The following is a 230,686-nucleotide window of genomic DNA, read 5'->3' as shown; positions in this document are numbered from 1 at the left end:
GCCGCCGGTGCGCCGCCGAGATGGCCAAGGCCCAGCGCACGATGGCCCGCCGCCGTCGTCCCAAGGGACACGCCCCGTCGAAGGGCTACCAGACCGCGAAGCGGCAGGCCGCCCGGGTCGCGACAAAGGCCGCCCGACAGAACACCCACGACGCCCGCGTCTGGGCCAAGAACGTCACTGACCACCACGCGCTGATCGCGGTCGAGGACTTCAAGCCGACATTCCTCGCCCGCACCACGATGGCCCGCAAAGCGGCCGACGCGGCGATCGGCGCATGTAAGAGGTCGCGCGGAATGGTTGTTGATCATCGGCGGCGGGCGGGTCGGTTGTTCCACCGGTAGAGGGTCCATGCACGCCGGATGAGGCTGCGGACGGTGATGATCGCGTCGGCGAGGTCGAAGAAGGCGTCGATGACCTTCTCTGTTCGTTCGTAGCAGCGTTGCAGCCGGTTGAACGCGTTGTGCCAGCTGTTCGTCCGTTCGACGTGCCACCGTTGGCTCGCCTGGATGGGCGCCTTGTCGCCCTTGTGGGCGATCTCACCGGTCAGGCCGCGCTCGGCCAGCAGGGCGCGGGTGACCTGGGAGTCGTATCCGGCGTCGAGGTGCACCGTGATGGCCTGGGGTAGTGGGCCGAGGTCGTCGAGGTGGTCGAGGGTGGGGCCGAGCAGGGGTGAGTCGTGTCGGTTCGCGCCGGCCAGGACCCGGCCGAGGGGGATGCCGTAGCCGTCGACCATCAACGAGCGTTTCATGCCCTGCTTGCCCCGGTCGACCGGTGAGCGTCCGGCGGCCTCGCCGCCGCCGGGAGCCTTGGTGATGCAGCCGTCCACGGCGATGTCGTCGAGGACCAGGCCGACGAGCCGGTCGTAGGCGTCCAGGGCGATCTGTTTGAGCTGGGCGAACACCCCAAGCTCTATCCACTCGTCACGGCGGCCGCGGATCGTGGTGGCCGAACAGGTGGCATCGGCGATCGCCTCGTAGGCGCAGCCGAACCGCAACACCTGGACCAGCTTGTCGAACACGATGCGGTCATCGATCCGCTTGCGGTGACAGCCCAGCGGATGTGTCGGTTGGTAGGTCGGCCGATCGGGGAGCAGCGCGGCGAACTGGACCCACAACGGCTCGATCAGCCATGCTGGAATGGCAGGCACAGAACCTCCCGTGATCACGGAGCGTCAGCAACTTCATGATCACCAGTTCTGTGCCTGCATCCGTTCAGGCGCGCCGATCAACCCACCATTCCGCGCGACCTCTAAGAAAGAACTGATCGAGCGTGGTACGCGGGCGGGCCGCAAGGTGGTGCTGGTACCGCCCGCCTACACCACGATGACCTGCTCCGAGTGCGGCGAGAGAGCCAATCTTCGCCTCGGACTGGGTATCCGTACCTTCGAGTGCGCGGCATGCGGCTATACCGCATGCCGCGACCGAAACGCCGCGAGGACGATCCTCGCCACGGCCGAACGCGACCGTGCCAGTGCCGACGACGTAAGACATCTGATCGCCTCCTTCCGGGACGGTGGATCAGGTGCGGTCCGAGCTGGGAATCCAGGGCCTGGCCCCGGAGGAAAATCCCCCGGATTTATTCGTGGGGATCGTTAACGGCACCGTCAGCTTCTTCCGCGCGTCGAACGGCTCTCCGCCCTCGACGGGCCAGATCCGCAGGACGGTCTCCAGCACCGGGCCGTGGTACTGGTAGGTCGTCGTGCCCCGCAGCTCAAGGAACCGGGCGCGGGTGAGCTGGCCGCCGTGGCGCGCCCACCGGCGGTCGGTGTCGCCGAACGTCCCCGCCTCGCCGGGGAGGCCGTCGACCACCCACCGGGCCCGCCCGTCCGACGTCGGTGCGGACGCAGGCCACCCGGCGAGTTCACCGGCCCGCTCCACCAGGCGTCGGAGTTGTGCCGCCACCGGGGGAGTGAGGTGGCGGAGGTCGATCGTGTCGGCGTCCATCCGGATCCCGCCGACCGTGCCGGCGATGCGCATCTGCTCCAGCAGGAGGTCGGGGCGTCCGGTCAGATCGACGCGTCGGCCGTCGAGACCGACCAGCCGGCAGGGCCGGGTGCCGGACAGCAGGGCGCTGCGCGGCCAGTCGATGCTGACCTCGGCCGGAGCGGTGGGGTGGACGACGGCGACGAGATGACCGGCGGTGACGGCGGAGAGACAGAGCGACGGCACGCGCCGTTCGCCGGTCCACTCGAACGGCTCGCTGCCGTCGGGGTGGATCCGCAGCCGTAACCGGACGAGGGGCTTGACCTCGTCGGGGTCCAGGTCGCCGCCGTAGCTCTGGTAGGTCGCCTCCCAGCCGCCGCCGTACCGGACGAACGTCGCCTCCAGAACGTCGGCCGCGGCGAACCGGCCCTGCTGCGGGACGGGGACGTCGGCGCGCGGCATCCACAGGGCGAAAGCTGTCGTCCGGCCGGACCGGGCCGTCCTCCAGCCGGTCGCGGCGGGTCACGACCCGGTAGTCGGCCCGTGCGCCGGAGAACGCGAGGACGGGTATCGCCAGCGTGCCGACCAACCCGACGAGGAGGAAGACCAGTGGGACCCGGCGGTCGGCCTCCCCGGGATCGGCGACACCGAGCGCGCCCAGGACGAGCAGGATCGGCCCGGCCACGGTGCAGACCGCGGCGATGACGAGGTTGCGGGCGAACGTACCGGCGAAGCTCTGCACTGCGCCTCCTCCGCTGGCGTCGGTTCTTGATACCACCGCGACGGCCTCGGTGTCCCGCCCGACACCCGGGCGGCGACTACCGGGGCCGGCGGCGGGTAACGGTGGCCGGTGAGCCCGGAGGAGATCCTGCGCCTGGGTGACCAGGTCCTGGTCGCCTGCTCGGCGGACTGTGGGGGAGTTGGTCACCGACCACCTTTGCCACCTATGACGACCTCATCGGCTGCCCACGGCGCTCTGAGGATGCTGCCGCCCTCGTTGTCCCACATCGTGTACGCCGCGGATCCGATCGCCGGTGTCCCGCCCGGCGGGGGCGGTCCGGCGACGAGGAGGTCCGGTGCGTGCGTGAGGTTGGCCGGGTCAGCGGCGGCGGCCAAGGCCCGCTCGGCTGTCGCAGGTGCCGTGGTGGGTGGCACGACGAGCAGGTCGACCTGGTCGTCGCTGGCGGTGGTGGCGACCAACAGGGCGGGGTCGAGGGTATCGAACCAGCCGATCCGGACGACGTCCGGCCCGATGGCCAACCGATGGATCCGGCTGTCCCAGGTGTGGATGTTCAGCATGAGGTGCCGGATCCGGCCGTACCGTTCGGAGAGGGCGCGGACGAAGCTGGGGAGTTCGGCGGCCGGGTCCCAGGAACGCGGCCACCACCCGCCGTCCAGGACCGTCCGGTCCCTGGTGGGAGCGAGGACCAGTCGGGTGGGCAACGGCGATGACGGAGCGAGCGCGGTGCCGGGCATGGCTCACCTCTTCTGGTGTGGGGTGCGGGGTGTGCCGCGGGTGGCGGCGTTCGCCATCGGGAAAACGGAGTTGGGGCCGGACCGGGCGACGGAACGGCGGTTCAGTATCCGGAGTTGGACGATGCGAGCGGTGCCGGGAAGGGCGACGAGCAGGATGCCGAAGACCGCAGCCAGCAGCAGGGCGACTCCGAGGGGCAGGTGCCCGTGCGCGCCCAGGAACGACACGCTGGCGCGTTGCCCGTTCTGCAGTACGAAGACCAGGAGCAGCAGGAGCACGAGCGCGAACAGCACGGCGGCCACCCACAGGCCGCCCAGCCGGGAACGCTTCATCTCCGGTCGACCCGACAGGTGCCGGGAGACGGTGTCGGGGCCGCCGTGGCCGTTGACCACGGGAGAAGGGCGACGATGGTCCTGTGGTGCGGTCATCACGAACCGCCACCTTCCACGGTGCAGTTGACATGCCTGAGTACCGGGGGAGCCAGCGCAGGCATGGGTCGCTGACGGGCGGGTGTCGTGGCGCCGTGGTCCGGAAGCGTCGCTACGAGGGGCCGGTGGTCCCGGAGGAACCGGTGACGTGACCGGTTGGCATGGTGCGCGGACTCGGCCGGCAGGGGGACCCCGACTGGTGGGTCGCGCCCGCCAGTGGCGGACTGTCAGCCACCGGGGTCCCGAGCGACAACTGCTTCCATCGTACGCTCCCGGTCGCCGGCCGGCGATTCGACGGCGGCCGGCCCCGAGCCGCGCACGAAGCGTGATCCGAGAGTACGGTGATTTCGACGGTGGAGTCCGTCCGTCGGCACCGTATTCCGCGCGCCCGGCGCCCGGTCGTACCGGACCCGGCGGAGCTGACCCCCAACCCTCGCGGTGCGAGGGCCACGCGCCGCTCGCGCCGCCGCTCCAGGACGGCGGGATCGGTCGCGGCGTGCTGGACCGCCAGACGAGGATGACTGACATGATCGAGATCGAGATGTCCGACGTGTTCGTGGAGACGGCCGACACGCTCGTCGACGACTTCGACGTACTCGAGTTCCTGCACGTGCTGACCGACCGGTGCGTCCAGCTGCTGGGCGTCTCGGCGGCCGGGCTGCTGCTGACCGATCAGCAGGACACGCTGCGAGTGGTGGCCGCCTCCTCGGGTCGGACCAGATTGCTGGAGCTCTTCGAGCTCCAGACCGACCAGGGCCCCTGTCTGGACTGCTTCCGTACCGGTCGACCCGTGTCGGTGGCCGACCTGCCCGCCGCCGGTCGGTGGCCCCGGTTCACGGCGGCCGCCGCCGAGGTCGGCTTCGCCGCGGTCCACGCCCTGCCCATGCGCCTGCGCTCCGAGGTGATCGGCGCGCTGAGCCTCTTCGACGTCCAGCCCGGCGCGCTCGACGAAGGGAGGCTCCGCGTCGGTCAGGCCTTGGCCGACGTGGCCACCATCGGGTTGCTCCAGCAACGCGCCATCCACCAGCGTGACATCCTCACCGAACAGCTGCAGACCGCGCTCACCAGCCGGGTCCTGATCGAACAGGCGAAGGGGGTGCTCGCCGAGCGTCTCCAGGTGGACGTGGGTGCGGCGTTCACCCTGTTGCGCGCCGAGGCGCGCAGTCGTAACCGGCGACTGTCCGACCTGGCTCGCGCCATCGTCGACGGCTCGGAGCAGTTCGTGACCGGCGAGGCGGACGTGGGGATCGGCTGACCGCCGGTTCAGGGCGGTGCCGTCGGAAAGGTTCTCCGGTCGAGTTGCCGTGGGAGAGCCTCGTCGCGCCGCAGGGCGTACGGTGGTGCTGTCGCCCAGGCCCCCGGTGGCTGTCAGTCCCGCCGCCAACCCGTAAGGGCGTTCAACGATGGCCATCCCTCTCCCGGCCGCTCCCGGCCTTGCGCTGCTGCCTGACGCATCGGCCCCCCGCGAACAGTTGTTGCACCAGCTTGCCGCGCTGCACGGCGACGATCCCCGCCGCGCGAGGCTCCGGGATCGGATCATCGAAGACCGTCTACCGCTGGCCAGCCGCCTCGCCCGCCGGTACACCGGACGCGGCGAGCCCTACGACGACTTGGCGCAGGTCGCGGCTCTCGCCCTGGTCAGAGCAGTCGACGGGTTCGACGCCAGTCGGGGTTCGCCGTTCTCCAGCTATGCGGTCCCGACCATCCTCGGCGCCCTCCGCAGACACTTCCGCGATTCCACCTGGGCGATCCGGGCACCACGCAAGGTCCAGGAGTTGAACAGCAGCGTTCGCGCCGCGACGGGAGAGTTGACGCAACGGCACGGCCACCATCCGAGTGCCGTGGAACTCGCTGACCACTTGGAGGTGGGCGTCAACGACATCCTGGCGGCCGTCACGGCCGCGCAGGCCTACCGTCTGGTGTCTCTGGACGCGCCGCGCCCTGGTGCCGACGACCTCGCGGCATTGGACCGCATCGGGGCGGTAGACCCCGAATTCGCCCGGGTCGACGACCGCCTCGCGCTTTCACTGCTCGTCGCTCCCCTGCCGCCGCGCGAACGTCGGATCCTCGCCATGCGGTTCCACGGCCACATGACCCAGGAACAAATAGCCAACGAGGTCGGATTGTCGCAGATGCACGTCTCGCGGCTGCTGACGCGATCCCTGGCCCGGCTCCGGGCCAGAATGCCGAGCTGACCGCTGGTCTGGCGCGACTACCGGGGCCGGCGGCGGGTAACGGTGGCCGGTGAGCCCGGAGGAGATCCTGCGCCTGGGTGACCAAGTCCTGGTCGCCCTGGTGGAGGTCGCCGGAGCGGTCGTGATCTTCGTCGGCGCGTGCTGGGCGGCGGCGCGGTTCCTGGTGGAGGGGCTGCGGCACCGCAGCGCCGCCGTGTTCACGCCGATCCGGCTCTCCCTGGGGCGTTTCCTCACCCTGGGACTGGAGTTCCAGCTCGCGGCCGACATCCTGCGTACGGCGGTCTCCCCGACGTTCCCCCAGATCGGTCAGCTCGCCGCGATCGCCGCCATCCGGACCGCGCTGAACTACTTCCTGCGGCGGGAGATCGCCCAGGAACAGCAGCAGGTCGGCGCCGCCGGCCGGATCGACCGGTGATCCGCGTCGCGGTCACCGCGCTCGGCGCGGCTGCGTCGGTCTGTGCCGTGGTGGTGCTGCTGACGTCCGGATCGTGGCGTGCCGCCCTGCGGATCCTGCTGGACCTGTTGACCGCTGCCGGGCTGCTGCGGCTGGGCGGGGCACAAGGGTGGGGCGCCCTCGCCGCGGTGGCGGCGATCGTGGCGCTGCGCCACCTGCTCTGGGCCGCCCTGGCCGCCGCCGAGCCGACCGTCGGCGGGGCACCGGAGGACCGGCGTGCCCCGACCCCGGCCCACCGGTGCTGACGGGGCCGGGCCCCCACGAGCCGGCGCGGACGCCGACGACGGCCGGTCAGTTCGAGGAGGCCGGCCGCTGCTGGTAGACGTCCGGGACGCCGTCGCGGTCGGCGTCGCGCCGGTCCCGCTCGTCGATGCGCCGGTGGACCTTGTTGCGGCGGATCAGCAGGACCGAGGCGACCACGGCGGCGACCAGGGAGCCGGCCAGCACCCCGGTCTTGACCTTGTCCTCGGCGTCGGTGCCCGCGCCGAAGGCCAGCTCGCCGATGAGCAGCGACACGGTGAAGCCGATCCCGGCCAGGCACGCGACGCCGAGCAGGTCGGACCAGCTCAGCTCGCGGTCCAGTTCGGCGCGGGTGAACCGGGCGACCAGCCAGGTCGAGCCGAACACCCCGATCGCCTTGCCGAACACCAGCCCGACCACGATGCCGAGCACGATCGGGTCGGTGAGAAGGCCACCCAGGTCGGTGCCGCGTAACGAGACCCCGGCGGCGAAGAACGCGAACACCGGCACCGCGAAGCCGGCCGACACCGGCCGCCACCGGTGTTCCAGGTGCTCGGCCAGGCCGGGGCCGGTGCCTCCGCCGAGCACCGGGACGGTGAAGCCGAGCAGCACCCCGGCGATCGTGGCGTGCACCCCGGAGGCGTGCACCAGCGCCCAGGTGGTCACCGCGAGCGGGATCAGCGCCCACCACCAGGTTCTGCGTCGCTGGACCAGCAGGGCGAAGGCGGCGATCGGCAGCAGCGCCGCGAGCAGCGGCAGAGGGCTGAAGCCGGAGGTGTAGAAGATCGCGATGATGATGATCGCGAGGAGGTCGTCGACCACGGCCAGGGTCAGGAGGAACGCCCGCAGCCCCTGCGGCAGGTGGGAGCCGATGACCGCCAGGACGGCCAGGGCGAAGGCGATGTCGGTGGCCACCGGGATGGCCCAGCCGCGTAGCCCGTCGGTGCCGGTGACCAGCATGACCCCGACGTAGAACAGCGCCGGCACCAGCATGCCGCCCATGGCGGCCACCACCGGCAGCGCGGCCCGCCGGGGGTCGCGCAGCTCACCGGCGACGAACTCCCGCTTGAGTTCCAGGCCGACCACGAAGAAGAAGACGGCCAGCAGGCCGTCGGCCGCCCAGGTGGCCAGGCTCAGGTCGAGGTGCAGCGCCTTCCCGCCGGACCAGGGCACCCATGCGCCGAGCGAGGTGTAGGCGTCCGACCAGGGGGAGTTCGCCCAGATGAGGGCGAGCACCGCACCGAGCAGCAGCAGCCCGCCACCGACCGTCTCGGTGCGCAGGACGTCACCGAGGAACCGGGCCTCCGGCCAGGAGGAACTACGGGTGAAGAGGCGGCGCTCGTCGTCCGGGCGTGGGGGGTTGCGGTGGCTCATCGGCGTGACTCGTCTCGGGGTCTGGGGTCGGCAGGGCCCATCGCCGACCAGACTTCCCGGCACACCGGCTCCGACTTTACCGACCAGGGCCGGAACCGGCGAGCGCTGGCGCTGGGACGCTGCTCACCGGGCCGGGTGGGCAGCGCCCGGAAGCTCACCCGGCCCGGGACACGGAGGTGCCGACCCCGGGAGGCCGACTCACCCGCGCAGCGGGAGCGCCGCGTCCGTACCGGTCCGGGCGCAGAGCGCGTCGAGGCGCTTCACCAGTTCCTCCGGATCCGCGTACGGGTCGAGGGCGTGCAGCTCCTCCGGGGCCAGCGCCGGCACCGGTACGTGCGAGACGAGCGGGTGCAGCGGACGGCTGTCGGCCTCCCCGGGGCCGAAGAGGTCCTCGTGCAACTTCTCGCCGGGCCGCAGCCCGGTGAAGACGATCTCGGTCGGGTGCGGGGCCTCGGCGGCGAGCCGGCGCGCCACGTCGGCGATCCGGACCGGTTCCCCCATGTCCAGCACGAGCGCCTCGCCGCCCCCGCCGATGCTCGCGGCCTGCAGGACCAGGTGCACCGCCTCCTGCACGGTCATGAAGTACCGGGTCACGTCCGGGTGGGTCACGGTGATCGGCCGGCCCGCCTCGATCTGGGCCCGGAAGGCGTTGAGCACGGAGCCCCGGCTGCTGAGCACGTTGCCGAATCGGACGCTCAGGAACGCGGCCCCCAGCTGTTGGGCGTGGTGTGCGGTGAGCCGTTCGGTCACCCGCTTGGAGTAGCCGAGCACGCTGACCGGGCGGGCCGCCTTGTCGGTGGAGATGTTGACGAACCGCGCCACGTCCCGGCACGCCTCCAGCACGTTCAGGGTGCCGAGGACGTTGGTCTTGACCGCCTCGCCGGGGTGCCGTTGCAGCAGGGTCAGGTGTTTCAGGGCGGCGGCGTGGAACACCACGTCCGGCCGGCGGTCGGCCATGATCCGGGCGATGCCCTCGGCGTCGCGGATGTCGGCCAGGATCAGCTCCGGCCCGTCCAGCAGGGCCCGCCCGTGCAGGGACATCTGGAGCGCGTGCAGCGCGGACTCGTCCCGGTCGAGCATCATCAGCTCACCCGGCTCGTAGCGGGCGATCTGCCGGCAGAGTTCGGAGCCGATCGAGCCGCCGGCCCCGGTCACCAGCACCCGCCGTCCGGCGAGCCCGCTGGCCTCGACGGTCAGTTCCGCGGCCCGGTGTGCCCGGCCGAGCAGGTCGGTCAGTTGCAGGTCCCGGACGTCGGTGACCGCCACCGGCCGTTCCAGCAGTTCGCGGACCGGGGGCAGCACCTTGAACGCGGCCCCGGTCTCCAGCGTCCGGCCGCGCACGTCCCGCAGCAGGTCGGCGTCGGTGCCGGCCATCGAGAAGATCACGGTGGTGGCACGGGTGCGGCGGATGACCTGTTGGATGTCGGCCCGACCGCCGAGCACCCGGAGACCGTGCAGGCGCAACGGCCGGCGGTCGGGGTCGTCGTCGAGCAGGCCGACCGGCAGGTACCGGCTGCGTGGGTCGCTGAGCAGGGCGCGTACCAGTCGTTCGCTCGCCGCGTCGACGCCGTAGACGAGGGTCCGGCTGGCCGACCGGACCGGGCGGTCGCGGCGGTCGCGGTGGTGCCGGTAGCCGGCCCGGGCCGCGACCATGAGCAGCAGGGCGACCGCGCCGCCGAGCAACGGGGTGGTCGCCGGTACGGGACGGACCGCCATCGGCAGCAGGCAGGCCAGCATCGCGGCGGTGGCCAGGGTGACCGTCGCCGCCAGGCAGCGCGCCTCGTCGGCGCTGCCGACCGGGTGCCGCCCGCCGACGGTGAGCCAGAGCTGACTGATCCCGGTGTGGACCACGGCGCAGACCAGCGCGCTGGCCAGCACCAGACCGGTGTACGGGGCGGTGAGGTCGAACTCGAACCGGGTCCACGCGGCGGCCATGAAGCCGGCCACCCACGCCAGGACGTCGAACGTGATCAGGGCGAGGGTCGCGGTGCGTCGGGTCACCCAGTCCCGGTGCGGCACGGGACGTTCCGGTCCAGCGGGAGAAGCATGGTCCATCTTATGCCCTCAAAGATCGGTGAGTAGTGGTCAGTGCCCCATTGAGGGGAATACGACTTATTGCGGCGATTCATCAACTACATTCGGCGAGATGACTCCTACGGCCGGTGAGCGGTCTTCATCCTGTCACGGCTTATATCCAGTTTGGGGGCTTTTCGTGCAGTTCATCCATGTGCTGGTCGGGCAGCGGGGGCGCGCCTGATGGACCTCCGTACCTACCTCCAGCTCGTCCGCCGTCAGTGGTGGATCGTGCTGGTCACGGTCCTGGTCGCCCTCGGCGCGGCCGGGTGGCTCACCGTCCGGGCCGAGCCGCGTTACGTGGCGTCGGTGACCTTCTTCGTCACCACGCCGACCCAGGGCGTCACCGACGCCTACCAGGGCAGTCTCTGGCTCCAGCAGCGCGTGAAGTCCTACGCCGACCTGCTGCGCAGCGACCGGCTGGCGCGTACCGTCGCCGCCGACTCCGCCCTGGGGCTGACCCCCGACGGGGTGCAGAACCGGCTGGACGCCTCTCTCCAGAACGGCACGGTGTTGATCGAGGCGACCGTCACCGACACCGACCGGACCCGGGCGCTGCGGCTCGCCGAGGCGGTGTCGGTGAAGTTCGCCGACCTGGTGAGGACGGTCGAGACCCCGCCGGAGGGGCGCTCCTCGGTCAAGATGGAGGTGGTCAGCGGTCCCGGCGTCGGCACCGAGCCCGTCTCCCCGCGCATGGACCGCAACCTGCTGCTCGGCGGGCTGCTCGGACTGCTCGCCGGAATCGGGTTGGCAGTGCTGCGGGGCCTGGTCGACACGCGGCTGCGCGACGGGGACACCCTCCAGCGCGCCACCGGCAGCCCACTGCTCGGCGAGATCCCCTTCGATCCGGATGCCCGGACCGAGCCACTGGTCGTCGGCGACGCGGCGACCTCGGCGCGCGCCGAGGCGGTCCGTAAGCTCCGTACCAACCTGCGCTTCGTCGACGTACACGAACCGGCCCGGATCATCGCCGTCACCAGCGCGTTGCAGGGAGAGGGCAAGACCACGCTCTCCTGCAACCTGGCCATCACGCTGGCCGAGGCAGGGTGGCGGGTGCTGCTCGTGGACGCCGACCTGCGCCGCCCCCGGGTGGCCGACTACCTGGGCCTGGAGCGGGGTGTCGGCCTGACCGACGTGCTGCTCGGCGACGTCGAGGTCGGCGACGTGGTGCAGCGGTGGGGGGACCGCTCGCTGCTGGTGCTGCCCAGTGGCTCGAACCCGCCGAACCCCAGCGAACTGCTCGGCTCCAAGGCGATGGCCGATCTGCTGCTGGCGCTGCGCGAGTCGGCGGACATCGTCATCATCGACACCGCGCCGCTGCTCGCGGTGACCGACGGAGTCGTGGTGGCCGTGCAGGCCGACGGGGCGCTGATGGTCAGCCAGCAGGGCCGTACGTCCCGTAACCAGGTGGCGCGGGCGGCCAAGGCGCTGCACTCGGTCTCGGTGCGCACGCTCGGCTGTGTGCTCAACATGGCCCGCGTGGCCAAGGCCGACGCGTACCAGTACGAGGCGTACCGGGTGGCCGCGGACCGCCGGAACGTGCCGACCGACCGGGCCACCGCCAGGCACGGTGCGGGCAACCGGTCCGGCGCCGGCCAGGCCGCGCAGGAACTCACCCGGCTGCCGCGATGAGTACGCCGATCGGCGCGATCGCCCGCTCGATCTCCTCGGCGCACCGCTGGAAGTCGGCTGCGGTACCGCCGATCGGGTCCACCAGGTCGTCGGTGTCCGGCACCGGTTGCAGCCGGCTCCGCGCCCGGACGGCCGCCTCCACCGCCGCCCGCACCGGCCGGCCCGCTGCTCGCCGCGGTGGGTCGGCCGCCGCGGCGAGCCGGGCGAACTGCCGCAGCGTGAACGTCCGGTGCACCGCCGCCGGAGCGAGTCCGACGCAGACCGCGCGTTGCCGCCGGGTGGCGGTCAGCACCAGCGCGGCCTCGGTGAGATGGTCGGTCCGCAACGGTCGGCTACGGAACCCGCTCGCGTCGATCCCCCGGGCGGCGGTGATGACCGCCGCGTACGGGTGGATCGGCCGGCCCTCGACGGCGTTGGTGCCGGCGCTGGTCACCGCCACCGGCCACCGCTCCAACGCCCGCCGGGCGATGTACTCGGCCATCGGCGACCGGCACAGGTTGGCATGGCAGACGAACAGCACCTGTTCGGTCATGGGAACCCCTCGTGTAGGGCACGTCCTGGAGCCGGCCGCGCCAGGCGGCGGCCGGCGGTCGGGTGAGGGGATGACGGCATCGTATGCGGTACGCCGCCCGGCGTGCCCGGGTGCCGCGCCGACGGGCCGGGCGGAGGTGCTCCGGTGCGGATCGGCCTCCTGACGTACCACTTCCCGCCCGAGCCGGCGTTACTGCCCGGCACCCTGGCCGAGGAGTTGGCCGCCCGGGGGCACGAGGTGCGGGTGCTGACGGGTTTCCCGCACCATCCGGGCGGCCGGGTCCACGCTGGGTGGCGGCAGCGCTGGTGGTACGAGACCCACAGCGAGCGGCTGACCGTGCGGCGGGTGCCCCGGTACGCCCCGGACACCTCGCCCCGGGCCCGGCTGGCCGGCCAGCTCACCTTCGCCACCGCCGCGGCGGTGGCCGGACGCCGGTTCCTGGCCGGGATCGACGTCCTGCACGTCTGCCAACAGCCGGCGGTGACGCTCGCCGCCGCGGCCCTGCGGCGGGCGTTGCCCGGCGTGCCGGTACTGCTGCACGTGCAAGACGTCCGGCCGCGCGGGGAACTGCCCGGCGAACCGGGCGGCGAGGGAACCGCCGCTGTCCTGCGCCGGCTCCTGCGCGGTGCCGACGCGGTCGCGGTGAGCGCCCCGTCCATGCGGGACATCGTGGCCGTCGCCGGTGCCGATCCGGCCCGTATGCGGCTGGTGCTGCCCTGGGCCGACGAGCGGATCTTCCGGCCGGTGCGGCCGAGTCCCGCCGCCCGCCGCCTGGTCGGCGGCACCGGGCGTTGCGTGGTGATGCACGCGGACGCCATCGGCGAACGGCAACGGCTGGAGACCGCCGTCCGGGCGGCCGCCGCGGTGCCGGACCGGATGGACCTGGTCCTCGTCGGCTCCGGCGCGGACGAGCCGCGCATCCGGGGGCTGGTGGCCGACTGGGGCGTGCGGAACGTCCGCTTCGTCGACGGGGCGTCAACCGTGACGATGGCCGACCTCTACGCCGCCGCCGACTACCAGCTGGTGGCGCTGCGGGACCTGCCCGAACTGCGCGGTGTGGTGCCCGCGACGCTGCCCGCCGCGTTCTCCTGCGCCGTGCCGGTCATCGCCGCCGCGGCCGGCGACACGGCGACGATGGTGGAGCGGGCCCGGGCGGGACTGTCCTGCCCGCCGGAGGACCCGACGGCGCTGGCGGACCGGTTCTGGCTGGCCGCCGCCATCGGCGTCGAGGCGCGCACCGGGATGGGGCAGCGGGGCCGGGAGGCGTACCAGCGGCACATGTCGCTACGGGCTGGTGTGGACCGGATCGAACAGCTGCTCTACGACGTCGCCGCCGGCCGGGCACGGCGGCACTGACTCCGAACCCGTCTCACCAAACTCCCGGACGGCAATTGGCCGCAACAACAGGCGCAGGACGCATAAACAGGGTAGAAAGCTGACAAGGAAGCCCTTTTCGCCCGTTCTCTCCCTGGGGGTCGAGTGACCACACGCGAAACGCCGTGGTGGCGGCGGCGCGCCCGGTCGCGGCTGCGCCGGGCGGCGGTGGCCGGATTGCTGGCCCTCTCGCTGACGCTGGCCGCCGTCGGATGGGTCGCCTTTCGGGGCTGGCAGGCCCGGGACCACCTGCTCGGCGCCGCCGAGTTGGCACGCGAGTTGAGCACCCAGGTCGCCGGTGGGGACGTCGACCGCGCCCGGGGCACCCTGACGGCCCTCCAGGAACGGGCCGCCGCCGCCCGACGGGCCACCGCCGATCCCGGCTGGGCGCTCGGCCGGCGGGCGCCCGTCGCCGGTGACGACCTGAGCGCGGTCCGGCAGGTGGCGGTCGCGGTGGACGACCTGGCCCGGCGGGCCTTCCCCCGGCTGCTCGACGTCGACCTCGACACGCTCCTGCCCCGGCAGGGCCGGCTCGACCTGGATGGCCTGCGGGCGGCGGAGCGGGAGCTGGCTGCCGCCGACGAGGTCGTCCGGCAGACCCAGACCCGGCTGGGCGCGGTGCCCACCGGCGGCCTGACCAGGCAGGTCGGCGCGGCCGTGGTCGAACTGCGCGGTGAGGTCGACCGGCTGGCCGGGCTCACCGGCGCGGTGAGTCGGGGGGCCGCGCTGCTGCCCCCGTTACTGGGCGTCGCCGACGGGCGGGAGTACCTGCTGGTCTCCCAGAACCTCGCCGAACTGCGCGCCACCGGCGGCATGTTCGGCGCGTACGCGGTCGTCCGCGCCGAGCAGGGGAAGGTCCGGCTCGTCCGGCAGGGCACCGCGGGTCAGCTGGGCCACTTCCTGCCCCCGCTGCCGGGGGTCAGCCGCGAGATGCGCGGCCTCTACACCGACCTGCCCGGCATCTGGCCGGCGGACGTGAACCTGACTCCGCACTTCCCGACCGCCGCTGCGCTCTACCACGAGATGTACCGCCGCCGCACCGGCGAGACCGTCGACGGCGTACTGGCCACCGACCCGGTCGCGCTGTCGTACCTGCTGGCGGTCACCGGACCGGTCGAGGTGCCCGGCTTCGGGCTCCTGAGCAGCGGAAACGCCGTCCGCTCGCTGTTGTCGGAGAGCTACCTGACACTCGACCTACGCCGCCAGGACGAGTTCTTCGCCCGGTCGGCGGCGACGGTGTTCGAGACGCTCCTCGCCAGGCCCGTCCCACCCAAGGAGCTTTTGTCGGCATTCGACCGATCTGTTGATGAAAGCCGGATATTGTTCTGGAGTGCCCACCCGGAGGAACAGCGGACTCTCGGCGAGAGCCGACTGGCCGGGGTGCTCCCGGAGCGGGAGACGGAGCCGACGGTCGGCGTGTTCCTCAACGACGGCAGCGGCGCGAAGCTCGGCTACTACCTGAAACCGGGCGCGGAGCTGACGGTCGGCACGTGCCGACCGGACGGTCGCCGCGAACTCCGGCTGAGGATGTCGCTGCACTCCTCGGCACCGAGGTCGGGGCTCACGCCCTCGGTGCTGGGGATCGGCCGGACGGGCGACCCGTACGTCGTCCGGACCCTGGTCTACGTCTTCAGCCCGGCGGGCGGTGCGGTGCTGCGGGCCCGGCTGGACGGCGTCGAGGTGGCGCTGGGCAGCGGGACCGAACGCCGCCGCCAGGTCGCCGTCGCCCCCGTCGAGGCAGGCCCCGGGAAGACCCGGAACCTCGAGGTCGACCTGTTGACCGACCGGAGCGGCACCGGTGGGGCCGAGCTGCGGCTCACCCCCACCGCCACTCCGTGGACCACCCACATCCAAACCGCGTCACGCTGTAACCAGTAGGAAGGACCCATCATGCGGCTATCCCGCATCATCACGACCATCGCGGTCGGTCTGGCCGTGGCGGCCACCCCGAGCGCGGCGGGGGCGGCGCTGTCCCAGCCGCAGCCGCCGCCGTACCAACCGCCGGCACCGACCCTGACCGTCTCGCCGAGCACCGTGGACGTCGGGGAGATCGCCACGGTGACCGGCCGGGGCTTCGGCTCCCGGGAGTTGGTGGAGATCACCATCACCACCGGTCCGCTGGCCGCCGGGGTGCCCGGACAGAGCGCCCGGCGCAGCGACGGCAGCACCGTGGCGCTGGCCCCGGTGGCGTTCCGCGCCGACGAGCAGCCGCAGCCCGGTGGGGGGAACCCGCCCGAGCACGTGCCCAGCAAGGGCCCGTGGGACGGCTCCCACGACGGGGCACGGCAGGTGTTCTGGATCCGCGCCGACGTGGACGGCTTCTTCGAGTTCGCCTTCCGTGCGCGCCACCCGGGGAAGATCACCATCACGGCCCGGGGCCTGACCTCCGGTCGCACCGCCAGTGCGGTCCTGACCGTGCTCAAGCCGTACGACCACGGCAAGGGTCCGCTGCCGGTGACCGGCAGCAGCATGGAGACCCCGCTCAAGGTCGGTGGCGGTCTGGTCGGTGTGGGTGCGGTACTGCTGCTGACGACGTTCGCGCTGCGGCGGCGCAACCGCGTCGGTACGGGTGCCACGAGCTGAGCCACCCGGACGGCCTCGCCCCGCCGGACCGCACGGTCCGGTGGGGCGAGGCCGCTCCGGCGAGGCGGTCAGCGGGCGAGGTACGCTCGCAGGTGCCGGGCGGTCAACGTGTCGCCCCGGCTGACCAGGTCGGTTGGAGTGCCGGTGAACACCACCCGGCCCCCGTCGTGTCCGGCTCCCGGCCCGACGTCGATCAGCCAGTCGGCGTGCGCCATCACCGCCTGGTGGTGCTCGATGACGATCACCGTGTTGCCGGCGTCGACCAGCCGGTCCAGCAGGGCCAGCAGTTGGTCGACGTCGGCCAGGTGCAGGCCGGTGGTGGGCTCGTCGAGCACGTAGACACTCGACCGCTCGGCCATGTGGATGGCCAGCTTGAGTCGCTGCCGCTCGCCCCCGGAGAGGGTGGTCAACGGCTGGCCGAGACCGAGGTAGCCGAGACCGACGTCGGCGAGCCGGTCGAGGACGACCCGGGCGGGCCCGGAGGGGAAGAAGTCCCGGGCCTCGCTGACCGACATCGCGAGGACCTCGCTGATGTTCCTGCCGCGTAACCGGTAGGTCAGCACCTCCCGCGTGAACCGCCGGCCCTCGCACTGCTCGCAGACCGACGCCACCCCGGCCATCATCGCCAGGTCCGTCCAGATCAGGCCGATGCCCTTGCAGGCCGGGCAGGCGCCCTCGGAGTTGGCGCTGAACAGCGCGGCGCGTACCCCGTTGGCCTTGGCGAACGCGGTCCGGACCGGGTCGAGCAGGCCGGTGTACGTCGCCGGGTTGCTGCGCCGGGAGCCCCGGATCGGCGACTGGTCGACCACCACCACCCCGTCGCGGCCGGACAGGGAGCCGTGGATCAGGGAACTCTTGCCCGACCCGGCGACCCCGGTGACCACCGTCAGCACGCCGAGGGGGACGTCGACGTCGACGTCGCGCAGGTTGTGCAGGTCGGCGCCGCGGATCTCCAGCCGACCCCGGTGCGGGCGGGCCCGCTCGCGCAGGGTGACCCGGTGGTCGAGGTGTCGCCCGGTGAGCGTGTCCGAGCGGCGCAGCCCGGCGACGTCGCCGGCATAGCAGACCCGCCCACCGCCCGGTCCCGCGCCCGGCCCGAGGTCGACCACGTGGTCGGCGATGGCGATGGTCTCGGGCTTGTGCTCGACCACCAGCACGGTGTTGCCCTTGTCGCGGAGCCGCAGCAGCAGGTCGTTCATCCGGTCGATGTCGTGCGGGTGCAACCCGACGGTCGGCTCGTCGAAGACGTACGTGACGTCGCTGAGGCTGGAGCCGAGGTGGCGCACCATCTTGACCCGCTGCGCCTCGCCGCCGGAGAGCGTGGCCGACTCCCGGTCCAGGCTGAGGTAGCCCAGCCCGATCTCCACCAGCGAGTCGAGGGTCTCCCGCAGGGTGGCCACCAGCGGCGCGACGGACGGCTCGTCGAGCGCCCGGACGAACGCCGCCAGGTCGTTGATCTGCATCGACGAGCAGTCGGCGATGGTGCGTCCGGCCACCCGCGCCGAACGGGCGGCGGCGTTCAACCGGCTGCCCGCGCAGTCCGGGCAGGTGGTGAACGTGACCGCCCGGTCCACGAACGACCGGATGTGCGGTTGCATCGACTCCCGGTCCTTGGTCAGGTAGAGCCGGCGCACCTTGACCACGAGCCCCTCGTAGCTCAGCGTGCTGCCGCCCACCTTGACCTTGGTGGGTTCCCGGTAGAGGAAGTCCTGCCACATCTGCGGCGGGTAGTCCTGCACCTTGAGATCCGGGTCGACCAGACCGGACTGCGCGAAGACCCGCCAGTACCACGAGTCGACGCCGAAGTTCGGCACGGTGATCGCCCCGTCGTTGAGCGAGCGCTCCACGTCGACGAGCTGGTGCACGTCCACGTCGGTCACCCGGCCCAGCCCCTCGCAGGCCGGGCACATCCCGTCCGGCGTGTTGAAGCTGAACGCGCTCGCCGTGCCCACGTACGGGGTGCCGAGTCGGCTGAACAGGATCCGCAGCATCGCGTACGCGTCGGTGGCGGTGCCCACGGTGGAGCGGGAGTTGACCCCCATCCGCTCCTGGTCGATGACGATCGCGGCGCTGAGGTTGCGCAGCGCGTCCACGTCCGGCCGGCCGATGCTCGGCATGAAGGACTGGAGGAAGGCGGTGTACGTCTCGTTGATCAGCCGCTGTGACTCGGCGGCGATGGTCCCGAAGACCAGCGAACTCTTGCCGGACCCGGAGACCCCGGTGAAGACGGTGAGCCGGCGTTTGGGGATGTCGACCGAGACCGAGGCGAGGTTGTTCTCCCGGGCGCCGCGTGCCTCGATCATGTCGTGGCTGTCGGCGGCGTGGGTCGGCTGCTGCATGGTCACCCTTTCCGGGCAGGGTGCGTCCCGCCCGAGCTACGCGATGAGCTGGCGGGATTACATTCTCCCATTGACCAGCCCGTAGAGGGTTTCGCGGGCGAACCCCGGTGATCGCCGACAGAAAGTCCGGAAAAGTCTCAACCGAGGGGGAGACGGTAAGGTGATCCGGTGGTGGAACCGCGTCGGCTGCGTGCCGTCGACCTCGCGGCGAGCGTCGGGATCTCGGTGCAGCAGGTCCGCAACTACGTCGACCTCGGGGTGCTCCCATCGGTGACCCGCACCCCCGCCGGCTACCGGGTCTTCACCGCCGCGCACGCCGAGGCGCTGGTGGTCGTCCGGCGGATGGCCGAGGGACACGGGTGGGCCCGCACCCGGGAGGTCATGGCCGCGGTGCATTTCGGCGACCTGGGCGCGGCCCTGGCGGCGCTCGACCGGGGACACGCCGAACTGGACCGGGAGCGGGCCGAGATCCGGCGGGTGCTCGGGGCGTTCGACACGGTGCTGACCGGCCCGACGGTGGCCGTGCCGGCCCGCCGCCGGGGCGTACGGATCGGCGAGGTCGCCGACCTGGTCGGGGTCCGGACGTCCCTGCTGCGGCTCTGGGAGCGGCGCGGACTGCTGCGGCCGGTCCGGGAAGGGGGCACGAAGTACCGGCTCTACGACGAGGCCGAACTGCGGGCGGCCCAGGTCGTGGCGCTGCTGCGCCGGGGTGGCTACCCGTTCGACATCGTCGCGTCGGTGCTCGACGAACTGCGGACGACCGGGAGCCCGCAGCGGGTGCGGGCCGAACTGGCCCGGCGGGAGCAGGAGCTGCACCGGCGCAGCCTGGCGCGACTGGGCGCCTCGGCGGCCCTGTACGACTACCTCCGGTCCCGGGGACTGACCGGGGCGACGGTCCCGGCACCCCGGTCGCCGTGACGGGCTGCGACCGGGGTCGCCCGTCGACGAGCACGACCCCAAGCCCGCAGTGGGGGTCAGATCACCAGATGCCACATCAGCAGCAGGCCAGGGACGAGCCCGGACAGCGACAGTGCGAGCACGGCGAGCACGAGGCAACCGGAGTTCTTCGGGTGGTAGGTCTGCCCGGTCTGCAGGTCATGCCTCGAATCGGAGTTGGGAAGCCGGAAAGCCGTCCCTGCGTTGATGTCGTCGCCCGCCTCCCGGCCCTGGATCGCTGGAGCCGAGCCCAGCCCAAGCCGGCCGGTCCGGCGCGGCGATCACCGGCCCTCGGCGGCCCGCTGGTCGGCGGCTCGTCCGGCGGCCCCGTACGACCAGTCGCTCCCGGTGCCCCGGTACACCGACACCGGGATCACCTCGACCCCCGGCGGCATCCGCTCCCGGTACAGACGCCCCTCGAGGTGGTCGATCTCGTGTGCCACCAGCCGGGCCAGTCCGTCCCGGAACGCGGCGACCACCGACCGGCCGTCGACGTCCTGGTGGGCCACCTCGATCCGGGTCGGCCGCCGGACCAGCCCCCGGACGTCGAAGAAGCTCAGGCACCCCTCGAACTGCTCGTCGGACTCCGGGGACTGGTCGACCACCCGGGGGTTGACCAGCACCAGCTCCGTGCCGTCCGGTGCCCGGACGACCGCCACGGCGCGGCCGACGCCGATCTGCGGCGCGGCCAGCCCCATCCCCTTGGCGAACGGGTGCACCGAGGCGACCCGCGACATCGTGGCGCGCAGGCGGGCGACGACCTGCCGCGCCTCCGGCGTCTCGGCGGGCAGTGTGAAGGTCGTCGCCGGCCGGGCCAGGACCGCCGCGCCCTCCTGGGCGATGCCCAGCTCGATCATGCGTTGGCTCGGTGTCGGCATCCGCTGGTCGCTCCCGTCCGTCCCCGTCCGGCGGGCTGATTCTGCGTCGCCGGGCGTGCCGGCCACCACGCCCGCCGGGTGTCGGTTATCCGTCACCGGACGCGCCGGGGTGGGCACCCCGGCGCGGTGGTCGGCCGCATCGACAAGCCCGAACCGAGTCCATCGACTGCGATCTTCGCCCATCGTCGTGCAGGAGGACCCGTGTCGCGCACACCCCGACCACCATCCGCCGCCCCCGTCCTGGCCCGGCTCCTCGGCGGCGTCCTGGTCGCCGGGGCGCTGCTCGGCGCCACCGACACCACCGTGCCGGCCGCTGCGGCCGAGCCGGCCCGGACCACGCCCGGCCCGTGCGGGTACACCGCCACCCCCGACGACCCGGCCGCCCGGAAGGTGCCGCTGCCCCCGGATCCGCGACGCACCCCCGACGAGGGGACGGTCCGGGTCACGCTGGACACCAACCAGGGCCCGATCCCGCTGGTCCTCGACCGGGAGCAGGCGCCCTGCACCGTGCAGAGCTTCCTGCACCTCGTCCGGCACCGCTTCTACGACGACACCTCCTGCCACCGGCTCACCGCGTACCCCACCCTGAAGGTGTTGCAGTGCGGCGACCCGTCCGGCACCGGCTCGGGCGGCCCCGGCTACCGGTATGCCGACGAACTCCCCACCGACCTGCCGCCGGCCCCCACCGATCCGACCGGCGTGCGCCGGCCTACGCCCGGGGCACCCTGGCCATGGCCAACGCCGGCCCGGACACCAACGGCAGCCAGTTCTTCCTGGTCCAGTCCGACTCGGCGCTGCGGCCGAACTACACCGTCTTCGGCGCGATCGAGCCGGCCGGACTGGCCACCCTGGACCGGATCGCCGCCGCCGGGATCGCGCCGACGGTCGAGGATCCCGCCCCGGTCGACATCGACCGGGCGGTCCGCCGGCACTGAGTCCCGCCGGGGCGGGACCGGACCGGTCCCGCCCCGGCGATATGTGTTGCGGGCGCGCCGGGTGCGCCCCTCCCGTGAACGACACCGTCCACCGACGACCTCCGAGGAGTCACCGTGACCCGCCTGCCCCGTACCGGCAATCCACGCCCCTGCCGGCGTGGACCGGTCGTGGTGCCCGCGCGGGTCCGTCGTGTCCGCGTCGCGTGGTATCCGCGACGTTCCCGGGGTGGCGGCGCGTGACAGCGCCCGTGTGACGGCATGTCCGCCGCCCACCCCAGCCGGGTCCGGCGGCTTTTTCGTGCCCGGCCGATCCTGGTGGTTAATTCGCGACGCGCCGGTCGGGGTGACGGCCCCGGGCCGTAGTGTGGGTGATGGTGTCGGTTCGCTGCCGGTGTTTCTCCCTTCGTCCCGGCTGCGGGATGGGGATTGTGGTGTCTGTGCAGCCCGCGCCGTGGCCGGAGCCGGACCGGCGGATCGCGGCGGCGATCGCGGCGAAGTATCGGGGTCGGCGTGCCCGGCCGTTGGCGGTGCAGATCCGTGACCGGCTGGGTGAATGGCTGCATGATGCGGACTTCGTCGCGGCGTTCGGGGTTCGTGGCCGGCCGGGTTGGTCGCCGTCGCGGTTGGCGCTGGTGACGGTGTTGCAGCGGGTGGAGAATCTCACTGACCGGCAAGCGGCCGAGGCGGCGCGTAACCGGCTGGACTGGCAGTATCTGCTCGGTCTGCCGTTGGACGATCCAGGGTTCGACCACACGGTGCTGGCCGAGTTCCGCACCAGGGTGGCCGACGCCGGTCTGGAACACCTCGTGCTGGACGCGTTGCTGACCCGGCTGGCCGAGGCTGGTCTGCTCTCCGCTGGCGGCAAGCAGCGCACCGATTCCACACATGTCGCCGCGGCGGTGGCCGCGCTCAACCGTCTGGAACTGGTCGGGGAAAGCATCCGGGCGGCTTTGGAGGCCCTGGCCGCGGCGCATCCACAGTGGCTGGCCGGGCGGATCTGCGTGCCGGATTTCGCCGATCGTTATGGCAGCCCGATGACCGGTTGGCGGCCGCCGGTCTCGCAGGCCAAACGCGACGCACTGGCGATCGTCTACGCCCGCGACGGCTACCGGCTGCTGGAGGCGGTCCACGACCAGCACGCACCGGCCTGGCTGGCCCAGATACCGGCGGTGGACGTGCTGCGCCAGGTACTGGTGCAGCACTACACCCGCACGGTCACCAGTCGCGGGCGGGAGGTGATTACCCGGCGGGAGAAAGCGCCTGAGGGCGACGGTCTCCCGCCCGGCCATATCCGCATCGCTTCCCCGTACGACACCGATGCCCGGTGGGGTGTCAAACGAGAAGAGTTCTGGCTGGGCTACAAACTGCACGTCACCGAGACCTGCGACGACGCTGCGCCGTGCGGCTGCCGACAGCCCGGCGGGCACACCCCGGCAGGGCGACCGGGGCGCACCGGCGACAGGCACGAGGCCGCCTGCCCACAGCTACGGCCGAACCTGATCACGCATGTAGCCACCACCGACGCGACCGTGACCGACAACCGGATGACCGAACCCATCCACGACGCCCTCGCCGATATGAGCCTCACCCCCGGCCGGCACTACCTCGACTCCGGCTACCTGTCCGCCGCGCTCGTGGTCTCCGAACTCGCCCGGCACGGCATCACGCTGATCGCCCGTTGCTGGCCGACTGTTCCGCCCAGGCCCGCGCCGGCAAGGGCTACGCCCGCGCCGACTTCACCATCGACTACGACACGCGCACCGTGACCTGCCCACAAGGCAGAAAGGCCACCTCCTGGACACCGTGCACCCAGTACGGCAAGCCCGCCATCGTGGCCACCTTCGCTACCAGCGACTGCGGCCCCTGCCCCGCCCGGACCCTATGCACCACCGGAAGACGACGACAACTGTCCCTACTACCCCGGGAACTGGCCGAGGCCCAGACCACCATCCGGGCCGCCGAACACACCCTCGGCTTCCAAGCCGACTACGCCCGCCGTGCCGGAGTGGAAGGCACCATCCACCAAGCCATCTCCCACGGCGCCCGCCGCGCCCGCTACCGCGGACTACCCAAGACCCGCCTCGACCACATCTTCATGGCCTGCGCCCTCAACCTGCTCCGCCTCGAAGCCTTCTGGAACGGAACACCACTGGACCGACGAAGAACCAGCCACCTCTCACGCCTCGAACTCGGCCTCGCTGCATGACCCGTAATTAACCACCAGGATCGAAACTACCGGCGGGCCCGCCGGGCTTGATCAGCTCGCGGCGGCGTTGGACGCCACGTTCGTCCAACTCGTCAGCGCTGCCGCCGCGCCCGCCGACACCATCAATGCGGTGGCCTGGCGGGGCTCGGCGGCCGAGAGCCGGGCCACCCTGCTGGGCAGCGCACCGGCCAGCCGTGAGGCGCAGCTGTGGTTATGGGCGCTGGGGCCGGGGGAACGCTACGACGCCCGACTCGACCCGGCCGGCTGGCACGAGATGATCGTGGTCACCACCGAAACGCTGCGCATCGATCGGGACGAGGGCCGTGTCACGCTGCGCCCCGGCAAGCACGCCATCTATTCGAGCGCCCAGAACTACGCCTACGTCAACCCGTACGACGGCGTCACCCGCTTCATCCGCAACGTGCTGTCCTGAGCTGCGACCCACGAAAGTCCTCCAAGCGACTCCGGCGATTCGTGACCCCGGGCCGCGGCGGGGGATGACGGGCCGGATTCCGCGGATCGGTCAATTTTGGAACCAGCCGATCATGGCGATCCCGGCAGCGGTGTGGAACGACAGGAACACGGCGATCGCACCGGCGCCGAGTATCAGCAGCGCAACTCGGGTCCGGTGTGTGAGGTTGCTGGTGGTGGCGCCTAGCACGGCGGCGGCGATGCCGAGCACGCCGGCGATGTAACCGTCGTCGTGGGTGCTCAGACCTTGCATGACAGCGGTCCACGCGACGGTCACCAGGACCACGGTCAGCGCTGCGACGGCGACGGTCAGCCGATGCACTCGCCGGCGACGATGCCGTAGCAGTGCCGCGACAGTGCCGATCACACCTACCGCCGCCAGCAGGAACGGCCCGCCAATGACGACGGCCCACGCGCCGAAGTGCGGCACGATCCACAGGGGTAGCAGCCAGTCCGGCGTGCCCTCGAACGGCCATACCGTCTGCGGGTCGATGGAGATGCTGTACCCGCTGCGCTCACGACGGCCAGGGATGTCGAAGGCGAAATAGCGGGCAGGGACCCACAGCAGCCACGACAGGATCGGCCAGGTCATGCCGAGCAGGAGGATGCGGGCCACCGTTTGCCGCACGCCGGCCGGCACCTCGATCGGCGTGGCGTCGCGGCGACCGATCGACCGACGAAGGCTCGGAAGCGTGCGCGCCGCACCGATCAGATAGCGCCACCGGGCGGCGGGATTGCCCTGGGCCAGCACCATGAGATCGCCGGTCCATTCGCCGCGCTGCCGCGCGCGGAACCCGACCGGAAGCAACAGGCCGAGCAGCGAGACGACACCGTCGTCGACGCGGCGCAAGCGGGCAGCCGACGTGGGCGGTGTCGAGTTCACGGCGCTCACCACGCGAGCTTCCCGGAGGCAGCCCGGGCCGCCCGCCGCTGCGTCGCTCTGCTCAGCGCTTCGCGAGCCGCAGTGACGCCGGTCGCAGTGAGCTGGTAGTAGCGGCGACGAGGGCGCCCTTCGGTGTGCACGTCGATGTCTTCCTCCCGGCTGCTGAGCCACCCGACCGTCTCGAAGGCGACCAGGATCGGATATATCGTGCCCGGCTCGAGCCCAGCCTGGTGGGCGAGGTCGAGGCCGTACCGTTCGCGGTGGTCGTCGTCCAACAGAGCCTGAAGGACGAGGACCCGCGGCGTCGTCATGCGGAGAGCTGCCATGTCTCTACTCTATATAGCTATATCCAGTTCTGCATAGGGGTTGTCCTGCACGAGCCCATGATCATTTGACTTCGGGCACGTCGCGCCCGACCAGGGTGCTCCGCAGGGTGGGGTGATCAGCCCGTTGCTCATGAACGTTGCTCTGCATGGCATGGAGGCCGCCGCCGGGGTCCGCTACCACGTCACCGGCACCCGTGCCGGACAGACGGTGGATGGCTGCCCGGTGGTGGTCCGCTACGCCGACGATCTTCTCGCGCTGTGCCACTCCCGTGAGCAGGCCGAGCAGGTCAAGGCGCGGCTGGGGGCGTGGTTGACGCCCAGGGGTCTGGTCTTCAACGAGGACAAGACCCGCATCCTGCACCTGAGTGAAGGTGTGGATTTCCTGAGCTTCAATATTCGCCGCTACTCCAACGGCAAGCTGCTGACCAAGCCGAGCAACGATGCGTCGCGGCGGATCCAGAAACGGCTGTCCACCGAGGTGAGGGCCCTTCGAGGGCCGAACGCCGACGCGGTGATCGGAAGGCTCAACCCGATCATCAACGGGTGGGCCGCCTACTACCGGATCGGGGTGTCCAAACGCGCCTTCGGCGCGCTGGACGCCCACCTGTGGAAACCGACCTACAAGTGGGCCAGGTCCACACACCCGAACAAGGCGAAGCGCTGGGTGACCACCCGGTACTTCGGCGAGTTCAACCCGGCCAGGCGTGACAAGTGGGTGTTCGGAAGCCGGGACACTGGCTTCTACCTGCGTAAGTTCGCCTGGACACCGATCGTCCGGCACCGGATGGTCGCAGGAACGGCGTCTCCGGACGATCCACGCCTGACTGACTACTGGCACCAGCGGCGACGCCGCAACCCTCCCCCGATCGGCACGATCACGCTGCGGCTCCTACGAGCCCAGCAAGGCCGATGCCCGATCTGTCGAGGGCTGCTGCTCCACGCCGAGCACGAACCACAGTCCCCCCACGAATGGGAACAGTGGCTCACCGCCACCCGCACGGCGATCCGCAAACACGCGGTCACCGCCCGGGGTGCCGGCACACCGGACGAACGCGCCGCAACCCGACTCATACACACCTCCTGCCACCGCCGGATCACCAACGGCGGCAACAGGACAGCGCAGCCACCTGCCCGCAAGCCTTCAGGGTTCGCTTGAGCCAGCTGCCTGGAAATCGGGCACGGCCGGTTCTGAGGGGCCCCGGCGCAGCAATGCGCCGGGGCTACCCGACGAGCGGGGTGTCCGGTCGCTGGACAAGGTGTCGACGCTTCAGGAGATCGCGGCCGTCCTGCGGATCGACACGGCGGTGCTGCTTGGTTGGGAAGCCCAGCCGGCCGGGGTGGCCGAGCGCGTCGAGGGTGTGGAGCGGATCCGGGTGGCTCTGTCGGCGTACGAGATCGCCTTGGAGCGCCCGGCGGTACGCCGTCCCGTCCTGCCGGCGGACGGGCTGGCTCGGGAGGTCGCGCACGTGTGGACCGCCTTTCAGCACGCCCGCTACGCGCAGGTCGTCGACCTGGTGCCGGGGTTGTTGGCCGACGCGCAGCGCACTCACGCCCGCGAGACCGGGGCGGGTCGGGTGTCGTTGGTGGAGGCGTACCGGGTGACGGCGTCGCTGCTGGTGAAGCTGGGTTCCCCCGACGCGGCGTGGCTGGCGGTCGACCGGGCGATGCTTGCCGCTACCGGTGACCGGGTGTTGGTGGCTGCCGCTGCGGTGCAGCTCGGTCAGGTGTTGCGCGCCTCGGGGCGGGCGCGGGTGGCTAAGTCGGTGATGCTGGCCGCTGCCTACCGGATCGCCCCGCCGGTGATCGAGTTCGGCACTCCGTCCGAGCTGTCTCTGTGCGGCACGCTGCTGGTGCAGGCTGCCCTGGCCGTTGCCCGCGAAGGGGATGATCGTACCGCCGTCGAGCTGATCGACGAGGCCGCTGACATGGCCGTGCGGGTGGGGGATGGTCACGACCACCACCGGACCGGGTTCGGGCCGACGGCGGTGGAGCTTGCCCGGGTCGCCGCAGCAGTGGAGCTGGGCGATGCCCGCGAGGCCGTGGCCTGGCACGAGAAGGCGATCACGCGAGACGGCTGGCGATGGCTGCCCGCCGAACACCGAGCGGCCCACCTGATCGACGCCGCCCGCGCTTACCTCCACGCCGACGACCCGATCAACGCCGGCCGGGTCCTGTTGGAGGCCGACCGGATCGCACCCGCCGAGATCCGCCACCGACCAGCCGGCCGGGACATCCTCGCCGAAGTCGCCCGTGACCCTGCCGCCCCGGCGACGCTCATCCACCTCGCCGCGACCCTCGGGGTGGGCTGAGGATGACCGCGCCGTTCCTGTCCCTGGCACAGATCCGCAACCGGCTGGTCCTCACCGCCCGAGCGATCCTCCGAGACCACCGGCTCGGACCCGAGGGACGCTGCCCGATCTGCCGGACCGCAGACTGCTCGGTGGCGACCGCCGCCAGGGAGGTTCTCCGCACCGCCTAGGAGGTACAGCAGCGGAGTACCGCAACCGAACCGGCCACACCTGACGGGGACGATCCGCAGCAGGCAGGGTGACCTCGGACCACACCCGGTCCGACCGGCTCGCCGCCAGTTCTCGGCCGGGGGGCAACCGCGTCGCCCCCCGGGCCGGCGGCGGCCCGGATGGCGACGGCGGAAAAGCCGTGGCCGGCACCCGCACCCCGTTGCTAGTGCAGCAGATCGCAAGTCCTGTTCCGGTTGCTGGTGACGCTGTGTGACGGTCATGCGGCCTTGGCTAGGTCGTCCCGGGTGGGCTTTTGGTGCTGGGGGTGGCGTGCGAGGTAGCGGGCGTGCTCGGCGTCGGCGTCGTAGCGCCAACGGTAGGGGCGGGCGGTGCGGTTGTAGCGGATGGTGAACGCGGTGATCTTGGCTTCGAGGTCGTCGCGGGATGTGAAGTCGCCGCCGCGCAGGACGCGGCGGGTCAGGGCGGAGAACCACTGCTCGATCATGTTCAGCCAGCTGGCGTGCTTGGGAGTGTGGGTCACGCTGAAACGGGGGTGGGCGGCGAGCCAGGCGCGGGTGGCCTTGGACGTGTGGGAGGAGCCGTTGTCCATGACCAGGTGGATGCGCAGGGCGGGGTCGGTGTTGCGGTCGAGCATGGCCAGGAAGCGGATGAAATGCGCGGAGTCGTTGCGCTCGATGCGCTCGGCGACCACCTGGCCGGTGGCCACGTCCATGGCGGCGACGATGGAGACGGTCCCGTGGCGCTTGTACTCGAACTCCACGCGCCGGTCACGGCCGGGCAGCGGGCTCTGGGTGGGGCGGATGCGAGAGCGGGCCTGGATGCCGGTCTTCTCGTCAACGCTGACGAGGAGAGTGTCAGCGGGGATGTCGAGGTAGAGGCGGCACACAGCGCCGGCCTTGGCCCAGAACGCGTCATCGTCGGCACGGTTGAGCCAGCCGCGGACCTTGTGTGGGCCCACCCTGGCCTCGGTCAGGGTGCGGCGCACGGTCGCGCGCGAAAGCGCCATGCCTCGTTCGGCCAGATGCTCGGCGATCAGCGTCTGAGTCCAGCGGGCGGCCCCCTCGGGAGGCAGGGAGGTGGCCACGGCGATGACGGCCAAGCGCTCGCTGGGCCCGTACCGTTCGGGCCGCCCGCTGCGCGGGCGGTCGAACAGGCCCGGCACGCCGCGGCGTACGAAGCGCAGCCGCCACCGGCGCACGGCCGGCTCGCTGCAGCCCACTTCGACGGCAATCGCGCTGTTGGCCAGACCGTCGGCGGCCAGCAGCACGATCCTTGCGCGCAGCGCGACTGCCTGCGGGCAACTCGCGGCGCCGACCATGGCCAGCAGCTTGCGCCGCCGACGGGCGCTCAGATGCAGCGCGGCGGCGGGCGGATGGGCCATCGGGGACACTCCGGGACGAGAGAGGACAGGGGTAGCAGCCATCATGCCGCGCGCGTCCCCGGACCCGGCCGGACCGGCAGTGCGCGACACTCTCCCCGTGCCCGTTCCGCCACGCCCGCTCAAGGAAGAGGTCGACGACCACGTCGACCACCGCGCCATCACCAGCGGCCGCTGGCCCGCCCTCACCGAAGTCGACACCCGCTGGCGCGGCTCCTTCGGCTACTTCGCGGCCCTGATCGGCCCAGAGGAAAAGCAGGAGCGCATCCCGCTGTGCCGCATCGAGTACCTCGGCGGCAACCGGTGGGCCTTCGCCCTCTACGACCCCGCCTCCAACTCCTACACCCCCCAACACCTGCACACCGGCCAGTGGGAGGGCAGCCCCGACGACGCCTTCGACACGGCCGCCCTCGTCCACCTCGCCGACTACGAAGCGTAAGCAAACACAGGACACTCATCCCGAACAGGACTTGCGACCTGCTGCACTAGCGTCCCGCGGTGACGCACGGGGCGGGGGAACGACTCGACGGACGGTTCGGTCGACTGTGGGCGGCGGCGACCACCTCGGCCCTCGGCAGTGGACTGAGCACGGTCGCCGCACCGCTGCTGGTCGCCTCGCTCACCGACGACCCGGTGGTGGTTTCCGGGGCGTTCGCGGTCGCGTGGCTGCCCTGGCTGCTGTTCGCCCTCCCCGGTGGGGTCCTCGTCGACCGGGTCGACCGGCGTCGGTTGATGATCGTCGTCGACTGGCTGCGGGTGGTCGCGCTGCTGGTGCTCGGCGGGCTCGTCATCACCGGCCTGGTTGCGGTCGCCCTGCTCTACACCGTGCTGTTCCTGCTGAACACCGGCGAGATCGTCGTCCGGTCGGCGAGTCAGGCGATGGTCCCGGCGGTGGTGCCCCGGGACCGCCTTGAACGGGCGAACGGCTGGCTCTCCGGCGGCACGACGGTGGCCCAGGGAATGGTCGCCAGTCCCCTCGGCGGGTTGCTGTTCGTGCTGGCGGCAAGCGTGCCGTTCCTGGTCAACGCCGCCGCGTACGCGGTGAGCGCGGTGCTCCTGGCCGGGATCCGGGACGTACCGTCCGCAGCCCGCCACCGCCGGCACCCGGTCGGTCAGGGCGGACCTTGTCGAGGGTCTCCGCTGGCTGGCCGGGCACCGGCTGCTGCGCACCATGGCGGTGCTGATCGGGCTGCTCAACGTTACGCTCACCGCCGCGTTCGCGCTGCTGGTCCTGCTCGCGCGGGATCGGCTCGGCCTCGGGTCGGTCGGCTACGGCGTCCTGCTCACCTGCATGGCCGTCGGCAGCCTGGCCGGCGCGCTGGTCGGTGACCGGCTCATCGCGGCGGTCAGCGCGACCTGGACCATCCGGATCGGGCTGCTCACCGAGGTCGCGCTGCACCTGGCGCTCGCCGTCTCGTCCGACGCGTACGTCGTCGGCGGGGCGCTGGCATTGTTCGGGGTGCACGGGGCGCTGTGGGGGATCGTCGCCAGTTCGCTGCGCCAGCGGCTGACCCCGCCGGAGCTGCTGGGGCGGGTCGGCAGCGCGAACCTGTTCGTCGCGGCCGGCGGGAACTGCGTCGGCGCGCTGCTCGGCGGGGTGCTCGCCGCGCGGTTCGGGCTGACGCCCCGTACTGGGCGGGGTCGTGGTGGCGGTGCTGGTGACGGCGTCGACGTGGCGGGTGTTCGACCGGGCCACGGTCGCCCGGGCGTACGCCGGGCCGCCGGGGGACGGGGAGTCGGGGGACGGGGCCGGTCCGGCGGCCACCGTGCCGGAGGCGGTCGGCCGACCGACCGACCCGAGCGGCCCGAACGAGCGTTAAGCTGACGGCGTGGGCACGCGCGAGGGACATCCGCCGAAGCGGCGGTCCACCGCGCGCCGCGTTCCGGCTCCGCACGGGTCGGGCGTGCTCACGCTGGTCCGCGGCCCGCGCGCCCGCCGCACGGCGGTTGGCGTGTCCGGCTCACCCCCACCCCCACGGAGCGCACCGCACGATGACTGTCGACCGGATCCTCCCCACCGACGAGGCCCACGACCTGTTGGAGCTCGCCACCGACCTCGCCGACCGGGAACTCGCGCCCCGGGCCGCCGACTTCGAGGCACGCGCCGAGTTCCCCCGGGAGGTGCTGCGCACCCTCGGCCGGGCCGGCCTGCTCGGCCTGCCCTACCCCGAGGAGTACGGCGGGGCCGCCCAGCCGTACGAGGTCTACCTCCAGGTGCTGGAGATCCTGGCCAGCCGCTGGCTCGCGGTGGCCGAGGCGGTCAGCGTGCACACCCTGGCCTGTTTCCCGGTCGCCCAGTACGGCAGCGACGAGCTGCGTAAGCGGCTGCCCGACATGCTCGGCGGGGAACTGCTCGGCGCGTACTGCCTCTCCGAGCCGCAGGGCGGGTCGGACGCGGCGTCGCTGACCACCCGGGCGGTCCGCGACGGCGACGAGTACGTCGTCTCCGGGACCAAGGCGTGGATCACCCACGCGCACAGTGCCGACTTCTACAACGTCTTCTGCCGCACCGGCGGGCCGGGCGCGAAGGGTATCTCCTGCCTGCTGGCCGACGCGGGCACCGCGGGGATCACGCCGCAGGCCACCGAGAAGACCATGGGGCTGCGGTCCTCGCCGGTGGCGCAGATCGCCTTCGACGACGCCCGGGTGCCGGCGGAGCGCCTGGTCGGTGGGGAGGGCACCGGCTTCACCATCGCGATGTCCGCGCTGGACTCCGGCCGGCTGGGCATCGCCGCCTGCGCGGTGGGGCTGGCCCAGGGGGCGCTGGACTACGCGGTCGGCTACGCCCGCGAGCGGCAGCAGTTCGGCCGGGCGATCGTCGACTTCCAGGGGTTGGGGTTCATGCTGGCGGAACTGGCCACCCAGATCTCGGCGGCCCGGGCGTTGACCCTGGCGGCGGCCCGGCTGCGCGACACCGGCCGGGCGTACTCGATCGAGGCGGCCAAGGCGAAATTGTTCGCCACGGACGTGGCGATGCGGGTGACCACCGACGCGGTCCAGGTGCTCGGCGGTGCCGGCTACGTCGCCGACCACCCGGTGGAGCGGTACCTGCGGGAGGCCAAGGTGCTCCAGATCGTGGAGGGCACCAACCAGATCCAGCGACTGGTGATCTCCCGCGCCCTGGCCAAGGGCTGACCCGGCCGTCCACTCTGGCGTCCCGCGGTCGGAATGTGACGCGCGGGACGCCGTGGTGGGACGTCGTCGCCCGGAGAGGGTTTTCCCGGTAGGTTGCCCAGCGTGGAGGAGACCGATCGCGCCATCGTCGCCGCCCTGACCGTCGACGGCCGGCTGTCGTACACCGACCTCGCCGAACGGGTGGGGCTGTCGGTGTCCGCCGTGCACCAGCGGGTGCGGCGGCTGGAACAACGCGGCGTGATCAAGGGGTACGCCGCGCAGGTCTCGTTCGAGGCGCTGGACCTGCCGTTGACCGCGTTCGTGGCGATCCGCCCGTTCGACCCGTCCCAGCCGGACGACGCCCCGGAGCGGCTGGCTCACCTGCCGGAGATCGACTCCTGCTACTCGGTGGCGGGGGAGGACTTCTACCTGCTCCTGGTGCGGGTGGCCGGGCCGGTCGACCTGGAGCGCCTGTTGCAGGAGATCCGGACGGCGGCGAACGTCACCACCCGGACGACGGTGGTGCTTTCCACCCCGTACGAGAAGCGGTCGCCGCGCATCTAGGGCCCCGGCGGCCCTGGGCCCGGCGGGCCGAGCCGGGCTCAGCGCCCGTTCCAGGTCAGGATGACCGGTCGTCCGTGCTCGTGGCCGAGGGTGCTGACACTGGCGGTGTCCAGGCGCAGCCGACCGCCGACGGCGGGTGGCTGCCCGATCCACCGGGCGCCGAGCACCCGCAGGGCGTGCGCGTGGGCGACCAGGGCGACGTCGCCGGAGTCGAGCAGGGGAGTGACCCGGGCGAGCACCCGGTCGACGCGTGCGCCGACCTGTTCGGGCGACTCGCCGTCCGGGCAGCCGTCCTGCCAGATGACCCAGTCCGGGCGCTCGGCGCGGATCTCGGCGGTGGTGCGGCCCTCGTAGGCGCCGTAGTGCCACTCGGTCAGGTCGTCGTCGATGTCGTTGACGGTGAGACCGGCGAGTTCGGCGGTGCGCAGCGCCCGTCGCCGGGGGCTGGCCAGCACGGTGACGACGGGGCGGCCGGCGAGCCGGTCGCGCAGCGCGGTGGCCTGTCGCTCGCCGTCCGGGGTCAGCTCCAGGTCGGTGTACGAGGTGTGCCGGCGGCTGGCGCTCCAGGCGGTCTCGCCGTGCCGGATCAGCAGGATCTCTCCCATCCGGCCAGTCAACCACCCGGGCTTGTTCTCCGCCCTCAACCTATCTTCCTAGGATGGCTTACAGGTTGTGCAGCCCACCGCAGATCACGTTTCCCACGACGACCACGGGGCAAGTCCATGGACAGGCCCGACGAGCGGGCCGGGAGCAGCCGGAGGGAGTGGTGGACGTGAGCTTCACCGACAAGGCGAAGAACAAGGCCGACGAGCTGACCGGTGCCGCGAAGGAACGCATCGGCGACGCCACGAACAACGAGCGCCTACGGGCCGAGGGGACCGCGCAGCAGACCGACGCGCGGACCCGTCAGGCCGGTGAGCACGTCAAGGACGCGGGTCGGGACGTGCGGGACGCGTTCACGAAGTGACCACGCCGCACGTCGAAGGGCCCCGGCGGTTGCCGGGGCCCTTCGACGTGGTGGGGGTTCAGTCGTCGACGCGGTGGGTGGTCCACCAGTGCTGCCCGGACTCGGGCAGGGTGTCGATCGGGTCGTAGTAGGCGTAGCGCTTGTCCAGGGCCTCCAGATCGGCCTGCTCGATGGACGTGCGGTAGTTCTTCGTCCAGTACGAGATGCCGCGTTCGCGGTCGTACTCGGTGAGCATGTGCACCCAGCGCTTGCCGACGAAGGGGACGTCGCAGACGATCCGCGGGGTGGCGTAGCCGGGCAGGTAGCCCATGATGTCGTGCTGGAGCTGCTGGGCGTGCCAGACCGGGACCCGCCAGTGCTCGGCGTTGGGGATCATGTCGCACATGTAGAAGTAGTACGGCAGGATTCCGGCCTCGCCCTGGAGGGCGAAGCAGAGGTCGAGCAGGTCGGGTGCGGTGGAGTTGACGCCGCGCATGAGGACGCCCTGGTTGCGGACGTCGCGGACGCCGACGTCGAGGGCGGTCTGGGCGGCCTTGGCGACCAGCGGGGTGAGCGACTGGGCGTGGTTGACGTGGGTGTGGATGGCGAGGTTGACGCCGCGGCGGGCGGCGGTGCGGGCGACCCGTTCGAGTCCTTCGACGACGTCGGGCTGGAGCCAGTGCTGGGGTAGGCCCATGAGGGCCTTGGTGGCGAGCCGGATGTCGCGGATGGTCTCGATCTCCAGCAGGCGCATGAGGTAGGACTCGAGGTTGCGCCAGGGGACGTTGGCGACGTCGCCGCCGGAGACGACGACGTCGCGGACGCCGGGGTGGACCTTGAGGTAGCTGATGTGGGCGTCGTAGCGGTCGACCGGCTTGAGGGTGAGCTTGAGTTTGTCGACGGCGGGGGTGGAGTTGCCGACGAGGTCCATGCGGGTGCAGTGGCCGCAGTACTGCGGGCAGGTGGAGAGCAGTTCGGCGAGGACCTTGGTGGGGTAGCGGTGGGTGAGGCCCTCGGCGACCCACATGTCGTGTTCGTGGAGTGAGTCGCGGCTGGCGTAGGGGTGGGAGGGCCAGTCGGTGCGCCGGTCGGAGGCGACGGGGATCATGTAGCGCCGGATGGGGTCGGCGAGGAACGCCTCGGTGGTCATCGGGGCGAACGGGACCATGGTGTTGAGCATCTGGGGTGGCACCAGCATGGACATGGTGGCCAGGGCGTGCTGGTCGGCGGTGAGGTCGGCGTAGAAGCTTTCGTCGACGGTGTCGCCGAGGACGGTGCGGAGCTGCTTGATGTTCTTGACGCAGTTGACGCGTTGCCACTGGGCGGATTCCCACTGGTCGCGGGTGACGTGGCGCCAGCCGGGGAAGCGGGTCCAGTCGGGTTCGACGAGTGGTGCGCGGCGGTATTCGTAGGGCTGGCCGGCGGAAGGTGGCGCGACCGGGTTGGGACGGGTGGCCGTCGCCAGCGGTTGTGTGGGTGTCACGACCCCTCCTCGGTGCGGTCGGTGCTGCCAGCGACCTCGAAGGCTACTGGAAAATCTGCGGTGGAGAAATTAGTCTGCCGTAAGTTTTCCCGCGACGCGAGTCCCTGACCGGGGGTTCGGGCGGCTGGACAGGGGGAGGGTTGCCGTGACGTCACCGGTGGGTCTGCATCGCGTCGTGGAGCCGGTGGGGGTGCTGCCGCAGGCGGCGTGGCGGTTGGACGCCGCGCGGGAGATCGCGCCGAACGAGGTGCGGATCCGGGTGGAGCGGCTGAACCTGGACGCGGCGAGTTTCCGACAGTTGTCGGAGAAGCACGGTGGGGACGGCGAGAAGGTGCGCGCCGAGGTGCTGGAGATCATTTCCCAGCGCGGGAAGATGCAGAATCCGGTGACCGGGTCGGGTGGGATGTTGATCGGCACGGTCGAGGAGTCGGGGCGGCGGTCGCCGTTGGGGTTGCGGTCGGGGGACCGGGTGGCGACGTTGGTGTCGTTGACGTTGACGCCGCTGGTGGTGACCGACGGTCTGGCCCGGTGGGACGGGCGGAGTGAGCAGGTGCCGTGTGACGGGTGGGCGATCCTGTTCGCGCGGTCGATCGCGGCGGTGTTGCCGGCGGACCTGGATCCGGGGTTGTCGCTTGCCGTGCTGGACGTGTGTGGCGCGCCGGCGTTGACGGCGCGGGTGGTGGCCGAGCAGGTGGCGCGGCGGGAGCGGGACGGTGATCCGCGGGCGGTGACGGTGGCGGTGGTCGGGGGTGCGGGGAAGAGCGGTTCGTTGTCGCTGGCGGCGGCGCGGCGGGCGGGTGCCGGTCGTACGGTCGGGGTGGTGCCGGTGGCGGCGGAGCGGGACGCGTTGGTGGCGGCGGGCCTGGCCACGGAGGTGGTGTTGGCGGACGCGCGGGATCCGGTGGCGTTGTCGTCGGCGGTGACCACGGCGCTGGGGGTGCCGGCGGACGTGACGGTGGTGTGCGTGGACGTGCCGGGGTGTGAGCACGGGGCGGTCCTGGCGACGGCGGACGGCGGGACGGTGGTGTTCTTCTCGATGGCGACGAGTTTCGCGGCGGCGGCGTTGGGGGCGGAGGGTCTGGCGGCGGACGTGACGATGCTGGTGGGGAACGGGTACGTGCCGGGTCACGCGGAGTTGGCGTTGGATCTGGTGCGGTCGGAGCCGGGGGTGCGGGGGCTGTTCGCGGCGCGGTTGGCGGCAGGATAGGGCCATGACGAACCCCTCGACGTTGTACCGCGGTGGTGTCTTGCACTGTCCGGCGGATCCGGGCGCGTCCGCGCTGCTGGTGCGGGATGGTCGGATCGCCTGGTTGGGGTCGGCGGCGGATGCGCCGTCGGCGGACCGGGTGGTGGATCTGGACGGGGCGTTGGTGACGCCGGCGTTCGTGGACGCGCACGTGCACGCGACGGATACGGGTCTGGTGTTGTCCGGGTTGGATCTGTCGGGGGCGCGGTCGGCGGGTGCGGTGTTGGACGCGGTGGCGTCGTTCGCCGCGGGGTTGCCGGGTGACGCGGTGGTGTTGGGGCACGGCTGGGACGAGTCGGGCTGGGTGGACGCGGCGCTGCCGGACGCGGTGGCGTTGGATCGGGCGGCCGGTGGTCGTCGGGTGTATCTGTCGCAGGCGTCGATCCATTCGGCGTTGGTGTCCCAGGCGATGCTGGCGGCGTGTCCGGAGGTGGTGTCGGCGGCGGGGTTCGACGCGTCGGGTTGGGTGCGTCGGGACGCGCATCATGTGGTGCGGGCGGGGGCGTTCGCGTCGGTGTCGCGGGCGCAGCGGGTGGCGGCGCAGCGGGTGGCGTTGGGGCGTGCGGCGTCGTTGGGGATCGCGGCGGTGCACGAGTGCGGTGGTCCGGAGATCTCCGACGAGGAGGATTTCACGGGTCTGCTGGCGCTGTCGGGTGTCGGGGTGCCGGAGGTGTACGGGTACTGGGGTGAGTTGCTGGGTGCGGCGCGGGCCCGGGAGTTGGGGGCGGTGGGTGCCGGGGGTGACCTGTTCGCGGATGGGGCGTTGGGGTCGCGGACGGCGTACGTGTCGGAGCCGTACCGGGATTCGCGGTCGGGGTCGTGTGGGCACGGGTATCTGACGGCGGAGCAGGTGCGTGACCATTTGTTGGACTGTGCGGCGCACGGGGTGCAGGGCGGGTTCCACGCGATCGGTGACGCGGCGATCGGCACGGTGGTGGCGGGGTTCGCGGGGGCGGCGGAGCGGCTGGGTGTGGATCGGTTGCGGGCGGCCCGGCATCGGGTGGAGCACGCGGAGATCATGAGTCGGCGGTTGATCGCCGGGTTCGTGGAGTTCGGGATCGTGGCGTCGATGCAGCCGGCGTTCGACCGGTTGTGGGGTGGCGTGGGGCGGATGTACGAGTCGCGGTTGGGTGTGGACCGGTCGTTGGCGTCGAATCCGATGGGTGCGATGCATTCGGTGGGGGTGGCGTTGGCGTTCGGGTCGGATTCGCCGGTGACGCCGTTGGATCCGTGGGGGTCGGTGCGGGCGGCGGCGGCGCATCACAATCCGGCGCAGCGGATGAGTGTGCGGGCGGCGTTCGCGGCGCACACGCGGGGTGGTTGGCGGGCGGTGGGCCTGGACAGCGAGGGTGTGTTGGCGTTGGGTGCGCCGGCGACGTTCGCGGTGTGGTCGACGCCGGCGGGTGTGGAGCGTGGGTTGCCGGTGGTGCAGGCGGAGGATCCGGAGTTGCGGGGGCCGGGGGATCAGACGCCGTTGCCGGTGTGTCGGCGCACGGTGCTGCGCGGCGAGGTGATCTATGAGGAAGGGTCGTCGTGACGGGAAAGCTTGACCTCGATCCGCAGTTGGTGGCGCGGGCGCGGGAGTTGGCGCGTCGTGCCGGGCAGCCGGTGGTGGAGTTGGCGCGCAGCCACACGACGGTGTCGGTGGAGCGGGCGGTGTTGCGGCTGGCGGGGGTGTCCGGTGCGGATCCGGACGGTATTCCGTGGGTGAACCGTCTGGTGGACGCGGTGGTGGCGGATGTGGGGTTGGGGCGCGGGGTGGCGGTGCCGGTGTTCGACGCCCTGGTGCGGGAGCAGATCGCTGATGTGACGTTGCTGGCGCAGAAAGCGGCGGCGGGTTCGGTGCGGTTCGTGGTGCCGTCGGGGCGGGCGGCGACGGTGGCGCGGCGGGCGGCGCGGCGGGCGGTGGGGGCGGGGATCCGGCGGATCGACCGGCGGCGCGTGGAGCGGGAGCGGCTGGTCGGGCGGTACGGGGATCCGGCGCGTCGGCCGTGGATCTATCTGATCGTGGCGACGGGGGACATCTACGAGGACATTCCGCAGGCGCAGGCGGCGGCGCGGGCGGGTGCGGACGTGATCGCGGTGATCCGGTCGACGGGGCAGTCGTTGTTGGACTACGTGCCGGAGGGTGCGACGCGGGAGGGGTTCGCGGGGACGTACGCGACGCAGGAGAACTTCCGGTTGATGCGGGCGGCGTTGGATGAGTCGTCGCGGGAGTTGGGCCGGTACATCCGGTTGACGAATTACGCGTCGGGGTTGTGTATGCCGGAGATGGCGACCCTGGCGGGTCTGGAGCGTCTGGACATGATGCTCAACGATTCGATGTACGGGATTCTGTTCCGCGACATCAATCCGGTGCGGACGTTCGTCGATCAGCGGTTCTCCCGGCAGGTGCACGCACGGGCGGGGATCATCATCAACACCGGTGAGGACAACTATCTGACCACGGCGGACGCGGTGGACGAGGCGCACACGGTGACGGTGTCGCAGTTGTTGAACGAGTTCTTCGCGCACGAGGCGGGTCTGGCGGACTGGCAGTTGGGTCTGGGGCACGCGTTCGAGATCAATCCGGATGTGCCGGAGTCGTTGCGGTTGGAGTTGGCGCACGCGTTGTTGGCGCGGGAGTTGTTCCCGGACGCGCCGTTGAAGTGGATGCCGCCGACGAAGCACATGACGGGGGACGTGTTCCGGGGGAACCTGTTGGACGGGTTCTTCAATCTGGTGGGGACGCTGACGGGGCAGGGGATCCTGCTGGTGGGGATGATGACCGAGGCGGTGGTGACGCCGTGGTTGTCGGATCGGGACATCGCGTTGCAGAACGTGCGGTACGTGTTGGGTGCGGCGGGCGGTTTGCGCGAGGATTTCGTGCCGGCGTCGGGTGGGTTCATCCAGCAGCGGGCGCACCGGGTGCTCGGTGAGGCGGTGGAGTTGTTGGAGCGGATCGGTGAGCAGTCGTTGTTGACGGCGATCGCCGAGGGCACGTTCGGCATCATGAAGCGTCCCGCGGATCGGGGTAAGGGTCTCGATGGGGTGGCCGCGCACGAGGCGGACTACTACAACCCGGCGACGGACATCCTGGAGCAGCCGGCATGAGCGGGAAGACGGTCGTGCGGCCGTACGGGGACACCACCGGTGACGGGATGGTGCAGGTGTCGTTCACGTTGCCGGTGCCGCACGACAAGCGGGCCGAGGGCGCGGCGATCCAGTTGGCGAACAAGATGGGCATCGATCCGGCGATGCTGGTGCACGCGAAGCAGATGGGTGACGGGTTCACGTTCTTCGTGGTGTACGGGCGGGTGAACCATCTGGTGGACGTCTCGGCGGTGCAGGTGGTGGAGCGGGATTTCCCGCTGCTGAGCGCCAAGGAGGTCAACGCGGTGGTGAAGCGGCGGTTGCGGCGGAAGCTGTCGGTGGTGGGGGCGTGTATCGGCACGGACGCGCACACGGTGGGCATCGACGCGATCCTGAACGTGAAGGGCATCGCGGGGGAGAAGGGCCTGGAGTACTACCGGGAGTTGAAGGTCACGAATCTGGGTGCGCAGGTGAGTGTGCCGGAGCTGGTGGAGGCGGCCCGGGTGGAGCGGGCGGACGCGGTGCTGGTGTCGCAGGTGGTGACGCAGCGGGACGCGCATCTGCACAACACGCGGGAGATGTCGGCGGCGTTCCGGGAGGCGATGCCGGCGGGTCGGCGTCCGCTGCTGGTGGTGGGTGGGCCGCGGTTCGACGAGTCGATGGCCGCCGAGTTGGGGGTGGACCGGATCTTCGGTCGGGGCACCACGCCGGGTGAGGTGGCGAGTTTTCTGGTGCACGCCTTGGTGCCGGAGAAGAGGGCGGGAGCATGAGTGATTCGCGGGTCGGGTTGACGGTGACGCACCGCCGGTATGTGCCGTACTCGCATGCCCACTATGCGGGGAACCTGGTGGACGGGGCGTACGCGTTGGGGTTGTTCGGGGATGTGGCGACGGAGGTGTGTATCCGCACGGACGGCGACGAGGGGTTGTTCGCCTCGTACTCGGACGTGCAGTTCCGGGCTCCGATGCGGGCGGGGGACGTGTTGGAGGTGTCGGCGACGGTGACCCGGGTGGGGACGCGTAGCCGGACGATCGACTTCGAGGCGCGGGTGGTGTGTCGGGGTCGGCCGGATCGGGGTGGGTCGGCGGCGGAGGTGCTCGCGGAGCCGGTGGTGGCGGTGACGGCGACGGGCACGGTGGTCGTGCCGGCGGCGGCGTGAGTCTGGCCGTCTGCGCCGACGTGGGGTCCACGTGGACGAAGGTCGCGGTGGTGGATCTCGATGGTGGGCTGGTGGTGGGGTCGGCGGCGGCGCCGACGACGGCGGGCACGGATGTGCTGCACGGTCTGGACGCGGCGGTGGCGGCGGCCACCGCCGGGCTGGATGGTGCGGGGCGTGCGCCGTGGTATGTGTGTTCGTCGGCCGGTGGTGGGTTGCGGCTGGCGGTGGTGGGTTACGAGCCGCTCGTGACGGCGCAGGCGGGCCGGCGGGTGGGGTTGTCGGCTGGGGCGCACGTGGTGCATGTGGCGGCGGGGCGGCTCGGTGGGGCGGGCGTGGCGGCGTTGCGGGCGGCCCGCCCGGATGTGGTGCTGCTGGTCGGGGGCACCGACGGTGGGGACGCGGAGACGGTGACCCGCAACGCGACGCGGTTGGCGCGGGCGCGGTGGCGGGTGCCGGTGGTGGTGGCCGGGAACGCCGACGTGCGCGGTGAGGTGTGCGCGCTGCTGGCCGGGGCGGGGGTGCCGGTGACGGCGGCGGAGAACGTGCTGCCGCGCATCGGGGTGTTGGCGCCGGTGTCGGCGCGGGCGGCGATCCGGGAGGTGTTCCTGCGGCACGTGATCGGCGGGAAGCGCCTGTCGCGGGGGCCGCGGTTCGCGCGGCTGGTGCGGGCGGCGACGCCGGACGCGGTGTTGACGGGGGTGGAGGTGCTCGCCGACACGGTCGGCGGTGACCTGGTGGTGGTGGACGTCGGTGGGGCCACCACGGACGTGTACTCGGTGTTGACGCCGGACGAGCGGGCCGACGGGCCGGGCCGGGAGGTGGCGGGGTCGTTGTGGCGGGCGCGGACGGTGGAGGGGGACCTGGGGATGCGGTGGAGCGCCCCGGGGGTGGTGCGGGCGGCCGTGGAGGAACGGCTGCTCGACGCGGCCGGTGAGGAGGAGCTGTCGGCGGCCGCGGCGGCGCGGGCCGCCGATCCGGGGTTCCTGCCGTCCACGGGGGCCCAGCGGGCGGCCGACGGGCGGATCGCGGCCCTGGCGGCGACGGTGGCGGTGCGGCGGCACGCGCGGGGCGCGGCGACCGGGGAGCGGGCGGGGCGGGATCTGCGGGACGTGCGGCTGCTGGTCGGTTCGGGTGGGGTGTTGCGGCATGCGCCGGCGGGGGAGGCGGCCGGGGTGTTGGCGGCGGTGCTGGCCGACCACGCGGGCGGGTGGGCGGTGCCGAGGGCGGCGCGGGCGGTGGTGGACGGGGCGTACGTGCTGGCCGCTGCCGGGTTGCTGGCCGGTGAGCATCCGCAGGTGGCGCGGGCGGTGCTGGGTCGGCATCTGGTCGTGGGCTGACCGTTCGGGTGGCCGGTGAACGTCGCGGAAACGGCGACTCGCCGGGGCGACACGCCGGGCGACTGGCCGGGGCGGGTTGACAGTCCCCGGGGGGTGGCACGTACCGTCTTTGAGTCCTACTACGGGGAAGCGGCTGTTGTTCGCTTCGTCCCTTCGTCCGCTGGCCGAGTGACCAGGATGGGTTGCGGCGGCCAGGTCCAGCGGGCGGGGGTCGGCGGGGCGGCGCGAACCGGCCGCGGTTACCGGTGTACGGGCAGGGTGAGGTGCACGGCCAGTAGACAACGGCCCGACGGGGGCAGCCAGTCCACCGTCCGGTCGGTCCGAAGGTCGGCGTGCCTGATCTTCGCCCCACCGGCCGGGGAGGGCCTGGGAGCATCGGGGCGCGGCGGTTGCCGCGCCCCGATTTTCGTGCCCGGGGTCAGCGGGACGTGGTGGGGTGGGCGCGCACGTGCAGCCGTTCGCCCTGCGGCCCGAACAGGTTGAGGATCTCCGCCGGCTGCGGGTCGGGGTTGGCGACGGCGTGCGGCACCCGGGTGTCGAACTCGGCGACCTCTCCGGGGGTGAGGATCAGGTCGTGGTCGCCGAGGATCAGCCGGACGCGGCCGGAGAGCACGTACAGCCATTCGTAGCCTTCGTGGGTCTTCGGCTGCGGGTCGGCGGGGGTGTGCGGTGGGATGATCTGTTTGAACGCCTGGGGGCCGCCGGGGCGGCGGGTCAGCGGCAGGAACGTCATGCCGTGGCGCACGATCGGGCGGGGGTGTACGCGCGGGTCGGTGGTGGGGGGTGCGCCGACGAGGTCGTCGAGGGGCACCTGGTGGGCGCGGGCGAGGGGGAGCAGCAGTTCCAGGGTGGGGCGGCGCTGCCCGGACTCCAGCCGGGACAGGGTGCTGACGGAGATGCCGGTGGTCTGTGCCAGTTGGGTCAGGGTGGTGCCGCGTCGGGTGCGTAGGGCCCGGAGCCGGGGGCCGACGCCGGCTAGGACCGCCGCCTCGTCATCGTTTGCCATACCGGCAAAGATAGTTGCCGTCGGGGGGTGGGTGGGCGCACCGTTGCGGTCGACGACGACAGACAGGGGCGCGGGATGGACGACAGGTACGACGTGGTGGTCATCGGTGGCGGTGCGGCCGGGCTCGCCGGGGCGGTGGCCCTGGCCCGGGCCCGCCGGTCGGTGCTGGTGGTCGACGCGGGCCGGCCGCGCAACGCCCCGGCCGGTGGGGTGCACAACCACCTCGGCCGGGAGGGCGTCGCCCCGGCGGAGCTGCTCGCGTCGGCCCGCGCCGACGTCACCGGCTACGGCGGGCACGTCGTCGACGCGACGGTCACCGCCGTCGACCGGGACGACGACGGGTTCGCGGTCGCTCTCGCCGACGGGGGGCGGACGCGGGCACGGCGGCTGCTGGTGGCCACCGGTGGCGTCGACGCGCTGGCGGACGTGCCCGGCCTGGCCGACCGGTGGGGGCGCGACGTGCTGCACTGCCCGTACTGCCACGGGTGGGAGGTCCGCGACCGGCGCATCGGGGTCATCGCCGACGGACCGCTGGGGGTGCGGCAGGCGCTGCTGTGGCGGCAGTGGACCCCGCACGTGCTGCTGCTGCGTCACCATGGCGACGCGCCCGACCCGGCGCAGGCCGAGCAGTTGGCCGCCCGGGGTGTCACCGTCGTCGACGGGCCGGTCACCGGAGTGGTCGTCGACGACGACCTGCTCACCGGGGTCCGCCTCGCCGATGGTGGGCTGGTGCGCGTCGACGCGCTGGTGGTGGCGACCCGGGTGGCCGCCCGGGTCGACGCGCTGGCCCCGCTCGGGCTGACCCCGGTCGACGTCGACCACGAGGGGCAGCTCGTCGGCACCCGGATCCCCGCCGACGCGGTCGGGGCCACCGACGTGCCCGGGGTGTGGGTGGCCGGGAACGCCACCGCCGTGGCCGCGACGGTCGTCGTGTCCGCCGCGCAGGGCGTGACCGCCGCCGGGGCGATCAACGCCGACCTGGTCGCCGAGGACACCGCCCACGCCGTCGAGGCGTACCGGCACGACCTGGCGACCATGTTCGAGCAGGACGCCTGGGAGGAGCGGTACCGGTCCCGGCCGGCGGTGTGGAGCGGCAACCCGAACCCGCAGTTGGTCGCCGAGGCCGCCGACCTGCCACCGGGGCGGGCCCTGGACGTCGGCTGCGGGGAGGGCGCCGACGCGGTGTGGCTGGCCCGCCGGGGTTGGCAGGTCACCGCCGTGGACATCGCCCCCACCGCGGTGGACCGCACCGCCGCGCACTCCGCTGACGCGGGCGTCGCCGACCGGGTCACCGCCCGCCACGCGGACCTGCGCGTCGAGGCGCCCGAGGCGGGCGCCTACCAGCTGGTGTCGGCGCAGTTCATGCATCTGCCGGCCGGGCAGTGGCGGGACCTGGTGGCCCGGCTGGCCGACGCGGTGGCCCCCGGCGGCACCCTGCTCGTCGTCGGTCACCACCCCTTGGACCTGCGCACCACGGCCCGGCGGATGCACTTCCCCGAGTTGATGTTCACCGCCGAACAGGCTGCCGAACTGCTCGACGCGGCCCGCTGGCGGGTCCGCGTCGCGCAGGCCCGGCCGCGTGCCGCCGTGGACCCCGACGGTCGGGACGTCACCGTCCACGACGCCGTCCTCGTCGCCCACCGGCTGCCCTGAGGCGTCGCGGTGGCCGGCGGGTAACCTTCGGCGGTGTGATCGAGGGTGAGGTGCCGGTGACGACGCTCAACGAGGTACGCCCCGCCGCCGCCGGCACGCCGCCGTCGCCGCGTCCGCTGCCCCTGGCGGCGGCCGTGGCGCTGGCGGTGGTGGCCGGGTTGGCGCTGCTGGCGGCGTTCCCCCCGTACGGGTGGTGGCCCCTCGCCGCGGTCGGGGTGGCGGCCCTCGCCGCGGCGGCGCACCGGCGGCGGGCCCGCGCCGGCGCGGCCCTGGGTTTCCTCACCGGGGTGACCCTGTTCGCGCCGCTGCTGGCCTGGACGAACCTGCACACCGGCTACCTGCCGTGGGTGCTGCTGAGCCTTTCCCAGGCCGCCTACATGGCGTTGCTCGGCGCGGCCACCGCCTACGTGTCCCCGCTGGTGGACCGGCGGCGGGCGCTGTGGCCGGTGGCCACGGCGCTGCTGTGGGTGGGGCAGGAGGCGCTGCGCGACCGTACCCCGTTCGGTGGGTTCCCGTGGGGGCGGCTGGCGTTCAGCCAGGGCGACTCGCCGCTGCTGCGGCTGGCCGGGCTCGGCGGTGCCCCGCTGGTCACCGTCGCCGTCGCGCTCGCCGGTGGGCTGCTGGCGACCCTGTCGTGGCGGTCGTGGCGGCGGCCCCGCCCGCACACCGTCGCGCCGGCCGTGGGCCTGGCCGCCGTCGTCGCCGCCGCCCTGGCCGTCCCGGTGGGGGTGCGGGGCGGCGGCGAGCAGGTCACCGTGGCGATCGTGCAGGGCAACGTGCCCCGCCTCGGGTTGGACTTCAACGCCCAACGGCAGGCGGTGCTCGACAACCACGTCGAGGCCACCCTCGGTTTGGCCCGGCAGGTCACCGCCGGGCAGGCCCGCCGCCCCGACCTGGTGGTGTGGCCGGAGAACTCCAGCGACATCGACCCGCTGCGCGACACCACGGCGGGGGCGCGGATCTCCCGGGCCGCCGACACGATCGGCGCGCCCATCCTCGTCGGGGCGGTGCTGCGTGGCCCCGGCGAGGGGCAGGTGCGCAACGCGGGGCTGCTGTGGCGGCCAGGCAGCGGTCCCGACACCGGGCAGTTGTACACCAAACGGCACCCGGTGCCGTTCGCCGAGTACGTGCCCATGCGGAACCTGGCGCGGATGGTCAGCAAGCAGGTCGACCGGATCCGGGCGGACTTCGTGCCCGGTGACACGCCGGGTGTGCTGCGCACCGGTGACGCGGTCCTCGGTGACGTGATCTGCTTCGAGGTCGCCTACGACGGGCTGGTCCGTGACACGGTCACCGGCGGCGCGGAGCTGCTGGTGGTGCAGACCAACAACGCGACGTTCGACGAATCCGAGGCGTTGCAGCAGATGGCGATGGTCCGGTTGCGGGCCGTCGAGCACGGCCGGGGCGCGTTGATGGCCTCCACGGTCGGGGTGTCCGGGTTCGTGTCCCCCGACGGGCGGGTAGACGGGGCCACCGGGTTCAACACCGGCGCGGTGGTGGTCCGGCAGATACGGCTCGGTACCGGGTCGACCCCGGCCACCCGGATGGGCGTGTGGCCGGAGGTGGCGCTGCTGGTGGCCGCCGGTCTCGTCCTGGCCGGCGCGGCCGTGCGGCGACGCCGGCCGGTGCCGCCCGGGTAGAACCGCACGACGACCGGTCCGGACGGGCCGGCGCGACCGGGGGAGGTCCAGGTGGGCGAGCAGACCGGCCGGACGGTCGGACGTCCGGACGTGGGGCGGGTACTGGTGGTGGTGCCCACCTACAACGAAGCCGACAACCTCGCCGGGATCGTCGACCGGGTCCACCGGCACGCGCCCGGAGTGGACGTGCTGGTCGCCGACGACAACAGCCCCGACGGCACGGGGGCGCTCGCCGACGGGCTGGCCCGCGTCGACCCCCGGGTGCACGTGCTGCACCGCGAGGGCAAGGCGGGACTCGGCGCGGCGTACCTGGCGGGATTCGCGTGGGCGCGGCGGCGCGGCTACGACGCGGTCGTGGAGATGGACGCCGACGGGTCGCACGCCCCGGAGGACCTGCCGACGCTGCTGGACGCCGCCCGCGACGCCGACGTGGTCATCGGGTCCCGGTGGCAACGCGGCGCGCGGGTCCTGAACTGGCCGTGGCGGCGGCTGCTGCTGTCGCGCGGCGGGAACTGGTACGCCCGGTGGGCCCTCGGGGTGCCCGTCTCCGACGCGACCGGCGGCTACCGGGTGTACCGGCTGCGCGCCCTCGACGCCGTCGACCTGGACCGGGTGTGTTCGCGGGGCTACTCGTTCCAGGTGGAGTTGTCGCGGCTGCTGCATCGGGCCGGAGCGCGGATGGTGGAGGTGCCGATCACGTTCGCCGAGCGGGAACGCGGATCGAGCAAGATGAGCCCGTGGATCGTGCTGGAGGCGTTGTGGCGGATCACCCTGTGGGGGTTGCAGGACCGGCGGCGCGGACGGCGGCGGCCGGTCGCGGGCCGGTGGCCGTGACCGGTGCCCGTGGCATCCTTGACCGGGGAAGCGTCGCCGACGTCGGATGAGGTGTGATGCGCCGGACGTGGAGGTTCGTACCGCTGGGGTTGCTGGCCGGGCTGGCCGCCGAGGTCGCGGTGTTCGTGCTGGTCGGCGAGGCGATCGGGTTCGCCTCGGCGGTGCTGGTGGTGTTCGCCGTGTCGCTGGTGGGTCTGCTGCTGCTGCGCCGGGAGGGCATGCGCGCCTGGCGGGGCTTCCGGGCCAGCGTCGAGTCGCACCAGCCACCCGGCCGGCAGTTGACCGACGGGCTCGTCGGCCTGGCCGGTGCGCTGCTGCTGGCCGTGCCGGGCCTGGTCAGCGGTGTGGTGGGGGTGGCGTTGCTGGTGCCGCCGCTGCGCCGGCTCGCCGGCGCGGGCGTGCAGCGGGCCACGGAACGGCGGGTGTCGTCGATGGTCGCCGGTGACCTGTTCGGTCCCCGCCGGGTGCGGGTGTACCGGGGTGCGACGCCGCCGACCGAACCGGGCCCGCCCCGGCCGGGCGTCGACCCGGCCGCCGCGATCGAGGGAGAGATCGTCGAACCGGGCCGGTGAAGCCCCCTGACTCCACGACGGGCCCCCGGGACGGAGATCCGTCCCGGGGGCCCGTCGTGGATGGTCAGGCGCGACCGCGGCGGGTGCGGACCTCCTGAAGCCGCTCGGCGAGGATGTCCTCCAGCTCGGCGATCGACCGGCGCTCCAGCAGCATGTCCCAGTGGGTGCGCGGCGGCTTGGCCTTCTTCTGCTCGGGCTCGCTGCCGTCGACCAGCCGGGCGACGCTGCCGTCGAACTTGCACTCCCAGGTGGTCGGCACCTCGGCGTCGACGGCGAACGGCACCTCGAACTGGTGGCCCTTGGCGCAGAGGTACTCGCGGGTCTGACGCGGCGCGAGCTCCGTGTTGCGGTCGGACTCGTAGCTGACCGCGCCCAGACGGCTACCACGCAGCATACGCTCGCCCATGTTCGACTTCCCCTCGTTGGTGGTGCTGGTCTTCTCGGTGTAACGGCCCGCCGTCGCCGGGGCATTCCCCGGTGACGCGGCCACGCCCGGCGGGCGAGCCACGCCGGTCCCCCGGCGGGCACCGCCGGCCGGGTGGGAAACGGTGGAGTGTGCTGGCTGTCACCTGTATGGTACCCGGCCCGTTCCGGTGGCCCTCGACGGTGACCGATACGCGGGCCGGCCGGGGCTGGTCAGCGCGGTGTCGCCGACCCCAGCCGGGCCAGTGCCGTGGCCAGGTCGCTGACCTGGTCGGCCAGCTGGGCGGCGCGGGTCACCGCCGCGTCCCGGTCGGTTTCGGCCGCACGCAACCGTACGGTCAGCTCCGCCAGGCGGGCCTCGGCGGTGGCTGCCGCCTGGCGGGCGTCGGCCACGTCGGTGGTGAGCCGGTCCCGGTGGGCGGCGAGGGCGGCGATCTCCTCCCGGGCCCGTCGCGCCGTGGCGGCGCTCTCGGCGCGGGCGGCGTCGGCGTCGACGCGGGCCGCTTCCGCCGACCGGGTCGCCTCGGCGGCCTCCCGGCGGGCGGCCTGCGCCTCGGCGCGGGCCCGTTCGGCGGCGGCACGGTGCGCGTCGGCGTCCCGACCGGCGGCGTCGGCGGTGGCCTGCGCCCGGTCGGCGCGGGCGACCGCGTCGGCGGCGGCCGAGGCGGCCCGGTCGGCGTCGGTGCGGGCGGTGTCCCGCTCGGCGGTCACCTCGGCGACGCGACGGCGTTCGGTGTCCCGTTCCGCGCGGACGGTCCGCAGGTCGTGGCGGGCCGCGTCCCGGTCCCGTTCGGCCTGCACCCGCAGCGCCTCGGCGGCGCTGGCCGTCCGGTGCGCGGCGTCGCGGGCCGTCTCGGCGTCCGCGGCCCGGTCGGCGGACCGCGCGGCGTCCTCGGCGTGCCGGGTCGCGTCCGCGCGCGCGGCGTCCCGCTGGGCGACGGCGTCCTCGGCGGCCCGGCGGGCGGCCACCTCGGCGGCCCGCGCGTCCTCGGCGGCGCGGCGTGCCTCATCGCGCTCGGTGTGGGCCTGCGCCACCTGCCCGGCCGCCTCCGCGCGGACCTGGGCGAGCTGCCGTTCCACCCCCACCGGGGACAGCTCGGCGTGCAGCGTCTCGGTCAGGGAGTCCACGAGCTGGTCGAGGCGGTCCACCGCCTCCCAGGTCCGGGCCACCTGGCCGGCGAGGCCGGGGGCGTTGCGGTGGCGCATCCGGCTGTTGCGCGACGCGCGTTGGCAGGCGCCGTCGTTGTCACGGCAGTACCGGAACGGACGGCCCGCGCCGGCGCGTTGCGGCACGTCCCGGCCGCAGTGCGCGCAGGGGCGGGTGTCGACGGGGGTGGCCTGGTCGTCCATCGAGGGCGAAGTCTAGGGCACGCGCGGCGGCCCCCGGCCGGTGTGCGGCCCGCCGGGGTGGGAACGTCCCCGCCCGGTGGGGCATCCTGGTGGCGGGTGTCGACGACACGGGGAGGTTCCGGCATGACCTACGCCTGGGAGGCGGCGGCCGAGGCGCAGATCCGCGCCGCCGTGGAACGCGGCGAGTTCGACAACCTGCCCGGCGCGGGCCGGCCCATTCCCGGCCGGGACCTGCCGTACGACGAACAGTGGTGGATCAAGGGACTGCTGGAGCGGGAGAAGATCCCCACCGAGGCGCTCCTGCCCACCCCCCTGCTGCTGCGCAGGCGCGTCGAGCGGCTGCCCGACGAGGTCCGGGACGTGCCCACCGAGGCGGCGGTGCGGGCGTACGCGCAGGAGCTGAACACGCAGATCGTGGCGTGGCTGCGGACGCCGACCGGGCCTCGGGTGGTGGTCCGGCCGGTCGACGTCGACGCGGTGGTGCGGCAGTGGCGGGCGGCCCGCTCCCGGCTGGTGCCGGCCGGCGACCCCCCTGCCGCCGCAGCGGTGTCCGACCGGCCCACGCGGCGACGCCGCTGGTGGCGCCGCACGCCCCGGCCCTAGACGAGTAGTTCCGAAACCCGGTCAGCGGTCGTAAGCGATCAGTGACCGGGTGACGGGGGCGCCGGTCTTGTTGTTGTGCCAGATCGCGGCGGCCATGGCGAGCAGGCGTTGGGCGACACGGACAGCAACACCGGCGAAGGTCCGTCCGCCGTGTTGTTCCAGGTCAAGCTGACCCTTGAGGGTGTCGTTGACCGACTCGATCAGTTGTCGGACCTTCTTGAGCATCGGCTCGCCGTAGCGGGCCTTCTCCCGCTTGCGCGACGGGCGCAGCAGTTCGATGCCCTGCTCGGCCAACTGCCGCTCGAACGGCTTGGAGGCGAAGCCCTTGTCGCTGATCAGCAGGATCCCGTCGTGCTCGGCGACCACGCCGGCCTCGACGTCCAGCATCGCGGCGAGGACCTCGCGTTCGCCGATCTTCGGGTTGGCCAGGGCCCACAGGATCGGCATGCCGGTCGGGGTGCACACCAGGTAGAGCCGCAGGCCCCAGAAGAAGCGGGAGTGTGAGGCGCAGTAGCCGTATCCGGCCCAGCCGGCCAGGTCGGAGCGTTGCACGGTGGGGCGGGACATACCGCAGGGTATCGGCGTGGAGTCGACGATCCAGTGGTTGTCGAACCAGAAGTCACTGTCGCGGGCCAGGTCCCGGATCGCCTTCTTGATCAGTGGGAGGGCGGCGCGGAGCCGTTTGTTGTAGCCCGATCGCTGCGGCAGGTAGGGGAACATGCCGGCCAGGTGGATACGGGCGTAGCGGATCCAGTGGGCCTCCGAACGGGCACCGAGCAGGACCTGCGCCACGGCCAGGCAGACCAGCTCGGAGTCGGTGAGCAGCGGTGGCCGGCCTCGCCACCGGGGCGTCCGGATGGTGTCGTCGATCTTCACGTAGAGTGCGGTCAAGAGGGTGTCCAAATCTTGCGTCACAACACGATCTTGGACGCCCTCTCTTCATGCCCAGACATCGACCTCCGACTTCGGAACTACTCGTCTAGTGTGCTGAGTCGTTAATTCGTTGGCAATATGCGGCGATCGTTTCGAGGATGTTGTCTGCCGTCTTGGTCCACACGAACGGTTTCGGGTCGGCGTTCCACGCCTCGATCCAGGCGGTGACGTCGGCTTCCAGTGCGGCGATACTGCGGTGGGTCGATCGGCGGAGTTTGCGGTTGGTTAGCTCGGCGAACCAGCGCTCGACGAGGTTGAGCCAGGACGAGTAGGTCGGGGTGAAGTGCAGGTGGAACCGGGGGTGCTTGAGTAGCCACTGCCCGATGGCGGGCGTCTTGTGGGTGGCGTAGTTGTCCAGCACGAGATGCAGCTCCAGGTCGGGCGGGGTTGCCCGGTCGATGGTGCGCAGGAAGCGCAGGAACTCCTGGTGGCGGTGTTTGCGTTGGGTTTGGCCGATGACCTTGCCGGTGGCCACGTCGAGGGCGGCGAACAGGCTGGTGGTGCCGTGGCGGACGTAGTCGTGGGTCACCCGGCCGGGGACACCGGGCATCATCGGCAGCATCGGCGCGGTCCGATCCAGGGCCTGGATCTGCGATTTCTCGTCCACGGCGAGGACCATGGCGGCCTCCGGCGGGTCCAGGTACAGCCCGACGATGTCGCGGACCTTGTCGATGAACAGCGGGTCGGTCGACAGCTTCCAACTCTGGACCTGGTGCGGTTTGAGGCCGAACGCCCGCCAGATCCGCGAGACCGCGGTCTGGTTCAGCCCCACCGCCGTGGCCATCGACCGCGTCGACCAATGACTGTCCTGATCGGGCGGCAGCTCTTCGAGCGTCTTCGTGATCACGGCCTCGACCTGGGCGTCGCCGATCTTCCGTGGCGCGCCCGGTCGCGGCTCGTCGCGCAGCCCGTCCACCCGATCGGCCACGAACCGCTTACGCCACTTGCCGACCGTCGGCAGCGACACCCCAAGCCGGCGAGACACCTCGCTGTTGGACAGGCCTTCCGCGCAGGCGAGGACGATCCGCCCCGCACCGCCAACGCCTGCGCCGTCTTCGGCCGCCGAGCCAGCCCTCGTAGCGCCTCCCGCTCCTCGGCGGTCAACTCCAGCGGCGCCAGCTTCGGACCACGGACATCACCCATACCCGCAATCTACCAACGAATTAACGACTCAGCACACTAGCTTGATCTTTAACCTGGGGTCGGTTGCATCGCCCCCCGGGCGATCATGGCCGCAGCCCTTGATCGATCAATCCTCTTGTCTAGGGAAGAAGATCAGGACCAAGGGCTGCGGGATGATCAGTGTGCATGACGCCGCGCGTGGAAGCGCGGTTGGGGACCTCGCGACGTTCCGTACGGAACTGCATCGCTGTCTGAGCGCCAGAGCTGATGCGCTGTTCGAGTTGGCCGACGCGGTGTTGTGCGCGGACGGGCCGGTACGGTCGCTGCCGGCCTTGTCCCTGGTGGCGGAGCACCGTCGAGGTCACGGCGCGTTGTACGACGCGCTTGGCGCCGGTCGGATCGATGTGGAACGGTTGCGGACCGTGGTGGCCTCGATGCCGATGCCACGGGCCGCCGACGATTGCGGGTATGGGTGATGGCCGTGGTCCGAAGCTGGCGCCGCTGGAGTTGACCGCCGAGGAGCGGGAGGCGCTACGAGGGCTGGCTCGGCGGCCGAAGACGGCGCAGGCGTTGGCGGTGCGGGGCGGATCGTCCTCGCCTGCGCGGAAGGCCTGTCCAACAGCGAGGTGTCTCGCCGGCTTGGGGTGTCGCTGCCGACGGTCGGCAAGTGGCGTAAGCGGTTCGTGGCCGATCGGGTGGACGGGCTGCGCGACGAGCCGCGACCGGGCGCGCCACGGAAGATCGGCGACGCCCAGGTCGAGGCCGTGATCACGAAGACGCTCGAAGAGCTGCCGCCCGATCAGGACAGTCATTGGTCGACGCGGTCGATGGCCACGGCGGTGGGGCTGAACCAGACCGCGGTCTCGCGGATCTGGCGGGCGTTCGGCCTCAAACCGCACCAGGTCCAGAGTTGGAAGCTGTCGACCGACCCGCTGTTCATCGACAAGGTCCGCGACATCGTCGGGCTGTACCTGGACCCGCCGGAGGCCGCCATGGTCCTCGCCGTGGACGAGAAATCGCAGATCCAGGCCCTGGATCGGACCGCGCCGATGCTGCCGATGATGCCCGGTGTCCCCGGCCGGGTGACCCACGACTACGTCCGCCACGGCACCACCAGCCTGTTCGCCGCCCTCGACGTGGCCACCGGCAAGGTCATCGGCCAAACCCAACGCAAACACCGCCACCAGGAGTTCCTGCGCTTCCTGCGCACCATCGACCGGGCAACCCCGCCCGACCTGGAGCTGCATCTCGTGCTGGACAACTACGCCACCCACAAGACGCCCGCCATCGGGCAGTGGCTACTCAAGCACCCCCGGTTCCACCTGCACTTCACCCCGACCTACTCGTCCTGGCTCAACCTCGTCGAGCGCTGGTTCGCCGAGCTAACCAACCGCAAACTCCGCCGATCGACCCACCGCAGTATCGCCGCACTGGAAGCCGACGTCACCGCCTGGATCGAGGCGTGGAACGCCGACCCGAAACCGTTCGTGTGGACCAAGACGGCAGACAACATCCTCGAAACGATCGCCGCATATTGCCAACGAATTAACGACTCAGCACACTAGCTGGCGGGCGACGGCGAGGGGCGGCCGCCGGGCCCCCACCACGCCCGTCACGTCCGGGGACCGGGCGTGGTGGTGTGCCGGCGGGGCAGGATGGGGTCATGGTGTGGGAGTTCGGGCGCCCGGTCGTGGTGGCGCCGATGGCCGGCGGACCATCGACGCCGGGCCTGGTGACGGCGGCCGCGGCCGCCGGTGCGCTGGGCTTTCTGGCGGCCGGGTACAAGTCGGCCGACCTGGTGGCCCGGGAGGTCGCCGAGGTGCGGGCCAGCCGGTTGCCGTACGGGTTGAACATCTTCCTGCCGTCACCGCCACCGGTCGACGTGGGACCACTGCGGGAGTACCGGCAGGCTCTCCGACCAGAGGCGGAGCGGTACGAGGTCGAGCTGCCTCGGCTTCGGCTGGCCGACGACGACGGTTTCGCCGCCAAGGTGCGGATCGCGGTCGGCGCGGCGGTGCCCTGGGTGAGTTTCACCTTCGGGGTGCCGGAGGCGTCGGTCGTCACGGAGCTGCGGCGCGCCGGCTGCACGGTGCTGGTGACGGTGACCGACGCCGAGGAGGCCCGACGCGCGGCGGCTGTGGGGCCGGACGCGCTGATCGCGCAGGCAGGGTCTGCCGGTGGTCATTCGGCCACGACGTCACCTGCTGACCACGACGGCTCGTCCACGGCGCCGCAGGTGGTCCGCGACGTCCGCGCCGCCGTGGGTCTGCCCGTCATCGGCGCGGGCGGTACCGGAACCGCCCGGGACGTGCGGCGCCTGCTGGCAGCCGGCGCGGTGGCGGTCCAGGCGGGCACCGTGTTCCTGCTCGCCGACGAGGCCGGAACCCGGGCGGTGCAGCGCGACGCGATGCTGTCGGGGCGGTTCACCGAGACGGTGGTGACCCGGGCGTTCACCGGCCAACCGGCGCGGGCGCTGCGCAACCGGTTCACCGACACGTACTCGTCGACCGCACCGCTCGGGTATCCCGCCGTCCATCACCTGACCGCACCGGTCCGGGCAGCGGCGGCCCGCCGTGAGGACCCCGAGGCGATCAACCTGTGGGCGGGCACGGCGCACGCCGAGGCCCGGCCGGGCCCGACCGCCGGGATCGTGCGCAGGCTGACCGGAGCCGGTTAGGGACCGGTTCCGGCGAAGCCGTCCCGACCCAGGTCAGGGTCGGCGTTCGGGCGACAGGACGATCGCTGCGGCCGGGCACAGGTCGACGGCCTCGCGAACCGCGTCCCACGTTCCCGCCGGCGGCTCGACCAGCAGGACGACCGCCCTGCCGTCGTCCTGCTGGTCGAACACCTCGCCGACGGTCAACACGCACATCCCGGAGCCGACGCACCGCTGCGCGTCCACGGTGATCCGCACCGGTCACGCGTCCCAGGTGACCGGGAGGCTCTTCACCCCGTAGATGTCGGCGGTCTCCGGGCGCAGGGCAACCCCGTCGGGCGGTACGGCCAGACGCAGCGTGGGGAAGCGGGTGACCAGCGCGGGGAACGCGATCCGCATCTCGACGCGGGCCAGTTGCTGACCCAGGCACTGGTGGATGCCGTGACCGAAGGCCAGGTGCCCGCCGTCGCGCCGGCGGAGGTCGAGCGTGTGGGGATCGGTGAAGCGCTCGGGGTCGCGGTTGGCGGTGTGGTACGACAGGATCACCGGCGAGCCGGCCCTGATGGTCTGGCCGCCCACCTCGACATCCTCCAGCGCCGTCCGCATGAACGTCTTGGCGACACTGAGGTACCGCAGCAGCTCCTCCACAGCCCGGTCGGCGAGCGTGGGATCGGCGCGCAGCGCGGCCAACTGCTCCGGGTTGCGCAGCAGCGCGAAGGTGCCCAGCGCCAGCATGTTCGCGGTGGTGTCGAGCCCGGCCGCCAGCAGGATCAGGGCGATCCCCTTCAGCTCCTCGTCGGTGAGGTCGGTGTCGGTGAGGTCGCTGAGCACGTCGTCGGTGGGGTTCGCGCGTTTGGTAGCCACCAGCTCCGTCAGGTAGTCCTGGGTCGCGGTGTAGGCCGCGAACAGGTCCTCGTCGCTGGTCTCCCCGTTCATGAACGAGTCGACCTGCTCCTGGAAGGAACCCCGGTCCTGGTAGGGCACCCCCAGCAGCTCGCAGATCACGATGGCGGGGATGGGCTTGGCGAACGCGGTCACCAGGTCCGTCGGTGGGCCGGTCTTCTCCATGGCGTCCAGGTGTTCGGCGGTGATCTGCTCGACGCGTTCGGTGAGCAGCCGCATCCGTCGTACGGTGAACCTGCCCATCAGCGGTTTTCGGTAGCGGCTGTGCTGAGGTTCGTCCATGAGGAGGAACTCGCCGGGCGGCGCCGGGGGGATCGTGATGTCTCCGTAGTCGATGGTCGGGTGGAGCATGAGTTCCTTGCGTGAGCTGAACCGGGAGTCGGCCAGGACCGACCTGACCAGGTCGTATCCGGTGATCAGCCAGCCGGGTCTGCCGCCGGGGAAGGTGTAGCGGCTGATGGGGCCGTGCCGGCGTGCGTCGATCAGTTCTGCCGGCGGGTCGAACGGGCAGCCGGGCTGACGTGCCGTCGGCATCGCCCGGACGGTGTGCAGGGATTCACCCATGACCATTCCTCATCTCGCGATGGTGACTGTTCAGCGATGGTCGAAAGCTACGTTTTGCTCGGAATGAATGTCAATCAGCAGAAGAGCGTTCCCGCAGGTCAACGGCGGAAAACTGATGCAATGACGCTGTCCTCTAACGCAATACCGCGTTGCAATGGATGACGGCGAAGGCAATACTCGCGGGATGCCAGGAGGACGGTTGACCCAGCAGGACCGCCAGCGCATCGCGGCCGGACTCGCCGCCAGGATCTCCTACGCCGAGATCGCGCGGCGGCTCGACCGTCCGACCTCGACGATCAGCCGGGAGGTCGGACGCAACGGCGGCCCCGGCGGCTACCACCCCCAGCAGGCGCACCGGGTGACGGCCCAGCGCGCGCGGCGCGGCACACCGGCGCCCCCGCGCGCGGCCGGACCGACGGGCGGCACGGCGGGAGACGAGATCGTCGAGCTGGCGGTCCGGACGGGACTACCGAGGATGACCGCGCGCGTGCACGTCGACCTGTTGCTGTCCGAAGACGGCAGGCGTACCGCCGCCGAGCTGACCCGCAGGCTCCGGGCCAGCCCGGCCTCCGTCTCCGTGGCGGTGAACTACCTGGTCCGCAGCGGGTACGTCCGGCGCGAGCGTGATCCGCAGCGGCGTCGCGACGTCTACGTGGTCGACGACGAGGCCTGGTACCAGTCCGTCGTGATCGGCGCGCGGCAGACGCTCGAGGCGGCGCAGGCCGCGCTGGCCGCGGCGGAGACGTCCGGGCCCGACAGCCCCGTGGGGCAGCGGCTGGCCAGGGCAGGGGCATTCCTGGAACGGGTCAGCCTGGACGGCATCGAGTCGGCCGACCGCTGGCGCGTCCTTCTGGCGTGACAGGTCCACCCGTGCCTACCGCTACGGATCGGGACAAGGGTGCGATCGCCGACGCGGACGCCGTGGCCACCGTCGACGTTCCCCCACGCCGTTGTCGGCGGTAACCGGCGCTTGAGGACTATCGTTCGGGAAGACCACGCAAACCCGGCCCGTGTCATTCGCACCCGCGACCGCGACGAGGGGGTCGGATTGGGTCCGTCATCCCTTCGACCCTATCGTTGAACTGCCGGTGTAAACCTTTGTGACGCTTCCAGCGGTGGACGAGGACGTACTGTCAAAATGCGGTTGCGGCCCATCGATCTGGCACGCGAACACGGCCTGTCCACGCAGGCGGTGCGCAACTACGAGGAGGCGGGGATCCTGCCGCCCGCCGAGCGCTCGCCGCACGGCTACCGCATCTACGCTGCGCATCACGCGGCCGCCCTGCGGACGTTCCTGACCCTGATCCCCGCGTACGGCCACGCGACCGCCGGGGCGATCATGCGCGCCGTGAACGGCGGCACCGTCGAGGAGGCGCTACGGCTGATCGACGACGGTCACGCGCAGTTGGCCGACGACCGGCGCACCCTGGAGGCCGTGGAACGGGCACTGCGTGACCTGGAGCCACCCCGTGCCGGGGAACCGGGTGTGACGTTCATCGGGCCGCTGGCGCGCCGGCTCGGCATCCGGCCGGCGACCTTGCGCACGTGGCAGCGGGCCGGTGTGGTCGTGCCCCGGCGCGATCCGCGCACCGGGTATCGCGTCTACACCGCCGCCGACGTACGCGACACGCTGTTGGCCCACCAGCTGCGGCGTGGGGGGCACGGGCTCGAGCAGATCGCGCGGGTGCTGGAGCAGGTGCGGGCGGCGGGCGGACCGGAGCCGCTGCGGGCGACCCTGCGCCAGTGGCGCGACCGGCTGACCGCCCGGGGTCGGGCCATGCTGACCGGCGCGGCCGCGCTCGACACCTATCTGCGACACCGCAGCGACTGACGCAGCGCTGATCCTGGATGCGCGTGAGGATCTGCCGCGGGATGGCGTCGGCCCTCATGACATCATCCTGGCATTGGTTGGGCGGAGGCTCCGCCGATGGTCGGCTCGGGAGGGCCCGAAGGCATGGAGCCCGCTCCAGGGGGATCGTTGCACATCTTCTACTACTCCTTGGCGCTCTTCGGCACCGTGTGGGCGCTGTTCGCGGTGCCCTTCGTCTACCACGTGGTCCGGGCCGTGCGTGCACGCAACGCGTGGCTTCCCTTCGAGCGCAAGCCGAACGGCCGCTACACGTTCATGGCGCAGCACCGTTGGTACTCCGCCTTCCGCGCACCTGGACCCGGGGGGCGGACCGCGACCGGTCTCATCGTCCGCTACGGGACCTGGCTGGCGGTCGTCGCGATGCTGTCGTACCTCCCGCTGAAGGACATCACCTACATCCTGACCCACTGAGCCGAGCAGGCGTCCACCGCGCGGGACCGTTGCCATCGGCGTCGGTGGTGGGTCCGTTCGGTCCAGGTCACGAGGGCGATCCGTAACTGGTTCCGATCGGGCTCGTGCCGACGAAGTGGGCCGGCTACCTGGTCGCCGCCGAGCAGGCCGGCACCGCCCCCGCACGCGCGGACCGGGTTCACCTGTCTCGTCTCGTTCGAGTTGGCGGGGTTGAGTTGGGCTGACCTGCGGTTCGCCATTCGTGCTCGGTGTGGTCACTGGTCGTCGTCTCTCACTTGAAGTGGCGGATTTCGGGGAACGGGGGTCGGGCGAACCCCGCGTGACGTTCGTAGAACTCGGTGCGGATCTTCGAGTGCTTGTGGCGGATCTCCGAGACCCACCGCTGGAGCGGGTTGGGAACCGACTCGTAGTTGCGGCGTAGGAGGCGGACCCAAGGGCGTTCCAGCCAGCGAGCGAAGTCGGGGGGCTGGTTGAGACGTTTCGCGACGTACAGATAGAAGTCAATCACCTGCAACTCGCGAACCATCGCGACGTGGCGGCGCCATTCGAGGTCGCAGAAGACCTCAGTCAGGGCGACTGCTTCGGGATAGACAAGCAGGTAGGTCGGCTTATAGGCGCTGTGAAAGCCGGGAAGCGCCTTGCCCCGGGCTTCCCAACGTTCATGCAGACGGGGGGCGAAGCGATAGCTGCGGGGTGCCCAGTCCATCAAGATTCGGGTGGCGCGGTGCAACTGTCCGTCAGTCCACTGACGGTCGCCGGTCGCGGCGAGGAGCCGGCCGTATCGGCGGTGGGCGGTAACAATCTCCGGGGTGTTGGTGAGACTGGTCTTGCTGGCGAGCCAGACTCGATGCTTGCGGCAGAGCGTGGGGAAATTAGGCTTCCTGGCCGGTGCCGGTGCAGCCGTAGTGCGTGTTCCATTGCGGCGACGAGCTTGGCCCAGTCCTGCTTATCCTGCGTGGTGCGGTGGGTAAACGGACTGGTGTTGACCGGGATGAACCCAATGCCACGTAGCCTAATTTGATCATGGGGTTGGACTGGGTCTTTGTGGATGGTCGGCGTGGTGGCGTGACCGGCAGGTCGGGTGCTGGTGTGCTTGCCGGTCATGTCCGAGACGGTGGCGGTGACGGCGGATCAGGTGTCGTTGGGGGTGCTGGTGTCCGCGGTGCCGCGGGATGCGGTGGACGCGGCGGTGGCCCGGTTTGGGGTTGGGGCCAAGCGGTCGGATGGGAAGCTTCCGCCGCATGTGGTGGCCTATCTGACGATGGCGTTGTGCCTGTTCGGTGAGGATGACTACGAAGAGGTCGCCACGAAGGTCACCGGGGCGTTGACCCGGTTCGGCTGCTGGGACGCCGCTTGGTCGGTGCCGACCGCGTCGGGGATCAGCCAGGCGCGGCAGCGGCTGGGCGCGCCGGTCATGGAGGAGATCTTCGAGTCGGTGGTGCAGCCGGTGGGCACGACTGATACGCGGGGGGTGTGGCTGCGGCGGTGGCGAGTCCTTGCTATTGACGGCTTCGATGTGGACCTGCCGGACACGCCGGGTAACGCCGCCGAGTTTGGCTACGCCGGCTCGGGGGGCAACCGGTCGGCGTATCCGAAGGCTCGGGTGGTGGCGTTGGCCGAGTGCGGCACGCACGCGTTCCTGGCCGGGGAGGTGTCCGGCTATGGCACCGGGGAGCGGACATTGGCGATGCGGCTGTACCCGCGGCTGCGCCGCGATGAGCTGCTGACCGCCGACCGGGGGTTCTACTCCTTCGACGCCTGGTCTGCTGCGGCGGGCACCGGGGCGGCGTTGCTGTGGCGGGCGCCGACCGGGCTGCGGCTGCCGGTCGTGCGGGTGCTGGCCGACGGCACGTATGTGTCCGTGGTGATCAACCCGAAGATCCGCGGTGCCCGCCGGGACCGCATCGTCGCCGCTGCCCGCGCTGGGCAGGATCTGGCCCCTGAGCTGGCGTATCTGGTACGAGTGGTCGAGTACGACGTGCCCGACCGCGACGGCGACGGCACCGGCGAGCTGATCGTGCTGCTGACCACCGTCCTCGACCCGGCCGAGGCCCACGCGGACGAGCTGGCCGAGGCCTACCACCTGCGCTGGGAAGAAGAGACCAGCAACGACCAGCTCAAGACGCACCTACGCGGCCCGGGCCGTCTGCTGCGCTCAAGGCTGCCGGAGCTGGCCTACCAGGAAATCTGGGCCTGGCTGATCGTCCACCACGCCCTCGCCGCGTTGATCACCCGCGCGGCCGAAGCCGCCGACCTCGACCCCGACCGGATCAGCTTCACCCGCGCGCTGCGAATCGCCCGCCGTACCGCCACCGGGACGGCGGGCATTCCCCCCTGGAGACTGGACTGACCACCTGCCCCACGCACTCGCCGAGCTGGGCCGCAAGCCGCTACCGCCCCGCCGGCACCGCAGCTGCCCCCGGGCGGTCAAACGAGCCCGCCACAACAGCTACCGCGTCAAGAAACACCACGAACCGGCCAGCATCCGCCACGACGGCCCAGCGACCATCCGGTTCTGGGGCCTCAAACCCCCACCACCGGCGGACCCGCCCGCCGCCACCAGCCAGAAAGGACTACCAGAAACACCCGGCCAGACCCGCCCAGCCAGCCGGCGTCAACACCACAGCCCGGACACGCTGACCCGCCCGCCGCACCACACCCGCCGGAAGCCCGTCCGGGCACAAACGACCAGCACAACAACATGATCAAATTAGGCTACGTGGCATTGGGGATGAACCGGCCGGCGATCTGCCGGCCGCGGACGCCGGAGAACATGCCGTTCTCGTCGAGGTCCAGGCCGGCATAGACGAAGGTGGCGCTGATCGTGTCGAAGAAGTATTTGAGCTGGTCGGAGGCGTTCTTGCCCTGGCGGGTGCTGAGGTCGAGGCGGTGAATCTCGTCGACCAGGACGATGCCGGTGCCGACCCTGCGCATCACCGAGGCGACGGTGTGCGCGATCGACTGTGGACTGTCGCGGGGTGAGACGGGCAGTCCGAGGAAGATGGCCATCTCGGTGGCCAGCATCTTCGGGGTGGCATCGGGTGGGACGACGACTTAGACGACCGGGATGCGGTCCGAAACGCCGGGGTTGCGGCGTTCCAGCTCGATCTGGAACTTCTTGCCGAGCTGGGTGATGGAGGTTGACTTGCCGGTGCCGCTGGCGCCGGACACGATCAGGCCGCGGCGGCCCAGCTGCTTGCCGCGGTTGTTGATGACCAGCTTCGTGCCGGTGTGGATGACCTTCTTGATGTCCGGGGTGGCAACCAGCAGCAGTGCAGAGTGGTAGTCCTGACGGGCCTCGTTGTAGAGATCTCGCTCGAACGGCGTGAGCCGCTTCCAGTCCTCGGTCGGCATCAGGCGGGGCGGCTCCGGGTTGATCTGCGCGACGAACGAGGCCCAGCCCTGCTTGGTGGCCAGCGGATGCCGGACGTCGGTGGAGAGCCTGCTCATCGGCCCGCCTCCAGATCGTCGGCGAACGGATCGAACAGCGCGAACGGCACGACCTCGCCGACCAGCACCGGCGGCTCGTCCTGTTCGGGTTCTGTGTCGGCCAGCACCGGCTGCGGATTGGCCGGCGGCTCCGGTTCCGCGGACGCGACGAGCGCGGCGGTGTTCAGCTCCAGCGGCAGATGGTTGCCCATCGCTTGGGCGGTGCGGGTGCGGGCCAGGACCCTGCCGCTGCCGGGGCCCTCGTCGGCCCGTCGTAGCAGCGCGGCCAAGATCACCGCAACGGCCATCTCGTTGGTGTCGTCCAGGCCTCGCTGTGCGGCGATTTTGCGGGAGGCGCGCCAGGTGAAGTCGGCGAACGGCTGCCCGACCACGTTGTGGTGCGTCCAGGGGACGGTGATCCAGCCGCCTTGGTGGTGGTTGCGAACCCAGATCCGCGAGACGTCGTAGGGGTCGTAATGGACTTCCCACCGTCCGGCGCGGCTGCTGACGCCGGAGTTCTTGCGGACGAAAGGACGCAGCTCAGCACAGTTGTAGGTGCGGTAGTCGATCTGGATTCCGCTGTCGCCGATCGCCCGCCAGTCTGCCGGTAGCAGCTCGATGTAGTCTGCGCCGGTCAGCGCGACCGGGACGTAGCCGGCTGCGGCGACCAGTGCCGCGTAGGCGTCGTTCGGAGACGCCGCCTGGTCCGGGGTGAACGGGTGCCGTAGTCCGTCATGGGGCCGGGATTGCCACCCGGCGATCACCCACTCGTCGAATAGCTCTTGCAGGTCAGGAAGAGACCAGACGGCTCTTTCGGCGACGTCGCTGCCGCGGCGGGTGACGTCGCGGCCGGTGTAACCGGCGACGTGCTGGCAGAACAGCGTGTTGATCGACTCGAAGGTCCGCTCGACGATCGCCTTATCCGTGGGCGTCTGCTGGTGCGCCGGCTGCACCGAGATGCCCAGTGTGGTCGCGGCGCGCAGGAACACCTCGGACAGGAAGACCTTGCCGTGGTCGATCACGACGGTGTCCGGGACGATAACCGGCTTCGCCGCGGCCAGAGCCATCCGCGTGTCCATGGAGACCAAGCGCTGGTGCGGGATCCGTGACGCCGACATCGCCAGCGCGGCGTCCCAGCCGGGCCGCATCGGCTCGGGGACCGTGACCCGGGCCAGCAGTAGCGCCGCGTCGACCGCCTTCGCCCCGAATGGCCGCAGCACCCCGGCGCAGATCGTGCGGGTCGCGATGTCGATCGCCAGGACGAGTTCGGCGCGGCCGATGACGCCATCGTCCATGACCGCCATGATGTCCAGCGGGGTGCTGTCCATCTGGACCTGCTCACCCGGACGGCTCGCCGTGGTCGGGGCGTAGGGGCGGGGCGGCTTGTTCGCCGTCTGCCGACGCGTCGTCGCCGCCCCGAACGTGTACTTCCCGGCCGACAACGCCTCCAGCAACCGGTAACAGGTCGCCCGCGACGGCATCTCCACCGCACCCGGGCCGTGCTCGTCATCCAGCACTTGGCGGAGTTGCCGGATCGCCCGCGACTTCGTGCCCGTCGACGTCGCCGTCTGGGCCTCGACCACCGCGGCCGCCGCCGCGACCACCCGGGCATCGACGTTGCCGGCCGGTTTCACCGTGCGCGCGTACCGCGTATCGACCAGACCCCAAAGCCCCTGCTCCCGGTAACGCTGCCGCATCCGCTCGACCGTGCGCACGCTCGTCTTGGTCCCGGCCGCCGTCAGTTCGGCGGCCTTGGCCCGCTGTCGGGCAGCCAGCGACTGCGTCGCCGGGTCATATTCACGGCGAGGCAGCGCCCCCTCCGGGGCGTCCGGCGCCACCCCGGTAACGACCTCGATCAGGTGCCGTTCCCACGTCCGCGCCGCCTTCACCACCTTCTCCGGCAGCGTTTCCAGCAACCCCAGCGGGTCCACCTTCGGTGCCGGTGCTGCGCCCACCAGCTCGAAATCCTCGGCGGCCAGCAGGTAACCCAACGCGACCACCGTGGTCTGCCCCGCAGTGGACAGCAGCCGGATCACCGTGCCCGTAATCGCCACCACTGTATGCGCGCCGCCGGCGAAAATGACCCGATCGCCGACGCGCAGCACGCCCGGCCGCTGCATTACCGCGCTCACCGGGCCGGCACCACGTTTACGGGCATGTCCGCATCGACCGCTGCCTGCACCACCGTGCGATCCGACAGCGCCAGCGTCAGGTCCGCCAGCAGATGTCGCTTCCAGAGCAGGTGAAACAGCACCGGCAGCGTCCTCAACGGATCACCGGCTAGCTCAGCGCCGTCCATCAGCCGCCGGGGCCGCTGGAACGTCCGCACCAACCGGCCGGTGACCTCGGCGTCGAAACAGCGCGGATGCCGGTAGCCGGCCAGCCAACGCTGATTGGCCACCAACACACCGTCGAGACGGTCCCAGACCGCGTACCGCCAACCGAGCAACGCGCAGGCCCGGTCACTAATGTCGAACACCAGCCGGTCGTCCTGCTCGATCAACTCCAGCGGCCGGGAGTCCAACACCAGCACGCCGCCGTCGGCCGTACGCACCAGGAAGTCCGGCGCATGCCGCCGCTGTTTGCCTTTGTCACCAGCCCACAGCAGCCAAAATGGCTGCGACACCATCGCGACCACCGACGGGTCGAAGTCCAACGCGACCAGATGATCCCGCTCGACCCACGACTCGTACCCCACCAGTCGGCCCACCGTGGCCGACCAATACCAGCCCGGGAAGTTGCGCTGACCTCTGTACGACGGAAACGACCGCACCGGCCGATCCAGCTCGCTGACGACTTCCGGCATCCAAGCCCACGGCATCTGCCGCTCCACCCCGTCGACATCGACGTACACGGCCTCGAAATCGGCGAGCACCGCCCGCCCTTGGCTGATCATCGGGATATCATCCGCCACATCAATTGTCGGATCGCGGCAGCACAGGCAGCGATAGACGGGACGCCGAGGGCCTGCATCGGTGTCGACAGGGTGCTGGGCTGCAGCGGCTCGCCGGCGCGGCGTCCGGGAGGCAGCCCAGCGTGATTCGCGGTTGGTGGCGGTGCGCTTGTTGGTGAGATGGCTAGGTACCCAAGCAACAGCTCGGCGACCGGTTCGGGCATCCGGATGGCCTACGCCCAGCCCGTCAGCCGGATCACCCGGCTCATCATCGACGACATCATCCGCAACGGCGACCAGGTCCTACAGTGACCAAACAGCAGGATCACCACAGCGGCCCGGTGCGGTCGATCGAGCGGTCTTGGCCGCGATCGCCGCCGCCCAACAGGCCGCCGGTGCCGGCGCATTGAGGACCGGCAGGCCGCGACAGGTCTTGAGGCGCGACGAAAGCAGGATCCGCTATGGGTTTCGGTCTAGACACGGCGTGTGTCGATCGGGTTGGCTAATGACATGGCCGAGTTCCCGGTACGACGAGCCACCTTGTGGCAGGACGCGGTCCGCCTTCTGTTGCTGCTTGACGCGGCTGCGAAACCAGTCGACGCCGATGCTCCTGAGGTACCCGTTGGCGCCGTTGGCGTTGTGTACACGCAGGTGCGGTTGCAGAAGCTGGACTTCTGGGTCCGCAACCCTGATTACCTGGCCAACGAGCTGCTCAACGATTACGAAGCCGACCCCGAATCGCCTGGGCTGGTCGATGAGGCGGCGCGCATCCTGGCTGGACAGGAGCCGGATCTCCGCCGTTTCCCGATGCTGAGGCATCGCTTCGGCGCCTTCGAGGAGTTGGACAATGCACTGGCGGTCCTGGTCGAGAAGGGGCTAGCTCGTAAGCGTCATCGTTTGGGTGGTGAACGGATCATTCAGCACAACTACTACTTACTCGAGCAGGGGCGGACGACAGCAGCTGGCCTGGTCAGTGAAGCGCCGGCGCTGCAGTGGTACCTGGAACGAACCCGTATGGTGGTGAACCTCGTCGACGGCGTGGGCGGAACCCAGATCAAGGACCGCCAGTATCTGCAACGCGACTATGCCGGCACTCCCATCGGGTCTTACATCCCCGCGATCACCGAACAGGTCCGCGCACGGTTGGAGGCACTACGTCCGTCCGATGCGCCCGGGCAGGCGCGGTTCGCGGCGGTGCCGCAATGAACGTCGCCGAGGGCGAGAGCCAGAAATGGACACCGCCGAGCCCGGGTGAAGTGCTGGAACGCGTGGCGGCCAAGTGCGCGTTGCCGGTCGAGACAGTACAGACCGCACTGAGCGAAGTCGGGATCACGCTGCCGAGCCCGGTGCCTCCCCCGCGCCAGATCGAGGTGCAGCGGCTGCGGGTCGAGGGCACCAAGAGCGACGGCACCGATTTCTCGATCGATCAGCGGCTGACCGCCGGTGTCTGGGCGATCATGTATCCCGACAACTTCGTCGGCAAGACGAGCATCCTGGAATTCATCGTCTGGGCGCTGCGCGGTTCCCCTCGCCAGCTGGCACCGAACATCAAGAAATGGGTACGCCGGATCACCGTCGACGCCGTCGTGACGGGCCAGGCAGTGCGGCTGGTTCTCGATCACGATGCCTCACAGAATCCAAGCGCGCTGCGCTGTCGTATCTTGTCAGCCCGATCCGCCGCCGAGCTAGCCGACGCCCAGGATGCTGATCTACGTCCGCTCGCCGAGGCCGGTGAGGCGGCGCAGGTGGAGGGCCTCATCAGCACCTTCATGATGGAGGCTCTTGGTCTCACCTACACCAGGATCTGGAATCCGGCTGGCGGGCTCGACGGTCACGGCGCCGCGCAGCTGCATGGCTGGCCTGTCTACTTCGGTGCGTGCTACCTGAATCCCGGCGGAAGCAAGATGCTTCTCGGCGACTATCCGTCACTCTCGTGGCTGCCCGGAAAGCTGCTGGAACTTTTCATCGGCCTGCCGTATGCCTCAGTCCTGGCACAGCTATCTACAGTGTCCAGGCGATTCGTGAAGCAGACCAGCCAAGCAGCACACCGTGCTGAGCAGGATCGCGCGGCACGCCGAACTGACCATGAGCGGTGGCAGCGAGAACTCGCGGACGTCCGCGAGGAACTGCAGAAGGCACGCCAGAGCACCGGCCCGCTGGCAGCAGAGGCCATAGCGATGGTCGATGCCACCTTGGACGCGCTGCGGACAGCACGGCAGGCGTACGCCGACGCCGCAGACGCCGACCAGCGTGCCGAGCGCGCGGGCCTGCTGGCACAGCAGCAGGTGATTGACGCCCGCGAGACTTGGCAGGCGCGACGGGTGCTGGGGTTGCTTTCTCCGAACTGCTGTCCTCGCTGTGAAGAACCGATCGACGGCGACCGTCACGTCATCGAGCGGCAGGAAGCATCCTGCGCCGTGTGCACCCGCCCGCTGCCGGAGGTGAATGCCGAACTCGCGCAGGCACGCATCGCGGAGCTGGAGCGTGAGCTCGCCGCGCAACAAGACCTGCATCGGCAGATCAGTGATCGCCTGCGCATGCTGAAGAAGGAACTGGATCAGGCGCAGACGGATCATGATGTTGCCCGTGCTCGGCTCGATGGCATTCGGGCCGCGTCGGCCTATCAAGCACTGCGAGAGCTGGAACTGCGCGCGGCGCGGCTGGAGGGACAACTGCAAGTCAGCGAGACCACGGCTGGCGCTTCCGAGCCCGAGTCCGACAGAACCGCCACGATCCTCTCCGTAACGCACAAGGTGCTCACCAAGGTGGTGACAGACGCAGGAAGTCATCTGTTTCCGAACCTCAACCAGCAGATCGTCGCGCTCGCGCGTGACTTCGGCGTACGGGACCTGGAGTCGGTCGACTTCAAACGCAACGGCAATCTCAACGCAACGAAGGACGGGGCCAAGACGCCTTTCGACGACGAGGGTTTCCCACCGGGGGAACGCCTGCGAGTACGCATCGCCGTCGTCATCGCGATGCTGCGAGTCAGCATGCAACGAGGCGTCCCCGCGCATCCTGGTCTACTGCTGATCGACGCGGTGGGCAGCGAGGAGGTCGTCACACCGGACGCCACGCGGTTGGTGGCTGAGTTGGAGAAGCTCACCCAGCAGGTACCCGGGCTCCAAGTCATCCTAACGACCGCCAAGCCCGAGTACGTCGAGGGGGTCCTGCCACCCGAAAGGATCATCACCAGCAGCGGGCCGTTCATGTTCTAACCACAGGACATGTTTAGGTGACAGGAGCGGGCGACCCGCCGCTGACGAGATGGACCGGGGAGGGCGTGATGGGAGCCGTCGAAGACGCGTTGACGTCCTGGGCTGCCAGCGCGACCTACCAACAACTCGACGTCGGGCCCTCCCTCGCTGACTTGGGCGGCAGTGAAGTCGTAATCGCTGAAGCGCCGGTACTGGCTACCGGCCCCCACCTACCCATGCTGCTCCAGGTACTGGTCCATCCTGAAGTCCCGGCAACACAGGACACCCTCGCCGCACTGTCACCCGCCATTGACCAAGGGTTCCGGCAGCCGTACCGAGCCTGGGTGCTTCTCGAAGCAAGCGAGATCCTGAACAACGAGCCGGTTCTGTTGAACGCCTACGGCCGCAAGGCGGCTGCGGCGCTACTGCGGCACGCTGAGGCAGCACTTGACGGTGGAGAAGACCCCGCTTATGCCCATCCGGCCATTGCCGCCTTGCTGCCGCTCTGCCTCGGCGGGTACCTCAACCACCGCCGGCTCACCGGATTGCTAACCGATATCCGGGGCGACGAACCACCAGACGCACTGCATCGTCTGCCCCTTCTCCTCGGCATCGCCTACGACCACTACCGCGATGACGGCCTCCTCGGCGTGCTGCACATCCTGGAGCAAACGCAGGCACTGCCGCCGGCAACCCGCAACGACGCTCGATACGAACTGGCACTGGCAACGCTGAACGCAGCACTGCACGCCGACAAAGCAGGCGAGGTCATGCGGCTTTTGAAGGTTGCGGCGCTGCGCCTGGCAAACGCTGAAGACGCCGAAGAAGCACGCCTGGACGCTCGTGCCTACCGCTTGGCCGTCAACGCTGCGCTCGCCTTCGCTGATCTCGGCGAACAGCGGACCAGCACTGTCCGTGACCGCCTCGTCAGCACAGCACACGACCTCGATGAGACAGTCGCGCAGCGTTTCGCCTGGGCCGCCCGAAGGCACCAGCCACCCTGGCTAGAAGCCCGCGGACACACCGAAGCAGCGTGGCATCAACTTGTTGCCACCCTGCGTCACGTCAGCACGCGACTGTTGGAACCAAGCTGGCTCGACGCCACGAAAGTGCTCGCCGAGGTCCTGCAGGTTTATCAGGCCAGCCGCGCCGTTTACACCACCTCCGCCGCTAACGGGCTCGAACAGATCCTCTCTCCTGCGGTAGAAGCGGCATTCATCCAGGAGATGGCGCTGCTGTACCACCTCGAACAAGCCCTCCAACACGACGCAGAGCTGGCCCGGCACCCCGATGCACAGCAACTAGTGGAAAGAGTGCAGGCCCGACGATGTGCCCTTCAGTCAGGAGCCCCAGCGGAGCCGCCGGGAAAATCCACAGCCGGACAGCCGTTGTCGACATGGCTGCCCGATAGCCTCGACCCTGCCGTCCAGCACCGGATTCTTGGGATTCTTACCGACCACGCTCGCGGCTTCGCGCTCACCGGAAACGTCCTTCTCGACGGCCAACTTGAGGCATTGCACGCCGCGCTGGCACAAAGCCCCGCGTGGAGAGAACCGGCGCGCAGCTACTTCACCAGCCTACAAACGCACTTCCTGAGATTTCTCCACGACCGCTTCGACGCCCAGGCCGACAAACTGGGTGCCATGACCGCCTACCTCGGCCCCCCGAAACCGGGCCAGAAGCTGTGGCTGGAGGAGGACGTACAGAACGACTGCCTCCAGTACCTGACCGGCATGCTCGAGCCGGGCAGCGTCCAGCGGGAAGTCATCGACATCGCCTCTGGACGCACCGATGTAACCTACACTCCCCAGCCCGGCATGCGTTTCGTCATCGAAGTCAAACGGCATGAAAGCAAATGGACCCGGGACGGGCTGGAAGCCAAGTACAGCGCTCAGGCCGCCAACTACACCGCTACCACCCCGCCGTTCTGCATCCTGCTTGTCGGCGATCACAGCGACCACAGCAAGGGATACACCAGCCTTCAGGACAGCGTCTGGCACACCTGGCTCGCCCGAAGCCCTACTGAGACGCCCCGTTTCATCCTCATCGGAGTCCTCCCCATCGGAGGCTTCACCCCTTCTGAACTCACCAGGCGAGCTCGCCTTTCTCGCGCACAACGCACCGTGTAGCTAAAAGGCTAGGAGAGCTGCAGACCGGTGAGAAACAGCAGCAGCTCACCGACGGAGCTGACCCGCCGCAGCGATCCGACGGTCAACTCGGTCGTATCCCCGGGCAGCAGGAACGGTGTGAACGGCAGCACGACGACACCGGCGATGGTGACGTCGGCCGGCACGGGCACCGCCAGCTTGGTGCGGTTGCCATCGATGATTGCCATCTTGCCTGCCCAGGAGGCCCACGCCCTCTCGGCCTTCTCTCGCAGCGTCTTGATGGCTGAGTACTCGCCTGCGGCGAGCCGGGCGTTGCTCTTGTAGGCCTTGCAGTCGATGAGCAGCAGCACCCCGTCGTAGTAGGCGACCGCATCGATGTCGGTGATCAACGTGCCGTCGATCTTCACGTTGCGGCGAATCAGCGACCGGTAATGCTCCGGTGGCCGCCACACCGTCAGGTCGATGAGCTGTTGCACCTCGTCCTCGAAAGCACCAGCCCACACGTTCGCTGCGTTGTCGTCGGCGGGCCGATCGAAGACCTCCGTCAGCGCCGCCGTCGCCATGGCGCCGTTGAGGACCACGTGCCGGCGACCGACTTCGTGGATCAGCCCGATGCTGGTGAGGTACACAATCGCGTCCTCCGGGCCTGCGTTGAGCCAGCCGCCGGTCAGAACGGGATGCCCGGCCGCCGCCTTCGTAAATGCCCGGAGGAACTCGCGGCGGGTCCGCACTACGTAGCCGAACCTCGACCACGCCCGCCGGGAGAGCCGGCGGGCTGCGCTGCGGGCCACCACCAGGTCGCTGTATGCCTTGAGGAACACCGCGACTGCCTGAGCCTCGCCGGTGATCCTGGTGGTTAATTACGGGTCATGCAGCGAGGCCGAGTTCGAGGCGTGAGAGGTGGCTGGTTCTTCGTCGGTCCAGTGGTGTTCCGTTCCAGAAGGCTTCGAGGCGGAGCAGGTTGAGGGCGCAGGCCATGAAGATGTGGTCGAGGCGGGTCTTGGGTAGTCCGCGGTAGCGGGCGCGGCGGGCGCCGTGGGAGATGGCTTGGTGGATGGTGCCTTCCACTCCGGCACGGCGGGCGTAGTCGGCTTGGAAGCCGAGGGTGTGTTCGGCGGCCCGGATGGTGGTCTGGGCCTCGGCCAGTTCCCGGGGTAGTAGGGACAGTTGTCGTCGTCTTCCGGTGGTGCATAGGGTCCGGGCGGGGCAGGGGCCGCAGTCGCTGGTAGCGAAGGTGGCCACGATGGCGGGCTTGCCGTACTGGGTGCACGGTGTCCAGGAGGTGGCCTTTCTGCCTTGTGGGCAGGTCACGGTGCGCGTGTCGTAGTCGATGGTGAAGTCGGCGCGGGCGTAGCCCTTGCCGGCGCGGGCCTGGGCGGAACAGTCGGCCAGCAACGGGCGATCAGCGTGATGCCGTGCCGGGCGAGTTCGGAGACCACGAGCGCGGCGGACAGGTAGCCGGAGTCGAGGTAGTGCCGGCCGGGGGTGAGGCTCATATCGGCGAGGGCGTCGTGGATGGGTTCGGTCATCCGGTTGTCGGTCACGGTCGCGTCGGTGGTGGCTACATGCGTGATCAGGTTCGGCCGTAGCTGTGGGCAGGCGGCCTCGTGCCTGTCGCCGGTGCGCCCCGGTCGCCCTGCCGGGGTGTGCCCGCCGGGCTGTCGGCAGCCGCACGGCGCAGCGTCGTCGCAGGTCTCGGTGACGTGCAGTTTGTAGCCCAGCCAGAACTCTTCTCGTTTGACACCCCACCGGGCATCGGTGTCGTACGGGGAAGCGATGCGGATATGGCCGGGCGGGAGACCGTCGCCCTCAGGCGCTTTCTCCCGCCGGGTAATCACCTCCCGCCCGCGACTGGTGACCGTGCGGGTGTAGTGCTGCACCAGTACCTGGCGCAGCACGTCCACCGCCGGTATCTGGGCCAGCCAGGCCGGTGCGTGCTGGTCGTGGACCGCCTCCAGCAGCCGGTAGCCGTCGCGGGCGTAGACGATCGCCAGTGCGTCGCGTTTGGCCTGCGAGACCGGCGGCCGCCAACCGGTCATCGGGCTGCCATAACGATCGGCGAAATCCGGCACGCAGATCCGCCCGGCCAGCCACTGTGGATGCGCCGCGGCCAGGGCCTCCAAAGCCGCCCGGATGCTTTCCCCGACCAGTTCCAGACGGTTGAGCGCGGCCACCGCCGCGGCGACATGTGTGGAATCGGTGCGCTGCTTGCCGCCAGCGGAGAGCAGACCAGCCTCGGCCAGCCGGGTCAGCAACGCGTCCAGCACGAGGTGTTCCAGACCGGCGTCGGCCACCCTGGTGCGGAACTCGGCCAGCACCGTGTGGTCGAACCCTGGATCGTCCAACGGCAGACCGAGCAGATACTGCCAGTCCAGCCGGTTACGCGCCGCCTCGGCCGCTTGCCGGTCAGTGAGATTCTCCACCCGCTGCAACACCGTCACCAGCGCCAACCGCGACGGCGACCAACCCGGCCGGCCACGAACCCCGAACGCCGCGACGAAGTCCGCATCATGCAGCCATTCACCCAGCCGGTCACGGATCTGCACCGCCAACGGCCGGGCACGCCGACCCCGATACTTCGCCGCGATCGCCGCCGCGATCCGCCGGTCCGGCTCCGGCCACGGCGCGGGCTGCACAGACACCACAATCCCCATCCCGCAGCCGGGACGAAGGGAGAAACACCGGCAGCGAACCGACACCATCACCCACACTACGGCCCGGGGCCGTCACCCCGACCGGCGCGTCGCGAATTAACCACCAGGATCGCCGGTGAGCCCAAAACTGCCGGGCAGGAACGCTGCGGGGACCGTCTGCTTGAGGTCGGTGAGCATTGGGAACACCGGGTCCCAGTCGCGTAGTGCCTGCCGCAGCAGCGGACCGTGCAGCGCCGGCTGATTGATCAGCGAGCCCCAGACGATCATCGGCCACTGCGCGGTCAGCGGCGCCAGCGCCGTGCCGTACGCGCCGAGCGCGGCGGCGGGCCCGTGGTGGGCGGCCGCGACCCGCTCGTCGAATAGATCGATCGCTGCGGCGACCTCGGTACCAGGGTCGAACAAGGCGTGGAACAGCCCTACGTGGGCCAGGGCGACTTCTTGGCCTTTGCCGACGCGGCGTTTGGCGATCTCGATGTTCGACAGGACCAGTCCCAGATAGATCAGCTGGTCGAGCTCGGTCATCACGCTCGGCGGAACCCGCCACGGCGCGGTTAGAAAGCCGGCCAGGGTGGACTTCCGCGGGGACGAAAACACGGCCGAGCCGATCGCTGGTAGAGCGAGCATTGCCACGTTGCCCAGCCAGGCGATCATGAGCGGCTGTGCCCTTACAAGCAGCGCATACCAGAAGCCTGGGTCGTGCCGTACGGCGATCGTGCGCATCATATGCCGAACCTCGTCGGCGATCTCTGACAGCGCCCGCCAACCGGCCAGCTCGGTCAGCGGTTGCCGGTGCCCGGCACCGAGGCGGGTGGCGGTAGCGCTGATCTGCGGTCCGAGCACCCACCCGGCGCGCAACCGGAACCCTTGGCCGTGATCGCCGAAGAACCCTTCGATCAGGGTGGTGGCTAGGTCACCGCGCGATCGGGGCTTGAGTGCCTGGGTGAATCCGTCCAGTAGGTGCGGGCCGATCCGCTCACCGGGCTGAGGCTCCCCGGCCCCCGGCCCGGGCACGCCTGGCACCGGGCTCGGCTCCCAGCAGAGGATGAGATGGGGCCGGCTGCGCCGTACCCGCCGTCTGCGCATACATCGGACTCTATCGTCGGGCCCAGACGCCCTTAGATGGGTCTTCCTGCTTGTCCGTTGAGTCCTAGTTTCCAGCTCAATCGAAGACACCGCTGGTCAACCGGCTGACGCCATGAGTGGGACCCTTCGCCGTCCTTTGGTTGGAACTCACGACAGTCGAATAGACGCTCTCCCCAGTCGGACGGGCCTACCGCGCGACCGCATCTCGCATCAACTGCGTCCGTCAGATCGACTGAGACTCCGCCACCTCTACCGACAGGTCGCCTGAGACCCTGCCAGGTCCGCTGAGAACTGACATCACCGATCACCGATGGCCGACGCCGTCGCGTCCAACGTCGGCGGATTATCGTATTACCGGTAAAGGAATTCCGATAATAGAGCCTGGCGAATGGGGCATATCGGGTGCACATCATAATGTCAGTTAAGGTGCATAAGGCTTTGCTCTGTTGTATCCGGGTCGCATCGGTGCCCGGGAAGGCCGCTGCAGCACACAGGCCACTACCCGTGTCCGTGTGCGACGCGGGCCTGGGTGACCTCGTCGGCCTGCCGTTGCCGCCAGCGGCGCTGGGCTTCCCGGTTGCACGCGCGACACACCTGGCGGTACGTGCCGGTGACGGGGTCGAGCTCTCGCTCGTGCCCGTTGCGGCAGCGCGGCGGGCGGATCCGGTCCCGGCAGTTCTCCGCGCGCGTGACCTGCCGCAGGTGGGCCGGCTCGATACAGTCCGCGACACCGCAGGTGTGGTCGACCTCGAGGTCCGGGTCGTAGTCGCCGACGAACACGGCGTACGCGGCGATGTGTGCCCAGGCCCGGCCGGCGACCTTCTGGTGGACCCCGCGCCGGCTGCCGTAGCCGCGGACGATGAGGCAGCCGGTGTCGACGCGGGTGGCGCGGGCGAGGAGGTACTCGCGCAGACTGTCCGGGGTGAAGTGCCGGGACAGACCGTTGACGCAGGAGAGGGAGAGCATGTGCCCCACGCTACGGGCGGCCCCAGGTCACAGGCTCTGCCACAGGCGTCCTGACCGGCGACCAGTCCGCCGTTCGTGGCGGCGCACGGTCAGAGACCGAGCGACTCGGCGACCTGGGCTGCGAGGTCGTCCTCGGTTGTCTGCGGGTCGACGCGGATGACCGGCAGGCGCAGGCTGGTCACTGTGGCGTCGAGGCGCTCGGTGAACAACCGGTCTCGTTCCAACAGGTTGCGCCGAGCGGCGTTCGGGGTCGCTGGTCCGGCCGGCGATCTGCCACAGGCCACCGCGGCTGTCGAACGCCGCTCGGCGGAAATCCGGTGTCGGGAGCAGCCAGACGGCGCGTCGGGGCTCGGCCAGCAGGGGTGCGACAAGTTCCGGCAGAAGTCGGAAGCCCTCCGCGATGACGCCGCGCTCGGCCGGGAACGCCAGCAGGTCCTCGACGACGAGGTCGAACGCCTCGCCGCGGTACCAGTGGAACGTGTCCAGCATGGTGTCCGGAGACCGGTTCACCCACCGGTCGGAGCTTGACCCCTGATCCTGGACATGGGTTTATGCGGCCGGGGCCAGCGTATCTGGTGCTGGCCGGGGGTTCTTCTTCTCGTAGGTGATCGGGGATTGCTGTCCGAGCCGGGAGTGGCGTCGGACGGTGTTGTAGCGGTGTAGCCACCGGAACGTGGTCAGTCGTGCTTCGCGTTCGTCGGTGAAGGCGCGGCGACCTTGGAGGGTCTCGCGTTTGAGGGTGGCGTTGAACGACTCCGCGGCGGCGTTGTCGGCGGAGCTGCCGACCGCGCTCATCGACTGCCGCACCCCGGCCGTGGTGCAGGCCTCGGCGAAGGCCCGGGAGGTGTACTGGGCTCCGTGGTCCGTGTGCATGATCGCCCCTTTCAGGGTGCCCCGGGTGCGCTGCGCGGCGTGGAGGGGCATCGATGACCAGGTCGGTGCGCATGTGATCGGCGATCGCCCAGCCCGCGAGGCGCCGGGAGTGCAGATCGATGACGGTGGCCAGGTAGAGGAAGCCACGGTCACCGACTGGTAGGTAGGTGATGTCGCCGACGTAGCGCTGGTTCGGCGCGCAGGCGGTGAAGTCCCGGCCGATCAGGTCAGGGGCCTTCGTCGCGGCCGGGTCCGGCATCGTCGTCCGCGTTCGTCGGCGCAGTCGTAGACCCTGCACGCCGAAGCGGCGCATCACCCGGGCGACCCGCTTCCGGTTGACCGCCAGGCCGGCATCCCGAAGTTCGGCGGTGATCCGTGGTGCTCCGTAGGTGCCGTCGTGAGCCGTGTGCACAGCCCGGATCCGACCCACGAGAGCCGCATCCGCGGCCTCCCGCGCGGCCCGCGTTTCTGCGGCCGCGCGCCAGTAGTAGAAGCTCGAGCGGGACACCCCAATGATCTGACACAACCGCTTCACGCCGTAGCGTGCCTGGTGGTCGGCGACGAACTGGAAGCGGTTCACCAGCGCGTCTCCCCGGCGAAATACCGGGCCGCCTTCCGCAGAATGTCCCGTTCCTCCTCCAACTCGCGGACCCGCCGCCGCAACGCGGCGTTCTCGTCCTGCACCGAGCCGGCCGCCCGCGGCCCCGCCGGCTCGGCCACCACGCCCCGACGCTGATCATCGGCGCGGACCCAACTACGCAACGTCTCCCGATTGACCCCGAGATCCTCCGCGATCTGCGCGATCGTCGCCCCCGGCCGAGACCGGTACAACGCGACCGCATCGGCCTTGAACTCCGCCGGGTAGTGCTTCATCACCATCTGTCAGGAACTCCTGATCTCCCCGGACCATCACGATCCAAGGCTCAAGTGTCCAGGATCAGGGGGCAACTCCCGTCGTTGCGCTCGGGCTCGCCGTGCACCAGAACGTCCAGGCCGAGCTGTTCCTGCAGCCGGATCACGTGCTCGATCTCGGCGCGCATCCGTTCGGTGTAGCCGGCCTGGTCGAGGCTGCCGGCGCGCAGGTCGGCGCGGGCCTTGCGCAACTCGGCGGTCTGCGGGAAGGACCCGATCGTGGTGGTGGGCAGCTCCGGCAGCCGCAGTCGTTCCTGCTGCTTTGCGGCCCGGTCGGCGTAGTCGCCGCGTTGCCGGTCGGTGGGCCGCAGGGCGGCCAGGCGGGCGCGGACGTCGTCCTGCCGCCACGCCGCCGGGATGGGCGGCAGCGGGGCGGGCAGGTCGGCGGTGCCGTCGCGCAGGGCGCGGCCGAGCAGCACCACCTCGTCGACCTTCTGCCGGGCGAACGCCAGCCGCTCCCGCAACTGCGGGTCGAGGCGGGTCTCCGCGGTCAGGTCGACCGGGACGTGCAGCAGCGAACAAGACGTGGACACGGCCACATGGTCGGCAAGGCCGGCGACGGTGGCACCGGTGACCGCGGCGGCGCGCAGGTCGGTGCGCCAGACGTTGTGCCCGTCCACCAGGCCACCGACGATCGTCTTGCCGCGCAGCGGTCCGGCGCCGGCGAGCCGCTTGAGGTTGCCGGGGCCGGCGACCAGGTCGAGGCCGATCGCCTCGACCGGTGTGGCGAGCAGGGCGGGCAGGGCGTCGCCGAGCTCGCCGAAGTAGGTGGCGACGAAGATCTGCGGCCGCTGCTCCCGTTCGCCGAGGCGGGTGTACGCGCGGCGCAGCGCGTCGATCTGGGCGGGAGTGCGGTCGGCGACGTAGGCGGGCTCATCGAGTTGGACCCACCCGACGCCGGCCCGCGCCAGGTCGGCGAGCAGCGAGGCGTAGGTTTCGACCAGGTCGTCCAGCCGGGCGAACGGGTCGGCGCCCTTGGCCAGCAACAGGAACGTGGCCGGGCCGACGAGCACCGGCCGGGTGGTGACGCCGAGCGCACGGGCTTCGCCGTACTCACGCAAGGCCTTGGCCGGGTTCGGGGCGAACTCGGTGTCGGCGTCGATCTCGGGCACGAGGTAGTGGTAGTTGGTGGCGAACCACTTCGTCAGCTCGAGCGCAGGTTCGGCGTCGACGCCGCGGGCCATCGCGAAGTAGGTGTCCAGCTCGGGCAGGCCGAGTCGACGGAACCGGGCCGGGACCGCGCCGACGGCGACGGCGGTGTCGAGGACGTGGTCGTAGTAGGAGAACGTGTTCGACGGGATGGCGTCGAGGCGGGCGTCGCGCAGCGTCTGCCACACCTGCGTGCGCAGGCCGGCCGCGGTCGATTCCAGGGCGGCGGCGTCGATGCGCCCGGCCCAGTACGCCTCGACGGCCTTCTTCAGTTCGCGGTTGCCGCCGATGCGCGGGTAGCCGAGCACGGTGCTGGTGCCGAAACTCACGGGTGTTCCCTTCCCTCGATGTGCCCGACGGCACGGAAGGGCAGGGGAAAGGCCGTCGCCGGCCTTCCGCCCGGCCCTCCCGAGAGGCCGTCGGCGGCGCACGCGGTCGCGTGCGCAGTGCGGGCAGGTCTTCGGACTCGTGGGCGTCGTGCTCGCGCCTACCGGCCGTCGCTTCCCAGGCTCGCGCCCAGTGCTTGATGACGGTTTTCGTTCCCACTCACCGCTGCGGGGCAGTCCCGGTCTCGCACCGGGTTCCCTCTTACGACGCGCGGCCTGACGGCCGCGCGAACCAGCACTGCGGGGAATCCTAGCTAGAACTCGTCGTCGAAGCTCACCGAGCCGGTGACCCCGACCTGGTATGCGGCGACGCGACGCTCGAAGAAGTTGGACAGCTCCTGCACGTCCTGCAGCTCCATGAACGCGAACGGGTTCTTGCTGCCGTAGATCGGCTCGATGCCGAGCACGGCGAGGCGCCGGTCCGCGACGTGTTGCAGGTACTCGCGCATGTCCGTGAGCGACATTCCGGAGACTCCTTGTTCGAGCAGGTCGGCGGCGAACTGCAACTCGCACTCGACGGCTTCGGCGAGCATGTCGCGGACCTGCTGCTGCATCTGCGCGTCGAACAGGTCGGGTTCCTCCCGCCGGACGGTGTCGACGACGTCGAACGCGAACGCCATGTGCATGCTCTCGTCGCGGAACACCCAGTTGGTGCCGGAGGCGAGCCCGTGCAGCAGCCCGCGCGAGCGCAGGTAGTAGACGTAGGCGAAGGCGCCGTAGAAGAACAGCCCTTCGATGCAGGCGGCGAAGCAGATCAGGTTGAGCAGGAACGCCCGCCGGTCCTCGCGGGTCTTGAGCTCGCGCAGCTCGAAGATCGAGTCGATCCACCGGAAACAGAACTCGGCCTTGCGGGCGATCGAGGGGATGTTGTCGATCGCGGCGAACGCCGCGAACCGCTCCCGCTCGTCCGCGACGTAGGTGTCGAGCAGGTTCAGGTAGAACTGGACGTGCACGGCCTCTTCGAACAGCTGCCGGGACAGGTAGAGGCGGCCCTCGGGCGAGTTGACGTGCTGGTAGAGGTTGAGCACGAGGTTGTTGGCGACGATGGTGTCGCCGGTGGCGAAGAACGCGACCAGGCGGCTGACGAGGTGCCGCTCGGCCGGGGTGAGCTTCTCCAGGTCGGCGAGGTCGTTGTGCAGGTCGACTTCCTCGACGGTCCAGGTGTTCTTGATGGCGTCCTTGAACCGGTCGAAGAAGTGCGGGTAGCGCATCGGCCGTAGCGTGAGGTCCATGCCGGGGTCGAGCAGCATCTGGCGCTCGACGGCGGGCGCCGGTGCGGTGCGGGTTTCGGGAATGGTGGTCACTGGCAGGCCTCGCAGGATTCCGGGTTCTCGATGGAGCAGGCCAGCGCCCCGTCGTCGGCGACGGCAAGCGTGGCGGCGGGTGTCTTCGCGGCTGCGGGGGCGACGGAGACGGTGGCCTGCTGGATGCGCGTCGCGGGGCGCGAGCGCAGGTAGTAGGCGGTCTTCAGGCCGGCTTTCCACGCGTACAGGTACATCGAGGAGTGTCAATCCCCTGGAAGCGTGGAGGGCTGTTTAAGCTGCCTGAGCCAGGCGGGCTTGGGCGATGAAGCGTTCGTAGTCGATGGGTGACATGCCATCGCAGGCGCTGTGGCGTCGGCGGGTGTTGTAGAAATCGACGATCCAGGTGGCGATCTTGAGTCGGGCTTCGGCGCGGGTGCGGAACCGCTGCCGGTGGATGTACTCGACCTTGATGGTGGAGTTGAACGCCTCCGCGGCGGCGTTGTCCAGGGCGCAGCCGACCCGGCCCATCGATTGCAGGACACCCAGCCGGCGGCAGGCGGTGGCGTATTCGGCGGCGGTGTACTCGCTGCCGCGGTCGCTGTGGAAGATCACTCCGTCCACGGTGCCGCCGCGGGTCGCGGCGGCCATGCTCAGGGTGGCCTGGGTCAGGTCGGCGTCGTGCCGGTCGCCCATGGCGTAGCCGAGCAGCCGGCGGGAGTGCAGATCGATCACCGTGGCCAGGTACAGCTTGCCCTCGTCGGTAACGATCTCGGTGATGTCGCCGCACCACAACACGTCCGGTGCGACGGCGGTGAACTGCCGCCGGACCCGGTCCGGTGCCACCGGCCGTTTGCCCTGCTTGGTGAGGGCGCGTCGGCGGCGCGGGGTGCGTCCGGCCAGACCCAGCCGCGCCATGCGGGCCGCGACGGTGTTGACCGACACCTGCCACCCGTCGGCGTGCAGGTCCTGGGTCACCCGCGGGGAGCCGTAGGTGCCGCCGGAGGCGTCGAACGCTGCCCGGATCGCCTCGTCGAGGGCATCGCGGCGGGCCTGCCGTGCGGTGGGTCGCCGGTCACGCCACTTGTAGAACCACGACTGCGACAGCCCCAGCGCCCGGCAGGTCACCGCGTGCGGCACGGCATGCTCGGTCCTCTGGGCGGCGACGAAGCGGGCCACGGTCACTTCGTCGCCTCCTTGACCCACAGGACCACGGATCGCTTGAGGACATCACGCTCCATCGCCAGCTCAGCGTTTTCCTTACGCAGCCTGGCCAGCTCGGCGCGTTCGTCCTCACCGAGACCACCCGCGGCGGCCTCGCCCCGAGCCCGACGCTCCTGCGCCACCCAGTTCGCCAAAGTGCCGTTGTTGATACCCAGATCCCGAGCGACCTGCGCGATCGGCTTACCCGTCTCCCGCACGATCCGCACGGCGCCCTCACGGAACTCCCGGTCGAACCGTCTCCTCGTTTCAGCCATGACCATCTATCCCCTTAGGTCTGGCCTCCACACTATCGGGGGAACCTCACAAGTCCTTCGGGGGTTGACGGTTCGGTGCTTGGATGCGGCCAGTCGGTGATCGGGCTGATGAGGACGTCGCAGACGAAGTCGAGTGCTTCTTCGGTGGTGCCGCTGAACCAGTACTGGTCTTCGTAGCTGTTGTTACTGGCCCGGTAAGTGGCGAGGCTCCAGCGGTGGGCGGATCCGCTGTAGCGCAGTCGCATCACCGGCAGTTGCTGGCCGCCGGTCAACTCGACGGTGACGTAGGCGAACTGACCCTGGTAGCGCACGTGCACCGCGGCCAACTGCGGCCAGTTCGCCCTGGCCCGTGCCCGCAGTCGCTGCGGCAGGGACGTCTTCGTGGAGGCAGGGATGACCGGCATAGGTTCACATCCTGCCGCCTCCGGCGTGTCCTGTCGGGTTGCGGCCCGCCTGACCGGCATCCTCGACCAGCCCTGAACGAGATCATCTCCAACGGAAGCTGGCCGGTGCCTGCCCCTCACGCTCGCCCGATTACCCTGACCGCCGCCGAACGGCGCGGGCTCACCGCTCTGGCCTACTCCCACACCGCCGCATATCAGCAGGTCGTCCGGGCCCGGATCGTCTGCGATGCGGCCCGTGGGCACTCCAACGCCGCGATCGCCCGCCGACACGACCTCACCGTTGATACCGTGCGGCGCTGGCGCGGCCGGTTCGCCGACGAAGGCCTCGCCGGCCTCACCGACCGGCCCCGCCCGGGACGGCCACCACGGTTCACGCCGGTCCAGGTCGCCGAGGTCAAAGCCCTGGCCTGCCAGTTGCCGGCCGAGACCGGCACACCACTGTCGAAGTGGACGTGCCCGGACCTGGCCGCTGAAGCCGTCGACCGGGGCATCGTCGCGGCGATCTCGGCGTCCACCATCCGCCGGATCCTGGCCCGCGACACGCTCAAGCCCTGGCAGCACCAGTCCTGGATCTTCATCCGCGACCCGCAGTTCGCCGTCAAAGCCGCCCGCGTGCTCGGCCTCTACGCCCGCACGTTCGACGGCGTCCCGCTCGGCGATGACGAGTACGTGATCTCCAGCGACGAGAAAACCAGCATCCAGGCCCGCTGCCGCTGCCACCCCACCCTGGCACCCGGCGTCGCCCGGATGATGCGGGTCAACCACGAGTACCAGCGCAAAGGCGCCCTCACCTACCTGGCCGCCTACGACGTCCACCAGGCCCGAGTGTTCTCCCACCGCAACGCGAAGACCGGCATCCTGCCGTTCATGACCCTGGTCGAGCAGGTCATGACCAAAGAGCCCTACGCCTCGGCGAAACGGGTGTTCTGGGTGGTCGACAACGGCTCCTCACACCGCGGCCAGGCCGCCGCCGACCGGCTCAGCCGGCGGTTCCCGAACGCGGTCATGGTCCACACCCCGATCCACGCCTCCTGGGTCAACCAGGTGGAGATCTACTTCTCGATCATCCAGCGCAAGGTCCTGACACCCAACGACTTCACCAGCCTCGACCAGGTCGAAGACCGGCTCACCGCCTTCGAGCAGCGCTACAACGCGACCGCCCGGCCCTTCAGATGGAGATTCACCCCGGCCGACCTCGAGGACCTCATGGCCCGGATCGAGCGACACGAACAGAAAGAGCACAACCTCCAACAGCCCACCGGCTGCGATCACCAGCCTGCCGCACACGCCCTGGCCGCATAACCCCCGAAGGACTTACGCCCCGAACCACTTAGACCTGGACCTGGGGTGATCGCCTCAAGGGCGCGGATTGTCGGAAGGTCACTCCACGATTTCCCGCCGTTTCGGTATGTGGACGCGGGAGCAGCGACAGCTGCCCCAGCTACGTGAGCCGGTCGAGGGGGCGGCCCTGGATCCGGGCTGCCAGCTCGGGGTTGATCGCGTCGAGGACGCGGGCAGGCCGGGGGCGCACGATCGCAGGGAGGCTGCCGTTGGCGCGCTGCGCGTGCTCAGCGTTGGCCTGCTCGATCGCGTCTATCCGCCGACCCAGGCACCGCGTTGCGGACGCGGGTGCCTGGGAGAGCTATCACTTACCAGTGCTAGTGGGGGTGATGCCGCGAAGGTTCTGCAGGACCTCGGACGGGGCCGACTTGCCGAGCATCTGGCAGATGTTCACGGTGTCGGCACCGAAGACGATGGTCTGGTAGTAGCGCTGCACACCGGGGTTCTCCGCCGCGTCGTTGGGTCCGGCGGTGCTGTCGGTGACCGCGGTACGTCGACCGTCTTCGCTCGCCACGGCGGTGCTGTGGTGTCCCATGGTGTCGCCGCCGTGACCCCAGACGGTGCCGCAGGGCGACTCGATCCGGACCAGGCCGAGGCCGTAGCCGCCCTTGAGCGGGAAGTCCTTCGGCAGGGCCACCGTGGTCTTCATCTGCTTGAGCTGCGTCTGGGAGAACAGTTTGCCCTGCAGGACAGCGGAGAAGAAGCGGGAGAGATCGCTTGTTGTGGAGATCATCGCGCCCGCTGCGCCGGCCCAGCTACCGAGCGGCCGGTCGGAGATGTCGGTGTACTGCGGGGTGCCGCTGGCGTACTTGATCGCGTAGCCGTGGGCGTAGCCCGGGCCGGTGTCGGTCGCCTTCGGGTCGGCGTAGTAGGTGTCCTTCAGGCGGAGCGGCGTGGTGATGCGTTCGTCCACCAGGGCGGGCATGCTCTTGCCGGTCTGCTTCTGCAGGATCATTCCGAGCAGGGTGTAGTTGGTGTTCGAGTACATCCAGCCCTTGCCGGGGGCGAAGGAGGGCTCGTGCTTGAACGCCATGGCGAGCAGTTCCGCGTCGGTGTGGACATGCTGCGGGTCCTTCTCCATGTCGGTGAAGAAGTCCGGGTCGCCGGTGTAGGAGAACAGTCCGCTGGAGTGGTTGAGCAGCATCCGGACGGTGATGTTCGCGCCGTTGGGAACGACGCCCGGCAGGTACTGCTCGACGGGCGCGTCCAGCGTGACCTGGCCGCGGTCGACCTGTTGCAGGACGAGCACCGCCGTGAAGGTTTTCGTGTTGCTGCCGGCCTCGAACTGGTCGCTTACCGTGATGGGGCGGCCGGTGGCCTTGTCCGCGACGCCCTGGGCCAGGGTGTAGACCCGACGGCCGTTGTCGATGCGGGCGATGTACCCGGGCGGGCCGACCTGCAGGACATGCTTGGCGACTTCCCGTTGCAGGGCGTCGTTCACGGTCGGCGCGCCCGGCCTGACCAGGTTGAGCTGATCGGCGTGGGCGGCGACTGCGGTGCCGATTAGTGCGGCCGCCGTTGTCAGCACAACCGCTGTCTTGCGCAAGGAGCGGGGGGACTTGGTGGGGGCGTGGGTCTCGGTTGTCATGCTTCGATCTTGTCGGGGTTCACCGTTGGGGTCATTGCGGCTGACTACCCGGTTGATCTACCAGTCAGGGGTACTGCGCTGGTAGTGCCTGCGCTACCTCGTGGGCGGCCCTAACGGCCTGAGGGGTGCTTTCAGGGCCGGCGCCGGTCCTCGTGGCTGCCGTCGAGCCGCACCGGGCCGATCGTGGTCGAGGCGTTCGGCGAGCCACCCGGCCCGGAAACCCGGGTTGATCTCGTGGTCGATGGGGACCGCGGCGGGTCAGGTGATGGTCAGCCAGTGCGGTGGCTGCCCTGCAAGTATTTCAAGACTGCGGTGACGCGCCGGTCGGTGTGGTCGTCCGGGGCTAGGTCGAGCTTGGCGAAGATGCTGCGGATGTGTTTGTGCACCGCTCCGTCGGTGACGAACAGCCGTTCGGCGATCGTGGTGTTGCCCAAGCCTTCGGCCATCAGGGAGAGCACGTCCCTTTCCCGCGGGCTGAGCCGCTGCAGCGCGCCGTCCGGGCGGGTCCGGGTGAGCAGTTGGGCGACGACATCGGGGTCGACGGCGGTGCCGCCGTCGACCACCCGGTGCAGCGCGACCAGGAACTCCTCCACCCGACCCACCCGTTCCTTGAGCAGGTAGCCGAGTCCGGCCGCGCCGCCGGCGAGTAGTTCGGTGGCGAAGGTCTGTTCGACGTGCGCCGACAGCACCAGCACCGGTAGGCCTGGTTGCCGGCGACGGGCCTCGACGGCGGCGACGATGCCCTCGTCAGTGTGGGTGGGCGGCATCCGGACATCCACGATCGCCACATCGGGGCGGTACTCATCGACCGCGGCCAGGAACGCGTCCGGAGCGCCGGTGGCCGCCACCACGTCGAGCGCCTCGGCCCGCAGCAGCAACGCCAGGCCTTCGCGTAGCAGTGCGTCGTCTTCCGCGATTACGATCCGCACGGCAACTCCAGCTGCATCGTCGTCGGCCCCCCGGACGGGCTGGTCACGGTGAACACCCCGTCGAACGCCTCGACGCGCCGCCGGATCCCGCGCAGCCCGGATCCGCGGTATTCCTGGGCGCCGCCGCGACCGTCGTCGACGATACGCACCAGCAACCGGTCGGCCTTGCGGCAGACCGTGACACTGGCGGCGGTGGCGCCGCTGTGCCGGGCCACGTTGGTCAGGGCCTCGGCCACGGCGAAATACGTGGTCGCCTCCACGGAGACGGCGCACCGGCCGTCTACCTGCAGGTCGAGCCGACACGGCACCGGACACGCACCGGTCAGCCCCTGCAGCGCGGAGGCCAGACCGCGGTCGACCAGGACCGGGGGCAGGATGCTGCGTGCGACCGTGCGCAGCTCGGCCAGCGCCTGTTCGGCGGCATCCTGCGCGCGGTCGAGGATGTCCTTCACACCGGCCGGGTCGCGGCTGAGCGCGCGCCGGGCCGCGCCGAGCAGCACTGTCACGGCGACCAGCCGATTCTGGGTCCCGTCGTGCAGCGACCGTTCGATACGCCGCAGCTCGACGGCGTGCGCGTCGAGCGCCGCGGCACGGGTCGCGGTCAGTTGCGCCACCCGTAGCGACAGATCAGCTGCCGTCGTAGCTGACAACAGGATCCGACCCGGCCAGGCCTGCAGCCGGGCCAGCACCGGTCCCACCGCGATGACCACGACCACCCAGCCGAGGCCGAGCAACCCCACCGCGAGGGCGTCGACGGCGTCGTGCACGGACCACAAGCCGAGGCCCGGGCCGGTTTCCCCGGCCGGTTGCAGGCGCCACCACAGCGGAAACGTCAGATTCTGGATGGCGTACAGGGGCAGAGACAGCCCTATCAGCCCCATGCCGAAGCCGAATACTGCGTGGCTGGCGGTCCAAGCCAATTCCCGGCGAACCGCCGCGGTGCGCAACGCGCGCCGTGCGCTGGACGGCAACGGCTCCGCCCCGACGATGTCCGGACCCCACCGTGACAATCGTGCACGTTCCCGGTCGGCGACCGCCCGCACCATACGCATCGTCGCCGGGACGAGCGGGACACCCACACCGGCCGCGCTACTCAGCGCCACGACAATTATCCAAGGGAGCAACGCCAACGCCAGGACGGCCGTGCCGAGACCGCCCACCAGGTGTTCCAGCGCGTCCACCGCCTCCCGGACCCGGACCAGCAGGTACCGCCGCACAACTGCACCTCCAGGTCAGGAACCGAACCGATCGCTTGAACGATAGATCACCGACCGGCGGCCAGGCGGTACAGCAGGCTGTACCTGCCTTGTGGGTGTCAGCTGGATCGTGTGGCGCCGGTGATCTCGATAGCGTCCACGCCGACACCGTCACCGACGTGAGAGGCACGCCATGAACGCCCCCGAACACACCAACACCCGTAGGGACGCACGCCGCCTGCTGCTGTGGCTGGCATTGATTGCCAGTGCGGCGGCCAACGCCGTCACCTCCAGCATGGACATCCACCCGGCCTTCGGAATCGGCATCGGCCTGACCACTCTGGCCTGCGCTGTCGCGCTGATCCGAGACCACTACCACCGTCGCGGGAACGCCGCCCACCGGCATCCTGCTATGTCCGTGACCGCCCGCGACGAACCACGATCGTTGTCGTAATCCAGGGGCCGAGTAGTTGATCTTCGTGGACCGTCGGGATTGGCCCCGGGTGTCGCGGTTCTTACCAACACCCCGTCCTACCCGGGGTTGGAGCCAGTGCTGACCCGGGCGATCAACTGGGACCTGATCACCCAGCAGTACGACCAGATGATCAAGTACGCGCGGGCGTTGCAGCTCGGCACCGCCGAGGCCGAGCAGATCCTGCGCCGCTTCCACAACCGCGGCCCAAAGCACCCCACCCTCGCCGCGATAGAAGAGTTGGGCCGTGCGGTCAGGACGGCGTTCATCGCCGACTACCTCGCCGACCCCGCCTTGCGCCGCGAGATCCACGAGGGGTTGCAGGTCGTCGAGCAGTGGAACTCGGCGAACGTGGCCATCCACTACGGCCGCGAGGCCGAGCTGCCCGGCGCCGACCGCGAGGCCCAGAAAATCTCCATGCTCTGCCTGCACCTGCTGCAGTCCGCGCTGGTGCTCATCAACACCCGCCTGGTCGACCGGGTCCTCGACGACGCGGACTTCGCCGGCCGGCTCACCGCCAACGACCTGCGCGGGCTGACCCCGCTGTTCTGGTCCAACGTGGCGCTGCACGGCACGTTCGAGCTGGACCTAGACAAACGCATCGACTACGACCGCGGCGCCGCAAGCACCGCGGTCGGCGAGGAGGCCACGCCCGGATGACGAAGAAGCCCGCGAGGGTGCTACCGGTGACCGCCGACCGGCTGCTGCGCGGCTGGACCGGCCCGGGCGGAAGCCGAATCCGGCTCGCTGTCAGCGGTTGAGGTAGGCGGCTAGGCCGCCGAGTTCTTCGCTGGCGATGAACACCGAGCGCACGTTGATGATGGCTTCCTCGACGTGGTTGGCGCAGCCCCACGCGGAGTCACCCCACGAGTCGGCGATCTTCAGCTCGGCCGGTGCGGTGCAGCCGGCGGTTCCGCCGAGCTGGCAGTGCGCGGGGTGCGGCGTGGTGGCCTGTACGGCAGCCGCGGCTCGCATCTGGGCGGCGAGCTCGGCGGCGGCGGCGGCGCGTTGCTCGGCATCGTCGCGCAACTGGCGTTCGGCGCGTACCGCTTTGATGGTGGCCAGGCGCAGCTCCAGGTGCTGCGCGACCTGGTCGGCGAGATAGCCGAGCACGGTCCTCTGCGCCTCGGTCAACTCCCGAGGCATGGCGTCGATCGCGGTGACCGTGCCGAGGTGGTGCCCGTCGGCGGTGACGATCGGGGCGGCGGCGTAGAACCGTAGCCCCAGCTCGCCACGGACCAACGGATGGTCGAGAGTGCGCGGATCCGTCACCGCGTCGTTGACCACGTACGGGCCGTCGGCGCAGAACGCCGACGCGCACAGCCCGGGTTCGGTGCCGACCTGCGCTACGCCATCCAGTCCTTTGGCCGCGGCGAACCAGACCCGGTCGGCGTCGACGATGCTGACCGTGGCGATCGGGGTGCCGCACACCGCCGCGGCGGCCGCCGCGATGGTGTCGAACTGGCCGTCGGTGGGAGCGTCGAGGATCTCGTAACGGCGCACCGCAGCCAGCCGGGCCGGGTCGGTGAGGGCGGTTCTGTCAGCGGTGATCGACACGGTGTGGTGCTCGCTTCCAATGGGGGTGTTCAGGCCGGGGGTGGAATACGTGGTTGCGGCGTTCATGCCGCATCCGCTGTGGCTGTCGTGACGCTGGCGCGTTCGAGGACTCGGTACACCGTCGGGCGGGACACCTCGAACAGCTCGGCGAGTTCGGCGATGGTGTGTTCCTTGGCGGCGTGCAGCTTAAGCAGGTGCGCCTGCCGGGTCGGTGACAGCTTCGGCGCCCGGCCTTTGAGTTTGCCCTTGGCCCGGGCGATCGCCATGCCCTCGCGGGTACGCATCCGCAGCAGGTCCACCTCGAACTCAGCGAACGTGGCCAGGATGTTGAAGAACATCTTGCCCATCGGATCCGTTGGGTCGTAGATCATCGCGCCGAGCTGCAGCCGGATGCTGCGGGCGGCGAGGGAGTCACCGATCTGCCGGGCGTCGGGCACGGAACGGGCGAGCCGGTCGAGTTTCGGTACAACGAGGGTGTCGCCGGTCCGGACCGCGGCGAGGGCCTGGTCCAGGCCGGGCCGGGCCCGGCTGGTGCCGGAGTACGCCCGGTCGAGGTGGATCCGGTCGGCGAGCACCCCGAGGTCGAGCAGGATCTGCCGGTTCGCTTCGAGGTCTTGCTTGTCGGTGGAGCAGCGGGCGTACCCGATCGAGATCGCCGTCACGTCCGGATCGTAACGGATAGCCCCCGGTCACCGTACAGATCACCGGACACCCTATGTGAGACGTCTCCCACGCTGGTCAGGGTCAGCCGTCGACCGGCCAGGCGGGTGTCCGTTGAGGGTTCCCCAAACGGGACACCAGCATGAACGTCTCTCAGCCACGGCCGCGCTGCCAGCCAAGATCAACTGTTTGGCGGCTGGTGACACGTTCGTTACTGGCACCCCTACGCCGATGGGCTGGCTCAGTGCATCCCGTTCTCGGTACCCAGCTCACCGGGACTCCAGCAGATCATCCGGCTGTGCGACTGGCCGACGCAGCATCTCGCACGCTGACCGCCACGGCCCCCGGGCTGCGGCTGAGAGGACGTGTGCCCGGCTGGCGTGTCACGTGCCGCTAGCGGCACGGACACCGCCACAGTGGCGCTCTTGACCTGAACCTGGACCGGCCAGCGAGTCGGCTCCTGGGGGGATCACCTGGAGACCGGCGGCCTCCCCTCCCCCTCCAGATGACTGCCTTTGACCTGAGTCCAGCCGGACAGGACGCTGGCACAGGGGGTCGATCGCCGGCGCTGCACGAACATCGCCCCCGTGCTTGAACGGGGTAAGGCCGAGGCAGTTTGCGGCTACGCGGCCGCCGGGCCGGTGCGCCGGGCAACCTGGGCCAGCGCCCGCACGACGTCGGCCGGGCGTACCGTGATCGGCTCATCGCCGGCGGCGTCCAGCGCGGCGGGAAGTCCCTCAGTCGACGCCAGCCCGTGACCTGGTCGTGTCGCCACCTCGCACCATCTCCGAACAGCCTGAACACCTCGACCGCGCCCACCGACCGACGACCCCGGCGGCGGCCGTACCGACGCGAGCAGGTCGGGACGTCACCGCGACTGCACGCGGGCGGCGACCACGCCACTCGGTAGTAGAAGTGGCCACGGACCCGGCTGGTGCGGGTGGCCCACCCGGCACGGGGCGGCGGCCGCCGCACCCCGGCCGTAACCCGGCGGAAACGGGCCCCGCCGGTCCCGCCCACCCCACCGTGCAGGCCGACGCGTCCGGCCCCGCCTGCCAGGACGACGCGGTGGGGGGCGTCCGGGGCGTCCAGCGGCCGGGGCAGCCCTGAGAGTCCAGGCAGACCCGTGCCCGCCGGCGGGGCAGGTGCCGGCCCGGGCATCAGCGACGTATCCCCGTGGTTCAGCCAGGACAGATCCTCACTACCCTGCGGGCGGTCCGGTCCGGGGGCAGGGCCCGGCACCGATGCTTGCCGGGGCTGACCCCGGATCGCTCACCCTGTACCGCGCCGCCCCGCCACCGTTTGCTTCCTGGACCAGCTGCAGCAGACCACGGTCGCGCAATACCCCAATCCGGTCATGCACCGTCCGCTGCGGTGTGGATGTCGCCGCGGCGAGGTCTGACTCGGTGACGGTGATGAGCCCGTCGCCGTTCATATGGTCGATCAGGGCGTTCCACAACTTCCGCAGCTGATCCCGCTGCCGCGTTGCGGGGGCGTTGTGGCCGGCGTGCTGGTCGAACAGCGTCCGGGCATCATCCGGGTCGCGCACCCACTGGCTGTCCGCAGTGGGTTGGGGTTGGGGTTGGTCGGGGTGCAGTGGGGCGGTGGTGGGTGGCTCGTCGGCCGGGTGATGGGGGGTGTCGCCGGCGTGGAGAGTGCCGGCGTCGGTGCGGGTCACCGCTGGGGATGGTTGCCAGTCCATGTCCGGCCCCTGGTGGGTGGCCCAGTCGTCGAGGTTCCCGCTGCTCTCGTCGGCCTGATTGCGCGGCTGGCCGGGGTCGGTGGACATCGCAGCACCGTGGGTGGTCACATCACTGTCGGGATCCGGCCACCCCGGTTCCGTCCACCCCGCCTGCCAGGACGACGCGGTGGGGGCGTCCGGGTCGTCCAGCGGCCCGGGTAGCCCGGGCAGGCCCGTGCCCGCCGGCGGGGCAGGTGCCGGCCCGGACATCGGCACCGTAGCCCCGTGGTCCAGCCAGGACAGGTCCTCACCCTGCGGGTGGTCCGGTCCGAGGGCAGGGCCCGGCAACGGTGCTTGCTGGGGCTGACCCGGATCGCTCACCCCGTACCGCGCCGCCCCGCCACCGTGACCTTCCCGGACCAGCCGCAGCAGACCACTGCCGCGCAATGCCCCGATCCGGCGATGCATCGTCGGCCGCGGTGTGGTTGTCGCCTTGGCGAGGTCTGACTCGCTGGCGGTGATGATCCCGTCGTCGTTCATACGGTCGATCAGGGCGTTCCACAACTGCCGCAGCGGTTCCCGCTGCCGTGTTGTGGTGGCGATGTGGCTGGCGTGCTGGTCGAACAGCGTCCGGGCCCTATCCGGGTCGCGCACCCATCGGCTGCCTTCGGGAAGGGCCGGTAACGGTGCTTGCTGGGGCTGACCCGGATCGCTCACCCGGTACCGCGCCGCCCCGCCAGCGTGGCCTTCCTGGACCAGCTGCAGCAGAGCACTGCCGCGCAATGCCCCGATCCGGCGATGCACCGTCGGCCGCGGTGTGAATGTCGCCTCGGCGAGGGCTGACACGCTGGCGGTGATGATCCCGTCGTCGTCCATATGGTCGATCAGGGTGTTCCACAACTGCCGCAGCTGTTCCGGCTGCCGTGTTGTGGTGGCGATGTGGCTGGCGTGCTGGTCGAACAGCGTCCGGGCCCTATCCGGGTCGCGCACCCATCGGCTGCCTTCGGGAAGGGCCGGTAACGGTGCTTGCTGGGGCTGACCCGGATCGCTCACCCGGTACCGCGCCGCCCCGCCAGCGTGGCCTTCCTGGACCAGCTGCAGCAGAGCACTGCCGCGCAATGCCCCGATCCGGTCATGCACCGTCGGCCGCGGTGCGAATGTCGCCTCGGCGAGGGCTGACTCGCTGGCGGTGATGATCCCGTCGTCGTCCATCCGGTCGATCAGGGCGTTCCACAACTGCCGCAGCTGTTCCCGCTGCTGCGTTGTGGTGGCGATGTGGCTGGCGTGCTGGTCGAACAGCGCCCGGGCCCTATCCGGGTCGCGCACCCATCGGCTGCCCGCAGTGGGTTGGGGTTGGTCGGGGTGGAGTGGGGCGGGGGTGGTGGGTGGCTCGTCGGCCGGGTGATGGAGGGTGTCGCCGGTGTGGAGAGTGCCGGCGTCGGTGCGGGTCACCGCCGGGGAGGGTGCGAGGGATGGCTGCCAGTCCATGTCCGGCTCCTGGTAGGTGGCCCAGTCGCCGAGGTTCCCGCTGCCGTCGCCGGCCTGATTGTCGGTGCTCGGCTGGTCGAAGTCGGTGGACATCGCAGCACCGTGCCCGTCGGTCACACCAGTGCCGGGAACCGGCCCCGCTGGTTCCGCCCACCCCGCCGGCCAGGACGACGCGGCCGGCCCCGCCGGCCAGGACGACGCTGTGGGGGCGTCCGGGTCGTCTGGCGGCCCGGGCAGCCCAGGCAGACCCGTGCCCGCCGACGGGGCAGGTGCGGGCCCGGGCATCGGCGACTGAGGTGCCGGATCCTGCATGCCCGGTCCGGGCGGGAACGACTGAGTCCCTGGGAACTGGCTGGGCTGGTCGCCGCTGGGCTGCGACCACGATGTCGGGCCGGGTGGGGCCTGCGGCCGGGGCGGATCCATCGGTTGCGGCCCGGGGTCGGGTTCCATGTCCACGGCCGTGGGCGGGCCGACCCACGCCGGATGGAGCGGATCAAGCAGGACGAGCAGGTCGGCTGGGTCCACACCGAGCAGGTCGGCTGGGTCCACACCGAGCAGATCGGCTGGGTCCACCGGGTAGGTGGCCCAGTCGCCGGGGTTCCCGCTGCCGTCGCCGGCCTGATTGTCGGTGCTCGGCTGGCCGAAGTCGGTGGACATCGCAGCACCGTGCCCGTCGGTCACACCAGTGCCGGGAACCGGCCCCGCTGGTTCCGCCCACCCCGCCGGCCAGGACGACGCGGCCGGCCCCGCCGGCCAGGACGACGCTGTGGGGGCGTCCGGGTCGTCCAACGGCCCGGGCAGCCCAGGCAGACCCGTGCCCGCCGACGAGGCAGGTGCGGGCCCGGGCATCGGCAACTGAGGTGCCGGATCCTGCACGCCCGGTCCGGGCGGGAACGACTGAGTCCCTGGGAACTGGCTGGGCTGGTCGCCGCTGGGCTGCGACCACGATGTCGGGCCGGGTGGGGCCTGCGGCCGGGGCGGATCCATCGGTTGCGGCCCGGGGTCGGGTTCCATGTCCACGGCCGTGGGCGGGCCGACCCACGCCGGATGGAGCGGATCAAGCAGGACGAGCAGGTCGGCTGGGTCCACACCGAGCAGATCGGCTGGGTCCACCGGGTAGGTGGCCCAGTCGCCGGGGTTCCCGCTGCCGTCGCCGGCCTGATTGTCGGTGCTCGGCTGGCCGAAGTCGGTGGACATCGCAGCACCGTGCCCGTCGGTCACACCAGTGCCGGGAACCGGCCCCGCTGGTTCCGCCCACCCCGCCGGCCAGGACGGCGCGGCCGGCCCCGTCGGCCAGGCCGATGCGGTGGGGGCGTCCGGGTCGTCCAGCGGCCCGGGCAGCCCTGGCAGGCCCGTGCCCGCCGGCGGGGCAGGTGCAGGCCCGGACATCGGCACCGTAGCCCCGTGGTCCAGCCAGGACAGGTCCTCACCCTGCGGGTGGTCCGGTCCGAGGGCAGGGCCCGGCAGCGGTGCTTGCCGGGGCTGACCCGGATCGCTCACCCCGTACCGCGCCGCCCCGCCACCGTGGCCTTCCCGGACCAGCTGCAGCAGAGCACTGCCGCGCAATGCCCCGATCCGGTGATGCACCGTCTGCTTCGGTGTGGATGTCGCCTCGGCGAGGGCTGGCTCGCTGGCGGTGATGATCCCGTTGTCGTCCATATGGTCGATCAGGGCGTTCCACAACTGCCGCAGCTGTTCCCGCTGCCGTGTTGTGGTGGCGATGTGGTCGGCGTGCTGGTCGAACAGCGTCCGGGCCTCATCCGGGTCGCGCACCCATCGGCTGCCTGCGGGAAGGGCCGGTAACGGTGCTTGCTGGGGCTGACCCGGATCGCTCACCCGGTACCGCGCCGCCCCGCCAGCGTGACTTTCCCGGACCAGCTGCAGCAGACCACTGCCGCGCAATGCCCCGATCCGGCTATGCACCGTCGACTGCCGTGTGGTTGTCGCCTCGGCGAGGGCTGACTCGCTGGCGGTGATGATCCCGTTGTCGTCCATATGGTCGATCAGGGCGTTCCACAACTGCCGCAGCTGTTCCCGCTGCCGTGTTGTGGTGGCGATGTGGTCGGCGTGCTGGTCGAACAGCGTCCGGGCCCTATCCGGGTCGCGCACCCATCGGCTGCCTGCGGGAAGGGCCGGTAACGGTGCTTGCTGGGGCTGACCCGGATCGCTCACCCGGTACCGCGCCGCCCCGCGACCGTGGCCTTCCTGGACCAGCCGCAGCAGAGCACTGCCGCGCAATGCCCCGATCCGGTCATGCACCGTCCGCGGCGGTGTGGTTGTCGCCTTGGCGAGGTCTGACTCGCTGGCGGTGATGGTCCCGTCGTCGTCCATCCGGTCGATCAGGGCGTTCCACAACTGCCGCAGCTGTTCCCGCTGCCGTGTTGTGGTGGCGATGTGGTCGGCGTGCTGGTCGAACAGCGTCCGGGCCCTATCCGGGTCGCGCACCCATCGGCTGCCTTCGGGAAGGGCCGGTAACGGTGCTTGCTGGGGCTGACCCGGATCGCTCACCCGGTACCGCGCCGCCCCGCGACCGTGGCCTTCCTGGACCAGCTGCAGCAGAGCACTGCCGCGCAATGCCCCGATCCGGTCATGCACCGTCCGCGGCGGTGTGGTTGTCGCCTTGGCGAGGTCTGACTCGCTGGCGGTGATGATCCCGTTGTCGTCCATCCGGTCGATCAGGGCGTTCCACAACTGCCGCAGCTGTTCCCGCTGCCGTGTTGTGGTGGCGATGTGGTCGGCGTGCTGGTCGAACAGCGCCCGGCCCTCATCCGGGTCGCGCACCCACCGGCTGCCCGCAGTGGGTTGGGGTTGGTCGGGGTGGAGTGGGGCGAGGGTGGTGGGTGGCTCGTCGGCCGGGTGATGGAGGGTGTCGCCGGCGTGAACAGTGCCGGCGTCGGTGCGGGCCACCGCCGGGGAGGGTGCGAGGTATGGCTGCCAGTCCATGTCCGGCCCCTGGTAGGTGGCCCAGTCGCCGAGGTTCCCGCCCTCGCCGGCCCAGTCGCCGAGGTTCCCGCCGTCGCTGGCCTGATTGTCGGTGCTCGGCTGGTCGAAGTCGGTGGACATCGCAGCACGGTGCCCGTCGGTCACACCAGTGCCGGGAACCGGCCCCGCTGGTTCCGCCCACCCCGCCGGCCAGGACGACGCGGCCGGCCCCGTCGGCCAGGACGATGCCGTGGGGGCGTACGGGTCGTCCAACGGCCCGGGCAGCCCTGACAGCCCGGGCAGCCCTGACAGCCCGGGCAGACCCGTGCCCGCCGGCGGGGCAGGTACCGGCCCGGACATCGGCAGCGTATCCCAGTGGTCCAGCCAGGACAGGTCCTCACCCTGCGGGTGGTCCGGTCCGAGGGCAGGGCCCGGCAACGGCGCTTGCCGGGGCTGACCCGGATCGCTCACCCCGTACCGCGCCGCCCCGCCACCGTGACTTTCCTGGACCAGCTGCAGCAGAGCACTGCCGCGCAGCAATGCCCCGATCCGGTGATGCACCGTCTGCTGCGGTGTGGATGTCGCCTCGGCGAGGGCTGACACGCTGGCGGTGATGATCCCGTCGTCGTCCATCCGGTCGATCAGGGTGTTCCACAACTGCCGCAGCTGTTCCCGCTGCCGTGTTGTGGTGGCGATGTGGTCGGCGTGCTGGTCGAACAGCGTCCGGGCCCCCTCCGGGTCGCGCACCCATCGGCTGCCCGCGGGAAGGGCCGGTAACGGTGCTTGCTGGGGCTGACCCGGATCGCTCACCCGGTACCGCGCCGCCCCGCCACCGTGGCCTTCCTGGACCAGCTGCAGCAGAGCACTGCCGCGCAGCAATGCCCCGATCCGGTCATGCACCGTCGACTGCTGCGCGGATGTCGCCTCGGCGAGGGCTGACTCGCTGGCGGTGATGATCCCGTTGTCGTCCATCCGGTCGATCAGGGCGTTCCACAACTGCCGCAGCTGTTCCCGCTGCCGTGTTGTGGTGGCGATGTGGTCGGCGTGCTGGTCGAACAGCGCCCGGGCCTCGCCCGGGTCGCGCACCCGCCGGCTGCCCGCAGCTGGTTGGGGTTGGGGTTGGGGTTGGGGTTGGTCGGGGTGCGGCGAGGCGGGCGTGGTGGGTGGCTCGTCGGCCGGGTGATGGAGGGTGTCGCCGGCGTGAACAGTGCCGGCGTCGGTGCGGGCCACCGCCGGGGAGGGCGCGAGGTATGGCTGCCAGTCCATGTCCGGCTCCTGGTAGGTGGCCCAGTCGCCGAGGTTCCCGCCCTCGCCGGCCCAGTCGCCGAGGTTCCCGCCGTCGCTGGCCTGATCGTCGATGCCCGGCTGGTCGAAGTCGGTGGACATCGCCGCACCGTGCCCGTCGGTCACGCCCATGCCGGGTACCGGCCACCCCGGTTCCGCCCACCCCGCCGGCCAGGACGACGCGGTGGGGGCGTCCGGGTCGTCCAACGGCCCGGGCAGCCCTGGCAGACCCGTGCCCGCCGGCGGGGCAGGTGCAGGCCCGGACATCGGCAACGTACCCCCGTGGTCCAGCCAGGACAGGTCCTCACCCTGCGGGCGGTCCGGTCCGAGGGCAGGGCCCGGCAACGGTGCTTGCCGGGGCTGACCCGGATCGCTCACCCCGTACCGCGCCGCCCCGCCACCGCGACCTTCCCGGACCAGCTGCAGCAGAGCACTGCCGCGCAATGCCCCGATCCGGTGATGCACCGTCTGCTTCGGTGTGGATGTCGCCTCGGCGAGGGCTGGCTCGCTGGCGGTGATGATCCCGTTGTCGTCCATATGGTCGATCAGGGCGTTCCACAACTGCCGCAGCTGTTCCCGCTGCTGCGTTGTGGTGGCGATGTGGTCGGCGTGCTGGTCGAACAGCGTCCGGGCCCTATCCGGGTCGCGCACCCATCGGCTGTCTGCGGGAAGGGCCGGTAACGGTGCTTGCTGGGGCTGACCCGGATCGCTCACCCCGTACCGCGCCGCCCCGCCACCGTGACCTTCCTGGACCAGCTGCAGCAGAGCACTGCCGCGCAATGCCCCGATCCGGTTATGCACCGTCTGCTGCGGTGTGGATGTCGCCTTGGCGAGGTCTGACTCGCTGGCGGTGATGGTCCCGTTGTCGTCCATCCGGTCGATCAGGGCGTTCCACAACTGCCGCAGCTGTTCCCGCTGCCGTGTTGTGGTGGCGATGTGGTCGGCGTGCTGGTCGAACAGCGCCCGGGCCTCATCCGGGTCGCGCAGCCACTGGCTGCCTTCGGGAGGGGCCGGCAGTGGTGCTTGCTGGGGCTGACCCGGATCGCTCACCCCGTACCGTGCCGCCCCGCGACCGTGACTTTCCTGGACCCGCTGCAGCAGAGCACTGCCGCGCAATGCCCCGATCCGGTGATGCACCGTCGGCTTCGGTGTGGATGTCGCCTCGGCGAGGTCTGGCTCGCTGGCGGTGATGATCCCGTTGTCGTCCATACGGTCGATCAGGGCGTTCCACAACTGCCGCAGCTGTTCCCGCTGCCGTGTTGTGGTGGCGATGTGGTCGGCGTGCTGGTCGAACAGCGCCCGGGCCTCATCCGGGTCGCGCAGCCACTGGCTGCCTTCGGGAGGGGCCGGCAGTGGTGCTTGCCGGGGCTGACCCGGATCGCTCACCCCGTACCGCGCCGCCCCGCCACCGTGACCTTCCTGCACCAGATGCAGCAGAGCACTGCCGCGCAGCAATGCCCCGATCCGGGCATGCACCGTCTGCTGCTGTGCGGATGTCGCCTCGGCGAGGTCTGGCTCGCTGGCGGTGATGATCCCGTTGTCGTCCATCCGGTCGATCAGGGCGTTCCACAACTGCCGCAGCTGTTCCCGCTGCCGTGTTGTGGTGGCGATGTGGTCGGCGTGCTGGTCGAACAGCGCCCGGGCCTCGCCCGGGTCGCGCACCCGCCGGCTGCCCGCAGCGGGTTGGGGTTGGGGTTGGTCGGGTTGCGGCGAGGCGGGCGTGGTGGGTGGCTCGTCGGCCGGGTGATGGAGGGTGTCGCCGGCGTGGACAGTGCCGGCGTCGGTGCGGGCCACCGCCGGGGAGGGTGCGAGGTATGGCTGCCAGTCCATGTCCGGCCCCTGGTAGGTGGCCCAGTCGCCGAGGTTCCCGCCGTCGCCGGCCCAGTCGCCGAGGTTCCCGCCGTCGCTGGCCTGATTGTCGATGCTCGGCTGGTCGAAGTCGGTGGACATCGCCGCACCGTGCCCGTCGGTCACGCCCATGCCGGGTATCGGCCACCCCGGTTCCGCCCACCCCGCCGGCCAGGACGACGCGGCCGGCCCTGCCGGCCAGGACGATGCGGTGGGGGCGTCCGGGTCGTCCAACGGCCCGGGCAGCCCTGACAGCCCTGGCAGACCCGTGCCCGCCGGCGGGGCAGGTACCAGCCCGGACATCGGCACCGTAGCCCCGTGGTCCAGCCAGGACAGGTCCTCACCCTGCGGGCGGTCCGGTCCGAGGGCAGGGCCCGGCACCGGCAACTGCGCCCCTGGATCCCGCGACGGGCCCCACACCCACTGGGCGGCGGACACCGGGCCAGGACCAGACGGGTCGCCGCCTTCCGCTGGATCGGTCGACTGCCCGTCTGAGGTGTTGCCGGCCCACCGGTGCCGACCGCCAGCGGCGGCGAAGTCCTCCTGATCCGGCCAGCGCACGCCGGGTTCCTGCCCGTTCTCGACGATGTCCGCGGTCCGTACCGCCTCCACCAGATCCGGCCCGAACAACTCCACCGAACCATCCGAGAACAACACCGACCGCACCGGCTCGTCCCCGTGTGGCCGCAACTCGCCGGGCATCTGGTCCACCTCGTGCGTGGACGACATCAGCCGCCGGGCACGCAGCCGGGTGCGCAACCATTCACCGAAGGAGGTGGCCTGCCCCGGTCCCCGCCATGCCGCGTCACACCAGACCAGCAAGATGTCAGGTATGCCGCCGCCGCGCTGTCGCGCCTGCGCGACGGCGTGTTGCCAGGCGGGCGAGGCGGTGATCATCCGGAGGAACAAGGCCTGACGCACCGGATCGTCGGCCAGCCGCTCGGCCAGGTTCCGGTGCCCGGCGATGGTGAACCATCCCTCCACCGACGGCAGCGCCTGCGCCGCCGTGCGATCCGCCGCCGCGTCCAGATCCGCCACCACCGGGTCGGCGAAGTACACACCGCTGACCGTGTCCGCCATGACGACATCCCTGGACACCTCGAACAGTTGGGGCAGGACCCCGTCCGGCGACGCCGCCTGGATACCGAGGTCCGCAGCGAGCCGGCGCAGCTGAGCGTCGCTGGCACGGCCGTAGCCGCCGCTGGCGAGATCGTGGATTCGTTCCACGGCCGGCCCAGTCGCCGCGACGGCCCGCTCGCCGAGACCGCCAGAGCCGGCACTGATCGACTCGTCCAGCAACGACACATCACTGATCGAACCCGAGTCCCTGAAACCGGTCGAATCCGTGTCCCGGGAGCCGAGATCGGGGCTGAACACTCCACCGCTTGCCATAGACACGTCACTGACCGACGCCGTATCACCGACGCTGACGACGTCGACGATCGACATGCCACCGCCATGGGAGCCGGCACCACCCGGCACCGTACCGAGGGCCCCGACCACATCCGCCGTCCCGGGCGTCACGCTCCCGCCGGCCGACACGAGCACCTTGTGGTACCCGTCCACCCACTCCCGCTGGAACGAGGTGACCAACGCCGCATGACCGGCCGGATCGACACCGTACCGGCGGGCCAACGCGGTGAACTGGGCCTGCGCCAGACCAGCCGCCGCCGCGGTGTGCCGCTCAGACATCACCGGCACCGCCGGCCCGCCGACACGCCCGCCTTCCTCGACATCGACCGTAGCCACACCGGCGGCCGCTCCGGTGACGCCGGGGACCGTCACGGCCGAGAAACGGGCGGACAGGTCGGTAACCGCCTGCCGGACCACCCTCCCCACGGCACTGACCTGCCCGGCGTCGGGACCGGCCACCACACCCGGCAGCACGGCAGGGGCACCGAGGATCACATCGACCCCACGGTCCACCTGGCTCCACACGCCGCCCTCGACCGCCCTGAGCACGCCAGCGGACGGCACCACCGCCCCAGCGCCCCCCGACACGCCAGCGTCTGTCGGCGTGCCGGGGCCTGTCGGCGTGCCGGTGCCTGTGGGTAGGCCGGCGGCGAGGTACTGGTCGATGTGGTGTTGAACGGCCAGGTGCGCGAGCGAGCGCAGCGCCTGCCGGTCGAACTCCGCCGGCAGCCCGGCGATCACCTGCCGCGCCCGCACCTCGGCCGGGATCCGCCCACCGGAGAACGCCAACGCCTCGACCACCCGGGCCACCGCCCGCTGCCGGACACCCGTCAGATACCCCTCGGTCAACGCGGCAGCGGGCAGACCGACCGCGGACAGGAAAGCCGCAACAGCCCGATCACCCCGCCGGGCGTCGACCCACCCGGCGAACACCCGCTCAACCGACACGGGAAGCGCGGCCAGGAACTGCCGCGCCTGCCCCATCCCGGCCAGCAGTCCACCATAGTGGTCCACCAGTTCCCGCTGGAACCGCTGCCACTGCTCCACCACCAACGCACCAGCGACCGCTACCCACTCCGGCACGGGCACCACCGGCACCGTCGGCACCGAGAAGCTCGGCACGGACCACGACGGCACCGGCAGGTCCGGTGCCGACCACGCCGGCGCGGACAGGACCGGTGCCGGCACCAGCGGGACGGACACCGGGGCCTGCCCCCCCGACCCCGCACCCGCGGGATCCCCGACCTCCGGCTGGTACAGGGACGGGTCCGCAGTGACCGGCGCGGGTATCGGCGGTACCGGCGCGACCGGCTTACCGTCGGCGGTGAAACCGGTGCCACCGGGCATGTTCCACCGGGGCCGGGTCGGATTGAACCCCAAACCGACAGCCACACGACGCGCAGCGGCCCCGGCCGCGGTCCCGGCCAGCTCATTTCCCGCCGACGCCGCCCCGGACGCCGCGGCCAGAGCGAGACCACTGGGGTCGTAGGTCCCGTCGACGATGTAGCTGGCGGCGGCGTCGCCGACCACCTCCATGCCGACTTCCGACACCGGCACCATCAACAGACTGGTCAACAGGTCACGCGTGGAACCCGACACCCCGAGGTGCGCCAGACCACCACCGACGGCACCGGCGAAACGGGCCAACGCCGGCGCGGCCGCCGTGGTGACACCCGCCACCGCCAACCCGTACAACGCCTGCTTGCCGACCTGCGCCCAGTCGATCCCCGGCATCAGACCATCAGCCAGCATGCTGATCTGCGCCAACAACGACGACCCCGGCATGAACAACATCTGGATCGCCGTGCTGCTCGCCGCCGCCCGCACCATCGACGACCGCAGGATCGTCTGGATGATCGTCCGGGTCTTCACGATGTGCGCCGCCGCCTCCACCGGCAGGAAGAACGCCATCGCGAACGCGACCGCCAGCTCCGTCATCATGAAGATGAACATGACCAGCGCCTGACGATCCGTCAGCTCCATCTGGTTCAGGAAGTCCCGCATCGCCTGGGCCGCGTTCACCTTCAGATCGGCGACCCGGTCCAGCAGTTCCACGAACGGAGCGGTCTGCGCCACGAACCGGTCGAAGACCTCACCCTCGCCCGCCGCCCGAACCGCCTTGATCGCCTGGATCAGCTCCGGAACCAACAGGGTCCGCACCCGCTCCGCCAGCACCTCCAACGCGTTCAGGTCGTACGCCAACACCGGCAGATTCGACCGGTGCAACCGCATCCCGGTGAACGCCTCCAGGGCCTGCTTCGACGACTCACTGAGACCCACGGAAGGAACAGCAGCCTCAGCCACCGCCAACGCCCCCTCCCCACCCCCACCAGGGGCACTCAATGCCAATCACCCAGCAGCGCACCAACGCCTCGGCCGTCGGCCATCTCGTTCCCACGCGAAACAGCCCCGCGCACCGCCACTCATGTCCGCAACCAGCTCGGAACCGATGGCCTCCGTGTTCACCCAGACACAACGACAGAGGCCCACCGCCTCGCCCTGAAATCCAGGGCCGCACACACCTCGACCAACAGCTCCTCATCACTCAACGCGCTCATCCCACCACCCCCCCCCGTTACCCCACGACTGAATCCTGGCAGTGGGTTCACCACCCGGGACTGCGTAGGATTTCGGCCCTGTCTCACATTCGGTGGTGACGGAGAGTCGTGGGGGTCGTCGACACTGGCGTGAAGGATGTCGATGAGCTTGCGCGGACGGTGTTTTCGGGTCTTTCTCCGCTGGTCGTAGCGGACGTGGCCGACGAGGGCGAGCGGATCGTGGTGCGGGGTCGCCGCGATGACGGACGCTGCTCCCCGCGCATGCGGGGGTGATCCCGCCGTGGACCTGGTGGAGTCCCTCGACCCGGCCCTGAGCGTTGTTCTCGCTCGCGGTGATCATGCAGGCGCTCACTCCCGTGGGTCCGGTGACACCCGTGGGGGCGCTGATGCTGCAACCGGAGAAGGTGCGCCGGGTGCCGCCGAATGCGAGCCCTTGGTAGGTCGACGCTAGACGAGTAGTTCCGAAACCCGGTCAGTGGTCGTAAGCGATCAGTGACCGGGTGACGGGGGCGCCGGTCTTGTTGTTGTGCCAGATCGCGGCGGCCATGGCGAGCAGGCGTTGGGCGACACGGACAGCAACACCGGCGAAGGTCCGTCCGCCGTGTTGTTCCAGGTCAAGCTGACCCTTGAGGGTGTCGTTGACCGACTCGATCAGTTGTCGGACCTTCTTGAGCATCGGCTCGCCGTAGCGGGCCTTCTCCCGCTTGCGCGACGGGCGCAGCAGTTCGATGCCCTGCTCGGCCAACTGCCGCTCGAACGGCTTGGAGGCGAAGCCCTTGTCGCTGATCAGCAGGATCCCGTCGTGCTCGGCGACCACGCCGGCCTCGACGTCCAGCATCGCGGCGAGGACCTCGCGTTCGCCGATCTTCGGGTTGGCCAGGGCCCACAGGATCGGCATGCCGGTCGGGGTGCACACCAGGTAGAGCCGCAGGCCCCAGAAGAAGCGGGAGTGTGAGGCGCAGTAGCCGTATCCGGCCCAGCCGGCCAGGTCGGAGCGTTGCACGGTGGGGCGGGACATACCGCAGGGGGAGTTGCCCCCTGATCCTGGACACTTGAGCCTTGGATCGTGATGGTCCGGCGCGCGGCCGCAGAAACGCGGGCCGCGCGGGAGGCCGCGGATGCGGCTCTCGTGGGTCGGATCCGGGCTGTGCACACGGCTCACGACGGCACCTACGGAGCACCACGGATCACCGCCGAACTTCGGGATGCCGGCCTGGCGGTCAACCGGAAGCGGGTCGCCCGGGTGATGCGCCGCTTCGGCGTGCAGGGTCTACGACTGCGCCGACGAACGCGGACGACGATGCCGGACCCGGCCGCGACGAAGGCCCCTGACCTGATCGGCCGGGACTTCACCGCCTGCGCGCCGAACCAGCGCTACGTCGGCGACATCACCTACCTACCAGTCGGTGACCGTGGCTTCCTCTACCTGGCCACCGTCATCGATCTGCACTCCCGGCGCCTCGCGGGCTGGGCGATCGCCGATCACATGCGCACCGACCTGGTCATCGATGCCCCTCCACGCCGCGCAGCGCACCCGGGGCACCCTGAAAGGGGCGATCATGCACACGGACCACGGAGCCCAGTACACCTCCCGGGCCTTCGCCGAGGCCTGCACCACGGCCGGGGTGCGGCAGTCGATGAGCGCGGTCGGCAGCTCCGCCGACAACGCCGCCGCGGAGTCGTTCAACGCCACCCTCAAACGCGAGACCCTCCAAGGTCGCCGCGCCTTCACCGACGAACGCGAAGCACGACTGACCACGTTCCGGTGGCTACACCGCTACAACACCGTCCGACGCCACTCCCGGCTCGGACAGCAATCCCCGATCACCTACGAGAAGAAGAACCCCCGGCCAGCACCAGATACGCTGGCCCCGGCCGCATAAACCCATGTCCAGGATCAGGGGTCAAGCTCCCTGATCATCCCGCCGCTGACCGCCGAGGACGTGCCCGCCGAGGCCGACGCGCTGCGTGCGGAGCTGGCCGGGATGCTGCCGCGGGTGCCGATCGCCTCGGTGCTGGTGGAGGTCGACGCCCGGACCGGGTTCACCGATCACCTGGTGCACGCCGGCGGGAAGGTCGCCCGGCCGGCCGAGCTCAAGCGCAACCTGCTGTACGTGATCATCGCGGAAGCCACGAACATGGGCCTGTCCGCGATGGCCGAGTCCTGCGGCGTGCCGTACGACGTGCTCGCCTGGACCGCCGAGTGGTACTTCCGCCCCGAGACCTTGGAAGCCGCGAACGCCGCAGTGGTCAACTACCACCACCGACTCCCACTTACCCAGACGTTCGGCTCCGGCACCCTGTCGTCCTCGGACGGGCAACGGTTCCCGGTCAAGGGCAAGTCCATCACCGCCCGGCACCTGTCCCGGTACTTCGCCCGGGGACAGGGCGTCTCCACCTACACCCACGCCTCCGACCAGCACTCGACCTTCGACACGAAGGTCATCGTGGCGACCGCGCCGGAGTCGCACTACGTGCTCGACGGACTGCTGGGCAACGAGACCGACCTACCTGTGTTCGAGCACGCTACCGACACCCACGGCGCCACCCTGGCCAACTTCGCCCTGTTCGACCTGGTCGGCAAGCAACTCTCGCCGCGCATCCGCGACCTCGGGAAGATCACCCTCTACCGGACCGGCCCGAACGCCGACTTCCTCGCACGCTACCCGCGCGCGGGCGGCCTGCTGACCCGTCGCCTGAACACCGACCTGATCACGAGCACCTGGGACGACCTGCTGCGCGTCGCCGCCTCGGTGCAGGGCGGACACGCGACCGCAGCACTGGTCGTCGGGAAGCTGTGCTCCTCGAAACGGCAGCAGAACGCGCTGACCAGCGGGATCAAGGAGTACGGGGCGCTGCGCCGCACGGTCTACGCCGCCCGGTACCTGGCCGACGAGACCTACCGGCGGCGCATCGCCCGGCAGCTCAACAAGGGCGAGAACCTGCACGCCCTGCGCCGCTCCCTCGCGTACGCCGGCGAGGGAGCGCTGCGCCGCCGACACCACGAGCAGCAGACCGAGCAGATGTGGTGCCTCACCCTGGCCACCAACGCCATCGTCTGCTGGTCGACCGAGTACCACGGCCTCGCCGTCGGTATACTGCGCCGCGACGGCCGCCAGGTCGACGACGAGGTCCTCGCGCACATCTGGCCGACCCACCACGAGAACGTGCACTTCTACGGCACCCACTCCGTCGACATCGACGGCGAACTCGCCCAGCTCGACGCCGACGGGTACCGGCCCCTGCGTCCGAGCGGGCGACCTATCGATGCGTCCGGGACGGTCGACAGAGGCTGATCCGGCCGCGCTTGCTGGGTGCCCCGGACGTCTTCCTGGCCCGCCGATGTGTGTAGTGAGGCTGCCGAATCCTGGAGGAGGACGGGCTACTTCTCGGACGCCAGTGGCGCGGGCCGCGGCCACAGGTACACCCGGGCGTCCGCTACGGCGCTCTCCGTCCCCGTGATCATGATCAGTGACGTGTCGATGCGGGTTCCGCAGGCGACGAGCTGGGTCCCGCTGATCAGGTCCGGGAAGGTGAGGTAGATCCAGCTGGCACCCCGGCCATCGATGGGGATGACGCGGGTTCCACTGGGCTCTCCCGGAAGGTCCGCCTCAAGGCGCTCGAAGTAGTCCGGTGGTGGCGGTCCGGCTCCCCAGGGAAAGGCGCTCCGTCGGCCTAGGAGCCCGAGGTGGTAGTTGCTCAGGCACGACCGCAGGCGGTTACCGATGGAGGTTCCGTCGGTGTTGTCCCGCGCCGTGATGAGGTCGATGGTCGTGTCGTCGTCCAGTTCGTAACCGAGCCTCACCTCGGCGTTTCGGACACCGCCCTGATCGCCGACGGATTCCCAGCTCTGCCCGATGGTGCGGGCGCGATAGTGGGGAGCCTCCAGCATGGCGAACCTGCCTCCGAGCCAGCGATGGATCTCCTCGGGTGACGGCTGCGTCAGATTCACATCCGCACCGTGCTGACCTGGTCGAAGGACGTGCATGCGGGAGGCTCCCCTCATCTAACGTGCTCGGCCTTCCAGCCTCGGCAGAGAGGCGAGGAAGCTACAGGTATGCGCTGGCCTCGGGCCCGTGGGAGTAGCAGATCGTCCCATTGGACAGGGTAGCGACGCTACCCAGGAGGACATCGGCGTAGGCCCAGCCAGGACCGCTGGAAGTGAACCCATGGGTCTTCGCCCAGAAGTGCGTCGGCGTGGACGGGTCGTTCCAGGGCTTGGTGCTCGACCCGTAGTTGTCGACGACACCAACCCGCCAGTTGGTGTAGATGGCACCCGGCCAGCTGGCATGGATCGAGTAGCCGGTGTAGATCGAGGAGTAGTGCTTCGTCGTGTCCACGGCGGTGAAGTACACGAACGAGCTTCCGCACTCGCCGGGAACCTCGTTGTACGTGGTCACGCCCCCCTTCTTGACGGCGAACTCCACACCGTTCGCGTCGACCCGGCACCACGGCGTGCAGCCCGTCGGAGCAGAGCAGGTAGCGGTCGCCGGGCAGGGCGGTGCGCAGTGCCAGGTCCGCCTCGACGTCGTGCCCGCCGCCGAGGGCACGGACCAGCAGCGCGCGCCGGGGGTGGGTGGCGGCCCGGTGCGGGTCGAGCCGGCCCTGGTCGACCTGGGTCTGCACCCAGGTGTGGTCCTGGGTGAGGCGGAACAGGGCGCCGCCGCGCAGCAGGTACGCCCGGGTGTCGCCGACGTGCACCAGGGCCAGCCGGGAGCCGTGGCGCAGCAGCGCGGTCAGGGTGGTGACCGGCTGGTGGTCGCCGGTTCCCGCGCCGCGGACCACCCGGTGCGCGTCGGCGACCGCGCGGGCCAGCATGGTCAGCAGGTCGGCGGCCGGCGCGTCGGTCAGTTCCAGCGGTTTGAGGGCGTCGATGGCGGCGACGCTGGCCGCGGCGCCGCCGGGTCCGCGCATGCCGTCGGCGACGGCCAGCAGCCGGTCACCGGCGTAGACGGCGTCCTCGTTGCTGTCCCGTACGGCGCCGGGGTCGCAACTGGCGGCGGAGCGGACGACGATGGTGGGGGTCGGGTCGGACATGGTGCCCCTTCCGGAGAGGTCCTGGACGAGGAGGGCGGCCAGTCGGGCGCGGGTCGCGGTGTCGGCGGTGACCTGCTGCCAGTACGCGGTGACGGCCTCAGCCGCCGCCGCGTGGTCGAGGTCGCACACGTCACGGATCTCGGTCAGTGGCATGCCGATGCGGCGGAGTCGGGCGATCAGCCGTGCCCGGTCGAGTTGTGTCGGGTCGTAGAGCCGGTACCCGGACTCGGCGTGCACCGCCGCCGGTGGCAGCAGGCCCAGTTCGTCGTACAGGCGTAACGCCTTCGGCGTCAGCCGTGCCGCCCGGGCGAACGCCCCGATGGTCAGCAGCCCCACGTCGCCATCCTCCTCGTGCCGGTCCGGGTGACCGGCACGGACCAGCCTGGGGTCTGCCCGAGGGGGGAGGGTCAACGCCTCTCGGGGACGGCGGTCGGATCGACTTGACGACGCCGCGGGGGCGCGCTATCAAAGGAGAAGGGCTTGAGTCGACCAGACTCAACTTGAATCCTTCGGCCCAGGAGAACCGAGGAGGCACACCATGCTGATGCGTACCGACCCGTTCCGGGAGATCGACCGGCTCGCCGACCAGGTCTTCGGCACCGCCGCCCGCCCGGCGGTGATGCACCTCGACGCCTACCGCGACGGTGACCACTTCTACGCCGCGTTCGACCTGCCCGGGGTGGACCCGGACAGCATCGACTGCACCGTGGAGCGCAACGTGCTGACCGTCAGGGCGGAACGCCGTCGACCCACCGGGGACAACGTGGAACTCGTCGCCGCCGAACGACCGATGGGGACCTTCACCCGACGGCTCTTCCTCGGCGACACCCTCGACACCGACCGGCTGGAGGCCGGCTACGACAACGGGGTCCTCACCCTGCGGATCCCGGTGGCCGAGCGGGCCAAGCCGCGCCGGGTCGCCGTCCTCACCAACGGCAACGGCCGCAGGGAGATCAACTCCTGACCGTGGCGTCGGTGACGCGTCCCGCGGGTGCCGTACCCGCGGGACGCGGGGTGTCGGCTCAGGACACCAGCTTGATCCGGACCCGCCGGTTCTGTCGGCCCTTGCTCTCGACCTTGGTGACGACCACCCGGCCGATCTGCCCGGTGGAGGCGACGTGGGTGCCCCCGTCGGCCTGCACGTCGAGACCGACGATGTCGACGACGCGGACCTGGGGCATGGTCGGCGGAGCCACGAACTGGGTGCGCACCAGGTCGGGGATCGCGTTGGCCTCCTCCGCGGAGATCAACCGGACGACGATCTTCCGGTCGGCGGCGATCTCGGCGTTCACCGCGTCCTCCAGGCTCTGCTTGAACCCGGGTGGCACCTCCGGCAGGTTGAAGTCCATCCGGGCCTCGCCGGGCTCCATGTTGCCGCCGGTCACCAGGGCGTTGAAGTCACGGAAGACGGCCCCGCAGAGCACGTGCAGCCCGGAGTGGGTCCGCATCAGGGCGGAGCGGCGGTCGTCGTCGATCGCCCCCACGACGGTCGTCCCGGGCGGCGGCACCGGGTCACCGGGCGCGGGCAGCAGGTAGAGGTCGTCGCCCTTGCGGGTACCGACGATCCTGGTCTGCACGCCCTGCCAGATGAGCACCCCGTGGTCCGGTGGTTGTCCGCCACCGCCGGGGTAGAAGGCGGAGCGGTCCAGCACGATGCCCTGGTCGGGATCCGCGGGATCCGACCACAGGACGGTGCAGTCCCACTTTCGTAGCGTGGCGTCCTCCCAGTCCAGGCGGTGCGTACGACCGTGGTGATCAATTCCCATAGGATGATGTGGAGCAACGGTCCCGCCGGCTCGTCGCTCCGTCCCCTTTCCCTGATCTCGGGTGCGCTCGTGCCCGCGCAGCGCGACGGCACGTGCGGTCACGCGGTTTCCGGACCCCGATTATGTTGACGGCGAACGTGCCTGACAAATACGCGAAGCCCATGCGCGAAAAGGCGTACCGACCAACCGGGACGGCAGGAACCGGCCGGGCGCGCCTCGTCGCCAACCCGGCCCGGACCTGAGAGCCTTTCCGGTATGTCGTATTCCGACCTTCCGGTGCTGTCGGGCACCGCGCCGACGCCCGCCCTGCCCGACGGCCCGGTCGACTTCACCGAGGCGTGGCTCGCCAACCGACGGCTGTCCACGCACACCCGCGACGCCTACCGGCGCGACGTCGCCGGCTGGCTGACCTGGTGCGCGGCCCAGGACATCGACCCGTTGCGGGCCAACTTCCTGCACGTCAACGCCTACGGCCGGGACCTGGAGTCGACCCTCGCCGCGCGGACGGGCCGCCCGCTGACCCCGGCAACCGTCGCCCGTAAACTCTCCGCGCTGTCCAGCTGGTACGACTTCCTGGTCAAACTGCGCGCCATCGACGCCAACCCGGTCTCCGGTGCCGACCGGCCGCGCGTCGACCGGGATCACTCGGCCACCGTCGGACTCACCCCGCAGGAGGTCGACGCGCTGCTCGCGGCGGCGCAGGCCGCCACCGGTCCGACTGCCGTACGGAACCGGGCCGTGGTGGCGCTCCTGGCCGACCTCGGGCTGCGGGTCGGGGAACTGGTGTCGCTGAACCTCGACGACCTCGGCGTGGAGCGCGGTCACCGTAGCGTGCGGTTCGTCGGCAAGGGCGGCCGGTCGCGGCGGCGGGCACTGACCCCGGGCACCGCGTACGCGCTCGACGCGTACCTGGCGGCGCGGGCGGACGGGCAGGGCGTGGCCGTGCACGAGTTGACCGGGCCGCTGCTGGTCACCGCCACCGGAGGCCGACTCGACCGGCACTCGGTGTTCCGGCTGGTCCGCCGGCTGGCCCGGGAGGCCGGAATCCCCGCCTGGGCGAGACTGTCCCCGCACTCGCTGCGGCACGCCTTCGCCACCACCGCCCGCGCCGAGGGCGTCCCCCTCGAGGACGTGCAGGACGCGATGGGCCACGCCGACCCGCGCACCACCCGACGCTACGACCGGGACCGGCACAACCTCGACCGGGACCCGGCGTACGTGATCTGGGCGGCCCGGTCCCGGCGGTCACCCGGCTGAGGCTTCCCGGCCCGGTGCTCCGGGACGCAGCGTCAGCAGAGCAGGTCCAGGTTCTGGTGGGCGTCCACGGCGATCTCCTCGTGCCGCAGCCAGCGCCGCGCCCACAGCCGGGCCGCCACCTCGGCCGCCCCGTCGCCCCAGGCGGCGTGCTCGACCAGCAGCGCCGCCGTCAGGGCGTACGCGGCGCGCAACGCCACCGCGCGGGCCCCGGCGACCGCCTCCACCCCGCCCGGGTCGGCGGTGACCGCGGCGAAGGTGTCCCGCAGTTCCTCGGTGACCGCGGTCAGGGTGTGCGCCAGGGCGGGGGACAGGCTGCGGGCGGTGTCGGCGGCGGCGGCGAGGCGGCGCAGCAACGGCCGGGCCGCGTCCTCCCGGGTGACCGCGCGCAGCACGTCCAGGGCGAGCACGTTCGTGGTGCCCTCCCAGATCGGCAGGACCTGCGCGTCGCGCAGCAGCCGCGGCACCCCGGTGTCCTCCACGTAGCCGGCCCCGCCGAACGCCTCCACGTACTCGCTGGCGCAGGCGACGGCGAGCCGCCCGGTGGCCAGCTTCGCCAGCGGCGCGACGACCCGCAGTTCGGCGGCGGCGTCCGGGTCGGCACCCACCTCGACCCGGCCGAACAGCGCGAACGCGTGTCCGGCCAGGACGAACGCGCCAGCGGTGTCCACCCCGAGGGTGCCGAGGGTGGCCCGGTGCAGCGGCGAGTCGACCAACCGGCCCCCGGCGACCTGCCGGGCGTCGGCGTAGGCCCGCGCGTACGCGAGACCCCGGCGCATCCCGGACACGGCGGCGGCCGCGTTGTGCAGCCGGGTGACCACCACCAGGGTCATCGCCCGGACCAGGCCGGGCTGCGTCGGGTCGCCCAGCGGCAGCGCGTACGCGTCCCGCAGGCCGACCTCGGCGGTGGGCAACGCCCGGGTGCCGAGCTTGTCCTTGAGCCGGTGGATCCGCACCCCCGGTGCGCACGCGTCCGGGGCCCGGCCGTCGGCGAGGGGGGAGTCGGCGGCGTAGCGGGGCACCAGGAACGGGGCGAGGACCCGGCTGCCCCTGCCGGCTCCCTCCGGCCGGGCCAGGGCCACCGCCATCGCCGAGTCGACCGCCGAGCAGAACCACTTCTCGCCGGTCAGCCGCCACGACCCCTCACGGGCAGGGCGGGCGATGGTGCTGGAGCGGGCCAGGTCCGAGCCGCCCTGCGACTCGGTCATCCACTGGCCGCTGGTGATCGCCACGTCCGGGTCGGTGGCGGTCAGCCGGGGCAGCCACGCGTCGCGCACGGCGGCGTCGACCTCGGGACGGGACAGCAGCGCCGCCGCGCCGTCGGCCATCGCCACCGGGCAGGAGAACGTCGCCGACTCCGCCCCGTACAGGTGCAGCAGGGCGTGCTGCACGATCCGGGCCGCCGCGCCCCACTCACCGCGCGCGGACTCCAGGTAGGGCAGGGCGACCACGGCGTGCCGGGCGGCGGCGGCCCGCTGCGTCCGCCACCCGGCGGACGTGTCGACCCGGTCGATCCGGGCGCCCCACGGGTCGTAGCGGACCAGGGTGGGCGGGTGGGCCTCGGCGCCGGCGTGCGCGGCGCGCAGCGGGCCGGTCACGTCGGCGGCCAGCTCCGTCAGGCGGCCCCTGGCGGCGGCGTGTCCGGCCGGGCCGAGCTGCCGCTCCAGCCACGACCGCAGCAGCGGGTCACCGACGTACGGGTCGGCGGGTGCCGACACCGGCTGCACGAAGCGGACCATGCGTCACTCCTGGCGAGGGGGACAGGGGCTCGCGTCGACGGTAGACGATCCCCGGGCGCGGCGACAGGCGCGACTTCCTGCGCGGCGGGTGTCGGATTATCTACCGTTGGTCATCATGTCCTCGGCGCACTGGTCCCGCCCGCACCGCCCGCACCGGCCGGTGCGGGCCGGGCTGGTGGTGGCCGGCGCGCTGCTGGGCCTGTGCTGCGTCGGGGTGACCGGGCTGGGCGTGTGGAACGTGCAGGCGGTGCGGCAGGCCGACGCCCCGGTCCGCGAGACCGCCGAGGCGTTCCTGACGGAGGTGGCAGCCGGGGACGCCGACCGGGCGTACCGGCGGCTCTGCGCGTCGGCGCGCACCCGGTGGAGCCCGGTCGGGTTCGCGGCCTGGGTGCGCACCCCGCCGGTGGTGACCGGACACCAGGTCACCGACGTGTCGGTGAGCACCCGCGACGGGAAACCCACCGGCACGGTGACCGTACGGCTCATCCGCGACGGGGGTCGCAGCGAGGAGCGGGAACTGCCGGTGGTGCGGGAGGACGACGGCTGGCGGGTCTGCGGCGACCCGTTCTGACCGCCCCGCGTCAGGCGGGCACCGGGGCGTCGACCCGCCGGCCGTCGCGCAGGGTCACCACCTGGTCGGCGGCCTCCACCAGCGCCGGGTCGTGCGTGGCCACCAGCGCGGTCATGCCCCGGGTGCGGACCAGCGCCCGCAGCAGGTCCATCACCGCCTGACCGGTCTCCGAGTCCAACTGCCCGGTCGGTTCGTCGGCGATCAGCAGCGCCGGGTCGTTGGCCAGGGCCCGGGCCAGGGCGACCTGCTCGTCCCGCAGGGCGTGCACCACCTGCCCGACGCCGGGGAACTCCCGGCCGACGCCCTCGACGAGACCAGGTTCTCGCTCACTGCTGCTCCTTCTGTCCGCTGCCCGGGTGCACCTGCACGTGGTCGGGTTCCAGGGTGAGCCGGACCCGGTCACGCAGTGCGAGGGCGTCGACGAACGCGGCGGGCAGCGGCATCCGGCCGGTGCGGTCGAGCACCGCGTACTCCTCGGTGACCAGTTCCTCGACGCCGTCGGCGCCGACGCGCGCACGGCGGCGTACCTCGCTGGCGGTGCGGCCGTCGCGGATGGCGACGGTCCGGCGGACCTGGGTGGCGACCGCGTGGTCGTGGGTGACCACCACGACGGTGACACCCAGTTCGGCGTTGATGGTGCGCAGCGCCCCGAACACCTCCGCGGCGGTGTTCTCGTCGAGCTCCCCGGTCGGCTCGTCGGCGAGGAGCACCTCCGGGTCGTTGGCCACCGCCACCGCCACCGCGCAACGCTGCTGCTCCCCGCCGCTCATCCGGGCCGGCCGACGGTCCGCGCAGTGTCCCACCCCGACCATGTCCAGCAGTTCCGCGGCCCGCCGACGGGCGACGCGGCCCCGCCGGCCGGCCAGCCGCATGGGCAGTTCGACGTTCTCCGCCGCGCTCAGGTAGGGCAGCAGGTTCCGGGCGGTCTGCTGCCACACGAATCCGACGGTCCGCCGACGGTAGGCCAGGCGCTTGCGCGCCGACATGGTCAGCAGGTCGTACCCGGCGACCCGGGCGATCCCGGCGGTGGGTACGTCCAGTCCGGAGAGGATGTTCAGCACGGTCGACTTGCCGGAGCCGGAGGCACCGACGACGGCCAGCAGTTCCCCCCGGTCGACGACCAGGTCGAGGCCCTGCAACGCGACGACCTCCACCCCGTCGGTCTTGAATATGCGCACCAGGCCGTCGCAGACGATGTGGCCGCGCAGCCGGTCGGCGCCTCCGGCGCGGTCGGCGGCCCGGTCGGCGGCGCGCTGCTGCAACGACACCAGGTCCGGGACGGTGTGGACGGCGGTTACGGGTTCTCCTCTCCCAGCCGGAGCGCCTCGCTGGGACGCGTCCGTCGGTTCACCAGAATCTCCATGCCCAGCCCGGCCGCCAAGCCCACCGCGACCAGCCCGAGCACCGCGCCGACGACCAGCGGGTCCAGGTACCAGCCGGCGGTGACGCCGGGGGTGAACGCGGACAGCCCGAGCGCCGGGCCGATCAGCCCCGGCAGGGCAACCCCGACGGCGGCGCCGGCCAGCGCGGCGACCGCCACCAGCGGCACGAGTTCGTACACCAGCAGCCGGTGGCCCTGCCCCTCGGAGAAGCCGAGGGTGCGCAGCCGGGACAGCAGCCGGGCGCGGGCGCGGGCATCGGCGAGCACCGCGAACCCGACGGCGACGACGGCCAGCGCGCCGCCGCCGACCGCGCCGACGGTGAACGCCAGGGTGATCACGTCGTTGCCGCCGGTACGGTCCAGCCCGTCCCGGTACGCGCGTCGGGTGAGCAGCTGTGCCGGCACCTTGGGTGCGTCGACCTCGCTGCCCAGCACCGCCGACTGCCACCGCCGCTGCCCGTCGTCGGCGGTGCGCAGCAGCACCGCCGGGTCGTGCCGGTCGGTGGCGAGCAGGTACCGGTTGGCGACGATCGGGGTGTGCTCGTACTCGGCCAGCGCCTGCCAGGGCAGCACCACGAACCGGTCGGTGCCCAGGTCCACGCCGGGGAAGGTGTCCGCCACCCCGGCCACCCGGAACGGGTACAGGCGGCTCTGCACGTCCGCGGCGGCGGTGTCGTCGACGGCCGCGGCGACGCCGGGTGACACCACCGCCGGCACCGGACCGTCGCCCCGCGCGGCGGCGCGCAGCACTGCCGGCACGTCCACGTCGACGCCACTGGCCGCGGCGACCCGGGCGAACGCGGGCGCGTCGACCACCATGATCCGGGCGGTGCCGATGGTACGGGCCTGTAGGTCGGTGCCGGAACGCAGCGGCCGGTTCGAGTCGATGCGCACCGGGGTGAGCGCCCGTACCCCGTCGACGTCGGCGAGCCGTCCGGCGGTGTCCGAGGCGAAGGCGTACCCGGTGAGCCAGGCGTCGGCGGGCACGCTCAGGTCGGCGGCGGTGTCCCGGGCCCGGCCGACGGTGTCGGTGACGACCGCGCTGAACACGCCGGTGCTGACCGCGACGACCAGCACCGCGAGGGGGGCGGTGGTCACCGGCGTGCCCCGGCCGGCACGGGCCACGCCGAAGAACAGCAGCGCGCCCCGGGCCCGGGCGGCGGCCCGGTCGAGCAGCCGCAGCGGCCAGGGCAGGGCCCGCAGGGTGAGCAGGGCCACCGCGGCGGCCAGCAGCACCGGCACCGCCGCGAGGTAGACGTCAACGTCGCCGCCGGGGTCCAGGCCCCGGCGGCGCAGCAGGACCAGCCCTCCGACGGCCGCCAGCAGCACGGTGACCTCGACGGCGACGCGGCGCGCCGACGGGCGGGTCCGGGTCAGGTCCTGCCGGCCGTCGACCACGGCGACGTGCCGCTGCCCGGCCATCGCGAACACCGGCACCGCGGCGGTGGTGACGGCGGCGATCAGCGGCAGGGCCCACCAGGTTCCGCCGTCGCGTCCGGGTGCCGCCAGCGCGAGCAGCGCCCCGGCGGTCACCGCGGCCGGTTGCGGCAGGGCCGCCTCGGCGAGGGTGTGCCGGCCGATGGCGGCCAGCGACGCGCCCCGTGACCGCAGCGGGGTCAGTTCGGCGAGGCGGGTCTGCCCGGCCACCCGGGCGGCGAGCAGGATCAGCCCGAGCAGGCTGGCCAGCAGTTCGGCCTGCGCCACGGCCAGCAGGTTGCGGACCGAGGTGAGTTGCGCGCCGAAGCGCACCAGTTGGGTGTCCAGGGAGGTCTGCACGGTCGCGCCGGGCAGCCACTGGGTGCGTCGGGCCGCGCCGACGGCGGCGGCGACCGGTTCGATCGTCGAGGAGTTGATCCGGTCGTGGTCGAACCGCTACCGCCAGGAGTGGGTGACGGGCAGCCCGGCCCGGCCGGCGGCGGCCAGGCCGGCGGGGTCGGTGACCGCGACGGCCACGAACGGATCGCCGTCGTTGATCGGCAGCAGCGGTTCCACCGCCTGGGGCATGGCCGCCCAGAGCGGGTCGGCGGGGCGGGCCGGTTGGAACACCCCGGTCACGAGCAGGTCGGCGGGGGGTTGTCCGGGTGCGGCGACGCCGAGGCGCACCCCGGGACGCAGGGCGAGGGTGTCGGCGACGGCCTGCGACACGGCGACCTGCACGGGCCGGCCGAGGTCGGTGCGGGGCCACGTTCCGGCGGTCAGCCGGGTCGCCTCGGGCAGGCCGGTCTGGGTGCGCAGTCCGAGGCGGACGGTGCCGCCCTCGGCGAGCGGGCCGACGTCGCCGGAGGCGGTCGCGGTGTCGGCGGCGACGGCGGCCGCCTGCCACCGCTGGTCGACCAGGGCGGACAGCGGCTGCGGCAGGGCGGCGTGGAAGCGTTCGAGCGCACCGGCCGCTCCGGTCGGGGTGGCCCCGTCGGCGCCGGCACGGACCTCGATGGTCAGGTCGCGTACCTGGTGGGGCAGGGGGGCCAGATCGGCGTGCAGGCTCCGGTCGGCGAGGCCGTTGGTCAGTCTCGGCGCGCCGGTGACCAGCGCCGCCGCGACCAGGCCGACGGCCACGCCGGTGCCGGCGAGGAACGCCTGTTCGGTCACCAGGGACCGGGTGACGGTGCGGTGGGTCGCGCCGAGGGCGCGCAGCACGGCCAGTTCGGTGGCCCGGCGGCGGGCGGTGGCGCTGACGTCGACGGCGATACCGACGGCGGCCAGCAGCACCGCCCCGAGGGCGGCGGCGAACAGCGCGCCGCGCGCGCCCGCGCCGAACGGGTCACCGGCCAGGTCCCGGGCGACCGCCTGCCGGTCGAGCACGTCCACGCCGGTCAGCGCGCCGGCGGCGGTCACCGCGTCGTCGTGCCGGTCGGTCGGCACCGACAGCCACCATTCCTGCACATCGCGGGTGAGTCCCCGGTCGTGGAAGATCCGGTCGCGCAGTGACGGCAGGTCGGCGAAGACGGTGGCGGCGGCGGTGTCGCCGGGGAACGCCTCGACGGTGCCGACGACGTGGACGTCGACCTCGGCCGCGCCGAGGAACAGCCGGGTGTCGTCGCCGACGGCCAACCGGAGCGCGGCCAGGGCCTGCGGGGTGACCAGCAGCGGCACCCGGCCGGCCGCCGGCCGGGTGACGGCCAGGCGCACGGGGGAGCCGCCCCGACCCCGGCGGGTGTCGTCGTCGCGTACCCAGCGGGCGGTGAGGGTGTCACCGGCGGCGGTGGCGGTGGTGCCGTCGCGGGTCACGCCACCGCGGTCGACGGTGTGCCACGGCCCGCCGCCCAGGTCGACGGGCCTGCTGTCGGCGCGCAGGTCACGTAGCTGCCAGTCGACGACCAGCTTGGCGGGGCCGGTGGTCTCGACGGTGAACCCGGCCAGCCGGGCCGGGTCCTGGGGCAGGTCGACGGTGAAGTCGACCGCCCGTCCGTCCCGGCTGGCGCCCAACGGCACCCGGCGGTGTGTGCCGGCGGGTTCGGCGAACACCGCGAAGGCACGCACCGGGGCGGTGGTGTCGGTGGCGGTGACGGTGCCGGTGAACCGGCCGGTCAGGCGTCGCGCCCCGACCGGCAGGGCGGTGTGGGGTGCGTCGACGCGGGCCCGGGTGACCTGCGTGAACACGTCGGCAAGGTCGGGGCGCAGCCGCACGACGCCGGTGGCGGTGCCGGCGTCGACGGCGACCAGCGACGCCGGCTGCGCGGTCGCGCCGAGGCTGAGGGTGGCCCGCCAGGCGGGCAGCGCGGCGGTCACGCCGGGCAGCCGGGCCAGTTGCGCGGCCCGGTCGGCGGGTGGGGTGCCGGCGGTCTCGGTCAGCCGCAGGTCGGCGCCGACCCGGTGGTCGGCCTGGTCGGTCAGGGACCGTCCGGTCGTGCCGGCCAGGGACCAGGCGAGGGCGCTGACCGCGACGGCGAGGGCGACGAGCAGCACCGGGCCGGCGTGGGGGCGGCGTCCGGCCTGCCACCTGCCGAGCATCGCGGCGGTGGCGCGGGTGCGGTCGACGTACCGCTGCGCGAGGCGGGTCAGCGGCGGCAGGATCCGCAGGGCCGCCACGGCACCGGCGAGCACGCCGATGGTGGGGGCGGCGGCGAGCAGCGGGTCGGCGGCCAGGTCGCCGCCGACACCGGACAGCGGCGACGAGTACGACCGCAGCTGGTACTAGCCGAGCAGGGCGACCACGACGAGGACGACGTCGGCACCGGCGCGTTGCACCGCGCCCCGGCGGCCGGGCCGGGACCGGGCGGCCAGGTCGGCGACGTAGCTGTCGCCCCGGCGCAGGTTCGGGCCGAGCATGGCCAGCGCGCACCCGGCGGCCACGAGGAGCGCGGCGGTCCAGGTGAGGACGTCCAGGCGTGGTTGCAGGCGCAGCGACGCCTCGGCCAGCGCCGGTATCCGTCCTGCGTGCCGCAGCAGTTCCGTGGCCAGCGGTGGGGCGAGCAGGATCGCCGGGGCGACGACCAGTGCGGCCTCCCGGCCGGCGAGGCCGGCGAGCTGCCAGCGGGCGGCGCCGCGGGCGCGCAGCAGCGCGGTCTCGGCGCGGCGCTTCTCACCGAGCAGCGCCGCCACCAGCAGCAGCGTGTACCCGCCGAGGACGGCGACCAGCAGCATCGGGGTGACCAGGGCGGACCGGCCGACCAGGGCGGCGCGTTGGATCCGGTCGACCAGGTCGTCGAGGGCGGTGGTGGCGGTGCCGGAGTCACCGAGTCCGGCGGTGGTGGCCAGTCCGGTGGCGGCGTCGGCGGCGTCGGCGAGCCGGTCGAGGTCCGCGGTGCCGGTGGCCGCGCCGACGTCGGGGTGATCAGCCAGCCGGCGGAGGCGTTGGTGAGGAAGTGGCGGACGAAGTCGGCGCGGTCCACGGTCAGCGGACCGTACGTGGCCGTGCCGGGTTGCACGCCGGTCGTGGTCTCGGGGGCCAGCCGCCAGTACGGGTCGTCGGCGGCCCGGGGCCGCCACAGGCCGACGACGGTGAGGTCGGTGACGCGGCCGGTGAACCCGTCGGTGACCGGGATGCGGCCGCCGACGGTGACGCCGAGGGTGGTGGCGACCGGTTCGGCGAGGGTGGTCTGCACGGGGCCCGCGCCGGCGGCCGGCCAGGTGCCGGCGGTCAGGTCGGCGTGCGCGGCGAGGTCGTCGAGGAACAGCACGCTGGCGTAGACGGTGCCGTCGTCGTCGGCGACGGCGTCACCGACGTCGCCGTGCAGCTGCCGGCCGGCGGCGTACCCGGCCACCTCGACGGTGCCGGGCCAGCCGTCGAGGACGTCGGCGGCGCCGGCGCGCAGCGCGGTGTCCCGTTGGGCGAGGGTGTCGGCGGTGCGGCCGGCCGCACCGCGTACCAGGATGGAGCGCTCCTCGGCGGTGGCGGTGGCCAGGACCCCGCGCACCCCGGAGCTGACGACGTCGCGGTGGTAGCCGGCCAGGCCGGTGAGGGCGACCGTCGCCACCAGGGTGGCGCCCACCGCCGCCAGGAGCAGACCCTTCGCCCCACGGGCCCGTCGAAGCGCCAACCGCATGTGCCGTGTCCCCCGCGTCGCCGTGGCGGGGTGGCCCGGTGCCGTCCCGCGTGCCGGTGGAGAGCGGCCAGACGAGCCGAAAGGTTGGCGCGGCGGCCGGAAGTCTCGATCACGGTCTGGTCACGGGGCCGCCGGGCGTCGGGGCGGCTCAGTCGCGGGGGCCGAGGTCCCCGGTGCGGTGGTGGCGGCGGCAGAGCACCTGGTAGCGGACCTGCGCGTCAGGAACGGTGTCACCGATGACGACCTGTTCGCCCTCGCGGACCACCCGTCCGCCGACGACCCGGGCGTTGAGCAGCCCCTCCCGGCCGCACCAGCAGAGCACCTCGACCTGGATGCGGGCGACGGAGTCGGCCAGTTCGAACAGCCGCTGCGCGGCGGGGAAGAAACACGACCGGAAGTCGGTGGCCAGGCCGAAGGCGAACACGTCGACGTCGTCGTGGTCGACCAGTTCGGCCATCTGCTCGACGTGGGCGACGCTGTAGAAGGACGCCTCGTCGCAGATAAGGTAGTCGACGCGTTCCCCGGCGGCCCAGCGGTCGCGTACCAGGGCCCGCAGGTCCAGGTCGTCGGTGACCTCGATGGCGTCGTGGGCCAGGCCGATGCGGGTGGTGACCCGGGGGCCCAGGGACCGGTCGATGCGGGTGGTGACCAGGCCCCGCCGGCCCTGCCGGGCGTGGTTGTAGTTCATCTGGAGGGCCATCGTGGACTTGCCGCAGTCCATCGGCCCCCAGAAGAACTTCAGCGCCGCGGCGTGCAGCGGACGCCCGTCGGCCCCGCGCGCGGCGGCGCAGATGAGGGTGTCCTGCTCACCCGGCAGGGGTCGGGCCAGGCAGGTCGGGGCGGCGGGGTCGGCGTCGGTCACGGTCGGGCAGCCTATCCCATCGACATGCGCCAATGGATCTGGTCAGAGGACGCGGGGCGGGGTGTTCCCGGCGGCGATGATGGCCCGGCGCACCGGTACCGCCACCAACAGCAGGAACCCGACCACGAAGAAGATCAGCAGGGAGACCAGCCCGACCCGGTAGGAGTTGGTCAGCTGGAACACCAACCCGAACGCGAGGGGCCCGAGCCAGCTGGTGCCCTTGTCGCTGATCTCGTAGAAACCGTAGTACTCGCCCTCCCGTCCGGCGGGGATCAGCTGACTGAACAGCGACCGGCTCAGCGCCTGACTGCCGCCGAGCACCAGGCCGATGCCGGCGCCGAGCACCATGAACGGCACCGGCGCCTCGGCCGGCAGCCGGAACGCGGCGAGGACCACCACCGTCCACAGCACCAGCGACAGCAGCACCGTCTTCCACGCGCCGACACGCCGGGCGAGCGCGCCGAGCAGCAGCGCCCCACCGAAGGCGAGGAACTGCACCAGCAGGATCGTCACGATCAGGGTGGTCTGGCCCAGCCGTAGTTCCTCGGTGCCGTACTGGCTGGCCAGGGCGATCACCGTCTGGATGCCGTCGTTGTAGACCAGGAACGCCAGCAGGAAGAACAACGTCAACGGGTACGCCCTGACCTCCCGCAGGGTCCGGCCGAGCTGCCGGAACCCGTCGACGAGCACGTTGCCACCGCCGACGGTCGCCTCCGCCGACGGGTGTTCCCGCAGCCAGCGCAGCGGCACCAGGGTGAACAGCGCCCACCACAGCCCGGCCGACACGATCGACCAACGGGCCAGGTCCAGGGTGCGCTGATCGGTGCCGTCGCCGAACGAGTTCACCACCACCAGGTTGACCGCCAGCAGCAGCCCACCACCGAGGTAACCCAACGCCCAGCCCCGGCTGGAGATGCCGTCACGTTCGTCCGGGCCGCCCAGCTGCGGCAGGAACGAGTTGTACACCACCACGCCGGCGCCGAAGGCGATGTTGGCGACCACGAACAGCGCCCCGCCGAGCAGGTAGCGGTCCCCGGTGACGAAGAGCATCGCGGTGGTCGCCCCGGCGCCGAGGAACGCGAACCCGGCCAGCAGCGGCTTCTTGTGCCGGGACCGGTCGGCGACCGCGCCGGTGACCGGCAGTACGAACACTGTCAGGAACACCGACAGTGACACCAGGTACGGAAAGTACGACCCGGCGGCCACCTTCACGCCCAGCGGGTACACGTACCCGGAGCAGGTGTCCGCGCCCAGCTCGCAGCCGGCGGCCAGCTCGGTGACGCTGGTCAGGAACGGCCCCAGGAAGACCGTGATGACGGTGGTGGAGAACGCCGACATCGCCCAGTCGTAGAAGTACCAGCCGGTGCGCTCCCGGCGGCTGCTCGCCGGCGGGGTGTGCGCCGCCGGGGTGGTCACGGTCTCGGCCATCGGGTTCCTCGGGGTGGATCAGGCGGCCCAGTGGCCGCGGCTGCGGTAGACGTCGCGCAGCACGCCGACGTGATCGGTCATGATGCCATCCACACCCAGGTCCAGTAACTCGTGCATCTCGACAGGTTCGTCGATCGTCCAGACATGCACCTGCAGGCCGAGTCGGTGGGCGTGCCGCACCAGCCGCCGGTCGACCACCCGTACCCGCCCGTAGCGGACCGGGACCTGCGCGGCGACCACCGACGGCGGCAGCCGCAGCCGCTGCCCGCTCAGCGACGCCCACCGCAGCCGGACCACCCCGCGCATACCCAGGGAGGTGGCGACCTTCGGACCGGCGAGGACCCGGATCCGGGCCAGCCGGGCGTCGCTGAACGAGGCCAGCAGCACCCGGTCGCCGGCCCCGGCGCGTTCCACCGTCGCCACCGTCGGCCGTATCCCGCCGTCGGCCTTGACGTCGACGTTGAACCGGATCTCCGGCCAGGCGGCGAGGACCTCCTCCAGACGCGGCACCACGGCCGCCCCGCCGACCCGCACGGTGGCCAGGTCGGCCCAGCGCAACGCGGCGATGCGCCCACGCTCACCGGTCAGCCGGTCCAGGGTGGCGTCGTGGAAGACCACCGCGACGCCGTCGGCCGTGGCGTGCACGTCGGTCTCGACGTACCGGTAGCCGAGCGCGACGGCCCGCGCGAACGCCGTGGCGGTGTTCTCGTCGCCCTGCGCGGCGCCGCCCCGGTGGGCGAAGGCCAGCGGGGCGGGCGCGTCGAGGTAGGGGTGGGACACGCCGGCAGTATGCCCGCCGCCGGTGGCCGGTGGGTGACCGGCCGGCGACCGGCACGACCCCTGCCGGGCACCGGACAGCGCGTACCGCCACGGTGTCGACGCGCCGTCACGGGTTGGTGGCGAGGAAGAGGTAGCCCGCACACAGTGCCAGGTGCACCCAGGCCTGCAACAGGGTCGCCCGGCCGGGCATCACGGTGAGGATCCCCACCGCGGCGGTCAGACCGAGCAGCACGATCTGGGTGGCCCCGAGACCGAGCACCAGCGGCCCGTCGAGCCACAGCGAGGCGACCGCGATCGCCGGGATCGTCAGTCCGATGCTCGCCATGGCCGACCCGAGGGCCAGGTTGAGGCTGATCTGGGCGCGGTCCCGGCGGGCGTTGCGGGCCGCCGCCAGGGTCTCCGGCAGCAGTACCAGCAGGGCGATGACCACGCCCACGACCGGCCGGGGTAGCCCCGCGTCGGCGACCACCCCCTCGATGGTGGGCGACTCGACCTTCGCCAGCCCCACCACCGCGACCAGCGCCACGATCAGCAGCGCGAAGCTGACCAGGGCGGTCGCCGGCGACGGCACCGGGGCGTGCTCGTCGTCCCCGCCGGCGGTGACCGTCCCGCCGCCGACCGGGCCACGCGCTGCGGGGGCCTCGCGCGGCGGCGGCAGGAAGTAGTCCCGGTGCCGTACGTTCTGCACGAAGACGAACGTCGCGTACAGGAACAGGGACGCCACCGCGGCGAAGGTCAACTGCGGACCGGTGAACGCCGAACCGGGACTGCCGGTGGTGAACGTCGGCAGGACCAGGCTGAGCGTCGCCAGGGTCAGCACCGTCGCCAACGCCGCGCCGGTGCCCTCCGGGTTGAACACCACCACCCGGCGACGCACGGCGGTCAGCAGCAGCGACAGCCCGACGATCCCGTTGCAGGTGATCATCACGGCGGCGAACACGGTGTCCCGCGCCAGCGTGGCGGTGTCCGGGCCACCGGAGACCATCAGCGTGATGATCAGCCCGACCTCGATCACGGTCACCGCGACCGCGAGGATCAGCGACCCGAACGGCTCCCCGACACGGTGCGCGACCACCTCGGCGTGGTGCACCGCGGCCAGGACCGCGCCCGCCAGCAGCACCACGACGACGACCTCCACCACCGCCGGCAGGGCCCGGCCCCAGACCGCGACCAGAGCCACCACGGCCAGCAGCGGCACCACCGTCGCCGGCGCCGTGGCGGGAAAGCGGGTCACCCCGTCCGGTGCGCGCATAGGTGCCTCCACGGTTCGGCGCGGACCGCTCCGCCGCCGGGTACGGGGCCGGCAGCCACCACCGCCGCACCGTGACGGACGGCGGGACGCGACCCCGGGCGGCGGGCGGCCGCCCGGTCCTGACCGTACCGGAGAAGAGCAGGTCAACCCGGCTACCGGCGGCGTAGTCCCCGGTTCAGGGGCGGGCCGGCCGCCGCCGGTGCAGCCGGCTGGTGTCAGCCGGCCGCCCCGGGTCGACGTGCCGGGGCCGGTCGGGTTCGTCCGGACGCAACGGCACCAGCGCGTCGGTGACCGCGTCGATGATCCGGTCGGTGGCCCGCCGGGCCGCGCCGACCGCCGCCGGATCCACATCGGCCAGGTCCACCGGCGCGCCGAAGTGCACCCGGATCACCGGCCGCCGCCACACCGCCCGCCACACCGCGCCCAGCAGGCCCTTCGGCGCCCGGTACGGCAGCACCTCGTGCGAACCCCACTGGGCGACCGGCACCACCGTCGCGCCGCTGGCGAACGCCAGACGGGCGGTCCCGGTCTTGCCGCGCTCCGGCCACATCCCCGGGTCCAGGCCGATGCGTCCCTCCGGGTAAACCAGGATCACCGACCCGGCGGCGACGGCGTCAGCGGCGTCGTGCAGCGCCCGCCCCACCGCGGCGGTTCCCCGGTCCACCCGGATGTGCCCGGCGTGACGCATCGCCGCACCCACCACCGGGGCCCGGAACAACCCGCCGGTGGCCATGATCCGGGGAGCCACCCCCCGGGCCCGGCAGGCGGCGGCGAGCACGATCGGGTCGAACGGGCTGATGTGGTTGGCCGCCAGGATGAGCGGCCCGGCGCGCAGCCGGTCCGGCACGTCGCCGCTGACCCGGAGGCGGGCCAGGGCACCGACCACGAGTCGGGCGAGCAGTTGCGCGGCGCGCCACAGCCAGGGCGCGTGCCAGGGGGAGTGCGGTGTTTCCATCAGCGGTCGATGGTCGCACGCCCGCGCCAGCGGCGCGCGGAACGGGGCGACCGGCGGGGGAGCGGTGAGGGCCGACCGGCCCGGTGACCAGGGACTTTTGCCCCGGGACGCTTCGGGACGGGCGGCCCTGCCCCCACCCCTACGACACCCGGTAGTATTTACTACGTCTTGTAGTACGACCTGGGGGGTTCCTGGTGGACGCGTTGGACGTCGCCCGCTGGCAGTTCGGTGTCACCACCGTCTACCACTTTCTCTTCGTGCCACTCACCATCGGCCTGTCCGTCCTCGTCGCCATCCTCCAAACCATGTGGCACCGCACCGGCGACCAGCGCTACCTCAAACTCACCAGGTTCTACGGCAAGCTCTTCCTCATCAACTTCGCCATGGGCATCGTCACCGGCATCGTCCAGGAATTCCAGTTCGGCATGAACTGGAGCGACTACTCCCGATTCGTCGGCGACATCTTCGGCGCACCCCTAGCCATCGAAGCCCTCGTCGCCTTCTTCCTCGAATCCACCTTCCTCGGACTCTGGATCTTCGGCTGGGACCGCCTCCCCAGACACATCCACCTCGCCACCATCTGGGCCGCCGCCCTCGGCTCCACCTTCAGCGCCTACTTCATCCTCGCCGCCAACTCCTGGATGCAGAACCCCGTCGGCTACCGCATCAACCCCGACACCGGACGCGCCGAACTCACCGACTTCGTCGCCGTCCTCACCAACAAGGTCGCCCTCATCACCTTCCCCCACACCATCGCCGGCTGCTTCCTCGTCGCCGGCAGCCTCATCGTCGCCGTCGCCCTCTGGCACCTCATCCGCCACCCCGACCACAGCGACACCCCCACCTACCGCTTCGCCGCACGCTTCGGAGCCTGGGTCACCCTCGCCGCCACCGCCGGCGTCCTCATCACCGGCGACATCCAAGGCAAGATCATGACCGACGTGCAGCCCATGAAGATGGCCGCCGCCGAAGGTCTCTACACCACCGAGAGCCCCGCCGCCTTCAGCGTCCTCACCATCGGCACCCTCGACGGCAGCCGCGAGATCTACGCCCTCAAGATCCCCTACCTGCTCAGCGTCCTCGGCACCGGCGACCCCCACGGCACCGTCCAGGGCATCGACGACCTCCAGGCCCAATACACCGCCCAGTACGGCCCCGGCAGCTACACCCCGATCATCCCGGTCACCTACTGGAGCTTCCGCCTCATGATCGGCTTCGGCCTCGCCGCCGCAGCCATCGCCCTCTGGGTCCTCTGGGCCCACCGCAAAGGCCGCACCCCCCGCGGAAAATGGCTCCTCCGCGCCGGCCTCGTCATGCCCCTGCTGCCCCTCGCCGCCAACAGCTTCGGCTGGATCTTCACCGAGATGGGCCGGCAACCCTGGATCGTCTTCGGCGAAATGCTCACCCGCGACGGCGTCTCCCGCACCGTCAGCCTCACCGAAGTCCTCACCAGCTTCACCGCCTTCACCATCGTCTACGCCACCCTCGCCGTCATCGAGGTCCGCCTACTCGTCCGCTACGCCAGGACCGGCCTCCCCGACGACACCCCCGACCCCACCCCCGACGACACCGACGACACCGACCGCCCCCTCGCCTTCGCCTACTGACCCCGGAGCCCCACCGTGGACCTCACCACCGTCTGGTTCGTCCTCATCGCCATACTCTTCACCGGCTACTTCATCCTCGAAGGCTTCGACTTCGGCGTCGGCGCGCTCCTACCCGTCCTCGCCCGCGACGACCGCGAACGCCGCGTCATGATCAACACCATCGGGCCCGTCTGGGACGGCAACGAAGTCTGGCTCATCACCGCCGGCGGAGCCATGTTCGCCGCCTTCCCCGAGTGGTACGCCACCCTCTTCAGCGGCTTCTACCTCCCCCTCCTGCTCGTCCTCCTCGCCCTCATCGTCCGCGGCGTCGCCTTCGAATACCGCCACAAGCGCCCCGAAGCCACCTGGAAACGCCGCTGGGACACCGCCATCACCCTCGGCAGCCTCATCCCCGCCATCCTCTGGGGCGTCGCCTTCGCCAACATCCTCCGCGGCGTACCCCTCGACGCCGACCACGAATACGCCGGCACCCTTCTCGACCTCCTCAACCCCTACGCCCTCCTCGGCGGCGCCACCACCACCGCCCTCTTCCTCACCCACGGCGCCATCTTCACCGCCCTCAAGACCACCGGCGACATCCGCCACCGCGCCGGCACCCTCGCCGTCCGCCTCGGCATCCTCGCCGCCACCCTCGCCGTGACCTTCCTGACCTGGACCCTCACCATCCGCAGCAACCCCGCCGCCGTCATCCTCGCCACCGCCGCCACCGCCGCCCTGCTCGCCGGCCTCACCGCCGCCCACGCCCGCCGCGAAGGCTGGGCCTTCACCGGCACCGCCACCGCCATCGCCCTCACCGTCGCCACCCTCTTCACCGCCCTCTTCCCCAACGTCCTGCCCTCCACCGGCGACCCCACCGGCACCCTCACCGCCACCAACGCCGCCAGCACCCCCTACACCCTCGAGATCATGACCTGGGTCGCCGTCATCTTCACCCCCGTCGTCCTCGCCTACCAGGGCTGGACCTACTGGGTCTTCCGCAAACGCATCGGCGTCGCCCACATCCCCACCCACTGACCCACACACCAACCGGCCCCCGACGTTCTGTCGGGGGCCGAAAACAACACGCGGCGCGGAGCCACCCTCCGGCAAACCCCACGCCACACCCACCACGATCAGCGACACCCACCGGCGCCCCCGACCACCACACCTCACCCCGCCTCGCGCAACTCCGCCAACCGCGCCTCGATCTCCGCCAACTCCGCCCGCAACCGCTCCGCCTGCTGCTCCGCCTCAGCCCGCTCCGCCCCCAGAATCTGCTCCACCGCCTCCTGCACACCCGGCACATCCACCAACGCCACCATCCGCAACGCCTCCGCCGGCTTCACCACATACGGCTTCGCCAACGACTTGCTGCCCTGCTGCGCCGCCACCGTCCACTCGCCCTCCGCGTACTGCAACGTCACCGTCAACCCCGCCGGCACCTTCGGCTTCGCCGCCTTCACCGCCCGCTTCGCCGGCTTCGCCTCCACCACATCCACCTTCGGCTCCTCCCGCCGCTCACCCCGCGACTCGTCCCCACGCGACTGCTCCGGCACCGACACCCGCTCCAACACGAACTCCGGCTCCGCCACCACCGCCTCCGACCCGGCCTCCGCCCCCGGCTTCGGCTCCACCACCCGCCGCCCCGCACCACGCGGCGCCACCGCCACGTCGGCAGGGGAGAAGGGCAACTCGTCCCGCCCGAACCGCACCACCACGAACTCGTCCGACACCGCCGGATCGGTCAGCTCCACCACCTGACCCACCTGCCCGGCGATCTGCCCCGCCGCAGCCGTGAACACCACCTTCGGCTTACGCCCCGCCGCCAACGCCTCCCGGATGCCCTGCACCTCGTCAGTGGACAACCCCTGACCCGCCGCCCCCATCGCCAACCACCCTCTTTTCGGACAACTGTCGGAAATTCCTGCCTTTGATACCAGCCACCCCCGACACCCACCCCGCCGGGGCACCACCCACCACCGACCACAACCGACCGACCCCCGGCGCGCGCCACGGTAGCCTCGGCCGACACCACCAGCACGGGGGAGAGGCACCATGACGACGCCGGTCACCGTCATCACCGGAGGCGGACGCGGCATCGGCGCCGCCACCGCCCGCCGCCTCGCCCACGCCGGCCACGACATCGCCCTCTGCTACCGCCGGGACACCGACGCCGCCACCGCCGTCCTGGCCGACATCCACGCCACCGGGCGCCGCGGTATCGCCGTACCCACCGACACCCGCGAACCCGACCAGGTCACCCGCCTCTTCGACACCGCCACCGCCACCCTCGGCCCGATCACCGGCCTGGTCAACAACGCCGGCATCACTAGCCCGATCGGCCCCCTCGTCGACCTCGCCGTCGAGGACCTCCGCCGCGTCGTCGGCTACCTCCTCTGCGCCCAACAGGCCGCCCGCCGGATGACCGCCGGAGCCGCCATCGTCAACGTCTCCTCGGTCGCCGCGACCCTCGGCAGCCCGGGGGAGTACATCCACTACGCCGCCAGCAAGGCCGCCACCGACACTTTCACCGTCGGCCTGGCCAAGGAACTCGCCCCACGCGGCATCCGGGTCAACGCCGTCGCGCCCGGGATCGTCCGCACCGACATCCACGCCCTGTCCGGCATGCCCGACCGACCCGACCGCGTGGCGGAACCCCATCGGCCGGGCGGGCGAACCCGACGAGATCGCCGCCGCGATCGCCTGGCTGCTCAGTCCGGAAGCCTCCTACACCACCGGTACGGTGCTGCGCGTCGCCGGCGGCCTCTAATGGGGGCTACCGGGTTGGTGTCGGTTCGGGCTTTAGCCCTGTTCGGGCCGGAGGAGGGCCCCGACCGGTCTACTTGACATAATGTGCATTATCGAATCGGAGCGGATCACCCGATGGCACCGGAAGCTGCGACTCCCACCCGCGCGCAGCGCCCGGACCAACCTCACGTCCCGGGCCCCGGTCTGACCCACTTCTTCCCCCAGCCTCGAGCCAGGCTCGCCAGGCGGGGTGATGTCCGCGTCTCGTCGGGGCCCCTTCTCCGCAAGGGTCTCTCACGTTGCCATACACACACACCGATCCATCCGACCTGTCCCGATACGGATGGACCAGCGCACTCGACCAAACCTTCATCGGACACTACGAAGCAGGCCTCGTACCCGCCCGGATCTCCCGGGTCGACCGCGGCCTGTGCACGGCGATCACCCCGTCGGGCCCGATGCGGGCCACGTTCGCCGCGCCACACCCGCCCGACCCGCTCCTGACCCCCTGCACCGGCGACTGGGCCGCGCTACGCCCGGGCACCGAACCACACCTGGTGACGCTGCTTCCACGGCACAGCGCGATCGTGCGCTCGTCGGCGTCCAGGTCCTCCCACGCACAGGTGCTCGCCGCCAACGTCGACACAGTCGTCATCGCCCTGTCCCTGGCCACCCCCCTGGACGCGGCCAAACTGGAGCGGCTGCTCGCCCTGGCCTGGGAGAGGGGGGCACAGCCGGTGATCGTCTTGACCAAGGCGGACCTGGCCCACGATCCCACGACCGTCCACGCCGAGGCCCGAGCGCTGGCACCCGGCGTGGACGTCCTGGCCACCAGCGCCGCCACCGGCCACAACATCGACGTGCTGGCCGCGACGATGCACGGCACCACCGTGCTGCTCGGCCCCTGGGCGCGGGCAAGTCCACCCTCGGCAACACCTTGCTCGGCGAGGAACTACTGGCCACCGGCACGGTACGAGAGCAGGATGGCAAGGGCCGCCACATCACCGTCCGCCGCGAACTCCTCCCCCTGCCTGGCGGCGGGGGCCTCATCGACACGCCCGGCCTGCGCGGGATCAGCCTGCCCGATGCCGCCGACGGCCTGGAGCAGGTCTTCGCCGAAATCGAGGAACTCGCCGCGTATTGCCGCTTCGGCGACTGCTCCCACGACACCGAGCCAGGATGTGCGGTGCAGGCCGCCATAGAGGCGGGTGAACTGCCCGAACGTCGCCTGCGCAGCTACCACAAGCTGCAACGGGAGAACGCGTGGGCGGCCTCACGTACCGATGCCCGGCTGCGCGAAGAGCACGTCAACCGGCAGAAGGCCATCACCAGTCACCTGCGCGCCACCTACAGGTTCCGGGACCAGCAGCCATGACCGGCCGTATCCCACCGACCTCCCCGGCCGAAGGATCCGCGCACGTCATCGGCTTCGACACCGCCCTTTTGCAAGAGATCACCATGCGCCGCGAGCACGGCGCGGACCACCAATACACCGGCTGTGCCCCGCATCCGCAGAAGGACAAGGAGACGAACCCGACCATGACCCCTTCCTGGACCACCCGTCCCGAGAGCGCCGGCGACGTCGCCGCCGTCCGCGACATCAACCTTGCCGCCTTCCCCAGCCCGCACGAGGCTGACCTCGTCGAGGCGCTGCGGTCCGACCCGCAGGCGTGGCTGTCCGGTCTGTCCTGGCTGGCCGAGGCCCCCGGCGGCGAGCTCGCCGGATACGCGCTGCTCGCCCGCTGCCACGTCGGCGACTCACCCGCCCTCGCCCTGGGCCCCTGCGCCGTCCGGCCCGAACATCAGCGGCGGGGCGCCGGTTCCGCCGCCATCCGCGCCGCTCTGGAGGCCGCCCGTCGGCAGGGCGAGAATCTGGTGCTCGTGCTCGGCCACGCCGAGTACTACCCGCGCTTCGGCTTCAGCCCGGCCTCCGGATTCGGCATCCGCCCGCAGTTCGACATCGAGGACAAGTACATGATGACCCTCGGCCTCGACCCTGAACAGCCGGTCCCGAGCGGCGTCATCCGCTACCCGGCGGCGTTCGGCGTCTGACCTCCCGCTCGTCGAATGCGTCGAACGGCCCCCGACACCGCTGGGGGCCGTTCGCGCTAACGACCTGGCACCGTGACCGCCGCCGCTCCGCCACTGCCCCACTCCCGCAGGGACGTGCAGTAATCCGAAAATCATGCATAATTACCCTTATGCATGACAAAGTGGACTATCGGGTTCCGGTGCTGATCGAGGAGTTCCTGATCGCCCGGGCGACCCGGAAGCCGTCGCCGCACACGCTCCAGGCGTACCGCCGGGATCTGGTGGGGGTCGGCCGACTGGCCGCGGAACGCGCCACCCCTCCCCTACCCCTGGACGCCCTGCCGGTCACCGCCCTCTCCCCCCGGCTGCTGCGCGCGGCGTTCGCCGCGTTCGCCGCTCCCCGCGCGGCAGCGTCGGTGCATCGCGCGTGGTCCACCTGGAACAACTTCTTCACGTTCCTGGTCGCCGAGGGTGTGGTGCCGGGCAACCCGATGCCGGCGGTGGACCGGCCCCGGGCTCCGCTCCCCCAGCCGAAGCCGTTGCGCGGCGAGGACACCCCGGAGCGGTTGCTCGACGCGGTGGCCCGCGCTGCGGGCCGGCAGCACGATCCGTGGCCGGAGCGGGATCTGGCGGTGGTGGCGCTGGCGCTGTGTACGGGGTTGCGGTTGTCGGAGTTGCTGGCGTTGCGGGTCGGGTCGGTCGCGGGTCGTCCGGGTGAGCGTCGGGTGGATGTGGCGGGCAAGGGCGGTCGTCCGAGGGTGGTGCCGGTGGAGCCGGAGTTGGACGAGGTGCTGGTGGCGTATCTGGAGAGTCGGGTGCGGCGGTTCGGGGCGCGTTCGGTGCGGCCGGATTCGGCGTTGCTGGTGGATCGGCGGGGTGAGCCGTTGCGGCGAGGTGGTCTGCAGTATCTGGTGGATTCGTGCTATCGGCGGGCGGGGATCGCGGATCGGGTGCCGCGGGGTGCGCGGTTGCACGCGTTGCGGCACACGTTCGCGACGCGGCTGGCCGAGGACGGGGCGAGTGCTGCGGAGATCATGCGGTTGCTGGGGCATGCGTCGTTGGCGTCGTCGCAGACGTACATCGAGGTGACGGCGGGTCAGCAGCGGGCGGCGGTGCGGTCGAATCGTACGCATCGGGTGTTGGTGGGGTTGGTGTCGGTGGAGTGAGGGCGTGGGCTTGCCGGGGAGTTGTTTGAATATTTCTTCAAGTGATGAAGTGTGCAATTGTCGAAGGGGGGTGGGGCGGTGTCGGTGCCGCTGTACCAGGCGAAGGCGGAGCTGTTCCGGACGTTGGGGCATCCGGTGCGGATCCGGGTGTTGGAGCTGCTGCAGGACGGTCCCAAGCCGGTGCGGGATCTGCTGGCGGCCATCGAGGTGGAGGCGTCGAATCTGTCGCAGCAGCTCGCGGTGCTGCGTCGGGCCGGGATGGTGACGTCGCAGCGCGACGGTGCTCTTGTGGTGTACGCGCTGAGCACTCCGGACGTGGCGGACCTGCTGGCGGTTGGTCGGCGGATCCTGGGGGCGGTGCTCACCGACCGGGACGGTCTGCTGGTGGAGTTGCGCGGCGACGGGCGCGATCGGTGAGTGGGTCCGTGGTGTGGCGGGTGGGTCGTCGGATGGGGTCGTTGTTGCCGGGCGGGATGTGCTGGCCGGTGTGACGGTGGCGGTGGTGGCGTTGCCGTTGGCGTTGGCGTTCGGGGTGACCTCGGGGTTGGGTGCGGCTGCGGGGTTGGTCACGGCGGTGGTGGCTGGTGCGGTGGCGGCGGTGTTCGGTGGGTCGGACGTGCAGGTGTCCGGGCCGACCGGGGCGATGACGGTGGTGTTGGTGCCGGTCGCCCAGGGGTACGGGGCCCGGGGTGTGCTGATGGTGGGCGCTTCATCGTCGGCGACCAAGTGCCGCTCGGGGACCGCAGGGAAGCCGTGCACCTAAGGGCTCGCAGAAGAATAACGCGCAGATTTCCGCCCGCGCGGATTTCCATCTGCTAGAGGCCAATGGCCTGCAGCGATGCCGGGGTTCCTGTCAGCCTGGCACCCGAGCCTGTGCGCGGATCTCAGCAGGTGGCGGGATCCACACATCACATTCGTGGCCGCCAGATTCGGAACCGACGTGTTATTTTTCTGCGAGCCCTAATGTGCCAGGGTTGCGGCAAGGGCTGCATGGTGATCGAGGCGGCCTACACCGACGGCCGCTCGGTGCGCTACAAGCCTTTGCACTGGTGGCCCGTGCCGGGCGCTGCCCATCTCGACCCTGCTGTGCCCGAGAATGTGGCTGGAGCCTACGACGAGGGCGTCCGGTGTCTCGCTGTCCAGGCTCCCCGAGCCGCGGCAGTGATGTTCCGCTCCATGTTGGCCTTCATCGTGGCCGACAAGGGCAGCGAGCAGGCCAGGCAGAAGCGAGGTTTGAAGGCACGCCTGGAGCAGATGGCAAGGGAGGGAACCCTTCACCCGAGCTTGGCGAGCTGGGCCGCCACGATCAAGGATCTCGGCAACGGTGGGGCACACCCCGATGAACTGCCTGAGCCGACTCAGGCTGAAGCCGAGGAAATGGGACGGCTGTGCCGAAGAGTGATCGATCTGGTTTACGAGACCGACGCGCGAATTCAGAGGGCCAGGAACCCAGAGCCCTCGCCACCCGAGCAGCCATACGAGCCGCCCGCGCGTTCGGGTGGGGATTTCTCCATGGGGTCCGTCGGCCGGTGATTCGGCAGCGGGTGATCGCCCGCTGGCACCATGGGGTGATGGCGACCACCCCCTGAGCCTGGCCGACCGCGCGTTCACCGCCCGGCCGGCGGGCAGCATCGGCCGTGTCCAGGATTAACGTCCCTGATCGGAGCGCCGGTTGGCGGTGGTGAATGCTGCTGGCACGATGGGTGGATGCCGCGTGACCCCCTGACGCTGGCGGGCCGGGCGTACCAGGCCGCAGCGAACTTGGCTGAACTGCTGTCTGGCGATGTCCGAATCGCAGACCCGGGACCGCTGCTCGCCGCGATGCGCGCCACCGGCATCATGCTCGCCGGGTGCTGCCAGGAACTCGCCGACGCTGCCGACGGGGCGAACCAGGATGAGGCGGCTGCCGAGTTGCGCGCTGCCATGGTCCAGCATGCGGAGGCGGCGAACGCGGTGGCTCGGGCTGTTCAGGCGTTCAGGTCGGCCGGCGTGCGGGGGCGTTAGCACCTGCGCCGATCGTGGCCAACCGGGGCTTTTTTCTGTTGCTGCACATGGGGTTTCACGATGCGTAGCGTCGCGCTACCGTCTGCTGGCCAATGGGCTTCGATGAGAGGTGCGTCATGTCGGCGAAGAGCAACCCAGGTGACGGCACACACGGCAAGGGGACGAAGGGCAGCAAGGCTCTCGCTGGTGAGGGTTCCCGGGGTCCGCTGGGGTTCGTGGTGGACCTGGCCCGGGGGCTGCGGGACCTGCTGCGCGGGTGAGGCAGCTGCGGCCTGAGTTCCGGGGCCCGTCCGGTCGGGGGGATGATCCTCTGGCCGTGGCGGGCCCCGCTCCGTCTGTGTCGTTGAAGCAGGTGGCCCGGCTGTTCACCGGCGTCGGCGTGACGGGGGAGTTCCCGCCGGGCAGCTGGTGGGAGGGTGTGGACCTGGTGTGGCCCGCGCCGACAGCCGGCCACGCCGGCCGACACCTGGGCGAGGTGTTCGACCGGGTGGTAGCGGAGATGTGCGGGGACGCCGAGGTGGTCGGGGTGAACTTCTCCGGCGGGCTGGACTCCCTGGCGGTGCTGGCGGCGGTGTGCAGGCTGGTCCCGGCGCGGCGGGTGGTGGCGTTCACCGTGGACCTAGCGGCCGACGACGGTGCCAGCACCGCCGCGGCGGCCGGCGCGCTGGTGGCCGGTTTCGGTCTGCCCGTCGACCTTGTGGTTGTCGAGCCTGATGGGGCCGGACCGGTGCCGCCGTGGTCGCCGCTCGGCCCTCGATTCGACGCGCTACCGCACGTCAACGCCCGGGTCAACGCTGCTGCGGTGGAGGCTGGCTGTGGGGTGCTGCTGTCGGGCAACGGCGCGGACGAACTGCTGGCTGCTGGGTCGTTCGCGGCGGCCGAAGTGGCGGCCCGGTGGGGTGCGCGGGGTGCCCGCCGGTATCTGGCGGACCTGGCCGACACCGCAGCCGGGTGGCCCGGGGAGGTGGCGGCGGTCGCAGCCCGAATGCTGCCGGCCGGCTGGTCAGCGCGGGCGTACTGGGCGGCGAACTGGCCAGGGTTGTGCCGGCCGACCGTGTCACCGGTGCTGGCGTCCCGCCACGTTGAGGCTGCACTGGGTTGGGCGGCAGGCTGGGTGCGTGGCCAGGTCGCCGATCATGCGCGGGCGCGTCGGTCGTGGGCGCAGGCCGACAGGATCGACACCTTCTGGCCGCGTGGGTTCTGCCCGGCGGCAGGCGGCGTACCCGAGGGGTCGCCGTTCCTTCATCCGGATCTGGTCGCCGCCGGTCTGGCAGTGCCGGTCGCCCTGCGCTACGACCCGCGCCCTGCGCACGCCTACCACCGGATCAAGCCCCTGGTCGTCGGCCTGTTCCCGGGCGGACTAAAGGACCGTCTGCCGGTCCGGAAGCGGTACTACGCGACCGCGCTGTCCAGCGCGGTCGCGGGCCCGCTGGCCGCCCCGGTGTGCGTGGAGGCCGGGCTCTTGGACGCCGCCGCGGTCGCGTCCTGCGACCAAGCTGATGGTGGCGGCGGTGGAGTCCTGGCTCGCCGGGGCGGCGGCTCGCGGGCACCTGCTCTAGCGTTGTTTTCGGTCCGGAAACTACGGGCGAGCCTGCTCAGCGGGTGAGCTGGTAGGACCACAGCCGGTCCACCTCGGCGAAGCCGGCCCGCTCGTACATGGCGTTCGCGGCAGCCCGGGACCGCTCCGGGTCGTCGTCCGGCGCGTCGTCGTCAACATAGAGGATCACCTGCTGGGCACCGGACGCGGCCAGCTCGGCCAAGGCGGCCCCGAGCATCCGCAACCCGAGACCGTCGCCGCGAGCAACTGGCTCGACGCCGATCCACCACAGCACGCCGACCCCGTCGACCGGGTCACCGATGGTGGCCTCCGCGATGACTTTCCCGTCGCGCTCGACCTCCAGAACGCGGCGGTCCTCGTCGCGGCGGGTCCGGTACGCGCACGTCGGCAGCCCGGCGGCGGGCAGGTCCCGGCACATGTACCGCCATAGGTCACTGCCGGCGAAACCGAGGTCGGTCAAAGCGGAGTGGGTGGCCGGGCGGTGCCGCACCGGCAGGGCCTCCAAGCCCAGGCCCAACGCGGTGGCGAAGGTGAACGCCTCCACCGTCGGGCAGCCGGCCAGCTCGACCAGGGCGTGGTCGAGCAGCGCCCGCACGACGGCGGGGACCTCCCGGGCGTGCAGCCACAGGATCACCCCGGCGCCGTCGCGCGGGCGGCGGGCGTAGGCGATAGCACCAGCCGGCGTGCCGTCGGCGCCGGGCAGCACCTCGGTGCGCAGGTCGGCCAGCTCCGCCCACCACGCCGAGTCCACCGGTGAGGTGCCATCGATCGCGGCCTGCACCATGGCCAGCGTGCAGGCCGGCTGGCCGGGCATCCGGTCGGCGTTGATCAGCTCGACCAGTTCCGGGGTGGCGGTGGTAACCGGGGTCAACGCCGGCCGTGGCACGCCAGCTCCACGCTCAGCGGTCTCGGTGATGGTTCTGCCACTAAACAATGATGCCTCCTTGACGCCTGCGGCGAGGGTGATCCCGCCGGACGATGTGGCCACGCGGCCGAGCTGCCGCTAGCTGGTGGATGTCGCGGCGGCCACCAGCCAGGCCCTTGAGACTGGCAGGGTGAGGTAATCCGACTGTCTCGTATTCCCCGCCCGCTGATCACGGTGCGTTGCGGGTTGGGCTGTAGCGGTTCCAGGTGCCGCCGGCCGCGGCGTGGTGCCGTTGGGTGGTGTGGTGGTGGAAGCCGAGGGCCTGGGCGACGACTGGTGCCGGGGCTTGGAGCACGAGCTGGCGCAGCGCGGCGAGGCGGCCGGGGACGGTCGGGACGCCGAGGTCCCGGATGAGCGGGGCGATCGTGCCGAGTGTGAGGGGCTGGCCGGCGCGGCGGCCGGGAAACAACCAGCGGGCGTTGTGGTTGGTGGCGGTGCGCATGTTGGTCCGCTGGTCGCGCAGGGCCAGCAGCAGTGCGGCGACAGGTTCGGGGACTGGTGTCGGCGGGTCGCCGAGGTGCAGCAGGACGTCGGGCCCGGTGGTGTCGATGTCGTCGATGCTCAGGCGCAGGATCCGGCTGAGGGGTTGGGCGTAGAGCAGGACGAGGATCGCCGCCACGCGGGTGCGCAGTCCCCCGGTGTCGTCGGTGATCAGTTTGCGCAGCAGCGCGAGACGGCGGTGCTGGGTGATTGGGGCCTGCTGGCCGGGGCGGTAGGGAGGAATCTTCAGGCGGGGCATGTGCCCGGCGCGTGCGGCCCAGGTCAGGAATGGCTTGAGAAGTTGCCGTTGGTGCGGCCGGTGGTCGACGAGCCAGCGGTCGAGGTCGGCCTGCCGCAGCATGCTGAGGATCAGGCTCCGCTCCTGGGTCCAGGCGAGGAAGTCGCCGGCGCGTAGGACTTGCTGGCCGAGGTCGTTGCGGGTGTGGCGGCTGATGGGTCCGCGTTCGGCGCGGCGCCGTAGCCAGGGCAGGGTGTGCCAGGTGGTGTATTGGCGCAGCAGCCGGCGCTGCTCGGGGTCGGTGACGGTGTCCAGGTGTCCGAGCAGCCACCTCTCGAACAGCGCGACCTGCTTGTCGATGCGGGGTAGGACGCCGCAGGCCATGAGCAGCTCGCGGAGGTGGGCGGCGACGCGCCAGGGCTGCAGGCGGTGGAATGCATCGTGGCTCAGCTCGATGTCGCCGCGGCCCAGGCCCCGCAGCAGGTCGGCGACCCCGACGGAGCGGCCGCGCCGGGACGAAACCCAGGCCAGGCCGGAGAGTGGGTTTTCCATACTGGTCAACAGCTCGGCCAGAGGCGCCAGCTCGGGCCGGATTCGGCCGGTGCCGTCGTCGAGGAGTTCGGCGATGCGGCGGGCGAGGGTGCAACGGGTGCACCGGAGGCCAGCGTGCAGCTTGCCCTCCTGCCCGCACTCGACGCAGGCATGTGAGGAGGAGAACCCGGCGCAGCTGGTGCAGATCGGCTCCCGGTCTGCAGGGCGCAGCCCGGCCAGAACCCGGTCGTGGCCGCAGCCGGGGCAGCTGCCATGGGTGCGTAGCGCCTGATCGTGGCAGGTGCGGCAGACGTGTCCGTCCGGCCAGCGCGCCGCGAAGTTGCCGCGCCGGCCGCACCGGGCGCAGTCCCGGATGAACCAGCGTTCGTACTGCTCGGCGGTGGCGTAGGGACGGTCCATCAGTCCGGTCGCACGCGGGCCCGCCGGGGCCGGACCGTGGCCAGGTCCACCGGTGCCGGTGCCGGTGCGTCGCCGGCGACGGCCTTGCGCGGCGCGACGTTGGCTGCCGACGTGACGACCAGATCGGCGGGGGTGACCTCCAGGATGTCGCACAACGCGGCCAGCACCGGCAGCGATAGCCGCTCCGGGGTGCCGGTCACGAGGCGGTGGACCTGGGAGGCGGACAGGTCGATGCCACGTTCGTGCAGCAGAGGGACCAGCTCGGTGGCGGTGAACACGCCGCGGGCAGCCATCATCTCCCGCAGCCGCCACCGGTAGCTGACCTGGCGTTTCATGCTCATTGCGCCCTCCGGGACGGTCGTAGTGCCGCGTCCATGGTCGCGTCGAGAGCCTGCCGCAGCGTGCGGGTGCGGAAGTCCGACGACACGCAGGTGTAGATCGCCGTGGTGGAGGCGTGTTCGTGGCCGACCTGCTGCTGCACGAACAGCGGGTCCCAGCCGGCCTCGATCAAATGAGTGACGTAGGAGCGGCGCAGCGAGTGGAAGTCCAGCCCGGCGCCCAGGCCGAGAGCGTCGCGGTAGGCCGACAGCCGTGCGTTGATCTGCGCCAGCCCGACCCGCGAGGCCCGTTCCGAGGGCCACAGCGCCGGGTTGCCGTCGACCGCCAGCAGCGGCCGGATCTCGTCGATCCACTCGGCGAGGATCTCCGGCACCCAGCCCCAGACGGTCAGCACGCTGCGCCGCTTCGGCGGCGAGCCCTTCATCGCCTTGCCGTGCCGCACGTAGAGCACGCCGTACTCACCGAACTCGTCGGCGTGCGGGTTGCGGCCGAAGTCGGCGACGTCAAGCATCCGGGTCTCGTTGCGCCGCAGCCCGTACCCGTAGGCGACCTTGAACAGGGTGGCGTCGCGAAAGGCCGGCAGCCAGCCCTTACGCCCCGCCGCCCGGATCCGGGTGACCTGCTCGTCGGCGTAGTCCAGCAGCGCCTGCATCTCGTCGAGCGTGAACGCCCGCTTGGCCGGATCACCCTCGGCCGCCGCGACGTGAACAGCGGCGTTCCACTCGTGGACCACCTGCACCGGATGCGTGCCGAACCGCTTCTCGCACTCACTGATCCAGCCGTAGGCCGGGTCAGTGAGGTACGCGCAGAACGTGCGGACCGCCTCTTGGTAGCCGCGCAGCGTCGAGCGGCGCACCCGACGCACGGCCCGCAGGTCGGTGCACCACTCGTCGACCAACTGCGGAGTCCACCGCCAGGGCAACGCCTGTGCGTGCGTGGCGAACGCCCGCACCGCCCGCTGTCGGTTCTCCACGGTGCCGAACGACAGGTTCCGCGCGAGCTGCTGGTTACGCCAGCCGTCAAGCATCGCCGTGAACACCTGCTCGTCCGGCCGCAGCAGCCGCACCCCGTCGGCGAGGTGCAGGGCCGCCGACCCCGGCCCGGCGCGTTTCACGTCCACCGACAGTGACCTCCCACCCCTCGCATCAGATGCGAGATCTTCGCATCTGATGCGAGCCGCTTGTCAAACAAGCAGGTCAGCACGGGTGCCGGGAGCAGCTCAGGAGGCGGCGGCATGCCGGCGGCCTCTACGACGGGCGGTGCTGCTACCTTCGCGACCACCAGCGCCAAGACCGGACCAGGCTCGCAGGCAGACCGCCGTGTATTCGCATCAGATCGAATACACGGCGGAAGGACTAACGTTCGGGAAAGTCACGCTAAGGGGCCCGGCGCTTGGGTAGCGGGCCGGCATGTCGGGGTATCAGTAAGAAAGGTGTCACCAGCCGCAAGCGCGAGTGATCTCAATGCTGCTCACGGGGTGGCGCGGGCGGGAGTTGGTGACGGGCTCGGCCGGCGGCGCGCAGCTCGCGCAGGTCGGGGATGTGGTTGTAGAGGGTGCCGGGGCTGACGCCGAGTAGCCGGGCGATGGCGGTGACGCTTGCGTCGGGGTTGGGCAGCATGTCTCGGGCGGCGCGGATGATCTCGGGTGTGATGACGCTGGGGCGCCCGCCGACGCGTCCGCGGGCGCGGGCGGCGGCCAGGCCCTCGCGGGTGCCGGCGACGATCAGCTCGCGGATGAACTCGGCGAGGGCGGCGAAGACGTGGAAGACCAGTCTGCCGCCGGGCGTGGTGGTGTCGAGGTTTTCGTGCAGCGAGGTGAATCCGATGCCGCGGCGGCGTAGGTCCCCGACCGTGGCGATCAGGTCTTGCAGGGAGCGGGACAGCCGGTCCAGGGATGGCACGACGAGGGTGTCGCCGGGGTGCATGAAGTTCAGACAGGCGACGAGCTCGGGCCGGTCGGTGTCGCGGCCGGACTGTTTCTCGGCGAAGATTCGCCGGCACCCGGCGGTGGTGAGCGCGTCGAGCTGGCGTTCGAGCTTCTGCCCGCCGGTGGAGACTCGGGCGTAGCCGATGCGGATGTTGGTGAGCACCGCCGGTTCGGCGGCGAGCAGTTCGGTGGGTTCCAGCGTGCCCGTCATGGCCGTGATCTTTTCAGAAAACGGCCTTCAGGCGGTTGTTGAACAGCTCGGTTTTTGAAGGAGTTTTTGAAGGCAGACCGGGGTGTTCCGAGACTCGCTCGTCGATCTTCAAGAAACGATGGTTTGTTGACGATGCGAGACGTGGCGGCGGGTGGCGGCCGGCGGCCACCAGGTCATCGGTCGGAGCATTTGACGCTTTTGGGTGATTTTCTCGTTGCTGGTGGTGATGTCGCAGCTGGTGCCGGACATAAGCACAGTAGGAGGTGCCATGGACGGCAGCGAAGACCGCTTCACCGAGTTGTACGAGCGCCACCACGGTGATGTGTGGCGGTATGCGGCTCGGCGGGTCGGCGGGTCTGACGTCGGCGATGTGGTTGCCGAGGTCTTCCTCGTCGCGTGGCGCCGCCTGCATGAGGTACCGGCGGAGTCGGCCCTGCCGTGGTTGTACGGGGTGGCGCGGCTGGTGCTGGCCAACGAGGCCAGAGGCCGTCGACGGTGGCGGGAGTTGACGCTGCGCGTCGCGGCGGAGCCGAATCAGTCGGTGGCGGTGGATCACGCGGACGAGGTGATCAGCCAGCGTGACGTCGCGGTGGCGTTTGATCAGGTTTCGGAGGCCGATCGGGAGGTCCTTCGGCTGGTCGCCTGGGAGCGTCTGACCGTCGCCGAGGCGGCGGTCGTTCTCGGGTGCTCGCGGGCGACGTTCGCGATGCGGCTGATGCGCGCCCGCCGCCGGCTTCGGACGCGACTGGGTGTGGTCGGTGTCGAGGCGGGGCAGGCGCCGCAGACGGCGCCGTCGATGTCGAATGGGGGGCGATGAGATGAACTCTGCCGATGAGGTACGTCAACTGTTGGGCGGCTTGGATCCCGCACGGGACAGCCGGCCCGAGGACGAGGAGCGTCGTACGCGCGACCTGGCGCGAATCCTCGCCACCGACCGCGCGGATCGTCCGGCCAGACGGGCGATGCCACGACGCCGTCTCGTGCTGACGGCTGGCGCGGTGGTCCTGGCGATGGCCGCTGGTGCGGTAGTGCTGGAGACGACTCGGGATCCGCAGCCGGCGTACGCGGCCACCCCCGCGATCCTCACCTACGGCCCGCCGGCGAGCACGGAACCGGCCAGAGCCCGGCTGCGGCGCCTGGCGGAGGTGGCGGCGGGACAGCCGGCACCGCAGCGGCCAGCCGGTACAGTCGAGTACCTGGAGTCGGCGAACTGGTTCCTGAATTCCTCTGTCACCGGCGGGCGGACGACGTCCGCTGTCGTACCGGAGCAGTGGCGATCCTGGCGGACCGACGACAACGCCGGCCGGCAGATCTGGAAGGCACTGCCCCCGACGTTCCGTTCTGACGAGGACCGCCGGGAGTGGAAGAAGCGCGGCGGCCGGACCAACTCGTCGGAGAAGACACGCGACTACGCGGCCGGCGAGTTCCACCGCTGGCGGGGCCCGGTGCCCACGGACGCCACCACGCTGCGCGCTTGGCTCACCGCTGGCGCGCCCGCGCCGGAGGCCCCAGTGCAGTACCTGGAGGCTATCGCCGAACTCGCCGGCGTGCGGCTGCTGAATCCGGCGCAGCGCGCGGCGGCACTCAGGCTTCTCGCTGACCTGCCAGGTATCACGGTGACCGGCACTGTCACCGACCGCGCCGGGCGGTCCGGGGAGGCGTTCTCGATCACTTCTGACGCCCATGGTCTACCCGCCCAGTACACCGTGATCGTTGACCCGACCTCCGGCGCGTTGCTTGGATACGAGGCGGTGCTGACCGAGACGGCGGGCATGTTGAACGTGACGATCCCCGCGGTGATCACCTACCGGTCGTACCTGGTCGCCGAGTACGCCACCATGCCCCGCTGACGAGTCTGGGTGGGTGGCGTCCCGGAGACGCCACCCACCCAGACGAGGGTGCGATTGCTGAACCGCTCAGGGCATCAGCCGTGGATGTCCTCGGTCCGGTCGTTGTAGGTGCCCAGGTTCGCCGACGCCGTGCAGTCGGTCATCGTGAGGTTGTCACCGGCGCCGTCGCCGAGAATGCCGCTGTCGCTGCCCGAACACCCGAAGAGCCCGCCACCCTGGTTGTTCGTGAACGACGTCGCCATGTCCACGAACGCCCAAGTCGCGAGGTCGTGCCAGAACTCGTCGTTGAAACTGAGCTTGCGACCTCCGAAGTTCTGGTGCTCGTAGATGCACACCCAGCCCTCGTCGCACCCGTTCCAGTCGAGTGTGCCAATGGGCCCGGCAGTACCCCGGGACACGCCGATCGACGTGGCGCGAGAAGCCAGATCGGCCTTCTCCTCCTCGCGGGAGGCGTAACAACGCACCTCGGTGCGCGACAGGACGGCCCGCCGGTAGTTTCCGGACCAAAAACAACTCCAACGCTGGTCAAGGACGTGATGGGGACCCAAGTTCCCGGGGCGTTCGTACCGTGCCGCGACCAGGGTTGGCGTTGTTTTTTCGCTGGAAACTACGGCGAGGCCAGTAGAAGCGCCGTGCGGCAGGGCCACGTCCGGGGGACCTGGACGAAGGTCGAGCAGACCGAGCGCGCGGCCGTCGACGTCATCGCCGCGGTGATGGCCCGGCAGGAGGCTGAGCAGCAGCAGCGTCGGGGGAGGCTCCGGTGATGGAGCGTCACTCTCCGCACATGCCGCTGGCCGTATGTTCAACGACGGTGCATCATTTGCCACTACTCGCTGCGAACGTTGAGTGACAGTGAGGAGCGGTGGGAGCTTGTTCGGGTCTTATCCCCCTCGGACAGGAGGACGCCTTGCGTATCCCCCGCCTCAAGACACTCGGGCTGGCGTTGGCCGCACTGACCGTCGCCACCCTGCACGCCCAGCCGGCCAGCGCCGGCCCGGCCCCAGCGAGCGAACCGCAACCTGAACCCTGCGTCAGCCTCGCGCTGAGCAGGGGCGCGGACCTCTGGACCTGCAACGCCGAGGGCATCATGGAGGTCGAGGTCGATGACCAGACCGGCGAGCCGCAGCCGCCGGTCTACACCCCCATCCCGCAACCCGTCGTCCAGGTGGGCCCCAGCCCGTCGGACGCCGGGACGATGGACGACTGGGACACCTGGTGCGAGACGGGCTCCATCTGCCGGAGGCCGATCAGCCGGTGGATCAACGAGACGAAGGGCAACACAGCATACGGGAACCGGTCCGGTGTGATCGGCACGTACGATCTGATCATCCGCACCAACTTCAGCGGCCGGCAGCCCCGGCACGACCTCTCCCTGATCTGGGACACCGGCCCCTCGATCGACTTCAACGACGTCTACATCCGGTGCCGAGAGGACCGGAACAACCTGCCGGACCTCAACTGCGGCGACCACTTCGTCGGCGGCCCGACGATCGGCCCGGCCTACTTCAGGTGGAACGCGGGGACGACGTACGGCAACCGGCTGGCCAACTCGAACCCCTACTACGCCGATGTGACCGCCGAGTTCTGGCCGACCGGGTACCCGATGTACACGGCCGCGCCCCTGCGCACGCAGAAGTGGTACTGCCCGCCGGACGTCGGCAGTGACACGAGCTGCTACTTCCCGTGACCGGCAGCCGCTGAACTGGGACGATGGGATGGAGCCGGCGAGCGTCGCCGGCTCCATCCTCCATGAGGAGCCCTATGAGCCCCGACCAACAGGCAGGCACCGGAGCCGCCGGACCGACCTGGGACGACGTGCCGGTGCTCGACGAGCCGCCGGGCGACGGCTACTACGAGCTGGCCGAGAGCGCGTGGGGCGCCATCATCGGCTGGTACAGCGGCGTCGACCGGATGGTGCGGTGCCCGGAGCGGCGCGTCCACATGGTCACCGAGGAGTGCACCGACAGGAACGGGACGCGGCGCACAACCGCCCCGCGCACCGCCGAGGATCAGCAGATCATCGACGACAGCATCACCGACTACCTGCACGATGCGGGCGTGCCGGCACGCCCTGGCGGGTGGCGTTGGTTCGCCGAGCTGCCGGCCGGGCACACGGGCCCCGGGATCGAGTCCTTGGTGAACAGGGGCGTGGCGGATCTGCCGGCCGACCATGTACGCCCGGCCCAGGTCGCGCCACGGGTGCGGGAAGTGGTCGAGGGCGTCTACGCCGAGCAGGCCGAGGGCTAGCGCAAGGTAAACGGCGGGGGACGGCCCTGCGGCTCCATCGGGGCTGCGGGGCCGTTTCGTGTTGCTCGGCGTACCACCAGGCCAGCGTGAGTGCGGTTGACGGGCGGGCGAAGTAGAGCCACAGGACGGTGTGGCTCCACCCGCAGCGGCAGGAGGCAACCGCGGCCTGGGCGTGGGTGTCCTGTGTGGCGGTGACCACGTGGAGCTACGCGCCCCGGCGATGCCGCAGGTGGACGATCAGGGCGGCGGCGATGAGGGCTGGGTTGCGCATGAGTGGACTATCGTCCCCATCCCCGACCTGCTGCTCGTCCACCTCAGACACGAACGATCAAACTACGCGACATCCCGCCGGAGCTAATACCCGTCGCCTGGCCCTGACCCCTCAGCCCAGACCCTTAGCGCCAGTTTTCGCAAGATCGTTAGTCATGGGCCTCGGCGCTGGCGGTGGCGGCTCTGGCGGGTTTGGAGAGTCTGTTGTCGGCGACGGTGGCGGACGGGATGACCGCGGGGCGTCGTCATGATCCGGATCGGGAGTTGTTCGGGCAGGGTCTGGCGGCGCCGGTGTTCGGGGGGATTCCGGCGACGGCGGCGATCGCACGGACGGCGGTGAACGTGCGGGCGGGTGCGGGTTCGAAGTTGGCCGCGTTGTCTCATGCGGTGGTGCTGGGGATGGTCGTGCTGGCTGCGGCGCCGTTGGTGGGGCGGATTCCGCTGGCTGCGCTGGCGGGGGTGTTGCTGGCGACGACGGTCCGCATGGTGCAGGCCGGGACGTTGTGGGCGTTGGCGCGGGCGACGCGTGGTGACGCGGTGGTGCTGGTGTTGACGTTCGCGGTGACGGTGCTGGTCGACCTGGTGGTGGCGGTGGCTGTGGGTGTGGGTGTGGCGGTGGTGGTGGCGTTGCGGGCGGTGGCGGGTGCGGCGCGGTTGGAGCGGGTGCCGGCGGTCGCCGGGGTTGACGACGCTGTGGACGGCGAGCTGATGGCGTCTGGTGGTGGTGTGGACGGCGAGCGGGTGGCGGCGGAGGTGGTGTATCGGGTCGATGGGCCGTTGGTGTTCGCGGGGGCTCATGACGTGTTGCCGCCGTTGGTGGAGGTGGCGCATGCGCGAGTGGTGATCCTGCGGATGTCGCGGGTGTCGACGCTGGACGTGACGGGCGCGCAGGTGCTTGGTGAGGTGGTGGCTGCGTTGGGTCGGCGGGGGGTGGTGGTGTTGTTGTCGGGTGTCGTGCCGGGCCACGATCGGGTGCTGGATGCGGTGGGGGCGGTGGATCGGTTGCGGCGTGAGGGTCTGGTGTTCGCGGATGTGGGTGCGGCGTTGGCGCGGGCGCGGGTGTTGGTGGGTGGTCGGGTGCCGGCGGTGGAGGCGTGATCGGGTCTGCGGTCAGGTGAGGTCGACCACGAGGGGGCGGTGGTCGGAGATGGTGGAGACCGGGGTGGTGACGGCGGTGACCGGTGGGAGTCGGTGGGCGTCGTGTCGGTCGATGAGGATGTGGTCGAGTTGTACCCGGGGTTGGGGGGCGGGGAAGGTGGGTTGTCGTCCGAGTGGTTGCCAGCCGGAGATGAGGCGGGCGGCGCCTGCGGGGAGGTTGAGGTCGCCGAGGAGTATCCGGGGTGCGGGGAGGGTGCGTAGGGCGCGGACGACCTGTCGGAGTTGGTGGGCATTCCAGCCGGGCACGAATGACAGGTGGGTGGCGGCGGCGGTGAGTGGTCCGTGTGGGGTGTCGAGGACGGCGGCGAGTAGGACTCGGGGTTCGTCGTGGAGGAGGACGAGGCCGCCGTTGGGGCCGGGTAGGTAGACCGGGGATCGGATGGGGGCGGGACGTAGTCGGGTGACCTGCCAGGTGCGTGCGGGGTAGCGGCTGATGAGGCCGACTCCGTAGCAGGGTTCGCCGTGGCCGTCGTCGTCGTTGGTGAGGGGTCGGAAGTGTTCTCCGGGGGTGCCGACGACGGCGGCGGCGAATCGGTGTTCGGTGGCGTGGAGTGCGCGGGCGGCGATGGCGGTGAGGTCGAGGTGGCCGCTGCGGGACTGGTCGCGGTCGACTTCCTGGAGGGCGAGGATGTCGGCGTCGAGTGCGGTGACGGCTGCGGTGAGCCGGTCGGGGTCGACGAGCCCGTCGGCTGGGGAGCGGCCGTGTAGCAGGTTGAAGGTGGCCAGGCGCACCCTTGCACGATACGTGGCCGTGGGAGGGTTGCCGGGTGGTCAGGGCGTTGCTGTGTTCGGTGCTGTTGTTCGTGGCGGTCGGGGCGGTCGGGGTGTGGGTGCGTCGTCGTCGGGGCCGGTGAGGCTGGCCACAGGGCCTTCGGCGGGTGGGTGTGGGTGGGCAGAATGCGGCCCGTGGATCCGCTGTCGTTGACGACCATGTTCGCTGCTGCCGCTGTTGCCGGGTGGGTGGATGCGGTGGTGGGTGGGGGTGGTCTGCTGTTGTTGCCGGCGTTGTTGGTGGCCGCACCGGGTGTGCCGGTGGCGACGGCGTTGGGGACGAACAAGTTGGCGGCGATCGCGGGGACGTCGACGGCGGCGGTCACCTATGCGCGGCGGACGAAGGTCGACTGGGCGGTGGCGGGGCCGGCTGCGGGGTTGGCGGTGGTGACGGCCGGGGTGGGTGCGGCGTTGGCGGGGGCGGTGCCGGCGGGGGCGTACCGGCCGGTGGTGTTGGTGGTGCTGGTGGCGGTGGCGGTGTTCGTGGCGGTGCGGCCGCGGTTGGGGACGGTGGCGGTGCCGCAGCGGCGTACCCGGGTGCGGGTGGTGGCCGCGGTGGCGGTGGCCGGTGGTGGGATCGCCCTGTATGACGGGTTGATCGGTCCGGGTACGGGGACGTTCCTGGTGGTGGCGTTCACCGTGTTGGTGGGGGCGGACTTCGTGCACGGGTCGGCCATGGCGAAGATCGTGAACGCGGGTACGAATCTCGGCGCGCTGGTGGTGTTCGGTCTGGCGGGGCATGTGTGGTGGCTGTTGGGGCTCGGCATGGCGGTGTGCAACATCGCCGGTGCGGCTCTGGGGGCTCGGATGGCCTTGCGGCGGGGTGCCGGGTTCGTGCGGGTGGTGTTGCTGGTGGTGGTGCTGGCGTTGGTGGTGAAGTTGGGTTACGACCAGTGGCGGGCGGGCTGATCCTGCGGATCCGTTGTCGCACGTGGATGCGGGGGTGGCGCATCGCCGGTTGGCGTTGACCGACGTGGGGCGGTTGGCGGGGGTGCGGCCGGCGGGTGCGGTGTTGACGGCGTGGGGTCAGCGGCGGCGGGGTGAGTCGTAGCGGCCGGCGCGGATCTCGCGGAGTGCCCGGCGGCGGGTGTCGCCCCGGAGGGTGTCGACGTAGAGGGTGCCGGCGAGGTGGTCGGTTTCGTGTTGCAGGGCGCGGGCGAGGAAGCCGCTGCCGGTGATGGTGAGGGGTTCGCCGTGCTGGTCGAAGCCGTGCGCGGTGGCGTGCAGGGCGCGGGGCGTCGGGAAGTACAGGCCGGGGATGGAGAGGCAGCCCTCGTCGTCGTCCTGGAGTTCGGTGGACAGTTCGAGGGTGGGGTTGATGAGGTGGCCGCGGTGGCCGTCGGCGTCGTAGACGAATACCTGGGCGCTGACGCCGATCTGGGGGGCGGCGACGCCGGCGCGGCCGGGTGCGCCGAGGAGGGTGTCCATGAGGTCGGTGACCAGGGCGCGTAGGTCGGCGTCGAAGGTGGTGACGGGTTCGGCGGGGGTGCGCAGGACGGGGTCGCCGATGATGCGGATGGGGCGCATGGTCATGGCGGAAGGTTAGCGGCCGGGTGCGGGGGGTGTGGTGTCCGGTCGGTTGGTGATGAGGACGGTGATGCCGTCGAGGATGCGGTCGAGGCCGAAGGTGAAGGCGCGGGTGGGGTCGGTGGTGGCGCCGTATTCTTCGCCGGCGGTGGTGCCGACTCGCGCCGCGGTCGGGTAGCGGCGGGGGTCGAGGGCTTTTTCGAGGTAGGGGGCGTGGGCGTGCCACCACTGTTCCTCGGTCATGCCGGTGTGTCCGGCGGCTTGGGCGATGTCGACGGCGCCTCGGACGGCGCCGTGGACGTAGCTGTTGAGGAGGGTGACGACGGCGTCCATTTCGAGGTCGGTGAGGCCGATGCCGTCGACGGCGCGGAGTTCGTTTTCGTATTTGGCGATGACGTGGGGGCCGAGTGGGGGGCGGGTGGTGGCGACCTGGAGGAGCCAGGGGTGGCGGAGGTAGCGGTTCCAGTTGGTGTGGGCGATGTGGGTGAGTCGGGTGCGCCAGTCGTGGGCGGTCGGGGTGGGTGGGTCTTCTGGTTCGCCGTAGACGGTGTCGACCATGACGTCGAGGAGTTCGCCCTTGCCGGGGATGTGGGTGTAGAGGCTCATGGTGCCGACGCCGAGGTGTTCGGCGACCCGTCGCATGGACAGGGCGGGTAGTCCTTCGGTGTCGGCGAGGTCGATGGCGGCGCGGACGATCCGGGCGACGGTGAGGTCGGGGCGGCCGCGTCGGGTGGGCCGTTCCCGGGTGCGCCAGAGCAGGGCGAGGCTGCGGGCGGGGTCGCCGGTGCCGCTGTACTCGGTGGTCACGGCGACACTGTACCCGTGCGGCTTACCGTAGGGCGTACGGTGGCCGCGATGGGCGGGGAGGTGGGCTTCGACGGGCAGCATCCGGTGACGTTCGCGCCGGCTGACCCGCCGCGCGCCGGGGCGCTGCTGGTGTGGGTGGACGACGGCGACCGTCGGGTGGACCTGGCGGTCCCGCCGGACGGGTCGGTGACGGTGGTGACGGTGCGGCCGGTGCCGATCGCCGAGGCGGTCGGGCCGCTGCTGGCGGTGCCGGCCGGCGCGCATCCGGCGGCGGTGTTCTGGGCGGGCGCCGCCCGGGAGGCCCTGCACCTGGCCGCCCGGGGTCTGGTGTGGCCCGCCGTGACCGCCGGCGGTCACCGTACGTGGCGGATCGGGCCGTACGGTCCGGCCGACGCTACTCGGTGGCGGCTGAGAAAAAACCGGTCGCCGGGTGGCGGCCGGTCCGGCGAGCATGGTCGGTTGCCGTTGCTGTGACGAGACCGGAGGAGCCGCCCATGTACCCGACGATGCAGGCACACGCCGAGGGGATGCTCGACGTCGGCGACGGGCACCGGGTGTTCTGGCAGGTCGGTGGGAACCCGGACGGCAAACCGGCGGTGGTGCTGCACGGCGGTCCCGGGTCGGGGTGCGAGCCGGGCTGGGCGCGGGTGTTCGACCCGGCCCGGTACCGGATCGTGTTCCTCGACCAGCGGGGCTGCGGGCGCAGCACCCCCAACGCCGGTGATCCGACGGTGGACCTGTCCACCAACACCACCGGCCACCTGGTGGCCGACGTGGAGCGCCTGCGGGAGCACCTGGGTGTGGACCGGTGGCTGGTGCTCGGCGCGTCGTGGGGCAGCAGCCTGGCCCTGGCGTACGCGCAGCGGCACCCGTCGCGGGTGTCGGAGCTGGTGCTGTTCAGCGTCACCCTGGGCACCCGCCGGGACGTGGAGTGGATCCTGCGGGACATGGGTCGGGTGTTCCCGGCCGAGTGGGCGCGGTTCCGCGACGGGGTGCCGCCCGCCGACCGGGACGGTTGTCTCGCCGACGCGTACGCCCGGCTGCTGGTCGACCCCGACCCGGCCGTACGGGAGCGGGCCGCCCGCGACTGGTGTGCGTGGGAGGACATTCATGTGGCCACCGTTCCCGGGTACCGCCCCGACGAGCGGTACGCCGACCCGGAGTTCCGGATGGTGTTCGCCCGGCTGGTCACCCACTACTGGCGGCACGGCTGTTTCCTCGACAACGGGGAACTGCTGCGCGGCGCGCACCGGCTGGCCGGGATCCCCGGGGTGCTGGTGCACGGCCGCCTCGACATCAGCAGCCCCGTCGACGGGCCGTGGCAGCTCGCGCAGGCGTGGCCGGACGCCCGGCTGGTGCTGCTCGACGCGGACGGGCACGGTTCCCGCGGGCCCGACATGGCCGGGGCGGTGACCGCCGCGTTGGACGAGTTCGCCGCCGTCTGCTGAGCCGACCCCGGTCCGCCGGGTCGCCCGGCGGTGGCGGGGGACGGACGCTCAGGGGCGGGCCAGGGCGGCGCGCAGCGGGGCGGCCTTCGCGGCGGCTTCGACGACCTCGGCGTGCGGGTCGCTGTCCCAGGTGATGCCCCCACCGGCCCACAGGTGCATCCGGTGGGGGTCGGCGGCGGCGGTGCGGATGGTCAGGCCGAGGTCGACGTGCCCGGGGCCGACCCAGCCGAGGGCGCCCATACCCGCGCCCCGGCCGACGGGTTCACAGGCGGCGATCTCGGCCAGCGCGGCGAGTTTCGGGGCGCCGGTGACCGAGCCGCCGGGGCAGACGGCGCGCAGCAGGTCGGCCAGGGCGAGGCCGTCGGCGGCGACGGCGGAGACCGTGGACTCGGCCTGCCACAGGTCGCACCAGCGGCGAACGGCGAAGAGCTCGTCGACGCGGACGCTGCCGGTGCGGGCGACGCGGGCCAGGTCGTTGCGTTCCAGGTCGACGATCATGACGTGTTCGGCGCGTTCCTTGGCGGAGGCGAGCAGTTCCCGGCGGCCCTGGTCGGTGGCGGGTCGGGTGCCCTTGATGGGGCGGGTGAGGATCCGCCCGGCGGTGACCTCGACGAGGGTCTCCGGGGAGGCGCAGCCGAGTGCCCAGCCGGGGCCGTGCAGGGTGCCGCCGTAGCGGGCGCCGGGGAGGGCGCCGAGGCGGGCGAGCGCCGGCAGGGGGTCGCCGGTGTAGTCGGCGGCGGCGTGGCCGACCAGGTTGACCTGGTAAACGTCGCCGCGGGCGATGGCGGCGCGGACCGTGTCGACGGCGGCGACGTGCTCGTCGGGGGTCCAGCTGGGTTCCCACGGGCCGAGCCGCCACGGCCGGGGCGCGGGTGGCGGCGGGGCGGGCCGGTCGGTGTGGGCGTGGACGACGACGGCGACGTCGGGCAGCGCGGGCACGGGGGTGGGTGGGCCGGTCGGGGCGCCGACCATCCGGGCGCCGGCGGCGGCGGAGACGTAGAGGGAGGCGCCGCAGACGCCGGTGGGGTCGTGGCGGGCGGGGCGGGTCAGGTCGGCCACGGGCAGGCCGTGGGCGGTGAGGAAGTCTTCGATGATGGCGGCGGGGTCGCCGCCGTCGGTGGGGCGCCATTCGAGGCGGGCGTGTTCGGCGAGGGTGTGCCGGCAGGTGGATGGGGCGGCCGGTGGGTTGTTCACGTGCCGCGAGAGCGTTTCCACGCCGTCCAGGCCATGGGGGATCATCCGTTCAGGGGATTTCCGGGCAACTCTGCGTACAGCTGCTCGATGTCGTGAACTTCCGCTTGGTACTGTGCGTGCTCTGGTCATGTGAACCATGACACAGTGCCCCCACAGTCCGGAGAACCCGATGTGCCAGCATCAACCAACCTGCCCCTCCGCTGAGGCCACCGACCGGGAAGCCGCCCGGATCATCGCCTGCTTCCCCGAGCAGGGCTGGAGCCTGCTCTGCAACGGGGTGATCGTGTTCGAGGACACCGGGGAACTGCTCCCCGACGGCCGTACGATCGCCCCGCACCGCGGGCCCGCCCGCCACGCGCTCGCCGCCTGACGGCGGCGCCGCGTCCGCCGCCCGGCGGTGTCCGCGCTGGTCCAGGCTAGACCCCGGTACGCGCGCCGTGCCGGCCGGGGCGGCAGTGCCGCCGCCCCGGCGCAGCCCGACTCACTCGGCGAACGCCTCCGGCGCCGGACACGAACACACCAGGTTCCGGTCGCCGTACGCGCCGTCGACACGCCGCACCGGCGGCCAGTACCGCCCCACCCGGTCCACACCGGCCGGGTACGCGCCCACCGACCGCGGATACGGGTGCGGCCACTCGTCCGCCGACACCATCGCCGCGGTGTGCGGGGCGTTCGACAGCGGGTTGTCCCCCGCCGGCCACTCCCCCGACCCCACCCGGTCGATCTCCGCCCGGATAGCGATCATCGCGTCGCAGAAGCGGTCCAACTCGGCCAGGTCCTCACTCTCGGTCGGCTCCACCATCAGCGTCCCGGCCACCGGGAACGACATCGTCGGCGCGTGGAACCCGTAGTCGATCAGCCGCTTGGCGACGTCGTCCACGCTCACCCCGGTCGCCTTCGTCAACGGCCGCAGGTCCAGGATGCACTCGTGCGCCACCAGGCCCTTGTTGCCGGCGTACAGCACCGGGTAGTGGGCGCGCAGCCGCGCCGCCACGTAGTTCGCCGCCAACACCGCCACCCCGGTCGCCCGGGCCAGGCCCTCGGCGCCCATCATCCGCAGGTAGGCCCACGGGATCGGCAGGATCCCCGCCGACCCGTAGCGGGCCGCCGACACCGCCGGCCGGTCGGCGTCGTGCCCACCGACCGGGTCACCCGGCAGGAACGGCGCCAGGTGCGCCCGCACCGCCACCGGACCCACCCCCGGGCCGCCCCCGCCGTGCGGAATGCAGAACGTCTTGTGCAGGTTGAGGTGTGACACGTCCGCCCCGAACCGGCCCGGCTTGGCGTAGCCGACCAGGGCGTTGAGGTTCGCCCCGTCCACGTACACCTGGCCACCGGCATCGTGGACCTTCGCGCACAGCTGCGCGATGCCCGTCTCGTACACGCCGTGCGTCGACGGGTACGTCACCATGATCGCCGCGAGCGCGTCGCGGTGCTTGTCGATCTTCGCGTCGAGGTCGACCAGGTCCACGTTGCCGTCGGCGTCACAGCCGACCACCACCACCCGCATCCCGGCCATCACCGCGCTCGCCGCGTTCGTGCCGTGCGCCGACGACGGGATCAGACACACGTCCCGGTGCGCCTCACCCCGTCCGCGGTGGTACGAGCGGATCGCCAGCAGCCCCGCCAGCTCCCCCTGCGAACCGGCGTTGGGCTGCACGCTGACCGCGTCGTAACCGGTCACCTCCGCCAGCCACCCCTCCAGCTGGCCGACCAGGTCGCGGTAACCGGCGGTCTGCGGGGCCGGCGCGAACGGGTGCAGGTGGGCGAACTCCGGCCAGCTCACCGGTTCCATCTCGGTGGTGGCGTTCAGCTTCATCGTGCACGACCCCAGCGGGATCATGCCCCGGTCCAGGGCGTAGTCGAAGTCCGCGAGCCGGCGCAGGTAACGCAGCATCGCCGTCTCCGAGTGGTGGCGGCGGAACACCGGGTGGGTGAGGATGTCCCCGGTACGCGCCAGGGCGGCCGGCAGCGCCGTGTCCACCGTGCCGGTCACCGGCTCCACCCCGAACGCCGCCCACACCGCCTCCAGGTGCGCGACGGTGGTCGTCTCGTCGCAGGAGACACCCACCCGGTCGGCGTCGACCAGCCGCAGGTTCACCCCCCGCGCGGCGGCCGCGTCGACCACCTCGGCGGCCCGACCCGGCACGTGTGCGCACACCGTGTCGAAGAACGGCACGTCCGCGACGGCCACCCCGCCGGCGCGCAGCCCGGTCGCCAGCCGCGCCGCCATGCCGTGGGTCCGCGACGCGATCTCCCGCAGCCCGTCCGGGCCGTGGTAGACGGCGTACATGCCGGCCATCACCGCCAGCAGCACCTGCGCGGTGCAGATGTTGCTGGTCGCCTTCTCCCGGCGGATGTGCTGCTCGCGGGTCTGCAACGCCAGCCGGTACGCCGGGTTGCCGTCGGCGTCGCGGGACACCCCGACGAGGCGGCCCGGCAGCATCCGCTCCAGCCCGGAACGGACCGCCAGGTAGCCGGCATGCGGGCCACCGAAGCCCATCGGCACCCCGAACCGCTGGGTGGTGCCGGCGGCGATGTCCGCGCCGATCTCCCCCGGCGGACGCAGCACCGTCAACGCCAGCAGGTCCGCGGCCACCGTCACCAGCGCACCCGCGGCGTGCGCCGCCGCCACCACAGGGGCGTGGTCGCGCACCGCGCCGGACGCCCCCGGGTACTGCAGGTGCAGGCCGAAGAACTCCGCCGGCAGCTCGTCGCGCTCCACGTCGAGCACCCGCACCTCGATGCCGAGCGGCTCGGCCCGCCCGGCGATCACCGCGATGGTCTGCGGCAGGGTGTCCGCGTCGACCACGTACACGTTGCTCTTCGTCTTCGTGGCGCGGCGCGCGAGGGTCATCGCCTCCGCCGCGGCGGTGCCCTCGTCGAGCATCGAGGCGTTCGCGGTGGCCAGGCCCGTCAGGTCGGTCACCATGGTCTGGAAGTTCAGCAGCGCCTCCAGACGGCCCTGGCTGATCTCCGGCTGGTACGGGGTGTAGGCGGTGTACCAGGCCGGGTTCTCCAGCACGTTACGGCGGATCACCGCCGGGGTGTGCGTGCCGTGGTAGCCCAGCCCGATCATCGACACCGCGACGGTGTTCCGCGCGGCGAGGGCCCGCAGCTCGGCGATCGCCTCCCGCTCGGTGGCCGGGGCCGGCAGGTCCAGGGTGCCGTGCCAGCGGATCACCTCGGGGATCGCCGCGTCCATCAACTCATCGACGGAGCCGTATCCCACCGTCTCCAACATCCGGCGCTCACTGTCCGGATCGGGACCGATGTGACGGGCGGCGAACTGCTCTACGGTCATGGGCTGCGCTCCCGGGGGCCAGGTCGACTCAGATCGGCCTCCCCCTCTGTCGCGCCCGGACAGCGCTCCACAGTGCCTGCCCACGAGGTCCTTCTGCCTGAGAGGTTCCGGGGAGGGGTTGCCCCTTCGGCGCCGCGGCGGGACGGATGCCCGCGCGGTCTCTCCCCCGTGGGTGGTACCGGCAAGGTCCACGCTACCAGCGGCCGGCGGGGCGTACCCCGTCAGGAGGACACGTCGGCCGGCGCGGCCACCACCCGGTCGGCCAGGGTGGGCAGGAACCGCCCCAACGGGGCGTCGACCGTCACCGCCGCGTACCCGTCGCCCCGGGTGGGCCCCTGGTTGACGATCACCACCGGAACGTCCCGTTTCGCCGCCCGCACCACGAACCGGCGACCCGACATCACCGTCAACGACGACCCGAGCACCAGCAGCAGCCGCGCCCGCTCCACCAGGTCGAAACAGCGGGCCACCCGCGACGCCGGCACCGTCTCACCGAAGAACACCACGTCCGGCTTGAGCAGCCCGGTACGGCAGAACCCGCAGTCCACCACCCGGAACGCGGCCACCGCCTCGTCGGGCAGGTCCACGTCACCGTCCGGGTTGACCGCCGTGACCGTCACGTCGAATCCGGGGTTCGCCTCGCGCAGCCGCCGGTCCAGTTCCTCCCGGGAGGTGAGGTTCCCGCAGTCCAGGCAGACCACCTCGTCGAGACGGCCGTGCAGCTCCACCACCCGGGTACTACCCGCCGCGGTGTGCAGGCCGTCGACGTTCTGGGTGATCACCGCGTCCACCAGGCCGGCGTGCTGCAACCGGGCCACCGCCCGGTGCCCGGCGTTCGGCGCGGCCCTCGCCACCAACCGCCACCCCAGGTGACTGCGCGCCCAGTAGCGTCGCCGCGCGGCGGCGTCACCGGTGAACGTCTGGTACGTCATCGGGGTGTGCCGGCGCGCCACCCCGCTGGGCCCCCGGTAGTCCGGGATACCCGACTCGGTGGACAGCCCCGCGCCGCTGAGCACCACCACACCACCGGCGGCGACCAGCTCCGCCACCGCGTCGACCCGCTCCGTCACCCGTCCATGCTGCCTCAGCCGCCGCGCCCACGGCGACAACGGGTCGCCCGGGGGTCGGCCCGCGTCCGGACCGACCCCCGCGCCTCAGCGCGGCGCGGGTGGCGGCGGCTGCTGCCGGGGCAGCGCCGGGGCTGCCCCCGCGGCGGCCACCGCCGGCCCGGCACCGGCCGCACCCACCAGCCGGTCCATCGTCCGCGCCAACTGGGCGCTGCCGTCGTCGAGCTGGCGGGCCGCCGCCTGCATGTGCGAGATCATCATCTCGCCGTAGATGCGCAACGCCTCCCGGGTGGCCACCGAGTCGTCGAACTCCGACCCGGCGGCCCGGCGGTAGTCCTGCACCGCCCGCTCCGCCTCCTGCCGGGCCTCCTCCGCCGCGGCCTGCACGTAACTCTCGTACTGCATACGCGCGTACTCGGCGACCCGCCGGGCGTAGTCGTGCGCCTGGGCGATGATCTGCTCCGCCTCGCGCTGCGCGGCGGAGAGCAGGTTCACCTCCTTCGCCGCCGGGGTCGCCCCCGCCGCCCCGGCGCTCGGGATCACCCCGTGCCGGTGCAACTCCACCCGGTCGGTGAGCCGCTCGTTCTCCGCGCGCAGGTGCGCGACCTGCGCGGCCAGCAGGTCCAACTCGTCGGCGACCTGCACCCGGAACCGGTCCACGTCCTGATGGTCGTAGCCCCGGCGGGTGAACGACGCCGTCGTGAACTCCCACCGCCGGACCCGGTCCGCCGTCAACCGCACCTGCGGTCCGCTCACCGGCACCGGCACCGGCTCGTACCTGCCGATCGGGGTCGTGTTCACCGGGCACCTCCGGAATCGTCCTGGGGCGACGACTCCACCGCCGTGCGCCACGCCGGGCCGTACCAGTGCCGGCCCAGCCCCTCGTGGTGCACCTGGCCGGCGTGGTAGCCGGCCCGTGACAGGGTCTGCACCGTACGCCCCACCATCTCGTCCGAACCACACACGTACACGTGCCGGGACCGCCAGTCACCGTCGGCCAGCGCCCGGTCCACCGGGTACGTCACCTCCCCCGGCCGGCGCGGGTCGATCCCCACCACGGACGTCACCGTCAACCAGGGGTACGCCGCGGCGAGCTTGTCGACCGCGTCGGTGTCGTAGAACTCCAGCCTCGACCGTGCCCCCACGTACAGGTCCACCCGCCGGCGGGAGCCCTCCGCCGCCACCTGCTCCACCAGGGCCTTCACCGGCGCCCAGCCGGTACCGGAGGCCAGGAGCAGCAGGTCGGCTCCACCCGCCGGCCAGAGCGTCAACCGGTCCCCCACCGGGGCCGCCAGGTGGATCTGGTCACCCGCCGCGCACCCGTACACCAGCCGGGAACTGACCGCCCCGCCCGCAGCGGCCCGTACGTGCAGCTCGATGGTGCCGTCCGGGCGGGGCGCGTTCGCCGGGGAGTAGTAGCGCCAGGCCCGCACCGCCGGGTGCGACACCCCGATCGACTGGCCCGGCGTGAACGGCAGCAGGTACTGCGGACGCAGCGTCAGCACCGCCACGTCGAAGGTCCGCCGTTCGTGCCCGACGATCTCCGCCACCCACCACGGCGGGTTGACCTGCTCCGCCGCCTGGGCCGCCTCGATCATCACCCGGGACACCAGTTGGTACGCGTCCGCCCAGTCCCGGGCCAGGTCCTCGGTCCACTGGTCGCCGAGGAAGTGCCGCAGGGTGGCCAGCAACGCCTCACCCACCGCCGGATAGTGCTCCGGGCGTACCGCGAACTTCCGGTGGTCCGCGCCGAGGTCCCGCAGGAACCCGGTCAACCGGTCCACCTGGTCCACCTGCGAGACGATGTGCCCCAACGCGGTCACCAACCGGTCCCGCTGGCCGGCCATGTTCGTCGGGAACATCTGCCGGATCTCCGGGTGGGACAGGAACAGCGCCGAGTAGAAGTAGAGCGGAACCTGGTCACCGTGCGCGGCGACCAGGTTCCAACTCGTCCTGAGCCGTGCGGCGTCCACGTTCAGACGCCCGGACGGCCGCTGGTCACCACCTGGTCACGCACCTGACCCAACACCGCCCGTACGTGGTCCTGCACGTCCGCCGGCACACCCAGCTGCGTCAACGTGGCCAGCAGGTGCGCGCCGACCAGGTCGTAGTGCGCGTCGGGGATGCCCAGCGGCTGGTGCGCCTCGGCCAGCCCCCGGCCGGCGTACTCGTTCGGACCCCCGAGCACCACGGTCAGCATCAATGCCAGGTGGCGACGCTGACCGACCATGTCGATGTCGGTGAAGTAACCCGCCAGTTCCGGATCGGCGAGTACCCGACCGTAGAACACATCGACGGCCGCCTTCACGGCAGCCGCGCCGCCGATGCGGTCGTAGTACGAGGGAATGGACTGCTCGGTAACCGTCACGGTCAATCCTTCCAAGAAGGGAGGGGAACCGCGCAAAGGACAGCGCGGACCAACACACGGCCAACCGGCGTGGCCCTTTCGGGCTACACCGACTGACCGTGTGACGGACCATAGCGTGTCCTCGTGGACGACTCGCGCCCGGCCTGTCGGCCTCCCGTGCCCCGGCCGTCACCGACGGCGGTGACCCGGCGGACTCAACCCGCCCGACGCCGGGCCCGTCGCGCCGCCAGCTCGTCACCCACGGCCGGCTCCGTCGGCTCCTCCGTGCCCGGCACGGCCGGCTCCGCCGGCAGATGCGACAGCGAACCCTGGATCTCCTTGAACGCACCACCGATCGCGATGCCGAACACCCCCTGGCCGCCCTGCAACAGGTCGACCACCTCCTCCGGGGAACGGCATTCGTACACCGTCGTCCCATCGGAGATCAACGTGATACCGGCCAGGTCACCGACACCCCGCGAACGCAACGCCTCGATCGCCTTGCGAATGTTCTGCAGGGACACCCCGGCGTCCAACAACCGCTTCACAACCTTCAACACCACCAGGTCGCGGAACGAGTAGAGCCGCTGGGTCCCCGAGCCCGAAGCGTCCCGCACGCTCGGCACCACCAGCGCCGTACGGGCCCAGTAGTCCAGCTGCCGGTAGCTGATACCCACCGCCGCACACGCCGTCACGCCCCGGTAACCCACCGAGTCGTCACCCTCCGTCGCCAGCGGCGGCGACACCTCACCGAGGCCCTGCGGCGCCGTACCCGGATCTGGATCTCGCGGCCCGTGCATCCCGACAACCTCCCCGCCCGTGCGGTGACACGTCGTGTGGGACGTGCACCCCTCGACACGGCAACCTTATAGCGGGGTTCAGGAGTTACCGGGCAGGCACCGTCGCGACACGCCGAACGATCACCACATATCACCGAACGTGACGACAGGCAACCTCACAGCCGTCAGGCCCGGCGACCCCGGGCACCGGCTCAGCCGGCGAAGTCCTCCGGACGGACCTGCTCCAGGAACTCCCGGAACTTCTCCACCTCGTCCTCCTGCTCGTCGGGAATCACGATCCCCGCCTCGCTGAGGACCTGCTCGGCACAACGAATCGGCGCCCCGACCCGCAACGCCAACGCGATCGAATCACTCGGCCGCGCCGACACCCGCACCCCGTCCCCGATCAGCAGGTCGGCGTAGAAGACGTTCTCCTTCAGCTCGGTGATCTCCACCGCCCGCAACGGCGCCTTCAACGCCGTCAACACGTCCCGCAGCAGGTCGTGCGTCAACGGCCGGGCCGTCTTCACACCCTGCTGCTCGTAGGCGATCGCCGTCGCCTCGACCGCGCCGATCCAGATCGGCAGATAGCGGTCCCCCTCAACCTCCCTGAGCAGGACGATCGGCTGATTGGTGGGCAGCTCCACCCGAACTCCGACCACGCTCAGCTCGCGCACCGCCGCCTCCGTGTCGTTGTCACCTACGCCGCACCGCGCCCTTCCCTGCACGGTACACGGACCCCGAGACGACCGTCCCGCGCGCACCACGCCCGCCGCACCCGCGCCGGGAGGGATTACCCCAGGAAGCCTACGGCACGCTCCCTGGAGCAGATCTCCGCCGCCGTCTCAGCGACCCAACGTCGACCGCAACCCCACCCGCACCAACGCCGCGTGCAACTGCTGCGACAACGCCACCAGCTCCCGGGCGGTCTCCGCCGCCCGGGCCCGCGCCGCCGGGTCGCTCTGCCGCGCCAACGGCAGCAGCAACTGCGCGAACAGTCCCGCCTCCCGGTCCGCCGCCGTCCGGAAGGCCCGCAGGTGCCGAGGCTCCAGCCCGTACGCCGCCAGACCCGCCACCGCCTTCGCGATGACCAGGGCGTCACCGTCGTACCAGCCCGGCGGACTCGACACCACCACCCCGAGCCGTTCCAGCTCACCCAGGGTGGACTCCTCGATCCCGCTACGGGCCACCAGGTCCGTCCGGCTCAGCCGCACCGACGCCGACTCGACCGGATCAGGCTCCGCCGGCGCGCGACCGGGTACCTCACCGCCCGGGCCCACCGCGACCAACGTCGGTCGCGGCCGGCCCGCACCATCCGGCGAGGAGTCCCACTCGGCCAACTGCTCACGGATCACCCGCAACGGCAGGTACTGATCCCGCTGAGCCGCCAGCACGAACCGCAGCCGGGCCACGTCGTCCCAGCTGTACTTCCGGTAACCCGCCGGTGTGCGCTGCGGCTCCACCAGGCCCTCGGCCTCGAGGAACCGCAGCTTCGAAATCGTGGTGTCCGGAAACTCCACCCGCAACTGGGCCAGCACCTCGCCGATGCTCATCAGCGGTTGGGACCGGGCCGCCCCGGGCGGCATGGAGGCCGCAGGCTCGTTCACCCCCGGCCGGCCTCCTCCTCCGGGCGCGGACCGGCGATGAACACGACCCGGAACTTACCGATCTGCACCTCGTCACCGTTGCTCAGCGTCGCCGCCTCCACCCGCTCCCGGTTGACGTACGTGCCGTTCAGACTTCCCACGTCCCGCACGGTGAACGTGCCGCTGTCGCGGTGGAACTCGGCATGCCGCCGGGACACCGTGACGTCGTCGAGGAAGATGTCGCTGTCCGGGTGCCGGCCACTTGTCGTCACGTCATGGTCCAGCAAGAAGCGGGCACCGGCGTTCGGGCCGCGACGGACCACCAGCAACGCCATACCCGGCGGCAGCGAACCGGACATCCGGCTCGGCACCACGTCGGTGTCCGGACCCTCGAGAACCTCGTCGAGCGAACCGAGATTGAGCGTCGACGTGACGTCGAGCGGGGGGAACTCGTCGTCTGGGCGCGTCATGGGACCACCTCACGGATCTGTTCGGTCGGCGTCGGGTAAAGACCGGTCTTGGCCGCCGGGCTGAGAAACACCCGGCGGCTGGCTCCCCGGGCCCGGGAAGGCAATTTTCCACGACGCGCAACTATTTGGTTTCTCGGTCGACTGGGCGAGCCTAGCCAGCGCCGAAATGCAGGGCAACCGGACGCGCGGAGACACCGCGATCCGGACCGGAGGAATCAGCCCCCGATGAGATCCTGGTAGGCGGCCGGAGTCAGCAGACCCGCCACCACACCCGGATCGTCCGGCCGGATCTCCAACAACCAACCCGCACCGTACGGGTCAGTGTTGATCACCTCGGGCGTGTCGCCGAGCGCCTCGTTGCGCGCCGCCACCGTCCCGCTCACCGGAGCGTAGATCTCCGACACGCTCTTGGTCGACTCGATCTCGCCCAGCGGCTCACCGGCCGCCACCACCGCACCCTCGTCCGGCAACTGGACGTACACGATGTCACCCAACGCGTCCTGGGCGTAGTGGGTGATGCCGACCCGCACCGGGCCGCTACCGTCACCCGCCACCCACTCGTGCTCGGCGGTGTATCGCAGGTCCTCAGGAATCACCAGACGCGTCCTTCGTCCTCGTACTGACCAAACGCGCGCCGGGGTTGCGTCCCGGCGCCGCCCACCGGTCAGGAGACCGGACGGGCGTGTTCCAACGTGATCGGCTCGTGCAGCGCCGAAACCTCGGCAACCTCACGATCCTCGAAGCTCACGTTACCGCCGTCACCCTTGATCGATGCGGCCACCCCGCCGGGAATGTTCAAGGCGGTTCGCATCGTCGCCGGGTCACCGATCACCGTGATCGAATACGGCCCGGTCATCCGACGGCCGTCGACCACCAGGCCACCGCCCTCGCCGTCCAGGAAGTACGTCGACGCGATGATCCGCACCGGCGAACCGACCCCACCGGCGATCTGCATCGCCTCCGCGCCCGCGCCCCGCAACTCCTGCACCGCGTCGAGGATCCGACTCGCCGGCACCGACCGGCCGCCACCGCTGATCCGGATCGTCAGCCCCGGCCCGGTCGCCGGCAACGTACCCGCCAGGATCCCCAGCTCGTCGGCGCGCCGCGCGGCCTCCTCCAGCGCCGCCTCGCGCCCCTGTGCGCCCGAGGCCAGCTGCCGCTGGCTCTCCTCCAACTCGGCGATGTCCTGCCGCAGCCGGTTCTCCCGGGCGTCCAGGTCGGAGAGGATCCGCACCAGGTCCTCCTGCCGGGCCGCCGACAGGGTCGGATCCGTCGACGTGGTCTTCAGCTGCACCACCAGGGTGAACCCCAGCAGGGCCAGCAGGACGGCGATCATCACCGACGCCGACGTCATCCGCTTCACCGGCGTGGCCGCCGGTGCGCCACCGGCCACCACCGACCGGCTCAGGTCGACGGTGACCTCGGCGCCGTCGGGGCGCTCACCGTCGGCGGGGGCCTCCCCCGCCTGCGGGTCGACCCGCAGGGGCGCGGTCCCGTCCGGGTCGGGGGCGTCGGGACGCGGATCCGGCTCCGCCGCCGGACCGGTGGGGCTCGACGGTGCGGTCCGCTCGGGCCACCCGGTACCGGTACCACTCTGCTCGTCGCTCATCGCCCACCAACCTACGCCCGGAACAGGTGCCGGCGGATCGCCGCCACGTTCCCGAAGATCCGCACCCCCAGCACGACCACCACACCCGTGGACAGCTGCCCGCCCACCCCCAACTGGTCACCCAGGTACACGATCAGCCCGGCGACCAGCACGTTGGAGATGAACGACACCACGAACTGCTTGTCGTCGAAGATCCGGTCCAGCTTCGCGCGTACCCCGCCGAAGACCGCGTCCAACGCCGCGACCACGGCGATCGGCAGGTACGGCTGCAAGCCGGCGGGAACGGTGGGGTCCAGGTACACCCCGAGCACCACACCGGCGATCAGTGCCAGCACCGCGATCATCGGCCACCTCCGGAGGGGCTGGGAGACGACGTTCCCGACCCGGACGGCCGGGGAACACTGGACGAGCCCGCCGCCGGGGACGACGGGGACGGCTGCGGGGACTCCGGCGGCGGCGGACTGGCGTAGCGCAACTGCGAGTCGGTGGCCGCCTCCGGCAACGTCAGGTCCTCGGCCTCCCGCGACCCGAACGACAGCCCGGTCTGGTCGGCGACCCGCCGCAGCAGCGCCGCGGCCGTACTCGCCTCGAACCGACGGCGCATCCCGTCCGGGCCGATCGCCGACACCCGGTACGGGCCGGTCACCGGACGGAAGTCCACCAGGATCGCCTCGCCGGCCGACCGGATCGTCGACGTCGAGGTCAGCCGCTGGTCGTTCACCGCGATCGCCTCCGCGCCCGCCGCCCACAACGCGTTCGCGACCAGTTGCAGGTCCCGGTACAGCACCCGCCCCGGGCCGGGACCACCTGCTCCGGTGACCGCGTCCTGGTTGCCGGAGGCGTCGGCGAGCTGCACCACCACCCCGTCGCCGCGGACCCGGCCCAGCCCGGTCATCGCCTCCAGGTCCCGCAGCCGGGCGGCGGCACTGCGGGTCAACGCCGCGTCCCGCTGCCGGGCGACGTCCTCGCGCAACTGCTCGGCACGGCGGGTCAACCGGTCGGTCTCCTCCTGCCGCTCCCGGATCTGGCTCACCAGCCCCGAGCGGGCCTGGCTGCGGTCCGGCTCCTCCGCCACGGTCTGCCGGTACGCCACCGCGAACAGGAACCCCAGCGCCAGCAGCACCACCGCGCTGACCACCCGACCCGACCGCACCCGGGCCGGTGACGGCGGATCCACCCGACGGCGCTGCGCCGCGTCGGCGTAACCCTGGTCGAGCGGGTTCTGGAACAGCTCGGTGAGGAAGTCCGGCGCGTAGACCCGCTCACCGCGACCACCGCGGGGGCTGTTGTCGGTCATGCCGCCGCTCCGCCGCTCCGCCGCACCAGCTGACCGGCCTGCACCACGTAGAACACCCCGGCCACCCAGTAGAGCACCAGCCCCCACCAGGCCAGACCCCAGCCGATCGCCGCGGCGGCCGTCGCCACGGCCGGGGTGGTCGCGGCCAGCAGCAGGATCGGGAAGGCCGCCAGCAGCACGAACGTGGCCGTCTTGCCCACGTAGTGCACCGGCGGCGGGCCGTAGCCGTGGCGGCGCAGCACCGCGAGGGCACCGAGCAGCAGCAGCTCCCGGCCGAGCAGCGCGGCGGTGAACTGCCACGGCACCACCTCGCGGGCGGTGAACGCGAGCAGGGTGGCGAGAATGTAGAGGCGGTCGGCGAACGGGTCGAGCAGCTCCCCGAGCCGGCTCACCTGACGCAGCCGGCGGGCCACCCACCCGTCGACCCAGTCGGTGGTGCCGCCGATGGCCAGCACCACGATCGCGGCGACGTCGGCCTCGACGGTGAGGAACAGGTAGAGGAAGAGCGGCACCCCGAGCAGCCGGACGAAGCTGATCAGGTTCGGCAGGGTCCACACCCGCGAGCCCGCGTCCGCCGCCCGGTCGACGGTGTCCCCGGACGGCTGGGCGTGCCCTGCCCGAGCCTGCCGACGCGACACCGAACCTCCCTCCGCGACACGGTCCGACGCCCGGCCGGTGGTCGGGGCGGTTCGGAGGGACGTGCGCGCTGCCGGGCCGGCGGTCGCCGGCACCCTCTGCCCCGGGTCGGGGCGCTGACGCGAACCCCGACCCGTGATCGTGGTGATCATGGGCCGTCGATTCGCGGTGCCACTATAGCCGGCCCCCGTCTCCTGGCTGTGGCACCGGTCGTTGGAGCGGGGTGTGGTCGGTACCCACCGGGCGGGGCAGACGGCACACCCCGTAGACCGTCCTAGGATGACAGGGTGGCCCGGTGCCGCCTCAGGCCGTACGGGCGGCCTTGTCACGCTGCGCGGGGACCGGCTCGCCGAGGGCCGCGGCGTGCCCGAACGCCAGCAGGGCCAGCAGCAGCTCGTGCTGCGCCCGGTTCGGCATCCGGTCCAGCACCGCCTGCACCGCCCGGTGCCGGCGCTCCTTGATCTCCCGCAGCAGGTTCTCCGCCGCGGCGGTGGGCACCAGGTGGACCTCACGGCGGTCCCGGGGGTCGGCCGCCCGACGCACCAGCCCGGTCGCCTCCAGCCGGTCGCAGAGCCGACTCGCCGACGACGGTACGACGTCCAGCAGCTCGGCCAACCGGTTGACGTTGGTGCCCGGCCGTTCGGTGATGATGGACAGCACACGGAGCTGGGTCGGTGGCACCGACACACTGTGCCGGGACGCGGCCGACTCCAGCACACCGACGAGAGCCCCGGCCGCAGCCTCGACCGCCGCGGCCAGATTCGGAGGTCGCTCCACCCGATGTCCCCTGCGATTGTCCCGACCGGGTCGTCCCCGGACGTACGGCTACTGCTCCCGCCCGTCCCGGCGCGGTATTCCCCGCCAGTCGAGGCACACGACCACCGCATCATCGCGCAGATCGGCGTCAGCGTGGTAGGCGTGCAGTTCGCGCATCACCGTACCAACCGCCTCGGCCGCCGGTTGCAGCCGTGTCGATCGCATGGCCCGCGCCATCGCCCGCCGCCCGTACGACTCGGTGCCGGTCGGGTCGGCCGCGTAGACCCCGTCGCTGACCGCGAACAGCCGGTCCCCCGGTTCCAGGTCGAACTCCTGCACCTCGTAGCGGGTGTCGGGGAACATGCCCAGCGGCATCTGCTGGTCCAGCGGGATCCGCTGCACCGCGCCGGCCCGGGCCCGCAGCAGGTGCGGCGACCCGGCGTCGACGGCCCGTACCCGCCCGGAGGGCACGTCCACCTCCAGCAGCAGGGTGGCCACGTGCCGGCCGCCCCGATGCTGGTAGAAGATCGTGTCGGAGGCCAGCTCGGCCTGCTCCACCAGGCTACCGCCGGAACGGCGGGCGTTACGCATCGCGTTGACGGTGATCGACGTCAGCAGCGCGGCCGGCAGGCCGCTGCCCGTGCCGTTGAGCACCGTCACGGTCAACCGGTCGGCGTCCAACGACCAGTCGAAGTGGTCGCCGCCGACGGAGTACGCCGGTTCGAGCTGCCCGGCCAGGAGGAACGCGGTGTGGCTGAGGCTGCGCCCGGGTAGCAGGTCCCACTGCATCTCGGCGGCCAGGGTCAGCCGCTCCCGTCGCCGCGCCCGGCGGTACCGGTCGGTCTCCCGGTCGGCGGCGCGCAGCGCCACCGCCAGGTCCCCGGCGACCTCCCCGACCCAGCCGAGCAGGTCACGGTCCGGGTGCCCGGCCACCTCCACCAGCAGCACCCCGAGCCGCTCACCCCACGCCGTCAGCGGCAGCCACAGCTGGCAGCGCCCGTTCCCGGCGTCGTCGAGCACCGGCTGCTGACTGCGGAAACACCGCTGGGCGCCGCCCCTGTCGAGCAGTGATCCGGCGTCGGGCAGCGTCGGGTCGAGCACCGGCCACAGGCCGGTGATGCGGTAGTCGGCGATGAAGACGTCCGTTCGCAGGGCGCCGGTCGACGAGCGGATGACCCGGTCGGCGACCTCCACCAACCGGTCGGGTGAAGCCTGGCGTAACGCGCGCGACACCGATGCGGGCGCCTGCGGCATGGATTCCTCCGAAAACTGTTGCTCTATGGCAAGCAAGCATACGGAGCACGCCGCGGGCGCCTCGCCCGCGGTCGTCACCCGGCGGGTTTGACCGCCACCGCCCCGTAGAACGCGTCCGGCACCGCCTCCCCGGTGCCGTCGGGACGCCACCGGGCCACCGGCACGATCCCGTCGGCGGTCGGCTGCCAGCGCCCCAGCAGCCGGGCGAACGACTCCGGCGGTCGCATCCGGAACGCCGGACCCATCATCGCCAGGGCCTGCGGATACCCGGCGAGCTCCTCGGTGTCGAAGTCGACGGCGAGCCGGCTGCCCGGCGCCACCGCCTCGTACAGGTCGTCGAGGGTGCGGGCCAGGGTGTCGTCGTCGAGGAACGCGGCCAGCCCGAGGAAGACCAGCCCCACCGGCCGGTCGCCCCAGCCGGGCAGGAACCGCCGCCGCAGCGCCGGGTCGATGCCGTCGACCGCGGTGGCGTCGGCGAAGCCGTAACCCACCCGGTCGTGGCCGGCGAGAATCCGCTGGCCGATCTCGACGGCCACCGGGTCCACGTCGGTGTAGAGGACGGTCGCCTCCGGCACCACCTCGTGGACGTTGCCGCACGTCGGCACGCCCGCGCCGAAGACCAGGAAGGAGTCCACGCCGGCGTCGGCGATGTGCCGCACCGCCCGGCCGAGGAACGCCCGCAACGACCGGAACACCGGCGTGCACGGCCCGTACGCCTGCTCGAAGGCGTGCGCGGCGGCCACGTCGACCGGGAAGTGGTCGCTCCCGCCGAGCCAGAAGTCGATCATCCTGGCGGTGCTCGGTGCGGTCGGCTCGGCCATCGTCTCGTCCCCTCCACGGTGATCGCCGACAGCGTACCGACCGGTGTCCTGACCGGTATCGCCACGGCACGGCGGCCCCGGCCGCGATACTGGGCCGGGCAGGTGGGACCGACGACGCGCGGAAGGGGCCAGGCGGTGAACTCGGCGGACGGCGCGGCGGTGGTGGTCGGGGTGGACGGCTCTGCGCAGGCGTTGCGCGCGGTGCGCCTGGCCGCCGTGGAGGCCGACCGGCGGCAGCGGCCCCTGCGCGTGGTGCACGCGTACATCTGGCCGCTGCTGCACGTCAGCGGCGCCCCACCGGCCGGCGGGCCACCGGGCAGTGGACTGCGGCAGCAGGCCCACCGGATCGTCGACGAGGCCGTCGACGAGGCCCGCGCCGCCGTGGCGGACCTGCCCGTCACCGGGGAGATCATCGACGGTGGTGCCGCCGCGGTGCTGCTGGGCGAGTCCCTCACCGCCTCCTCGGTCGTCGTCGGCGACCGGGGCCTGGGCGGGTTCACCTCGCTGCTGGTCGGGTCGGTGGCGATCCAGGTCGCCGCGTACGCCGACTGCCCGGTGCTGGTGGCCCGGGGCACCGACCGGACGACCGGCCCGGTGGTCGTCGGGGTGGACGGCTCCGACCTGTCCCGGCTGGCCGTGCAGGTCGCCGCCGAGCAGGCGGCGTGGCGGGACACCGGGTTGCTGGCCGTGCACGCCTACCGGCATCCGGCGTCCACCGGGCCCGGCGACATGCAACCCCTCGTGCACCAGGAGGGGGCCCTGCGCGGTGAGGAGGAGCGGCTGCTCGCCGAGTCCCTGGCCGGGCTGGCCGACCGGTACCCGCAGGTGCCGGTGACCGGGCAGGTGGTCCATGCCAAACCCGGTGCGGCGCTGACCGAGGCGTCCCGCCGGGCGCAGCTGCTGGTGGTCGGCGCGCGGGGCCGGGGTGAACTGACCGGCCTGCTGCTCGGCTCGGTGAGCCAGGCGGTGCTGCACCACAGCGACTGCCCGGTGGCCGTGGTCCGGGGCCCGCACTGACCCCTCCCGGCCGCGCCGGCCGTGCGTGACCGGACAGCCGCCGCCAGTCCGCCGCCGCGCCCCGACGGCATGGCCGGGGGCGCGGCGGGTACACGGCGTACGCCAACGGCCACGACGACGCACAGGGAGGCGGCAGACATGCCGGGACCACGACCGGGCAGCAACGCGTACGACAAGGAACGGGCCCGACTGCGCAAGCTGGTCGAGAACTCGGGGCGGGCCGCCGACGACGAGGCCAACGACGTCGCCAACCGGATCCTGCGGGAGGACCGGGGACAGCGGGGCGTCGTACGCGGCGACCGCACCTACGGCCCGAAGGCCGAGCGGGAACCGGGTGATCCCCGATGACCGGCGTGGCGGTCGACGGAATGCTCGCGGGCGCGGTCGGCAGTGCCGCGCTGAACATGGTCAGCTACCTGGACATGACGGTCCGGGGCCGCCCGGCCAGCAGCACCCCGGACGAGACCGCCGGCCGGCTGGCCGACACCGCCCACCTCGACCTGGGTACGGGTGAGCCGGCCGCCAACCGCCGCGCCGGCCTCGGGCCGCTGCTCGGCTACGGGCTGGGCGTCGGCGTCGGCGCGGTGTTCGCGGTGGCGACCCACCGCCGCCTGCTGGCGCCGCCACTGGCCGTGGGGCTGCTCGGCGCGGCCGTGATGGTGCTGTCCGACGCGACGATGACCGCTGTGGGCGTGACCGACCCGCGCCGGTGGAGCCGCACCGACTGGCTGGCCGACATCGTGCCGCACCTGGCGTACGGGGCGGCGGCCGCCGCCACCTGGTACCGGCTGCGGCCGCCCTGCCGGGGTTAGCCCCGCGCGTCGCTCTCGTCGTCGGCGACCGGCTCGCCGGCCGGCCCGTACGGTGAGGTCTGCCCGCGCGGCACCGGTCGGCCCCGGTCGCCGGTGCTGTGGCCGCCCTGCGGGTGCCCGGTCGCACCGGGACCCTTGGCGTCCTGCACCGCGTCGTTACGGGCGTTGCGCCGCAACTCCGGCTGCTGTGGGTTCGACACGGCTGTTCTCCTCACTCGTCGGCTGGTACACGGCGGGGTGCCGCCACCGGCCGGTTACCCGGGCCCGGCGGGCCCATGCGACCGCCCCGCCCACGGTCACCGCGGCCGGCGGGGATCCCCGCCGGGTGACGGATCGACCCCGCCGGGCGGGGCTGATCGGCGGCCCCGGGGGTACATCCCGCCGGTGAGCGACGAACGCGCGGTGGCGCGCACCCTGCTGCGCCGCCAGCCGCACACCTACGCCGAGCAGGCCGGGATCCGCCTGAGCGACCAGCCCGCCGCCCTGTACCAGTTGCTGGTGCTGGCCACCCTGCTGAGCACCCGGATCCGGGCGCAGGTGGCGGTGGCCGCCGCCCGGGAACTCTTCGCCGCCGGCCTGCGGACCCCACAGCGGATGGAGGCCGCCGCCTGGCAGGACCGGGTCGACGCGTTGGGACGCGGCCACTACCGCCGCTACGACGAACGGACCGCCACGATGCTCGGCACCGGGGCGCGGCTGTGCCTGGACCGGTGGCGGGGCGACCTGCGGCGGCTGCACGCCGCCGCCGGCGACCCGGCAGGGTTACGGCGGCTGCTCACCGCGTTCCCGGGGATCGGCCCCACCGGCGCGGACATCTTCCTGCGGGAGGTGCAGACGGTGTGGGCGGACGTGCGGCCCTTCGCCGACCGGCGGGCCCTGGCGGGCGCGGCCCGGCTGGGCCTGCCCGGGTCGGCGAGGGACCTGGCGGCGCTGGTCGCCCCGGCCGACGTCGGCCGGCTCACCTCCGCGCTGGTGCGGGTGGCCCTCGGTGCGGAGTCCGCCGCCGAGGTGACGAGGGCGGCCGCCGACGGCCGGTGACCGCGCGGGCCGGCAGGCGGCGCAGGCGCGGCCGGCCGGTGACGGCTCACTTGGCCGCGGAGCCGCCCGGCCTGGTTAGGTTCCACACCAGCAGCGCGGCGGCCAACGCCAGGACGATCACCCCGTTGGAGACCCGGCCGTCCTCGCCCGGATCCCGGCCCGCACTGCCGAAGTAGAGCACCACCAGGCCGGTCAGCACGGTGACGAACGTGCGCAGTCCTCGGTCCTTCACCCCACCGACACTAAACCGTCGAAAACCAACAGAAAGGACATAACGGTGGGGGTCATCCGTCCGGGTGGCGGCGACCCGGCGGAGCGTCCTCCGGCGCGACCGGCGCCCCCCGGCGGGGCGCCGCCCGGGACGGACCGCCACCGTCGCGGCACCCCGACGACCCGGCCGGTGCCGGCCGCACCCGCACCTGCCGCACCGCCCGATCCACCACCCGCACCACCTGCACCGTCAACCCCGGCAGGCACACCGTCTCCCCCACCCCCCGGGGCACGTAACCCAGACCGGCGAGCACCAGACCCGCCACCGTCGTGTACTCACCCGACACCGAGAACCCCACCGGCACCCCCACGTCCGGCAGGTCGTGCAACGGAAAATCCCCCGGCAGCAGCAACGCCCCGTCCGGTTCCCGCACCACCGCCCGCACATCCCGGTCCGTCTCGTCGTACAACTCCCCGACGACCTCCTCCAACAGGTCCTCCATCGTGACGATCCCGTCGACGCCACCCCACTCGTCGACCACCAACGCCAACCGCTCCCGCTCCACCCGCAACCGGCGCATCGCCTCCGACACCGGCACCGACCCCGGCAGCAGCAACGGCGGCCGGGCCCGACCCGCCACCGTCGACGCACCCGCCCCCACCAGGTCCCGGATGTGCACCACCCCCACCACGTCGTCCAACCCGCCCCCACCGACCACCGGCGCCCGCGACCGGCCCGCCTCCGCCAACCGGCGCATCCCCTCCCCCGGCGACAGGCAACCCGGCAGCACCGTCACATCCCGCCGGGCCACCAGCACCTGCCGCACCGTCCGACCGGCGATGTCGAACGCCCCGGTGAGGATCTCCCGCTGCTGCGCCGACAGGCCACGCTGGCTGACCAGCATCTCCCGCAACTCCTCCTCGGACACCTCCTCCCGCCGTGCCCGCGGATCCCCACCCACCACCCGCACCGCCGCGTCGGTGGCCACACTCAACAACCACACCGCCGGCCGCGCCACCCACGCCACCGCGTCCACCACCACCGCACCCCGCAGCCCCCACCGCTCCGCCCGCTGCATCGCCAGCCGCTTCGGCGCCAACTCCCCCACCACCAGCGTGACGAACGTCAACACCATCGTCACCGCCACCACCGCCACCGGCTCCGCCGCACGCCCCAGAAACCCCAACAGACCCACCAGCGGACGCGCCAACGACACCGCCGCCGCAGCCGACGCCAGGAAACCCGCCAGGGTGATACCCAACTGGATCGTCGCCAGGTACCGGTTCGGATCCCGGGCCAGCCGCGCCAGGCGGGCACCCCGCCCACCGGCCTGCGCCAGCCGCCGCAACTGGCCCTCCCGCAACGACACCAACGCCATCTCGCTGCCCGCCAGCGCGGCGTTGACCAGCACCAGCACCACCACCAGCGCCACCTGCCCCAGCAGACCCCCCACCCGCCAACCTCCGGTCCGCGCCGCAGCCGTCAGTCCCGCTCCAGGTCGTCCAACTCGATCGAATGGGTCATCAACCAGCGCGCCAACGCCGACATCCCGAACAACCACACCGGCGCCGACTCCGTCGGCCCGTTCGTCGCCACGATCGCGAACCGCAGATCAGGAACCCGATACGCCTCGATCCGCCACCGGTGCAGCCGGTCCCGCCAGACCGCCGAAGGGTCCATGCGCCCACCGTAACCACCGGCCCCGGCCGCCCACCCCCGGAATCGACCAACCCGACGTCAGGTCAGCGCGCCACCACCGACCGCGTGTCCCCCGGCCACCGGCGCGTCACACCCCGACTGTCCAACAACTCCAACAACGGCACCGCCACCCGACGGGTCGTGTCCAACGCCTGCCGGGCCGCACTGAGCGTGAACGGCTGCGGCAACCCCGCCAACACCCGCACCGCCTCCTCCACCGCCCCCGGCAACAACACCACGTTCCCCGCCAACCGCAGCAGCACCCCCGCCCGCACCGCCGCCCCGACCTCCCGCGGCCCCAGGCCCAACGCGGCAAGCCGGTCCGCCTCCGGCGCCCGGAACGGCCGCGACCGCAACTCCCCCCGCAACCGGTCCACCGCCCGCACCACCGGCTCCGGCAACCCCGACACCGGCCCCACACCCACCCGACCACCGTGCACCCGCAGCGGAGCCAGCACCAGCGCCTCCACCAACGACCGGTCCGGCAACCCCAACCGCTGCCGCAGCACCTCCACCGGCACCCCCGGCTCCAACGGATGCTCCCCCGCATACCGGGACACCTCCGCCACCAGCCGCGCACCCCACCCCGCCCAGCGCTCCGGATCCACCAGCCAGTCCCCCACCACCGGCGCGACCGCCGACGGCACCCCCATCCGCGCCAAGTCCGACGCCCGCACCAACCCCCGCCGCCGCACCTCCCCCACCGCATCGGCCCGCCCGTCCAGACCCGCCAACACCCGCGCCCGCGCCGCCGCCGCACCCCGACGCGCCAACGGCGGCGGCGCCACATCCAACACCGTCACCCCACCGGCCACCGACCGCCGCCCCGGATCCCGCAACACCGCCCGGTCCCCCACCCGCAACGGCACCGGCCGGGCCAACCGCAACCGCGCCGTGTCCCGCCCCAACGGCCGCACCCGCACCGGCACCGCCGCCGACCCCACATGCAGCATCACCGACCCCGGCAGCCCCGCCACCGGCTCCCCGACAACCCGCACGTCCACCACATCGACCCGACCGAACCCACCCGGCGACACCAGCGCGTCCCCCCGCGCCACCCGCTCCCGCGCCACCCCCCGCAGGTTCACCGCCACCCGCGACACCGCCGACACCTCATCCCCCGCCACACCCAGCCGGTGCAGGCCCCGCACCCGCACCCGCGAGCCGTCCGCGGACACCTCCAACTCGTCACCGACCCGCAGCCGCCCCGCCCCGAGCGTGCCCGTCACCACCGTGCCGCTACCCCGCACCGTGAAACACCGATCCACCCACAACCGCACCGGCGCGTCCACCACCGGCGCCGGCAACCGCGCCCCCAACCGGCCCAACGCCGCCCGCAACCCCGGCAACCCCACCCCGGTCACCGCACTGACCGGCACCACCTCCACCGCACCCAACGACGTACCGGCCACCTCCGCACGCACCCGCCCCACCACCGCACCCGGATCCGCCAGATCCGCACGGGTCACCGCCACCAACCCGTACGCCACCCCCAGCGCGTCCAACACCGCCAGATGCTCCGCCGACTGCGGCATCCACCCCTCGTCCGCCGCCACCACCAGCAACGCCGCCGGCACCGGCCCCACCCCCGCCAGCATGTTCGGCACGAACCGCTCATGCCCCGGCACGTCCACGAACGCCACCGTCGCCCCCGACGGCAACGACGTCCACGCGAACCCCAGATCGATCGTCATGCCCCGGCGCCGCTCCTCGGCCCACCGGTCCGGCTCCATCCCCGTCAACGCCCGCACCAACGTCGACTTGCCGTGATCCACGTGACCGGCCGTCGCCACCACGAACATCTCAGCCGGCCACCCGCGCCACCGCAGCCCCCAGCACCTCGTCCGCCGACTCCGGCACACACCGCAGATCCAGCAACAACCGGCCCCGCACCACCCGACCCAGCACCGGCGGATCCCCCACCCGCAACGGCTCCGCGAACCCCTCCGGCAACACCACCGCCCACGACGGCAACTCCACCCCCGGAGCGCCACCCCCACCGAACCACCGACATGCACCCCGTCACCTCGGCCGGGTACCCGTCGGCCACCAGCCGGTCCCGCAACCGGACCGCCCGCGCCCGCAGCCACGCCGCGTCCGCCCGCAGCGCCCGCCACGTCGGCGTCGCCGGATCCCGCACCGTCGCCGCCAACGCCGCCAACGTCAACTTGTCCACCCGCAACGCCCGCGCCAACGGATGCCGCCGCAGCCGCTCCACCACCTCGACCGCACCCCACAACAAACCGGCCTGCGGCCCACCCAGCAACTTGTCCCCACTGGCCGTCACCAGCGCCGCCCCCGCCCGCAACGCGGACGCCGCGTCCGGCTCCGCCGGCAACAACGGATCCGGCGCCAACAACCCCGACCCGATGTCCACCACCACCGGCGCACCCAACGACACCAGCTCCGCCACCGGCACCGACGCCGTGAACCCCGACACCACGAAATTCGACGGATGCACCTTCAACACGAAACCCGTCTCCGGGCCCACCGCCGCCGCGTAGTCCGCCACCGACGTCCGGTTGGTGGTCCCCACCTCCCGCAACCGCGCCCCCGTACTCACCAGCAGATCCGGCAACCGGAAACCGTCACCGATCTCCACCAGCTCACCCCGGCTGACCACGATCTCCCGGCCCGCCGCCAACGCCGTCGCCGCCAACACCAACGCCGCCGCACCGTTGTTCACCACATGCACCGCCCCGGCCGCCGGCACCGCCGCCGTCAACGCCTCCACCGCGTCCCGGCCCCGCCGCGCCCGCCGCCCCGTCCGCAGATCCAACTCCACGTCCGTGTGCCCCGCCGCGGCCACCACCGCCTCCACCGCCGACGCACCCAACGCCGCCCGACCCAGATTCGTGTGCAGCACCACCCCGGTCGCGTTCACCACCCGCCGCGGCACACCCACCGGCAACGACGCCACCGCCACCGCCGGCACCTCCTCCGGCGCGATCGCACCGACCCGGGCCCGCTGCTGCGCGGCAACCACCGCCGCCTTGACCCGCTCCCGGCCCCACACCCCGACCGCCGCGACCACCCGAGGATCCGCCAGCACCACATCCGTACGCGGCACCCGCCGCCGCGGATCGTCCGCCCCCACACCCACCACCCGACCCCCGCACACGCTGACGGAGACGGACGGGAATCGAACCCGCCTGGCCCGGATCCCGGGCCACACCGGTTTTGAAGACCGGGAGGGGCACCAGCCGCCTGAACGCCTCCACCCGCACTAAACCACAAACACCCCACCGGCCACCCGGCAAGGTCGCCTACCGGCCCGCCGCCCGCCGCGCCAACCGCTCCCGCTGCGGCACCACCGTGTACCTCGGATCCCGCGCCGACGCCACCCCACCATGGAAGATCCCGAACCGCGTCGCCACCGACGCCGCCACCAGCGCAGCCCCCGACACCGCCGACACCACCCGAGACCGCCGCCCCAGCAACGCCCCCACCACCCCCGCCGCCGTCAACACCCGCCCCACCCGCAGCAACCGACCCGCCACCCCCACCCGGTACGGCTCACTCAACAACCCCAACCGCGTCTCCACCCGATGCGCGCCCACCAACTCCAACGCCGCACCCGCCACCGCCAACCGCCGCGCCGGACCCGCCTGACCCACCGGCGCCGCCAACAACCCCACCCCCGCGCCACTGGCCAACGCGCTCCCCGCGAAAACCACCGGCAACTCCGGATACGCCTCATGCCACGACGGCACCGCCGTGTTCGCCAACAACACCCCCGTGTACGTCGCCAACACCGGCGCCGTCACCGCCGCCACCCACCCGGCACCCCGACCCACCGGCGGCAACACCCCACGCGCCAACCGCCACACCCCACGCGACGGCAACCACGACGCGGCCTCCGCCACCGCCGCCACCCCCGCCGCCGGCCCGAACACCGCCAGAATCCACGTCCCCACCGACATCGGCGACGTCACCTTCGCCACCCGCAACATGTGATGGAACCGCCCCGGCCGACCCAGATCGTGCACCAGGAAAAACGCGCTCGCCCCCACCCCACCCAACGCCACCAGCCGGCCCGCCCGCCGCAACACCGGCCGGCCCGTCACCTGACCCCCCACCGCCAGCAACGACGACCCCGCCGCCAACCCCCCGGTGAACAGATACGCCGGAATATCCCACCGCCACACCGGCGCCTTCACGATCGGCCGCCCGTAGTACGAGGTGAACTCCACCGGCGGCACCGCCACCTCCTCACCGCCCCGCCGCCCCCGCCGCCCCCGACGACCCCCCACCGGTGCCGGACCCGCCCCCTCCCCGTCGACCACCCGCTCCCGGAACCGCCGGAACAACGCCCCCACCGGCCGCCCCTCCACACCACCCCCGGACCGGCCACCACCCCGGGACACCCCGGTCACGACGAACGCCCCACGAACGCCGCCACCACCGCCGCCGCCATCGCCACCGCAGCCACCCCCGCCCGTCGCCACATCCGCGGCAGATCCCGCGTCGTCACCACCGGGTCCGGGGGTAACCCGTACACCTCCGGCTCGTCGAGCAACAGGAAGAACGCGCCGTCACCGCCCACCCCGTCGCCCGCGTCGTGCCCGTACAACCGCGCCTCCGGCACCCCCCGCTCGTGCAACACCGCCACCCGCGCCGCCGCCCGCTCCCGCAACTCCGTGACCGGCCCGTACTGGATCGACTCCGTCGGACACGCCTGCGCACACGCCGGTACCGCCCCCGCACCCACCCGGTCGTAACACAACGTGCACTTCCACGCCCGACCGTCACCCCGGCGCTGATCGATCACCCCGTACGGACACGCCGGAACGCAGTACCCACACCCGTTGCAGATGTCCTCCTGCACCACCACCGTCCCGAACTCCGTCCGGAACAACGACCCCGTCGGACACACGTCCAGACACGCCGCACGAGTGCAGTGCTTACACACGTCCGACATCATCAACCAGCGGAAATCCGACCGACCCCCACCCGCGCCGGTCCGCCCCGGCGGCTGCGAACCCGGCATCCCCAGAAACTGCGGCCCACCACCCGCCGACCCGGCGGAATCGCCGCACGACTCCAGTACGGAGCCGGAGCCGTCGCCGACCACCCCCGCACCCGCCGGACCCGCCCGCCGTGGCTGCTCCACGAACGCCACATGCCGCCACGAGTTCGCGGTCAACGCCCCCGTGTTGTCATACGACAAACCCAGCAGATCGAGACCCGACCCCGGCACCCCGTTCCACTCCTTGCAGGCCACCTCACACGCCTTGCACCCGATACACACGCTCGTATCGGTGAAGAAACCCATCCGCGGCGGAGCGTCCGTCCAACCCGCATCCGACGCCGGATCCACCGGCCCGAACAGGCTGCCCCCGTCAACCATCACACTCCCCGTCCGCGACCACGACCTCCGACGCCAACCCCGCCCGCCGCCGGTACTCCCCCACCAGGCCCCGCAACGCCGCACCCCTCGGCCGCCGCCCCGCCCGCACGTCACACGTACCGACCTTGCTCTCCTGGATCAGCACATTCGGATCCAACGTGATCCCGAACAGGTCGTTCGCCGAATCCCCCGTCACCAGACCCTCCGAACCGAAGTGATACGGCAACCACACCTGGTGCACCACCCGGCCCTCCACCCGCAACGGCGTCAACCGATCCGTCACCAACACCCGCGCCTCGATCACCGCCCGCCCCGACACCAGATGCGCCCACCCCAGATGCGCCAGCCCCCGCTCGGCCGCCAACTCCGGCGACACCTCCACGAACATCTCCGGCTGCAACTCCGCCAACGGCCCCACCGTCCGGCTCATCCCGCCCGCCGTGTGATGCTCCGTCAACCGGCTCACCGTGAACACATACGGAAACACCCCCGCATGTGCCTCCGACGGCGACGGATTCACCGAATTCACCGGATGCCCGTACACCTTCCGCATCGGATTCGCCTGCTGCCCGTACAACGCATTCCGCACCGGCGACTCCGCCGGCTCGAAATGCGTCGGCAACGGCCCGTCCACCACCCCACTCGGCGCGAACAACCACCCCTTACCGTCACCCTGCATCACGAACGGATCATCACCCGCGATCCCCGCCGTACCACTCGCACCCTCCGGCGGCCGATACGACGGCGGCTTCGTCCGCTCGAAGTCCGGCACGTCGTACCCCGTCCACTCCCCCGCCTCCGCATCCCACCAGACGTACCGCTTCCGCTCACTCCACGGCCGACCCTCCGGATCCGCAGAAGCCCGGTTGTACAACGTCCGCCGATTCGCCGGCCACGCCCAACCCCACTGGGCCGCCACCCAGTCCTGCTCGTGCCGCGACCGCCGCCGCGCCGCCTGGTTCACCCCGTCGGCGAACACCCCGCTGTAGATCCAGCAACCCACCGCCGTCGACCCGTCATCCGCCGCCTCCGCGAACGACGACAACAACCGGCCCGACCCCACCTCGAAGCCGTTGATCTCCCGCAGCACCGCCTCCGCACTCGGCTCCCCATCCGGACCATGCGTCGGATAGTCCCAGGTCAGATCCAGCAACGCCCGGTCCCGCGGCAACGTCGAGCCGGCCAACCTCTCCCGCAGCCTCCGCCCCAGGTGGTAGAAGAACCACAACTCCGACCGGCAGTCACCCGGCGGATCCACCGCCTTCTCCCGCCACTGCAACAACCGCTGCGTCTGGGTGAACGTGCCCTCCTTCTCCACATGCGACGCCGCCGGCAGGAAGAACACCTCCGTCCGGCACTCCTCCGGCACGATCTCCCCGGTCTCCACCTCCGGACCGTTCCGCCAGAACGTCGCACTCTCGATCATGAACAGATCCCGGACCACCAACCAGTCCAGATTCGCCATCCCCAACCGCTGCGCCCGCCCGTGCGCCGAACCCACCGCCGGATTCTGACCCAACAGGAAGTACCCCTTCACCTTCCCGTCGATCATGTTCAACACCTGCTGGTACGTCCCATGGTCACCGGTCAGCCGCGGCAGGTACCCGTAACAGAAGTCGTTCTCCGGCGTCGCCGCGTCCCCCCAGTACGCCTTCAACAAACTCGCCGCGTACGCCCGCGCGTTACCCCAGAACCCCTTCTGCCCCGGATGGGCCATGCTCCGCACCCAGTCGTCGAACGTCATATGCGCGTCGTGCCGCGGCATCGGCAGATAACCCGGCAACAAATTGAACAACGTCGGAATGTCCGTCGACCCCTGGATACTCGCGTGCCCCCGCAACGCCAGCACCCCACCACCCGGACGACCCACGTTCCCCAGCAACAACTGGATGATCGCCCCCGTCCGGATGTACTGCACCCCCACGCTGTGCTGCGTCCACCCCACCGAATAGATCAGACACCCGGTCCGCTCCCGACCCGAGTTCTCCGTCCACGCCCGCGCCAACTCCAGGAACCTCTTCTGCGGAATACCGCAGACCCGCTCCACCATCTCCGGCGTGTACCGCGCGAAGTGCCGCCGCAGGATCTGGTAAACGCAGCGCGGGTGCCGCAACGTCTCGTCCCGCTGGACCTGACCGTGCACCCGCGCGCCGTGCGCCTCGTGCTGGAGCCCCGCCGCACTGTCCCGCTCGACGCCGGTGTGCCCGGCACCCGAGTCACCCTCGTGCCCGGCGTACTGCCAGCTGTCCTGCACATAGCTGGCGGTCTCCGGATCGAACCCGGAGAAGAACCCGTCACCGTCCTCGGCGTCGACGAAGTCCGCGCTGACGATCGTCGCCGCGTTGGTGTACGCCAACACGTACTCCCGGAAGTCCAGCTCGTTCTCCAGGATGTACCGGACCACCCCGCCGAGCAGCGCGATGTCCGTCCCCGCCCGGATCGGCAGGTACGTGTCCGCGAGCGCACTGGTCCGGGTGAACCGGGGATCGACGTGGAACACCCGCGCGCCCCGCCGCTTCGCCTCCATCACCCACTGGAAACCCACCGGGTGGGCCTCGGCCATGTTCGAGCCCTGGATGACGATGACGTCAGCGTTGGCGACGTCCTGCTGGAAGTCGGTCGCACCACCGCGACCGAAGCTGGCCCCCAGACCGGGGACGGTGGCGGAGTGTCAAATGCGCGCCTGGTTCTCGATCTGGAGCGCCCCCATCGCGGTGAACAACTTCTTGATGAGGTAGTTCTCCTCGTTGTCCAGCGTCGCCCCGCCCAGGCTGGAGATGCCCAGCGTCCGGTTCAACGGGCGCCCCTCGGCGTCGACGTCCTCCCACGTCTCGGCACGCGCGGCGAGGATCCGGTCGGCGATCATGTCCAACGCGGTGTCGAGTTCGAGGTCCTCCCACTCGGTGCCGTACGGACGCCGGTACCGGACCTTGGTCTGCCGCAGCGGGCTGGTCACCAGCGACCTGCTGGCCGAGCCCTTCGGGCACAACCGTCCCCGTGAGATCGGGCTGTCCGGGTCACCCTCGATCTGGGTCACCTGCCCGTCCTTGACGAACACCCGCTGACCGCATCCCACCGCGCAGTACGGACACACCGACCGGGCCACCCGGTCGGCCGTCTCGGTACGCGGGGTGAGCGCCCGCGAACGGGCCGACTGGGCGGCGGATCCCCGACCGAGCGGATCGGTGCCGGTGAGCTGCCGGTACACCGGCCAGCTTTCCAGGAAGGTTCGCAGTCCCACCGACCGCCACCTCCCTCCGTCACGCTTCTCTGCCGACCCTAGGGCAACCCGGCGGGTCCGGCGACCCGGTGCGGGAGGGTTTTCTCCGTATGGGCGACGACACTACCCCTACGGCATCCTAGGAAGATAGGCGGCAGGATCTGGAGACGTGCGGGCCGGCACCCCCGGGTTCGGGGTGCCGGCCCGTCAGCATGTGGGTCAGCTGGTCCAGTGTTCGGCGACGAGGTCGGCGGCCTGGGTCTCCCACTGGGCGTAGTGGTCGGGGTACGCCGACACCTGCACGGTCTGGGCGGCCTTCGTCAGGGGCATGTCCCGCCACCCGTCGACCTGCTTCAGACCGGTCAGGAACGCGGTGGTGGCGTACTCCGGGTCGGTGATCTGCTCGACCGTGCCCCACCCGCTCGACGGGCGCTGCTGGAACAGGCCCTGCGAGTCGTGGTCGTTGCGGTCACCCAGATGACCCAGGTTCTCCAACTTCGACTCCTGCAGGCTGGTGGCGATCGCCACCACGGCAGCCCGCTCGTCCATGCCGGCCTTCTTCGTCGCCGCGATGATCGCCTTCACGTTGCCGGTCTGCTCCGCGTCCAGGGGAATCCGGGACTGCTCACCCCGCACACCGTGCGGCATCAACCTGCTGGTGTCCGGCTTGTCGCCCTGCACCGCCACCGGAGTGGCGGCCCGCGCCGGGGACTCCACCGCCACCGCGGCGACCGGACCGGCGACCACACCGGCGGCGAACGCCACACCGGCCACACCCAGCACACCCTTACGCAGCATCGACAGATTCATCGTGTTCGTGTTCATGGGGGAACTCCCATCAGGGGGGTCGACACCCCGGCACCCAGGGGGAAACAACACAGTGCCAGGGGGCACGAGCACCGACCCGGCACCCGCACACCAGAACAGAAAACAGAAAAGGGGAAAGACTCACCACCGGCGGAAAGCTCAACCACCGCCCGTCCACGCCGGTGAACCATGTACAACGACCCGCCACCCGCCGGCATTCCGGGGGCCGGCGCCCGGCCGCAAGCCGCCGGTGGCGCCGGCGAAACCGGACACAGTCCACCGACAGGCACGTACCACCCGGCCGGAACCGGTTTGTGCGGCGTGTCGGCGCGTCGGGATCGCCCACCGACACCACGGACGGTGGCGGACGGACACCCCGGGCAGGGGCGATCCGCCGCTGGTTTCCGCGCGGCACCCGGCGCGGGGGTTACCCTGACTCCATGCAGGGCCTCTCCCCCACCTCGGCCGGCGTGGCGTTCCTCGCCCGTCCGGGACGCCCGGCAGTGGTCGCGCGCACCCTCGCCGAGTTGACCGGCCCGAGGCACGGCGTGGTCGAGCTGCCGGTACGACTGATGTGGAACACCGAGCGTACCTTCGACCTCGGCGACCCGGACGACCTGCTCTGGATGTACGAGAACGTCCTGCGGGAGACCACCCGTTGTGAGGACCTGCGGCAACTCATCGACGGCCGGACACTGCGGCGGGTCTGGCGTCTGCTGAACCTCCCCCGGGGCGTCCGGCAGGCGTGGGAGAGTCGCCACCGCTGCCTGCGTACCGCGTGAGCACCACCCACCTCAACGAGTTCTACCGCGAGGTCGCGAGGGTGGCCCTCTCGGCGGCCGGTCCGCACCGGTTCGTCCTCGGCGGGGGCGTCGCCTGGGCGGCGCACGGCCTGGTCACCCGGCCGACCGAGGACGTCGACCTGTTCGCCGACGTCGAGGGGGCGGCTGCCGCGGCGGCGGTGGAGGTCCGCACCGCGCTGGAGGGGGCCGGTTTCGCGGTGGCCGACGCCGACCCGGACAGCGAGCTGGCCGACCTGTTCGCCGGCTTCGACCAGGACATGAAGGACTTCGTGGTGACCCGGGACGGACGGCAGCTCCGGCTGACCCTGGCCCGCCTCGACCGGTACCGCAGCCCGGTGGTGATGGACCTGGGCCCGGTGATGGACGTCCGTGACCTGGTGGCGAGCAAGACAGCGGCGCTGGTCAACCGTCGGGAGGTACGCGACTACATCGACGTCGCCGCCGCACTGGACCACTACCCGGTGACGGAGCTGCTGGAGCTGGCCCGGCAGCTCGACCCGGCGTTGGACCCGGAGGACGTGGCCGCCGCCGGCCGCTACCTGGACCGGCTGCCCGAGCGGCGGTTCGCCCGGTACGGGTTGGACGCCGAGCAGGTCCGCCGGCTCCGGGAACGCCTCGCCGGGTGGCCGCGCTGAGCGGTGCGCACGACCACCCGGCGCACGCCGGGACGTCGGGCGTCAGCTGATCGGCTTGCCACCGGTGACACCGAGCACCTCACCGGTGATGTAGCTCGACTCCTGGGAGGCGAAGAAGACGAAGGCGGGGGCGAGCTCGGCGGGCTGGCCGGCGCGGCCGATCGGGGTGTCCTCGCCGAAGGACTCGACCTTCTTCTCGGGCATGGTGGCCGGGATCAGCGGCGTCCAGATCGGGCCGGGCGCCACGGCGTTCACCCGGATCCCCCGCTCGGCGAGGTCCTCGGCGAGCGCCTTGGTGAAGTTGGCGATGCCCGCCTTGGTCGTGGCATAGTCCAGCAGCTGCGGCGACGGCTGGTACGCCTGGATCGAGGACGTGTTGAGGATCGTCCCGCCCTCCGGCAGGTGCGGGACGGCGGCCTTGCAGAGCCAGAACATCGCGTACAGGTTCGTCTTGAGCACCCGGTCGAACTGCTCGCTGCTGATGCCGGCGATGCCCTTGTCCTGCGCCATCTGGTAGGCGGCGTTGTTCACCAGGATGTCCAGCCCGCCGAGCTCGCGCACCGCCCGGTCGACCAGCGACTGGCAGTGGCTCTCGTCGGTGATGTCGCCCCGTACGGCGATGCCCCTCCGCCCGGCCTCCTCGATCAGCCGGACCGTGTCGCGGGCGTCGGCGTCCTCCTCCTCGCCGAGGTAGGAGATGAGCACGTCGGCACCCTCGCGGGCGAAGGCGATGGCGACCGCGCGGCCGATGCCCGAGTCACCGCCGGTGATCAGGGCCCGCTTGCCCTCGAGCCGGCCACTGCCCCGGTACGACTCCTCGCCGTGGTCGGGCTTCGGGCGCATCTGTCGCGTCGTGCCCGGCGGGGACTGCTGCTGCTCAGGCTGACCCTGCGCGTACTGCTGGGTCGGATCCTGCTGGGTGTACTGGTCCTCGCTCACTGCCGTCTCCTCGCGCTCGCCGGCCGGGTCCTGCTCTGCCCTACCCTGCGGCGTCGCCCGGAAACAGCAGGCGTGTCCCGCCGCGCGGGCGGCCCCCGGCTCCCTGCCAGCTATCCGGCGTCGAGCACCCGGCACCGGCCCTCGTCGGCTATCCGGCGGATGACGTCTCCACCCACCAGCCGGCCACCGCCGGCACCACGGGCCGCATCTCGGGCGATGCAGGTTTCCACCGGCACCTCCCGCAGGTCGACCGCCACCAGGTGCGCCCCGGCCTGCTCGGCAAGCCGCCGCCACTGCTCCACCGACGCGTCCGGCAAGTTCGTGTCGTCCGCGATCACACTCATGCCCGCGCGCAGCAGCGCGAGCACCTGCGCTTTCTGCGCGGTGGTCACCGCGTCCTCCTGCCACCGCACACCGACCCTACGGCCATGGCCCATGGCCCGCAGGTCGTCGCGGTTCACGCGGAAGCGGCGCTCAGGATCCTCGGCCACCCACCGCTTGGCGTAGGTGGTCTTACCAGAGCCGGGCAGGCCACGGGTAATGACAAGTGCGGGCATCATTCCTCCTTGGCGAACATGCGGCGGACAACTCCCGGTGATCGGCGAGCCGGGCGCGACGTGGAACTTCGTACCGGAACCACGTGCTCCCACCTGACTCACGGCCGGGAGTGCCTCGTGGTTCACGAAACTGTCGAGCAATCTCTCCCACCACCGCCACGTCACCTCTGCCTCTGCCCTCTGCCGCCGGCACGAGGCCGGCCAATCGAGGTGCGACGACGGCCCTGGACGCCGGTCAGCACACCCGAGCCGGGAGGCGGTCCAGGAGGGCCAGCGCGGCGCGGACCGGCGCGCGGGTCAGTGTCTCGTCGAAGCTGGTCCGGCCCTGGCAGAACCGGACGAACATCCGCCATCCCGGTGGGGTGGCCAGCAGGGCGTGGAACACGTCGGGCCGGCGGGCGAAGAGGTCCAGCAGCCGGTGGCCGGCGCGCATCGACGGCACCAGGTCGGCGTGCACCGCACGGGCGTACCCGTCGAGGTCACCGGCGGCGACCGCCGCGCCGGCCAGCGCGCCGGAGCGCAGCGCGTAGCTGATCCCCTCCCGGCTCCAGGGTTCCAGCAGGCCGGCGGCGTCCCCGGCGACCAGCACCCGCCCCCGGCGCAGCGGGGAGTCGTCGGCGCGGCAGCGGGTCAGGTGCCCCGAGTCGTGGGCCGGTTCCAGCCTGGTCAGGCCCAGCCGGTCGACGAAGGCCCGCAGATAGGCGCGGGTCCGCTCGCCCTCGCCGCGGGAGGCGATCACGCCGACGGTGAGGCGGTCCCCCTTCGGGAAGACCCAGGCGTACGAGCCGGGGATCGCTCCCCAGTCCAGCAGGACCCGTCCGCGCCAGCGGGTCTGTTCCTCGGCCGGCACCGGCAGTTCCAGTTCCAGCCCCAGGTCGACCTGCTGGTGGCGGACGCCGACGTGGCGGGCGGTGACCCCGGAGGAGCCGTCGGCGCCGATGACGACCCGGGCGGTGACGGTCTCCCCGTCGGCCAGGCGGACCCGTACCCGGTCGGGGTCCTGTTCGAGGGCGCGTACCGTGGCGCGTTCCCGCAGCTCGGCCCCCGCCTCGACGGTGGCCTGGCGCAGCCGCAGGTCGAACTCCTCCCGGCGGACCATCGTCACCAGTGGGCCGGAGTGCCGGCGGGTGAACTCCCGACGGCCGTCCCGGGTGAAGGTGACCCGGTCGACGCGGTCGTCGGCGGGCACCTCGATCCGCCCGGCGACGGCGGCGACCGAGGTGCCGATCAGTCCTCCGCCACAGGTCTTGTAACGGGGGTGGGTGGCCCGTTCGACGACGACGGTGCGGACGCCGGCCCGGGCGGCGGCGTACGCGGCGGAGAGCCCGGCCGGGCCGGCCCCGATGACAGCACAGTCCCAGACGGTCACGTCAGGCAGCCTAGGGCACCGCCACCCCACCGGACGCGGAGGAACCGCCCGGACGGGTGGGCTTCAACGACCCGGTGCGGGGTAACCCCGGGTGCGTGCACGGCCCGTCGGGCGTGCGGTCGAAGGAGGACGTCATGCAGCAGGTCCCGCTCTCGGATCTGGAGGAACGGGTCTACCAGGCGGTCTACGCGCTGGAGGCGCGGGGGCAGGTGCCGTACCCGGCGGTCATCGCCGAGGAGTCCGGGCTGACCGAGGAGGAGATCGTCGCGCCGCTGCGGATGCTGTCGGAGAAGAACCTGGTGCACCGGGAGGACTCGCCGATGGCCGGTCTCGACTTCGGTCCGCGCTGGTGCGCCCGGCAGATGGCGTGACCGGTCGTCCGTCCGCCCGGTACGGTGCCGGGTAGCGGCCGGGGGTGCGCGGTCCACTGTCGGCGGGATCCGGCGTGAGCCGGTCCGGAGCACGGGAGCAGGGCGAGAACCGGCGGCGGTGGCACGCCCTGGCGGTCGGGCTGGTCGCGGTGTTCATGACCCTGCTCGACGTCAGCATCGTCAACGTCGCCGTCCCGTCGATCGACCGGACGCTCGGCGCGAGCTCCAGCGACCTCCAGTGGGTGCTGTCCGGGTACGCGCTGACCTTCGGTCTGGTCCTGGTGCCGGCGGGACGGCTCGGGGACGCCCGGGGCCGGCGGATTGCCTTCGTCGTCGGCATCGCCCTGTTCACGGTGACCAGCGCCGTGGCCGGGTTCGCCACCTCGCCCGGCTGGCTGATCGCCGCCCGGCTGTTCCAGGGCGCTGCCGCCGGGCTGGTCAATCCGCAGGTCACCGGGCTGATCCAGGAGTTGTTCCACGGTCCCGAACGGGGCCGGCCGTTCGGGCTGCTCGGCTCGACGATCGGGATCTCCACCGCGATCGGCCCGCTGCTGGGCGGGCTGCTCATCGCCGTCGGCGGCGAGGACCACGGCTGGCGTTGGGTCTTCTTCGTGAACGTCCCGGTCGGCGTCGTCGCGGTGGTGCTGGGCTGGCGGCTGCTGCCCGCGCCGACCCGACGCGGCCCGGCCGGGCGCCGGCGGCTGGATCCGGTGGGCGTCCTGCTGCTCGGCGGCGGGGTCGTCCTGGTGCTGCTGCCGCTGGTACAGCGGGAGCGCTGGCACGGTGCGGGTCGGTGGCTGCTCGTGGCGGCCGGGCTGGCCACGCTGGCCGCGTTCGGCTTCTGGGAGCGCCGGTACGCCCGCCACGGGGAGCCGCTGTTCGATTTGGACCTGTTCCGGCGGCGGTCGTACACCCTGGGGTCGGTGATCGCGCTGGTCTACTTCGGCGGCTTCACCGCGTTGTTCTTCGTCTTCACGCTCTTCCTCCAGAACGGGCTGGGCTACTCCGCGCTGCTGGCCGGTCTGGCGATCACGCCGTTCGCGCTCGGATCGGCTGCCGCGTCCGCGTTCGGCGGCCGGGTGGTGAACCGGTACGGACGTCCGCTGGTCACCGTCGGACTGTTCACCGTCGTCGTCGGGCTGGGCGGGGTGGTGGCCGTCCTCCGGTTCGCGCCGGATGCCCCGGCACCCCTGGTGACCGCTCTGCCGTTGCTCGTCGCCGGCCTGGGCAGCGGTCTGGTGATCACGCCGAACCAGACCCTCACCCTCTCCGAGGTCCCGGTGCGGGAGGCGGGCAGCGCCGCCGGGATGCTCCAGACGGGGCAGCGGCTCGGCTCGGCGGCCGGTATCGCCGCGGTGGGTGCCGCCTTCTTCTCGTCGCTGTCGGGCAGTGGCGGTCAGTGGTCGGTGGCGTTCCAGGACTCGCTGCTGCTCGCCATCGGCGTGATCGCCCTGGCCCTCCTCGCCGCCCTGTTCGACACCCGTCGCTGACCCCGGGATCACGTATGGCCGCCCGCGCCGCGCCGTCCTGCCAGACGACGCAAAGGGGAGCCCCGCCCGAAAATAGACGAACGTCGACTCCAGGGGCAGCGGAGCCGAGGGGGTGACCAGTAGGACATAGACCATGACGAACACCCTCGACCGTCGTACGCTGCTGCGCGTCGCCGGCGCCTCCACCGGTACCGCCGTCCTCGCCGGGGCGGTGCTGGCCGCGACCGTTCCCGCCCACGCGGCCGGCGGCGCCTTCCGGCACGGGGTCGCCTCCGGTGACCCGTCTCCCGACGGCATCCTGCTCTGGACCCGGCTGACCCCCACCGACGAGGCGCTACCGGGCTCCGGGCGGGGACCCGACGTCGCGGTGTCCTGGCAGGTCGCCACCGACCCGGACTTCCGGGCCGTGGCGGCCCAGGGAGTGACGTCCAGCGGGCCGGGGAGAGACCACACGGTCAAGGTGGAGGTGACCGGCCTGGCCCCGGCGTCGACCTACTGGTACCGCTTCGGCTACGCCGGCACCTGGTCCCCGGTCGGCCGGACGATGACCGCGCCCCCGGTGGACGCGGCGGTGGACCGGCTGCGCCTCGGTGCCGTCTCCTGCGCCAACTGGGAGGCCGGCTGGTTCTCGGCGTACCGGCACCTGGCCGCCCGGGACGACCTGCACCTCGTCGTCCACCTCGGCGACTACCTGTACGAGTACGGCACCGGCCAGTTCGACGCGGGCGGTACGGTGGTCCGCCCGGTGCAGCCGCCGCACGAGACGTTGACCCTGGCCGACTACCGGATCCGGCACGCCCTCTACAAGACCGACCCGGACCTCCAGGCACTGCACGCCGCGGTGCCCTGGGTGATCACTCGGGACGACCACGAGGTCGCCAACGACCAGTGGTCCGGCGGGGCGGAGAACCACTCCCCCGACACGGAGGGGGACTACGCGACGCGGCTGGCCGCCGCCCGGCAGGCGTACTTCGAGTGGATGCCGGTGCGGGCCGGCACGGACGGGGCCATCCGCCGCCGGTTGCGGTTCGGGCAGCTCGCCGAGTTGTCCATGCTGGACCTGCGGTCGTACCGGTCGCGGCAGACCTCCGGCACGGCGGTGGACGACCCGGCGCGCACGATCACCGGGGACCCGCAGATGGCCTGGTTGAAGGCGGGCCTGGCCGGTTCGACGGCCCGCTGGAAGCTGGTCGGCAACCCGGTGATGATGGCCCGGCTCAACCTGGGCGCGCTGCCGGCCTGGCTGCTCGGCCCGCTGCGGGAGCTGCTCGGCATCCCGGAGAACGGCGCGGCGCTCAACCCGGACCAGTGGGACGGCTACAACGCCGACCGCAACGAGCTGGTCGACCACCTGCGGGCCACCGGCACGCGCGACGTCGTGTTCCTGACCGGGGACATCCACTTCTCGTGGGCGAACGAGGTGACCACCCGGTCGACCGCGCTGACCGGCCCGGCCGCCGCGGAGTTCGTCGTCCCCTCGGTCACCAGCGACAACGTCAACGACTTCCTGGGCCTGCCGCCGAACAACTCGCTCAGTGCGCTCGGGGTGTCGCTGATCCGCTCGACCAATCCGCACGTGCGCTGGACGGAGCTGGACGGCCACGGCTACGGCGTGCTGGAGGTGACCCCGCAGCACTGCCGGATGGACTGGTACCACGTGACCGAGCGGACCAGTCCGACCAGCGGCAGCGCCTGGGTCGCGGGATGGTCGGTGGCGACCGGTTCGGCGCGGCTGCGTCAGGAGTACAGCCCGTTGCTCTGAGGACACGTCCGGCCGGGCCCCGGGTGACGGGGCCCGGCCGGAGCGGGGGTGTCAGGTCAGGTCACCAGACCTGCTGGACGATGTCCGCGGCCTGCTCCTCCCACTGCGCGTACGCGAACGGGTAGGCCGAGACCTGCACGGTCTGCGCGGCCACGGTCAGCGGGGCCTGCCGCCAGCCACCGACGCCCTTGAGCGCCTCGAAGAACGCGGTCGAGGCGTACTCGGGGTCGGTGATCTGCTCGGGTGTGCCCCACCCGCTCGACGGACGCTGCTGGAACAGGCCCTGCGAGTCGTGGTCGTTGATCGCGCCGAGGTGGCCGAGGTTGTAGAGCTTCGACTCCTGTAGCGCGGTGGCCACGCCGATCACGGCGCCCCGCTCACCCACGCCGGTCTCCCTGGCCGTCTCGACGATGGCCCTGGCGTTGGCGAGCTGCGCGTCGTCGAGCGGGATGCGCGACTGCGCGCCCTGCACGCCGTACGGGATGAGGCGGTCGATGTGCGGCTTCTCGGCCGACGTGGTGGTCGACTCCGCCGGTTCGGTCGGCTCGGTCGGCTCGGCGGTGTCGGACCGGGCGTCCTCCGTCGGGGTGACGGTGCCGCCGGTGCTCGCCGGGCCGTCCGCGTCCTGCGGGACACGGTCCTTGCCGGTGGCCAGGTCGATGGCGGCCACCGCGTCCGGGTGGGGCTCGCCGGTGAGCGGGTCGGCGTACGCGGCCGGGGCGAGGGCCAGGCCGCCCAGTGCGACGACACCGGCGACGCTGAGGACGGTCCTGCGGTGCGTGGTCTTCGCGATGGCGGGGAGCCATCGGGTGAAGTGCGACTTCACGATGGTTGCCCTTTCGATCGGTGGACGTGCCGGACGGGGGTCCTGCCGTACCCGACGGGGGTTTGGATCCGGGGGTACGGGGGACACAACCCGGCTGCCCGGTCTGGCATTCCGGATATGTCGCCCAGCGCTCACGGCGCGGGCCGGGTCACCCCCGAGAATCCGGACACCGGGGCCGGCGACGGCCACACCGGTCAGTACGCCTGCGGCGGGGGGCGAGCCCCAGAGCCGCCCCGCACGTGGTGCCCCGGAAGGACGGGTCGGCCACCAGCGCCTCGACGTCCCGGCCGCACCAGCGCCGCGAACACCGGCTCGAACACGTCGGCCGTACCGACCACGGTCGGGCCCGGGTGACCGTCACCGACGCAGAAGGTGGCCCGCGCCAGCGCCGCCGGTCGCGACCTGAGGTGGCAGGAGCCGAACCGGGGGGCAGGCTCCCTCCGGATGCCCGAGCAGGTCGAGACCGCCGTACGTCGGCCGCTCGGCGAGCCGCACGCCGAGCGTCGGGTACGCGCCGCCGAAGAGCGCCGCCTCCCAGCGGTCCTGTCGCCGCCCGGGAACGCGGTCAACCCGCCGTTGGAGATGCCGGTCTCGAACTGGCTGCGGTAGCCGCCCCCCTCGGCCAGGGCGTCGGCCACGGTCCGGCCATCGACCGGCAGCCCGGCCGGGATGGCAGTTCAGGGTCAGCCCGGCGCCTGCGACGATCGCCGCGGTCACCCGTTCCGGGTCGTCGTGGACGCCGCAGCCGGCCAGCGCGGCGGCGAGCGCCGTCCGCGCCGCGGCCCGGTCGCGCCGGGCGAGCGCACGGACGTGGTCCGGGCAGCGGCATCCGTGCCGGGGAGCACGCGGAACGACGCGGCCCACCCGCGCCCCGGTCTCCGTCGGCGCGCCTGCCGGGGGGTGAGGTGGTAGCAGGGGCCCCTTGCAGGGCAAAAAGCGGTAACAAAGGGCCCCTGCTACCACCTCGGCGGAGCGGGAAGAGGGGGTCAGTGTCCGCGGGCCAGCCAGTCGGGCAGGTGTGGGGCCTCGGCACCGATGCTGGTGCTGTCGCCGTGACCGGTGTGCACGACCGTCTCCGGCGGAAGGGTCAGCAACCGCTCCCGGATGGAGTCGACGATCGTGCCGAAGTCGCTGAACGACCGCCCCGTCGCCCCGGGCCCCCCGGCGAACAGGGTGTCGCCGGTGAAGACCGCGCCGAGACCGGGGGCGTGGAAGCTGCACGCGCCCGGGCTGTGGCCCGGGGTGTGCAGCACCCGCAGGGCGGTGCCGGCGACCTCGATCGTGTCGCCGTCCCGCAGCTCACCGCCGGGCGGCACCTCCGGGTGGACCATGTCCCAGAGCACGCGGTCGGCGGGGTGCAGCAGCACCGGCGCACCCGTGGCCCGACTCAGCTCCGGGGCCACCCGGACGTGGTCGTCGTGGGCGTGGGTGGCCAGGATCGCCCGGACCCGCCGACCGGCGACGGTTCGCAGGATCGCCTCGACGTCGTGCGGGGCGTCCAGGACGACACACTCGGTGTCGTCGCCGACCACCCAGACGTTGTTGTCCACGTCGAAGGTCTGGCCGTCGAGGGAGAAGGTGCCGCTGGTGACGGCGTGGTCGATCCGCGCCGGCATCAGAGGACCACCACCGAGCGGAGCACGTCGCCGGCGTGCATCCGGCCGAAGGCGTCCTCGACCTGGTCCAGGCCGATCTCCTCGGTGACGAACGCGTCGAGGTCAAGGCGGCCCTGGAGGTAGAGCTCGGTCAGCGCCGGGAAGTCCCGGCTGGGCAGGCAGTCGCCGTACCAGCTCGACTTGAGCGCTCCACCCCGGCCGAAGACGTCCAGCAGCGGCAGGTCGACGGTCATCTCGGGAGTGGGCACCCCGACCAGCACGACCGTGCCGGCGAGGTCGCGGGCGTAGAACGCCTGCTTCCAGGTTTCCGGGCGACCCACCGCGTCGATCACCACGTCGGCGCCGAAGCCGCCGGTGGCCGCGCGGATCGCCTCCACCGGGTCCTCCGCGGAGGCGTCGACGGTGTGTGTGGCCCCGAACCTGCGGGCCCAGTCGAGCTTGCGGGGGTCCCGGTCGACGGCGACGATCGTGGTCGCGCCGGCCAGCACCGCACCGGCGACCGCCGCGTCACCCACGCCGCCGCAGCCGATCACCGCGACCGAGTCGCCCCGGACGACCCCGCCGGTGTTCATCGCCGCGCCGAGCCCGGCCATCACCCCGCAGCCGAGCAGGCCGACGGCGGCCGGTCGGGCCGCCGGGTCGACCTTGGTGCACTGTCCCGCGTGGACGAGGGTCTTCTCCGCGAACGCGCCGATGCCCAGCGCCGGGGTCAGTTCGGTGCCGTCGGTGAGGGTCATCTTCCGGGCCGCGTTGTGGGTGTTGAAGCAGTACCAGGGGCGGCCCCGCCGGCAGGCGCGGCAGTCGCCGCAGACCGCCCGCCAGTTGAGCACCACGAAGTCGCCGGGAGCGACCCCGGTGACCCCCTCCCCCACCTGTTCGACGATGCCGGCGGCCTCGTGACCGAGCAGGAACGGGTAGTCGTCGCTGATGCCACCCTCGCGGTAGTGCAGGTCGGTGTGGCACACCCCGCAGGACTGGACGCGGACGACGGCCTCCCCGGGCCCCGGATCCGGCACGACGACCGTGGTGACCTCGACCGGTGCGCCCTTGCGTCGGGAGATCACTCCCCGCACTTCCTGGCTCATGCTCTCCCCCTCGTTCTCCGCCGCGTCGCCGCGCCACGGTTCGTGGATCATGTCCACCTGGCAAGCTACTCCGGTATTCCCGCCCCGGCCCGAATCACCCGTGGACGGCTCCCGGACGTCCGTCGGACAAGCCTCGGCCGGGACAGCAGGACGCCCGGCAGACGAGCCACGGCCGGGACGGTAGGACGCCCGCCGGTCAGTCGGGGGTGGCCCAGAGGTCGGTGACGATTCGGCTGAACTCCTCGGCGCACTCCACCTGGGGCAGGTGGCCGCAGCCGCGGAAGAGGTGGGTACGGGCGTGGGGCAGCCGGGCGCGGGCCGCCGCGAGGTGGGTGACGGGCAGGATCAGGTCGCGGTCGCCCCAGGTGACCAGGACGGGCACCGGCAGCGCGGCCACCGCGTCGAGCAGGGCTGTCCGCCACTGCGGGTGGACGCCGCGCACCCCGCCGAGGCTGCGCAGGGTTTCCCGCATCACCCGGGCGGCGTGCGGCTCGCGGGCCAGGGCGAGGGCGTGCGCGACCCGGGCCTCGGTGACGTGGGTCGGGTCGTGGAACAGCGACCGGGTGACCCGGCGGGCGGCGAGCCGGCTGGGCCGCAGCAGCATCCACCCGAGCGGACGGATCGCCAGGATCCGCAGCGCGAGAGCCACCTCCCGGCCGAAGCCGGCGCTGTTGACCAGCACCAGGCTGGCCACCCGGGCCGGGTCGCGGACGGCCAACTGCATGGCCACGGCCCCACCGAGGGAGTTGCCGGCCAGGTGCGCCGGGCCGGTGATCCCGACCTCGTCGCAGAACCGCGCCACCGCGTCGGCCAACGCCGGCAGGGTGTGCGGTACGGGCAGCGGCGCGCTGCGGCCGTAACCGGGCAGGTCGAGGGAGTGGACACGGAACCGGTCACGGAGCAGGTCGTGTTGCTCGGCCCAGTCCTCCAGGCTGCGGCCGATGCCGTGCAGCAGCACCACCGGCGGCCCGGCCCCGTCGACCCGGTAGCGGACCCGTCGACCGGCGACGGTGAGCCAGCTGTCGCTCATGCCCGGTCCTTCGCGGGCCGGACGGAACGCCCGTTGCCGAGGGCGAGCAGCCGGCCGTAGGAGCCGGGCAGAAGCCGGGCCAACAGGTCGGGCAGGGTCGCCGACCAGCCGATGAGCACACGGCCCCGACGGCGGCGTACGCCGTCGAGGATGACCTCGGCGGCCCGGGCCGGGTCGATGGTGAGCAGTTTCTCGAACTGGCGGCGGCCGGCCTCGTACTCGTCGGGGTCGACGCCGCTGCCGACCCGGGCGCTCTCGGCGATCCGGGTACGGATGCCGCCGGGGTGCACGCAGGTGACGCCGACGCCGTCGCCGGCCAGTTCGTGCCGCAGCGCCTCGGTGAACCCCCGGACGGCGAACTTGCTGGCCGCGTAGGCCGCCTGGCCGGGTGGGGCGATGAGGCCGAAGAGGCTGGAGAGGTTGACCAGGTGCGAACCGGGTTCCGCCTTCAGGGCGGGCAGCAGCGCGTGGGTCAGCTGCACCACCGCCCGGAAGTTGATGTCGATCACCCAGGAGAACTCCTCCAGGGTGACCTCGTCGAACCGGCCGCCCAGCGCGACCCCGGCGTTGTTGACCAGCAGCCGGATCGCCGGATGCGCGGCGCGCACCATCTCGGCGACCCGCGCGGTGGCGTCGGCGTCGGCCAGGTCGACCACATGGGTGTCGACCCGGAGCGCGGGGCGCGCGGCCCCCACCGCGGCGGCCACCTGCGCGAGCCGCTCGGCGTCCCGGTCGAGCAGGACGAGGTGGCTGCCCCGGTGGGCCAGGCGGTGCGCGAGGGCTTCGCCGATGCCCCCGGCCGCGCCGGTGACCACGGCAACGCCGTCGGTGAAGAGCAGGTCACGCATGGGAGGCTCCTTCCCCGGTGGTGACCGGCGCGGCGGCCCGGGAGAACCGCACCCCGTCGTCGACCGGGCCGTGCCGCATCGTCCACACGTCCCGGGGATAGTTCTGGTGCAACCGCCACGGCGCGGCAGGGCCCTGCTTGGGCAGGGCGTCGACGCTGCGTCGTACGTAGCCGGAGCGCAGGTCGATGATCGGGTCCAGCCGGTCGGTGTCCGGTGCGAGTGGGGTGCACACCTGGTGGCCGTGCCGGTCCAGGTGGTGCAGCAGCCGGCAGACGTACCCGGCGACGAGGTCGGCCTTGAGCGTCCACGAGGCGTTGGTGTAGCCGAGGGTCATCGCGAAGTTCGGCACGCCGGAGAGCATCATGCCCTTGTATGCGACGGTGCCGGCCAGGTCGACCCGGTCGCCGTCGACGGTCAGCTCGATGCCGCCGACGGCGAGCAGGTTCAGGCCGGTGGCGGTGACGATGACGTCCGCCGGCAGGTCCCGGCCGGAGGTCAGGCGGATGCCGTTCTCGGTGAACGTCTCGACGGTGTCGGTGACCACCTCGGCGCGGCCGGACCGGACGGCGGCGAACAGGTCGCCGTCGGGGACCACGCAGAGACGCTCGTCCCAGGGGTCGTACCGGGGTGAGAAATGCGTGTCGACGTCGTAGCCGGCGGGCAGCGCACGGCGCACGCCGCGACGCAGCAGGGACCGCGCCAGTCGGGGCGCGCGGCGGCTGAACTGGAACATCGCCGTGGTGGCGAGGACGTTCTTCCACCGCACCAGCGGATAGGCGACGTGGGCGGGCAGCCGGCGGCGCAGCGCGTCGGCGAGCCGGTCCCGGGACGGCAGCGAGACCACGTAGCCGGGTGAGCGTTGCAGCATGGTGACGTGGGCGGCGCGGTCGGCCAGCGCCGGGACGAGGGTGACCGCGGTCGCGCCGCTGCCGATCACCACCACCCGCCGCCCAGTGTGGTCGAGGTCGTCGGGCCAGTGTTGGGGGTGCACGATCCGGCCGATGAAACGGTCGGCACCGGGGAAGCGCGGGGTCCACCCCTCGTCGTACCGGTAGTAGCCGGCACACGCGTAGAGGAAGCCGCAGGTGAGGACCACCGTCTCCGCGGTGTCGGTGCGTTGCGCGCGGACCGTCCAGCGGGCATCGGCGCTGGACCACTCCGCGGCCACCACGCGGTGCCGGAACCGGATCAGCGCGTCGACGCCGTACTCGCGGGCGGTCTCGCGGACGTAGCGGCGGATCGAGTCGCCGTCGGCGATGGCCTTCGGGTCGGTCCAGGGGCGGAACGAGTAGCCGAGGGTGAACATGTCGGAGTCGGAGCGGACGCCGGGATAACGGAAGAGGTCCCAGGTGCCGCCGACGGCGTCCCGGCCCTCGATGATGGCGAGGGTCTTCTCCGGACAGCTGCGGCGCAGATGGCAGGCGGCTCCGACCCCGGAGAGGCCGGCACCGACGATGAGCACGTCGACGTGGTCCACTGTCATGCCCGCTCCGTTCCCACGAGACGTGACCCCCGGTCGACGGACCGGCACTAGCGGACAGTAATCAGGTGGACGGGCCGGGTCAACGCCGGACCGACACCGCCCGTCACGACATCGTCATGGACCGTGGCGCAGTTGGTCACACAACGCGATCATGGCGGGGATGATCTATTTGTCGAGCACCTGGCATCGACGCGTCTCTCCGTAGCAGAAAGCGTCGAGCTGGTCACCCAAGGGTCTCTTACCGGCACCCCGTCTTGGTCTGTTCAAGGATCCGGACCGGGGGTCAGGTCCGCCGGGATCCGGGGCCGGGTCTGGGTGTGTGGTGGGCCACGTGTGGGTGGGGATGGCTGGCGTCGCCGATGTCGACTACCGTCACTCTACGGTGCGGGGTGTGTAGCTCTCAGCGATCAACACCTTCGGTGGTGGTGGTGGGCGTCGGTCGGATCGCGGGGGCGGGGAGTTGAGGTCTTGGCCGCCGGGTGGGGGACGGTGTCGAGGTCATCGCCGACGAGGTGGTCGGGGGCTGGAGGTGGGCGGTCTGCGGGGCTGGCTGATCCGCACCGGGGTGCCCCTTTCTTCGGGGGCGGGGAAGGGAGCGTTGCGCGTTGGTCGTCGCCGCGTTTTCGACCGTTGAGCTCAGTGAGAGCTCGATGCGGGCTTTGGAAGCGTTCACCGGGATGAGGCTGTCCCGGGTGAAGTTGCCGTTGTTGTGGGATGACATCGACACGCTGGAGATGCTGGCGCATCGGGTGCGTACGGTGCTGTGTCCGTCGCTGGAGCGGACGATCAGGGCGGTCCGGGAGGCGGGGGAGGGTGAGGTCTTCGACCGGTTCGTGGCGCAGACCGCTCCGTTCGTGGGGAAGGTGGCCGAGACGGCCGAGTTGATGCTCGCCGTGGTCGAGGCGGAGAAGAAGTTCTTCGTGGAGACGGAGTACGGCAAGCGTACGGCGTTGGTCATGTTCAACTTCATGGTTATCGAGTGGACCGTCGCCGCCGCGATGGCGTGGTGGAATCCGGTGGGGGCGGTGGCGCACCTGGCCCAGACGCGGAGCATCATCCAGGCGGTCCTGCGTTCGGTGGTGGTGCGCACGGCGGTGAGTAGCACGGCGATGCAGATGCTGCTCATGCCGGGTTCTGCGTTGCTGGCGCAGGTGTCGATGATGACCGATGGTCTGCAGTCCGGGGTGAACTGGTCGGCGGTCGGTAAGCAGGCGGCGTACGCGGGGGCGGTGGCGTTCCTGAGCACGGCGGGCGGGCCGGCGTTGGGCAAGGCCGCTGGCGCTGTCGCGGGCGGGGTCGGCAAGCTCGGCGTGTCGGACACCACGAAGATCCTGTTGACCGATCTGCTGACGCGGCCCGTGTTGGAGGCCGGCGCGGAGGGGCTCTTCGGTGGGCTTTCCAGTTTGATCGTCGATGGCTACTACGACCCCGGTAATCTTCCTGTGGACCTTGTCTCCGGGGGGATTGCGGGGGCTGGCGGGGCGGCCGCGAGCGGGCTCGGGCTCGTCTCGCGTCGTGCCGTGCCGCTGCCCCGGGTGCGGGTGTCTCGTCTCGACTTCACGCCGGACGGTAGGCCGGTCCTGCCGGTGGGGCCGATACCGGTTGGTGTGGACACGTCCACGGGGTACCGGGCTGGGGCCGATGGTCCGAAGGCTGCGGGTGCCGGCATGCAGGCCCCGCCGCCCACCCCGCTGCCGCTGCCGGCGTTGGACATGCCCACGTCGAAGCTGGACCTGCCCACGCCGCGCCTGGACCCGTCGGTGCCGTCGTGGTCGGTGCCGAGCCTGGCGGTGCCGGCTGCGCCGGTACCGGAGTGGGTCGCGGCAGCGGGTGCGCCGGTGGCCGAGCGGTGGCGACGGTTCCAGCAGGATCTGGTGGACCGTTACGGTGGGCTGCTGGCCGGGGTGGCTCAGGCGGGCACGAGCATGGCCGCGCTCGCCATACCGATCGAGCGGGTGTTCACCGGGTGGGTCGACGCCCGGCGGGGTGATCGGGCTGTTACGGCTTTCCTGTCCGCGGTCGGTCTGCCCGCTGCCGCGTTGACCCAGGGGTATCTGACGGGTGTCCGGCGGCGGGCGGTGGCCCGGATGACCGAGGCGTTGGCGTTCTCGGATGGGCAGATCCCGGCCGAGGTACGGGCGCAGCAGATCGTCGCGGCGCTGCCGGCGGAGTTCGACCGGCAGGCACTGCGCGCGATCGCGCACCTGGCCGTCCAACACCACATCGACCAGCACCTCACCGCCAGCACGCCGACCGGCGCCGGCGTGCCGACAGGCACCGGCACGTCCTCGGCCGCTGGCCCGGCGGGAGGCGCTGGCCCGGCGGGAGGCGTCGGCGTGCCGGGGGGCGCTGGGGTGGCGGTGCCGTCCGCCGCGGTGCGCGCGGTGGTCGAGGGCGACGTGCGGAGCCAGATGGACCGAAGGATCGCCGCGATCCTCGGTGCCCCCGCCGTGCTGCCCGCTGTGGTAGCCGGTCCCGACGCCGCGCAGGTCAGTGCCGTGGCGGACATGGTCCGGCAGGTGGTCGTCGACCTGCCCGCCCGCATCTCGGCCGCGACCGTTCCCGACGTCACCGGACCGGCCGCCGGTGTGGCCACCATCGACGTTCAGGAAAACGGGCGTACCGGCGCGCCGGCCGTACCGGTAACGCCCGAGCGGCACACCACGGCAGCGGCCGGCCTGGCGCAGGCCCAGTTCACCGCGCTCGCCCACCGGTACGGCCTGGACCCGACCGATCATGACACCCTTGCCAGGCCGTTCCAACAGGAATGGAAGGACCGATACCAGCAGGTCCTTGCCCAGGCCGCCGGCAGCGCCACGCCCGGCACGCCCGGCACGGCGGGGACGCCTGGCACCCCGGACGCGGCCAGCGCCGGTAGTACAGCGCCGGCTGGCGCCGCCTCCCCCACCGATGGCACGCCGATCCACCACCACGCCACCGCCAGCGGCCGTGACGACGCCAGCGCCAGTGACAGGTCTGGGTCCAGCGATGACGTGTTCAGCAACCTCGACACCCGCGACACCATGTCGATCAGTGACGTGTCCTTGCTGGACGAGTCGCTTGGCGAGGCGCCTGGCAAGCACGGCCTCAGCCACGCGGGTTCGTTCAGTGACGCGGGTTCGTGGCGGGATGTGTCGTTGCGGGACGATGCGATCAGTGGCGGCCCCGGCAGACACGGCGAGCCGGCTGTCGCGGCGACTGGGCAGGCTTTCACGCCGTCCGGGTCCGGGCAGCGGGCCGCCGACTGGGCTGCCGCGCAGCACGTACGTCCCGGCAGCGGTGACCTGCGGTGGTGCGTGGCGGCCACTCTCGATGTGTTCCAAACCGAGTACAAACGGCTGGGCAACCGGGCGGTGTTCGACGACCGGATCATCGGACCGGACGGCCGGCTCGCGCCCACCATGGGCTGGCCGCAACTGATGGAAATCCTCGACACGGTACCCGAGCGTGTCGCCCACCCCGACGGGGTCGCGGGAGAAGACGTGCTGGCCGCGTTGCGGACGGCGCCAGGGTCGATGGTCGTGGTCAAGGCCGCGCCATCAAACGAACCACAGCACGTGTTCGCCCTCTCCAGCCAGCCACAGGACTCCGGGCCGCCAAGGATCCAGGTGCGGGACCCTCTACTGCCCGGCGCCGCCGACCGACCCGAGCCAGACGACCCGATACGTGACCCGTGGCTGCGACACCTGTTCGCATCCAGCACCCGGGTGGCCGCGTTCAACGGAGACGGTTGGCCCACCACCATCACCGATCTCCTCGGCCGGACCGCCCGCCACCCGCGGCCGACAACCACGACCGGCACCGACACCAGCGCGTTCCTGCTCGCCTCCACCAGCACGCCACGCGGCCCGTCCCAAGCCATGCGGGCGGACACCACCGCCCCCGACCCGGCCGACTCCCCCCACTCCGATCCACGGGTGGACCCGGCCGATCTGCTCTATCTGCTTGTTGAGGCCGTGGGCACGGAACCCGGCCCCGGGCCGCAACCGATGGATCCGCGCAAGGACGACCCGTCTGGTACTGGCCCGGCGTCCGGTGATCAGGAATTCCTCAACGTATTGGACCCGGATCTTGACGGGATGGATCTGGACATACGACGCCTCGACGACGGGTGGGAGCCGCCGTGGGACACTAGACAGGTCGAGTCCCCGTACGGGGTGAGCGATCCGGGGCAGCCCCAGCAAGCACCGTTGCCAGACCCTCCTGAGGGCAGCCAGTGGGTGCGCAACCGGGACGGGGCCCGGACGCTGTTCGAGCAGCACGCCAACCACATCGGCACCACAACTCAGCAGCGGGATGATCTGCGGCGGTTGTGGGACGCCCTGATCCGCCTTATGGACAACAACGGGACCATCACCGCCAGCCTGAAAGCCCTCGCCGAGGCGACAAACACAGAGCAGAAGACGGTACATAACCGGATCAAGGTATTGCTCGGCAGTGGTCTGCTGCAGCTGGTCCAGAAAGGTCGCGGTCACGTGGCGGCGCGGTACGGGGTGAGCGATCCGGGTCAGCCCCAGCAAGCACCGTTGCCGGACCCGCCTGAGGGCAGCGAGTGGGTGCTCGACCAGGAGGGGGCCCGGACGCTGTTCGACCAGCATGCCGACCACATCGCCACCACAACACGGCAGCAGCCGGAGCAGCTGCGGCAGTTGTGGAACGCCCTGATCGACCGTATGGACAACAACGGGACCATCACCGTCAGCCGGGGAGACCTCGCCGAGGCGACAACCACACTGCATCCAGCGACGGTGAGTGACCGGATCGGGGTATTGCTCGGCAGTGGTCTGCTGCAGCTGGTCCAGAAAGGTCGCAGTCACGTGGCGGCGCGGTACGGGGTGAGCGATCCGGGTCAGCCTGGGCAAGCATCGGTGCCGGGCCCTGCCCCCGAACCGGACCGCCCGCAGGGTAGTGAGGACCTGTCCTGGCTGAACCACGGGGATACGTCGCCGATGCCCGGGCCGGTACCTGCCCCGCCGGCGGGCGCGGGTCTGCCCGGGCCGCTGGACGACCCGGACGCCCCCACCGCGTCGTCCTGGCAGGCGGGGTGGATGGAACCGGGGTGGCCGTATCCCGGCATTGATGTGACCGCCCACGGTGCTGGGATGTCCACCGACTTCGGCCAGCCGCGCAATCAGGCCGGCGAGGGCAGCGGGAACCCCGGCGACTGGGCCACCTCGCAGGGGGACCCAGCCCTCGATCTGTTTGATCCGCTCCATCCAGCGTGGGTCGGCCCGCCCACGGCCATGGGCACGGAACCCGGCCCCGGGCCGCAACCGATGGATCCGCGCAAGGACGACCCGTCTGGTACTGGCCCGGCGTCCGGTGATCAGGAATTCCTGAACGTATTGGACCCGGATCTTGACGGGATGGATCTGGACATACGACGCCTCGACGACGGGTGGGAGCCGCCGTGGGACACGAGACAGGTCGAGTCCCCGGACGGGGTGAGCGATCCGGGTCAGCCCCAGCAAGCACCGTTGCCAGACCCTCCTGAGGGCAGCCAGTGGGTGCGCAACCGGGACGGGGCCCGGACGCTGTTCGAGCAGCACGCCAACCACATCGCCACCACAAAACGGCAGCGGGATGATCTGCGGCCGTTGTGGAACGCCCTGATCGACCGTATGGACGGCGACGGAACCATCACCGTCACCGAGCAAGACCTCGCCGAGGCGACAACCACACGGCAGCAGAGGGTGCATGACCGGATCAAGGTATTGCTCGGCAGTGGTCTGCTGCAGCTGGTCCAGAAAGGTCGCAGTCGCTGGGCGGCGCGGTACAGGGTGAGCGATCCGGGTCAGCCCCAGCAAGCACCGTTGCCGGACCTTCCCGAGGGCAGCCAGTGGGTGCGCAACCGGGACGGGGCCCGGACGCTGTTCGGGCAGCACGCCGGCCACATCGCCACCACAACGCAGCACCGGGATCAGCTGCAGAAGTTGTGGAACGCGCTGATCAACCGTATGGACGGCGACGGGCTCATCACCGCCAGCGCGTCAGACCTCGCCGAGGCGACATCCATACCGAAGCAGAGGGTGCATGACCGGATCGGGGTATTGCGCGACCGTGGTCTGCTGCAGCTGGTCCAGAAAGGTCGCGGTCGCGGGGCGCCGCGGTACGGGGTGAGCGATCCGGGTCAGCCCCAGCAAGCACCGGTGCCGGGCCCTGCCCTGGGGCCGGACAATCCGCAGGACCTGTCCTGGCTGGACGACTGGGATACGCTGCCGATGTCCGGGCCGGTACCTGCCTCGTCGGCGGGCGCGGGTCTGCCTGGGCTGCCAGGGCTGCTGGACGACCCGGACGCCCCCACAACATCGTCCTGGCCGGCGGGGCCGGCCGCGTCGTCCTGGTCGGTGGGGTGGGCGGAACCGGGGTGGCCGTATCCCGGCATTGATGTGACCGCCCACGGTGCTGGGATGTCCACCGACTTCGGCCAGCCGCGCAATCAGGCCGGCGAGGGCAGCGGGAACCCCGGCGACTGGGCCACCTCGCAGGGGGACCCAGCCCCCGATCTGTTTGATCCGCTCCATCCGGCGTGGGTCGGCCCGCCCACGGCCATGGGCACGGAACCCGGCCCCGGGCCGCAACCGATGGATCCGCGCAAGGACGACCCGTCTGGTACTGGCCCGGCGTCCGGTGATCAGGAATTCCTGAACGTATTGGACCCGGATCTTGACGGGATGGATCTGGACATACGACGCCTCGACGACGGGTGGGAGCCGCCGTGGGACACGAGACAGGTCGAGTCCCCGGACGGGGTGAGCGATCCGGGTCAGCCCCAGCAAGCACCGTTGCCAGACCCTCCTGAGGGCAGCCAGTGGGTGCGCAACCGGGACGGGGCCCGGACGCTGTTCGAGCAGCACGCCAACCACATCGCCACCACAAAACGGCAGCGGGATGATCTGCGGCCGTTGTGGAACGCCCTGATCGACCGTATGGACGGCGACGGAACCATCACCGTCAGCCTGGGAGAGCTCGCCGAGGCGACAACCACACTGCGTCCGGCGACGGTGAGTGACCGGATCGGGGTATTGCTCGGCAGTGGTCTGCTGCAGCTGGTCCAGAAAGGTCGCAGTCGCTGGGCGGCGCGGTACAGGGTGAGCGATCCGGGTCAGCCCCAGCAAGCACCGTTGCCAGACCCTCCTGAGGGCAGCCGGTGGGTGCTCGACCAGGAGGGGGCCCGGACGCTGTTCGAGCAGCACGCCAACCACATCGCCACCACAAAACGGCAGCGGGATAATCTGCGGCCGTTGTGGAACGCCCTGATCGACCGTATGGACAACAACGGAACCATCACCGTCACCGAGCAAGACCTCGCCGAGGCGACATCCACACGGCAGCAGAGGGTGCATGACCGGATCAAGGTATTGCGCGACCGTGGTCTGCTGCAGCTGGTCCAGAAAGGCCGCGGTCACGTGGCGGCGCTGTACAGGGTGAGCGATCCGGGTCAGCCCCAGCAAGCACCGGTGCCGGGCCCTGCCCTGGGGCCGGACAATCCGCAGGACCTGTCCTGGCTGGACGACTGGGATACGCTGCCGATGTCCGGGCCGGTACCTGCCTCGTCGGCGGGCGCGGGTCTGCCTGGGCTGCCAGGGCTGCTGGACGACCCGGACGCCCCCACGGCATCGTCCTGGCCGGCGGGGCCGGCCGCGTCGGCCTGGTCGGTGGGGCCGGCCGCGTCGGCCTGGTCGGTGGGGTGGGCGGAACCGGCGGGGCCGGCTCCCGGCAGTGGTGTGACCGACGGGCACGGTGCTGCGATGTCCACCGACTTCGGCCAGCCCAGCATCGACGATCAGGCCGGCAACGGCAGCGGGAACCTCGGCGACTGGGCCCGGCGCTTGGATAGCTGACCCAGCCCGCCAAGTATTTGATCTTGAAGGGCCCGCGCTCGACCATGGCGTGACCGTACGGCGCGACCAGGGCTACACCTACGCGTCAGCGCGTCGCGCCCGCAGTTCACCACCAGTTCCTCGAACGCTGCCAGCCCCTCGACGGCACCCAGGCACACCCCGGCGACCCCGTATAGCCCCCCATCACCGGACAGTTCACCGACGCCCTATCTGTGACAACGCTCGTCGCTGGTAGGCTGGTTTCGCGCCACGGCCGCCCGCGTGTCCGTTGAGGGCTCGGCTAACGAGCCGCGCGACTGGCTGGGTGCGAAGGATCCGGACGCGGTGATCCGGGAACTCGGCGAGCTGACGAGTTGGCACCGGACCCTCGACTGATCATGGTCGACAACATCATCGCCAACAGCTTCTTCACCACGGTGCTGCACCGGCTCGCCGAACTCGACTGGGACCTCCGACTGCACTACGAGGTGAAGTCCAACCTGAAGCCCGCCGAGATCGACATCTTCCGGGCCGCCCGGGTCAGCCACGTCCAGCCCGGCATCGAGAGCCTGGTCTCACCGGCGCTCAAGATTATGGACAAGGGCGTGGCCGGGACCCGCAACGTGCGGACCCTGCGCGACTGCGAGGCCGCCGGCCTCACCGTCACCTGGAACTGGCTCTACGGCTTCTTCCCGGAGGAACGCGCCGAGGACTACGAGCCCGTGCTGCGGCAGATCCCGGCGTTGATGCACGTGCAACATCCGGCCGGAGCGTCCCGGATCCTGCTGAACGCTTCAGCCCGTACTTCGAGGACCCCGCGCTGGGCTTCCCGCACCGCCGCACCGCCCGGGCGTACCGGCACGTGTACGCCCTGCCGGAGGAGGACGTGCGCGACTGGTCTACCTCTTCGACACCGACCCCGCCGGCATCTCCGTTTGCAGTCCCGCCACGACAACGACGCATGTCAATAGAAGATCCGCCGGCGGCATGCGAGGGTCGCCACAGCGGCCACAGGGGCCGGACCGACGATTGACGACGCGGTGGCGAGCCGCCGCGTCCGCGACCGTGCCGGGCGGTCAGCCGCCGAGGGTCGTCCGGCGGCCCCGACGGCGGCGCAGCAGCACGACGGCGAGGGCCGCTCCGAGCACCACCACGCCGGCACCCGCCATACCCCACCACCGGGTACCCGTCCGGGGGGCGGGGGCGGGAGCGGCCACGACGGCCGGGGCAGCGGCCGGGACACCGGTCGACGGGGTGCCGGGCACCGGTTCACCCGGGTCGACCAGCCGGCCGACCGTGGCGTCCCGGGGCAGCGAGAACCCCCAGTCGAGCAGCGCGGCCCCCTGCTCCCAGCCGCGCATTGGCCGGGGTTCGGCCCCCAGCAGCGTCACGACCAGCCGCCGACCGTCGCGTTCGGCCGCGCCGACGTAGGTGTGCCGGGCCAGGTCGGTGAAGCCGGTCTTGCCGCCCAACGCACCGGGATACCGGGTCACGAGCGGGTTCTCGTTCTGGATCTGGAAGCCCCGCGCCAGGCGTCCCTGGGCCGGGACCTGAGCCGCTCCGGTGAGCGCGTACCGCCGGAACGTCGGGTCGGCGAAGCAGACCCGGGCGATCAGCGCCAGGTCGTACGCGCTGGTGAACTGACCCGGGCCGTCCAGGCCGGACGGCGTCACCGCGTGCGTCTGGTACGCCCCGAGCTGGCGGGCCCGCTCGTTCATCGCCTGCACCCCGCCGGCCGCTCCCTGCGCGTCGCCGCCGAGCCGGGCGAGCACGTTGGCGGCGTCGTTGCCGGACTGGAGCAGCAACCCCAGCCAGAGCAGCTCCACCGGGTACCGGCCGCCCTCGACCAGCCCGACGGCGGAGCTACCCGGCTCGATGTCGAGGTCGGCACGGGTCACCGTGACCACCTGACGCGGGTCGAGGGTGGGCACCAGCGTCGCCGCGAGCAGCAGCTTCTGCACGCTGGCCGGGGTGCCCGGCTCGTGCGGGCCGCATGCGCCCAGGACCGCCCCGGTGTCCAGGTCCGCGACCAGCCAGGAGGTGGCGGTCAACGCCGGTGGTGGTGGCGACCCGGGCGGCACGACCAGCCCGGGGGTGGCCAGTGCCGGCCCGCCCACCGCCCGCTCGCCCGCCCCGACCGGCGGCGGCGACGGCCGGGGCGGACGGGACACCGCCGGGGCCGGCTGCCGCGGGCAGGGCGGCCCGAGCGGCGACGGCACCGGGGCGGGAACCCCGGCGGCGCTCGGCACGGAGGTGGTCGGCGTGGGAACCGGCCCGGCCACGGCCGGCACGGGGCCCACCACGGCCACGGCGAGGACGAGGGCCCCGGCGACGGCCGCCGCGCCCCGCAGCACGCATCCGGTCACGGAGCACCACGTTACCGGGACGCCGGTGCCCACGGGCGGGTACTCACCGGCCGTCCACGCACCGTCACCCGGTGCGGTGGCCTGGACGGAACGGCTGGTCGATCGGCTATGTTGGCCCCGCTCGTGGGGCGTGGACGAGAGGAGCGGACGATGCGCGGGGACCTTTCCCGTCAGGCGGCGGAGGAACGGGACGCGGCCGACCCCCTCGCCGGGCTGCGCGACCGCTTCGTGATCACCGACCCGGAGCTGATCTACCTCGACGGCAACTCGCTGGGTCGGCTCCCGGCGGCCACGCCGCAGGCTTTGGACCGGCTGGTCCGGCAGGAGTGGGGCACCGACCTGGTGCGTTCCTGGTCGTCCTGGATCGACTGGGGCCGCCGGCTCGGCGACCGGCTCGCCGCGCACGCGCTCGGCGCACGCCCCGGTGAGGTGGTGGTCTCCGACTCGACCTCGGTGAACCTGTACAAGCTGGCCGCCGCCGCGCTGGACGCCAACCCCGGCCGGCACGTCATCCTGGTCGACGCGGAGGAGTTCCCCACCGACCGGTACCTCCTCCAGGGGCTCGCCGCGCAGCGCGGCCTGACCGTGCGGACCCTCCCCTCGGATCTGGACGAGGGGATCAGCCCGGCCGACGTACGGCAGTCCCTGGACGACCGGGTGGCGCTGGTGGTGCTCTCGGCCGTCTCCTACCGCTCGGGCACCCTGCTCGACCTCGCCGCGGTGAACGCGGCGGCCCGCGAGGTCGGGGCGTACGTGCTGTGGGACCTGTCGCACGCGGCCGGGTCGGTACCGGTGGAGCTGACCGCCTCCGGCGCGGACCTCGCCGTCGGCTGCACCTACAAGTACCTCAACGGCGGGCCGGGCGCGCCGGCCTTCCTCTACGTCCGGCAGGAGTTGCAGGCCCGGCTGCGCCAGCCGATCTGGGGCTGGTTCGGCCAGCGCGACCAGTTCCGGATGGGACCGGAGTACGACCCCGCCCCGGACATCGGCCGGTTCCTCGTCGGCACCCCGCCGGTCCTGTCGCTGGCCGCCCTCGACCCGGCGCTGGACGTGCTCGCCGAGGCGGGCACCGACCGGCTGCGCGCCAAGGGCGTCGGCCTCGGCGAGCTGATGGTCGACCTCGCCGACGCCTGGCTCACGCCGCTCGGCTTCACGCTCGCCTCGCCGCGCGACGCGCACCGTCGGGGCAGCCACATCTGCCTGGCCCACCCGGACGCGCTACGGATCTCCCGGACGCTGATCAGCGAGGCGAAGGTGGTGGGTGACTTCCGGGTACCGGACCGGTTGCGGCTCGGCCCGGCGCCCCTCTACACCCGTTACGTCGACGTCTGGGACGGTATGGCGCGACTGCGCGACCTGGTGGCGCGCGGCGGGCACGAGCAGCTTCCGCAGGAGACCCCGCGAGTTACCTGACCTGCGGACACACCCCGATCGACCGAGCCGCCCGGCGTCCGTGCCGGGCGGCTCGCGCATGTCCGCACAGCCCCGGGCTGACTTTTGTCATGAGTACCCGTGCGCTGCGCATACACCGTCGTGACTAAGCGCACTGGAGCCGACACCGTCCCGTCCACGAGACTCGGTGCATCGCCGGGAACGAGGACCGGCCCGGGACGCGGAGGGAGGCCAGACGGTGGACGAGGGCTATGACAGCTTCTGCGTGACGAACCGGTTGTTCTACGACTCCCTCGGCAACGCCACCGACGGGCACACCTTCGCCGCCGGGCGTCCCGCCCCGGCCGGCTGGACGTCCGAGGCGACCAGCGACTGGATGAACTACGCCCCGGAGGGTGCTTCGCTGCCCCCGCAGGGCTGGAAGATCCACGTCTCGGCCGGCGTCGAGAACGCCGAGCGGGTGCTCGACGCGGTCTGGTCCTACTGCGTGCCGCGCGGTCTGGCGTTCAAGTTCCTCCGCAGCCCGCGCATCGTGCTGCTGCGCAACTCCAAGTACGCCCACCGCGGCGGGAGCGGCAAGTTCGTCACCATCTACCCCAGGGACGAGGCGGAGCTGGAGCTCGCCTGCAAGGAGCTCGACGAGCTGCTCTCCGGTGAGGCCGGTCCGTACATTCTCAGTGACCTGCGTTACGGCGCCGGGCCGGTGTACGTCCGCTACGGCAGCTTCACCGCCCGATACTGCGTCACCCCGGACGGGCACACCGTCCCGGCGATCGCCGACGGCACCGGCACGCTGGTGCCGGACCGGCGCGACCCGGTCTTCCACGTGCCGTCCTGGGTGACCCTGCCCGACTTCCTCGCCCCCCACCTGGCCGCCCGGAACGCGACCAGCACGAACGAGGTGCCGTACCGGATCGAGAAGGTCATCCACTTCTCCAACGGCGGCGGCCTCTACGTGGGGCGGGACACCCGCGACGACACGCAGGTGGTGCTCAAGGAGGCCCGCCCCCTGGCCGGCCTGGACTCCGACGGCGCCGACGCGGTCACCCGGCTGGAGCGGGAGGCGGCGATGCTGCGCCGGCTCGCCGACCTGCCGCAGGTGCCCCGGCTGCACGACGAGTTCACCCTCGGCGAGCACAGGTTCATCGCGCTGGAGTTCATCGAGGGCCGGTCACTGAACAAGGTGCTGGCCAACCGGCACCCGCTGGTGGACGCCGACGCCACCGAGGCGGCCCGGGCAGCGTACGCCCGGTGGGCACGGGACGTCTTCGACCAGGTCGAGGCGGCCGTGCAGGCGATCCACGACCGGGGCGTGGTCTACGGCGACCTGCACATGGCCAACATCATGGTGCGGCCGGACGACCGGATCACGCTGGTCGACTTCGAGGTCGCCGTCGCCGAGGACGAGAGCCACCGGCCGGGCCTGCGCAACCAGGGCTTCGCCGCACCCCGCCACGTCCGGGGCCGTGCCGCCGACCGGTACGCCCTGGCCTGCCTCCGCCTGGCGCTGTTCCTGCCGTTGACCCAACTGATCCGGCTCTCCGCCGCGAAGGCCGCGCACCTCGCCGACGTCATCGTGGAGCACTTCCCGGTCTCCCGGTCCTTCGTCGACCCGGCGGTCGCCGAGATCACCGCCGCGTTCGACGCGGAAACCGCCGGGACCGACACGACGGGAGGGTCCGGCACGGGTGCCGGCTCCTCGTCGGCCGTCACGCCGGTGCCGGACCTGGCCGCCGACGACTGGCCGGCCCTGCGGGACCGACTCGCCAAGGCGATCCTCGCCAGCGCCACCCCCGAACGCGACGATCGGCTCTTCCCGGGTGACATCGAGCAGTTCCGCTGTGGTGGGCTCAATCTCGCGCACGGCGCGGCCGGAGTGCTGCACGCCCTGGCGCAGACCGGGGCGGGCCGCTTCCCGGAACACGAGGAGTGGCTGGCCCGGCGGGCGACGAACCCGCTGTCCGGGACCCGGTTGGGCTTCTACGACGGACTGCACGGGGTGGCGTACGCACTGGAGCGGCTGGGCCGTCGACAGGATGCGCTGGACGTGGTCGACATCTGCCTCCGGGAGTCCTGGGACCGGCTGGACCACAGCCTGCGCAGCGGGCTGTCGGGAGTGGCGCTCAACCTGTTCGACCTGGCCGGGCGCACCGGCGAGTCGGCGCTGCGCGACGCCGCGTGGCGGGCCGCCGAGCGGGTGGTCGCCCAACTTGCCGACGACCCCGGGCCGGACATCAGCGGCGGCACGCACCCGTACGCCGGGTTGCTGCGCGGCCGGAGCGGACCGGCACTGCTGCTGGTGCGCCTCTCCGAACTGACCGGGGATGCGACGCTGCTGGAGCACGCCGCCACGGCGCTGCGCCAGGACCTGCGTCGGTGCGTGGTGCGCCCGACCGGCGCGCTGGAGGTCAACGAGGGCTGGCGGACCATGCCCTACCTCGGGCAGGGCGGTGTCGGCGTGGGGCTGGTCCTCGACCAGTACCTCGCCCACCGGCACGACGACGGGTTCGCCCGGGCGAGCGCCGCGGCGTACCGGGCAGCCCGCTCCCCGATGTACGCGCAGAGCGGCCTCTTCGCGGGCCGGGCGGGGATCGTCGCCTACCTCGCGGCGACCGCCCGGACGCCCGAACAACGGCAGGAACTCGACGCACAGCTACGCCGGCTGGCCTGGCACGTGATGCCGTACGGGGGCGGGGTCGCCTTCCCGGGCGAGAAGCTGCTGCGCCTCTCGATGGACCTCGGCACCGGCACCGCCGGGGTGCTGTTCGCCCTGGGCACGGCGCGGCACGACGAGCCGCTGACGCTGCCCTTCCTCGCGCCGCTGGCCGGCGCTCCCGATCTCCCCCGTGACAACGGGGCGAGCCTGACGACCGACACCCCAGGGGGAGGTGATTTGACATGACGCTTCTGGACCTTCAGGGCATGGAGGCCGACCGCACCGGCGGCCACGGCGACACCAGCGGGCTGAGCCTGCTGATGTGTGACGGCAGCTCGCTGTCCGTCACGAGCTGCGACTGATCAGCTCACCAAGCGAGCCCCGGGCGGGTAGACGTACCCGCCCGGGGCGCACGCGTGTCGGGAGGACGAATGGGGACGCGGTCGGCCGGGGACCGGCTGGTGCGCCGGTCGGTGCGGTACGGCGGGCGGTGGACCGTCACGCTGGCCGCTGTCGCGCTGCTCGGCGCGGCCGCCGGACTCCTCCTCCCCGCAGCTCTCGGCTCAGCCGTCGACGCCGCGCTCGGCGACGGCCCCCACTGGTGGACACTGGTCGCCTGCGCACTGGTGGCGGTACTGATCGCCACCGACACCCTGGGCGACCTGTCCACCGGGTACGGCGCGGCCCGGGCCACCTCCAGGCTCCGCGGCCACCTGCTGCGCCACCTGTTTCGTCTGGACGTCCGGCAGGCCCGCCGACACCCGGTGGGCGACCTGGTCGCCCGGCTGGTCGGTCAGGCGGCGGACGCCGGGCAGGCCGGCAACGCGGTGGTCCTCGGCGTGATCGCGCTGATCCCCCCGCTGGGCAGCGTGGTCGCGCTGGTCCTCCTGGAACCGCTGCTCGGCGCGACCCTGCTCGCCGGGCTGATCCTGCTGGCGGTACTGCTGCGTGCCTTCGTCACCGACGCCTCCACGGTGACCACCGCCTACCAGCGGACCCTCGGCACGATCGCCGGCCGGTTGCTGGAGTCGATGGGCGGGGCGCGCACGATCGCCGCCGCCGCCACCGCCGACCGGGAAACCGACCGGATCCTCGAACTCCTGCCCGAGCTGGGCGGACACGGCCGGCGCGGCTGGGAACTGCTGGCCCGCGCGGGCGCCCGGACCGCCGCCGTGGCGCCACTGCTGAACCTGGCCGTGATCGCCGTCGGCGGGTACGGGCTGACCGCCGGCTGGCTCACCCCCGGGGAACTGGTCGCCGCCGTCCGGTACGCGGCCCTCGGCGCGGGACTCGGCGCGGCGGTGGCCGCCCTCAACCGGCTGGTCCGCGTCCGCGCCGGGGCCCTCCGCCTCGCCGAGCTGACCGACCTGCCGGGCGTCCCGGCCGGCAAGCTGCCCCTGCCACCCGGGCGGGGTGTGCTGACCCTGCGCGGGGTGACGGTCCACGCCGACGACGGCCGCCCGATCCTGGACCGGGTCGACCTGACCGTGCCGGCCGGCGACACGGTCGCGGTGGTCGGTGTCTCCGGGTCCGGGAAGTCCACGCTCGCGGCGGTGGCCGGCCGACTGCACGACCCGGACGCCGGTGAGGTGCTGCTGGACGGGGTGCCACTGCACCGGGTTGCCCCGGCGGCGTTGCGTCGCGCGGTCGGGTACGCCTTCGAACGGCCGGTGCTGGTCGGCGCGACCGTGCACGAGGCGGTCGCCCTGGCGCTCCCCGCCGACGTGGCGACCCCGCCGGCCGGGGCCCCGGCCACCGCCCCGGTGCTCGCGGCGACCCGCGCCGCGGCGGTGGACGACTGCGTCAGCCGCCTACCGGAGGGCTTCCGCACCCCGCTGGCCCGGACGCCGCTCTCCGGCGGCGAGGCCCAGCGGTTGGGGCTGGCCCGCGCGTTGACCGCCGAACGGCTGCTCGTCCTCGACGACGCGACGTCCAGCCTGGACACCGCCACCGAGCACCGGATCGCCCGGGCGGTGGCCGGACGGCACGGTGAGCGTACCCGGCTGGTGGTCACCCACCGCGCGGCGACAGCGGCGGCGGCCGACCTGGTGGCCTGGCTCGACGACGGGCGGCTGCGGGCCCTCGCGCCGCACCGCCAGCTCTGGTCGGATCCGGCCTACCGGGCGGTCTTCGAGGCCACGGACGGTTCTCGGTGACCGCCTCCCCCGTCGGCGACGACGGCGCGCGACCGACGGACGGGGCGAACCAGCGGCCCGTCGGGGTGCTCCGGGAGACCGGGCGGGCGCTGCGTGCCCGGCGGTGGCAACTCGGCCGGCTCGCCGGCTGGTCGGCCGCCGAGTCGCTGCCGGCACTGCTCTCCGGTTACCTGGTCGCCGGGGCGGTGGACGAGGGTTTCCTGGCCGGGCGGTTCGGCACCGGCCTGGCCTGGCTCGGCACGCTGGCGCTGGCCGTACTGGTCGGCGCGGCGGCCACCGGCCAGGTGTACCGGGCGCTCGGCACGGTGGTCGAACCGTTCCGCGACGAGCTGACCGGCCGGGTGGCGCGCGGCGCGCTGCGCGCGGCGACCACCGGCGGCACCCGGCCGCAGAGCGCGGCGGTGGCCCGGCTGGCCCAGCAGGTGGAGGTGGTCCGGGACTCCTTCGGCGGTCTGCTGATGGTCGTCCGCGGGTTCCTCTTCGCCGCCGTGTCGGCGCTGGTCGGCCTGGTGGCCCTGGCCCCCCTGGTCGCCGCCCTGGTCGCCGCGCCGCTGCTGGCCGGTTTGGTGGTCTTCGCCGCCGGGCTGCCGGCGATGGTCGCCCACCAACGCCGGTACGTCCGGGCCGGCGAGGCGCTCGGCGAGGCGGCGGCGACCGCGCTGGCCGGTCACCGGGACGTGCTCGCCTGCGGCGCGCAGGACCGGGTCGTGACCGAGGTCGGTGGCCGGATCACCGCGCAGGCCGACGCCGAGCGGACGGTGGCCCGGATGACCGCGTTGCGCAGCCTCAGTCTCGGGCTGGGCGGCTGGGCGCCACTGGCGGTGCTGATGCTCGCCGCGCCGTGGCTGGTGGCGAGGGGGGTGACCGCCGGTGCGGTACTCGGTGCGCTGGTCTACGTCTCGACCGGGCTGCAACCGGCGCTGCGGGCCCTGGTGCAGGGGGTGGGCGGGGGCGGTCTGCGGTACGTGGTGACGCTGGAGCGGATCCTGCTGACCAGCCCGTCGGACGAGTCGGCGGACCGGACCGGCGCGCCGGCCGACGCCGGCCGGTCAGCGGTGGCCCGTGACGCGCCGGCCACCCCCGGCGACGCCGGCCCGACCCACGACTCCCGTCCGTCACGTGGGGTGCCCGACCACGCGGTACACGGCGCTACGGCACACGGCGATACGGCGGCGCTACGCGTCCGCGGGCTGACCTTCCGGTACGGCCCCCATGCCCGGCCCGTGCTCGCGGACTTCTCGCTGACCCTCGCTCCCGGCGAGCACCTCGCGGTGGTCGGCCCGAGCGGGGCGGGCAAGTCCACCCTCGCGGCCCTGGCCTCCGGGCTGGTGCGGCCCGAGTCCGGCTCGGTGGAGATCGCCGGTACGCCGGTCGGCGGGCTCCCCGCGGAACAGCTGGCCCGGCTGCGGGTGCTGGTGCCGCAGGAGGCGTACGTCTTCAGCGACTCCCTGGGGGACAACCTGCGCTACCTGCGTCCGGACGCCGACGACGCGGCCCTGACCGCAGCGCTGGACGCGCTGGGTGCCCGGTCGCTGGCCGACCGGTTGGGCGGGCTGGCCGCGCCGGTGGCACCGACGACGCTCTCCGCCGGGGAGCGGCAGGTGATCGCGGCGGTCCGGGCCTGGCTGGCACCCGCCCCGCTGGCCATCCTGGACGAGGCGACCTGCCACCTGGACCCGCCCGCCGAGGCGCTGGTCGAGGAGGCCTTCGGCCGACGGCCCGGTGCCCTGATCGTGGTCGCCCACCGGATCACGTCCGCGCTACGGGCCGACCGGGTGCTGGTCCTCGACGGCGAGCGGCCGATGCTCGGCGAGCACCGGGACCTGCTCGGCCGGTCCGCCACCTACCGGGAGCTGGTCGGGTACTGGGACGACGTTCCGGCGTCCCCTCCGGCGGCCGGCTCTCCGGCGCGGACCGGATCGGCCTGACGCCCCCGACCATCTCCTCCCCGACGGCTCGCGGCACCGCCTCCGGCGAGGTGCGGGACAGGGGTCGACGGGCGGTTCGATCGTCGAGTGCGTACCGGCCGGATCCGTGCCGATCCGGCCGGTGCTGAGCGTCAGATCCAGCCGGCGTCGCGCGCGAGGCGGACCGCCTCCACCCGGGTGCGGGCACCCGCCTTCCGGGTGATCCGGCCAAGGTGGTTGCGCACCGTGCCCGGTGAGAGTCCCAGCGAGCCGGCCACCTCCGCGACCGTCGCTCCCGCCGCCGTGAGTTCCAGGATCTCGGTCTCCCGGCCGGTCAGCGGGCTGGTGGCGGTCAGCGCGGCGAGCACCAGCTCCGCGTCGACCACCGTCTCTCCCCGGGCGAGCCGACGGACGCCGTCGACCACCCGGTGAGGTGAGACATCGTTGGCGAGCACGCCGACGGTGCGCCCGCCGACGAGCACGTGGTGCAGTCCCCGGACCCGGCGCCGGTCGGCCAGCACCAGCATCGGGCACGGTCCGACGGGGCCGGCCCCGTCGTCGATCAGATCGAGGTCGACCACCGCCATGTCGGGCAGCTTCGTCCAGAGCATCGGCTGGACCTCGTCGCCGCGATCCACCTCGGCCACCACGCTGATGTCCTGCTCAGCGGCGAGCACCAGAGCCAACGCGCCGCGGATCAGCGTGCCGTCGAGGGCAAGCAGGGTACGGATCACGAATTTCCTCCCGAATTGGACACCAACCGGAAAGCAGGGAGATTGCCGTTTTCATGCACCGATGTAACGTCCGGCCGGCATGACGAATCCACGCCGGCCGTTGTTTAGCATCGATGAATTCCCCCGGACGGATCACCGTTACTCCCGAATGGACAATACCTAATCGGTCGTTCGGTCGGTACCGCTGATCAGTCGGATGAGTTCCGCGATGACCGATGCGGCCGGAAAGTCGCTTGCACGGAACTGACGGACATCCGTCGGTGGACGGCGCGCCGGCCGGCGACCGGCCGGAGCCTGGAGTCGACCGGCCCCGACCGGCCGACCCCACCGACGGCAGGGTCTACAGCCACCCCTCGCGCTGGGCGCGGCGGATCGCCTCCATCCGGTTACGAGACCCGGTTTTGCGCAGGATCGCCGACAGGTGGTTGCGCACCGTTCCGTGCGCCAGGAAGAGACGACGGGCGATCTCCTTCAGCGGCAGCCCCTCGGCGGCGGCACGCAGCACGTCCAACTCCCGGGGCGTGAACGGGCTCTTCGGCGGGCTCAGCACGGCGACCGCCGCCGTGGGGTCGATGACCCGTTCCCCGGCAGCCAGCGACCGGACCATCCGGACCAGTTCCTCCAGCGGCCCGTCCTTGCCGATGAACCCGCGCGCCCCGGCGGACACCGCCGCCTCGAGGACCGCGGGGCTCCACCGGTAGCTCATCGCCAGCACGGCCGCCTTGGGCGCGTGCACGCCGATCTCCTCGATGGTCCGGACCAGGCCACACGACTGCGGGGACTCGGGCACCACGTCCAGCACGACGACGTCCGGCTGGGTGCGACGCACCACCGCGGACACCTCACGGACGTCCGCGACCGCCGCCGCGATCTCCATGTCCTCCTCGTGGGACAGCACGGCACAGAGCGCCCCGCGCAACAGTCCCATCTCCTCCACCACGACTACACGAATCACTACGTACTCTCCGATCTCGGGTACGCGTCGCGACGGCCACCCGGCCGGCTCCCGGTACGGGAGGGCGGGGCCGGTCGCACGCGGAAGGGGTACGGCCCTCGGGCTCCGCCACGTCCGGGACGGACGGGTGTGCCCACGTGACCCGTCGTCGCCCGGCCGGCTCGTGGAGCCGGGGCGATCGGCGGGAGGGCGTCCTCAGCCGGGGCGGGCGGCCACCGCGGGAGAGCGGCCGCGGGCGGGTGCCGGCGGAACCTCCGCGCGGGCGTGACGGTCGGAGCGGTCCAGGCCGGACGTCTCCGGCGACAGGGCCACACCGTTGCGGGGGCCACTGCCCCCAGTGGCCCGGTCGTCGCCGGGTGCTGCCGGCGTCTCCGGGGCCTCACCGGGTGCTGGCCCGGAATGCACGGTCGACGCGGCCGGCGCGGCCGACCGGCAGACGGGTACGACCGGCGGGGCCACGGGCCCTCCGGCTCCCCCGCCTCCGGCCAGGCCCGGCGGCAGCGGAGATCCATTGTGGACCCAGGGGGCATCGACCTGCGGAACCGTGACCGGCGGTTGTTCCACCCGGTCCACGGGGAAGGGGTTCGGCACCGGCACGGCCGGGGTCGCCGAATCCGGCGGTAGCAGCGGGCCGATCACACCACCGGGCAGGTCGAGGATCGGCGGGAGCACCCCGCCGACCAGGTCGGTGAGCAGGTCGAGGATCGGCCGCAGCGCGCCGTCCACCACACCGACCAGCCGGGGTGGCAGCGGGATCCGACCGGGTGGCGGCGCGGGGTCCGGCGCGGGACGCACGGCGGGAATCTCCACCGGGCCGTCGGGGCCGGCGTCGGGCCGGGACGGCACGACGGGGACGGACGGCCGGGGCAGTGTGGTCACCGGGGCGGGCGCGACCCCGCCCGGGGTGCCCGGCGGGGCGGGCACCGGGGGCCGCAGCGGCCCGTCGGCCGGTACGACCGGCGGCTCCGGCACCGACGGAGCGGGGCGTGACGGCAGGACCCGCTCGACCACCCGGGGCACGAGCGGATCCGTTCGGGGCCGCGTCGCGCCCTCCCGATCCAACGGCCGGAGCGACAGCGTCTCGCCGGTGGACGGCGCCTGCGGACCCGGCCGGTCCGGAGCCACGGGCAGCCGGCTCCGGCCGGTGAGGGCGGAGCGGGCCGCCGGCAGCGGAACGTGGGCCGGCGCGGCAGCGGGCTCGCGTACCGGGGTCGACGTCGTGAGGCGGCCGGTTTCCCCCAGGTGAGCGATCAGGTCGGCGGTGCGTCCCGTGTCACCGCCGCCCGCACGCGTCTCGGCGCGGGCCGGAGTGTCGGCGAGCGCCACGGCAAGCAGGGCGGCGCCGACCCCGGCCACGGCGAGAACGGCCGCACGAGCCAGGCGGGTCCACCCCGCCGACCCGGGCAGGGCGGAACGCCCCGGGATCGGGGCCGAGGGGGAGACGATCGCGGCACGGCGCAACGGGGGACGGCCCTTTCGGCGGGTACGTCCGCACATCGTAACGGCGTGTTCGGGCACTCGCACACAGCGATGCGGTAGGTGACGGAAAGTCGACCACCGCCTCCCGCGCGCTGCCGCTTACCGGTAATGGAGCGTTCGTGGTGCGGCCCGTCGCGGACGTCCCGGTCCCCCGGGTCGGGACGCCCCGCGACGGGCCGGCTCAGTCGGTGGACCTGGCCCGCACGATGGCTTCGATGACCGCCGCGACGGTGGCCTCCACCGCCGCCTTGTCGACCCCGAGGCGGGTGAGCACGCCGTTGCCGGCCTCCTGTTCGAGGAGGGCGAGCAGGATGTGCTCGGTGCCGATGTAGTTGTGCCCCAGCCGCAGAGCCTCCCGGAAGGTCAACTCCAGGGCCTTCTTGCCCTCGGCGTTGTAGGGGATCAGGTCCGGCACGTCCGGCACCGCCGCCGGCAACGTCGCGGTCGCCGCCTCCCGGACCGCCTCCAGGGTGACCCCCTGCGCGGTGATCGCCTTGGCCGCCACCGCCTCCGGCTCGGCGAGCAACCCGAGGACCAGGTGCTCCGGGCCGATCTGCGGGTTGCCGGCGGCACGGGCCTCGTTCTGCGAGGCCATCACGACGTTGCGGGCACGTGGGGTGAACCGGCTGAAGCCCTCGCTCGGGTCCATCGGGGCGTCGCCTCCCTTCGGGACGAACCGCTTCTGGGCGGCCTGCTTGCTGACACCCATGCTCCGGCCGATCTCGGTCCAGGAGGCGCCCGAGCGGCGGGCCTGGTCGACGAAGTGGCCGATCAGGTGGTCGGCGACCTCGCCGAGGTGGTCGGCGGCGACCACCGCGCTGGCGAGCTGGTCGAGGGTGTCGCTGTGCACGAGCTTGATCGCCTCGATCAGGTCGTCGAGGCGTACCGGGTTGTTCATCTGGACGGGATTCGTCATACGTCAACCATAGGTTGACGCGCAGCAGAAGTCAACCTGAGGTTGACGCGCAGCAGAAGTCAACCTGAGGTTGACGAAGCACGACGTCAGGTCACCGCCACCGGGTACACCCGGATCGCGGTGGGCTCGACGGCGGCCCAGACCGGCTGGCCGGTGGCGAGTCGCAACCCGGCGGCGTCGACCGGGGGGACGTCGGCAGCCACCGGGAGCACGCCGTCCAGGCGTACCCGGAGGTTGTCGCCGTGGCGCTCGACGCCCGCGACGGTGGCCGCCCAGGTGTTGCACCGACCCTCCCCCGGCCGGTCGGGCCGGAGCGTGACCGCCGACGGCGGGAAGGCGACGAAGCTGTCCCCGTCGCCCCGGTCGGCGGTGGCCAGCACCAGCCCGTCGGAGAGCCGGACCCGGTGACCGGTGGCGTGCCCACGGTGCAGGTTGAGCCCGACCAGCCGGGCCACGTAGTCGGTGCGGGGACGGGCGGTGACGGTGGTCGCGTCGCCCTCCTGCACCACACGTCCCGCCTCGACGACGACGAGCCGGTCGGCGAGCACCAGGGCGTCCAGCGGGTCGTGGGTGACCAGCAGGACCGCTCCGGAGTGGGCGGCCAGGTGGCGCTGGAGCTCGGCCCGGATGTCCAGACGGGTCCGGGCGTCGAGCGCGGCGAGCGGCTCGTCGAGCAGGAGCAGCGCCGGCCCGACCGCCAGCGCCCGGGCCACCGCGACCCGCTGCGCCTGCCCGCCGGAGAGCTGCCGGGGGCGGCGGGCGACGTGGTCGGCCAGGCCGACCCGGTCGAGCCAGTCCCGGGCCAGAGCGCGGGCCGCCCGCCGGTCGAGCCCCTGCCGGCGCGGCCCGAACGCCACGTTCTCCACCGCGCTCAGGTGAGGAAAGAGCAGGTGGTCCTGGAAGACCACCCCGACCCGGCGGCGCTCCGGCGGGATCCACGACCGGGTGGCGGGCCGGTCGAGGTCCCGGCCGTCAAGGGTGACATGGCCGGCGGTGAGCGGTTGCAGTCCGGCCAGCGCGCGCAGGGCGGTGGTCTTGCCGGCCCCGTTCGGACCGAGCAGGGCCACGACCTCCCCGGCGGCGACCCGCAGCCGGACGTCCAGCCGGAAACCGACCCGCTCGACGACCAGGTGCGCGGCCAGTCCCCCGGTCACCGGCCGACCGTCCAGTGGTCGCGGAGCACCGCAAGGATGGTGACGGATACGGCCAGCAGCACGAGGCTCAGCACGATGGCCGCCTCCAGGTCGGTCTCCAGGGCCAGGTACACCGCCAGCGGCATGGTCTGCGTGGTGCCGGGGTAGTTGCCGGCGAAGGTGATCGTCGCGCCGAACTCGCCCAGGGCGCGGGCCCAGCAGAGCACCGCCCCGGCGGTCACACCCGGCGCCACCAGGGGCAGGGTGACGTGGGTGAAGGTGGTCCACCGGCTGGCCCCGAGGGTCGCGGCCGCCTCCTCGTAGCGACGATCCGCACCGCGCAGGGCACCCTCCACCGCGATGATCAGGAAGGGCATCGCCACGAAGGACTCGGCGAGCACGACACCGGCGGTGGTGAACGGCAGCGAGACGCCGAACGTCGCGTCGAGCCAGCCGCCGAGCAGGCCACGCCGGCCGAAGACCAGCAGCAGCGCCACGCCGCCGACCACCGGCGGCAGCACCAGCGGCACGGTGACCAGGGCGCGGACCAGCCGCCGGCCGGGAAACTCCACCCGGGCGAGCAGCCAGGCCAACGGCACGCCGAGCAGGAGACAGAGCAGGGTGGCCAGGGTCGCCGACACCAGCGAGAGCCGCAGCGCGGTGAGCACGCCGGGCTCGGCGAGCTGCCGGGGCAGGTCCGCCCAGGGCGCGCGGACCAGGAGCCCGACCAGCGGCAACACCAGGAAGAGCAACCCGAGGGCGGCCGGCACGAGCAGCGCGATCGGCACCTGCCGCCGCGTGGACACCCCGGAGGTACGGATGCGCGCCGGCACTACGGGGACTGGAAGCCGGCGGCGGCGAGCACCGCCCGGCCCCGCTCGGACCGTACGTGGTCGACGAAGGCCCGCGCGCCGGACCGGTTCGCCGCGTCGGTGAGCACGACGATCGGGTAGTCGTTGACCGCGCGGGACGACTCGGGGAACTCGACTGCCTGCACGTCGTCCGCGCCCCGGACGTCGGTGCGGTAGACCAGGGCGGCGTCCACCTCGCCGAGGGTCACCTTGGCGAGCGCGCCCCGGACGTCCTGTTCGAGGGTGACCGGGGTGAGTGTCACCCCGGCGGCGTCGAGCGCGGTACGCGCCGCCGCGCCGCAGGGCACCTGCTCGGCACAGAGCGCGACCTTCACCCCGGGCCTGGTCAGGTCGGCCAGCCCGGTGACCCCGGCCGGGTTGCCCCTCGGCACCGCGACGACCAACTGGTTGCGGGCGAACGTGACCGGTGTGCCGTCGCCGTTGCCCGCGTCGGTGACCGCCCGCATCGGGGCGGGCGCGGCCGAGGCGAAGACGTCGGCCGGGGCACCCTGGTTGATCTGGGTGGCCAGCGCCGAACTGCCGCCGAAGGTGAGACGCAGCCGGGTGCCCGACCGGTCGGCCTCGAAATCCCGGGCGAGCGTGGTGAACACGTCGGTCAGGGACGCCGCCGCGAGGACGGTGACCGTCTCCGTGCCGCCGGCGGCGGAGCCGGGGCCGCCGCACCCGGACAGCACAGCCGACGCCACCAGAGCGGCCAGGACGCCGCGTACCCTCACGACCCCACCCTCCCCCGCGTCGCCGACGGACGCTCCACCACCACCGTGGTCGACTTGATCACCGCCAGCGCCACCGCCCCGACCCGCAGATCCAACTCGTCGACCGCCTCCCGGCTCATCAGCGACACGATCCGGAACGGGCCGGCCTGGATGTCGACCTGCGCCATCACCGCGTCCTTGACCACGCCGGTGACGATGCCCCGCAGCCGGTTGCGCGCGGACGAGAACTCCGACCGCTCGTCCGGCCCGGCGGCCTGGGCCCGGACGAACCCGGCCAGCTCGACCCCGTCGATCACCCGGTGGCCGTGGGTGTCCCGCCCGGCCGGCAGCCGGCCGCCGTCGACCCAACGGCGTACGGTGTCGGCGCTCACGCCGAGCAGCTCGGCGGCCTCGCCGATCCGGTAACTCGTCACCGGGACACCCTACCGCCCGCACCTACCAACCCACATACCAACCAGCCCTTGCGAAAGCCATCCCTGGTTCCGCCCCGGGCCTCGCAGACGCGATGCGGCGTGAGCCCGGTCGTCCGGTCAACGGTCAGCGGCCCGTCCGGGAGACAGATCGGCCGTCCCCGGAAAAAGTCCGGCCCGGCGGTTCACGGAGACCACCCGCTGTCGCTCTTCACCACGACGACGCGCAACCGTCGCGCACGAACGGAGTGAGGTGCGGTGGACATTGTGACCTGGGGGTGGATCGGTCTGGCGGTCGTGGCCAAGGCCGGCACAGTTTCTGCGCTGTGGATCCGGCTCCAGTGGCGGGTGCGCCAGGAGCAGGCGCGCGGGGAGACCCTGGTGGCGCTGGTCTCGGCACTACCCGCCGGTGGACAGGTACGTGAGCGGCGGGCCGACGGCTCCTGCTGCACCCTGACCGTGCCGTCCCGGAAGGACGACGAGCGTCGTGGATGAGCGCCCCGGGGGATCGACCAGGCCCAGGGAGCACCGAGCGACGCCGGGCACCGCACCGCAGCGGCACCGGGACGGCCTGTCGTCGGCGACCGTCGCGGCGTTCAGCGCCTTCTACCGCAACGAGGTAGGCAGGCTGGTGGCGTTCCTGGTCTGGCAGGGCGCGTCCGTCGCGGACGCCGCGGACGTCGCCCAGGAGACCATGCGCCGGGCCCTGGAGCAGTGGGACACCATCCGCAGTCCGGGGCCGTGGACGCGCCGGGTCGCCTCCCGGGAGTACGCCCGACGCATGGCCGGGCTGGTGGAGTTGCCCACCGACGACCTCGCGGACCGCACTCCCCTGTTGCGGGCGTCCGTCTCCGAGATCGCCGCCTGGGAGGCCGGACAGGAGGAACTCCGCCTGCTCGGACACCTGCCCTCCCGGCAGCGTCAGGTGATGGCCTGGACCCTGGAGGGCTACCAACCGGCCGAGATCGCCGAGCAGCTGAACATGACTCCGGAGGCGGTCAGAAGCAGCCTGCTGAAGGCCAGGCGGACGCTGGCCGCGCTGCTGCGCGAGGAGCCGGACCGACGGTGACCGGAGGGGGAGGAAACATGGACCGGACGGCACCGGTGGACACGCCCGACACGTTCCCCATCGGACTGTGCACGATCGGAGCGGAGGTCGCGGCGTTGCTCGACGTCGAGGCCGGGCTGCGCGACATCCTGCTTCCCATCCGGTACGACGCCCTGGCCGGCGCCCTGGCCGACCTGGTCGACACCCGGGCCGGCCTGGCGGGCCTGGTGCCGTCAACGTTGCCCGACCAACGCCGCGTACCGTAGCCGTACGTGTACTGTCCGAAGTTGCGGCCCGTCGGATCGAACGCCGGTCGGGGCCGCCGACCAGTCCGGCTCTCGGGGAGCACCCGCCCATGCCTCGTCGCCCCATACCGAACGATCCGTCGATCGGTGACCGCATCCGTGCCCGCCGGGAACTGCGCGGGTGGAGCATCCGGCACGCCGCCAGTCGAGCCGGCATCTCCCACACGTCGTGGTCCCGGATCGAGCGTGGACAGCAGCGCACCGACCGGTACATGGTCGTTGACCTGGCCGCCGCGCTCGAGTGTTCGGTGTTCGACCTGACCGGGCAGGCGTACACACCGGCCGACCGGCAGCTGGACGCGGCACGCATCGATGCCGAACGCGTCTGGCGGATCATGATGGACACGCCGATGACCACCCCACCCGGGGCCGGGGTGACGGTCGAGCAGATTCGCCGGGAGACCACGCTCGTGCGGGACCTCTACGGCCGGTGTGACTACGCCGGTGTCCTGCGTCGGCTCGTGGACCTGGTGCCGGCACTGCACGGCCTGACCGACCGGCGCACGGCGCTGGTGGAGATGGTGCCGGTGTACGGGGTGGCGATGGGCTCCCTGCTCAACGTCGGCTACCCCGCACATGCCTGGCTCGCGGCGGAGCGCTGCGCGGAGGCAGCGTGGCTGCTGGACGACCCGGTGGCAGCGGGGGTGGCTGCCGCCAACCGGGCGCGAGTGTCCGCCTACTCCGGTGCGTACGGTCCGGCGCGCGCCCTTTGCGACGCGGCAGGCGCCGACCTCCAGGGCAGCGGAGCGGACAGTACCCTGGAGGTGCTCGGCTTCCTTCACCTCGCGCGCGCCCACCACCTCGCCGGCCTGCGGGACCATGCGCGGGCTGAGGACCACCTGGCCGAGGCCGCCCGGATCGCCGCGCACACCGGCGAAACCACCGGCTGGGACCTCGCCTGGGGGCCACGGAACGTGGCCCTGTGGCGAATGGCGTATCAGCTCGACACCGGTCGTCCCGAGGCGGCAATGGGGACAGCGGCGGGCGTGGACGTGACCGGGCTGCCGGCAGTACGACAGGTGTACTTCTGGCTCGACATGAGCCGCGCGGCCGAAGGGACCGGCCGAGACAGGGACGCCGTGCGGATGCTCCTCGCTGCGGAGCGGGTCGGCCCGCAGCACACCCGCTCGTCGACCTCGGCCCGAGAGACCGTGCGATCGCTGCTCCGCAGGGGCGCGACCTCATCAGAGCTGCGGGGGCTCTGCGAACGCATGAGCATCACCTCTGGGTAGCCGCACGGTAGTGGTGCGTAACTGTTCCAGCGGGTACCGGTGTGCTCCGTAGCGTCCTGGCCACGGGCGTGACGGCACGACGCATCGACACCGGCGGGCTGGCCGCGCTCTCCACTGGCGCGGCGGTCTCGATCCCCGCAGGAACCCGTCGCCGCGCCCCTTCCGAAAGGTTGCGGATGGACGGTACGCGGCGCGATCCGGAGCAGAGCCGGGGCGAGCAGGTCGAGCGGGCCGAACGGGAGGCGGCGAAGCACCGGCTCCTGGCACAGGCCGACGCGGAGCGGATACCGGTCGAGGAGACCACGCGGGCGGTGCCCGACCGGCGGTGGCGACGTGGGCGTGGGTGAGCCGCCGATCGGGCGTCGCGTGGCGCAGTGGCGGGTGCGGCGACGCATGTCCCAACAGGTCTTCGCCGACCGGCTCGGCAAGTCCAAGAGCTGGGCGGACAAGGTCGAGCGGGGGGTCCGTGCGTTGGACAGGTTGTCGGTGATCGAGGAGATCGCCGAGGTGCTCCGGATCGATCCGGTGGTGCTGCTCGGCCACGACGCCCCGCCACCGGTGGCCACGACCGGTCTGGTCGACGGGGTGGAGGCCGTCCGGGCGGCGCTGGCCCGCCACGACGTGTTCCGCACGGGTGTCGAGCCCCGGCCGGTGCCACCGGCGGACGAGGTGGCACGCCTGGTCGGACATGCCTGGCTGGCCTACCGGCACGCCCACTATCCGCAGCTGGTGCGGATGTTGCCCGACCTGCTCGACAGCACCCGACGCTTCCACACCCGTCGTCCGGACGAGGGCACGGCGCTGCTGGTGCAGGCGTACCGGATCACCTCGTCGGTCCTGGTGAAGCTCGGTGACGCCGGCCTTGCCTGGCTGGCCGCCGACCGGGCTGTGGGGGTCGCCGCCGACGACCCCGTGCTGGCAGCGACGGCGGCGGTGCCGCTCGGCCAGGCGCTACGTGCGCTCGGCCGAGGGCGGTTGGCGATGACCACCACCATCGCCGCCGCCCACCGGATCGTCCCGGGCGGGCCCCGGGAGGGACCGCCCGGTGAGTTGACCGTGTGCGGAACGCTGCTGCTCCAGGCAGCCCTCGCCGCTGCCGGCTGTGGCGACACCTGCGGCGTCGCCGAACTGGTCGACCACGCCGCCGACCTCGCCGACCGGGTCGGGGACGGACCCGAGCACCACCAGACCAGCTTCGGGACCACCGTGGTCGAGCTGGCCCGGGTGGTGGCGGCGGTCGAGCTGGGTGATGCCGGGGACGCCCTGCGCCGCCACGCGACGGTCACCGGACGGGAGTCGTGGCGACGGCTGCCCGCCGAGTACCGGGCCGCGCACCTGATCGACGTCGCCCGCGCGTACCTTCAGCTCGGCGACCAGGTCGGGGCAGGACGCCTGCTGGTGGACGCGGACCGCACCGCGCCGGCCGAGGTCCGCTGCCGGCCGACAGCCCGGACGGTGATCGCCGAGGCGTACCGGGGCGGGCCGGCGGCGGCCGGCGTCGCGCACCTCGCGGTGGCGATCGGCCTGACCCGGTGACCTGGCCCGCCCTGTCCCCCGCCCAGCTCCGCAACCGGCTCGTCCTCACCGCCCGCCGGATCCTCCGCGACCACCGGCCGGGCCCTGACGGCCGCTGCCCGGTGTGCCGGATTCCGGACTGCCCGCCGGCGACCGCGGCCCGCGACCACCTCGCCACCGGGGAGTCGTCCGACCCGGGCAACGGTGCCACCGGAGGGTGACAGTAGCGTGTCCGGGGGCGGCCGGCCTTGGCCGTACCCGATCGAGAGGGCCGTGAACGGTCAGAGGGAGCCCACGGTGTCGGACGTCGACGCGCTGATCGGCGACGTGCTCGCGGCGGCGCGGGGCACCGACGTACGCCTCGCGGAGCGGCAGCTCGACCGGCTGGTGGTGGGCGATCCGGCGGTGGTGGACGCGGCCCTCGTCGCCCGGTTGGTACGGGCCGTGGGGCGGCTCTGGCCCCGGGGATGGCAGCCGGTCGACGTGGCCCGGATCGTGGCCCGACGCGCGGGCGCCCGACCGGCCCGGCTGCTGACCGACATCCTCGCCGCCGACCGGCGCGGCCAGGCGGGCGTGCCGGCCTGGTGGGACGAGCAGCTCACCGCCCTGGACGCCCGGGTGTGGTGGGACGACGATGCACGCCACCTGGCCGCCTGGGCCGTTCGGGAGCGACTGGACCGGGTGACCGCGCTGCGCGAGACGATCGAGGTGCTGGCGGTGCTCGACGGGCTGCCGCCGGTCGCGGTGCTGCGCCCGCCGCCCGGCGCGGGCCAGGTCACCGCCGGGCCGGGGCCCAGCGGGTCGCGGATGCTCGACCGGGTCCGTGCCCTGCTGGCCAAGGCGGAGTCGACCGGCTTCCCGGCCGAGGCGGAGGCGCTGACCGCGAAGGCCCAGGAGCTGATGGCCCGGCACAGCATCGACCGGGTGCTGCTGGACACCGGGCCGGCCGACCAGCCGGGCGGTGTCCGGCTCGGCACCGACCCGCCGTACGCGGGGGCGAAGGCGCTGCTGGTGCAGGAGGTGGCGGGGGCGAACCGGTGCGAGGCGGTCTGGTCCGACGACCTCGGCTTCAGCACCGTGCTGGGCTTCCCGGCCGACCTCGACGCGGTGGAGGTGCTCTACACCTCGCTGCTGGTGCAGGCGACCTCGGCGATGCTGCGCGGCCGGGCCGAGCGGCGGGCGACGAGCAGCCGGCGCACCCGGGAGTACGACGAGTCGTTCCTCCACGCGTACGCGCTGCGGATCGGGGAACGGCTGCGGGCGGCCACCGAACGCACCAGCCGGGAGGCGGCGCGGGCCGACGGCGGTGACCGCCTGCTGCCGGTGCTGGCCAGCCGCTCCGACGCGGTCCGGCAGCGGGCGGAGGCGCTCTTCCCCGGCGTCACCCGGGGCCGGCTGACCGTCCGGGACGCCGAGGGCTGGTCCTCCGGCACCGCCGCCGCCGACCGGGCCGTCCTGGGCGCCGGGGGTGCTGGGTCGCCCCGGCGGCTGCGCGACGGCCGTCGGGGCGACGGGCGGCCAGCACGCTGACCGCCCGTCGGGCGGTATTCCGGTCAGTGCACGGACTTGAGCCCGGCCGCCTCCTCCTGGACGCGCCGCTCGTCACCGCTGAGGTTGTGCAGCGGCTTCTCCTTGATGAACAGCACGGCGACCAGCGCGAGCAGCGCGATCGGCGCACCGACCAGGAACAGCTCGGCGGTGGCGGTGCCGTAGACCTCCTGCACGATCTGCCGGACCGGGCCCGGTAGGGCGGACATGTCCGGCACCTCCTGGCCCCCGCCGTCGGCGCCACCAGCGGCGAGCGGGCCGAGCTTCTCGGTCATCAGCGTGGTGATCCGGTTCGCCAGGACGGCGCCGAGGGCGCTCACCCCGATCGCCCCGCCCATGCTGCGGAAGAAGGTCAGCGCGGAGGTGGCGGCACCGAGTTCGTGCGCGGGCACGTCGTTCTGCGCGGCCAGCACCAGGTTCTGCATGAGCATGCCGACCCCGATGCCGAGCACCGCCATGAAGACCGACAGCAGCAGGATGTTGGTGTGCGCGTCGATGGTGCCGAGCAGCAGCATCCCGATGGTCATCGTGACGCCCCCACCCACCAGATAACCCTTCCACCGGCCGTACTTGGTGATGAGCTGCCCGGCCACCGTCGACGACACCAGCAGACCGAAGATCATCGGCAGACTCATCAGACCCGCGACCGTCGGGGACTTGCCCAGCGAGATCTGGAAGTACTGCGACAGGAAGACCGTGCCGCCGAACATCGCCACACCGACCAGCACGCTCGCCACGGTGGTGAGCGCGACGGTCCGGTTGCGGAAGAGGTCCAGCGGGATGATCGGCTCGGCGGCCCGGGACTCCACCCAGACCGCCACCGCGAGCAGCACCAGCCCGCTGATCACCATCAGCGCGGTCCAGCCGGACGCCCAGGCGAACTTGTGACCGGCCAGCGAGGACCAGACCAGCAACGTGGAGACACCGGTGGTGATCAGGAACGCGCCGGCCCAGTCGATGCGGACCGCACGCCGGACCACCGGCAGGTGCAGCGTCCGCTGGAGCAGGACGATCGACAGGATGCTGAACGGCACCCCGATCAGGAAGCACCAGCGCCAGCCCAGCCAGGAGGTGTCCACCAGCACGCCACCGATCAGCGGGCCCGCGATGGTGCCGACGCCGAAGACCGCGCCGAAGATGCCGGCGTAGCGGCCCATCTCCCGGGGCGGGATCATCGCCGCCATGACGATGGTGGCCAGCGCCGTCATCCCACCAGCGCCGACGCCCTGGACGATCCGGCTGACCAGCAGGATCTCCACGTTCGGGGTGAGGCCGGCGATCAGCGAGCCCGCCACGAACAGCCCCAGCGAGAGCTGGATCAAAAGCTTGCGGCTGTACAGGTCGGCCATCTTGCCCCACAGCGGCACGGTCGCCGTCATGGCGAGCAGCTCGGTGGTGACGATCCAGGTGTAGACCGTCTGGCTGCCGTGGAGATCCGCGATGATCCGGGGCAGCGCGTTGGCCACGACCGTGGAAGCGAGGATCGACACGAAGAGGCCGACCATCAGGCCGGAGAGAGCCTGGAGCACCTCACGGCGGGACATGCGCCCGGCGACGGCGTCGGCGACGCCGGCTGGCGGGGCGGAAGCGGTCATGGAGTTTTCCTCACTCTGGTTGCGGGAGAGTCTCCCCGGGTCGGACAACGCCGGGGGAAGCGGTGGGTCACGGGCGGCGCGGTTCCGGAAGGCCGGCGGCGAGGGCGGCGAACGCCTCGTCGACGAGGGTGGTGAGGGGACGTGCGCCGTCGCCACGGGCCCACTGGCCCAGGCAGGCCCGCAGGGCGGCCCCGGTGACGGCGGCGACGAGCGACGGGTAGGGATGGTCGTCGGGAAGGCCGAGCCGGGCGGCGATCGCCGCGGCGATCGTCCGCTCGTTCCGCACCCCGATGGTGACCAGGCGGGACAGCAGCGCCGGGTTCCGTTCGACGACCTGCATGCGCAGGCACCACAGGTCCCGGTCGGCCTGGACGTCCTCGACCAGCTCGGCGAAGGCGGTCCGCAGGACCGCCACCACCGGCAGGTCGGTGGGGACGGCGGTCAGCCGCGCCACGAGCCGTTCCTCGTCGACCATCACGTCGCCGATGACCGCCGCGTCCTTGCAGGTGAAGTAGTTGAAGAAGGTGCGCGGCGAGACGCCGGCGGCCTCGCTGATCTCGTCGACGGTGACGTGGTCGAGGCCGTGCTCGGCGACCATGCGCAACGCGGTCAGGCTCAGCGTCGCCCGGGTCTGTCGTTTCCGACGGTCACGACGCCCCTCCGTGATGGTCACGGCGAAGACGGTACGAGCAAATTTGCAGAGACTGCAACGTAGTTTCGTGTGACCGCCGTCCCACCTGCCGGTGGGCGCGCGTCGAGTGGACGGTCAGGGCTTGCGGGCGACCCCGGCCCAGTAGTAGACCG

203 protein-coding genes, 1 tRNA gene, 20 pseudogenes and 2 riboswitches (2 of these 226 cut by a window edge) are annotated in these 230,686 nt (G+C 71.9%); of the genes and pseudogenes, 102 read left to right on the top strand and 122 right to left on the bottom strand.

From position 1 onward, the window contains the following. Window positions 1-341, top strand: partial view of an RNA-guided endonuclease InsQ/TnpB family protein gene (locus GA0074694_RS31110; protein WP_218105787.1) — the final stretch only. The gene continues 598 nt to the left of window position 1, outside the view; 341 of the gene's 939 nt are visible here — the last part of the coding sequence; its start codon lies off the left edge, out of view; its stop codon occupies window positions 339-341. Here the strand turns inward: GA0074694_RS31110 and GA0074694_RS23410 are convergent. Next, a complete protein-coding gene (locus tag GA0074694_RS23410) occupies window positions 305-1,147 on the bottom strand; it encodes an IS5 family transposase (RefSeq protein WP_091453604.1) in 843 nt (280 codons plus the stop codon). The genes GA0074694_RS31110 and GA0074694_RS23410 overlap by 37 nt on opposite strands. On the opposite strand from GA0074694_RS23410, the gene GA0074694_RS34330 reads away from it, so the two are divergent. Further along, the gene (locus GA0074694_RS34330; RefSeq protein WP_425413632.1) at window positions 1,137-1,595 is read left to right on the top strand and encodes a zinc ribbon domain-containing protein; all 459 of its coding nucleotides are present in this window, start codon (window positions 1,137-1,139) and stop codon (window positions 1,593-1,595) included. The two genes, GA0074694_RS23410 and GA0074694_RS34330, sit on opposite strands and share 11 nt — an antisense overlap. Here GA0074694_RS34330 and GA0074694_RS23400 read toward each other — a convergent pair. The 3 genes from GA0074694_RS23400 to GA0074694_RS23390 all read right to left on the bottom strand — a co-directional run bounded on the left by GA0074694_RS23400 (window position 1,518) and on the right by GA0074694_RS23390 (window position 3,824). Then, entirely contained in the window at window positions 1,518-2,384 is an 867-nt protein-coding gene (locus tag GA0074694_RS23400; protein WP_091461851.1) for a hypothetical protein, read from the bottom strand. The two genes, GA0074694_RS34330 and GA0074694_RS23400, sit on opposite strands and share 78 nt — an antisense overlap. Before the next feature lie 462 nt (window positions 2,385-2,846). After that, the gene (locus tag GA0074694_RS23395) at window positions 2,847-3,398 is read right to left on the bottom strand and encodes a DUF5994 family protein (RefSeq protein WP_091461849.1); all 552 of its coding nucleotides are present in this window, start codon (window positions 3,396-3,398) and stop codon (window positions 2,847-2,849) included. Between the two features lie 3 nt (window positions 3,399-3,401). Further along, window positions 3,402-3,824 (bottom strand): LapA family protein, encoded by a 423-nt coding sequence (locus GA0074694_RS23390; RefSeq protein WP_218105785.1) that lies wholly within the window; start codon window positions 3,822-3,824, stop codon window positions 3,402-3,404. Window positions 3,825-4,350: 526 nt separating this feature from the next. Here GA0074694_RS23390 and GA0074694_RS23385 point away from each other — a divergent pair. The 4 genes from GA0074694_RS23385 (at window position 4,351) to GA0074694_RS23370 (ending at window position 6,718) form a co-directional block, all read left to right on the top strand. After that, window positions 4,351-5,079: a GAF and ANTAR domain-containing protein gene (locus tag GA0074694_RS23385; protein ID WP_091461847.1), complete on the top strand. Its 729-nt coding sequence runs from the start codon at window positions 4,351-4,353 to the stop codon at window positions 5,077-5,079. Between the two features lie 148 nt (window positions 5,080-5,227). Continuing rightward, window positions 5,228-6,019 (top strand): SigB/SigF/SigG family RNA polymerase sigma factor, encoded by a 792-nt coding sequence (locus tag GA0074694_RS23380; protein WP_091461844.1) that lies wholly within the window; start codon window positions 5,228-5,230, stop codon window positions 6,017-6,019. A 49-nt stretch (window positions 6,020-6,068) separates the two neighbouring features. Next, window positions 6,069-6,434 (top strand): DUF1622 domain-containing protein, encoded by a 366-nt coding sequence (locus GA0074694_RS23375; RefSeq protein WP_091461841.1) that lies wholly within the window; start codon window positions 6,069-6,071, stop codon window positions 6,432-6,434. Then, window positions 6,431-6,718, top strand: coding sequence for a hypothetical protein (locus GA0074694_RS23370; protein WP_091461838.1), 288 nt, complete (start codon window positions 6,431-6,433; stop codon window positions 6,716-6,718). Before GA0074694_RS23375 ends, GA0074694_RS23370 begins: the two co-directional genes overlap by 4 nt. A 46-nt stretch (window positions 6,719-6,764) precedes the next feature. Here the strand turns inward: GA0074694_RS23370 and nhaA are convergent, their stop codons facing one another. Further along, the gene (nhaA, locus tag GA0074694_RS23365) at window positions 6,765-8,087 is read right to left on the bottom strand and encodes a Na+/H+ antiporter NhaA (protein ID WP_091461836.1); all 1,323 of its coding nucleotides are present in this window, start codon (window positions 8,085-8,087) and stop codon (window positions 6,765-6,767) included. A 198-nt stretch (window positions 8,088-8,285) separates the two neighbouring features. Beyond that, complete coding sequence (locus GA0074694_RS23360; RefSeq protein ID WP_091461833.1) at window positions 8,286-10,142, bottom strand: polysaccharide biosynthesis protein; 1,857 nt, start codon at window positions 10,140-10,142, stop codon at window positions 8,286-8,288. A gap of 201 nt (window positions 10,143-10,343) precedes the next feature. Here GA0074694_RS23360 and GA0074694_RS23355 point away from each other — a divergent pair, with 201 nt between their 5' ends. Beyond that, window positions 10,344-11,792 carry a tyrosine-protein kinase domain-containing protein gene (locus GA0074694_RS23355; RefSeq protein ID WP_091461830.1) on the top strand — a complete coding sequence of 483 codons (1,449 nt, stop codon included), beginning with the start codon at window positions 10,344-10,346 and terminating at the stop codon, window positions 11,790-11,792. Here GA0074694_RS23355 and GA0074694_RS23350 read toward each other — a convergent pair. Further along, window positions 11,773-12,324 carry an arsenate reductase/protein-tyrosine-phosphatase family protein gene (locus GA0074694_RS23350; RefSeq protein ID WP_091461828.1) on the bottom strand — a complete coding sequence of 184 codons (552 nt, stop codon included), beginning with the start codon at window positions 12,322-12,324 and terminating at the stop codon, window positions 11,773-11,775. The genes GA0074694_RS23355 and GA0074694_RS23350 overlap by 20 nt on opposite strands. Before the next feature lie 144 nt (window positions 12,325-12,468). On the opposite strand from GA0074694_RS23350, the gene GA0074694_RS23345 reads away from it, so the two are divergent. From GA0074694_RS23345 to GA0074694_RS23335, 3 genes are all read left to right on the top strand, one after another. Further along, on the top strand, window positions 12,469-13,680 hold the full coding sequence (locus tag GA0074694_RS23345; protein WP_091461825.1) for a glycosyltransferase family 4 protein: 1,212 nt from the start codon (window positions 12,469-12,471) through the stop codon (window positions 13,678-13,680). 123 nt (window positions 13,681-13,803) lie between these two features. Next, window positions 13,804-15,576 (top strand): DUF4012 domain-containing protein, encoded by a 1,773-nt coding sequence (locus GA0074694_RS23340; protein ID WP_091461823.1) that lies wholly within the window; start codon window positions 13,804-13,806, stop codon window positions 15,574-15,576. A gap of 12 nt (window positions 15,577-15,588) precedes the next feature. After that, window positions 15,589-16,281 carry a hypothetical protein gene (locus GA0074694_RS23335; protein ID WP_091461820.1) on the top strand — a complete coding sequence of 231 codons (693 nt, stop codon included), beginning with the start codon at window positions 15,589-15,591 and terminating at the stop codon, window positions 16,279-16,281. 68 nt (window positions 16,282-16,349) lie between these two features. Here the strand turns inward: GA0074694_RS23335 and GA0074694_RS23330 are convergent, their stop codons facing one another. Further along, the gene (locus GA0074694_RS23330) at window positions 16,350-18,620 is read right to left on the bottom strand and encodes an ATP-binding cassette domain-containing protein (protein ID WP_091463784.1); all 2,271 of its coding nucleotides are present in this window, start codon (window positions 18,618-18,620) and stop codon (window positions 16,350-16,352) included. A gap of 168 nt (window positions 18,621-18,788) precedes the next feature. Between GA0074694_RS23330 and GA0074694_RS23325 the strand changes: the two genes are divergently transcribed. After that, window positions 18,789-19,538, top strand: coding sequence for a MerR family transcriptional regulator (locus tag GA0074694_RS23325; protein ID WP_091461818.1), 750 nt, complete (start codon window positions 18,789-18,791; stop codon window positions 19,536-19,538). Between the two features lie 299 nt (window positions 19,539-19,837). Here the strand turns inward: GA0074694_RS23325 and GA0074694_RS23320 are convergent, their stop codons facing one another. Further along, window positions 19,838-20,434, bottom strand: coding sequence for a peptide deformylase (locus GA0074694_RS23320; protein WP_218105783.1), 597 nt, complete (start codon window positions 20,432-20,434; stop codon window positions 19,838-19,840). A 279-nt stretch (window positions 20,435-20,713) separates the two neighbouring features. Here GA0074694_RS23320 and GA0074694_RS23315 point away from each other — a divergent pair. The 4 genes and pseudogenes from GA0074694_RS23315 to GA0074694_RS23305 all read left to right on the top strand — a co-directional run bounded on the left by GA0074694_RS23315 (window position 20,714) and on the right by GA0074694_RS23305 (window position 24,008). Continuing rightward, window positions 20,714-21,369, top strand: a pseudogene (locus tag GA0074694_RS23315) (peptidylprolyl isomerase). Window positions 21,370-21,800: 431 nt separating this feature from the next. Beyond that, window positions 21,801-23,135 carry a transposase gene (locus tag GA0074694_RS23310; RefSeq protein ID WP_245714860.1) on the top strand — a complete coding sequence of 445 codons (1,335 nt, stop codon included), beginning with the start codon at window positions 21,801-21,803 and terminating at the stop codon, window positions 23,133-23,135. Next, a complete protein-coding gene (locus GA0074694_RS33190) occupies window positions 23,048-23,575 on the top strand; it encodes a transposase (RefSeq protein WP_245714861.1) in 528 nt (175 codons plus the stop codon). The genes GA0074694_RS23310 and GA0074694_RS33190 overlap by 88 nt, the downstream gene beginning before the upstream one ends. A gap of 67 nt (window positions 23,576-23,642) precedes the next feature. Continuing rightward, window positions 23,643-24,008, top strand: a complete 366-nt coding sequence (locus tag GA0074694_RS23305) for a cupin domain-containing protein (protein WP_091461813.1) — start codon at window positions 23,643-23,645, stop codon at window positions 24,006-24,008. A 90-nt stretch (window positions 24,009-24,098) separates the two neighbouring features. Here the strand turns inward: GA0074694_RS23305 and GA0074694_RS23300 are convergent, their stop codons facing one another. Both GA0074694_RS23300 and GA0074694_RS23295 read right to left on the bottom strand, forming a co-directional pair. Continuing rightward, window positions 24,099-24,938: a hypothetical protein gene (locus GA0074694_RS23300; RefSeq protein WP_141714254.1), complete on the bottom strand. Its 840-nt coding sequence runs from the start codon at window positions 24,936-24,938 to the stop codon at window positions 24,099-24,101. Then, complete coding sequence (locus tag GA0074694_RS23295) at window positions 24,935-25,255, bottom strand: PadR family transcriptional regulator (RefSeq protein ID WP_245714867.1); 321 nt, start codon at window positions 25,253-25,255, stop codon at window positions 24,935-24,937. Before GA0074694_RS23295 ends, GA0074694_RS23300 begins: the two co-directional genes overlap by 4 nt. Before the next feature lie 100 nt (window positions 25,256-25,355). Here GA0074694_RS23295 and GA0074694_RS33760 point away from each other — a divergent pair. The 4 genes and pseudogenes from GA0074694_RS33760 to GA0074694_RS31945 all read left to right on the top strand — a co-directional run. Further along, window positions 25,356-25,640, top strand: a pseudogene (locus GA0074694_RS33760) (reverse transcriptase domain-containing protein); the annotation flags it as partial. Further along, window positions 25,629-26,411 carry a group II intron maturase-specific domain-containing protein gene (locus GA0074694_RS23290; protein WP_281190375.1) on the top strand — a complete coding sequence of 261 codons (783 nt, stop codon included), beginning with the start codon at window positions 25,629-25,631 and terminating at the stop codon, window positions 26,409-26,411. The pseudogene GA0074694_RS33760 and the gene GA0074694_RS23290, both read left to right, overlap by 12 nt. Before the next feature lie 100 nt (window positions 26,412-26,511). Then, on the top strand, window positions 26,512-27,564 hold the full coding sequence (locus tag GA0074694_RS23285; RefSeq protein WP_176738090.1) for an XRE family transcriptional regulator: 1,053 nt from the start codon (window positions 26,512-26,514) through the stop codon (window positions 27,562-27,564). A gap of 2 nt (window positions 27,565-27,566) precedes the next feature. After that, window positions 27,567-27,734 (top strand): hypothetical protein, encoded by a 168-nt coding sequence (locus GA0074694_RS31945; protein WP_176738089.1) that lies wholly within the window; start codon window positions 27,567-27,569, stop codon window positions 27,732-27,734. A 257-nt stretch (window positions 27,735-27,991) separates the two neighbouring features. On the opposite strand, the gene GA0074694_RS23280 is transcribed toward GA0074694_RS31945, so the two are convergent. After that, entirely contained in the window at window positions 27,992-29,116 is a 1,125-nt protein-coding gene (locus GA0074694_RS23280) for an IS630 family transposase (RefSeq protein ID WP_245714866.1), read from the bottom strand. A 97-nt stretch (window positions 29,117-29,213) separates the two neighbouring features. Here GA0074694_RS23280 and GA0074694_RS23275 point away from each other — a divergent pair, with 97 nt between their 5' ends. The 5 genes and pseudogenes from GA0074694_RS23275 (at window position 29,214) to GA0074694_RS23260 (ending at window position 32,791) form a co-directional block, all read left to right on the top strand. Then, window positions 29,214-29,552 carry a hypothetical protein gene (locus tag GA0074694_RS23275; RefSeq protein ID WP_141713988.1) on the top strand — a complete coding sequence of 113 codons (339 nt, stop codon included), beginning with the start codon at window positions 29,214-29,216 and terminating at the stop codon, window positions 29,550-29,552. Between the two features lie 59 nt (window positions 29,553-29,611). Continuing rightward, window positions 29,612-30,169: pseudogene (locus tag GA0074694_RS33755) on the top strand (MFS transporter); the annotation flags it as partial. A gap of 115 nt (window positions 30,170-30,284) precedes the next feature. Further along, on the top strand, window positions 30,285-30,938 hold the full coding sequence (locus tag GA0074694_RS33750) for an MFS transporter (protein WP_281190239.1): 654 nt from the start codon (window positions 30,285-30,287) through the stop codon (window positions 30,936-30,938). A gap of 167 nt (window positions 30,939-31,105) precedes the next feature. After that, window positions 31,106-32,248 carry an acyl-CoA dehydrogenase family protein gene (locus GA0074694_RS23265; RefSeq protein ID WP_091461808.1) on the top strand — a complete coding sequence of 381 codons (1,143 nt, stop codon included), beginning with the start codon at window positions 31,106-31,108 and terminating at the stop codon, window positions 32,246-32,248. A 102-nt stretch (window positions 32,249-32,350) separates the two neighbouring features. Next, window positions 32,351-32,791 (top strand): Lrp/AsnC family transcriptional regulator, encoded by a 441-nt coding sequence (locus tag GA0074694_RS23260; RefSeq protein ID WP_091461806.1) that lies wholly within the window; start codon window positions 32,351-32,353, stop codon window positions 32,789-32,791. Between the two features lie 38 nt (window positions 32,792-32,829). On the opposite strand, the gene GA0074694_RS23255 is transcribed toward GA0074694_RS23260, so the two are convergent. Continuing rightward, window positions 32,830-33,396, bottom strand: a complete 567-nt coding sequence (locus GA0074694_RS23255) for a histidine phosphatase family protein (RefSeq protein WP_091461804.1) — start codon at window positions 33,394-33,396, stop codon at window positions 32,830-32,832. Between the two features lie 167 nt (window positions 33,397-33,563). Here GA0074694_RS23255 and GA0074694_RS23250 point away from each other — a divergent pair, with 167 nt between their 5' ends. Further along, window positions 33,564-33,758, top strand: coding sequence for a CsbD family protein (locus tag GA0074694_RS23250; RefSeq protein ID WP_091463772.1), 195 nt, complete (start codon window positions 33,564-33,566; stop codon window positions 33,756-33,758). A 58-nt stretch (window positions 33,759-33,816) separates the two neighbouring features. Here GA0074694_RS23250 and GA0074694_RS23245 read toward each other — a convergent pair whose 3' ends face one another. Then, window positions 33,817-35,220, bottom strand: a complete 1,404-nt coding sequence (locus GA0074694_RS23245) for a KamA family radical SAM protein (protein ID WP_091461803.1) — start codon at window positions 35,218-35,220, stop codon at window positions 33,817-33,819. 145 nt (window positions 35,221-35,365) lie between these two features. Here GA0074694_RS23245 and kdd point away from each other — a divergent pair, with 145 nt between their 5' ends. Genes kdd through GA0074694_RS23215 form a run of 6 tightly spaced genes read left to right on the top strand, consistent with a single transcriptional unit; the run spans window position 35,366 to window position 42,034 of the window. Then, on the top strand, window positions 35,366-36,427 hold the full coding sequence (gene kdd, locus GA0074694_RS23240) for an L-erythro-3,5-diaminohexanoate dehydrogenase (protein ID WP_091461800.1): 1,062 nt from the start codon (window positions 35,366-35,368) through the stop codon (window positions 36,425-36,427). A gap of 4 nt (window positions 36,428-36,431) precedes the next feature. Continuing rightward, window positions 36,432-38,003: an amidohydrolase gene (locus GA0074694_RS23235; RefSeq protein ID WP_091461798.1), complete on the top strand. Its 1,572-nt coding sequence runs from the start codon at window positions 36,432-36,434 to the stop codon at window positions 38,001-38,003. Continuing rightward, window positions 38,000-39,559: a lysine 5,6-aminomutase subunit alpha gene (kamD, locus tag GA0074694_RS23230; protein ID WP_091461795.1), complete on the top strand. Its 1,560-nt coding sequence runs from the start codon at window positions 38,000-38,002 to the stop codon at window positions 39,557-39,559. The genes GA0074694_RS23235 and kamD overlap by 4 nt, the downstream gene beginning before the upstream one ends. Further along, window positions 39,556-40,308, top strand: a complete 753-nt coding sequence (gene kamE, locus GA0074694_RS23225) for a lysine 5,6-aminomutase subunit beta (protein WP_091461792.1) — start codon at window positions 39,556-39,558, stop codon at window positions 40,306-40,308. Before kamD ends, kamE begins: the two co-directional genes overlap by 4 nt. Then, entirely contained in the window at window positions 40,305-40,697 is a 393-nt protein-coding gene (gene kal / locus GA0074694_RS23220; RefSeq protein WP_091461790.1) for a 3-aminobutyryl-CoA ammonia lyase, read from the top strand. The genes kamE and kal overlap by 4 nt, the downstream gene beginning before the upstream one ends. Further along, entirely contained in the window at window positions 40,694-42,034 is a 1,341-nt protein-coding gene (locus GA0074694_RS23215; RefSeq protein WP_091461788.1) for a glutamate mutase L, read from the top strand. Before kal ends, GA0074694_RS23215 begins: the two co-directional genes overlap by 4 nt. 418 nt (window positions 42,035-42,452) lie before the next feature. Here the strand turns inward: GA0074694_RS23215 and GA0074694_RS23210 are convergent, their stop codons facing one another. Further along, window positions 42,453-43,040 carry a helix-turn-helix domain-containing protein gene (locus GA0074694_RS23210; RefSeq protein WP_091461786.1) on the bottom strand — a complete coding sequence of 196 codons (588 nt, stop codon included), beginning with the start codon at window positions 43,038-43,040 and terminating at the stop codon, window positions 42,453-42,455. A 75-nt stretch (window positions 43,041-43,115) separates the two neighbouring features. Between GA0074694_RS23210 and GA0074694_RS23205 the strand changes: the two genes are divergently transcribed. The 4 genes from GA0074694_RS23205 to GA0074694_RS23190 are packed head-to-tail and all read left to right on the top strand — an operon-like array spanning window position 43,116 to window position 47,739. Further along, entirely contained in the window at window positions 43,116-44,693 is a 1,578-nt protein-coding gene (locus GA0074694_RS23205; RefSeq protein WP_091461783.1) for a bifunctional NAD(P)/FAD-dependent oxidoreductase/class I SAM-dependent methyltransferase, read from the top strand. 56 nt (window positions 44,694-44,749) lie between these two features. After that, a complete protein-coding gene (gene lnt / locus GA0074694_RS23200) occupies window positions 44,750-46,333 on the top strand; it encodes an apolipoprotein N-acyltransferase (protein ID WP_425413666.1) in 1,584 nt (527 codons plus the stop codon). Between the two features lie 51 nt (window positions 46,334-46,384). Then, window positions 46,385-47,167, top strand: coding sequence for a polyprenol monophosphomannose synthase (locus GA0074694_RS23195; RefSeq protein ID WP_091461781.1), 783 nt, complete (start codon window positions 46,385-46,387; stop codon window positions 47,165-47,167). A gap of 56 nt (window positions 47,168-47,223) precedes the next feature. After that, window positions 47,224-47,739, top strand: coding sequence for an FxsA family protein (locus GA0074694_RS23190; protein WP_091461778.1), 516 nt, complete (start codon window positions 47,224-47,226; stop codon window positions 47,737-47,739). A 64-nt stretch (window positions 47,740-47,803) separates the two neighbouring features. Here GA0074694_RS23190 and GA0074694_RS23185 read toward each other — a convergent pair whose 3' ends face one another. Continuing rightward, window positions 47,804-48,145, bottom strand: a complete 342-nt coding sequence (locus GA0074694_RS23185) for an RNA polymerase-binding protein RbpA (protein WP_046564157.1) — start codon at window positions 48,143-48,145, stop codon at window positions 47,804-47,806. A gap of 230 nt (window positions 48,146-48,375) precedes the next feature. Further along, entirely contained in the window at window positions 48,376-49,512 is a 1,137-nt protein-coding gene (locus GA0074694_RS23180) for a hypothetical protein (RefSeq protein WP_091461775.1), read from the bottom strand. A gap of 123 nt (window positions 49,513-49,635) precedes the next feature. Between GA0074694_RS23180 and GA0074694_RS23175 the strand changes: the two genes are divergently transcribed. Then, window positions 49,636-50,115 (top strand): DnaJ family domain-containing protein, encoded by a 480-nt coding sequence (locus tag GA0074694_RS23175; RefSeq protein ID WP_091461773.1) that lies wholly within the window; start codon window positions 49,636-49,638, stop codon window positions 50,113-50,115. 21 nt (window positions 50,116-50,136) lie between these two features. On the opposite strand, the gene GA0074694_RS23170 is transcribed toward GA0074694_RS23175, so the two are convergent. After that, the gene (locus tag GA0074694_RS23170; RefSeq protein ID WP_091461771.1) at window positions 50,137-51,030 is read right to left on the bottom strand and encodes an IS982 family transposase; all 894 of its coding nucleotides are present in this window, start codon (window positions 51,028-51,030) and stop codon (window positions 50,137-50,139) included. A gap of 64 nt (window positions 51,031-51,094) precedes the next feature. After that, a pseudogene (locus tag GA0074694_RS23165) lies at window positions 51,095-52,191 on the bottom strand (IS630 family transposase). Between the two features lie 152 nt (window positions 52,192-52,343). On the opposite strand from GA0074694_RS23165, the pseudogene GA0074694_RS23160 reads away from it, so the two are divergent. The 3 genes and pseudogenes from GA0074694_RS23160 to GA0074694_RS23150 all read left to right on the top strand — a co-directional run. Continuing rightward, window positions 52,344-52,628: pseudogene (locus GA0074694_RS23160) on the top strand (transposase); the annotation flags it as partial. A gap of 10 nt (window positions 52,629-52,638) precedes the next feature. Beyond that, window positions 52,639-53,735: pseudogene (locus GA0074694_RS23155) on the top strand (IS630 family transposase). Between the two features lie 98 nt (window positions 53,736-53,833). Continuing rightward, on the top strand, window positions 53,834-54,847 hold the full coding sequence (locus GA0074694_RS23150) for a nitronate monooxygenase (RefSeq protein WP_091461769.1): 1,014 nt from the start codon (window positions 53,834-53,836) through the stop codon (window positions 54,845-54,847). Between the two features lie 33 nt (window positions 54,848-54,880). Here GA0074694_RS23150 and GA0074694_RS23145 read toward each other — a convergent pair whose 3' ends face one another. After that, window positions 54,881-55,084, bottom strand: a complete 204-nt coding sequence (locus tag GA0074694_RS23145; RefSeq protein ID WP_091461767.1) for a ferredoxin — start codon at window positions 55,082-55,084, stop codon at window positions 54,881-54,883. 3 nt (window positions 55,085-55,087) lie between these two features. Beyond that, window positions 55,088-56,293: a cytochrome P450 gene (locus GA0074694_RS23140; protein ID WP_091461765.1), complete on the bottom strand. Its 1,206-nt coding sequence runs from the start codon at window positions 56,291-56,293 to the stop codon at window positions 55,088-55,090. A 199-nt stretch (window positions 56,294-56,492) separates the two neighbouring features. Between GA0074694_RS23140 and GA0074694_RS34325 the strand changes: the two genes are divergently transcribed. The 3 genes from GA0074694_RS34325 (at window position 56,493) to GA0074694_RS23125 (ending at window position 58,574) form a co-directional block, all read left to right on the top strand. Then, complete coding sequence (locus GA0074694_RS34325) at window positions 56,493-57,152, top strand: MarR family transcriptional regulator (RefSeq protein WP_091461763.1); 660 nt, start codon at window positions 56,493-56,495, stop codon at window positions 57,150-57,152. Between the two features lie 279 nt (window positions 57,153-57,431). Beyond that, entirely contained in the window at window positions 57,432-58,124 is a 693-nt protein-coding gene (locus tag GA0074694_RS23130) for a TioE family transcriptional regulator (RefSeq protein ID WP_091461761.1), read from the top strand. Between the two features lie 123 nt (window positions 58,125-58,247). After that, a complete protein-coding gene (locus GA0074694_RS23125) occupies window positions 58,248-58,574 on the top strand; it encodes a hypothetical protein (RefSeq protein ID WP_141714253.1) in 327 nt (108 codons plus the stop codon). Window positions 58,575-58,845: 271 nt separating this feature from the next. On the opposite strand, the gene GA0074694_RS23120 is transcribed toward GA0074694_RS23125, so the two are convergent. Then, window positions 58,846-59,280 (bottom strand): hypothetical protein, encoded by a 435-nt coding sequence (locus tag GA0074694_RS23120; protein ID WP_091463763.1) that lies wholly within the window; start codon window positions 59,278-59,280, stop codon window positions 58,846-58,848. A 396-nt stretch (window positions 59,281-59,676) separates the two neighbouring features. Here GA0074694_RS23120 and GA0074694_RS23115 point away from each other — a divergent pair, with 396 nt between their 5' ends. Further along, window positions 59,677-60,924 carry an IS4 family transposase gene (locus GA0074694_RS23115; RefSeq protein ID WP_091463760.1) on the top strand — a complete coding sequence of 416 codons (1,248 nt, stop codon included), beginning with the start codon at window positions 59,677-59,679 and terminating at the stop codon, window positions 60,922-60,924. 365 nt (window positions 60,925-61,289) lie between these two features. Here the strand turns inward: GA0074694_RS23115 and GA0074694_RS33175 are convergent. The 4 genes and pseudogenes from GA0074694_RS33175 to GA0074694_RS23100 form a co-directional block, all read right to left on the bottom strand. Further along, window positions 61,290-61,610: pseudogene (locus GA0074694_RS33175) on the bottom strand (TniB family NTP-binding protein); the annotation flags it as partial. An 18-nt stretch (window positions 61,611-61,628) separates the two neighbouring features. Next, entirely contained in the window at window positions 61,629-62,024 is a 396-nt protein-coding gene (locus GA0074694_RS33170; protein ID WP_245714863.1) for a KRAB domain-containing protein, read from the bottom strand. Beyond that, complete coding sequence (locus GA0074694_RS23105) at window positions 62,021-64,135, bottom strand: Mu transposase C-terminal domain-containing protein (protein WP_091461756.1); 2,115 nt, start codon at window positions 64,133-64,135, stop codon at window positions 62,021-62,023. The genes GA0074694_RS33170 and GA0074694_RS23105 overlap by 4 nt, the downstream gene beginning before the upstream one ends. Further along, window positions 64,132-64,917 carry a TnsA-like heteromeric transposase endonuclease subunit gene (locus tag GA0074694_RS23100; protein ID WP_091461753.1) on the bottom strand — a complete coding sequence of 262 codons (786 nt, stop codon included), beginning with the start codon at window positions 64,915-64,917 and terminating at the stop codon, window positions 64,132-64,134. Before GA0074694_RS23100 ends, GA0074694_RS23105 begins: the two co-directional genes overlap by 4 nt. Window positions 64,918-65,076: 159 nt before the next feature. Here GA0074694_RS23100 and GA0074694_RS33740 point away from each other — a divergent pair, with 159 nt between their 5' ends. The 4 genes from GA0074694_RS33740 (at window position 65,077) to GA0074694_RS31100 (ending at window position 70,222) form a co-directional block, all read left to right on the top strand. Continuing rightward, window positions 65,077-65,208, top strand: coding sequence for a hypothetical protein (locus GA0074694_RS33740; protein WP_281190235.1), 132 nt, complete (start codon window positions 65,077-65,079; stop codon window positions 65,206-65,208). 174 nt (window positions 65,209-65,382) lie between these two features. Next, entirely contained in the window at window positions 65,383-66,102 is a 720-nt protein-coding gene (locus GA0074694_RS23095; protein WP_218105781.1) for a hypothetical protein, read from the top strand. Further along, entirely contained in the window at window positions 66,099-68,114 is a 2,016-nt protein-coding gene (locus tag GA0074694_RS23090) for a coiled-coil domain-containing protein (protein WP_141714252.1), read from the top strand. Before GA0074694_RS23095 ends, GA0074694_RS23090 begins: the two co-directional genes overlap by 4 nt. 68 nt (window positions 68,115-68,182) lie before the next feature. Then, window positions 68,183-70,222, top strand: a complete 2,040-nt coding sequence (locus GA0074694_RS31100) for a hypothetical protein (protein WP_141714251.1) — start codon at window positions 68,183-68,185, stop codon at window positions 70,220-70,222. Between the two features lie 8 nt (window positions 70,223-70,230). Here the strand turns inward: GA0074694_RS31100 and GA0074694_RS23070 are convergent, their stop codons facing one another. The 12 genes and pseudogenes from GA0074694_RS23070 to GA0074694_RS23015 form a co-directional block, all read right to left on the bottom strand. Further along, window positions 70,231-71,022 carry a hypothetical protein gene (locus GA0074694_RS23070; RefSeq protein ID WP_091461742.1) on the bottom strand — a complete coding sequence of 264 codons (792 nt, stop codon included), beginning with the start codon at window positions 71,020-71,022 and terminating at the stop codon, window positions 70,231-70,233. A 46-nt stretch (window positions 71,023-71,068) separates the two neighbouring features. After that, window positions 71,069-71,596: a transposase gene (locus tag GA0074694_RS33165; RefSeq protein WP_245714861.1), complete on the bottom strand. Its 528-nt coding sequence runs from the start codon at window positions 71,594-71,596 to the stop codon at window positions 71,069-71,071. Continuing rightward, on the bottom strand, window positions 71,509-72,843 hold the full coding sequence (locus tag GA0074694_RS23065) for a transposase (RefSeq protein ID WP_245714860.1): 1,335 nt from the start codon (window positions 72,841-72,843) through the stop codon (window positions 71,509-71,511). The genes GA0074694_RS33165 and GA0074694_RS23065 overlap by 88 nt, the downstream gene beginning before the upstream one ends. Window positions 72,844-72,951: 108 nt before the next feature. Continuing rightward, window positions 72,952-73,875, bottom strand: coding sequence for a hypothetical protein (locus GA0074694_RS23060; RefSeq protein WP_141714250.1), 924 nt, complete (start codon window positions 73,873-73,875; stop codon window positions 72,952-72,954). A gap of 561 nt (window positions 73,876-74,436) precedes the next feature. Then, a complete protein-coding gene (locus GA0074694_RS23055) occupies window positions 74,437-74,904 on the bottom strand; it encodes an HNH endonuclease (RefSeq protein ID WP_091461736.1) in 468 nt (155 codons plus the stop codon). A 549-nt stretch (window positions 74,905-75,453) separates the two neighbouring features. Beyond that, window positions 75,454-76,656 (bottom strand): annotated as a pseudogene (locus tag GA0074694_RS23045) (IS3 family transposase). 44 nt (window positions 76,657-76,700) lie between these two features. After that, complete coding sequence (gene metE, locus GA0074694_RS23040) at window positions 76,701-78,167, bottom strand: 5-methyltetrahydropteroyltriglutamate--homocysteine S-methyltransferase (RefSeq protein WP_245714859.1); 1,467 nt, start codon at window positions 78,165-78,167, stop codon at window positions 76,701-76,703. Between the two features lie 105 nt (window positions 78,168-78,272). Continuing rightward, window positions 78,273-78,476, bottom strand: a riboswitch (cobalamin riboswitch). Between the two features lie 2 nt (window positions 78,477-78,478). Continuing rightward, window positions 78,479-79,528 carry a ribonucleotide-diphosphate reductase subunit beta gene (locus tag GA0074694_RS23035; RefSeq protein WP_091461731.1) on the bottom strand — a complete coding sequence of 350 codons (1,050 nt, stop codon included), beginning with the start codon at window positions 79,526-79,528 and terminating at the stop codon, window positions 78,479-78,481. Beyond that, a pseudogene (locus GA0074694_RS23030) lies at window positions 79,525-79,728 on the bottom strand (hypothetical protein); the annotation flags it as partial. The pseudogene GA0074694_RS23030 and the gene GA0074694_RS23035, both read right to left, overlap by 4 nt. A 31-nt stretch (window positions 79,729-79,759) precedes the next feature. Continuing rightward, window positions 79,760-80,650 (bottom strand): IS3 family transposase, encoded by an 891-nt coding sequence (locus tag GA0074694_RS23025; protein WP_091455425.1) that lies wholly within the window; start codon window positions 80,648-80,650, stop codon window positions 79,760-79,762. After that, complete coding sequence (locus tag GA0074694_RS23020; RefSeq protein ID WP_091458880.1) at window positions 80,647-80,943, bottom strand: transposase; 297 nt, start codon at window positions 80,941-80,943, stop codon at window positions 80,647-80,649. Before GA0074694_RS23020 ends, GA0074694_RS23025 begins: the two co-directional genes overlap by 4 nt. Window positions 80,944-80,975: 32 nt before the next feature. After that, complete coding sequence (locus GA0074694_RS23015; RefSeq protein WP_176738088.1) at window positions 80,976-81,347, bottom strand: hypothetical protein; 372 nt, start codon at window positions 81,345-81,347, stop codon at window positions 80,976-80,978. Window positions 81,348-81,452: 105 nt separating this feature from the next. Between GA0074694_RS23015 and GA0074694_RS23010 the strand changes: the two genes are divergently transcribed. Continuing rightward, window positions 81,453-82,649, top strand: coding sequence for an IS630 family transposase (locus GA0074694_RS23010; RefSeq protein ID WP_218105780.1), 1,197 nt, complete (start codon window positions 81,453-81,455; stop codon window positions 82,647-82,649). Between the two features lie 343 nt (window positions 82,650-82,992). Here GA0074694_RS23010 and GA0074694_RS23005 read toward each other — a convergent pair whose 3' ends face one another. From GA0074694_RS23005 to GA0074694_RS22995, 3 genes are all read right to left on the bottom strand, one after another. Next, the gene (locus tag GA0074694_RS23005; RefSeq protein WP_091461729.1) at window positions 82,993-84,276 is read right to left on the bottom strand and encodes a serine hydrolase domain-containing protein; all 1,284 of its coding nucleotides are present in this window, start codon (window positions 84,274-84,276) and stop codon (window positions 82,993-82,995) included. Window positions 84,277-84,545: 269 nt separating this feature from the next. Beyond that, window positions 84,546-85,205: a response regulator transcription factor gene (locus tag GA0074694_RS23000; RefSeq protein WP_091461727.1), complete on the bottom strand. Its 660-nt coding sequence runs from the start codon at window positions 85,203-85,205 to the stop codon at window positions 84,546-84,548. Then, a complete protein-coding gene (locus GA0074694_RS22995; protein WP_245714858.1) occupies window positions 85,193-86,365 on the bottom strand; it encodes a sensor histidine kinase in 1,173 nt (390 codons plus the stop codon). The genes GA0074694_RS23000 and GA0074694_RS22995 overlap by 13 nt, the downstream gene beginning before the upstream one ends. A 229-nt stretch (window positions 86,366-86,594) precedes the next feature. On the opposite strand from GA0074694_RS22995, the gene GA0074694_RS22990 reads away from it, so the two are divergent. Together GA0074694_RS22990 and GA0074694_RS22985 are read left to right on the top strand one after the other, a co-directional pair. After that, the gene (locus GA0074694_RS22990; protein ID WP_091461722.1) at window positions 86,595-86,855 is read left to right on the top strand and encodes a hypothetical protein; all 261 of its coding nucleotides are present in this window, start codon (window positions 86,595-86,597) and stop codon (window positions 86,853-86,855) included. 39 nt (window positions 86,856-86,894) lie between these two features. Next, window positions 86,895-87,533, top strand: coding sequence for a Tn3 family transposase (locus tag GA0074694_RS22985; protein WP_091461719.1), 639 nt, complete (start codon window positions 86,895-86,897; stop codon window positions 87,531-87,533). Window positions 87,534-87,623: 90 nt separating this feature from the next. Here the strand turns inward: GA0074694_RS22985 and GA0074694_RS22980 are convergent, their stop codons facing one another. The 5 genes and pseudogenes from GA0074694_RS22980 to GA0074694_RS22965 all read right to left on the bottom strand — a co-directional run. Continuing rightward, window positions 87,624-88,496 carry a GAF domain-containing protein gene (locus tag GA0074694_RS22980; protein WP_091461717.1) on the bottom strand — a complete coding sequence of 291 codons (873 nt, stop codon included), beginning with the start codon at window positions 88,494-88,496 and terminating at the stop codon, window positions 87,624-87,626. Beyond that, on the bottom strand, window positions 88,493-89,092 hold the full coding sequence (locus GA0074694_RS22975; protein ID WP_091461714.1) for a recombinase family protein: 600 nt from the start codon (window positions 89,090-89,092) through the stop codon (window positions 88,493-88,495). Before GA0074694_RS22975 ends, GA0074694_RS22980 begins: the two co-directional genes overlap by 4 nt. A 620-nt stretch (window positions 89,093-89,712) precedes the next feature. Beyond that, window positions 89,713-89,865 carry a hypothetical protein gene (locus tag GA0074694_RS31940; protein ID WP_176738086.1) on the bottom strand — a complete coding sequence of 51 codons (153 nt, stop codon included), beginning with the start codon at window positions 89,863-89,865 and terminating at the stop codon, window positions 89,713-89,715. Window positions 89,866-90,291: 426 nt separating this feature from the next. Further along, entirely contained in the window at window positions 90,292-102,006 is an 11,715-nt protein-coding gene (locus GA0074694_RS22970; RefSeq protein ID WP_091461712.1) for a hypothetical protein, read from the bottom strand. Window positions 102,007-102,756: 750 nt separating this feature from the next. Beyond that, window positions 102,757-103,311 (bottom strand): annotated as a pseudogene (locus GA0074694_RS22965) (transposase); the annotation flags it as partial. Between the two features lie 51 nt (window positions 103,312-103,362). Here GA0074694_RS22965 and GA0074694_RS33160 point away from each other — a divergent pair. Then, a pseudogene (locus GA0074694_RS33160) lies at window positions 103,363-104,167 on the top strand (IS3 family transposase); the annotation flags it as partial. A gap of 30 nt (window positions 104,168-104,197) precedes the next feature. Further along, a pseudogene (locus tag GA0074694_RS22950) lies at window positions 104,198-105,580 on the top strand (Tn3 family transposase); the annotation flags it as partial. Between the two features lie 86 nt (window positions 105,581-105,666). Here the strand turns inward: GA0074694_RS22950 and GA0074694_RS22945 are convergent. Beyond that, window positions 105,667-106,176 (bottom strand): hypothetical protein, encoded by a 510-nt coding sequence (locus GA0074694_RS22945; protein ID WP_091461707.1) that lies wholly within the window; start codon window positions 106,174-106,176, stop codon window positions 105,667-105,669. 554 nt (window positions 106,177-106,730) lie between these two features. After that, a pseudogene (locus GA0074694_RS22940) lies at window positions 106,731-107,657 on the bottom strand (MerR family transcriptional regulator); the annotation flags it as partial. Between the two features lie 202 nt (window positions 107,658-107,859). Between GA0074694_RS22940 and GA0074694_RS22935 the strand changes: the two are divergent. Further along, window positions 107,860-108,285 carry an Hsp20/alpha crystallin family protein gene (locus GA0074694_RS22935; protein WP_091461702.1) on the top strand — a complete coding sequence of 142 codons (426 nt, stop codon included), beginning with the start codon at window positions 107,860-107,862 and terminating at the stop codon, window positions 108,283-108,285. Between the two features lie 58 nt (window positions 108,286-108,343). Here the strand turns inward: GA0074694_RS22935 and GA0074694_RS22930 are convergent, their stop codons facing one another. Next, window positions 108,344-109,087 carry an alanyl-tRNA editing protein gene (locus GA0074694_RS22930; protein ID WP_091461699.1) on the bottom strand — a complete coding sequence of 248 codons (744 nt, stop codon included), beginning with the start codon at window positions 109,085-109,087 and terminating at the stop codon, window positions 108,344-108,346. Between the two features lie 255 nt (window positions 109,088-109,342). Between GA0074694_RS22930 and GA0074694_RS22925 the strand changes: the two genes are divergently transcribed. Continuing rightward, window positions 109,343-110,344: a tyrosine-type recombinase/integrase gene (locus GA0074694_RS22925; RefSeq protein WP_091461696.1), complete on the top strand. Its 1,002-nt coding sequence runs from the start codon at window positions 109,343-109,345 to the stop codon at window positions 110,342-110,344. 32 nt (window positions 110,345-110,376) lie between these two features. Here the strand turns inward: GA0074694_RS22925 and GA0074694_RS22920 are convergent, their stop codons facing one another. Beyond that, on the bottom strand, window positions 110,377-112,080 hold the full coding sequence (locus GA0074694_RS22920) for an acyl-CoA dehydrogenase family protein (protein WP_091461694.1): 1,704 nt from the start codon (window positions 112,078-112,080) through the stop codon (window positions 110,377-110,379). A gap of 115 nt (window positions 112,081-112,195) precedes the next feature. Between GA0074694_RS22920 and GA0074694_RS22915 the strand changes: the two genes are divergently transcribed. After that, on the top strand, window positions 112,196-112,651 hold the full coding sequence (locus GA0074694_RS22915) for an Rv0361 family membrane protein (RefSeq protein ID WP_091461692.1): 456 nt from the start codon (window positions 112,196-112,198) through the stop codon (window positions 112,649-112,651). Window positions 112,652-112,661: 10 nt separating this feature from the next. Here the strand turns inward: GA0074694_RS22915 and GA0074694_RS22910 are convergent. The 10 genes and pseudogenes from GA0074694_RS22910 to GA0074694_RS22860 form a co-directional block, all read right to left on the bottom strand. Further along, window positions 112,662-112,895, bottom strand: a pseudogene (locus GA0074694_RS22910) (ABC transporter ATP-binding protein); the annotation flags it as partial. A gap of 82 nt (window positions 112,896-112,977) precedes the next feature. Beyond that, window positions 112,978-113,919 (bottom strand): ABC transporter ATP-binding protein, encoded by a 942-nt coding sequence (locus GA0074694_RS22905; protein WP_245714857.1) that lies wholly within the window; start codon window positions 113,917-113,919, stop codon window positions 112,978-112,980. Window positions 113,920-113,945: 26 nt separating this feature from the next. After that, window positions 113,946-115,808, bottom strand: a complete 1,863-nt coding sequence (locus GA0074694_RS22900; RefSeq protein ID WP_091461690.1) for an FtsX-like permease family protein — start codon at window positions 115,806-115,808, stop codon at window positions 113,946-113,948. Window positions 115,809-115,904: 96 nt separating this feature from the next. Then, complete coding sequence (locus GA0074694_RS31935; RefSeq protein WP_091461688.1) at window positions 115,905-118,076, bottom strand: FtsX-like permease family protein; 2,172 nt, start codon at window positions 118,074-118,076, stop codon at window positions 115,905-115,907. Between the two features lie 90 nt (window positions 118,077-118,166). Then, window positions 118,167-118,961, bottom strand: coding sequence for an ABC transporter permease (locus tag GA0074694_RS22890; RefSeq protein WP_091461685.1), 795 nt, complete (start codon window positions 118,959-118,961; stop codon window positions 118,167-118,169). A 705-nt stretch (window positions 118,962-119,666) separates the two neighbouring features. Beyond that, a complete protein-coding gene (locus GA0074694_RS22880; protein WP_425413665.1) occupies window positions 119,667-120,347 on the bottom strand; it encodes a thymidine kinase in 681 nt (226 codons plus the stop codon). Window positions 120,348-120,422: 75 nt separating this feature from the next. Further along, window positions 120,423-121,808: an MFS transporter gene (locus tag GA0074694_RS22875; protein WP_091461678.1), complete on the bottom strand. Its 1,386-nt coding sequence runs from the start codon at window positions 121,806-121,808 to the stop codon at window positions 120,423-120,425. Between the two features lie 18 nt (window positions 121,809-121,826). Next, window positions 121,827-122,588, bottom strand: a complete 762-nt coding sequence (locus tag GA0074694_RS22870) for a glycerophosphodiester phosphodiesterase family protein (protein WP_091461675.1) — start codon at window positions 122,586-122,588, stop codon at window positions 121,827-121,829. Between the two features lie 106 nt (window positions 122,589-122,694). Continuing rightward, window positions 122,695-123,840 carry a calcium:cation antiporter gene (locus GA0074694_RS22865; RefSeq protein ID WP_091461672.1) on the bottom strand — a complete coding sequence of 382 codons (1,146 nt, stop codon included), beginning with the start codon at window positions 123,838-123,840 and terminating at the stop codon, window positions 122,695-122,697. Window positions 123,841-124,015: 175 nt separating this feature from the next. Then, on the bottom strand, window positions 124,016-124,795 hold the full coding sequence (locus GA0074694_RS22860) for a lysophospholipid acyltransferase family protein (protein ID WP_091461669.1): 780 nt from the start codon (window positions 124,793-124,795) through the stop codon (window positions 124,016-124,018). Window positions 124,796-124,989: 194 nt separating this feature from the next. Between GA0074694_RS22860 and GA0074694_RS22855 the strand changes: the two genes are divergently transcribed. After that, window positions 124,990-126,402: a cytochrome ubiquinol oxidase subunit I gene (locus GA0074694_RS22855; protein ID WP_091461667.1), complete on the top strand. Its 1,413-nt coding sequence runs from the start codon at window positions 124,990-124,992 to the stop codon at window positions 126,400-126,402. Between the two features lie 15 nt (window positions 126,403-126,417). Further along, a complete protein-coding gene (cydB, locus tag GA0074694_RS22850; protein WP_091461665.1) occupies window positions 126,418-127,416 on the top strand; it encodes a cytochrome d ubiquinol oxidase subunit II in 999 nt (332 codons plus the stop codon). Between the two features lie 134 nt (window positions 127,417-127,550). On the opposite strand, the gene GA0074694_RS22845 is transcribed toward cydB, so the two are convergent. Beyond that, complete coding sequence (locus tag GA0074694_RS22845) at window positions 127,551-128,267, bottom strand: hypothetical protein (protein WP_091461663.1); 717 nt, start codon at window positions 128,265-128,267, stop codon at window positions 127,551-127,553. Between the two features lie 169 nt (window positions 128,268-128,436). Here GA0074694_RS22845 and GA0074694_RS22840 point away from each other — a divergent pair. The 11 genes and pseudogenes from GA0074694_RS22840 (at window position 128,437) to GA0074694_RS22800 (ending at window position 135,936) form a co-directional block, all read left to right on the top strand. Next, window positions 128,437-129,151 (top strand): annotated as a pseudogene (locus GA0074694_RS22840) (SDR family NAD(P)-dependent oxidoreductase). Window positions 129,152-129,587: 436 nt separating this feature from the next. After that, window positions 129,588-130,019: pseudogene (gene rsgA / locus GA0074694_RS34320) on the top strand (GTPase RsgA); the annotation flags it as partial. Between the two features lie 14 nt (window positions 130,020-130,033). Beyond that, entirely contained in the window at window positions 130,034-130,504 is a 471-nt protein-coding gene (rsgA, locus tag GA0074694_RS34315) for a GTPase RsgA (protein ID WP_425413664.1), read from the top strand. Beyond that, the gene (locus GA0074694_RS22830) at window positions 130,501-131,181 is read left to right on the top strand and encodes a GNAT family N-acetyltransferase (RefSeq protein ID WP_218105778.1); all 681 of its coding nucleotides are present in this window, start codon (window positions 130,501-130,503) and stop codon (window positions 131,179-131,181) included. The genes rsgA (GA0074694_RS34315) and GA0074694_RS22830 overlap by 4 nt, the downstream gene beginning before the upstream one ends. Window positions 131,182-131,330: 149 nt before the next feature. Then, window positions 131,331-132,326, top strand: coding sequence for a tyrosine-type recombinase/integrase (locus GA0074694_RS22825; protein WP_091461661.1), 996 nt, complete (start codon window positions 131,331-131,333; stop codon window positions 132,324-132,326). Between the two features lie 78 nt (window positions 132,327-132,404). After that, entirely contained in the window at window positions 132,405-132,743 is a 339-nt protein-coding gene (locus tag GA0074694_RS22820; protein ID WP_091461659.1) for an ArsR/SmtB family transcription factor, read from the top strand. 70 nt (window positions 132,744-132,813) lie between these two features. Beyond that, window positions 132,814-133,089 (top strand): SulP family inorganic anion transporter, encoded by a 276-nt coding sequence (locus GA0074694_RS22815; RefSeq protein WP_245714856.1) that lies wholly within the window; start codon window positions 132,814-132,816, stop codon window positions 133,087-133,089. Window positions 133,090-133,316: 227 nt separating this feature from the next. Beyond that, on the top strand, window positions 133,317-133,859 hold the full coding sequence (locus GA0074694_RS22810; RefSeq protein ID WP_091461656.1) for a DUF4145 domain-containing protein: 543 nt from the start codon (window positions 133,317-133,319) through the stop codon (window positions 133,857-133,859). Between the two features lie 174 nt (window positions 133,860-134,033). Further along, window positions 134,034-134,330, top strand: a complete 297-nt coding sequence (locus tag GA0074694_RS22805; protein WP_091461653.1) for a hypothetical protein — start codon at window positions 134,034-134,036, stop codon at window positions 134,328-134,330. Between the two features lie 116 nt (window positions 134,331-134,446). After that, window positions 134,447-134,590, top strand: a complete 144-nt coding sequence (locus tag GA0074694_RS31930) for a hypothetical protein (RefSeq protein ID WP_176738084.1) — start codon at window positions 134,447-134,449, stop codon at window positions 134,588-134,590. Between the two features lie 77 nt (window positions 134,591-134,667). Continuing rightward, the gene (locus GA0074694_RS22800; protein ID WP_091461650.1) at window positions 134,668-135,936 is read left to right on the top strand and encodes an asparagine synthase-related protein; all 1,269 of its coding nucleotides are present in this window, start codon (window positions 134,668-134,670) and stop codon (window positions 135,934-135,936) included. Here the strand turns inward: GA0074694_RS22800 and GA0074694_RS22795 are convergent. The 5 genes from GA0074694_RS22795 to GA0074694_RS22775 all read right to left on the bottom strand — a co-directional run bounded on the left by GA0074694_RS22795 (window position 135,926) and on the right by GA0074694_RS22775 (window position 140,959). Further along, window positions 135,926-136,876, bottom strand: coding sequence for a GNAT family N-acetyltransferase (locus GA0074694_RS22795; RefSeq protein WP_245714855.1), 951 nt, complete (start codon window positions 136,874-136,876; stop codon window positions 135,926-135,928). The two genes, GA0074694_RS22800 and GA0074694_RS22795, sit on opposite strands and share 11 nt — an antisense overlap. Before the next feature lie 106 nt (window positions 136,877-136,982). Beyond that, window positions 136,983-138,482, bottom strand: coding sequence for a hypothetical protein (locus GA0074694_RS31925; protein WP_176738083.1), 1,500 nt, complete (start codon window positions 138,480-138,482; stop codon window positions 136,983-136,985). After that, window positions 138,482-138,823, bottom strand: coding sequence for a helix-turn-helix domain-containing protein (locus tag GA0074694_RS22785; protein WP_091461648.1), 342 nt, complete (start codon window positions 138,821-138,823; stop codon window positions 138,482-138,484). The genes GA0074694_RS31925 and GA0074694_RS22785 overlap by 1 nt, the downstream gene beginning before the upstream one ends. Next, window positions 138,820-139,860, bottom strand: coding sequence for a tyrosine-type recombinase/integrase (locus GA0074694_RS22780; RefSeq protein ID WP_091463743.1), 1,041 nt, complete (start codon window positions 139,858-139,860; stop codon window positions 138,820-138,822). Before GA0074694_RS22780 ends, GA0074694_RS22785 begins: the two co-directional genes overlap by 4 nt. Window positions 139,861-140,281: 421 nt before the next feature. Next, window positions 140,282-140,959 (bottom strand): recombinase family protein, encoded by a 678-nt coding sequence (locus GA0074694_RS22775; RefSeq protein WP_091461645.1) that lies wholly within the window; start codon window positions 140,957-140,959, stop codon window positions 140,282-140,284. 220 nt (window positions 140,960-141,179) lie between these two features. On the opposite strand from GA0074694_RS22775, the gene GA0074694_RS22770 reads away from it, so the two are divergent. Both GA0074694_RS22770 and GA0074694_RS22765 read left to right on the top strand, forming a co-directional pair. Continuing rightward, window positions 141,180-141,776, top strand: a complete 597-nt coding sequence (locus GA0074694_RS22770) for an RNA polymerase sigma factor (RefSeq protein WP_245715027.1) — start codon at window positions 141,180-141,182, stop codon at window positions 141,774-141,776. 1 nt (window position 141,777) lies between these two features. Further along, window positions 141,778-142,809 (top strand): CU044_5270 family protein, encoded by a 1,032-nt coding sequence (locus GA0074694_RS22765; RefSeq protein ID WP_091463735.1) that lies wholly within the window; start codon window positions 141,778-141,780, stop codon window positions 142,807-142,809. Window positions 142,810-142,883: 74 nt separating this feature from the next. Here GA0074694_RS22765 and GA0074694_RS31085 read toward each other — a convergent pair whose 3' ends face one another. Then, window positions 142,884-143,456, bottom strand: coding sequence for a peptidase inhibitor family I36 protein (locus tag GA0074694_RS31085; protein ID WP_141714249.1), 573 nt, complete (start codon window positions 143,454-143,456; stop codon window positions 142,884-142,886). On the opposite strand from GA0074694_RS31085, the gene GA0074694_RS33730 reads away from it, so the two are divergent. From GA0074694_RS33730 to GA0074694_RS33725, 4 genes are all read left to right on the top strand, one after another. Next, window positions 143,442-143,573, top strand: a complete 132-nt coding sequence (locus GA0074694_RS33730) for a hypothetical protein (RefSeq protein ID WP_281190223.1) — start codon at window positions 143,442-143,444, stop codon at window positions 143,571-143,573. The genes GA0074694_RS31085 and GA0074694_RS33730 overlap by 15 nt on opposite strands. A 143-nt stretch (window positions 143,574-143,716) precedes the next feature. Then, window positions 143,717-144,496 carry a hypothetical protein gene (locus GA0074694_RS22755; protein WP_091461639.1) on the top strand — a complete coding sequence of 260 codons (780 nt, stop codon included), beginning with the start codon at window positions 143,717-143,719 and terminating at the stop codon, window positions 144,494-144,496. A 74-nt stretch (window positions 144,497-144,570) separates the two neighbouring features. Then, complete coding sequence (locus GA0074694_RS22750) at window positions 144,571-145,056, top strand: DUF5956 family protein (protein WP_091461636.1); 486 nt, start codon at window positions 144,571-144,573, stop codon at window positions 145,054-145,056. Between the two features lie 474 nt (window positions 145,057-145,530). Next, the gene (locus tag GA0074694_RS33725; RefSeq protein WP_425413631.1) at window positions 145,531-146,424 is read left to right on the top strand and encodes a SulP family inorganic anion transporter; all 894 of its coding nucleotides are present in this window, start codon (window positions 145,531-145,533) and stop codon (window positions 146,422-146,424) included. A gap of 12 nt (window positions 146,425-146,436) precedes the next feature. On the opposite strand, the gene GA0074694_RS22735 is transcribed toward GA0074694_RS33725, so the two are convergent. Further along, entirely contained in the window at window positions 146,437-147,216 is a 780-nt protein-coding gene (locus tag GA0074694_RS22735) for an endonuclease/exonuclease/phosphatase family protein (RefSeq protein WP_091461631.1), read from the bottom strand. 198 nt (window positions 147,217-147,414) lie between these two features. On the opposite strand from GA0074694_RS22735, the gene GA0074694_RS22730 reads away from it, so the two are divergent. Then, on the top strand, window positions 147,415-148,164 hold the full coding sequence (locus GA0074694_RS22730) for a TSUP family transporter (protein WP_091461629.1): 750 nt from the start codon (window positions 147,415-147,417) through the stop codon (window positions 148,162-148,164). A 117-nt stretch (window positions 148,165-148,281) separates the two neighbouring features. Here GA0074694_RS22730 and def read toward each other — a convergent pair whose 3' ends face one another. After that, window positions 148,282-148,788, bottom strand: coding sequence for a peptide deformylase (def, locus tag GA0074694_RS22725; RefSeq protein WP_091461627.1), 507 nt, complete (start codon window positions 148,786-148,788; stop codon window positions 148,282-148,284). A 9-nt stretch (window positions 148,789-148,797) separates the two neighbouring features. Then, complete coding sequence (locus GA0074694_RS22720; RefSeq protein WP_091463731.1) at window positions 148,798-149,589, bottom strand: TetR/AcrR family transcriptional regulator; 792 nt, start codon at window positions 149,587-149,589, stop codon at window positions 148,798-148,800. Between the two features lie 15 nt (window positions 149,590-149,604). Here GA0074694_RS22720 and GA0074694_RS22715 point away from each other — a divergent pair, with 15 nt between their 5' ends. Next, window positions 149,605-150,063 carry a hypothetical protein gene (locus GA0074694_RS22715; RefSeq protein ID WP_141714248.1) on the top strand — a complete coding sequence of 153 codons (459 nt, stop codon included), beginning with the start codon at window positions 149,605-149,607 and terminating at the stop codon, window positions 150,061-150,063. A gap of 20 nt (window positions 150,064-150,083) precedes the next feature. Next, on the top strand, window positions 150,084-151,037 hold the full coding sequence (gene pip, locus GA0074694_RS22710) for a prolyl aminopeptidase (RefSeq protein WP_091461623.1): 954 nt from the start codon (window positions 150,084-150,086) through the stop codon (window positions 151,035-151,037). Between the two features lie 48 nt (window positions 151,038-151,085). Here the strand turns inward: pip and GA0074694_RS22705 are convergent, their stop codons facing one another. After that, the gene (locus GA0074694_RS22705) at window positions 151,086-152,276 is read right to left on the bottom strand and encodes a chorismate-binding protein (protein ID WP_091461620.1); all 1,191 of its coding nucleotides are present in this window, start codon (window positions 152,274-152,276) and stop codon (window positions 151,086-151,088) included. 124 nt (window positions 152,277-152,400) lie between these two features. Here GA0074694_RS22705 and GA0074694_RS22700 point away from each other — a divergent pair, with 124 nt between their 5' ends. Continuing rightward, complete coding sequence (locus GA0074694_RS22700; protein ID WP_091461618.1) at window positions 152,401-152,601, top strand: DUF5999 family protein; 201 nt, start codon at window positions 152,401-152,403, stop codon at window positions 152,599-152,601. A gap of 111 nt (window positions 152,602-152,712) precedes the next feature. Here the strand turns inward: GA0074694_RS22700 and gcvP are convergent, their stop codons facing one another. From gcvP to GA0074694_RS22615, 17 genes are all read right to left on the bottom strand, one after another. Then, window positions 152,713-155,535 (bottom strand): aminomethyl-transferring glycine dehydrogenase, encoded by a 2,823-nt coding sequence (gene gcvP, locus GA0074694_RS22695; RefSeq protein ID WP_091461616.1) that lies wholly within the window; start codon window positions 155,533-155,535, stop codon window positions 152,713-152,715. A 75-nt stretch (window positions 155,536-155,610) separates the two neighbouring features. Further along, window positions 155,611-155,712, bottom strand: a riboswitch (glycine riboswitch). A gap of 44 nt (window positions 155,713-155,756) precedes the next feature. Continuing rightward, window positions 155,757-156,605, bottom strand: a complete 849-nt coding sequence (locus tag GA0074694_RS22690; protein ID WP_091461614.1) for an NAD-dependent protein deacetylase — start codon at window positions 156,603-156,605, stop codon at window positions 155,757-155,759. 84 nt (window positions 156,606-156,689) lie between these two features. Continuing rightward, window positions 156,690-157,403, bottom strand: coding sequence for a DivIVA domain-containing protein (locus GA0074694_RS22685; protein ID WP_176738081.1), 714 nt, complete (start codon window positions 157,401-157,403; stop codon window positions 156,690-156,692). Continuing rightward, window positions 157,400-158,575 (bottom strand): globin domain-containing protein, encoded by a 1,176-nt coding sequence (locus GA0074694_RS22680; protein ID WP_091461611.1) that lies wholly within the window; start codon window positions 158,573-158,575, stop codon window positions 157,400-157,402. Before GA0074694_RS22680 ends, GA0074694_RS22685 begins: the two co-directional genes overlap by 4 nt. Before the next feature lie 2 nt (window positions 158,576-158,577). Beyond that, window positions 158,578-158,970 (bottom strand): group I truncated hemoglobin, encoded by a 393-nt coding sequence (locus GA0074694_RS22675; RefSeq protein WP_091461609.1) that lies wholly within the window; start codon window positions 158,968-158,970, stop codon window positions 158,578-158,580. A 194-nt stretch (window positions 158,971-159,164) separates the two neighbouring features. After that, complete coding sequence (locus GA0074694_RS22670; RefSeq protein WP_176738080.1) at window positions 159,165-159,749, bottom strand: MerR family transcriptional regulator; 585 nt, start codon at window positions 159,747-159,749, stop codon at window positions 159,165-159,167. 191 nt (window positions 159,750-159,940) lie between these two features. Continuing rightward, window positions 159,941-160,405: a bifunctional nuclease family protein gene (locus tag GA0074694_RS22665; RefSeq protein ID WP_091461607.1), complete on the bottom strand. Its 465-nt coding sequence runs from the start codon at window positions 160,403-160,405 to the stop codon at window positions 159,941-159,943. Window positions 160,406-160,573: 168 nt separating this feature from the next. Then, the gene (ftsR, locus tag GA0074694_RS22660) at window positions 160,574-161,281 is read right to left on the bottom strand and encodes a transcriptional regulator FtsR (RefSeq protein ID WP_176738192.1); all 708 of its coding nucleotides are present in this window, start codon (window positions 161,279-161,281) and stop codon (window positions 160,574-160,576) included. 50 nt (window positions 161,282-161,331) lie between these two features. Next, window positions 161,332-161,784, bottom strand: a complete 453-nt coding sequence (gene odhI, locus GA0074694_RS22655) for an oxoglutarate dehydrogenase inhibitor Odhl (protein ID WP_088983909.1) — start codon at window positions 161,782-161,784, stop codon at window positions 161,332-161,334. Window positions 161,785-161,999: 215 nt separating this feature from the next. Next, a complete protein-coding gene (gene gcvH, locus GA0074694_RS22650) occupies window positions 162,000-162,380 on the bottom strand; it encodes a glycine cleavage system protein GcvH (RefSeq protein WP_091461603.1) in 381 nt (126 codons plus the stop codon). A gap of 68 nt (window positions 162,381-162,448) precedes the next feature. After that, complete coding sequence (locus GA0074694_RS22645) at window positions 162,449-163,393, bottom strand: DUF881 domain-containing protein (protein ID WP_091461601.1); 945 nt, start codon at window positions 163,391-163,393, stop codon at window positions 162,449-162,451. 11 nt (window positions 163,394-163,404) lie between these two features. Beyond that, entirely contained in the window at window positions 163,405-163,737 is a 333-nt protein-coding gene (locus tag GA0074694_RS22640) for a small basic family protein (protein ID WP_088983906.1), read from the bottom strand. Continuing rightward, complete coding sequence (locus tag GA0074694_RS22635) at window positions 163,734-164,690, bottom strand: DUF881 domain-containing protein (protein WP_091461598.1); 957 nt, start codon at window positions 164,688-164,690, stop codon at window positions 163,734-163,736. The genes GA0074694_RS22640 and GA0074694_RS22635 overlap by 4 nt, the downstream gene beginning before the upstream one ends. Next, on the bottom strand, window positions 164,687-165,328 hold the full coding sequence (clsA, locus tag GA0074694_RS22630; RefSeq protein WP_091463720.1) for a cardiolipin synthase ClsA: 642 nt from the start codon (window positions 165,326-165,328) through the stop codon (window positions 164,687-164,689). The genes GA0074694_RS22635 and clsA overlap by 4 nt, the downstream gene beginning before the upstream one ends. Before the next feature lie 301 nt (window positions 165,329-165,629). Further along, entirely contained in the window at window positions 165,630-166,103 is a 474-nt protein-coding gene (locus GA0074694_RS22625) for a MarR family transcriptional regulator (protein WP_091461596.1), read from the bottom strand. 48 nt (window positions 166,104-166,151) lie between these two features. After that, window positions 166,152-167,336, bottom strand: a complete 1,185-nt coding sequence (locus GA0074694_RS22620) for a PP2C family protein-serine/threonine phosphatase (RefSeq protein ID WP_091461594.1) — start codon at window positions 167,334-167,336, stop codon at window positions 166,152-166,154. 74 nt (window positions 167,337-167,410) lie between these two features. Further along, the gene (locus tag GA0074694_RS22615) at window positions 167,411-168,157 is read right to left on the bottom strand and encodes an SAM-dependent methyltransferase (RefSeq protein WP_091461592.1); all 747 of its coding nucleotides are present in this window, start codon (window positions 168,155-168,157) and stop codon (window positions 167,411-167,413) included. A gap of 135 nt (window positions 168,158-168,292) precedes the next feature. On the opposite strand from GA0074694_RS22615, the gene GA0074694_RS22610 reads away from it, so the two are divergent. The 3 genes from GA0074694_RS22610 to GA0074694_RS22600 all read left to right on the top strand — a co-directional run bounded on the left by GA0074694_RS22610 (window position 168,293) and on the right by GA0074694_RS22600 (window position 169,986). Continuing rightward, the gene (locus GA0074694_RS22610; RefSeq protein ID WP_091463717.1) at window positions 168,293-169,174 is read left to right on the top strand and encodes a universal stress protein; all 882 of its coding nucleotides are present in this window, start codon (window positions 168,293-168,295) and stop codon (window positions 169,172-169,174) included. Between the two features lie 138 nt (window positions 169,175-169,312). Beyond that, on the top strand, window positions 169,313-169,522 hold the full coding sequence (locus GA0074694_RS22605) for a phosphatidylethanolamine-binding protein (RefSeq protein ID WP_091461589.1): 210 nt from the start codon (window positions 169,313-169,315) through the stop codon (window positions 169,520-169,522). Then, window positions 169,519-169,986, top strand: a complete 468-nt coding sequence (locus tag GA0074694_RS22600) for a hypothetical protein (RefSeq protein ID WP_091461587.1) — start codon at window positions 169,519-169,521, stop codon at window positions 169,984-169,986. Before GA0074694_RS22605 ends, GA0074694_RS22600 begins: the two co-directional genes overlap by 4 nt. Here the strand turns inward: GA0074694_RS22600 and GA0074694_RS22595 are convergent. Then, window positions 169,983-170,186, bottom strand: a complete 204-nt coding sequence (locus tag GA0074694_RS22595; protein ID WP_091461584.1) for a hypothetical protein — start codon at window positions 170,184-170,186, stop codon at window positions 169,983-169,985. The genes GA0074694_RS22600 and GA0074694_RS22595 overlap by 4 nt on opposite strands. Window positions 170,187-170,370: 184 nt before the next feature. Here GA0074694_RS22595 and GA0074694_RS22590 point away from each other — a divergent pair, with 184 nt between their 5' ends. After that, complete coding sequence (locus tag GA0074694_RS22590; RefSeq protein ID WP_091461582.1) at window positions 170,371-171,024, top strand: hypothetical protein; 654 nt, start codon at window positions 170,371-170,373, stop codon at window positions 171,022-171,024. A 46-nt stretch (window positions 171,025-171,070) separates the two neighbouring features. On the opposite strand, the gene GA0074694_RS22585 is transcribed toward GA0074694_RS22590, so the two are convergent. From GA0074694_RS22585 to GA0074694_RS22540, 10 genes and pseudogenes are all read right to left on the bottom strand, one after another. Then, window positions 171,071-171,256: a hypothetical protein gene (locus GA0074694_RS22585; RefSeq protein WP_091461580.1), complete on the bottom strand. Its 186-nt coding sequence runs from the start codon at window positions 171,254-171,256 to the stop codon at window positions 171,071-171,073. Between the two features lie 52 nt (window positions 171,257-171,308). Next, window positions 171,309-172,688 carry a hemolysin family protein gene (locus GA0074694_RS22580; protein ID WP_176738079.1) on the bottom strand — a complete coding sequence of 460 codons (1,380 nt, stop codon included), beginning with the start codon at window positions 172,686-172,688 and terminating at the stop codon, window positions 171,309-171,311. A 29-nt stretch (window positions 172,689-172,717) separates the two neighbouring features. Beyond that, window positions 172,718-172,915: a hypothetical protein gene (locus GA0074694_RS22575; protein ID WP_091461577.1), complete on the bottom strand. Its 198-nt coding sequence runs from the start codon at window positions 172,913-172,915 to the stop codon at window positions 172,718-172,720. A gap of 62 nt (window positions 172,916-172,977) precedes the next feature. After that, entirely contained in the window at window positions 172,978-174,735 is a 1,758-nt protein-coding gene (gene selB, locus GA0074694_RS22570) for a selenocysteine-specific translation elongation factor (RefSeq protein WP_091461574.1), read from the bottom strand. A 1-nt stretch (window position 174,736) separates the two neighbouring features. Beyond that, a pseudogene (gene selA, locus GA0074694_RS22565) lies at window positions 174,737-176,036 on the bottom strand (L-seryl-tRNA(Sec) selenium transferase). 23 nt (window positions 176,037-176,059) lie between these two features. Continuing rightward, window positions 176,060-176,152, bottom strand: a tRNA-Sec gene (locus GA0074694_RS31920). A 47-nt stretch (window positions 176,153-176,199) separates the two neighbouring features. Continuing rightward, window positions 176,200-177,309: an NrfD/PsrC family molybdoenzyme membrane anchor subunit gene (gene nrfD / locus GA0074694_RS22560; RefSeq protein WP_245714854.1), complete on the bottom strand. Its 1,110-nt coding sequence runs from the start codon at window positions 177,307-177,309 to the stop codon at window positions 176,200-176,202. Continuing rightward, window positions 177,306-178,283, bottom strand: coding sequence for a 4Fe-4S dicluster domain-containing protein (locus tag GA0074694_RS22555; protein WP_091463706.1), 978 nt, complete (start codon window positions 178,281-178,283; stop codon window positions 177,306-177,308). The genes nrfD and GA0074694_RS22555 overlap by 4 nt, the downstream gene beginning before the upstream one ends. A gap of 25 nt (window positions 178,284-178,308) precedes the next feature. Next, a pseudogene (fdh, locus tag GA0074694_RS22550) lies at window positions 178,309-181,524 on the bottom strand (formate dehydrogenase); the annotation flags it as partial. A gap of 198 nt (window positions 181,525-181,722) precedes the next feature. Continuing rightward, entirely contained in the window at window positions 181,723-182,313 is a 591-nt protein-coding gene (locus tag GA0074694_RS22540) for a hypothetical protein (RefSeq protein ID WP_091463700.1), read from the bottom strand. A gap of 437 nt (window positions 182,314-182,750) precedes the next feature. On the opposite strand from GA0074694_RS22540, the gene GA0074694_RS22535 reads away from it, so the two are divergent. Both GA0074694_RS22535 and GA0074694_RS22530 read left to right on the top strand, forming a co-directional pair. After that, complete coding sequence (locus GA0074694_RS22535) at window positions 182,751-183,092, top strand: hypothetical protein (RefSeq protein ID WP_091461566.1); 342 nt, start codon at window positions 182,751-182,753, stop codon at window positions 183,090-183,092. Next, complete coding sequence (locus tag GA0074694_RS22530; RefSeq protein ID WP_245714853.1) at window positions 183,089-183,748, top strand: nucleotidyl transferase AbiEii/AbiGii toxin family protein; 660 nt, start codon at window positions 183,089-183,091, stop codon at window positions 183,746-183,748. Before GA0074694_RS22535 ends, GA0074694_RS22530 begins: the two co-directional genes overlap by 4 nt. Before the next feature lie 42 nt (window positions 183,749-183,790). On the opposite strand, the gene GA0074694_RS22525 is transcribed toward GA0074694_RS22530, so the two are convergent. From GA0074694_RS22525 to GA0074694_RS22515, 3 genes are all read right to left on the bottom strand, one after another. Beyond that, complete coding sequence (locus GA0074694_RS22525) at window positions 183,791-184,687, bottom strand: SDR family oxidoreductase (RefSeq protein WP_091461561.1); 897 nt, start codon at window positions 184,685-184,687, stop codon at window positions 183,791-183,793. 110 nt (window positions 184,688-184,797) lie between these two features. Then, window positions 184,798-185,244: an AAA family ATPase gene (locus tag GA0074694_RS22520; protein WP_176738077.1), complete on the bottom strand. Its 447-nt coding sequence runs from the start codon at window positions 185,242-185,244 to the stop codon at window positions 184,798-184,800. Window positions 185,245-185,479: 235 nt separating this feature from the next. Beyond that, complete coding sequence (locus GA0074694_RS22515; protein WP_091461556.1) at window positions 185,480-186,613, bottom strand: geranylgeranyl reductase family protein; 1,134 nt, start codon at window positions 186,611-186,613, stop codon at window positions 185,480-185,482. Between the two features lie 134 nt (window positions 186,614-186,747). Between GA0074694_RS22515 and GA0074694_RS22510 the strand changes: the two genes are divergently transcribed. The 3 genes from GA0074694_RS22510 (at window position 186,748) to GA0074694_RS22500 (ending at window position 190,236) form a co-directional block, all read left to right on the top strand. Next, window positions 186,748-186,984 (top strand): hypothetical protein, encoded by a 237-nt coding sequence (locus GA0074694_RS22510; protein WP_091463698.1) that lies wholly within the window; start codon window positions 186,748-186,750, stop codon window positions 186,982-186,984. 74 nt (window positions 186,985-187,058) lie between these two features. Further along, complete coding sequence (locus GA0074694_RS22505) at window positions 187,059-188,474, top strand: MFS transporter (protein ID WP_281190215.1); 1,416 nt, start codon at window positions 187,059-187,061, stop codon at window positions 188,472-188,474. Between the two features lie 133 nt (window positions 188,475-188,607). Continuing rightward, complete coding sequence (locus GA0074694_RS22500; protein WP_091461554.1) at window positions 188,608-190,236, top strand: alkaline phosphatase D family protein; 1,629 nt, start codon at window positions 188,608-188,610, stop codon at window positions 190,234-190,236. Between the two features lie 61 nt (window positions 190,237-190,297). On the opposite strand, the gene GA0074694_RS22495 is transcribed toward GA0074694_RS22500, so the two are convergent. The 8 genes and pseudogenes from GA0074694_RS22495 to GA0074694_RS22465 form a co-directional block, all read right to left on the bottom strand. Beyond that, on the bottom strand, window positions 190,298-191,062 hold the full coding sequence (locus tag GA0074694_RS22495) for a hypothetical protein (RefSeq protein WP_091461552.1): 765 nt from the start codon (window positions 191,060-191,062) through the stop codon (window positions 190,298-190,300). 194 nt (window positions 191,063-191,256) lie between these two features. Then, window positions 191,257-191,652: pseudogene (locus GA0074694_RS34310) on the bottom strand (DUF3626 domain-containing protein); the annotation flags it as partial. Continuing rightward, window positions 191,549-191,779, bottom strand: a pseudogene (locus GA0074694_RS34305) (hypothetical protein); the annotation flags it as partial. The pseudogenes GA0074694_RS34305 and GA0074694_RS34310, both read right to left, overlap by 104 nt. 269 nt (window positions 191,780-192,048) lie before the next feature. Next, complete coding sequence (locus GA0074694_RS22485; RefSeq protein WP_091461549.1) at window positions 192,049-192,678, bottom strand: MBL fold metallo-hydrolase; 630 nt, start codon at window positions 192,676-192,678, stop codon at window positions 192,049-192,051. Next, a complete protein-coding gene (locus GA0074694_RS22480) occupies window positions 192,678-193,763 on the bottom strand; it encodes an S-(hydroxymethyl)mycothiol dehydrogenase (protein WP_091463689.1) in 1,086 nt (361 codons plus the stop codon). The genes GA0074694_RS22485 and GA0074694_RS22480 overlap by 1 nt, the downstream gene beginning before the upstream one ends. A 196-nt stretch (window positions 193,764-193,959) precedes the next feature. Then, window positions 193,960-194,793, bottom strand: a complete 834-nt coding sequence (locus GA0074694_RS22475) for an alpha/beta fold hydrolase (protein ID WP_091461546.1) — start codon at window positions 194,791-194,793, stop codon at window positions 193,960-193,962. Next, window positions 194,790-195,641 carry an SDR family NAD(P)-dependent oxidoreductase gene (locus tag GA0074694_RS22470; protein ID WP_091461543.1) on the bottom strand — a complete coding sequence of 284 codons (852 nt, stop codon included), beginning with the start codon at window positions 195,639-195,641 and terminating at the stop codon, window positions 194,790-194,792. Before GA0074694_RS22470 ends, GA0074694_RS22475 begins: the two co-directional genes overlap by 4 nt. After that, on the bottom strand, window positions 195,634-197,124 hold the full coding sequence (locus GA0074694_RS22465) for a flavin-containing monooxygenase (protein ID WP_091461541.1): 1,491 nt from the start codon (window positions 197,122-197,124) through the stop codon (window positions 195,634-195,636). The genes GA0074694_RS22470 and GA0074694_RS22465 overlap by 8 nt, the downstream gene beginning before the upstream one ends. A gap of 650 nt (window positions 197,125-197,774) precedes the next feature. On the opposite strand from GA0074694_RS22465, the gene GA0074694_RS22460 reads away from it, so the two are divergent. Together GA0074694_RS22460 and GA0074694_RS22455 are read left to right on the top strand one after the other, a co-directional pair. After that, window positions 197,775-204,968 carry a hypothetical protein gene (locus tag GA0074694_RS22460; protein WP_141714247.1) on the top strand — a complete coding sequence of 2,398 codons (7,194 nt, stop codon included), beginning with the start codon at window positions 197,775-197,777 and terminating at the stop codon, window positions 204,966-204,968. A gap of 377 nt (window positions 204,969-205,345) precedes the next feature. Next, complete coding sequence (locus tag GA0074694_RS22455; RefSeq protein WP_091461536.1) at window positions 205,346-205,918, top strand: RiPP maturation radical SAM C-methyltransferase; 573 nt, start codon at window positions 205,346-205,348, stop codon at window positions 205,916-205,918. A 105-nt stretch (window positions 205,919-206,023) separates the two neighbouring features. On the opposite strand, the gene GA0074694_RS22450 is transcribed toward GA0074694_RS22455, so the two are convergent. Continuing rightward, the gene (locus GA0074694_RS22450; RefSeq protein WP_176738190.1) at window positions 206,024-207,247 is read right to left on the bottom strand and encodes a D-alanyl-D-alanine carboxypeptidase family protein; all 1,224 of its coding nucleotides are present in this window, start codon (window positions 207,245-207,247) and stop codon (window positions 206,024-206,026) included. Between the two features lie 216 nt (window positions 207,248-207,463). Here GA0074694_RS22450 and kynU point away from each other — a divergent pair, with 216 nt between their 5' ends. From kynU to GA0074694_RS22425, 5 genes are all read left to right on the top strand, one after another. After that, window positions 207,464-208,726: a kynureninase gene (gene kynU, locus GA0074694_RS22445; protein ID WP_091461533.1), complete on the top strand. Its 1,263-nt coding sequence runs from the start codon at window positions 207,464-207,466 to the stop codon at window positions 208,724-208,726. A gap of 217 nt (window positions 208,727-208,943) precedes the next feature. Further along, window positions 208,944-211,607, top strand: a complete 2,664-nt coding sequence (lanKC, locus tag GA0074694_RS22440; RefSeq protein ID WP_091461531.1) for a class III lanthionine synthetase LanKC — start codon at window positions 208,944-208,946, stop codon at window positions 211,605-211,607. Continuing rightward, window positions 211,604-211,723 carry a SapB/AmfS family lanthipeptide gene (locus GA0074694_RS22435; RefSeq protein ID WP_091461528.1) on the top strand — a complete coding sequence of 40 codons (120 nt, stop codon included), beginning with the start codon at window positions 211,604-211,606 and terminating at the stop codon, window positions 211,721-211,723. Before lanKC ends, GA0074694_RS22435 begins: the two co-directional genes overlap by 4 nt. Window positions 211,724-211,792: 69 nt before the next feature. After that, window positions 211,793-213,517, top strand: coding sequence for an ABC transporter ATP-binding protein (locus tag GA0074694_RS22430; protein ID WP_091461525.1), 1,725 nt, complete (start codon window positions 211,793-211,795; stop codon window positions 213,515-213,517). Next, window positions 213,514-215,445, top strand: coding sequence for an ATP-binding cassette domain-containing protein (locus GA0074694_RS22425; RefSeq protein ID WP_091461523.1), 1,932 nt, complete (start codon window positions 213,514-213,516; stop codon window positions 215,443-215,445). The genes GA0074694_RS22430 and GA0074694_RS22425 overlap by 4 nt, the downstream gene beginning before the upstream one ends. 131 nt (window positions 215,446-215,576) lie before the next feature. Here GA0074694_RS22425 and GA0074694_RS22420 read toward each other — a convergent pair whose 3' ends face one another. From GA0074694_RS22420 to GA0074694_RS22385, 8 genes are all read right to left on the bottom strand, one after another. Beyond that, window positions 215,577-216,158 carry a response regulator transcription factor gene (locus GA0074694_RS22420; RefSeq protein ID WP_091461521.1) on the bottom strand — a complete coding sequence of 194 codons (582 nt, stop codon included), beginning with the start codon at window positions 216,156-216,158 and terminating at the stop codon, window positions 215,577-215,579. A gap of 340 nt (window positions 216,159-216,498) precedes the next feature. Next, window positions 216,499-217,113, bottom strand: coding sequence for a response regulator transcription factor (locus tag GA0074694_RS22415; RefSeq protein ID WP_245714852.1), 615 nt, complete (start codon window positions 217,111-217,113; stop codon window positions 216,499-216,501). 195 nt (window positions 217,114-217,308) lie between these two features. Next, window positions 217,309-218,610, bottom strand: a complete 1,302-nt coding sequence (locus tag GA0074694_RS22410; RefSeq protein WP_141714246.1) for a hypothetical protein — start codon at window positions 218,608-218,610, stop codon at window positions 217,309-217,311. A gap of 163 nt (window positions 218,611-218,773) precedes the next feature. After that, window positions 218,774-219,508 (bottom strand): Clp protease N-terminal domain-containing protein, encoded by a 735-nt coding sequence (locus GA0074694_RS22405; RefSeq protein ID WP_091461517.1) that lies wholly within the window; start codon window positions 219,506-219,508, stop codon window positions 218,774-218,776. 86 nt (window positions 219,509-219,594) lie between these two features. Then, entirely contained in the window at window positions 219,595-220,677 is a 1,083-nt protein-coding gene (locus tag GA0074694_RS22400; RefSeq protein WP_091463684.1) for an ABC transporter ATP-binding protein, read from the bottom strand. Beyond that, complete coding sequence (locus tag GA0074694_RS22395) at window positions 220,659-221,474, bottom strand: ABC transporter permease (RefSeq protein WP_091461514.1); 816 nt, start codon at window positions 221,472-221,474, stop codon at window positions 220,659-220,661. Before GA0074694_RS22395 ends, GA0074694_RS22400 begins: the two co-directional genes overlap by 19 nt. Further along, window positions 221,474-222,229: a molybdate ABC transporter substrate-binding protein gene (modA, locus tag GA0074694_RS22390; protein WP_091461513.1), complete on the bottom strand. Its 756-nt coding sequence runs from the start codon at window positions 222,227-222,229 to the stop codon at window positions 221,474-221,476. The genes GA0074694_RS22395 and modA overlap by 1 nt, the downstream gene beginning before the upstream one ends. After that, a complete protein-coding gene (locus tag GA0074694_RS22385) occupies window positions 222,226-222,642 on the bottom strand; it encodes a TOBE domain-containing protein (protein ID WP_091461511.1) in 417 nt (138 codons plus the stop codon). The genes modA and GA0074694_RS22385 overlap by 4 nt, the downstream gene beginning before the upstream one ends. Window positions 222,643-222,897: 255 nt before the next feature. Here GA0074694_RS22385 and GA0074694_RS22380 point away from each other — a divergent pair, with 255 nt between their 5' ends. The 8 genes from GA0074694_RS22380 (at window position 222,898) to GA0074694_RS22350 (ending at window position 228,269) form a co-directional block, all read left to right on the top strand. Continuing rightward, entirely contained in the window at window positions 222,898-223,134 is a 237-nt protein-coding gene (locus GA0074694_RS22380) for a hypothetical protein (RefSeq protein WP_141714245.1), read from the top strand. Further along, window positions 223,127-223,708 carry an RNA polymerase sigma factor gene (locus GA0074694_RS22375; protein WP_091461507.1) on the top strand — a complete coding sequence of 194 codons (582 nt, stop codon included), beginning with the start codon at window positions 223,127-223,129 and terminating at the stop codon, window positions 223,706-223,708. The genes GA0074694_RS22380 and GA0074694_RS22375 overlap by 8 nt, the downstream gene beginning before the upstream one ends. Window positions 223,709-223,725: 17 nt before the next feature. Next, the gene (locus GA0074694_RS22370) at window positions 223,726-223,953 is read left to right on the top strand and encodes a hypothetical protein (RefSeq protein ID WP_091461504.1); all 228 of its coding nucleotides are present in this window, start codon (window positions 223,726-223,728) and stop codon (window positions 223,951-223,953) included. A 122-nt stretch (window positions 223,954-224,075) separates the two neighbouring features. Next, on the top strand, window positions 224,076-225,224 hold the full coding sequence (locus GA0074694_RS22365) for a helix-turn-helix domain-containing protein (protein ID WP_245715022.1): 1,149 nt from the start codon (window positions 224,076-224,078) through the stop codon (window positions 225,222-225,224). Between the two features lie 68 nt (window positions 225,225-225,292). Further along, complete coding sequence (locus tag GA0074694_RS31080; RefSeq protein WP_141714244.1) at window positions 225,293-225,571, top strand: hypothetical protein; 279 nt, start codon at window positions 225,293-225,295, stop codon at window positions 225,569-225,571. After that, window positions 225,558-226,760 carry a helix-turn-helix domain-containing protein gene (locus tag GA0074694_RS22360; protein WP_245714851.1) on the top strand — a complete coding sequence of 401 codons (1,203 nt, stop codon included), beginning with the start codon at window positions 225,558-225,560 and terminating at the stop codon, window positions 226,758-226,760. Before GA0074694_RS31080 ends, GA0074694_RS22360 begins: the two co-directional genes overlap by 14 nt. Further along, a complete protein-coding gene (locus tag GA0074694_RS22355; RefSeq protein ID WP_091461500.1) occupies window positions 226,757-226,960 on the top strand; it encodes a hypothetical protein in 204 nt (67 codons plus the stop codon). Before GA0074694_RS22360 ends, GA0074694_RS22355 begins: the two co-directional genes overlap by 4 nt. Before the next feature lie 76 nt (window positions 226,961-227,036). After that, window positions 227,037-228,269: a DUF2786 domain-containing protein gene (locus GA0074694_RS22350; RefSeq protein ID WP_091461497.1), complete on the top strand. Its 1,233-nt coding sequence runs from the start codon at window positions 227,037-227,039 to the stop codon at window positions 228,267-228,269. A 23-nt stretch (window positions 228,270-228,292) separates the two neighbouring features. Here the strand turns inward: GA0074694_RS22350 and GA0074694_RS22345 are convergent, their stop codons facing one another. The 3 genes from GA0074694_RS22345 to GA0074694_RS22335 all read right to left on the bottom strand — a co-directional run. After that, a complete protein-coding gene (locus GA0074694_RS22345; RefSeq protein WP_091461495.1) occupies window positions 228,293-229,882 on the bottom strand; it encodes an MDR family MFS transporter in 1,590 nt (529 codons plus the stop codon). Window positions 229,883-229,949: 67 nt separating this feature from the next. Continuing rightward, a complete protein-coding gene (locus GA0074694_RS22340) occupies window positions 229,950-230,555 on the bottom strand; it encodes an acyl-CoA-like ligand-binding transcription factor (protein ID WP_245714850.1) in 606 nt (201 codons plus the stop codon). Between the two features lie 93 nt (window positions 230,556-230,648). Continuing rightward, window positions 230,649-230,686: the final stretch of an SAM-dependent methyltransferase gene (locus tag GA0074694_RS22335; protein WP_091461493.1), read on the bottom strand. 790 nt of this gene lie beyond the right edge of the window; 38 of the gene's 828 nt are visible here — the last part of the coding sequence; its start codon lies beyond the right edge, outside the window — the gene reads right to left on this strand; its stop codon occupies window positions 230,649-230,651.

The organism is Micromonospora inyonensis, from assembly GCF_900091415.1.
Classification (GTDB): Bacteria; Actinomycetota; Actinomycetes; order Mycobacteriales; family Micromonosporaceae; genus Micromonospora; species Micromonospora inyonensis.
This window is presented reverse-complemented; position numbering and strand designations above follow the sequence as displayed.

Excerpts from the sequence above, each read along its gene's own strand:
- GA0074694_RS22915 (WP_091461692.1), top strand. The coding sequence starts at position 112,196 with ATGTCCTCGGCGCACTGGTCCCGCCCGCACCGCCCGCACCGGCCGGTG.
- GA0074694_RS23355 (WP_091461830.1), top strand. The coding sequence starts at position 10,344 with ATGGACCTCCGTACCTACCTCCAGCTCGTCCGCCGTCAGTGGTGGATC.
- GA0074694_RS23385 (WP_091461847.1), top strand. The coding sequence starts at position 4,351 with ATGATCGAGATCGAGATGTCCGACGTGTTCGTGGAGACGGCCGACACG.
- GA0074694_RS22705 (WP_091461620.1), bottom strand. The coding sequence starts at position 152,276 with ATGATCCCCCATGGCCTGGACGGCGTGGAAACGCTCTCGCGGCACGTG.
- GA0074694_RS23055 (WP_091461736.1), bottom strand. The coding sequence starts at position 74,904 with ATGCTCTCCCTCTCCTGCGTCAACGGTCTGTCCCGGCACTTCACCCCG.
- GA0074694_RS22730 (WP_091461629.1), top strand. The coding sequence starts at position 147,415 with ATGTTCGCTGCTGCCGCTGTTGCCGGGTGGGTGGATGCGGTGGTGGGT.
- pip (WP_091461623.1), top strand. The coding sequence starts at position 150,084 with ATGTACCCGACGATGCAGGCACACGCCGAGGGGATGCTCGACGTCGGC.
- GA0074694_RS31945 (WP_176738089.1), top strand. The coding sequence starts at position 27,567 with ATGACCGCGCCGTTCCTGTCCCTGGCACAGATCCGCAACCGGCTGGTC.
- GA0074694_RS22410 (WP_141714246.1), bottom strand. The coding sequence starts at position 218,610 with ATGTGCGGACGTACCCGCCGAAAGGGCCGTCCCCCGTTGCGCCGTGCC.
- GA0074694_RS23335 (WP_091461820.1), top strand. The coding sequence starts at position 15,589 with ATGCGGCTATCCCGCATCATCACGACCATCGCGGTCGGTCTGGCCGTG.
- def (WP_091461627.1), bottom strand. The coding sequence starts at position 148,788 with ATGACCATGCGCCCCATCCGCATCATCGGCGACCCCGTCCTGCGCACC.
- GA0074694_RS23190 (WP_091461778.1), top strand. The coding sequence starts at position 47,224 with ATGCGCCGGACGTGGAGGTTCGTACCGCTGGGGTTGCTGGCCGGGCTG.
- GA0074694_RS22475 (WP_091461546.1), bottom strand. The coding sequence starts at position 194,793 with ATGAGCGACAGCTGGCTCACCGTCGCCGGTCGACGGGTCCGCTACCGG.
- GA0074694_RS23350 (WP_091461828.1), bottom strand. The coding sequence starts at position 12,324 with ATGACCGAACAGGTGCTGTTCGTCTGCCATGCCAACCTGTGCCGGTCG.
- GA0074694_RS22700 (WP_091461618.1), top strand. The coding sequence starts at position 152,401 with ATGTGCCAGCATCAACCAACCTGCCCCTCCGCTGAGGCCACCGACCGG.
- GA0074694_RS22765 (WP_091463735.1), top strand. The coding sequence starts at position 141,778 with ATGAACTCTGCCGATGAGGTACGTCAACTGTTGGGCGGCTTGGATCCC.
- GA0074694_RS22980 (WP_091461717.1), bottom strand. The coding sequence starts at position 88,496 with ATGAACGCCGCAACCACGTATTCCACCCCCGGCCTGAACACCCCCATT.
- GA0074694_RS22370 (WP_091461504.1), top strand. The coding sequence starts at position 223,726 with ATGGACCGGACGGCACCGGTGGACACGCCCGACACGTTCCCCATCGGA.
- GA0074694_RS23320 (WP_218105783.1), bottom strand. The coding sequence starts at position 20,434 with ATGCCGACACCGAGCCAACGCATGATCGAGCTGGGCATCGCCCAGGAG.
- GA0074694_RS23360 (WP_091461833.1), bottom strand. The coding sequence starts at position 10,142 with ATGGACCATGCTTCTCCCGCTGGACCGGAACGTCCCGTGCCGCACCGG.
- GA0074694_RS22825 (WP_091461661.1), top strand. The coding sequence starts at position 131,331 with ATGCATGACAAAGTGGACTATCGGGTTCCGGTGCTGATCGAGGAGTTC.
- GA0074694_RS23150 (WP_091461769.1), top strand. The coding sequence starts at position 53,834 with ATGGTGTGGGAGTTCGGGCGCCCGGTCGTGGTGGCGCCGATGGCCGGC.
- GA0074694_RS22470 (WP_091461543.1), bottom strand. The coding sequence starts at position 195,641 with ATGCGTGACCTGCTCTTCACCGACGGCGTTGCCGTGGTCACCGGCGCG.
- GA0074694_RS31930 (WP_176738084.1), top strand. The coding sequence starts at position 134,447 with ATGTCGGCGAAGAGCAACCCAGGTGACGGCACACACGGCAAGGGGACG.
- GA0074694_RS22405 (WP_091461517.1), bottom strand. The coding sequence starts at position 219,508 with ATGACGAATCCCGTCCAGATGAACAACCCGGTACGCCTCGACGACCTG.
- GA0074694_RS23395 (WP_091461849.1), bottom strand. The coding sequence starts at position 3,398 with ATGCCCGGCACCGCGCTCGCTCCGTCATCGCCGTTGCCCACCCGACTG.
- GA0074694_RS22535 (WP_091461566.1), top strand. The coding sequence starts at position 182,751 with ATGCAGGGCCTCTCCCCCACCTCGGCCGGCGTGGCGTTCCTCGCCCGT.
- GA0074694_RS22845 (WP_091461663.1), bottom strand. The coding sequence starts at position 128,267 with ATGGGGGCGGCGGGTCAGGGGTTGTCCACTGACGAGGTGCAGGGCATC.
- kal (WP_091461790.1), top strand. The coding sequence starts at position 40,305 with ATGAGTGATTCGCGGGTCGGGTTGACGGTGACGCACCGCCGGTATGTG.
- GA0074694_RS23020 (WP_091458880.1), bottom strand. The coding sequence starts at position 80,943 with ATGGCTGAAACGAGGAGACGGTTCGACCGGGAGTTCCGTGAGGGCGCC.
- GA0074694_RS31925 (WP_176738083.1), bottom strand. The coding sequence starts at position 138,482 with ATGGACCGTCCCTACGCCACCGCCGAGCAGTACGAACGCTGGTTCATC.
- GA0074694_RS22830 (WP_218105778.1), top strand. The coding sequence starts at position 130,501 with ATGACCGGCCGTATCCCACCGACCTCCCCGGCCGAAGGATCCGCGCAC.
- GA0074694_RS22520 (WP_176738077.1), bottom strand. The coding sequence starts at position 185,244 with ATGCCCGCACTTGTCATTACCCGTGGCCTGCCCGGCTCTGGTAAGACC.
- GA0074694_RS23185 (WP_046564157.1), bottom strand. The coding sequence starts at position 48,145 with ATGGGCGAGCGTATGCTGCGTGGTAGCCGTCTGGGCGCGGTCAGCTAC.
- GA0074694_RS22810 (WP_091461656.1), top strand. The coding sequence starts at position 133,317 with ATGGTGATCGAGGCGGCCTACACCGACGGCCGCTCGGTGCGCTACAAG.
- GA0074694_RS23295 (WP_245714867.1), bottom strand. The coding sequence starts at position 25,255 with ATGGCAGCTCTCCGCATGACGACGCCGCGGGTCCTCGTCCTTCAGGCT.
- selB (WP_091461574.1), bottom strand. The coding sequence starts at position 174,735 with ATGTTCGTGGTGGCGACGGCCGGTCACGTGGATCACGGCAAGTCGACG.
- GA0074694_RS22945 (WP_091461707.1), bottom strand. The coding sequence starts at position 106,176 with ATGCTGGAGGCTCCCCACTATCGCGCCCGCACCATCGGGCAGAGCTGG.
- GA0074694_RS22460 (WP_141714247.1), top strand. The coding sequence starts at position 197,775 with ATGCGGGCTTTGGAAGCGTTCACCGGGATGAGGCTGTCCCGGGTGAAG.
- GA0074694_RS22925 (WP_091461696.1), top strand. The coding sequence starts at position 109,343 with ATGTCGTATTCCGACCTTCCGGTGCTGTCGGGCACCGCGCCGACGCCC.
- GA0074694_RS22875 (WP_091461678.1), bottom strand. The coding sequence starts at position 121,808 with ATGGCCGAGACCGTGACCACCCCGGCGGCGCACACCCCGCCGGCGAGC.
- GA0074694_RS22785 (WP_091461648.1), bottom strand. The coding sequence starts at position 138,823 with ATGAGCATGAAACGCCAGGTCAGCTACCGGTGGCGGCTGCGGGAGATG.
- GA0074694_RS23330 (WP_091463784.1), bottom strand. The coding sequence starts at position 18,620 with ATGCAGCAGCCGACCCACGCCGCCGACAGCCACGACATGATCGAGGCA.
- GA0074694_RS22775 (WP_091461645.1), bottom strand. The coding sequence starts at position 140,959 with ATGACGGGCACGCTGGAACCCACCGAACTGCTCGCCGCCGAACCGGCG.
- GA0074694_RS23255 (WP_091461804.1), bottom strand. The coding sequence starts at position 33,396 with ATGGGAGAGATCCTGCTGATCCGGCACGGCGAGACCGCCTGGAGCGCC.
- GA0074694_RS22600 (WP_091461587.1), top strand. The coding sequence starts at position 169,519 with ATGACCGGCGTGGCGGTCGACGGAATGCTCGCGGGCGCGGTCGGCAGT.
- GA0074694_RS23175 (WP_091461773.1), top strand. The coding sequence starts at position 49,636 with ATGACCTACGCCTGGGAGGCGGCGGCCGAGGCGCAGATCCGCGCCGCC.
- GA0074694_RS22935 (WP_091461702.1), top strand. The coding sequence starts at position 107,860 with ATGCTGATGCGTACCGACCCGTTCCGGGAGATCGACCGGCTCGCCGAC.
- gcvP (WP_091461616.1), bottom strand. The coding sequence starts at position 155,535 with ATGACCGTAGAGCAGTTCGCCGCCCGTCACATCGGTCCCGATCCGGAC.
- GA0074694_RS22455 (WP_091461536.1), top strand. The coding sequence starts at position 205,346 with ATGGTCGACAACATCATCGCCAACAGCTTCTTCACCACGGTGCTGCAC.
- GA0074694_RS23090 (WP_141714252.1), top strand. The coding sequence starts at position 66,099 with ATGAACGTCGCCGAGGGCGAGAGCCAGAAATGGACACCGCCGAGCCCG.
- GA0074694_RS22670 (WP_176738080.1), bottom strand. The coding sequence starts at position 159,749 with ATGCACGGGCCGCGAGATCCAGATCCGGGTACGGCGCCGCAGGGCCTC.
- GA0074694_RS23390 (WP_218105785.1), bottom strand. The coding sequence starts at position 3,824 with ATGACCGCACCACAGGACCATCGTCGCCCTTCTCCCGTGGTCAACGGC.
- GA0074694_RS23235 (WP_091461798.1), top strand. The coding sequence starts at position 36,432 with ATGACGAACCCCTCGACGTTGTACCGCGGTGGTGTCTTGCACTGTCCG.
- GA0074694_RS22805 (WP_091461653.1), top strand. The coding sequence starts at position 134,034 with ATGCCGCGTGACCCCCTGACGCTGGCGGGCCGGGCGTACCAGGCCGCA.
- GA0074694_RS22575 (WP_091461577.1), bottom strand. The coding sequence starts at position 172,915 with ATGGACCCTTCGGCGGTCTGGCGGGACCGGCTGCACCGGTGGCGGATC.
- GA0074694_RS23015 (WP_176738088.1), bottom strand. The coding sequence starts at position 81,347 with ATGCCGGTCATCCCTGCCTCCACGAAGACGTCCCTGCCGCAGCGACTG.
- GA0074694_RS23380 (WP_091461844.1), top strand. The coding sequence starts at position 5,228 with ATGGCCATCCCTCTCCCGGCCGCTCCCGGCCTTGCGCTGCTGCCTGAC.
- GA0074694_RS22510 (WP_091463698.1), top strand. The coding sequence starts at position 186,748 with ATGCAGCAGGTCCCGCTCTCGGATCTGGAGGAACGGGTCTACCAGGCG.
- GA0074694_RS22435 (WP_091461528.1), top strand. The coding sequence starts at position 211,604 with ATGACGCTTCTGGACCTTCAGGGCATGGAGGCCGACCGCACCGGCGGC.
- GA0074694_RS22480 (WP_091463689.1), bottom strand. The coding sequence starts at position 193,763 with ATGAGCCAGGAAGTGCGGGGAGTGATCTCCCGACGCAAGGGCGCACCG.
- GA0074694_RS33170 (WP_245714863.1), bottom strand. The coding sequence starts at position 62,024 with ATGAGCAGGCTCTCCACCGACGTCCGGCATCCGCTGGCCACCAAGCAG.
- GA0074694_RS23180 (WP_091461775.1), bottom strand. The coding sequence starts at position 49,512 with ATGGACGACCAGGCCACCCCCGTCGACACCCGCCCCTGCGCGCACTGC.
- GA0074694_RS23265 (WP_091461808.1), top strand. The coding sequence starts at position 31,106 with ATGACTGTCGACCGGATCCTCCCCACCGACGAGGCCCACGACCTGTTG.
- GA0074694_RS22750 (WP_091461636.1), top strand. The coding sequence starts at position 144,571 with ATGAGCCCCGACCAACAGGCAGGCACCGGAGCCGCCGGACCGACCTGG.
- GA0074694_RS22640 (WP_088983906.1), bottom strand. The coding sequence starts at position 163,737 with ATGATCGCGGTGCTGGCACTGATCGCCGGTGTGGTGCTCGGGGTGTAC.
- GA0074694_RS23115 (WP_091463760.1), top strand. The coding sequence starts at position 59,677 with ATGTCCGAGACGGTGGCGGTGACGGCGGATCAGGTGTCGTTGGGGGTG.
- GA0074694_RS23205 (WP_091461783.1), top strand. The coding sequence starts at position 43,116 with ATGGACGACAGGTACGACGTGGTGGTCATCGGTGGCGGTGCGGCCGGG.
- GA0074694_RS22865 (WP_091461672.1), bottom strand. The coding sequence starts at position 123,840 with ATGCGCGCACCGGACGGGGTGACCCGCTTTCCCGCCACGGCGCCGGCG.
- GA0074694_RS22430 (WP_091461525.1), top strand. The coding sequence starts at position 211,793 with ATGGGGACGCGGTCGGCCGGGGACCGGCTGGTGCGCCGGTCGGTGCGG.
- GA0074694_RS22620 (WP_091461594.1), bottom strand. The coding sequence starts at position 167,336 with ATGCCGCAGGCGCCCGCATCGGTGTCGCGCGCGTTACGCCAGGCTTCA.
- GA0074694_RS22500 (WP_091461554.1), top strand. The coding sequence starts at position 188,608 with ATGACGAACACCCTCGACCGTCGTACGCTGCTGCGCGTCGCCGGCGCC.
- GA0074694_RS31100 (WP_141714251.1), top strand. The coding sequence starts at position 68,183 with ATGGGAGCCGTCGAAGACGCGTTGACGTCCTGGGCTGCCAGCGCGACC.
- GA0074694_RS22920 (WP_091461694.1), bottom strand. The coding sequence starts at position 112,080 with ATGGTCCGCTTCGTGCAGCCGGTGTCGGCACCCGCCGACCCGTACGTC.
- nhaA (WP_091461836.1), bottom strand. The coding sequence starts at position 8,087 with ATGAGCCACCGCAACCCCCCACGCCCGGACGACGAGCGCCGCCTCTTC.
- kynU (WP_091461533.1), top strand. The coding sequence starts at position 207,464 with ATGCGCGGGGACCTTTCCCGTCAGGCGGCGGAGGAACGGGACGCGGCC.
- GA0074694_RS33740 (WP_281190235.1), top strand. The coding sequence starts at position 65,077 with ATGGCTAGGTACCCAAGCAACAGCTCGGCGACCGGTTCGGGCATCCGG.
- GA0074694_RS23140 (WP_091461765.1), bottom strand. The coding sequence starts at position 56,293 with ATGGGTGAATCCCTGCACACCGTCCGGGCGATGCCGACGGCACGTCAG.
- GA0074694_RS22860 (WP_091461669.1), bottom strand. The coding sequence starts at position 124,795 with ATGGAAACACCGCACTCCCCCTGGCACGCGCCCTGGCTGTGGCGCGCC.
- GA0074694_RS22990 (WP_091461722.1), top strand. The coding sequence starts at position 86,595 with ATGAACGCCCCCGAACACACCAACACCCGTAGGGACGCACGCCGCCTG.
- GA0074694_RS23005 (WP_091461729.1), bottom strand. The coding sequence starts at position 84,276 with ATGACAACCGAGACCCACGCCCCCACCAAGTCCCCCCGCTCCTTGCGC.
- GA0074694_RS33750 (WP_281190239.1), top strand. The coding sequence starts at position 30,285 with ATGGCGGTGCTGATCGGGCTGCTCAACGTTACGCTCACCGCCGCGTTC.
- GA0074694_RS23210 (WP_091461786.1), bottom strand. The coding sequence starts at position 43,040 with ATGGCAAACGATGACGAGGCGGCGGTCCTAGCCGGCGTCGGCCCCCGG.
- GA0074694_RS22345 (WP_091461495.1), bottom strand. The coding sequence starts at position 229,882 with ATGACCGCTTCCGCCCCGCCAGCCGGCGTCGCCGACGCCGTCGCCGGG.
- GA0074694_RS22465 (WP_091461541.1), bottom strand. The coding sequence starts at position 197,124 with ATGACAGTGGACCACGTCGACGTGCTCATCGTCGGTGCCGGCCTCTCC.
- GA0074694_RS22645 (WP_091461601.1), bottom strand. The coding sequence starts at position 163,393 with ATGAGCGACGAGCAGAGTGGTACCGGTACCGGGTGGCCCGAGCGGACC.
- GA0074694_RS22615 (WP_091461592.1), bottom strand. The coding sequence starts at position 168,157 with ATGGCCGAGCCGACCGCACCGAGCACCGCCAGGATGATCGACTTCTGG.
- GA0074694_RS22930 (WP_091461699.1), bottom strand. The coding sequence starts at position 109,087 with ATGGGAATTGATCACCACGGTCGTACGCACCGCCTGGACTGGGAGGAC.
- GA0074694_RS22485 (WP_091461549.1), bottom strand. The coding sequence starts at position 192,678 with ATGCCGGCGCGGATCGACCACGCCGTCACCAGCGGCACCTTCTCCCTC.
- odhI (WP_088983909.1), bottom strand. The coding sequence starts at position 161,784 with ATGACGCGCCCAGACGACGAGTTCCCCCCGCTCGACGTCACGTCGACG.
- ftsR (WP_176738192.1), bottom strand. The coding sequence starts at position 161,281 with ATGAGCATCGGCGAGGTGCTGGCCCAGTTGCGGGTGGAGTTTCCGGAC.
- GA0074694_RS23400 (WP_091461851.1), bottom strand. The coding sequence starts at position 2,384 with ATGCCGCGCGCCGACGTCCCCGTCCCGCAGCAGGGCCGGTTCGCCGCG.
- GA0074694_RS23125 (WP_141714253.1), top strand. The coding sequence starts at position 58,248 with ATGGAGCCCGCTCCAGGGGGATCGTTGCACATCTTCTACTACTCCTTG.
- GA0074694_RS22555 (WP_091463706.1), bottom strand. The coding sequence starts at position 178,283 with ATGGTTGACGGGGGCAGCCTGTTCGGGCCGGTGGATCCGGCGTCGGAT.
- GA0074694_RS22540 (WP_091463700.1), bottom strand. The coding sequence starts at position 182,313 with ATGAATCTGTCGATGCTGCGTAAGGGTGTGCTGGGTGTGGCCGGTGTG.
- GA0074694_RS23130 (WP_091461761.1), top strand. The coding sequence starts at position 57,432 with ATGCGGTTGCGGCCCATCGATCTGGCACGCGAACACGGCCTGTCCACG.
- GA0074694_RS22635 (WP_091461598.1), bottom strand. The coding sequence starts at position 164,690 with ATGACCGACAACAGCCCCCGCGGTGGTCGCGGTGAGCGGGTCTACGCG.
- GA0074694_RS23120 (WP_091463763.1), bottom strand. The coding sequence starts at position 59,280 with ATGGACTGGGCACCCCGCAGCTATCGCTTCGCCCCCCGTCTGCATGAA.
- GA0074694_RS23280 (WP_245714866.1), bottom strand. The coding sequence starts at position 29,116 with ATGGCCCATCCGCCCGCCGCCGCGCTGCATCTGAGCGCCCGTCGGCGG.
- GA0074694_RS34330 (WP_425413632.1), top strand. The coding sequence starts at position 1,137 with ATGGCAGGCACAGAACCTCCCGTGATCACGGAGCGTCAGCAACTTCAT.
- kamE (WP_091461792.1), top strand. The coding sequence starts at position 39,556 with ATGAGCGGGAAGACGGTCGTGCGGCCGTACGGGGACACCACCGGTGAC.
- GA0074694_RS22605 (WP_091461589.1), top strand. The coding sequence starts at position 169,313 with ATGCCGGGACCACGACCGGGCAGCAACGCGTACGACAAGGAACGGGCC.